We start from the raw sequence: 175,560 nt of genomic DNA on the forward strand, positions 1-175,560 counted from the left end.
TCGGCCCCATCGACCCCATGCTGCAGTCGCTCGGCATCACCAGCGAGCCGGTCAAGTGGATCGGCACGCCGAACATGGCGCTGTTCTCCACGATCACGCTGGTGCTGTGGCGCTTCGCCGGCTTCAACATGCTCATCCTGCTGACCGGCCTGCAGGCGATCCCGACCGAGGTCTACGAGGCGGCCAAGAGCGACGGTGCGAACCGGTGGCAGATCTTCACCAAGATCACGCTGCCGCTGCTGCGCCCGACGCTGGCGCTGATGCTCATCCTCAGCGTCACGGGCTCGCTGCTGGCCTTCGACCAGTTCTTCGTCTTCACCAACGGCGGTCCGGACAACAGCACGGTCTCGATGGTGATGGTCGTCTACCGTGACGCGTTCTTCCGCTTCGACCTCGGCGGCGCGGCGGCGCTCTCGGTCGTGCTGCTCGTGGCCCTCGTCGGCCTGAACACGCTGATGATGCGGAGGCTGCGATGAAGCGCTATGTCACCCTTTCTGCCCTGGCGGTGCTGTTCCTCTTCCCGCTGCTGTGGAGTGGGTACGCCTCGCTGGAGGAGCCCTCGAACTACCTGGAGATGGCCAGCTTCGGCGAGGGCGTCGGCACGTACGCGACCAACAGCGTGCTGGTGTCGGGCATGACGGTGGCGGGCACCCTGATCGTCTCCGCGCTCGGCGGCTACGGCTTCGCCCGCTTCGACTTCCCGGGCAAGAACCTGTTGTTCCTGGCCACGCTGGCGATCCTCATGGTGCCGTACGCGACGATCCTGATCCCGCTCTACGTCCTGCTGGGCTACATCGGCCTGCAGAATTCGCTGCTCGGGCTGTCGCTGGTGTTCGTGATGTTCCAGCTTCCGTTCGCGCTGTTCATGATGCGCAACGCGTTCGAGTCGGTGCCGCGCGAGCTGGAGGAGGCCGCGCTGGTCGACGGATGCGGGACGTTCAAGGCGTTCTCCAAGATCCTGCTGGCCGCGGTGCGGCCCGCACTGATCACGGTGGGCCTGTTCGCGTTCCTCGCCTCCTGGAACGACTTCTTCGCGCCGCTCATCCTGCTCAACGACGGCGCGTCGTTCACCCTGCCGGTCGCCGTGGTCAGCATGACGCAGCACACGTTCGGGGCGATCGACTACGGCATGCTCCAGTCCGGCGTCATGGTCATGGCCATCCCCTGTCTCATTCTCTTCATCGTGCTGCAGCGCCACTACGTGCGCGGATTCATGTCAGGAGCTCTGCGTGGCTAATCCTGTCCTGCCCTCATCGGGCGTCCTGTCCCCCCTCGGCCTAGACGCGGTACGCCTCTCACCCGGTTTCTGGGGCGACCGGATCGCGCTCAACAGCGAGGTCACGATCGCCCACTGCCAGGAGTGGGAGGAACGAGAAGGCTGGATCGGCAACTTCAGGGGCGAGCGGCCCAGGAGGGGGCGGGAGTTCAGCGACTCGGAGATCTACAAGCTGCTGGAGGCCATGTCCTGGGCCGGCCACCCCGGGCTGACCGCGCTGGCCGAGACCGTGGCGAAGGCCCAGGAGGGCGACGGCTACCTCAACACCCGCTGGTCCGGCAGCCGCTACACCGACTTCGAGTGGGGGCACGAGCTCTACTGCTACGGCCACCTCATCCAGGCCGGGGTCGCCCGGCTGCGCATGCACGGCGAGGACGTGCTCACCCAGGTCGCCGTCAAGGCCGCGGATCACGTCTGCCGCCGGTTCATGGAGGGCAACGAGACCTGCGGGCACCCCGTGGCCGAGATGGCGCTCGTCGAGCTCTACCGCGTCACCGGGACCGAGCGCTACCTGGAGATGGCCCGCCGCTTCGTCGAGCGGCGCGGCCTGCCCGCGCTCGGCGACATCCCCTTCGGCCGCGCCTACTACCAGGACGACCTGCCGATCAGGCAGGCGCAGGTGTTCCGCGGGCACGCGGTGCGCGCGCTCTACCTGGCCTCCGGCGTGGTGGACGTGGCGGTCGAGACCGGGGACCAGGAGCTCCTGAAGACGGTCGAGTCCCAGTGGGAGCGGACCGTCGCGCGGCGTACGCACCTGACCGGCGGCATGGGCTCGAGGCATGCCGACGAGTCGTTCGGTGAGGACTACGAGCTGCCGCCGGACCGGGCCTACAACGAGACCTGCGCGAGCATCGCCTCCATCATGCTCGCGCACCGGCTGCTGCTGGCCACCGGCGACGTCCGGTACGCCGACCTGACCGAGCGCACGCTGTACAACATGCTGGCCACGGGCGTCGCGCTGGACGGGCGCTCGTTCTTCTACGCCAACCCGCTGCAGGTGCGGGTGCCCGCGGTGCCGCTCGAAGGCGTCAACCACGCCGCCGAGGGCGGGCTGCGCTCGCCCTGGTTCGACGTGTCCTGCTGCCCGAACAACATCGCCCGCACGCTCGCCTCCCTGCCCGCCTACGTGGCCGCCGCGACGCGGGACGGGATCGTCATCCACCACCTCACGCCCGCGGAGATCCGGCACGAGGGCCTCGCGGTACGGGTGGAGACCGGCTACCCGTGGACCGGCTCGGTCAGCGTGCGCGTCCTGGCCGACGGCGAGGGACGCATCGGCCTGCGCGTCCCCGCCTGGGCCTCGGACGCGACGCTCGCGCATGTCCCGGTCTCCTCCCAGGACTCGCCGCTGCCCGACGGTCCCGTCATCCGGCCCGTCAGCCCCGGGTACGCCCACGTCGACGGGCCGTGGCGGGCCGGTGACGAGATCCGGCTGGAGCTGCCCATGCGGCCGCGGTGGACGTTCCCCGACCGGCGCATCGACGCGCTGCGGAGCACCGCCGCGGTCGAGCGCGGGCCGCTGGTCTACTGCGCGGAGTCCGTGGCGGACGAGCCGCCGCTCGGCGAGGTGACCGCGCGGATCGAGCCGCCCGTCGAGCACGAGGCGGACGGCGTGGTCGAGCTGGAGGTGGCGGCGTCGATCGGCGCCGGCGTCAACGGCGGCTGGCCGTACGAGCCCGCCGCCGCGGATCACGAGGACGGCGCGGACACCACGGTGCGGCTCGTCCCCTACCACCGATGGGGCAACCGCGGCCCCGCGACCATGCGTGTCTGGCTACCGATCTAGGAGACGTACGTGCGTAAACCGCTGGTGTGCTTAGCCGTGTTAGCGCTCACAGCCTCGCTGGCCGTGACGCCCGCATACGCGGCTCAGGACGACCTCGGCCTGCCGGTGTTCACCGGGGCCGATCCGGTGCCCGCCGAGCCCGTGGGATACCACCCGCGCAAGATGATGGCGGAGATCTACAAGAAGGAGAAGGGCGGCGATTCGTACTGGATCGACCGCATGCTGGCCAGGCCGGGCGACGACCCCGCGGGCACGTGGATGATGTCGCGCGGGCGGGCGCTGTTCATGAAGGAGCACGATCCGTCGGTCATCGGGTTCGGCGGGAGCGTGGCCTACTGGGAGAGCATCGACAACAGGGACGCGTACGAGATCTCCCTGGGCTCCGACCTCACCGAGGACGTCTCCAAGCGGCTGCAGATGCCCAGCCACTGGACCGGCCAGTACGCGGGCGGCGGGCTCGCGGTCGGGGTGAAGAAGTTCATCACCCACGAGAACACGGCCGTGACGGTCCTGGAGATCACCAACACGGGCGCGTCCGCCGCGACCGTGCCGATCACCGTGACCTCCCCCTACGCCAGAACGGCCGACGGGGACCGCGAGCTGACCGGCGTCGTGGCCGCCAAGAACAAGCTGACCACGATCTTCCCCCGGCTCAGCGGCGACGGCCTGAAGGTCGCGGAAGGCGCGCTGAAGGGCTCGGTGACGGTCGAGCCGGGCAAGACCGTGCGGGCCAAGGTGCAGATGGGCTTCGTCACCGAGGAGCTGACCGGCTCGCGCCCGGAGTATGACGGCTACAAGGGCCGCTCGCCCCAGCAGGCGCTGCGGCGGCAGCTCCAGGACTACAACGCCTGGTGGGCCGAGAACCTGCCCTACATCGACGTGCCCGACGAGAACATCAAGAAGTTCGTGTACTACCGCTGGTGGCTCATGCGCTTCAACTTCCTGGACGCCGACATCCCGGGCAACGACTTCCAGTTCCCGACCTCGGTGGAGGGGGCGCTGGGCTACAACAACGCGATCGTGCTGACCGTGCCGATGTTCGTGCAGGACCTGAAGTACCTGCGGAACCCGATCTACTCCTACGGGCCGTGGGTGTCGGCGGGCGAGGTGTCGCGCAACGCGAAGTACACCGACAACCCGGGCGATCCGGAGAACTGGTCGAACAGCTACACCCAGTACATCTCGGCCGCGGCCCTGGAGAGCTACCAGATCCACGGCGGCCAGCCGTCGATCCTGCGCAACCTGGCCCGCTACGCCGAGAAGGACGTGTACGGGCAGCTCGCCGCCTACGACTCGAACGACAACGGCGTCATCGAGTACGACTGGGAGGCGATGACCGGCAACGACGCCGACGCGGTGTCGTTCCACTACTACGACCGGGCCAACGAGCGGCTCGAAGGCGCCTACGTCTACGCGAACGCGACCGCGGCGGCGCAGGCGTACGAGCTGGCGGGCGACGCGGCCAAGGCCGCCGAGCTGCGCGGGGTGGCCGACAAGGTGAAGAACGGCATCCTCACCCTGCTCTGGGACGAGCAGAACAAGCTGTTCAAGCACCGCGACCTCCAGACGGGCAACCTGATCCCGTGGAAGGAGTCGAACAACTACATCCCGTACGCCACCGGCCTGGTCCCCACCGATGACCCGAAATATCGGGAGGCGCTCCGCCTGTGGGCCGACCCTGCGGAATATCCGATATTTCCGGCGTACACCGCCAACCAGAAGGACAAGGCCGAGGCGGCCGCGGCCGGCAACCCGGGCTCCAACAACTTCTCGCAGATCAACTCGACCCGGAACTTCGCGTTCTTCTCCAAGGCCCTGCGGCAGTACCAGTCGCCGTACATCACGGCCGAGCAGTACAAGCAGCTCCTGTACTGGAACGCCTGGTCCCAGTACGTCGGCGGCGACACCCGCTACCCCGACGCCAACGAGTTCTGGGCCAACTGGAACCCGGCGACCAAGACCATCGACTACCGCTCCTGGATCCACCACACCATCCTGGGCAGCAGCAACTGGACGATGATCGAGGACGTCATGGGCCTGCGCCCGCGCTCTGACGGCAAGGTCGAGCTGTGGCCGGTGGACATCGGCTGGGACCACTTCAGCGTCAACGGCGTCAACTACCGCGGCGACGACCTGACCATCGTCTGGGACAAGCCGGGCGACGGGACCAGGCACTACGCCGGGGTGCCCGAGGGCTACTCGATCCTGATCGACGGCAAGCGCAAGGTCACCCTGTCCGGGCTGGCGCACGCCGTCTGGGACCCGGCGACGGGCCGGGTCGAGGGCGGGCAGGTCGTGCACGCGGAGGCGGCCAGGTCGGTGAAGGCGCCCGCCGAGGTCAAGCTGACGGGCGACCGCATCGAGGACCTCTTCCAGAAGGCCGGGGTCGATCTCCGCTCCACCCGCCAGAACCTGGTCACGTCGGCCACCGCCTCCCACGGCGACGCGGCGGGCGCGGCCGACGGGTTCACGATCAACGAGCCGTACTGGGGGAGCAAGGGGTCGGGCAAGCCGCAGGACTGGCTGGAGGTCGATCTCGGCTCCGCCCGGCCGGTGGACCGGCTCAACCTGTACTTCTCCAACGACCGCAAAGCGGCGGGGTACAGCGAGCCCGCGTTCTACTCGGTGCAGTATCTCGACGGCGCGGCCTGGAAGGACGTGCCCAAGCAGGCCAGGGAGCCGGTCTACCCCCGGGCGAACCTCAACGAGGTGCGCTTCCCCGCCATCACCGCGCAGAAGCTGCGCGTGCTCGTCACCCATCGTCCTGGCTACGCGACCGGGCTGAAGGAGGTGCAGGCCTACTCGACCGGGGTCAGGCCGCCGTCCGCGGCCAACAAGGCGCCGTACGTGCTGGCCGTGCCCGATCCCGCGTTCAGCCGTCCGGGACAGGCCCGCGTCGACGCCGTGGTCAAGGACGACGGGCTGCCGTCGGGCCGGCTCACCACCCAGTGGGCCAAGGCGGACGGGCCGGGCGAGGCCTTCTTCACCGACCCGACCGGCACGAGCACGGTGGTCTCGTTCAGCGAGCCGGGCGCGTACCGGCTGCGGCTGACCGCCTCCGACGGCGAGCGCAGCACCGCCGCGACCGTGTCCGTCACCGCGGGCGCGCAGGGCGAGCAGGCGAACGTGGCCCCCTATGCCACGGCCACCGCCTCCTACACCTCGCCGTGGGAGAAGGTCGCCGCCGTCAACGACGGCATCGACCCGCCGCGCTCCAACGACGGCGCCAACCCGCGCTGGGGCACCTGGCCGCAGCAGGGCACGCAGTGGGTGCAGCTTGAATGGCCCGCTCCCGTGCGGGTGAACAAGGCGGACGTGTACTTCTTCGACGACGAGGGCGGCGTCCGCGTCCCGGCCTCGTGGAAGATCCAGCGGTGGGACGGCGACTCGTTCGAGGACGTCGGCGGAGCCGCCGCCTATCCGAAGGCGGTGGACGCCTACAACACCGTCTCGTTCGAGACCGTGACGACCTCGAAGCTGCGGATCCAGCTTGAGTCCGGCGGGGCGTCGGTCGGGTTGCTGGAGTGGAAGGCGTACGCGGTGCCGCCGGACTCGGTGCGCCCCGTGCACGTGCCCACCGTGGCCGGCACCCTGCCCAAGCTGCCCGCCACGGTCGAGACCCGGTACGCGGACGGCACCCGGGGCTCGGCCGCCGTGACCTGGCAGCAGGTGACGGCCGGCCAGGTCGCGACCGGGGGCACCAGCTTCACGGTCGCCGGGCTCGCCGAGGGCGTCCGCCAGCCCGCCCAGGCGACCGTGTACGTGCGGACCACCGCGGCCGTGACCATCACCTCGATCGCCGAGGAGCCGGTCACGACGCGGGCCGGGGTCGCTCCCGCGCTGCCGGGGACGGTGGTGGCGACGTACAACGACGGGTCCAAGGACAGCGCGGTGCCCGTCACCTGGGACGCCGTCAGTCCTGATCAGTACGCGCAGCCGGGTGCCTTCTCGGTGAGCGGGCACGTGACGGGCACGACCGTCGCGGCCAAGGCCACGGTCACCGTCGAGTAGGACCCGTACAGAAGCCTCCTGCCCCGGCCGGGGCAGGAGGCTTCTGGGGTTTTGGGGCTTTTGGACGAAAGCTTTCGCCGAGGTATGCGGGGCTTTTGGGCGAGGCGGCGGTAACGTCCCGGAAACGACGGACGGATTTATCCCGATAGAAGGGTCATAATCCTGTTCATCGGGAGGAGTGCCGGGAGCTGAGGGGCGGAGAGAGCACGATGGCTGGATTCGCCGAGATCACCGGGACTGCCAAGTTAGCAGGAAAACTGTCGCCCGCGCGGATCTGCGCCCTCGTCATGGCGGTGGCCTCGCCGATCCTGGGCGTGGCCGCGATGCTGATCTGGGCCGGGCTGCCCGCCGAGTGGACGCCTGAGCGGACCGCGAGCCCGCAGACGGCCGTCACCCTGACGTTCCCCGCGGTCGGGGCCTTCCTCATCTTCCACCGCCCCCGGCTGAACATGGCCTGGCTCATGAGCGCAGGCGGTCTCGCGGCCGCGATCAGCGACTTCGCGCAGGCGATGATGTTCCGCGTGGCCGCCGACGGCGACCTCCTCGTGGCGGGCTACCTGCGCCTGCCGATCCAGGCGGGGTGGGCGGTGTGCGGGGTCACGCTCACGATGCTGCTGCCGCTCTACTCGCCGGACGGCCGGCTGCCCTCGCGCCGCTGGCGGCCCGCCCTGTGGCTGGGGGTCGGCGCGATCACGGCCCAGTTCCTGGGCGTGCTGGTACGCATGCCGCCGCCGACCGCCGGCTATCCCTACCCCGCGATCATCCCGAACCCGTTTCAGATCACGGCCTTTGAGCCGTACCGCGAGACGGTCATGACGGCGACCTGGATGGGCATCTACGCGGCGATGGCCCTGGCGGCGCTGTCGCTGGCGACGCGGCTGCGGCGGGCCGACGGGGTGGTGCGGCGGCAGATCGGCTGGCCGCTGTTCGCGTTCTCCGGGTACATCGTGTTCCTGGTCGCGGGCTCCTTCCTGCCCGAGCTCATGTGGCTGGCGATCGCCTGGGCCGCGCTCATCCCGGCCGCGATGGCGTTCTCGGTGATGCGCTACCGGCTCTACGGCATCGACACGGTGATCAGCCGGGCGTTCGTGGCCGCCGGCGTGGTGGTCGTGGTCAGCGCCGTCTACTTCGGCGCCGGCACGCTGTCCGGCCTGGTGGTCGCCGGCTACGACCAGGTGGCGGGCGTGGCCGCCGCCCTGTTCGCCGGGGCGTTCTTCCAGCCGCTGCGGCGCGCGTTGCAGCGGGCCGTGGACCGGCTCCTGTACGGGGCCGTCGGCGACCCCGGCGTGCTCGCCGAGCGCCTGACCCAGGCGGTCCGCCGCGGCGACCCGGCCAAGGCGCTGACCTCGGTCGTGAGCGTGCTGCGCGACGGGCTGGCGGTCGAGGGCGTGGCCGTGGAGGTGGCCGACGGCGAGCCCCGTTACGTCGAGAACGGCCGGGTGGGCGCCGAACCGCGCGAGGTGCCGCTGATCTGGCACGGGGAGCGGGTCGGCCGCCTGCTCGTCGGCGCGCCGGGCCCGCGCCGCTTCCCGGCCGCGCACAACGAGCGGGTGCTGGCCACGCTCACGCCGTACGCGGCGGACGTGGCGCACGCGGTGCGGATGGCCGCCGACCTGCAGCGCTCCAGGGAACGCATCCTGACCACCAGGGAGGAAGAACGCCGCCGCCTGCGCAGAGACCTCCATGACGGGCTCGGCCAGACCCTGTCGGCCATGGCGATGACCATCAACATGGCCCGCATCAGGCTGAAGAACTCGCCCGACACCGCCGACGAGCTGCTGAGAGAGCTGCACGCGGGCATGAGCACGGTCACGGGGGACATCCGCGAGCTCGTGTACGGCCTGCGCCCGCCCGCGCTCGACGACCTCGGCCTCGCTCGCGCCGTACGTGAGCTGGCCGGGCAGTCGTCACCGGACACGGACGTGCAGGTGGAGGTCGAGGGCAGCCTGTCGGAGCTGCCCGCGGCCGTCGAGGTGGCGGTCTACCGGATCGTCCAGGAGGCGCTCACCAACATCCGGCGGCACGCCGCTGCCTCCTCCGCCCGGATCGCCATCCAGCGGGAGCGGTCGGTGCTGCGCGTGCTCGTCGCCGACGACGGCAAGGGGCTGCCCGAGTCGCATCGCGCGGGCGTGGGCCTCGGGTCGATGCGCGAGCGGGCGGCGGAGCTGGGCGGGATCTGCGTGGTGAGCGGCGAGCCGGGCGCGGGGACCCGCGTCGAGGTCATGCTCCCCCTCCTGACCGCCCTCCCCCCGGACGCCACCGCCCCGGACGGACAGGACCGCTGGGACACCGAGCCCGCTGACCGCTGACCGCCGAGGGGCGGGCTCAGGGGCGGGCCAGCAGGGCGTTGAACGGGCTGGGGGCGGGCTCAGGGGCGGGCCAGCAGGGCGTTGAGCTCGCCGTAGTCGAGCGCGTCCGCCACCGACCCGTACGTCCCCGCGCCGAGCAGCTCCGCGGTCGCGCGCCGGGCCACGGCGTAGGCGGCCTGCGCGACGGCGGACCCCAGGCTGACCCGAGCGACCCCCGCTCCGGCCAGGGCCGCGACGTCGGGAGCGCCCGGCCCGGCGAGAACGTTCACCGGCGCCTGCACCTTGCCCACGACCGTCGCGATCGCCGCCAGATCGAGCAGGCCCGGCACGAAGACCCCGTCAGCGCCCGCCTCGACGTAGGCGACGGCCCGCTCCAGCGTCTCCCCGAGATCCCCGGAGCCGCCGAGATGAACGTCGATCCGCGCGTTGAGGAACAGCGAGATCCCGCTCTCGTCCGCCGCCGCACGGGCCGCCGCCAGCCGGGCCGCCTGGTCCGCCACGGTCCGCAGCGGAGCGGGCCCGCCACGGTGCGCGTCCTCCACATTGACCCCGACCGCCCCGGCCTCGATCACGCCCCGCACGGTCGCGGCGACCCCCTCGGGATCGTCGCCGAACCCGCTCTCGACGTCCGCGCTCACCGGCGCGTCCACGGCCGCCACCACGCGGGCGACCAGCGCGAGAGCGGCCTCACGGCCGAGCAGCTCGCCGTCCGGCGAGCCGAGGCTCCACGCCACCCCGGCGCTGGTGGTGGCGATCGCGGTCGCCCCGGCGTCCTCGGCGACGCGGGCACTGGCGGCGTCCCAGGCGTTGGGCAGCAACAGCGGTCGGCCGGGCACATGCAGGGAACGGAATAGCAGGGCTTTGTCCTGGTGTGTGCTCATGGATGTATCCCACCAGGCGCGACCCCGCACTGGCTGGCCAGATTCGGACATGAGCAATCGCTCATGCCGGTGGAGTGGTTACGCATTGGCGCTCAGGTCCGGGCTGTCCGCATAGTGGGCGCATGAACCGTTCGCTGAACGTCGCGGTGGTCGGCGACTATGACAAGACGTTCGCGCCGCACGTGGCCACCGACGACGCCCTGCGGCACGCCGCTGCGTACCTGGGGGCCGGGGTGGAGATCCGGTGGCTGGCCACCGAGCCGCTCGAAGCCGACCTGTCCGAGGTACGCGCCGCCGACGTGCTGTGGTGCGCGCCGGGCAGCCCGTACCGGAGCATGGCCGGGGCGCTCGCCGCGCTCCGGCACGGCCGTGAGCAGGGCGTCCCCACCCTGGGGACGTGCGGCGGCTGCCAGCACATGGTGATCGAGTACGCGCGCCACGTGCTCGGGTTCGAGGACGCCCAGCACGCCGAGTACGACCCCTACGCGTCGAGCCTGTTCGTCTCGGAGCTGACCTGCTCCCTCGCGGGCAAGACCATGCCCGTCGCCCTCACGCCCGGCTCCCGGGCCGCCGCGCTCTACGGGCAGACCGAGACCGAGGAGCAGTACTACTGCAACTTCGGCATCGACCCCGCCCGCCGGCAGACCCTGCACGACGGCGGCCTGCTCGTGACCGGCGTGGACGCCGACGGGGAGGCGAGGGTGCTGGAGGTGCCCGGCCACCCGTACTACCTGGCCACCCTCTACGTCCCGCAGGCGCGATCGTCGCCCGGGAGCCCGCACCCGCTGGTCATCGGGCTGCTGCGGGCGGCGCTGTGACGTTCACCCAGCTCAGGATCCTGCGGGCGGTGGCGCGTGCGGGCAGCATGACGCGGGCCGCTGAGGAGCTGGCCACCACGCAGTCGGCGGTCAGCCACGCGCTGCGGGCGCTGGAGGCCGAGCTCGGGCTCACCCTGCTCATCAGGGGCAACCACGGGGTGCGCCTGACCTCCGCAGGGCAGGCCGTGTACCGGCGGGCCGCCCTCATCCTCACCCAGGTGGAGGCGCTGGAGCAGGAGGTGGCGGGGGCGCGCGGGCAGGACGGCGGCAGCCTGCGCGTCGGCGTCATCCCCAGCGCCAACGCCCGGCTGCTGCCCCGGATCCTGCGGGCGTTCGGGGCGGCGCACCCGCGGGTGCGGCTCACCGTGATCGAGGGCTCTGACCAGGAGGTCCTCGAATGGCTCAGCACCGGCGCCGCCGACCTCGCCACCGTGACGGCTCCCGTAGCCGCCTCCGGCTTCGGCCCCACGACCGCCCCGGTGGCCGCCTCCGGCTTCGACCCTGGGACCGCCCCTGGTTTCGGCCCCGTGACGGACTCCGGGGCCGCCCCCGGCTTCGCGTCCGGGACCGCCGCTGGCCCTGTCACAGGATCTGCGGCCAGGATCGCCGTCGGCCCGGCCGCTTCGTCCGCCGGGGTGGGCCTGGTGACGTCGCCGCTGGCCAGGGATCGACTGCTGGCCATCGTGCCGAGCGGGCACGACCTGGCCGTCTGCTCGGCCGTCTCGATCAGCGATCTGGCCCGCCACCCGTTCGTCATGTCGACGGGTGGCTGCGAGCCGCTGATCATGGCGCTGGCGCGGGCGGCCGGGGTGAGCCTGCGCTGTCACTACCGCGTCCGCGACACCAACAGCATCCTCGCCATGGTCGCGGAGGGCCTCGGCGTGAGCATCATGCCGGAGCTGTCGCTGCCCGCCCACCACGCGGGCGTCGCCGCGATCCCCCTGGACCCGGCGGCGGAGCGGACGATCCTGCTCGCCCTCCCCGAGGACCCGCTACCCGCCGCCATCGCCTTCGCCGCCCTGGCCACCGAGCTGATTGGCGGTGAGCCCACCGGTCTCGCCGCCCCACCGACCACCGGCTCCGCACCGGCCGCCGGTTCCGCTGCTCCAGCGAGCACCGGTCCCGCTGCTCCAGCGAGCACCGGACGCGTCGCCACACCCCCCACCGGCCCCACCGCTGGGGCGGTTGGTGGGGCCGGTGGGGGTGGAGGTTAGGAGGTGGTGCAGGTGTAGGAGGCGGCGGTGGACGTGTCGCCGGCGGGCCGTCCGGCCTGGAAGCCGAAGCCGGCCGAGGCGCCGGGTGCGAGTGGCCCGTTGTAGCCCATGCTCCGTGCCGTGACCGTCTGCCCGCTCGTGGTCAGCGTGGCGTTCCAGGAGCCGGTGATCGCGTGGCCGGCGGGCAGTGTGAACGTGACCGTCCACCCCGTGGTCGCCGACGAGCCGGTGTTGGTGACGGTGACGGGCTGGAGGATGTAGCCGCCGCTCCACTGGTTCTGGACGGTGCCGGCCGCCGTGCAGCCGCCGCCCCCGCCGCCGCCCGCGGTGGTGGTGAACGTGACGGTGGCCGAGTTGCCCGACAGGTTGTTCGCGCCGTCGCGGGCCCGTACGTAGACCTGGTACTGGGTGGAGGGGCTCAGGCCGGTCAGCGTGACGGAGCCGGTGGTGCTCTGGCCGAGCAGCGGGTCGGTGGCCCCCTGCTCGCGGTAGACGTTGTAGCCCGCCAGCCCCGATCCGCCGGAGTCGGTCGAGGCCGTCCAGGAGAGCGTGGCGCCGGAGGAGGTCACGCCGGCGGCCGACGGCGTGCCGGGGGTGGTCGGCGCGGTGGTGTCGGTGCCTCCGCCGCCGAAGAACGTCGCCTCACGCGAGGTCTGCACGATGCCGTTGGCGCCGTTGAAGATCCGCTGCCCCCACGAGGTCAGGCTGGCGGCGTTGAAATTGGTGACCATGTCGAGATATTCGACCCCGCCGCCGTTGCCGCTCCACGACCAGCCGATGTAGCCGACGCCGCGCGACTGCGCCTGGGCCATGATCGTGTCCTCGTCCGGGTTCCCGTCGGAGTGGTTGTGGCCGAACTCCCCGATCACCAGTGGCAGGCCGGCGGTCTGGAACGCGTTGAGGTAGGCGGTGATCTCCGCGGCCGTGTCGAAGACCCCGTACATGTGGATGGAGAACACCGTGTTGCGCTGGGTGTCCGCGTTGAACACCGCCCGGGCGTTGTCCCGCATGGTGAACTGCCAGTCCTGGCCCCAGTTGGGCGCGTCCACCATCAGCAGGTGCTGGAAGCCCAGGCCGCGCATCCGGCTGATGGCGCTCGTCGTCGCGCTGGTCCAGGCGGAGACGGAGTTGTTGCCGTACGGCTCGTTGCCGAGGTTGACGACGATGAAGTCCTCGGTGCCGGTGAGCGCGCTCCTGACGCTGCTCCAGTAGGTGACCGCCTGGTCGAGCGTGTACGCGCCGCTCTGCTCGCCGTACCCGGTGGTGTCGTGGTTTTCGAGCACGCATATTAACCGGTTCTGCCTGCAGAGCGAGACGACGTTGGCCACGTCGGCGGTCCCGTTGGCCGGCCATCTGCCGCCGCTGAGCACCACGCGCACCGTGTTGGCCCGCAGGGCCTTGATGGCGGCGAAGGAGCCCGTCTGGCTGGCGTACCAGGTGTGCGCGTGACTGACGCCGCGCATGACGAACGCGTTCCCGTTCGCCTCCACGATCCTGGCGCCGCTGACGCGGAGCCCGACCGCGGCGTGCGCGGGCGCGGCCGCGATGAGCATCGGGACGAGGAGCGACAGGAGCGCCGCCGCCACGAACCCGAGTCGCTTTCTCATGGGATGACCTTTCCCTGAAAGGGCGATTAACCGGTTATGTACACCGCATGCTCTTCGGATTCGGCCCCCGTGTACAGCCGGGTGCGGGCACGCCCCGCGCGCGCGGGCGGCGGGACCGGTCCCACGTGGGAAGACGGCGGGCCGGGAATACGCGAGCCCGGTGAAAGTTTCAGCGGCCGGGAGGCCTGATCGCCGGCAGGCCGGCGGCGAGCACGCTGAGCGTGCGTACGAGAGTGGGCAGGAACTTGGGGCAGGCGGCGGCGAGCTCGGGGTCCTGGGCATAGGCCTCGGCGAGTGCCGCGGACGGATGCGCGACGGGGTAGAGCAGGCTGGCCAGGCCGGTCGCGGCGGAGACCAGCTCCACCGATTCGGCCTCGGTCAGCTCGGTGACCTGTGCGACCCGCGCGCCCACCTTGCCGATCACCTCGTGGATGCCGCGCTTGAACGTGCGGACCGCCTCGACCGACACGTTGTGCTCCAGGCTGGTCGCGGCGCTGGCGAGCAGGTCGCAGAGCAGCGGCCGGTCGACGAGCGTCTCCGACAGGGCGATCACCACCGCGTCGATGCCGCCGTGGTCGACCAGCCGCTCGTCGATCGCCGCACCCCACTGCTGCCACTCCTCGGCGGCCAGAATGAGGTAGATCTCCTCGCGTGTCCCGAAATAGCGCACGATGTTGGACTTCGCCAGTCCGACGGCATCCGCGACCGCACCCAGGCTCACGTTGCGCACACCCGAGGCGCGGGCGAGCTCACGAGCGGCGGCGAGGATCGCCTCGCGCCGCTGCTGCTTGTGTTCCGGCCTTCTGGCCCGGACAAATGCCGACCGAGTCATGTCGCCCCAGCATACCGGCGGACCTTAACGAAACAACGGTCTCTTGTTAAGGGAACGCTGTTCTGTTAGCGTCGCTCTCGAACGGACGCAATCCGCTGGGAGGAAGCGCGTGACCGAGATACGGATGCGGGTGAACGGCGTCGTCGAGAAACTCGACGTGGAGCCGTGGGTCAGCCTGCTCGACGCCCTGCGCGACCACCTCGGGCTGACCGGTCCGAAGAAGGGCTGCGACCAGGGCGCCTGCGGCGCGTGCACGGTGATCGCCGGCGGCGTGCGGATCAACGCCTGCTTGGCCCTGGCCGTCCAGTACGCGGGCAAGGAGATCACCACGATCGAGGGGATCGCGCAGGGGGAGGACCTGCACCCGATGCAGGCGGCGTTCATCCGCCACGACGGGTTCCAGTGCGGCTACTGCACCTCCGGCCAGATCTGCTCGGCGGTCGCCATGCTGGCCGAGCACGCCGCCGGCATGCCCAGCGCCGTGACCGGGACTCCGGCGGGCCACGACGCCGGGCTGAGCGACGAGGAGATCAGAGAGCGGATGAGCGGCAACCTGTGCCGCTGCGGCGCCTACAACGGCATCGTCGACGCCATCAAGGACGTCGCGGGGCAGGAGGCACGATGAGACCGTTCGCGTACGTCAAGCCCGCCGACGTCGGCGAGGCCGTCCGCGCGGTGGCCACGGAGCCGGGCGCGAAGTTCCTCGGCGGGGGCACCAACCTGGTCGATCTGATGCGCGAGGGCATCGAGCTCCCCGACACCGTGGTCGACCTCGGCGACCTGCCGCTCGCCGGGGTGGACGAGCTGCCCGGCGGCGGCCTGCGGATCGGCGCGCTGGTGCGCAACAGCGTCCTCGCCGCCGACGCGCGCGTGCGCACCCGCTATCCGCTGCTGTCGCAGGCCATCCTGGCCGGCGCCTCCGCGCAGTTGCGCAACATGGCCACCGTCGGAGGCAACCTGCTGCAGCGCACCCGCTGCCCGTACTTCTACGACCACGCCTCGGCCTGCAACAAGCGCGAGCCGGGCAGCGGCTGCGACGCGCTCGGCGGGTTCAACCGCTCGCATGCCGTTCTGGGCGTGAGCGAGAGCTGCATCGCCACGCATCCCTCCGACATGTGCGTGGCGCTGGCCGCGCTGGACGCGGTCGTCGAGGTGGAGAGCGTGCGCGGCACGCGGCGGATCCCGCTGGCCGACTTCCACCGGCTGCCGGGCGACACCCCCGAGGTCGAGACCACGCTGGCCGCCGACGAGCTGGTCACGGCGGTCGAGCTGCCGCCCGAGCCGGCGGCGGCCAACTCCCGTTACCGCAAGGTGCGCGACCGGGCGTCGTACGCGTTCGCCCTGGTCTCGGTCGCGGCGGCGCTGGAGGTGCGCGACGGCGTCGTGACGCGGGCCCGGCTGGCGCTGGGCGGCGTCGCGGCCAAGCCGTGGCGGGCCACGGAGGCGGAGCGGATCCTGACCGGCGCGCCCGCGACCGAGGAGTCCTTCGACCGGGCGGCGCAGGCCGAGCTGGCGCCCGCGGCCGTCCGTCCTGGCAACGCGTTCAAGGTCCGGCTGGCGCGCGCCACGATCGTGGCCACGCTGCGCGAGCTGAACACCGGAGGCGGCACCGCAGTGGACGCCGGAGGGGACGCAGGAAGGGACGCCGGAGGGGACGCGGCATGACCACCAAGTACGCCGAGACCGAGCAGAAGACCGGCGTCAAGTACGTCGGCCAGCCGATCGACCGGCTCGACGGCCGGGCCAAGACCACGGGCGAGGCCCGCTTCGCGGCGGAGCACCGCTACCCGGGTCTCGCCCACGCCGCGCTGGTCCACGCCACGATCGCCAGGGGCCGCATCGTCGGCGTGGACACGGAGGCCGCCAGGGCCGTGCCCGGCGTGATCGAGGTGCTCACCCACGAGAACGCCCCCGCGATGAAGCCGCCGCCCTCGGTCAGCCTGCTCAATCCCAGCTCGCTGGCCACCGGCACGTCGGTCAACTACCTGGCCACGGACCAGGTCCACTGGAACGGCCAGCCGGTGGCGGTCACGGTCGCCGAGACGCCGGAGGCCGCGCGGCATGCGGCACGCCTGGTGCGGCTGACGTACGAGGAGCTGCCCGCCGTGGTGGACTTCGCGTCCGAGGAGCCGAACGCCGTCCCGCAGAAGAGCAGCGCGCTGCAGTCGGCCGCGGCCACGAAGGGGGACGCGGAGGCGGCGCTGGCCGCCGCGGCGGTCTCGGTGGACCTGCACTTCAGCACGCCGCCCTACAACCACAACGCGATCGAGCCGCACGCGACGACCGCCGTGTGGGACGGCGACCGGCTGACCGTGCACGAGGGCACGCAGAGCATCGCGTGGCTCCGCAAGCACCTCGCCCTGCGCTTCGGCGTGCCCGAGCAGGGCATCAGGGTGCTGTCCCCCTACGTGGGCGGCGCGTTCGGCGGCAAGTCGATGGTCTGGGCGGGGACCTTGCTCGCCGTGCTGGCCGCGCGGGCGACCGCGCGCCCGGTGCGCCTGGCGCTCACCCGCGAGGGCGTCTACCACACGGTCGGCGGCCGGACCCCGTCCACGCAGCGGGTCGCGCTCGGCGCGGACGAGGACGGGCGGATGACCGCGCTGATCCACACCAGCGTGGCCAGGACCGGCAGGACCGGCGGCGGCCCCGAGCAGATCACCGCCGCCTCCGGCCACCTCTACGACGCCCAGAACATCCGGCTGCGCCAGAGCCTCGTCCAGCTCGACCTGCTCGCCAACACCTACATGCGCGCCCCGGGGGAGTCGATCGGCACGTTCGCGCTGGAGTCCGCCGTGGACGAGCTGGCCTTCGACCTCGGCATGGACCCGATCGAGCTGCGCATGCGCAACGAGCCCGAGCGCAACCCCCTCGACGGCAAGCGGTTCGCGCACCGGATGCTGCGCGAGGCGTACGCGGAGGGGGCGGAACGGTTCGGCTGGCGGGAGCGCGACCCGCGGCCTGGGTCCATGCGGGACGGGCAATGGCTGGTCGGCATGGGGGTGGCCACGGCGTACCACCCGGCGTGGCAGATGCCCGCCGACGTCACCGTGCGGCTGGGCGCGGACGGCGGGGTCGTGGTGCGCTGCGCCATGCAGGAGATGGGCATGGGCGCGGCCACCGTGCAGGCCCAGATCGCCGCGGACGAGATGGGGGTGCCGCTGGAGTCCGTACGCGTCGAGTACGGCGACTCCGAGCTGCCGGACGCCCCTGGCGCGGGCGGTTCGATGCAGACCGCCAGCGTGGCCGCGAGCCTGGTGGACGCGACGCGCAAGCTGAAGCAGGCGGTGCACGCCCTGGCGCGCCGCTCGCCCGGCTCACCGCTGCGCGGGCTGCGACCGGCCGACCTCGAAGCCCGTGACGGCGGGCTCTACCAGGGCGGGACCGGTGAGACGTACGCGGAGATCCTGACCCGCGCCGGCCGCGACCACCTGGAGGCGTCGGGCGGCACGGGCATGATCAGGTTCCTGGCGAAGACGCTGCGCGACCGCAGGCGCTGGGTGAAGGCGGCGTCCGGCGCCCAGTTCTGCGAGGTGCGGGTCAACCAGGACACCGGCGAGGTACGCGTGTCGCGCTGGCTGGGCGTGTTCGACGTCGGCAGGGTGATCAACGCGAAGACGGCGGCGGGCCAGCTGCGCGGCGGCATCGTGATGGGCATCGGCATGGCGCTGTCGGAGGAGACCCTGATCGATCACCGCACCGGCCGGATCGTGAACCCGAGCCTGGCCGAGTATCACGTGCCGGTGCACGCCGACATCCCGCGCATCGACGTGCACTACCTGGACGACCCCGACCCCACCATGCCGCTGGGCCTGATCGGGGTGGGCGAGGTGAGCATCACGGGCGTCGCGGCGGCGGTGGCGAACGCCGTACGGCATGCCACGGGCCGGCGGATCCTCGATCTGCCGATCACGCTGGACAAGCTGCTGCCCGAATGAGCGCGGCGGCCCGCCCGGCCGCCCGCGCCGCCTCGGCCCCGTCCTCGGGGCTGAGCATGGCGGTGACCGTGGCCCCGTCGACCAGGACGAGCAACTGCCCGGCCAGGTCGTCGGGGTCGCGCGCGTTCGCGGCCAGCTCGCGCAGGAAGTCGCGAAGGCGCTGTTTGTGCCGCCGTACGACCTCCCTGACGGCCTCCGACGACGGGCCCAGCTCGGCGTAGGCGTTGACGAACCCGCAGCCGCGGAAGTCGTCCTCGCCGAACCACCGCTCCAGCCACGCGAACACGGCCGCGATCCGATCCTGTGGCGCGGCGGCTCCGGCGTGCCGGGTGAGCGAGGACATCCACCGCTCGTCGCGCCGCGCCAAATACGCTACGACCAGCGCCTCCTTGGAGGGGAAGCACTGGTAGAGCCGCTTGAGCGACACGCCGGACGCGGCTCTGACCTCGTCCATGCCCACCGCCTGGACACCGCGCCGGTAGAAGAGGTCTCCCGCGGCGTCCAGGAGCCGCTCGGCGTGTTCCATGGCCCCTCGCTTGCCTCGGAGAACGGTCGTTCTCTAGACTATCGGGGAGAACGACCGTTCTCCACTCGCCGAGGAGGCGCCATGTCCCGCCCGCCCGTACCGCCGTTCACCGAGGAGAGCGCCCGCGTCAAGGTCCAGGCCGCCGAGGACGCCTGGAACACGTGTGACCCCGACCGCGTCGCGCTCGCGTACACGGAGGACTCGGTCTGGCGCAACCGCGGCGAGTTCCTGACCGGGCGCGCGGAGATCAGGGAGTTCCTGAGCCGAAAGTGGGCGAGAGAGCGGGACTACGCGCTGCGCAAAGAGCTCTGGGGCGTGCTGGGCGACCGGATCGCCGTGCGCTTCCAGTACGAGTCCCGCGACTCCTCGGGGCAGTGGTGGCGCAGCTACGGCAACGAGCAGTGGGAGTTCGACGCCTCGGGGCTGATGCGGCGCAGGGAGGCGAGCATCAACGACGTGCCGATCACGGAGGCCGAGCGGCGCATCTTCGGCCCGCGCGGCGACGACGAGCGCGGGGTGGACGTCCTGCCGCTCAGATGAGGTAACGCAGCCACAGGTACGGCGTGGCCAGCGCCACGGTCACGAACGTGACGACCAGCCCGTACCTGGTGAACTGCCAGAAGCTGATGGGGGTGCCGTTGCGGGCCGCGATGCCGATGATCACCACGTTGGCCGCCGCCCCCACGGCCGTGGCGTTGCCACCCAGGTCGGCCCCGATGGCCAGGGCCCACCACAGCACCTGCGCGTGCTCGTTGCCGCCGGCCGCCTGGACGAGGTCGGCGACGATGGGGCTCATGGTGGCGACGTACGGGATGTTGTCCACCACGGCGGACAGAACGGCCGAGCCCCACAGCAGCAGCATCGTGGTCAGCGCGAGCCGGCCCTGGGTGGCGTGCGCCACGGCCTCGGAGATCTGCCGGATCACCCCGGTCTCGACCAGCGACCCGACCATGACGAACAGGCCGGCGAAGAACACCAGCGTCGGCCACTCGACCTCGGCGATGGCCTCCTCGGTCGTCACCCTGGTCGCCGCCACCAGCACCCCGGCGCCCAGCAGCGCCACGACCGACGGCTCGTAGTGCAGGATCGGGTGCAGCACGAACGCCGCCATCACCAGCGCCAGCACCGCCAGCGACTGCCGCAGCAGCCGGTGGTCCGCGATGGCCTCGCGCTCGTTCAGCGCCATGATCTCCGCGGCCCGCTCGGGGTCGTACGTGAACGACTTGCGGAACAACCACCTGCACAGCCCGGCGAACACCGCCACCAGCACCACGATCAGCGGCGCCAGGTGCGCGAGGAAGTCGTTGAAGCTCAGGGCGCCGCGGCTGGCGATGATGATGTTCGGCGGGTCGCCGATGAGGGTGGCCGTGCCGCCGATGTTCGACGCCATCGCCTCGGCGATCAGGTACGGCGCCACCGGCAGGGCCAGCCGCTCGCACACCAGGAACGTCACCGGCGCGATCAGCAGCACGGTCGTCACGTTGTCGAGCAGCGCCGAGGCGGACGCCGTGATGACGATCAGCAGCGCCAGGAGCCGGAACGGCCGTCCGCCGGCCCGCTTGGCGGCCCAGATGGCGAGATATTCGAAGACGCCCGTCTGTTTCAGCACCCCGACGATGATCATCATGCCGAGCAGCAGGAAGATGACGTTCCAGTCGATGCCGGAGTGCTGGTCGAAGAACGCCGCGCCCGCGCCGGTGGCGTGGATCACCAGCATGATCCCGGCGCCGCCGAGCGCCGCGGCGACCCGGTGCACCTTCTCGGTGGCGATCAGCGTGTACGAGACGAGGAAGACGGCCACCGCCGCCCACGCCGTAACCGTCACTCCCTCATCTAATCAGCGCTGTTGCGGGAGCCGGATCCACCTGGGGTCGCCGTAGGTCTGCCGGACGCCTTCGCCGGGCACGTAGTCGGGTGCGGTGCAGAGCACGATCTGCCCGCACACCTCCAGATAGCGGACCAGGCCCGCCGACACCGACACGACGGCCTGGACCCCGCCGTGCCCCACGGCCTCCAGCATGCGCTCGCCGACCAGCCGCACCACGTCGTCCAGGCCGAACTCCGCCGGCAGCAGCGCCGCCACGTCCTGCACGAACTCCTCGGTGACCGTCGCACGGAACGTCCCGGCGCTCGCCCTGCCGGAGCCGTCACAGGCCCCGCAGCGGTTCGGGTCGTTCGCGTCGTTCGCCTCGTTCGTGCCGTTCGTGCCGTTCGTGCCGTTCGACCCGTTCGTCCCTGACCCCAGGCAGGCCGTGCACCGGCCGGTCTCCTCCGCGTGCCTGGCGGCGGCGTCGCGGTCGTCGAGCGGGTGGCCGCAGGAGCAGGTGTAGGAGTGGTGGGTGCCGTCGGGGGCGTCGCCGCCTCCGCTGGTGATGACGTGCTCGCTCATGAAGACTTCCGCATCCCTCGCCCTGCACCGCCGGTGGATGCTCGCTCGGCGGTGGCCCGGCACCACCATAGCCCTGGGGGTCCGCGGGGATCAGGCGATCGGCCGTTCGCGGGCTCGTTGGCGGGCTCAGGATCCGGTGATGGAGAAGGAGGCGTGATACACGGTGGGGACCTGAACCTGGCCCGATCGGCCCACGACGGCGAGGTGAATGGCGCCCTCCGACATGACGGCCTTCTTGTTGAAGCGCTTCCCGTGGCTCACCGCGGCGGACGGACGGTCGGTGAAGGCGATCCAGCCGGCGCCTGGGGTGACGGAGTAGACCTGCTTCAGCTTGAGGCCATACCAGATCAGGGCGCCTCCGTTGGCGGCCCTGAGTGTGAAGAGCTCCTGCGTCGGCTGGGCGCCGACCTTCAGGTTCCACTTCAGGTCCTTCCGTAGCGACTGCCGCTGATCCTTGAGCGTGCGGGCATTCACCCTGGGCTTGGCGTCGGCCGTGAACAACCGGCGGGCCTGCGGGTCCTGGCCGAAGGTGGCCTGCATGCGCGCGTGCGCCTGGGCGATCTGCCGCGGAGAGGCGGGCAGCCCGGTCTTGGCGTCGGGGGCGAGCACGGTGGCCAGGCCGTTCCCATCGCGGGCGGGGGCCGGGATCCGGGACTTGGTGGACGTGCTGGATCGGGCCACCACCCGCCAGCCGTCGGACGTCTGCTGGAAGATCAGTTGACCCCAGTACTTGGCGCCTTTGCGGGTGAAGTCGGCCATGAACCAGGGCGGATCGGCGGCCCCCTTCGCGGGGATGGCGAAGCGGGGCTTCACGATGGCCTCGTGGGACGTCTCGACGGGCTCACCGAGCGCCCTGAGGAGCAGGGCCGTGGCCTTGGTGATCTCCGCCAGCAGCCCGGCCTCCGCGCCCGTGAAGTCCGCGGCTCGATCGAGCTCGGCCTTCTTCTCCTCGCTGTCCCAGCGAGCGAGGATCTTCCTGGCCTCGGCCACGGTCACCACCCCCACCGGTTTCGCGGTGGGCGAGGGGCGGGCGGCGAACTGCCCGCCGCCGGCGGCGTTGCAGGCTGGGAGGGCGAGCAGGGACAGCGCCGCGACGAGCACGAGAGATGGCCGACGGATGGTCATGATGGTCTCCGGGATGCCGATTGCCATGCTGTACGCGGCCATCGGCACCCCGGGTTCATCCCATACCGTACGGGTCCTGTGCGCTGGTCAGCAGCCCGTTCGTATGAGTACGACGTCGCGGCGCACGTCGGCGTGCGGCAGGAGCCGTTCAAGGTCCAAGGCGGGATCCCGTCATGTCGTGAATCCGACACAGCGGCCGGGAGCCCGGCGTCCTGGTACGAGCTCAGACGGCCGGTGAGCTGGAGATCGTCCGCTCGGCACGCGGAAAAGCACTGGGATTTTGTCGTAGCCCGGTGATAGAAAACAGTTTCGATGTCCAGCCACCCGGCCGCCAGGGGGATCGCCCGTGACCAGCAGCAGCTCGGAGTTCTCCGTCGAAGGCCCGCGTTACAGCCGGCGTGGCCCGGTTCGCTGGCTCTGGTCCCATCTGCGCCGCCATGTGCTGCATCTGACCGGGTTCCTCGGTGGTTCGCTGGTCATGGTGGCGCTCAACTCGGCCGTGCCGCAGTTCACCGGCGACGCCTTCGACGCCGTGCTGGGCGAGCGAGGCGATCCGGCCGACGCCCTGTGGCCGGTCGCGCTGGCGATGCTGGCGCTCGTGTCGGCCAGGGGAGTGTTCGACCTGGTCGCCCGGCTGTCGAGCGAGGTGCTGGCCAAGCGGCTGGAGCGGGACGCGCGTGACGAGCTCTACGTGAGCCTGCTGGGCAAGAGCCAGACCTTCCACAACCGGCAGCGGGTCGGCGACCTGATGGCCCGCGCCGCCAACGACATCCGGCAGCTGTCCATCATGGTCACACCGGGGCTCGACCTGGTCGTCGACTCCGGGCTGCAGGGCGTGGTGCCGTTCTTCTTCATCGCCGCCATCGACCCGCGGCTGTTGCTGGTGCCGAGCATCTTCGCGGTGCTGTTCTTCTTCGCGCTGTGGCACTACATGCGCCGGCTCAACCCGGTGGCCACGCGCATGCGCGAGCAGTTCGGCGATCTCAACGCCTCGCTCAACGAGGCGGTGCGCGGCATCGAGGTCATCAAGGTGACCGCGCAGGAGGGCCAGGAGCGGCGGCGCTTCAGGACCCACGCCCGCCACTACCGCGACTCCTTCGTCCGCAACGGCCTGGTCCAGGCCCGCTACCTGCCCACCCTGCTGTTCGCCTTCGCGATGGCGGGCGCGATGTGGCACGGCCTCTACCTCCACGGCACGGGCGCGCTCACGGTCGGCGACCTGGTGGCGTTCATGGGCCTGATGGCCATGCTGGGCTTCCCCACCCAGATGTCGACCTTCACCTTCTCCCTGATCCAGATCGGCATCGCCTCCGCGCGCAGGATCCTCGGCATCATCGGCGCCGAGGCCGAGCTGGAGCAGCGGGCCGACAGGCACACCGCGCCGATCACCGGGGAAATCGTCTTCGACGACGTGACGTTCGGCTACGACGAGGGCGAGCCGGTGCTGCGCGGGGTGTCGTTCACCGTGCGGCCGGGCGAGACGGTGGCGATCGTCGGCGAGACCGGCTCGGGCAAGAGCACGCTGACGAAGCTGGTCCCGCGCATCTACGACGTCACCTCCGGCCGGATCCTGATCGACGGCGTGGACGTACGCGACTGGGACCTCGACTCGCTGCGCTCCCAGATCTCCACCATCGAGCAGGACATCGTGCTGTTCTCCCGCTCCGTCGCCGAGAACATCGCCTTCAGCATGGGCCAGCGGGCCGACCGCGAGGCCGTGGTCAGGGCGGCGGAGGACGCGCAGGCCGCCGAGTTCGTGGCGGAGCTCGACGACGGCTACGACACGGTGATCGGTGAGCGCGGCGTCACGCTGTCGGGCGGCCAGCGCCAGCGCCTGGCCATCGCGCGGGCGCTGCTGACCGATCCGGCCATCCTCGTGCTCGACGACTCCACCAGCGCCATCGACTCCGCCACCGAGGACCTGATCCAGCAGGCGATCGGCCGCATCCTCGAAGGCCGTACGACGTTGCTGATCACTCACCGGCTCTCCCAGATCCGATGGGCGGACAAGGTGCTGCTGCTGCGGCGCGGCGAGGTGGTCGACTGTGGCACGCACGACGAGCTGATCGAACGCAGCCGCCTCTACCGGCGGATCTTCGCCCACTACGACGAGGCGGGCGTGGACGGCGAGACCGACACCCCGGTGCTGGCCGGCGAGCAGGGAGGGCTGCGCTGATGGGCTTCATCATGGACGGCCTCGACGCGGAAGACTACGACCGCACCTACAACGACCGTGACCTGCTGCGCCGGATCACGTCCTACTTCCGGCCGAAGCTGGGCGCGATGGTCCTGGTGGCGACCATGATCGTGCTGTCGTCGATGAGCCAGGCCGCCATGCCGCTGGTGGCGAGCTGGGGCGTGGACGCGATCGCCGACGGCACGATCGGCGAGGTGTGGTGGCTGCTCACCGGCGGGATGCTGATCGCCGGGGCGTTCGGCTGGGTGTTCAACTACGTCCGCCAGCGCAACAGCTCGCGGGTCACCGGCGACGTCGTCCTGCGCCTGCGCGAGGACGCCTTCGACGCCGTGCTGGAGCGAGACCTGTCGTTCTACGACGAGACGCCGTCCGGCAAGATCGTCAGCCGGGTCACGTCCGACACCGACGACTTCGCCGCGGTCTCCACGCTGACGATGGACCTGATCAGCCAGGTGCTGATGGTCGGCTTCGTCACGGTCCTGCTGTTCCTGCGCAGCGTCGAGCTCGCCCTGCTGACGCTGCTGGTGGTGCCCATCGTGGTGGGCCTGGCGCTGCTCTTCCGCCGCCTGGCGCGGGCCAGCACCCGCCGGGCGCAGCGCTCGCTGGGCCGGGTCAACGCGAACCTCCAGGAGACCATGGGCGGCATCGCGGTGGCGAAGAACTTCCGCCAGGAGCAGCAGGTCTACGACGAGTTCCGGCCCATCAACCGGCAGAGCTACGACGTGACGCTCAGGCAGGGGTTCGTCTTCTCGGCCATCTTCCCCGTGCTCTTCCTCGTGGCCGGGCTGGCCACGGTCGCCCTGGTCCAGCTCGGCGGCATGGCGGTGCTCGGCGGCGGCCTGTCAGCCGGCGACTGGTACCTCTTCCTCCAGGGCGTCTCGCTCTTCTGGTTCCCGCTGACGTCCATCGCCGCCTTCTGGTCCCAGTTCCAGCAGGGCCTGTCCGCGTCCGAGCGGGTCTTCGCGCTGATCGACGCCGAGCCCCGGGTCGTGCAGACCGACGCGCAGCCCGCGGGCGAGCTGGCGGGCCGCATCGAGTTCGAGGGCGTCACCTTCGGCTACGACCCGGCCCATCCCGTCCTGCGCGACTTCGACCTGCTCATCGAGGCGGGGGAGACGGTGGCGCTCGTCGGCCACACCGGCGCGGGCAAGTCGACGCTCAGCAAGCTGATCACCCGCTTCTACGAGTTCCAGCAGGGCCGCCTGCTGATCGACGGCCGCGACATCCGTACCCTCGACCTGCCCGGCTACCGCAGGCAGATCGGCGCGGTGCCGCAGGCGCCGTTCCTGTTCAGCGGCACCGTGGCCGACAACATCCGCTACCCCAGGCCGGAGGCCGACGACGACGAGGTGCTCGCCGCCGCGGCGGCCGTCGGGGGCGGCGACTGGATCGAGGCCCTGCCCCACGGGCTGCGCACGGACGTGGGCGAGCACGGCCGCGCCCTGTCGATGGGCCAGCGCCAGCTCGTCGCGCTGGCCCGCCTGCTCATCCAGGATCCGGCGATCGTCGTCCTCGACGAGGCGACGGCCAGCGTCGATCCGCTGACCGAGGCCCAGATCCAGGAAGGGCTCGACGTGGTGCTGGCCGGCCGCACCTCGATCGTCATCGCCCACCGGCTGTCCACGATCGAGCACGTCGATCGGATCATCGTGCTCGATCACGGGCGGATCGTGGAGGAGGGCGACCACGCCACGCTGCTGGCGCGGGGTGGCCGCTACTGCCAGGTCTACAACACCTACTTCCGGCACCAGTCGCCCAACTACCGCGCGGGCTCCGGCTTCGTCCCCGTCGGCGGCAGCTGAGGCCCGCCGATGGTGGCGGGCGGATCGATTCAGCTCACGTTCGTCGAGTACGACGTGGTGTCCAGCCTGCCGGTGCCGATGAAGACCTCGGTGCCGGCCTGGACGCTGGTCAGATACTTCGAGCTGGCCAGCCAGCCCCGTGATACCAGGTCGTTGAGGAAGTCCCGGAGGTTGAGGCTGACGCTGGTGGTGTTGCCGGTGCGGACGAAGGAGTAGACCTCCCAGCCGATGTTGCCCCGGTAGAGATCCCAGGTCGTGCCGCCGATGGTGACCGTGGCCTGGCGGGTGCCCACGGGTCCCGCGCCGCCCGCCCGATAGGTCCAGATCATGACCTCGTCGGTGGGATTGTTCTCCCAGGTGGGATTGGCGATCGTGTGCAGCCACAGGTCGTAGGCCACGTTCATGGTGTTGCTGCCCTGGAGGGTGACGTTGTAGTTCCAGCTCGTGTTGACGTTGCGGTTGGCGGAGACCTGGACGGGCAGCCCGGTGTTGGTCAGCTTCCAGCCCCAGTGCCAGCCGAGCACCGAGCTCGCGTACGACTTGACCTGGTTGCTCTGCCCCGACCAGCTCCAGCTCGTCCCCCAGGAGATCGTGTTGCCGCTGGTCGAGCCCGCCCACACGCACTGCGTTCCGGTGCCGGAGCTCTGGCCCCACAGGTTGTTGTTGACCCAGTACTTGCCCATGGTCACGGAGTCGAAGGCGTTGCAGAGCTGGCCCGTCGGTGGCGGCGAGGTGGGCGGCGTCGGGGTCACCGTCGGCGTGGGGCCGGGTGTCGTACTGCCCGTGCAGGTGACGCCGTTGAGCGTGAAGGCGGCCGGCACGGCGTTGGCGGAGTTGTTCCAGGTGGCGTTGAAGCCGAAGTCGGTGGCGGCGTCGGTGGCGAGCGCGGCGTTCCAGCCCGCGTCGGTCGCCGTGACCGCGCTTCCGCTCTGCGCGACCGTCGCCTTCCAGGCGGAGGTGACCTGCTGACCCGAGCCGAATGACCACCGCAGCGTCCAGCCGCTGATCGGGTCGCCGAGGTTCTTGACGACGACGTTCGCGGTGAAGCCGCCGGACCACTGGGTGGGGACGGTGTAGGTCACCTGGCATCCGACGGCCGCCTGGGCGCCGGTGGCGGTGAGGATCCCGGCCGCCACGACCATGGCGGCGATGGCGGCCAAGGCCGTGCGTAATCTCCCGACGCTCATCGCGCAACACTCCTTCTGTGCCCGGCTACATGTCCCCATAGTTAGGCGTATCGACAAACTAACTACAAGGCGGCGGCTGCTGCGCGGGTGGAAAGGCCCAGCTCGTGGCCGGTTCTCGGCAGGTGAAAGTTTCACCTCCCGGAACCGAAGGGCCCGCCCATAGCCGCTCACCCCGAAGCGGTGAGCTCTCAGGGGCGATCCCCAGGTGTCAGGACGGCGGGTCCTCGGTGGCGGGCATCGTGAAGAACCGCAGGAACACCGGCCGCGCGCCGGGCGACGCGTCCTCCTGCGTGCGGCGGAACCTGGACAGCAGCTCCATGTACGCCTCGAAGAACTCGCCGAGCTCTTCGCTGGTCATGTGAGTGAGCCCGCGGGACGCCCGCGCCCACTCGCCGTACCGCCGGTGGTCGGTGAAGAAGCGCCGGGCGAGCTCCAGCTCCTCCTCGACCTTGAACTCGGTGATCTCGTCGAGGAGCTGCCGCGACTCCTCGTCCATCTCACGCGCCTCACCCGCCGAGGGCCACCTCAGGTCGGCGCTGATCTGCCGCCACCAGCGCTCCCTCCCGGTCGACCGCTCGGGGATCTCTTCGATGAACCCGTTGTGCTCAAGCTGGCGCAGGTGATAGCTGAGCGTCCCGGTGTTCTCGCCGAGCGCCCGGCTGAGCGTGGTGGACGTGGCCGGGCCGTGGACGCCGAGATGTCGCAGGATCCGCTGGCGCAGGGGATGGCCGAGCGCCTTGTGCGCACCTGGATCACTGAGCCGCCGGACCGCGGGTCTGTTCGCCACCCTGCGATCTTACAACGCTCCGCGACATTGCAGAATTTTCGCTGCAGCATTTTTTCTGCAATACTCCGATGTCCGCCCAGGGGACATAAGGCACGGGAGTGAACGATGACATCAGTGGCCGCAGACGAGCACACATCGGGGCGGCGCTTACTCGCTGCCGGACTGATGGCCCTGTGCGTGCTCCTGCTGATCGCCATCGGCGCGATCAGGGACACCACCCCCACCGCGGTGAGCCCGGCCGGGGCCCCTACCAGGGAGTTCAGCGCGCAGCGGGCCTTCGCCCAGGTCGAGCGGTTCGCCGTCGAACCCCACCCCGTCGGCACGGCCGAGCACACCCGGGTCCGCGACTACCTGGTCGGCGAGTTGCGACGGCTGGGCCTGCGGCCCGAGGTGCACGAGGCGGTGGGCGTCTCACCGATCGACGAGCAGGGCGACCCCATCACCGCCGGGCGCGTCTTCAACATCGTCACCGTGATACCCGGGACCGCTCCCACCGGCCGAGTCTTCGTCACCGCCCACTACGACTCGGTCCCCGAGGGACCGGGCGCCAACGACGACGGGGCCGGCACCGCGAGCGCGATCGAGACGGCCAGGGCGCTGGTCGCGGACGGCACACGGTTGCGCAACGACGTCGTGTTCCTCATCACCGACGCCGAGGAGGCCGGGCTGCTGGGCTCGGAGGCGTTCGTCGCGGAGCACCCGCTCGCAAAGGGGCGGAGCGTGGTGCTCAACAACGAGGCGCGCGGGGCCAAGGGGCCGGTGCTGATGTTCCGGACCACGGAGTCGAACTCCGGCCTGATCTCCATGTTCGGATCGTCGGCGCCCATGCCCGTGGCCGACTCCGTGTACGCCGAGCTCATGAAACTGCTCAACAACGACACCGACTTCACCGCCTTCAAACCCGGCGGGATGGCCGTGCTCGACTCCGCCTACGCCAACGCGGGCACCCTGTACCACAGCGTTCTCGACGACCCCGCGCACGTCGATCTCGCGGCGCTGCAGCAGATGGGCGACAACACGCTGGCGCTCGTGCGCGCGTTCGGCGGCACCGACCTGGCACGGCTGACCACGGGGAACGACCTGGTCTACTTCAACCTCCCGCCCGGCCTGCTGGTTCGCTATCCGACCTGGGCGGCCTCCCTGCTGGGCGCTGCCGCCCTGCTGGCGGCACTGGCACTGATCTTCCTGGCCCGCCGCCGGGGCGTGGTCACGTTCCGGCGCACGCTCCTCGGCACCGCGCTCGCCCTGATCCCGATCGGACTCGGGGTGGGCGCCGGTCTCTTCTTCTGGGATCTGCTCAAGGTGATCCGTCCCGAATTCAGCGGAACCGCCACCACGACGCCGTATCGGCCGGAGCTGTTCTGGCTCGCCGTCCTGATGCTCGCGGGCACGATCCTGGTCGCCTGGTACGCGCTGCTGCGCCGTCGGGTCGGCGCCGCCGAACTGGCGCTGGGCATGCTGACCTGGGCCGCCCTGATCGGTCTCGGACTCGGCATCGTGTTGCCCGGCGCGTCGCACCTCGCCGCCTGGCCCGCCTTGGGGGCGGCGCTGGGCGGGCTGGCCGCGCTCCGCTGCCCGCCTCGGTGGCGCGTCCTCATCCTGGCCGCCGCTTTCGTGCCGGGTGCCCTGATCCTGCTGCCCAGCGCGTGGAACCTGCTGCCGACGGGCCTGCAGTACGCGGGCTACGCCCCGATGCCACTGGTGATCCTGTTCGGCGGCCTCCTGCTGCCGCTGATCGAGATGGTCTGGCCGCGCAGGCGTTCCCCGCTGATCCCGCTGACCGCGCTGGTCGTCTCGATCAGCCTGGTGGCGGCGGGCCTGCTGGTCGAGCCGATCGACAAGGAGCACCCGAGACGAACCAGCCTGGCGTACGGCCTCGACGCGGACACCGGCGAGGCCGTCTGGCTGACCTCGAAGGCGCCCGACCGGTGGGCCCGCCGCTACGGCGGCGCCGACGCGACCGGCCAGCCGGTGGCGGAGCTGTGGGGCGGTGGGTCCAAGCTGCTCAGCCCGGCGAAGGCCGCCGCGCTGCCCGCGCCCTCGCTACGGGTGCTCGCGGACACGACCCGGCAGGGCGTGCGAACCCTGCGCGTCCGGATCCGCTCCGAGCGCGGCGCGAACACGGTCGGCCTGCGGGTGGACGGGGACACCGCGACGGTGCGTTCGCTGACCGTCGAGGGCCGCTCCATAACGGCCGATCCGGCGGGATTCGTCTTCCACGCCTCGGGACCGGCGGGAGTCGAGGTGTCGCTGGCCGTCAAGGTCACCGGCGACACCGGCGACACCGGCGGCAAGGTCCGGCTGCGGGTCACCGACGTGAACCCGGATCCCCGTGAGATGTCCGCCCTCCCCGGCTTCATCGCCCCACCGGATTGGCTGTTCCTCGGCGACACCAAGATCTCCGTCACCAAGGCCTTCGCCGTTTGACGCTGGGGCACGCTCGTCGTCGTCCTGAAATCCTCGCGGTGAGCGGCCCGTCGTCAGAGGACCAGACGTCGCTGCCGCCGGCTGCGCCACTCCACCATGAGGACCGTGGCGTCGTCCTGGAGCCGGCCGCGCTGGTGCAGCAGGATCGCCTGGATCAGCCGGCGCAGCGTCTCAGGCGCGGACAGCCCGTCGGCCTCGTGGCGGATGATGAAGTCGATGAACCGCTCCAGCCCGAACAGCTCCCCGTCCGGGCTCTGCGCCTCGATGATCCCGTCGGTGTAGAACAGCACCCGGTCGTCCGGCTGCAACTGGTAGCCGATCAGCCCCGTGGACGGTCTCATCCGGAAGCCCATCGGCGGGTCGGGCTCGCTGCCCAAGGTCGCGACCCATCGTCCGCCGCGCAGCACCAGCGGGGGATGGTGACCCCGGTTCACCCAGCTCAGCCATCCGGTGACCACGTTCAGATCGGCCAGGATGCCGGTGGCGAAGCGGCCGACGAACTGATCGGCGATCGCCGCGTCGATCGCCTCGGCCGCCGTGGGCAGATCCGCTCCCTCCAGCCGCTGGTTACGGCACGCGCCCACGGCGATGGTGGCGGTCAGCCCGGCCGAGGTGTCGTGCCCCATGGCGTCGAAGATCGACACATGCAGCGTGTCGCTGTCGAGCGCGTAGTCGTAGGCGTCGCCGCCCACCTCGTACGCGGGCTCCAGCGCGGCGCTGACCACCACGTCGTCCGTGGCGTACGTGCCGGGCGGCAGCAGGTTGAACAGCACCTCGGCCGACAGGCTCATCGGCCGCCTGCGGGTCAGCCGGGCGAAGGAGTCGCTGTGCGGGCGCTTGCTCAGCACGAGGACCGAGATCAGGGACGCGAGCTGCCTGGCCCGCCGCTCGTCGATCGCGTCGCCCACGGGCACGGTCACGCCCAGCACGCCGACGCGCTCGGTGCCGTCCAGCAGTGGCAGCCACAGCCGCCGGCCCTCGCCTTCGGCGGCATCGGCGGAGCCGTCGGCCGAGTGCCGGGCGCGTACGACCTCCACGATGCGGTAGGCGCGGCCGGCCAGCGTGGTGTCGATCCTGATCGGCTCCAGCGGGCGGCCGGATTCGTCCGACTGCCCCGGCAGCGGCACCAAGACCAGCTGTTGCAGGTCGGTCACGTAGATCATGATCTGGGAGAAGCCGACCATGCTCGCATGCGCCGTGACCGTGCCCGCCAGGTCCTCCATCGACGTCGTGTGGTTGGCGTCCAGCAGGCCGCCCAGCATCAGCTCACCGTCGCCGCGCGCCGGTGGGCCCCCTGTCTCCGGACGTTCTCCCATGCGTGACTCCTACCCCACGTCGCCCGGCCCAAGGGTGAGCCGCCCGCCCGCATGTGACCTCGCGGTCTACCCGGCCCGGCACCGTGCCACCATGACGCCCGCGCCCGCGATCAGCACGCCCGCGACCGCGAGCGTCGCCGGCGTGCCCGCCGCCTGCGCGAGAGCGGCGAGCGCGATCCCGCCGACGATCTCCCCGCCGGTCTCGGCCTGGGAGAGGAACGAGTGCACGGTCGCCCGCACCTCACTCGTCGTACGCCGGTTGACCCAGACCACGCCGACCGCCCGCGTCAGGCTGAACGCGATCCCGCTCACGACGAGCACGCCGAACGCGCCGGCGAGCGCACCGGGCGCCCAGGCCAGCAGGACCAGCGCGCCCGCGCCGAGCAGGCAGGACAGCGCGTACACCCGCCGGGCCACCCCCGCGCCGTCGATGCGCGCCTGGACCACCCGCAGCGCGACGACCCCGGCCGCGGCCGCGAGGATGCCCAGCGCGGTGTACCAGAGCGTGGGATCGCCGGGAAAGCCGAGCTCGACGAGCCGCCGGGGAAACAGCCAGGCCACCATCCCGGCCCCGTTGACGATCGTGGTCGCGGCGAGCACGAGCAGGATCTCGTGGTCCCGCCAGGAAAGTCGTAACCCGCGCCGGAAGATCGTCCACCGCCGCTCGCGTACGGGAGTGAAGTGCCGCTCCTTGAAGGCCACGGCCACGTACAACCCCAGAACGGCCATGCTCGTACCGGCCACCACGATCGCGGTGGCCAGGCCGGCCGCCCACCCGAGCACCCCGAACACCACCATGCCCGCCGCTCCGCCGGCGAGATCCCAGCGCGCGGCCGCCATCAGCACCCGGGCGGTACGGTCCGGCCGGTCGAGCTCGTCGGTGAGCCAGGCGACCTCGGCCCCCGACAGGCACGCCCACCCCAGCCCCCACGCCACCTGCGTCGCCACGATCCACGCGAAGCCGGTCACCAGCCCGGTCACCACCATCCCCGCCGCCAGGAACGCGTGCCCGAGCACCAGCGGCCACCTGCGACCGGCCGCGTCCGACCACACGCCGGTGGGAATGTCGGAGATGAGCATGGTGCCGGCGATCACGGTGCCGAGCAGCAGGAGCTGCACGGGGGAGAGGTGGGCGGAGACGACGAAGTAGAGGCTGGAGGTCAGCACGTAGCCCCGATGGGCGGCGGCCCGCAGACCGGTCCAGATCAGGAACGCCCTGGCCACCCGCCGGCCCCCATGGGCGCGCGCCATGACGCCCAGCCCATCAGCCCGGTGCCGCCGGACACAACCGAATTATTCGGTGCGGGACGTAGAGAGCTCCCGCTGATTCCGGGGGGTGTGCGGAGGATCCGGGGTAGGGCTGTCACTACCCCGGAAGTGCCGCGTACGGGATCGATGCGACCCCAGAACCAGCCATAGCGTTATCGCATGATCACTTCACGTACCGCCCGCTGGACCGCCGCTTCCGTGCTCGCCACCGCCGTCGCCGCCACCGTGGTGAGCGCCCCGGCCGCCCAGGCGGAGTCGGGCCTCGACCCCATCGTGCAGATCAGCCTGGCCGAGCTGGTGCACGAGGACAAGTTCCCGGCCGCGCTGGCGTCCGTGCGGGGGCGTGACGGGCGTACGAACGACTTCGCCGCCGGTGTCGCCGACCTGAAGACCAAGCAGAAGGCGCCGGCCGACGGGTACGTCCGCATCGGCAGCAACACCAAGACCTTCACCGCCGTGACCGTCCTGCAACTGGTCGGCGAGGGCAAGGTCAAGCTGGACGAGCCGGTCGAGACGTACCTGCCGGGTCTGCTCCGCGGGGACGGCATCGACGGGCGGCGGATCACCGTGCGGCAGCTCCTGCAGCACACCAGCGGCCTGCCCGAGTACACCGACTTCCTGGCCAAGGGCGTCCTGCCCTACCAGCACACCCACTTCAAGCCCCGCGAGCTGCTGAACATGGCCCTGAAGAAGAAGGCCGTCTTCGCCCCCGGCGCCAAATGGCTGTACACCAACACCAACTACATCGTCGCCGGCATGCTCATCGAGAAGGTCACCGGTCACCCGGCCGGCAAGGAGATCACCAAGCGCACGATCGACCGCATCGGCCTGCGCCACACCTCTTTCCCGAGCCCCCGCGACGAGAGCCTCCCCAGTCCGCACGCCAAGGGCTACCACCGCGACGACCCGGCCAAGCCGCTGACGGACGTCACCACGTTCGACCCGGCCCAGGCGTGGACCGCCGGGCAGATGATCTCCACCCCCAGCGACCTGAACCGCTTCTTCACCGCGCTCATCGGCGGCAAGCTGCTCAAGCCTGAGCAGCTCAAGCAGATGCGCACCACCGTCGACGCCCCGATGCTCGGCACCGGCGGCAGGTACGGTCTCGGCCTGAGCAGCATCAAGCTGACCTGCGGCGCCACCGCCTGGGGCCACGGCGGGGCGATCCCCGGCTACTACACCACCAACGCGGTCACCGAGGACGGCCGGGCCGCCGCCATCGCCGTCACCCAGCTGCCCGCCAGCCTGCCCGCCCGCGAGCACGTCGAGGAGACGCTCGACATGGTCCTGTGCACGCGGTTCTGACGTCGGGGCCGCGTGCATTCGCGGGAAATCCCGTTGATCACGACGTACGCGGCACGCTTTCATGAATCCCATGACCGGAAAGGCAAGGAGGGCGTGACCCGTGCCGACGCGTAAGCACCCCCGCCCCTCCACCGCCCGCGAGGCCGGCGACCGCCTCAAGCTGCACCGGCACGACCTCCGCGACTACCAGGTGATCACCCTCAGGCCCGGCACCCGCGCCAGGTTCTCCACGAACCACCACCACGAGACCTGGCACGTCCTCTCCGACCCGCACGGCGCACTCCTGCTCGGCCGTCTCCTCTGGGGCCTGTCCTACCAGCGGCGGCCAGGCACGCTCGTCGTCATCGACCGGCGGTTCATCGACCCGAACCCCTTCGACGCCGAGCCCGGCGACCCCGTCGCGCTGGTCCCCGCCGACCTGACCCATCTTCCGGCGCGGACCGCCCGGCACCTCGCCCGGCGCTGCGCCGCACCCGGTCCGCCGTCCGGCACCGTCCGCTGGCACACCTGGGGCCTCGACCAGGCCGTGCGGGAGCGGCGCGCCTGGTTGGCCGACCAGAGCTGGCATCCGCCGGGGGACGATTATCGCCGCGCCGACGTGGCGCAGCTCGGCGGCCTGGTCCGCGTACAGGCCACCTCCTCGTTGCTGCGCAGCTGGGCCGTCTCGGTGGTCGTGATGGCGGACTACGCCTACGACGGCATGTCGTACACCGGGCTGGCGGGCTCGGACGGAAATCTGTGCCGGGCGGAGGGCGAGGTGCAGACGTTCACGGACTATCGGCGGCGTGTGTCGGTCGCCAAGGTCTCCCGCGAGGAGGTCCTCGCCACCGCACCGCCGTCCACTTCGCCGGCGGACCTCCGCCCCCTCATCTGGGACCAGAACGACACCGTCAGAAGCCGCCGGGACGATCACCGTCGCGGAGCAGGACGATCCGGTCCAAGTCGGCGGAGAGGTATCTCTCCCGGCTGAGCCGCCGAAGATCCTTCCCCAAGGTGGAGGTGATCTCGGGGCCGCTGCGACGCCAGCCGAAGAAGCGGGACACCTCCGTGACCAGGTCATTTTCGCTGATCCCAGGGGACTCCCCGATGAGCGCCAAAATGGCCGCCTCGCGCTCGGCCGCCGCGATATGCGCGATCTTCCTCTCGACACCGTCGCCAGGAACACGTACGACGACCGCCCCACCCCGGCGGAAGACGAACTCCTGGTCGAGCAGGACCTCGCCACATGCTCGCAGCTGTCCGAGCACATCGTCCAAGTTGGCCTGAATGCGTTCGCCGAGCCGCTTGACGCCCCAAGCGTCCCTGGTGCGCAGGTACAGCTGGTCGCGATGAATGGGCGACTCGACATCGAGGACCTGCATGAACACGTGCTGGATCAGCGGCTGCGCGTCGGATAGATGCATCTCGGGCAGCGCGCTCTGAAGGAGCCGTACCTCCGCTTTGCGATACGGCACCGACCACGACCGGTCGGGAGCGTCCGCTATCGCCTCCATCTCGACCTTGGACAGCGGCTCCTCCACCGGTGCAGCGGGGTGGGCGGGGGCGAGTACGCGGTGCTTCTCGACCGCCGCCTCCACCGCGGCGCGAAGCCGCCGCTCCGCGTCGCCCTTGCTGCGGTACCAGTCGGTGCTCCAGATGCGGTGCAGCTCCCAGCCCAGACCGCGCAGCACCTGGTCACGGAGGCGGTCCCGGTCTCGCGCGACCGGCGAGGAGTGATACATGACGCCATCGCACTCGATGCCGATCGCGTAGCGGCCGAGCTGATCCGGATGACGGATGCCCAGATCGATCCGGAAGCCCGCGACCCCGACCTGGGGAACGACGTCGTATCCCCACCCGCTGAGAACGGCCGCGACCGACTCCTCGAAGTCGCTCTCGAAGTACGCCACTTCGGCGACGACCCGTTGGGCGAGGATCGCCGGCCCGCGCTCGGCGTACTCCAGGTAGCGCTTGAAGTGCTGGCGGCTGACGTTGTCGCTGTCCGGGACGTGCGCGGCGGTGAACGACGCCACGACGTCCACGCGGTACCTGGCACGGGTGATGGCCACGTTGAGCCGCCGCCAGCCGTCGGCCTTGTTGAGCGGCCCGAAGTTCATGCTGAGCTTGCCATGCTGGTCGGGACCGTAGCCGGCGGAGAGAATGATGACGTCGCGCTCGTCGCCCTGGACGGTTTCCAGGTTCTTGACGAAGAACCCGTCGAGGCGGTCGCCGGTGAAGAAGGCGTCCAGGTCGGGCCGGGACTCACGAGCGCGTTCGACCGCCTCTTCGATGGCGCGGGCCTGGGGCTCCGACATGGCGACCACCCCCAGGCTGCGGCCGGGATGAGCGGCGTAGTGGCCGAGGACCAGCTGCGCAACGGCCTCCGCCTCGATGCGATTGTCGCGCCCGGCGCCCCGGCTGTAGACGCCGTTCGCGTGGTGAAAGCGTACGCCGACGTCGGGGCCGCTCTCGTAGGCGCCGGGGAAGGTGATCAGGCCGCTGTCGTAGAACTCGTGGTTGCTGAAGGCAATCAGGTCTTCGTGTCGGCTCCGGTAGTGCCACCGCAGCGGCAGGCTGGGAATCACGCCGCTGGCTTTGCACAGGTCGAGCAGCGACTCGAAGGAGTCGGGGACGTCCTCGTCGTACTCGCCGTCCTCTGCCTCCGCGCTGCCGAAGAAGTTCGTCGGAGGCATCTGTTTCTGGTCGCCGGCGACGATCAATGATCGGCCCCGGTACACGCGCAGTTGATCGCGTCATGCGGAAGCACCTGCGACGCCTCGTCGAAGATGACCACGTCGAACGTGAAGTCGGGCGGCAGGAACTGGCTCACCGTGAGCGGGCTCATCATGAAGCACGGTTTGATCAGCTGTACGGTCTCGACCGCCGAGGCCAGCAGCTTCCGCACAGGCATGTGACGGCTCTTCTTCTCCGACTCGCGCCGGATGATGCCCGCGCGCCCCATTTGGGGGTTGGGACGTCGTGCGTTGCAGACCTCGATCACCTGAGCGTAGGCCGCGTCGATGAGCTCCTTGTCGAGTTTGCGGAACTCCTCGACGAGCGCGTCACGCTGGGTGGCCATGCCCGTCCCGAGCCGGGGGTCGGTCATGAGGTGATGGTCGGCCCACGCCTGCAGCACCACTCGCTCCACGAGCCGGACGAACTGCCTGCCGCCGACGCCCTGAGCGGCCGCGCGGTCGATGAGGTCATCGAGGTGGCCGGCGGCCAGCACCCCCCGTCCGCGCTGGAACGAGCGCCATTCGTCGGGGCCGTTGCCGTCGGCCCGCAACCTGGCGATCATGTCCGTGGTCTCCGCGAACGAGGCGGTGAACGCGGCCCGCATCGTGTCCCGCCGGCCCGCGCCCCAAAGCGCGACCAGGCGCGTCACGGCGTCACGCCAGGCGTTCCAGCGAGCGGTGAGCTCGGGATCGGGCAGCGATTCGAGCAGCGCCTCCGCGACCTCCGCCGACATGCCCGCCGTGGCGATCGTCCTGGCTGCGCGCGCCCATGCCAGCGCCTCTTCGATGGCGGCCGGCGACGTGCGCTCCGCCTGATGGAGCGGCCCCAGAAGCGCGCGATCGGTCTCCTGATGCTCTTGGAACGCCTCCCGTTCCGCCCGCGCCCGCCGAGTCAGCTCGATGGCCTGACGCGCCTGCCCGAGACTCATCGGCGCATGATGCGAAACACCGTCCACAGCTTGCGCGACGTCGGCCGCGGCCTCCAGCGGAGGAAGGTGGGCCTCGTACCATTCCGCGGCTTCGGCCAAGGTGAGCAGCGCCAGCGCGGGGCGGCCGCCGGCGCGTGGAGCCGGGGTGAGACGGGCCCTCCAGTTCTGGAGGTCTCGCTGGATCTCCATGGCGCTTTCGTACGCGGCGGTGTTCGGCCTGCCCTCGCGTGCCACCTGATCGGCGAGGAGTTTGCCATTTCGTCCTGTCCCGGCGAGCGCATCACACCGTTCCGCGAGGTCGAGACCTTGCCGTACGGCCTCGAAGTCCGTGTCCTCGCCCGCCCAGAACCCGCCGAGGTGGCGGGCGTACTGCCGCTGCGCGGTCTGGGCCCTCTCGTGCGCCTGCCGCCACTGGAGCGCCTCATGGAGGCGCTCGGTGACGACCTTGGTCCACGTACCGCTGACGGTCAGCCCCGCGACCGCTCGCTTGTCCCTCCGGTAAGCGGCCGAGAGCTTCGACAGGCCGCGATAGTCCTCGGCGAACTGCTGGGCGAGACCCGGCAGGCCAGGATCGGTGAGGACGCTTTCGCGGAAGAGCCCCTGCGCTCTGGCGCGCGCGGCCTTCAGCTCGGTGAGGGCCTGGTCCAGCTCCTGGGCAGCCTGCCGGGCATAGCCACGCGCACGGGCCTCCAGCCAGCTCGCCTCCGGTCGCGGGACGGCCACGGAGAGCGCGGCCAGCTCGCAGAGGTCTGCCGCCTGGTCGAAGTCCGCGGGCGCCGGCACCCCATAGGCCGTGGCGATGCCGGCCAGGGACTCGCGGTGCCGGCGCAGCATGACCGCGAGGTCGCCGAAACTCTGCCGCGTGGCCCTGGCCTGCTGCGCCGTCAGCGCCGCCACCTCGATCCCCGGCACCTGGCGGGAGGCCAGCAGCGTCTCCTCCTCCGGCGCGTCCGAGACGAGGTTGCCCGGGAGCGTGCGCCAGGCCGGGCCGATCGCACGCTCGGCGCTCTGTTCGACGCCGAGCAACCGATCCCTCCGCGCGCTGAAATCGGATAGCTCGCGGCGGATGTCCGCCAGATTGTGCTCGCTCAGCCAGCGAGCAGGGACCGGCGGGCGGGACGCGGCAAGGTCCAGCAGGGCGATGAGCGCGGTGATGGACGAGAGATCGTCGAACCCCAGCGGCCGGGCGAGCTTGTCGTGCCGCTCGACGGCTCGGCGCAGGAGCGTGGTCTCTTCTGCCAGCCGATCGAGGTACGGGCGGGCGGCTCCGCCGTCTCCAGATCCCTCCAGGGGAACGACTCCCGGTCCGCGACGGGTCGCCATGCGCGGGACACCTCCCCGGCGGCGCCGAGGATCGTGTCGAGCTGGGCGGTGGTGAGGCTGCCCGGCCGGAACTGCGAGCCGGGAGCGAGGGAGACGATGTCATCGAGTTTGCTCAGCCGGCCGATGATCTCGAAGAGGGAACGATCCAACGGCCGCCGGACCTCGTTCATCGCCGCCGCGTACTCCGTGAGCTCGAGCCGCAGGCTCCGGGCCCGCTGCCTGGCCGGCCCGGCGCCGCGGGCCCTGGGCCTCTCGACGAGCGCGCGTCCGAGCTCCTGAGCGACGTGCTTGCGGCTCGTGTTGTGGGAGTGCAGCGGCATGAGGAACGACGCCAGCCCGACGTGCTCCAGCCGGTTGCGCACGACGTCGAGGGCGGCGGCCTTCTCGCTGACGAACAGGACCGTGCGCCCCGCGTGCAGGAGGGCCGCGATCACGTTGGCGATCGTCTGGCTCTTGCCGGTGCCGGGCGGGCCGTCCATGACGAATGTACGGCCCGCCAGCGCCGCGGCCAGGCACTGCCGCTGGGAGGAGTCCGCGTCGAGCACCAGCGGCGTCTCCTCGGGAGGCTGGACGACGTCGAGCTCGTCGAGCCTGACCGGATCGAAGTCCAGGGCCGACAGATCCATGCTCGCGTGCGGGCCCAGGCCGATGGCGTGCACCAGAGGACTGGCCATGATCGTGGACTCGTTGTCCAGCAGATCGCGGTACATGGCCTCCTTGTGAGACTGGAACGTGGCGAGCACCACCCGCTCGCTCACCGTCCAGGTGCGCTGTCCCGCGACGGCGTGGCGCACCGCGGCGATGGCGCCGGCCAAATCCTCGAATTGTTCGGCGGCGGGCCACGCGACGCCGAGCTGTTCCATTTTGACGGCGAGGGCGGGGTTCGCCGTCATGTCCTCGTCTTCGGCCACCAGGAGGCGAAAGCCGTCGGCGCCGCGTTCGAGCATGACGGGAACCAGCAACAGCGGCGCCGATGAGAAAGTGGTGCCGCCGTCCTCACTCCAGTCGAGAAAGCCGGCGCCGAGCTGTAGCACCCAAAGACCGGTGTCGGAAAAGACCTGGTGCGAATCACGGAACAACTTGCGGAGTGCTCCGTCGAGCGTCGCCTGAGTTGCTTTCTGCGTGTGAATCTCGCCGACCCGAGCGGGGCTGATCGCCTTGAGACCCGGTCGGTCGCCTGCCTCATCCTCTGTGCCGGCATCCTCTATGTCGGCGAATCGCCAGCCCTTGGCCAGCCCTGGCAGGAGCGCCGTCGCGTCAGGTGACTCGATTTCCAGGGTGGCCGACCGGGTGTGCCTGAAGTTCAGCAGGCGGTTCCTGCCGCTCAGGTCGATCAGCGAGTCACGCCAGTTGCGGAGGACGGTCTTCAGCCGGTCGTCGGCGATCTGCATCGTGAGCCATTCGCTGGGGGATGAGGTCAAGAGTTGCCGGAACTGTAGTCTCATGCAGCGCGACTTTGCACGGAAGAACCGTGCTTGACGACGATCCCGGCAGTTATCCCGAAGAGGAGCATTTCGGCATTCGGGTGGTCGGCGTCAACCCGCAGTCCGATCTCCCGTTTGCGATGCCCGCCGGAATCTTATGGTGATCGTCACGTTCCGGAGAGTAGTCGTCGCGGGTACGTTCCTAAGCCGCACGGTTACACCGACCTCCTAACCCCCGGGAGCGCGATGAACGGCAAAGGCACCCAGCAGCGGCCCTTCCCCGTCGATGAGCTGTCGCGGGCCGTACGCCTGGAGATCGCCGCCGAGCTCCGCGCCGATGGTGACGGTGAGAAGGTCTCCCTGTCCGCCGGGCGCCGAGTCGGTGGCGACGGGGAGACGCGCGAGTACCTGTTCTCATGCAGAGCCTGGAAGCAGTCGCTCGCCGGGGAGAAACTCCTCATCCGCGGGTCCCGTTCCCGGGCTTCCTGGGAGCGCGCCGAGGTGACCCGGATGCAGGACGGCAAGGTCAAGGTCCGCACCGGGGCTGACCTGGGGAGCGAGCCGTTCAACGCCCAGCTGCGCAAGGACGAGACGGCGGGGCTCGAATCCATGATCGACCGGCTGGAGGGTGCGAGCGGGAGCGACAACAGCCCCGTCAACCTCACGACCGCGGGCTGGCTGCTCGGCGCGGGAAAGCCGCGCCTGGCCCGGTGCACCACCCCCGGCGACTTCATCCGCGACTACCGGGACCGGCGGCTCAACGCCGCACAGCGGCAGGCGATCGAGCAGGCTCTGGGCAGCGATCTGACCTTCATCTGGGGGCCGCCGGGCACCGGCAAGACCGACGTGGTCGCCGCGATCGCCGAGGGCTGTTACCGGCAGCAGTTGCGCGTCCTGTTCCTCGCTCCGACCAAGGTGGCTGTGGACCAGGCGCTGGAGCGCATCTGCGACCTGCTGTCCGGCGAGGAGACCTTCGGCGAAGGCCTCGTTCAGCGCGCGGGGGAGATCGAGCTGCCCTCGCTGGCCGCCAAGTTCGGCGATCAGATCGACCCGGCCAGGATCGCCGGGCGGATGTCGGAGGAGGTGACCGTACAGATCGCCGCCGCCCGCGAACGCCTGGAGGCCAATCGGGAGATCCTCGCCGTGCACACCGAGGCGGAACGCGTCGGAGAAGACCTCCGCACCGCGTCCGCCCAACGAGACGACGCCGGCCGGCGCATCATGACCGTCCAGGGGCAACTCCGAGCCAGCCGATCCGCCCTGGCGGACATCGAGCGGCAGATGCGGGAGCTCGGTGTCCCGTCCGGCATGTTCGCGAAAAGAAAGCAGGCCAAGCTCGACGACCTGGGCCGCGCTCACTGGGAGCACCGCAACACCCTGGCCACCCTCGATCAGCACCTGAGCGACGCCCGTGCCGCACACCAGCACCACGCGAGCAGGACCGGCGCGCTCGAACGGGAATTCACGATCCTGCGCGACCAGGTCCGCACGATCCCGGCGCCAGGACCCGTCCGGAAGGCATCCGACCTGCTGCGGCAGCAGCTCACCGCGCTGGAGCAGAAGCTGCAGAAGATCACTGAGGCGGTACGGAAGAACTGCCGCGTCTTGGGCACCACGGTGGCCAAGGCGGTGCAGTCCCGCAAACTGCTCGACTCGACGGACGTGGTGATCATCGACGAGGCCGGCATGGTCAACCTGCCTTCGGCCTGGTGCGCCGCCGGCCTCGCGAGCAGGCGCGTGATCGTCGCCGGGGACTTCCGCCAGCTCCCCGCGGTGACCCGCGCCTCCGGTGACCGGGAGGCCACCCCTCAGGACAAGGACCACGCCAAGCTGTGGATGGACCGTGACGCCTTCGCGACCGCGGGCCTGGTGGACGCCGCGGGCTCGGCCCGGCGCGACGATCCTCGGATGGTGTGCCTGGACACCCAATACCGCATGCGTCCGGCCATCTGCGACGTCGTCAACGTCGTCGCGTACCCCGACTCGCCGCTGCGCTCCGGCCGCGACGACCAGAGCAGGCTCCCGTCATCGCCGCTGCTGGACAGCCCGTTGATCCTCGTCGACACCGCCCCGCGCCGCCTCTCGTACGGCGCCCACACCACCAATTCGGTCCACGAGGCCGTCATTCATGAGCTCATCCGCGGCCTGCAGTACGACGACGTCCTGCCGGCCAGGAAATGGCACGATCAGCGACCGACCGACCGGATGGCGGTCATCGCCCCGTACAAGGATCAGGTGAGAGCTCTTCGCGGCAGCCTCCAGTACCGGTTCGGCCAGGACTACGAGGGCCTGGTCGACACCGTCCACCGCTTCCAGGGCAGCCAGCGGCCCCTCGTCGTGATCGACACGGTCGCGGGAGCCGGCGGAAAGCTGGGCTACTTCTACGAGCACACAGGCTTGGCCTCCCACACCTGCCGCCTGCTCAACGTCGCGCTCAGCCGTGCGCAGGATCACCTCATCGTCGTCGCGGACACCCAGTTCCTGCACGCGAAGCTGAGCCCCGCCAGCGAAGCCGGCCGCATGCTCGACCACCTCGAACGCCACGCCCGCTCACTGCCGGTCGACGATCTCGTGCCGTTTCGCTCCGCGGGGGACCTGGCGGGTCTCGCCGACGACGAGCTGGCCCGGCCGGCCTTCTTCCCCGCGGACGAGGTGCCCAGGGCCGTCGAATGGGACCTTGACCGTGCCCGCGGCAGCATCGACGTCTTCTGCGCCTTCCTCGATCCGCAGCCGGTGAAGAAGTGGCTCGCCCGGCTGGCCCCGCGGATCCAGGCCGGCGTACGGGTCACCGTCCACACCCGCGATCAGTCGGAGGACCCGCGCAGAGCGGCTCTCGTCCGCGACCTGGAGGGCGCCGGATGCCAGGTCACCGTACGGGATCGCATGCACGAGAAGGTCCTCATCATCGACGACAACGTGCTCTGGCACGGCTCGCTCAACCTCCTGGCCAACATCGGGCCCACCGACCTGATGATGCGGATCACGGATCCGACGGCCTGCCGGCGGGTACGCCACATCGTCGAGCACGCGCGGATGGAACGTCCCGCCCGGCAGTGGCGACCGGGGCCGCCGGCCGGCGCGGAGGCCGGCTCCGGCGTCGTGGTGGACGGCAGCCGCTACATTCGCGTCCCGTACGACGACAGGGAGGCGTTCAAGCAGGACATGCGCGCAGCCGGCGTGAAGTACGCGTGGGACGGCAGCCGGAAGATGTGGCGCGTCGATGCCACGGTCCCTGAGCCCCTCCTCCAACGCTGGCTTCCGGCCGGCGAGGCCTGAGCCCTAGATGAGATCGCGCACCTGCCGGATGAACCGGGGCCACTCCCCGGCGCCCGCGCCTTTGAAACCGTGACGCTGCAGCGTTATCTGGAGAGTGCGCTTCAGCGGATGCGGCGACTGCATGATCGCCTCGTTGCGCTGCGCCAGGCGAGCGAGCTGGCCGTGGTCGGGAGGCTGGTTGCTCTTTCGCAGGTTGCAGGCGGCGTGGGCGGGGGCGAGGTTCCAGATCGCGTCGAGGTCGATGGCCTGGTCGATCAGGCGCTTGAACGAGTACGGGAAGACGTGATCGACCGCGACCTCGTCCGTGCCAGGAATGAGCGGTTCCGCGCAGATGACGCAGCGACCGTGCTGGAACCCGATGACGGAGGCGGTGAGACCCGTGACCGGCCTGCGCCGCTGCTTGTCGACGATTCTCAGTGTGTCCAGGTCGACCGCGACGCCCTCCTGGATCAGGCTCCTTCCCACCTCGGCCGCGAAGGACGTTTCGACGATGCTCCACCGCGCTGCCAGTTCCTCCCGCAAGCTCGCCGCCTGTTCGGCCAGCGCCACCTCGCGAAGGTGATCGCTCAGCCGGACCACGCCCTGCCGGCCAGCCCCGGTCACCTCGTAGAACCGATGCGGCACCTCGCCGCCTCCGGGCAGGTTGTGGAACTTCTGCATGACCATGACCGGCATCGACTTCATCGAGACGGCGAGCAGTTCGTCGGTCGGCGCGCCGAGCCGGATGGACTCGGGGGCCTCCCGCCGCGCCACGGCCAGCGGATCCGAGTCGCGTACGACCGTGCCCGCTGGCGCTTGCGGGGCGTGGGCCAGATGATTCACCAAGCTCATGGCGTACGGCTTGGCGAGCTCGCTGAGCAGGATGTCCGTCCGTCCTTCGGCTGCGGCTCCCAGGAGAGCCTCGCCCAACGCGAACTTGTACGTCCGGGCGTTCAGCCCCATCAGGACCGCCAGCCGCCAGGAGGAGCGGGCGGTGGGCTCCGTGCGAAAAAACTCCACAGTCATCCGTTGATGCCCGTCTTGATCGCGATCTGGTTGTTCAGGGTAGTTCGTGATCAGGGGGAATGTCACTGGTGCTCAGTAGGCTCAGGGATCTCGCGAACGCAACAGCAGGATGCAGGACGGTGGGGCATGGGGAAGCTAGTGCGGGACAAGATTCCGGACATCATCCGGCAGGACGGCCGGGAGCCGGCGGTGACCGTGCTGGGGGAGGCGGAATATCGCGCGGCTCTGGTCGCGAAGCTGTTCGAGGAGGCGACTGAGGTCAGCGAAGCCTCTCCGATGGAGGTGGCCGAGGAGATCGCTGATGTGTACGAGGTGCTTCGGGCGTTGGCCGCGGCGAACCGGTACGAATGGGCGGCGATCGAGAAGACGGCGAAGGCCAAGCGGGAGGAGCGGGGCGGCTTCCAAGACCGCCTCTACCTGGCTTGACCCGCTGCCGAGAGGTCTCAGCGTTTCATCAGCTGGCCGGGGTCAAACTGGATGAAACCCTGTTCCGGCCGCAGGATCGCATAAACCAGGAAGGCGACGGCGAGCAGTTGAGGAGCGAGTGTCCGCAAACCCTGGAACCGTCCCTCGTACCCATAGAAGCGGGCGAGGGTGATCCCCGGGGACAGCCGACGCATGGTCGTGTACTCGATCCCGAAACCGGTGATGATGAGAATCGCCCAAATGAACAGCGACCGCTGCAACGCGCCCCATGCTGGTTCCTGGCCCAGCAACCAGTCGGCGGTGATCTGCGTCAGAGCCCCGGCTGCGTGGGCAAGAACGAGCGGCAGCGATTTGTACAGGCTGATCTTGCCAGGTAGCTCCCTCCAGAGGAGTCCGAGGACGAAACCGGCCGCAAACCAGGTGAGCAGACCAACGACTATCAACGACGGCATCCAGATTCCCATGAATGCCCAGCGACCAATGATGTCCCAGTGCGGTCCAGACAACTCGACCCAGGTGAACCAGGCCGTGGGCAGCAGCCCCAGCGCAAGGGCGATCTTTCCACCCAGGGCCGCGGTGGAACCGACCTGGAGTTCCGGCCCCACCGCCCGCGCCATCTCGTACGGTGCGTCGACAGGACGCGGGGACAAGCTGAGCGGACGCCGCAGGACGACCCAACGCCTGCTCAGCGTCAGTAGGACGCTGAGAACAGGCGCTGCCACCAGAATGCTGAGCGGCAGCCAAAGTCCCGCCGTGTAGGCTTCCCACGCCATCGTTGAGACGCAGAAGAGCCAGATCACGCTGTGGCGATCCGGACCGTCGAGCTCGGGCGCGGCGTATTTGGCCCTCCTCTTCAGCAGAGCTGCCATTGCAATGATGGGTAAGATCCAGATGATCTCGTCCAGCGCGAGCACTGTCTCCCACGGAAACCAGACGACGCGCCACCAAAGCCGCCTCATAGATTCAGGCACCGCAGCGATGCCGAGTTGGTCGGAGAACCGCACGGTGTGGAGCGCGACGTACCAAAGACCGGTCACGACGGTTAACACGGCCCCGATGACCAGCACGGAAGCGGTCGGCCGCCCGCGCCATTCCGGCGGTCGCATGGCAGTGGCCAGCAAACTGACCACTCCGCCGACCGCGAACCAGGCGACGATCACGAGAGGCACGCCTGAATAGATTGTCTGCGTCGCTTTGTCGGTCACTGATAAGGCCGCGATGAGGAATGCGCTTGCCACACAAGCTAGACCTGCGACTGCGGTCGGTGAAATCCCTCCGATTAGCGCGATGACGGCGCACAAGGCGGTGTAGCTGAGCATGGAGGTCAGCCAGTAAGGCGTCCATTCCCCCTTGTCAGTGACTAGCTGAAAGGCGATAGTGTCGACGGCCAAGATCGTCGTGCCCGACAGAGTTAGTCCAAGAAGTACCCTGACACGGCGCATGTCGGCCACCGCTGTAGGCACCCTTACTGAGACTGACAGCGCTGCGGGCTTGGGCCTGTCCGGTGTTCTACTCTTGCGTAGGGTCAGATAAGCCCACACCAGGACGGCCACGCCACATAGCTCGTACGAGAACCATGAGACGAGGCTGTAAGGCAGTTTGCCCGCCATCGCGACCGAGCGCGCGCGCCCGTCCGGATGGAGTGCGACGAAAACCAGTTCACCAGTGCGATACGTCGTCCATGCGGCTCCAGCAGCGTCCGCCTGCTCGGGGTCGGGTGCGATTGTACCCAGCCAACCGGGTGGCGCTTTGACGGTGATGTCCTGCCACCGCGTATCGCCGAACATCTCAGGCTTGGTCAGGATAAAGGACCAGGTCGTCTCATTGATGAAGGCATTCCATGGGCCGATGGACGCGACAGCCTCCTCCGCGAGATCCGCCACCTGAGCCTCGACTGTGTCGGCCACTCGTACATGCTGATTGGCGACGACCACGCTCACTGGTTTCCTGCGAAGCTCCTTATCGTTGCGGCCGAGGGCCAGACAGTTGAGGACATACTCGAAACTCCTTGACCGCTGATGGCCGAGCAAGGCGCCCGCGATGGGCGAGCTCAGCGGGAGATCGTAGGTGACAGTGCTGATGAGCGTGGGGACGTTCTGTCCGTCTGTCTTCACCAGCAGGCTGGCCGTCGCACGCAGGTCAAAGTGCCGCGCCAGTGTGCAGTCGGGGGGCAACTGGAACTCTTCGTAACTGAGGCGTCCGAAGGAGATTGCGATGGGGGCGACGATGAGAGTCGCGAAGAGCGTGAACTGCAGGGCGACCACGCTTCTACGGGAGAGCAGTGAGCGTGAAGGGGCTTCGTGGCGCTTTTTGCGACCGTGCCAGGCCCAGAGCCCATGAGCGAGTAGCACGACCCCTGTTAGAAGAAGCGCGACCAGTCTGGTGGTGTTTCCGTAGGGACGCACTCCGAAAGGCAGCGGAGACCGGATATCAAGAATGATCGATAGCAGCGGCACGACCGAAAGGATGACGACTGCCTGCCGGGTAACGAACCCCCAGATCAGCCTCCGACGGGAGCGTCTCTCTGGCCATGGAGGATGCACGGACAGCTCCATCTGCTTGATCAGCCGACGGAGGTGGAAGTTGAAAACCAGCAAGTGCTCTTGTGCCTGCCGCATGGTGAAGCCGGGAGGTGCCGGGCCGCCTGCTAGGTGGGTGAACGTGTCCTGAAGGTCTTGTCCCAGCCGCGACGCAGTCGACGGCTCCTGACCCAGCTGGGTCAGGACGACCTCGACGTTCTGGTGCTGGAGATACGCCAGGGCGACGAGACGTTCCTTGCTCAGTCGCGAGAGGGCATCGTAGTTCCCTGCCGTCGCCACGACCCAGAAGGCGTTGTCGGCCAGCAGCGATGAGACCGCTGACTCGATCTCTACGGCGGTGGCGAGGCCGCGCTTGATGTGGTCCAGATCTCCGTGGACGGGCTGCGACTGCTCGGCACGGTTGATCGCTCGCCGATACCGGATGGCCGTAAACAGGCTTCGGCGTTTCCGCGTCTCGCGGGCTGCTGCATCACTCAACTCGCCCAATATCGCACGGTTTCCGAGACGCGGATCCTCCAACGGGTCTCCCCCAGAGTGGTAGCTCCCGAGCCAACGTGTTGGAAGTATGAAGTACTTGCCGCCCGCCGTGAACCGTCGTACTGACCCGATGGGCACGCCGAGGTCGTCGTCGCCCTTCTTAACGCTGGGCGTAGTAAGGCAATGAACGATCGTCTACGGAGCAGCCGTCGGCAACAAGCCCATATCCGTTGCGCATTCGCTTCCCGCCCCACCACAGCGCCCCGTAGGGTCGGCCCCGCCGCGATCGACCTCACCCACTTCGGGGGTGCGATGCTGGCTCTGCTCATGGCGTTCGCCACCGCCTGCGGCGTGCTCCAACTCGCCGCCCTGGGCTCGGCGACCCGTACCGTACGGCTCGGCACCCTCGCGCTGGCCGTCGGATCCGGTCTGTACGGCTGCGCGATGATCGCCGTGCTCCTCCAGTTCGTCTACACCCGCTCCCTGTCCGCACTCACCGGCCGCGGACTGAACGACATCGTGACGATCGCCGGCTACACGGTGGACCCGGTCCTCGAAGAGCTGGTCAAGATCACGCCGCTCGTGGTCATCGGCTGCCGATCGCGGGCCAGGGTGCAATGGCGGCTCACGGACCACCTGCTGGTGGGGTCCGCGCTGGGCGCCGGATTCGGGCTGATGGAGGCGTTGCTCTACTATGGCGGCCGATCCGGTGCGGCACTCGCTTTCCCATAGGGGTGGCGGCTGCCGAGCGGCATCAAGCCCTCCTACATCCCAGGTGTCGAACAGGCCCTGACCTCGTGGTTACCGGCGCCGTACTCCGTGTCCGAGATGTTCCCGAGCGGCCCCGACACGGGCTTCCACATCGCGTGGTCGGCGCTGGCCAGCCTCGGCGTGGGGATGCTGCTGCGTTGGCGCGGTCCTGCCCGGCTGCTCGGGTTCATGCCGCTGGTGCTGGTCGCGGGCGCGCACGCCGCGCACAATTTCGACGTGGCTCGCACAGCACGCAGCACGGTCGGAGATGCGCTCGCGCAGCCGTTCGTCGCGGTCGAGCCGCTGCTTGGCCTCTGGCCGTTCCTCGCGCTCGCCTTCGCGATCTGGTCCGACAGCAGAGCGCTGCGACGGGGCAAGGTCGCCTCCCCCCAACTCCTGCTGGCGGGTGAACGCCCTACCGCGTTGTCGTCCCTGGCCACGGTCGGGCGTTATGCGCTGATCCGCCCGCCGTGCACCGCGATGGTCGCCCACCGGTACGTGCTCCTGCGCCGCACCGCCTGGTACGCAGGCCGCGCAGCGGAGCGCGACCTGGCGTCCGCCGCATGCGCCAAGATGCAGGCCAGCCCCACCTTCATATCGTGGCGCGGGGTCGGCCTGCGCGCCGGCCTGTCCCAGCGTCTCTCCGGCCGCGGCCGGAGAGGGCCATGGATGCTGCTGATCTGGGCTGTCCTCGCCCTCCCGGTGCTGGCGTACTTTGTGCTGGGCGCCACACCGGAGCTGGCCGACGTTCAGCGAGCGCTGGCAGGACCGGTGGTCTTCCCGCTGCTTCTCGCCCTGTCCGGGGTCGGGCTGGCCCTGGTGATCTGGCACCTGGCGATCGCCGTGCGCAGCCTCGCCCTGGCCTGGCGCGACACCCTGACCGAGCGCGCCACCAGAGTGCAGTTACGCCTCCTGGCCGGAACGGGAACGCTGCTGCTCGGTGCCGTCACCCTCACCTCCTGGCTCAGAGGTGCCCGCCCTGACCAGCACGTCATCTCCAACGCACATGTCCTCAACGCCCTGAACGACCTCCTGCTGTACGGCGGGCTCGCGCTGTTGCTGGCCGGGTTCGTCCTCTTCCCACCCGCGGGCCTGATCGGCCTGGCGGGCGGCGGCCTGGTCGCGGTGCCCACCATCACGACCGGCTTCATCACCTTGGAGGCACTCGGCTTCACCGGCATCCTGCTCTCCCAAGCCACTCCGGAACAGGGCGGCGACAACGGAGAGTCCGGCGGCGGCTCGCCCAGCGCCGCCGAGCAGGCGCGCTTGCACGATCTCGGCGTGGACCCGGCCACCGGGCAGTTCCGGCCGGTCGAGATGGAGACCGCGCAACGGATCGAGCAACAGCTCGGCCTCACCCTCACCCGGTCCAAGCATGTCGGGGCCGACTGGCTGGACAGCAAGGGCGTAACCTACGACGCGGTAGGCAATTTCCCCAGCCAGTTCTTCGACAGGCAGCGGCCGCGTCTGCAACAAGCGATCCTGGATCATCTCCAGAAGGTGGATCTCGTCCCCGTGGACGTCAGCAAGTTCACGCCGGGGCAGGTCGCGAAGGTCCAGCAGTTCATCCAGAATCTCGGCCCGCGGGTCTTCTTGGTAGGTGCATGATGGCCGGAGCTATCGCTCTATCGCCGGACAAGATGTGGACATCGGCCGGTTGGCTCTTCGACTGGACCATCCGGTTCGTCGCGCGGGAGGTGGACGATCCGCAGGTGACGGCAACTGTGGAGGAGATCCTCCGGGAGAATCTCGGCCTGTTCGATCTCGACCTGCTGCCCGCAGGGCTGAGGGAGACCGTTCTCCGTAAGCTGCGCGACGACCTCGTTCCGGTTGCGGCGGCCACGCTGCCCAGCACCGTGCCGGAACGGAAAGGCGTTCTGGAATATCTTGACGGGCTGTCACGGCTGGCTCGGGAGCTCGCTGAACCATGAAGACGACGGGTTTCGGTCATCGCGACAGGCGTACGGCCAGGACTCCCGCAGTCAACCCCACCGCCACCCCTTCAGCGATCGGTCCGAGCGCCAGTGCCTCGTGCTGGACGGGCACCACTCGCAGGCACGCGCCCGTCGCCGGGTCCCACAGGCGTACCGTGCGGTCGTAGCTGGAGGTGGCGAGGAGCGTGCGGCCGTCCAGGAGCACAGGGCAGGCGGCGCTGACGGTGTCGGTGTGACCGTGGAAGACGTGCAGGCAGTCGCCCGAGTCCAGGTCCCAGAGCTTGGCCGTCCGGTCGCGGCTGGTGGTCGCCAGGAGGGGGCGGTGGTCGTAGGGGAGGAAGCACAGGCCGGTGACCGCCGCTCGCTCGTGTGCGACGAAGACGCTCTTCGTGGCCCCGGTGGCCGGATCCCACAGGCGGACGGTGGTGTCGCGGCTCGCGGTGGCGAGCAGCGCGGACGGAGGGACGGGGCAGGCGGCGGTGACCGTCCCGGCGTGGCCGGTCAGGGTGCGGAGGGGCGTGCCGGTGGCCGGATCCCACGTGCGTACGGTGTGATCGCGGCTCGTCGTCACCAGCACTTCGCCCACTGCGCACACGGCTTGGACGGGTTTGTCGTGGCCCGTGAGGACGTGGAGGCACTCACCGGTGGACGGGTCCCAGACCCGTACGGTCTTGTCGTCGCCGGCGGTCGCCAGCAGGGTGCGGTCGTTCGCGGTGACGGCGCAGGCCGCGTTCACGGTGAACGTGTGCCCGGCCAGGGTCCGCAGGTGAGTGCCGTTCTCCGGGTCCCAGAGGTGCACCTTGCCGTCCCGCCCGGTCGTCACCAGCGCCGGACGCTCGTTCACGGTGATCGGGCAGAGGCCGGTCACGCCGTACGGGAGCAGCCGGTGCGGCCGGAGCATCGTGGCGGCGTCGGCCGGCCACAGGTGCACGGTGCGGTCGTTCCCGGTCGTGGCCAGCAGCGGTTGACCGTCGGCGTTCCCGGTCGTGGCCGGCAGCGGCTGGCCGTCGGCGTTCGCGGTCGTGGCCGGCAGCGGCTGGCCGTCGGCGTTCGCGGTCGTGGCCGGCAGGGGTTGACCGTCGGTGTTCCCGGTCGTGGCCGGCGAGGGCTGGGCGTCGATGGTGAAGGCGCAGGCTGAGGTGACCGCGTCCGTGTGGCCGCCGAGGCTGCCGGCCTGCTCCCCGGTCACGGGATCCCAGATGCGGACGTATCGGTCGCCGCCCGTGGTGGCCAGCAGCGTGCGGCCGTCCACGGTGAGGGCGCACGCGTGGGTCACCTCGCTGGTGTGGCCGGTCAGGGTGTGCAGGCAGGCGCCCGTGGCCGCGTCCCACAGGCGGATGGTCCTGTCGCGGCTGGCGGAGGCGAGGAGCGTGCGCCCGCCGGCGGTGAGGGCGCAGACGCCGGTGACACGCCGGGCGTGTCCGGTGATCCCCTCCGTGTGCCCGGTGAACGTGTGCAGGCGGACGCCGGTGTCCGGGTCCCACAGGAGGATCGTGCGGTCCTGGCTGCCGGTGGCGAGCAACGGGCGGCCGCCGAGGGTGAGGGCGCAGGAGGAGGTGAGCCCCTGGGCGTTCCCGAACAGGACGCGCAGGCAGAGGCCGGTCGCCGGGGCCCAGATCCGGGCCGTCCCGTCGTCGCTGGTGCTGACCAGCAGCGTGCGGTCGTCCGTGGTCAGCGTGCACAAGCTGGTGATCCCCTGGAGGTGGCCCCGGCAGGTCCGCAGGTGGGCGCCCGTGGCGGGGTCCCAGATCCGGATGGTTCCGTCCATGCCGGCGGTGGCCAGCACGGTCTGACCGGCGGTGGTGAGCGCGCAGACGGCGGTGACCTTCGCGGTGTGCCCGGTGAGGGTGCGGATCGGCGTGCCGGTGGCCGCGTCCCACAGACGGACGGTTCTGTCCGAGCTCGTGGTGGCCAGGAGCGTCCGTCCGCCGACGGTTACGGCGCAGGCGCTGGTCACGGAGCCGGTGTGGCCGGTGAGGACGGTCTCCACGAGGCGGGGCTCGGCTTGTGCCCACAGCGCCCGGTACGGGGAGGGATGCGGCATTCGCTGGTAGGTGTCCCCGAGCGCGCCCAGGGCTTCGGCGATGCTCAGCGCTCCCAGCCGCTCGTCCGCGTTCATGGTCATCGCCTGCGGGGCGGAGCGCAGCAGCCGTGAGCGCCGCCGGCCCTGCGGGGTGACCGCCTTGCGGGCCGGCGGTATCAGGCGGGTCAGATCCGCATGCAGCGGGTACGAGTCCACGGCCAGCAGCTCGTCGACCACGCCGCCCATGGCCGCGTGCAGCGGCAGCGAGCGCAGCAGGTAGCCGGGGGCGGACTCCCAGCCGGTGCGTCCGCCGTGCTCGATGAAGGCCCTGGCGAGCGCCCGCTCATCGTCCTCGCGCGGGCTGAGCTCCTCCCTGGCCGCCCGCAGCGTGTCGTTCAGTGCCTGGTGGAAGAGCCGATACACGCGCCCGGACTCGACCAGGAAGTTGGCGGCCGAGGACCGCGCGAACCGCACCAGGGCGTCCCGGTCCTGCGCCTTCCCGTACAGGGCCTGGATCGCCGTCAGCCACAGCTCGGCCGTCAGCCCCGGCGCCTGCGCGAACGCCAGCGCGGTCAGCAGCTCACCGGCCTCCGGCCCCAGCTTGGACAGGTAGTCGCGCAGCGCGCCGTCCACCGTCGGGCTGAACGACAGCTCGTCAGGCCCGGCGGCCACGGTGTCGTGCAGGCCGTGCGAGCGGGCCATGAGCCCGGCGACCAGGAAGTTCCCCTCCGACAGTGTCGCGATGCGGCCGGCGAGCGGCCGGGCGGACTCGTCGTCCCGGTAGGGGTTGCCGTCGGCGCGCGCGAGCTGGAGCGTGGTCAGGGCGTACTGGGCGAGGTCGGCCTCGTGGAACAGCGCGGGATCGTCCAGGTCGAGCACCTCGCCCGCCCGCCCGAACCGCAGCAGCAGATCACCCTCGTCATCGCGGCGCCGGCAGCCCACCACGACCTGGACGTCCGGGCACGTCTCCGCCAGCGGCACCACGAGGCCGCCGATGAGCTCCCTGGCCTGGGCGGGCGTGGCGGCCTCGTCGAGCGCGTCGATGACCAGGTTCAGCCGCGGCCCCGCCTCCAGCGCGGAGACCAGGTCCTCCAGCCGCTCCGGCCGCGGGACTCCGGCGGCGCGGGCGATCTCGGCGGCGACGTCCAGCGCGGTCTTGCCCTTGGCGTGCACGGCGCAGCCGACCGAGCCCGGCGTCGCGCGGACGGCGGTGTCGGAGGCGGGCAGCTGCGCTCGGAGGGCCGGGTCGGCGGTGGTGACGATGCGGCCGAGCACCGCCGATTTCCCCGCACCGGGCGAACCGGTCACCACGAGCGCGCTGTAGGCGGGCGTGTCGCCGTCGAGCCGGGCGACGATGCGGCTCAGCGCTTCGGCGCGCCCGGTGAACCGGTGGCCGCGTTCGCTCTCCCTGGATACCCCGCGCGCCCGTGGCCGCCAGTGCCGGCCGGCCTCGGGGTCGTCGGTCAGCGACCAGCCCCAGGCCGTCATGGCGAGATCGCCCGCCCGCTCCGCCCGGAACCCCAGCCTGGCCTCGGGCAGCAGCCGGTCGGCCGCGTGCAGGGTCAGGGCCAGGCCGCCGCCCCGGGTGCCGTCGTACCGGCCGAGGATCCCGACCACGGCCTGGTGCTCCTCTGACCACAACCCGGAGCCGCTGAAGCCGCGGGCGAGCGGGCTGGGGGAGTCGGTGTGCAAGGCCACCCATCCGTACGCGGCCTGCGCGCCGACCGTGCCCGCGGCATGGGTGGCGAACGGGCTGCCGTCCGGGAATCCGTACGCCGACCAGCGGGTGCCCTGCAACGCCGCGTCCTTCACGCGGGCCAGCGGGGCCGGCTCCACGTCGGGCGGCTGCGGGACGTCCAGGTCGAGGAGCGCCACGTCGGCCTCGACCTCGTCCCGCCGGCCACCGCACCTGGCCGGGAACATGGTGAAGCCGTCGTCCGAGAGGGGGAAGCGGACCCAGCAGATCCCGTTTCGCGGTATCACGTGCGCGCTGGTCAGCACCTGTCCGTCGGCGACGAGCAGGCCCGAACCGGCCGGGGACGTCCCTGCCTCGTCGGCGAACACCGCGACCAGCCACGTACGAACAGGCACAAGCCCACCCTAGGCAGACGCGACCAGATCGCGCGGCGAAACGTCTCGTCACCCGAGCGGTTCAGCAGGGTGGCCGGTCGGTACGGGTCCTGCCGTTCATCGCGGCCTCCAGCATGCCGGCGGAGGAGAAGAAGGCCTCCCGCGTCACCTTCTTCTCCCAGACGCCCCGCGCGCACCGCCGGAAGACCTCGCTGAACTGGGCGTAGTAGGGCGACTTGGGCCGCGGCCTGGCGTGCTCGATGGACTTCCTGATCTCCGCGGCCAGCGTGGCCAGCTCGTCCAGGCTCGGGTTGGTGATGTCGGAGCCGTCCTGGCGCGGGCACGAGGGCCCGCCGCCGGCCTGGTACGTCTCGTACACCTCGGTGAGCACGGGCCCGTAGCCGCCGCAGGCGTACAGCCGGCCCTGCGCCTCCTGGCTGGTGAGCCGGTCGATCAGGCGCAGAGCCGGGGCCACTTTGTCGGGCTTGATGTGTTTGGAGAGGGCCAGTACGGAGCCGCCGAGCACGCCGCCGCCCGTGGCCGGTGCGTGCACGTCGAACAGCAGCCTCATGTCCTGGCCACGCATCCGCGGGTCGGCCGCGAGCTGGTGGAACGCGATCGGCCAGTTGCGCATGTACGACACCGGCTGCCCGCCGATCCGGCCCTCCTTGAAGGCCACGATGCTGCCGTCCTCGTCCGCCTGAAGCGATTCGCGCAGTACGGCGGCGCTGTCGTCCGTACTCGACAAGGCGCGGCCGGCCGCCGTCAGAGCCGCCCACGTGTCGTCGTCGAGGGCCACCTCGTCGTCGCCGTCGAGCACCGTTCCGCCGCCGAACTCGATCATCTCCAGGAAGTTGATCGTGCCCATCTCCTTGTCGTTGAGCTGCAGCAGGTAGCCGCCGGAGCGCTGGTCCAGCCGGCGGTACTCCAGCGGCGCGTCGGCGGCGAACGGAATGCCGTACTGCTTCCCGTCGATCTGCCCGGCCTCCAGCGGGCCGGTCATGAAGCGGCCCGCCCGATCGTCCAGGTCGATCGGCTGGATATAGCCGTGCCTGGCGAACTCGGCCACCCACGCGACGTCGAGCACGAGGACGTCGTACGCGCAGCTGCCCGACTGGGCCAGCGCCGCCATCTGGGCGCGCCGGACGTCGGTGCTGTTGGAGACCTCCAGCAGCTTGGCGGGGGGATCTCCGGCGGGCTTGAGCAGATCGTTCCACTCGTCGAACACCTCGCGCCGCACGCTGCCCGTGCTGATGTCGTCGCCGGTGGCCACGACCAGCTCGCCGTCCTGGCCGCCGCATTCCTCCTGGGGCGTGGACGGCACGGCGACGGGGGTGACCGGGGCCGACGTCGGCCCCGGCTGGGACGGCCCGTTCGCCGCGCGGGACTGCAGCAGCAGGAGCAGCAGCATCAGCGCGGCCCCGCAGCAGAGCGCCCAGAGGACGTGGTTCTTCAGCAGCCGCGTCATCGCCACCCCCGCACGGTGATGAGGGCCCGCGTGATCGCCTCTTCCGCCCCGGTGCCGGCGGTCACGCAGGTGTACGGCTTCCGGGTGCCCCGCAGCGTGGTCACGGCGCACTGGTCCTGCCCGAAGACGATCACGTACAGGCCCGAGACCGTGGGAGCGGCCTTGAGCGCCCCGGCGATCGCCTGCCCGGCGTCGCCGCCGCCCTCGTTGTCGAACAGGCGGCCGTCGGTCAGCAGCACGACCGGCGCGGCCACCGCCTCGTCACCCGTGCCGAGCAGGGTGAGCCCGGCCGAGGCGGGGGCGTCCCACTGGTCGAACGCGGCGTTCTCGATCGTGGAGGCCACCGTGCCGAGCTGCTGGCGGCGGCTCTTGGCGGCGATGCCGGTCACCTCGGCGGGCCCGTCCCTGGTCCGGGCGTGCAGACCGAACACCTGGAGCTCGTCGCGCGGCCCGAGCATCCTGCTCTGGGCGCGTAACGCCTCGGCGGCCTGGACCCGCACCGGGCGATCCGCCGATCCCGACGTGTCCACGATCAGCCGCAGGTCGAGCAGCGGACGCAGGCGGTCCAGCAGCAGCTTCTTCAGCTGCCCGACCTTCTCCCCGTCGACCTCGACCTTGCTGGGCACCGGCACGTTGGGGAACAGCGGGTGGCCGCGCAGCCACGTGCCGAACCGGTCGACCAGCTCCTCCCGCTTGGGCGAGCGCTGCCCCGGCCAGGTCACCTTCACGTAGCGGTAGTCGAGGGTGCTCAGGCCGTGGTGACGCACCGCGATGAGGCGGGTGCGCTCGCCGGTACGCGGGCAGCCCTCGACGAGGCCGGCGTTGAAGTCGTCCACGCTGTGGCCCGGCACCAGCAGCGCGACCTTGGGATCTTGTTCGGGCCGGCTGGTGAGGTCGCCGAACGCGCACAGCAACGAGGTGACCGTGTCCGCGCCGAGCCCGTTCTCGACGAGCTGCTGCTCGGCCTCCTTGTACGCGCCCACGGCCAGCTCACGCTCGCGGAACACGTCGGCGGTGCCGATCAGCGCCGCCACGGAGGTCTCGGGGAACGGCCGGGCGACGGTCATGCCCATCTTCGTCGTCAGGATGTCCCAGACCTGGCGGAAGGAGTATTCGCCGGGATCGGACATGTGCTTGCCCAGCTCAGCGCGCCGCTGCTCGGTCATCGCCAGGACGAGCTGATCCTTCCCGACGCCCGCGTCCGACGCGCCGTCGCCCAGCGGCCTGAGCCCCAGTGCCCTGAGCTCGGCCGGCTCAGCCCGGGAGGTGGCGACCCAGGCGTCGGGCTGCAGGTCGTACAGCCGGGCGTACGGCTGGCCGCGACGGTCCTCCCGCCACTCCCAGTTGTTGTCGAAGGCGTCCGCGAGGTGGACGGGAGGCGGCACGACGGCCACGGTCATCCGGAGCGCGGGGCAGCCGTCGCGCTGGTTGTCCCGTACGTACCGCTGTGTGCGGTCGCTGAGCTCGGTCACGTTCTCCGGCGCGGTCACCAGCCGCAGCTCGGTGGGCGCCGGGCACTGGTCGTTCGCGGTGACGGCGTGCCCGAAGGCCCATGCTCCGGCGGCCGCCGCCGCTCCGGCCAGCACCCACAGGCCGAGCAGGATCCTGCGCGCGTGCCTCTCGCAGAAGCGGCGTAACGCGGGGATGTGCAGCAGGGCCCAGACGACGGCCCCGATCGCCACGGGCAGCGCCAGCCGTACGGGGAGGGGCAGGGTGGCGGACAGGTCGATCCACGGCGCGAGCCCCCAGCTCACGACGACGCCGGCGAGGGCGCCGATCAGGGCGGCCGTCAGCGAGGTGCCGATCCGCTGCCGGCCGGGCTCCGTCGAAGGTGCCGGGTTCTCGTCGGGGAGGCTCATGAAGGGACTCCCTTGGTGTGACCGGGATCACTTCGAGCCTAATCCGCTTCCCCCGTCTCTGCGGGCTGGTGAGCAGGAGTGGTGTACGTCACGGTTCGAGCTCGGAGTGCCGGCGGCTGTAGACGAAGTAGACGATCAGCCCGATCACGAACCAGGCCATGAACCGCAGCCAGGTCAGCGGCGCCAGGAAGGTGATCAGCCAGATCGAGAAGACCACCCCGATCGCCGGCACCCACGGCATCGCCGGCGTCCGGAACGCCCTGGGCAGCTCAGGATGCTGATAGCGCAGCACGATCACCGCGATGCACACCACCACGAAGGCCAGCAGGATCCCGATGTTCGTCAGCTCGGCCGCCTCCCTGATGGGCAGGAACCCGGCGATCACCGCGGAAGCGACGCCCACGATCCAGGTGACGCGCGTGGGCACCCGCCGTACGGGATGCAGCTTGGCGAACCAGCGCGGCAGCAGCCCGTCCCGGCTCATCGAGAACCAGACCCGGGTGACACCCAGCATGAACGTGAACATGACGGTCAGGATGCCGACGATGGCCCCCACGGCGATCAGGGTCGCCAGCCCCGACAGCCCGACCGACGCGAACGCCGAGGAGAAGCCGCTCTCCGGGTCGATTTCCCGATAATTCTGCATACCGGTGAGCACGAGCGTGGCCAGCACGTACAGCACCATGGAGATCGCCAGCGAGTAGATGATCGCCTTGGGCATGTGCCGCGTGGCGTCCTTCGACTCCTCGGCGGCGGTGCTCATCGCGTCGTAGCCGAAGACGGCGAAGAACACCGTGGCCGCGCCCGTGATCGCCCCGCCGACGCCGAACGGGAAGAACGGCGTGTAGTTGGCGGTGTTCACGTAGAAGAAGCCGACCACGATCACCAGCAGCACCACGGCGACCTTGACCGCGACCACGAACGTCTCGAACCGGGCGGCGGTGCGGATGCCGAGGTTCAGCAGGAAGGCGATCAGCAGGCACAGCACCACCGCGAACAGATCGACCACGTGCCCCTCACCCGTGCCGGGCGCGCCCAGCATCCAGGCGGGCAGATCGACGCCCAGCTGCTCGACGAGGAACCCGAAATAGCCGGAGATGCCGATGGCCACGACCGCGACGATGGCGGTGTACTCCAGCAGGAGGTCCCAGCCGATGAACCAGCCCACGATCTCGCCCAGGACCGCGTACCCATAGGTGTAGGCCGACCCGGCCTTCGGGATCATTCCGGCGAACTCGGCGTACGACAGCGCCGCCGCCGCGCTGGCGACCCCGGCGATCAGGAACGACACGAGCACGGCAGGACCGGCCGTCTGATTGGCGACCGCGCCCGCGAGGGCGAAGATCCCGGCGCCGATGATGCCGCCGACCCCGATCGCGGTGAGTTGCCACAGGCCGAGCGACCTGGACAGCTCGCCCTCGTGCTCGGTGGCGATCAGTTCCACCGGCTTACGGCGGAAGACGCTCCGCGAAGAGACCATGACACCACTCCTGAGCTGGCATTACACCACTCTTTCCCGCCTGCTCAGGTCCCAAGCGCCATGTCGTTGTCGACGTGCCGCTCCTGGTCGCGGCGCGGCTCCGGCGGGCCCAGCTCGGGCGCGGCGGGGGCGTCCGTCACGGCCGCCGGCCGCTTCTCGGAGGACCCGGAGCTCTCCCCGGCCGGCCGCTCCTCGGAGGACGCGGCGCTCTCCCCTGCCGACGCTGCCGAGCGCTCGAAGAACCGCAGCAGCTCCACGGGCACCGGCATGACCAGCGTGGAGGTCTTCTCGGCCGCCACCTCCACGACGGTCTGCAACAGGCGCAGCTGAAGCGCGCCCGGCGTCTCGGTCATGATGGCGGAGGCGTCGGAGAGCTTCCGCGCCGCCTGGAACTCTCCGTCCGCGGTGATCACCCGGGCCCTGCGCTCCCGCTCGGCCTCGGCCTGACGGGCGATGGACCGTTTCATCCCCTCGGGAAGATGCACGTCCTTGATCTCCACCCGGTCGATGTGAATGCCCCAGCCGAGCGCCGGACTGTCGATCATCAGTGCCAGACCCCTGTTCAGCTCCTCCCGGTTGGAGAGCAGATCGTCCAGATCGCTCTTCCCGATGATCGAGCGCAGCGAGGTCTGCCCGACCTGCTCGATCGCGAACAGGTAGTTCTGCACCGCGATGGCCGCCCGCAACGGATCCTCGACCCGGAAATAGGCGACGGCGTCCACCTCGACGGACACGTTGTCGCGGGTGATGCACTCCTGCACGGGCACCGGCAACGTGACGATCTGCACGTTCACCTTCTTCATCCGGTCCACGACCGGAATGAGCAAGGTGAGGCCCGGCTGGCGAATCTCCCGCTGAACCCTCCCGAAGCGGAAGACCACGCCGCGCTCGACCTGACCGACGACCTTGATGCCGCCGACGACCAGGAAGACCGCGATCACGACGATCACTGCGAGCACGATGATTGTGACCATGGCTTGTCCCCTCCCTCAAGGCTAGATCCGGGGAGCGGCCCGAGTCGGTACGGAAATGGTCAAGTCCTGGTCAGCGCCCGGCTCCGCCCGCTGCCCCGACCCGCGCTCTGGTATCGGGGCGAGCCGCGGCGTAGCGTGAGCGGGACGCCTGGCGTGCCGGCGCCTCCCCATGACGGGAAGGGAGCCGGATGGCGGCGGTCTCAGCAGGATCCGGCAGGCTCGTCCCGCTGGTGGGCGTGGCCGCCGCACTGGCGGCGAGCCTCGCGGGGTCGATCGCGCTCGCCGTGGCCGGCGGCACCGCCTTCGCGCATGCGGCGCTGATCTACTGGCTCTCCCTGTCGTACGGCCTCAGCGGCCTGGTGGCCTGGTGGCGCCGCCCGGCCAACCGGATCGGCCCGTTACTGATCTGTACGGGGTTCGCCACCCTGGCCACGACGCTGAGCTGGGCGGGCGACGGGTTCCCGCACCGCGTCGGGCAGGCGATGGACCTGCTGCCGGTGGTGCTGATCGTGCACGTGTTCCTGGCCTACCCGGCGGGACGGCTGCGCGGGCGCTTCGATCAGGCGCTCGTCGTCGCCGGCTATGTCGCGGCGATCGGGGTGCAGGCGGTCGTGGTGGCGATGGGCGGTCTCGATCCGCAAGGGCCGGCCGGTGCGCGGCTGCTCCATGACGTGGAGCTCGTGGTGATCAGCGGTGTGGCGCTCGCGGGGGTGGGGCTGCTGGTCGTCCGGCGGGTGGCCGGTGGGCGGCCGTTGCGGCGGTCGATCGCCCTGCTGGTGGACTCGTTCGCGCTCGGGCTGGTGATGATCGCCGTGCTGCTGCTGGCCGGGGTGTTCGGCGGTCCGCCGTTCCCGGTGATCCAGCGGGTCGGTCTCGTCGTGCTCGGCCTGGCGCCGATCGCCTTCCTCGCGGGGCTGCTGCAGGCGCGGCTGGCCAGGACGGCGCTGGGGGAGCTCGTCGTGGCCCTGCGGGCCGAGCCGGTGGATCTGCGTGCGCTGCTCGCCCGGGCGCTGCGGGATCCGTCGCTGTCGCTGGTGTACTGGCTGCCGCAGTTCGACAGCTGGGCCGACGAGGACGGCCGGGCGTTCGTGCTGCCTGCCGACCCGGCTCGGGTCACACCGATCCACCGTGCGGGGCAGCAGATCGCGGCCCTGGTCCACGACCCGGCGCTCAAGGACGAGCCCGAGCTGCTCGACGCGGTGGCCGCCACGGCCGCCATCGCGCTGGAGACCGGCCGCCTGCAGGTCCAGCTGCGGGCCAGCGTCGACGAGCTGCGCGGCTCCCGCGTACGGATCATCGAGGCCGGCCAGAAGGAACGCCAGCGGCTCGAACGCGATCTGCACGACGGCGCGCAGCAGCGGCTCGTGGCGCTCTCGCTCGGCCTGGGCGTGCTGCAGGGCAGGCTCGACGGAAACGCCGAGGCCGAGGCGCTGCTGGCCGAGGCCAGGTCGGAGATCGCCGTCTCCCTCGGAGAGCTGCGCGACCTCGCGCGCGGCCTGCATCCGGCGGTGCTCACCGCGCACGGCCTGGCCGTGGCGCTCGAATCGCTGGTCGCGCACGCGCCGGTGCCCGTTCGCCTGACCCTGGGGGTGGACGGGCGCGTCGCCGAGCCGGTCGAGGTGGCGGCGTACTACGTGGTGTGCGAGAGCCTCACCAACATCGGCAAGCATGCCCGGGCGGCCGGGGCCATCGTGAGCGTCGTCCGCGAGGGCGGTCACCTGGTGGTCGAGGTGGCCGACGACGGCGTGGGCGGCGCCGACGCGGAGGGGGGCAGCGGCCTGCGGGGGCTGGCCGATCGGGTCGAGGCGCTCGGCGGATGCCTGCGCGTGTGGAGCCCGCGCGGCGGCGGCACCCGGGTGCGGGCGGAGCTGCCATGCGAGTAGCGATCACCGAGGACAGCGTTCTGCTGCGTGAAGGGCTCGCGCGGTTGCTCGGCGATGCGGGGTTCGACGTGGTGGCGCGCTGCCGCGATGCCACCGAGCTGCGTCAGGTGCTGCTCGTCCAGGTGCCCGACGTGGTCATCGTGGACATCCGGCTGCCGCCCACGCACACCGACGAAGGGCTGCGGGCCGCCGTGGAGATCAGGGCCGCGCATCCGGGCGTCGGGGTGCTGGTGCTGTCGCAGTACGTCGAGCTCGGCCTGGCCATGAAACTGCTCGCCGACTCGGCGGAAGGCGTCGGGTACCTGCTCAAGGATCGCATCAGCGACATCCCCGACTTCCTGCAGTCGGTACGGCGGGTCGCGGCCGGCGGCTCGGCCATCGATCCGATCATCGTCTCCACCCTCCTGTCGCGGCAGCGGAACGAGGACCCGCTCGCCCAGCTGACGCCCAGGGAGCGGGAGGTGCTGGAGCTGATGGCCGCGGGCAACTCCAACCAGGGGATCGCCGACCGTCTCGTGATCACGCTGCGGGCCGTGGAGAAGTACGTGTCCAGCATCTTCGGCAAGCTCGGACTCCCGGCCACCGGCAGCGAGTCCCGGCGGGTGCTGGCGGTCCTGCTGTTCCTGCGTACATAAGGTGCCGATCACTTGACGACGGCGGTCGCCGGGGCGGTCCGCCAGGCGGCACGGTCGAAGACGACGACGGCCACGGCCACGACGGTCCAGGCGGCGAAGCCGAGCCACTCCATGCGGGCCAGGTCCGTGCCGGTGAAGCCGATGTTGCCCAGGGTGATCGTGCCCTGCGTCACGTGGAAGAGCAGCACGAGCAGCAGGCTGCCGCCGGTGTGGTTGAACAGCCAGACGTAGACGAACGTGATCACGAACGTGGCCGGGAGCCCGATCAGTGACTCGCCCGGTATGACCATGGTCGGCAGGTGCCACAGTGCCACCAGGACGCCCAGGATCGAGGCGCTGACCAGCGGAGAATGCGTGCCCTGAAGCCGCGGCACCGCGTACGCCCGCCAGCCCGGCTCCTCGCCCATCGGGCCGTCCATCGGGTTGACCAGCCGCACCGCGAACAGCATCGCGAAGCTCGACAGCGACAGCGCGCCCAGGTCGGGGGCGTGCGCGCCGAAGAGGGCGACGTTCGCCCAGGAGGTGCCGGCGATGACCGCGAGCGGCAGGCCGAGCGCGACCGCGTACCAGATCCAGCCGACGCGCCAGCGCAGCAGCCGGCCGCCGAGCTCGCGCAGCCCGGCCGGACCTTCGGTGAGGGAGAGGATGATCAGCGCGGCGAGGAGCGGCCCGGCGGGCACGAAGCCCGGCTCCGCGCTGATGCCGAACGCCTGCAGCGGCCAGGCCCACCACGACAACGCGAACGCCAGGACGAAGAAGGCGGATAACCGGTGGCGCCGGAGCCACGTCTGGGCCGGTACGGGCGGGGATTCGTCGTGCACGATGCGGGTTTTCATGCCTCGACACTCGCATCAGGCACGGTCGCGGGTAAGCCGGGTGACCGGCCGTTCCCTAGGGCGGGTTTCTGGTCGCCGCTCCTCGCGCGTTACCGGCTTTCCTCGCCTTTTGCTCGAATTGCGGTAATAACGCGAAGGCGGATCGGCTATCCGGCGGACGGCGGGGGAGAGGACGGGCAGGTCCCGACAACGTGGAGGATGCCGAGCCATGTCAGACCTGCTGACCGGAGACTTCTACGAGTTCGAGAACCTGCTCGACGACGAGGAGCGGCGAACCCTCGTCAGGGTGCGCGAGTTCCTCAACGAGCGGGTCGTCCCCATCGCCAACGACTGCTGGGCGCGCGCCGAGTTCCCGCTCGACCTCGTCCAGGGCTACGCCGACCTGGGCATCGCCGGGCTGGCCTACCCCGAGTGCCCGGGGCCGAAGCCGAGCGGGCTGCTGAGCGGGTTCCTGGCGATGGAGATGGCGCACGCGGACGCCTCGATGGCGACGTTCTTCGGCGTGCACACGGGGCTGGCCATGGGCAGCATCGCGGCGTGCGGGTCGGAGGAGCAGCGGGAGCGGTGGCTGCCCGAGATGGGGCGGATGACGAGGATCGGCGCGTTCGCCCTGACCGAGCCGAACAGCGGCTCCGACGTGGCCGGGGGCCTGCGGACCGTCGCCAGGCGGGAAGGGGACACGTGGGTGCTGAACGGGTCCAAGCGCTGGATCGGCAACGGCACCTTCGCGGACCTGATCGTCGTATGGGCGCGTGACATCGACGATGCCCAGGTCAAGGGCTTCGTGGTCGAGCGGGGCACGCCCGGCTGCACCGCCACCAAGATCGAGAACAAGATGGCCCTGCGCACCGTCCAGAACGCCGACATCACGCTGTCCGACTGCCGCGTGCCGGAGGTCAACCGGCTGCAGCGGGCGCTGTCGTTCCGCGACACCGCCAAGATCCTGCGCCGTACCCGCAGCGGGGTCGCCTGGCAGGCGGTCGGCATCATGCTGGCCGCGTACGAGATCGCGCTGCGCTACGCCAAGGAGCGCGAGCAGTTCGCCCGGCCGATCGCCAAGTTCCAGCTCGTGCAGGACCTGCTGGTCAGGATGCTCGGAAGCGCCACGGCGTGCCTCGGCATGGTGGTACGGCTGGCGCAGCTCCAGGACGAGGGCACCTTCCGCGACGAGCACTCCGCGCTGGCCAAGGCGTACTGCACCACGGAGATGCGCCAGGTCGTCGGCCTGGCCCGCGAGCTGCTCGCCGGAAACGGCATCATCCTCGACTACGACATCGGCAGGTTCGTGGCCGACGCCGAGGCGATCTACTCCTACGAGGGCACCCGCGAGATCAACACGCTCATCGTCGGGCGCGCGATCACCGGGTACGGCGCCTTCGTCTGACCGGCTCCACGCCCTCCGGCGGAAACCTCCCGCATACAGGGATGTAACAGGCGTACTCCACGCTCTAGTGACATTCCGGGCCGCCAGGGTTGCGAGGAGAGACATGAGAGTGCCGACGAGCCCGAGTCACGTGCGCGAAGCGCTGATCGCGCGGCTAGGACGGCGCAGCTTCCTGCGCGCCGCCGCGGTCGTGACCGGGACGGGCGGGGGCCTGCTCGTGGCCGGCAGCGCGGCCGGCAGCGCCGCCGCGGCCACGCCGGTGCTGCCGCGGGAGATCCTGCAGCCGCACAAGGGCCCGATCCACGGCCGTCACTACCTGCCGTCGGCGGTCGAACAGGTCCGATGGGGGTACGTCCCGTCGGTCGGCAGCCGGCCGGCGCTGCGGATGCGATCGGGCGAGACGGTCACCGTGGACTCGGTCTCGCACGAGGGCATCCTGGAAGACCAGGGCCGCGACCCGGTCGCCTACTTCGGCGAGCACGGCGTCCCCCGCGCGAACGTGCTCCAGGACGCCGTCGCCATCGCCCGCGACTACGCCACGACGACCCGAAACTTCGACGTGGACGGCCCGCACGTCGTGACCGGGCCGATCTACGTGGACGGCGCGCAGCGCGGCGACGTGCTCAAGGTCGAGATGCTCTCGCTGCTGCCGCGCGTGCCGTACGGGGTCGTGTCGAGCCGGCACGGCAAGGGCGCGCTGGCCAGGACGTCCGGCGGCGGCGCGCCGGACGGGATCACGCTGGAGGAGGTCATGCCGCCCGTCGCGACCGACGGCCGGCCCACGGGCGACCCGCTCCGCTACGGCAACGTGTCGGTGTTCACGCCGGTACGCCGTGGGCGCAAGGGCGTGCCGAGCGGCGTCATGAAGCGCGGGAGGGGCGAGGTGGCGTTCCCGCTGCGGCCGTTCATGGGCATGATGGGGGTCGCCTTCGCCTCCGCCGCGCAGCCGACGGACCCCGCGCTCAACTCGATCCCGCCCACGCTCGGCGGCGGCAACATCGACATCAACCTGCTCGGGGCGGGCGCGACGTTCTACCTGCCGGTGTTCGCGGAAGGGGCGCTCTTCTACACCGGCGACCCGCACCACGCGATGGGCGGCGGCGAGGCGGCGCTGACCGCGATGGAGGGGTCGCTGCGCGCCACGTTCCGGCTCACCGTGTGCAAGGCCGGGTCGGGGGACGCCCCCACCGTCGCCTTCCGCTACCCGTTCGCCGAGACGCCGGACGCGTGGGTGCCGATCGGGCTGTCCGACCCGGACGGGTCCCAGAACGGCCAGGTGAACGACCTCGACGTGGCCATGCGGCGGGCGGTCGTCAACGCGCTCGACTTCCTCGAACACGACCAGGGCATGGACCGGGCCGTCGCCTACGCCTATCTGTCCGCCGCGGCGAACTTCGAGGTGTCCCAGGTGGTCGATCGGACCACCGGCGTGCACGGCGTGATCGTCAAGGACCATTTCGCCGGTTGAGCGGGCTTTATGATCTCTGTACGTCGTCGGCGACATATGTGACGATGATCACCAATCGTCGCGTTCGGCACCATGGAGGTCGTCCATGCAGCACGTCCCTTCCGGCGGATTCAGCAGGCGCGCGTTACTCAGGGCAGGGGGAGGCCTGGCGGCGGTCACCCTCGGCTCCGTTCTAGGCGCTCGCCCGGCGTACGCAGAAGTGCCGGATTCACCCAGGTTCGACCTGGGCGGCGCGGGCGGGAACCCGGTCTGGAAGAAGTCGCTGCACGCCAACTGGGTGATGCAGTCCTTCGCGTACGACAACGTGCACCAGCACATCTACTTCGCGCAGGTGAACTCCCAGAACACCGATCCGGCCCACGCCGGCGACCTGTGGATCACGAAGACCGACACGGCCGGCCGGCAACTGGGCGCCATGACGCTGCACAACTTCGGGCACGGGGTGTCGATCGCGGTGGAGCCGTACAACGGATCGGTCTATCTGTGGACGGAGTGGAAGTCGGGCGACAGCGGGTTCGGCACCAAGATCGGGCGGTTCGCGTTCAAGGACGGCGCCGTGCTGGAGAAGACGAGCGCGGCCGTCCAGGACCGTACGCCGTCGATCGGCGATGAGCTGATCAACCCGCAGCCCGCGATCGACCCCTCCACCGGCCGGCTGCTCGTGCGCTACAAGACCGGCACGGACCTGCCGCGCATCGTCGCGTTCGACCTGGAGGACGCCCGCGCGGGGCGGCTGCTGAGCGAGCATCGCCTGGCGGAGCGGGCCCTGCCGTCGCGCGGCGCGTGGGGGACCGACAACCCGTTCCAGGGCTTCACCGCGTACGGGCGTTACGTCTACCTGCTCGAAGGCCGGGTCAACGGCCCGTCGTACATCACCGTCGCCGACCTCAACGGCGCCGGCCAGTCCGTCGTGATCGACCGCGCGCAGACCTCGGCCGGTGAGTCGCTGCCCGGCCGCGAGCCGCAGGGCATGGCCGTCTGGATGCATGCGAGCGGGCCGCGGCTGGCCTTCGGGTTCCACTCCAACACCGGGGGCGTACGGCAGGCCAGCGTCTTCTACAAGAGCGAGTTCGTCTGATCGGCTGTGGCGCTGATCACCCTTGATGTGTGGATTGCTGCACAGATGATCGTCGCGGGTCTCCGTAATGTTCCTGCTGCCGGGCGAAACCGGCAGTACGGACAACGGGAGGAAGACATGCGTAAGACCCTCGCGATCGCGGCTCTGGCCGGTTCGATGGCCGTGACCGGCCTGGCCCTCAGCCCCGCCGCCGCCCAGGCGCAGACGTCGTCCAGTGTGCACACCGGGACGAGCTGGGGCAAGTTCTTCTCCAGCGACCACAAGGCGTACACGTTCGGCAAGACGTGGAAGTCCGGCGGCAAGGTGTTCACGAAGTGGTACGGCGTGGACAAGGCCGGCGGCAAGAAGGGCTGGGTCTGGTTCGAGTACTACCAGAACGGCGGCTGGCACAAGTTCAACCGCTCCTGGGACGGCAAGGTCACCGGGAGCTGGAGCGGCCGGGGGATCAAGAAGGTCTACACGTTCACCTGCTGGGCCGGCAAGTTCGACAACTGCGGCAAGAAGTACCGCATCTACTGAGCCGTGAGCTGAACAGGGGGGACACCCTTCGGTCGTGTCGGTACGAGATGCGACGATCGAACCTGTCGACCCCCTGAGCGATTGGCGCAGCATGACAGACGAACATGGCCGGAAGGCTCTCGTGGTGCGGGGCGGATGGGAAGGCCACGCCCCCGTCGAGGCCACCGAGCTCTTCATCCCCTTCCTCGAAAAGCACGGGTTCGAGGTGCATCGGGCAGACTCTCCGGCTCCGTACGCGGACGCGGAGTTCATGTCCGGCGTGGACCTCATCGTGCAGTGCTACACGATGGGCACGATCGAGCAGGCGGAGCTGAGCGGCCTGGAGGCCGCGATCCGCGCGGGCACCGGAATGGCCGGCTGGCACGGCGGCATCGCCGACTCCTATCGAAACTCCTCCGACTACCTCCACCTGATCGGCGGGCAGTTCGCCTGCCATCCGGGCAAGGACCCGGCCGAGCGGGCGGGCTCGCAGGCCGACAACTTCGTCCCCTACACCGTCAACATGCTGCCCGTCGACCACCCGATCACCGCGGGGATCGCGGACTTCGACCTGGTCACCGAGCAATACTGGGTGCTGAGCGACGCTTACGTCGACGTGCTCGCGACGACGACCCAGAAAGTACGCCCGTGGGACCCGTGGCACCGCGAGGTCACCTCCCCGGCGATCTGGACCCGGCAGTGGGGCGACGGGCGGATCTTCGTCGCGACCCCCGGGCACAGCGTCGACGTCCTGCAGGATGACAACGTGCGCACCATTGTCGAAAGGGGCCTGCTGTGGGCCAGCCGGTGAACATCGGCGTCGTCGGGTGCGGCGCCATCTCCGCCCAGTATTTCCAGACCATCGACCGGCTCCCGCAGCTCCGGCTGGTGGCCGTGGCCGACCTTGACCTCGATCGGGCGCGCGAGGCGGTGGCGCCCTACGCGGGGGTCGATGTGGTGAGCGTCGCGGACCTGCTCGCGGATCCGCGCGTTGACGTCGTACTCAATCTGACCATTCCCGCCGCGCACGCCGAGGTCGCGCTGCAGGCCATCGCGGCCGGTAAGGACGTCTACTGCGAGAAGCCCCTGGCCGCGACGGCCGAGGACGCCGGGCGGATGCTGCGGGCGGCCGGCGCAGCGGGGGTGCGGGTCGGTTGCGCGCCCGACACCGTCCTGGGCACGGGCACGCAGACGGCGCGCAAGGCGATCGACGACGGCCTGATCGGCAGGCCGGTGGCCGCGACCGCGACGATGCTGACGCCCGGTCACGAGCGCTGGCACCCCAACCCCGACTTCTACTACGTCCCCGGCGGCGGCCCGCTCCTCGACATGGGCCCCTACTACATCACCAGCCTGGTGACGCTGCTCGGCCCGGTGACGACGGTCATCGGCGCCGCCAGCCGGATGCGGGTCAAGCGCACGATCGGCTCCGGCCCCCGTCGCGGCGAGGACATCCCGGTCACCGTCGACACCCACGTCACCGGCGTGCTCGTGCACGACTCCGGAGCGCTGTCCACGCTGGTGATGAGCTTCGACGGCGTGGCGACCAAGGCCCCGAACATCGAGGTGCACGGCGAGACAGGCTCGCTCGTCGTGCCCGACCCCAACCGTTTCGACGGATCCGTCCAGATCTCCCGGCTGGGGGAGACGGGCTGGCACGAGCTGCCCGTGTCGGCCGGCTACGCCGAGGGCGGACGCGGCGTGGGCCTGGCCGACTTCGCCACGACCCCGGCCGGCCGGGAGCCCCGCACCGGCGGCTCGCTGGCCTTCCACGTGCTCGACGTCATGGAGTCGCTGCTGGCCTCGGCGGCCTCCGGCGCGGCGGTGACCATCGCCAGCACCTGTGACCGGCCCGAGCCGGTGTTCCTGGACCCGAGCGACTGGCAGCCCGGCCCGTCGTGATGACGCGCTGCGGGGCCGCCCGGCCCCGCAGCCTCGCTCACTCTCCCGGCACCAGGCGCGCCGGGAAGCCGCCGGTCGCGATCGGCCCCCAGCGGTCCATCGTGATGCGGATCAGCGACTTGTCCTGCCGGCGCATGGCGGCCCGATAGTCGTCCCAGTCGGGGTGCTCACCGGCGATGCACCGGTAATACTCGACGAGCGGCTCCAGGGCGTCGGGCATGTCGAGCACCTCCGCATGCCCGTCGACCTGGACATACGGGCCGTTCCAGTCATCCGACAGGATGCAGATCGACACCCGGTCGTCGCGGCGGACGTTCACCGCCTTGACGCGGTCGGGATAGGTGGACACGACGATCCGCCCGCTCTCGTCCACGCCGCAGGACACCGGTGAGAGCTGCGGCCGCCCGTCGCCGCGGGTGGTCGACAGCATGCCGTGATGCCTGGGCCGGACGAACTCCAGCAGCTCGGGCAGTTCGACGCGGCGGGCGGTCGCGATGTTCGGAGCCATCTCAGATGCCTTTCGGTGATATCGGCTTCCGATCCTTTCATCCGACGGGGTCATGTCGCCCTGGGGACACGAAGGCCCGCAGCTCCGCGCGCAGGTCGCCGTCCGGCGCGACCCGCAGATGCGCGATCACCTGCGGGATGACGCGAAGGCGCAGGCGCTCGGCGGCGTACAGGGCGGCGGAGAAGCGCTCGCGCTCAGGGCGCCGTCCGCCGGCAACCAGGCGGCCACGTCCACGGTCGCCGCCGGCACACCTCTTCGACAAGGACCCACAGCTGCGGCCCTCCCTGTCCGGCACGACCGACTCGCGCCTCCGCCCGATGGCCTCCGGCGGAGCCGTTCTCGCTGGGAACGCTTCCCGCGAAACTGCGGGCAAGTACGGCCAGCGCCGCCCATTCCCGCTCATCCAGCTCCAGCGCCGCGGCCAGGCGCCGCAGCGAATCACTGCGCGGGCGCTGCAGGGCGTCTCCTTCCAGGCGGCGAATGGTCCGGACGTTCAGGCCGGTCTCCGCGGCCAGCTGCTCCTGCGTCAGCAACGCACGCTCCCGCCACCGCCGCAGCAGCGCGCCTAACGTCGGCCTGTTTCCTGATTCCATGGGAGCTCCCAGGGCTGTGTTCGATGGATGCGTCTCACACCAACAGCCTTCCGCCCGGCCGCGTCGTTGACATCCGTCGCGGGGCGAGCCCAGGGATACCCCCTCTGCGGTACGTGGCGCGCCGCGGCAGCCGTGCTCGTACTACGTGGCGACCGTGACGCGGTCATCTATGTCGCCGACGACGACGGCCTGGTCAGGACTTACCGATATTGATCGAGCCGAGCACATCACCAGCCTGAATGACCGGCCCACTGATGTGCGCGTCGCCACCGATCGTGTTGCTTACGTCATGCTTGTGCTGGACGAGGTGGGTCGCGTCAGTCGTCCACGTGGACAGCGCCTGCCCGAACTCGGCATCTGCCTTCGCATGGTCCACCAAGATCTGGGTGATCGCCTCCGGCGAATGTGCGCCAGTGAGCTCCAACGCTGCGGCAGCGGGGGCGTCGTCGCCGAAACGCCTGCGTACGAGGGCGGTCAGTGAGGTCCAGGCGTTCTTGCCGGCTTCTCCGGCGGCGCCCCCGACTATCGCGGTGACGACCGCTGCCAGAGTGGGGATTACGCTCGGGTCCATCGCGCCTCTTTCGATGCGGGAAGTTTTCTCCAGAGTAAAGCCTTTTCTGTGGAGGGATTCCATCCATCGCCGCGAACTGGCCTGACGCAGAATTCTGCCGAAGAGTGGCCGCATATGGGGCAAAAAACGGTAAATGCTGCTGGTGGGGGGCGAGAGGCGGTGCGCGGGCCGTCCGGGTGCCCTTGGAATGGAGATCGACAAATCGCCGGTGGATTGCGGTGCACTAGAGAATCCGTCATCGTGGCACGTGGGTATTATCCCGAGCCAGGCAGGGATTGGTGTCCAAAAGACGTGATGGTGAACCGAAATTTGTCCGAAATTGTGCATAACGATGTGACAGGGGTGGTTCACGGTCCGTTAGTTCAGGCGCGTGATGTATTCGGGGGCGTCCATTTCCATACCGCGGCTTCACTGCCCGTGCCGAGCCAGCTCCCGCCACGGCCGCGCCTGGTTGATCGCGAAGCCGTCATCGCTCAGCTCGACGCCATGCGGGAGGAGCCGACGGATGTCCCGCTCACCGTGTTGATAACGGGCCCTGCGGGCGTGGGGAAGTCCGCGCTGTCCTTGGCCTGGGCGCACATGATCCGCTCTCATTTTCCGGATGGGCAGTTGTACGCCGACCTGCGAGGGCACTCCGGCGGCGACCCGGTGTCCCCTCAGAAGGTGCTGGGCGATTTCCTTCACTCCCTGGGCGTCCCGACGGACCTCATACCCGGAGAATTGGCGCAGCGGGCGGCGCTCTATCGCACCGTGACCCGGGACCAGCGGGTCCTCGTGCTGCTAGATGATGCGATGACCGCCGCCCAAGTGCGCCCGCTGCTCCCCGCCTCGTCGGCGAGCAGCACCGTGGTGACCAGCAGATACCGGCTGGCAGGCCTGCTGATGCAGGGGGTCCGCGGTGTGTACGTCGATCGCTTCGACGTCGAGGCGAGTCTGACCCTTCTTCGCGTCGCACTGGGGAACGACCGGCTGGAGCAGCAGCACGAGGCGGCCTCCGAACTGGTCGAGCTGTGTATGCGGCTGCCGCTGGCCCTGAGCGTCGCGGCGGCGCGTCTGGCCTCACGCCCGAGCTGGCCCCTCCGCGAGATGGTCACCGCGCTGGCCGAAGAGCAGAGAACCCTGGCGGCATTGACGATCGGAGACGATGTGGCACTGCGCTCCGCGCTCGACCTCTCCTATCGGGAACTTCGCCCGGACACCGCCCGGCTGTACCGGCTGCTGAGCCTCTTCCCTGGAGAGAGATTCGGTGGCGATGCGGCAGCCGCGCTGGCCGGCATTACCAGGATGGAGTCGAGGCGGCTGCTGGGGGAGCTGACCGACGCGAACCTGCTGACCGACATATCCGACGGGCGCTATCGCTTTCATCACGCGCTGGTCCGGCTGCACGCCTCCCAGTTGGCCCAGGCCGATGACCAGCGTGAGGTCCGGGACCCGGCAGTCGGCCGCCTGCTCGCCTGGTACCTTGCCACCGCCGCGTGCGCGGAACGCCGGTTGCGGCCCTATCGCACTCAGCTACCCCGGGATGCCGAGCCGCCTCCCGCCGAGGTGACGGATTTCGGCGGCCCTGGTGACGCGCTCGAGTGGCTGGAGTCCGAGCGCGCGAACCTGAGCGCCGCCGTCACTCTGGCGCACGAGCAAGGACGGGAAGCCACCTCATGGCAGCTCGCCGACACCATGTGGGCCCTCTTCCTTTTCATGGGCCATCACGCGGAGCGTCTCGAAGTGGAGGAGACCGGGTTGGCCGCCGCCCGCTCCTGCGGCGACCTGTATGCCGAGGGGAAGATGCTGAACCGCCTCGGACTGAGCCTCAATGCCCTCGGACGCCATGATGAGGCCGTCACGCGCTTCGAGGAGGCGCTGGAGATCTGGCGGCGGCTCGGTGAGCGGGAGAGGGAGGTCGGATCGCTGCGCCGGCTCGGACTGGCTGCCGCCGGGCGCGGTGACCACGCTGTGGCCATCGCCCGGCTCACGGACGCGAGTGCCGCCTATCACGCGCTGGGTGCCGACCGGAAGACGGCTCTGGCTCTGATCGACCTCGCGGGCGTGCTCTTGGAGCAGGACCGTGGTCTGGACGCGGTGGTCCACTTGGAGCGGGCGCGAGACCTGCTGCTTGGCGTCGATGACGCCTATAACCTTGCACGCGCGGGCATCTTTCTTGGCTATGCCCATGCTGCCTCGGGAGATCATGACGAGGCGGATCGGGAGCTGCGCGCCGCGCTGGAGGAGATGGCCGAGCTGGGGTCCTCGGTGGGTCGGGCCGCGGCGCTGGAGGGGTTGGGGGAGCTGGCTGAACGTGCTGGGCGGCGGGGTGAGGCGCGACGAATGTATGAGAATGCGCTAGAAATCATGGGTCAGGACGGATCTATCGGGTATCTCCGCATTAAGGCACGCATTGAGAGCTTTGACCGTGATGGTTGAATTGTCAGAAGATGCGAAAAAGGGCCACCGCTGATGCGCGGTGACCCTATATGATCATGATGGAGTAGTTAACTATCCCATCATGATCCAAAGCAGTAAAAGGTCCATTTCTCACCTATCATGTGCTGTTTTCGGGCAATCATGCCGCTTGGGGGCATGTGGTGTAGCCTATCTGGTAATGGTGCTTCCCGTACAGGCCCAAATCACGCTTTCGCATTCCGTGGCATTTCAAGGCGATCCCGAAGATAGTCTGCTTCTGGTGCACCAAGGCGCTCGAAGAGCGCTAGGGCCTGACGCCATGGTTGCTCGGCGGCCTTCCTGCCTTGTATGAAGAGGAGGACCTCGCCCAGCCCCAGAAGTGAGCTGGCCTCAAGAAACGGGTCGCCGAGCTCGCGAGCAAGATCGAGCGCCCGCTCGTAGCTCTCCCTGGCGAGGGCGAACTGGCCGCTGTGCCGCTGACTGTCGCCGATCCTCTGAAGTGCGCGCGAAGATTCGTACGGATCTCCAATGTCCCGGGCAATGGAAAGCGCCTTCTGGAAATGAATCAGCGCCTCGGCATTGAGGTCCATGCTCAGATAAGTAGACCCGATATTGCTGAGCGTGTCGGCTTCGTGTCTCCGGTCGCCGGTCTCCCGATAGATCGTCAACGCTTCGCGATAGAAATGCAGGGCTTCATCCCTGCGTCCTTCACGCTCAAGACAATTCGCGATGTTGTTGAGCGCGACGGCGCCGTTCTGGCGCCAGCCGGTCTCACGTAGAATGGCGAGAGCCTCCCTGAAAAGCTTGAGCGCGCCCCGATAATCGCCGTGGTTGAAACGCAACTCACCCAGATTGTTCAGGACCATGGCCTTCATGGCGACGTCGCCCGTCCCGTTCACGATCTCGAGCGAGCTCTCGAAGGCCGCCATCGCCTCATCCGCGCGTCCCAGGTACGACAGCGCGATCCCCGAATGCAGCAACGCGTTGCCTTCGCCATGCCGGTCCTCGATCTCACGGAACAACGCGAGCGCCTTCTCCGCGTATCCCAGCGCCTCCCGATTGCGCCCGGAAAGCCACGACACCCGGGCGAGATGATCCAGTGTGTCCGCCTCCCCACGCCGATCGCTCAGCGCGCGGAAGGTGTCGAGACCCTTGCCGGCGTGCTCCAAAGCCGCGGCGTAATGGCCTGTGCGGCTTCGCACCAGGCTGAGCTCAAGCTCCACGCGCGCCTCGCCCTCGCGATCATCGATTTCCTGGCAGGCTCGGCGAGCGAGCTCGTGAACGCGGGCGGCGTCCTCCCAATGAGCGGATCGTTCCAGGTACGTCGCGACGGCCTGCGAAAGCTGGATCGCATCTGCGAGATATCCGTGCTCGGCGGCGTAATGCGCGCACATCAGCACGTTGGCCCGCTCGGCACGCAGCCACTCCGCGGCGGAACGCGGAGTGTCGACGGACGGCGAATCGGGTGGGTGGACGACATTCACGCCGGTGCGGCGTCTGTGCGGATAGAGGACGCGGTCGGCCTGGTCGGCGGTGTAGAGGTAGAAGTCGAGCAGCCGGCGGACGGCGCGCTGTGGCTCCTCGGAGGGCTCCTCCTCGGCGGCGCGTTCCCGGGCGTACGCCCGCAGGAGATCGTGGAACCGAACCCGGCCGGAATGCGGCTCCTCCACGAGATGCCGGTCGATGAGCTCCTCCAGGGCGTGTTCCGCCTGGGTGAGATCGCAGCCGATCAGCGCGGCGGCCGCCCCGATGGTGAGGTCGGTGCCGACATGCAGCCCGAGGCGCCGGAACGCCTTCTGCCGTCCCGGCGACAGTTCGCGGTACGACAGATCGAACGCGGTGACGAGGTCGCTGTCGCCCGCGTACATCTCGGCCAGCCGGTCCTTGGAGCGCGACAGCTTCGCCACCAGGTCTTCGACACCTCGTGCCGGCCGGTGGCGAAGTTTGTTGGCCATGATCGTGACCGCGAGCGGGAGATGCCCGCAGAGCCGTACGAGCCGGTTGACGTCCCCGGCGTCGAGCCGTCGGTCCTGGCCGACGATCCGGCGGAAGAGCAATGCCGCCTCAGGCGGCATGAGCGCGTCCAGCGAAAGCGGACGTACGCCCTCCAGTCCGGCGAGCCGTCGTCGGCTCGTGATCAGTACCAGGCAGCCCGGTCTTCCCGGAAGGAAAGGTCGCACTTGCTCGGCGCTGGCGGCGTCGTCGAGCAGGATCAACATCCGGCGGCTGGCGAGCCGCGCGCGCCACAGCGCGGCACGCGGCTCCAGCGCCTCAGGAATCCGCTCCGGGTCCTCTCCCAGAAGCCGCAGCAGGACGTCGAGTCCTTGGGCGGGATCGATCGGCGGCTGGTGCGGATCGTGGGCCCGAAGATGCAGATACCACTGCCCGTCGGGATACCGGTCCGCCAGCTCGTGAGCCATGTGGACGGCGAGCGCCGTCTTGCCGACCCCGGCCATGCCGTCGATGGCCCTGATCGTCACCGCCGCAGAGGAACGCTCCAGGTCGTCGTACAGATGATTGAGCTCTGTCTCTCGCCCGGTGAAGTCGGGCGCATCCCGGGGCAGATTGTCGGCGAGCGGCTCTGTGGGAGCGTGCCGGCGTGCTGGAGGCGTGGCCAGATCGGAATCGCCGTGGAGTATGCGTTCGTACGTTCCGCGCAGGGATGGTCCAGGCTCGGCGCCGAGGTCTTCGACGAGGCGATGACTCGCCCGGTGGTAGGCCTCCAGTGCCTCGCCCTGACGTCCGCAACGATAGAGCGCCACCATCAAGTGCTGGACGAACGACTCGTCATAGGGATATTGGTGGACGAAGCCGTACAGTTCGCCGACGAGTTCGGCATGACGGCCTGCGTCGAGCTCCAGGGCGAGCCGCATGCCGATTGCCGCGCGATGCTCGCTCTCCAGGCTCGTCCGCAGCTTCGTCACCCATTCCCCGGACAAGCCGGAAAGCGGATCCCCTCGCCAGAGTTTCTCGGCTTCCCGGAGCAGCCGCAGCGCGTCCTTCCGGTCTCCGCTGTCCGAGATGGCCCTTGCCTGGGCGTTCAGTCGTCGAAACCGGTGCAGGTCGACCGTTTGGGGGTCGATTTCTAGCACGTAAGCACCGGAACGAGAGTTCAAGCGTGCCGCGGTGTCGCCGAGTCGCCGGTTCAGCCGGCCACGCAGGCGTGCGATATAGCTGTGGACGCTCTCGCGCGCTTTCGACGGCGGTGCTTCGTCCCAAACTCGATCGATCATGGTTTCGATGGACACGGGCTGCCCAGGAGTCAGGAGCAAGACGGCCAGCACATGCCGTTCCTTGGCCGAGCCGAGGTCACATGCCTCTCCGTCTGCCCATAACTCCACGGAGCCCAGTATTCGAAACTCCATGAATGTCCTTCCAGCGATCAAAGGACCCCTGCCGTCAGTTTCCCGCAGACCTCGTTAATGGTCCATACGCCATCAGCTGTCTGACTTGTCTGCTTCACGGTTGTTGCAAGGTTTTGTCCAGGCTTCTCATGGATTCTCGTATTGAGCCGCTGTGCGGGGGTTACGGCCAGGCGGATACGGCGCGTCAAAAGGGTGCCGTTTGCTGACGGGGGGTTCAAAAGTCCCATGTTGTGTTCAGAGGGATACCGGGTGCCAATCGGGCCGGATGCGCCGCGCTGGGTGACGCATCGCAGTCCGAGAACCGTGCTCGTGGTCGTCCATACGGTCACGTCAGGCCAGCGTCTGCTGGACGTCGTCCGCCTTCTCGCTGCCGACCTCCGGATACAGGTGGTCTTCACGATGGGTCCGGACGTGTTCAACAACGGGGTGGCCGAACTGCTCGCGCGCATCGGCGGCGTGACGCTTCCCTGGCATCTGGCCATCCGCGAGCAGTTCGACCTCGCCATCTGCGCCGCCTATGGGGGAATCGAGAACGTTCACGCGCCGCTCGTGGTCATCCCGCACGGGGCCGGCTACAGCAAACTCGTCAGCCGGCGGCTGGGCGGGGGAGCGGTGGCGGCTCGTGGCCTGTACGGGCTCAGCGCTCAGGAGCTGGTCCGGGACGGCACGGTGCTTCCGTCGGCCATCGTGCTCGCACACGACGCAGAGCGCCGGCGGCTGGCGCAGAGCTGCCCAGAGGCCGTGGCGGTCGCCGAAGTCGTCGGCGACGCTTCGCATGACCGGCTGGTCGCCAGCTCGCGACAGCGCCGCGCGTACCGACGGGCTCTCCGCGTTCCGGACGAGCATGAGCTTGTCGTGGTGACCTCCACCTGGGGACCGGATTCCCTCTTCGGCAGGCATGCGGGCCTGCTCCGGCGGATGCTGGCCGAGCTTCCCCGCGACCGCTACCGCATCGCCGCCCTTCTCCATCCGAACATCTGGTTCGGCCACGGTGTCTGGCAGATCCGCGCCTGGCTGGCCGACTGCCTGAAGAAAGAGCTCGCGCTGGTGCCGCCCGAAGCGGATTGGCGCGGCGCCCTCGTCGCCGCCGACCACGTGGTTGGGGACCATGGTTCGGCCGCGGTGTACGGCACCGTCTGCGGCGCCTCCGTCCTCCTGGTCGGCGACGTCGGGGACGACGTGGATCCGGAGTCCGCCGGAGGACTCCTGTCCTCGGCGGCGCCCCGGCTGCTGCTTGATCAGCCGCTGTCGGCCCAGTTGCGTGCAGCCGCCGCTGGACACCACCCGGGACGGCACGCCGCGGTCGTGGCACGGCTCACCTCGGCCCCGGGCCGTTTCGATCGGAACATGCGGCGTCTGCTGTACCGGCTGATGCGCCTGCCACAGCCGCTGGTTCTTCTGCGGGCGGATTCGGTTCCTCCGCCCTATCTGATCGGTTCGCCCGAGCACATGGCCCCAGAGGAGAAGAGATGAGCAGCACGATCGTCGTAGCCGGTGTCACCAGCCTGTACATGGCCATGCCCGTGGCGGAGTTCCCCTTGCCGTACGAGGCGCAACGGTTCCCTGAATGGATGAGAGCCGAGGTGTCCGGCGCCGCCTGCCACATCGCCAGCACCCTCCACACCCTTGGCGACGAGGCTCGGCTCTGCACTCTCGTGGGCAAGGATCTGGCCGGCGAGGCGATCGACACCGCGCTGCGTGCCAGAGGACTGCGGGGGCCAGGAGTGGTGACGGCACCGCGATCTTCCCTCGGCGTTGTGCTGGTGGCCTCGGATGGACGACGTTCCGGCCACCCGTATGTCGCCGCCGTCAATACCGTCGAGTACCCCATCGAGGTGTTCCGCGGCCTCATCGCCGGGGCCGACCTCGCCGTGCTCACCAACACCGCGTTCGTCCGCCCGCTTCTCGGACATGCACGTGAACGAGGTGTGCCGATCGCCGTCGACGTTCATCTGATCACGGATGTGGACGACGCGTACAACAGGCCCTGGCTGGAGGTCGCCGACATCATCTTCTGCAGCCACGAACGGCTGCCTTACCCTCCAAGACAGTGGATGGCGAAGATCTTTCAGCGCTATCCCGGATGCGCGGTCGCCGCCGTCGGTCTTGGCGGGCGGGGATGTGTCATGGGCGTGGCCGACGGAGCCCTGGTCAAGGTCGAAGCCGTCGCGCCCCGCGGTGTCGTGAGCACTGCGGGCGCCGGAGACGCGCTCTTCGCGTCGTTCGTCCATAGCTGGCTCGCGACGCGGAACCCCGTGACGGCGCTTGAGGACGCGGTGCTGCACGCCGGCTGGAAAGTGGGTGACACCTTTCCCGGCGCGACCTCGCTGACGGCCGCCGAGCTGGCGCGGCTGCGGGAAAGCCACCCCGTCACGACGTTCCTCGACCGCTGGGACGGCGACGGATGAACCGCTCCATGGAGAAACCTTGGATGAGAACTGCTTCGCCACTGGCCCGCATCCGGCCTCAGCCTCGCGAGGTCGAAGCGAAGCTGGCCGTGAACAGGTACCGGCCTCGGGCAAGACAAGCAGGTTCTCATGGTTGGACGATCATTCGCCGCCCTCGCCCTGACCACCGTCCTCGCGTACCCCTCTGCGGCGTATGCCATGACGGTGGAGCAGAAGCTCGCCGCGCTCTCCGGGCTCACCCAGCCCACCGTTCCCAGCTCCGCGGCGTGGCGCGAGGCCTGGGAGGACCGGGGATCGTGGGCCGCCTACGCCTTCGACTGGTCCACCGACCTGTGCTCAGGGAGCCCCGACCGGCCGTTCGGGTTCGACTTCCGGATGGCCTGCAGGCGGCACGACTTCGGCTATCGCAACTACAAGGCCGTGCACCGGTTCCTGCCCAACAAGGAGCACGTCGACAGCGCGTTCCTCGCCGACCTGCGGCAGGTGTGCGCCGGGTACGGCAGAGCCGCCGGATCCACCTGCGACGGGCTCGCCTGGTCGTACTACCAGGCGGTCCGGCGTTTCGGCGCTCTCGGGGTCATCGGCTCACAGATTGGCCAGGCCGACCCCGACCAGGACGAGGCTGGCGATGGAGGCGACGGCGCGTAGCGTGTTCCAGGTGGTCCACCTCGACGAGTAGTCCTTCCACGACATCTTCCCCGCGTCGAGCGCGTTGTTCATCGGCACGTTGATCCCCACGGTGACGAGGAACGAGCCGGCGAAGCTCACCGCGGCGGCGGCGAAGAACCAGAGCGCGGCAGAGCCACCCGCGAGGAACCCGGCCACCAGCGCCGCGATCGGTGAGCCCAGGAACACGATGTACAGCCAGGGGTTGAGGATCTTCCTGTTGATGCTCCGCATGGCCTCCTCGGCCTGCTCGGGGGCGATGGCGTTCAGGCCGGGCATGACGGACATGGAGAAGGTGTAGAAGAGGCCCGCAAGGGCGCCGTGCAAGGCGAGTGTGACGAGAGCCAGAATCAACATGTCCCTATGGTGATCGCTGGCGGTGAGACGGTCCATGGGCGGCGCGCTCAAACGCATACGCACCCGTCTACGCCCGCTCGGGGTACGCGGCCTCTCATTACCCCCGGTCAGTACGTCAGGGGCGGTTGAGCAGCAGGTCGGCGGCGCGGGTGAGGACCTGGGCCCGGGTACGGTCGCCGTGGTCGGCGGCGAGGAAGTGCGCGCCGATCGCCACGCAGAAGGCGAGCAGGCTGCGGGCCTCCACCTCGTCGGGGTCGGAGCAGAAGGTGCCGATCATCTCGCGCAGCAGCTCCATGCGCCGGTTGTCCACCCGGCGCAGGCGTTCGGCGACCGCTTCGTCGCGCCGGGCCCAGTCGCGGACCGCGAGGTCGATGGGCAGCAGGCGGTCGTTGGAGAAGGTGAGCATGCCCGCGCGGTGGATCTTGGTCTTCGGGTCGCCGCCCTCGATCTCGATGCGGTCGATCACCTCGTCGATGCTCTCCCGCTCCCAGACGTCCAGCATCGCCGTCAGCAGCGCGTCGCGGTCGGCGAAGAACCCGTAGAACCCGCCTTTCGTGACGCCGAGCCGCTTGGCCAGCGCCTCGACGCGGACGGCATCCGGGCCGCCGTCGGCCAGCGCCCGAAGGCCCTCCTCGATCCACTTGTCGCGCGGCGTGCGAGTGGTCGCCACGATGTGTCTCACCTCACCTCTCCGCCTTATATACGCCACCGTATAGTCGGGCTATTCTCCAGTTTATACGGTGGCGTATACACGAACGGAGACGGTGAGATGACCCCACATCCGGACAACGGCCGCGCGGCCGCCATGAGCAGTGCCGTCGGAGCCCAGAACATCCCGGTTTCCCTCCGAGCCCTCAGCTCGTTGCCGGACATCGACTACGCCGACCTCTTCACCCTCCCGGCGGATGCGGTCGCGACACCGGAGCAGTGGGCTCGGGCGATGTTCGGCGACGTCCCCAGCCCAGGGGAGCGGTTCATCTGGCGCGGCCTCCTCGGGCTCCGGCTCAGCCACGGGCGATCGCCGGACACCGTGGCCGGATGGCGGATCAGCGGGCGTGGCGACGGCTGGATCCGGCTCGAAACCGCGTCCTGGTTCCTGAACGCCAACCTGCTCGTACAGGTCTCGGGCGGGCGGGTCTCGCTCGCGACCTTCCTGCACTATGACCGGCTCCTGGGCCGGCTCGTGTGGCCACCGCTGTCCGCCGTCCACCGCCGCCTGGTGCCCAGGGTGTTCGGCGTCGCGGCGGCGAAGATAGACCGTCATGTGACGCGCGGCTGACGCGTGCCGGGCGGGTGGCAGCGGTTCTTATGGTGAAATATGCCGAATGGAGCGGGCGCGGCAGTTGGTCGGCGAGATGCTCGTCTACTGTTTCGTGGTCCTCCTGTGCACCGGCGCCTTCCTGGCCTTCTTCTACACGCCCGACGGCCGGATCGTGCCGTACACCGGCGGCTACGAGCCGCTGCACGGCGTACCGATGAGCGCCGCCTACAGCTCCGTCCTGAGCCTCAGCTTCGAGGTGCGCGGCGGCCTGCTCATCCGGCAGCTGCACCACAGCTCCTCGCTCCTGCTCGCGCTGGGCGCCTTCGTCTGGACCATGTTCGGCCGTTTCCGGTACGCGCCGGCCCTGCTGGGCCTGGGCCTGGTCCTGCTCAGCGGCCTCGCCGGCTACGGATCCGCCGACGACCTGCTGTCCGGGACCGTCCTGGGCCAGGTTCCCATCGTCATCTGGTACGGCCTGCACGTGCTGACCGCGCTCACTCTGGCCGCCACGCTGGTGATCTCCTCGCACCGGGAGGCCGCCCGCAACCCCAGAACCCCGGGCTTCGTCGCCCTCACCCTCGCCCTCACCGCCCTGGTGTTCCTCTGGCGCTGATCACGGGGATCCGAGGGTCGCCCGGGCCGTCTCGATGAAGCTCTGCAGCCGGTCGCGGAACACGCGATGCGCGTCGTCGAACCGCGAACGCGCTTCCGGGGCGTCTTGCGCGAGGTGCCACAGCGCTCCGTTGGCCTCCGCGACCGCCTCACGCACGGCCCCGGCCTTCGCGGCGACGGCTTCTGGCCCCTCGATCAGCACCACCCTCGCGCACCGGGCCAGCGGATCGTAGGCGTCCCGCAGGGCGGTGCGCAGCTCCTGGAGCTTGGCAAGCTTCTCGTCAGCCTCGTCGCCGAGCCGGTAATAGAGCTCGCCGGTGATGTGGGCCTGTTCCAGGAACTCCAGGTAAGCCGTCCGCCGCGCCTCACGTATCTGGCCGTGCTGCTGCGCCTTGGCGGCGGTCTCGGCCTGGATCCGCGCCGTACGGGCATTATCGCGATCCACACCGTGCTGTCCACACGACCTCCCGGTCCAGGCCGGCGCGTCGGCTCGGACGCGGCCGGCCTGTCCACGAAAGCACCTGCCGGCGCCGTACGGCTACCGCGGAGGTCAGTGGCGGGTCACCACCAGGTCGGCGATCAGCGGTAGGTGGTCCGAGGCGTCGCTCGCGACGACCGTGGCCGACCGGACCTGAACGTCCGCCGAGACCAGCACGTAGTCGATGCGCGCCGTCGGGGTCCGCCGTGGCGGTAGCCATCAGTACGAGTACAGCGGACGCGGCGAATCTGGCCAAGCGCGACACGAACCTGCGGAGATGGCCGATCGAGGTAAGGGCCGCCGCCGCTCGCGGAAACAGCGGATTTCCGGTCGGCGGGCGTTGCCAAGCCTGCCACGGAATGGTCCACTCGATGCTTGGTTGTGGCGCGTCTCGAAGGGAGAACCCTCGTGAAACGGTCCATACGTCCGGCTCTGTTATGCGTGCCGGGGTTCATCGCGCAGCCGTCCGCCACTCCGAACGCGAAGGCGGCCCCATGAGCCGGCAGCCCGACACGAGCCCTGAGCCGTCCATGAGCCCGGAGGCGTCCAAGAGTCCCGAGCCGTCCACCAGCCCTGGGCCGGCCACGAGCCCCGGGCCGGCCCGGGATCGGCTGCAGGGGATCATCGACGGCTTCACGATGTTCACGGTCATGCAGGCCGCGCTGAAGCTGTCGATCATCGACCTGCTGGCCGCCCGCCCGCACGACCTGGAGGCGCTGGCCGACGCCGTGGCCGGCGCCTCCGGCCTGGGCCGTCCCGACGAGCGGCTGCTCGACCGCCTCATGCGGGCCCTGCAGCACCTGCGCCTGGTCGACCGGGACGACGGCGGCCGGTACCGGCTCACCGCCGACGGCCGGCCGCTCGTCAGTGGCCAGGACGACTCGCTGGCGCCCGGGACGCTGATCTGGGGACAGGATCTGTGGTGGGAATCGGCCCACCTGCTGCACCTGACGATCGCCCGCGGCGTGCCGGTCGCGCTGGACACGTACGGGGTGCCCACGCCCTACGCCTACCTGCAGAGCCGTCCCGCCGAGGGCCGGCTGTTCAACGAGTTCATGAGAACCCGCAGCCACTCGGTCGCGCATGCCCTGGCCGAGCAGGACCTGTCCCGGTTCGGCAGCGTCGCCGACATCGGCGGCGGCACCGGGATCGTCCTGGCGAAGCTGCTGCAGCGCGATCCGCGGCTGCGCGGGACGCTGTTCGAGCTGCCGGAGGTGGCCGCGGAGGCTCGGCGGCACCTGAACGAGCTGGGCCTCGACGCCGTGACGGTGCTGGACGGCGACATGTTCGCCGACCCGCTGCCGGTCGCGGAGCTGCTGCTGCTGTGCAACGTCGTGCACAACTACGCCGACGAGCAGGCGGCCAAGCTGCTGGCCCGGGTCGCGGAGCTGATGACGGCCGGCAGCGAGCTGTGGATCGTGGACTCGATCGTCGAGGACGACCCGGTGAGCTCGCCGTCGGCCAGCGTGGCGCTGGACATCAAGATGCTGACGCTGTTCGCGGGCGGGCAGGAGCGCACGCTGGGCGACATCCGCGGGCTGCTGGGGCAGGCCGGCCTGGCCGTCGAACACACGCGGCCGCTGCCGCACGGCCTGAGCCTCCTGGTAGCCAGGCGTCGCTGATCAGCCGAGGGAGGTCGAGTCCCGGAGCAGGAGGGCGGCCTGGACCCTGTTCGTGCAGTTCAGCTTGGCGAGGATGCGGCTGACGTAGGTCTTGACGCTGGCCTCGGTCAGATGGACGCGCCGGGCCACCTCAGCGTTGGACAGGCCCTGCGCCACCAGGGCGAGCACGTCGGCCTCGCGGGCCGTGAGCGCGGCGAGGCGGCGGGCGGCGTCGCGTACGCGCTCGTCGTCCCCGGGCGCCGCCATGTCCAGCACCTGCCGCGCCACGGCCGGCGACAGGTACGCCTGCCCGGCATGAGCGGCCCGGACGGCCCGGATCAGCTCGTCCGGAGTGCACGTTTTCAGCACGAACCCGGACACGCCCTGCCGTACCGCCCGCCGGACGTTGTCCTCATCGCCGAAGGCGGTGAGCAGCACCACGCGCGGCCCGGTCAGCTCGCCGGCCGCGGTCAGGCCGTCCATGACCGGCATCGCGATGTCCAGGAGCGCGACGTCGGGGCAGTGCCGACGGGCGGCCGCGACCGCCTCGCGGCCGTCGCGCGCCACGGCCACCACCTCGATGTCCCCCGCCGACTCCAGGACGGTCCGGATGCCGGTGGAGATGAGCGGCTCGTCGTCGGCGATCAGCGTCCTGATCACGCGGCGGCGCCCGCGAGGGCCGGCACCAGGGGCAGCATCGCGACGAGCCGGAATTCGCGCGGTCCCGGGTGGACCCGCAGCAGGCCCCCGGCCGCGGCGACGCGTTCGGTCAGCCCGCGCAGCCCGCTCCCGCCGCCCTGGGCAGGGGAGGAGCGGGGCATCGGGTTCGACACCGAGATCAGGAGAGCGTCGGGCTGCCAGTCGAGCGACACGGTGATCGGCGCGCCGGACGCGTGCTTCACCGCGTTCGTCAGCCCTTCCTGAACGACCCGGTAGGCGGCGTGAGACGCGTGCGGGTCGGTGAGCGGGACGACCTCGCCGCGCGTCTCGGCCCGCACCGGGGCGCCCGCCGCCCGCGACCGGGCGACGAGGTCGCCGATCTCCTCCAGCCCGGGTACGTCATGACCGCGCAACGCGCCGACCACCTCGTGCAACTCCGTCGCGGCGGCACGCGCGTTGTCCGCGAGCCCGCGCACCGCGCGCCGCTGGTCCGGCGGCAACGGGCTCACCTCCAGCGCGGCCGCCTGCACGGATACCAGGCTGAGCAGGTGCCCGAGCGAGTCGTGCATGTCGTGCGCGATGCGGAGCCGCTCGCGCAGCCGCTCCTGCTCGGCGACGAGGGCCCGCTCCCTGCGCAGGTGCTCGCGCTGCTGAGCCACATATCGGCCGGCGAGCAGCGGCAGCGCGGTCAGCACGGCGACGCGGGCCAGCGCGATCCACGTCTCCTGCTCGGCGGCGGAGCGCTCCACGGCCAGCAGCAGGGCGCACACGTACGTGATGACCGCGCCCGCCGTCACCGCGACGTCCTTGCGACTGGAGATGCGGTGCCCGGCCTGGAAACCGGTGCAGGCCAGCAGGGCCAGCGACCCGCCGGTGAGCACCGCCAGCGTCAGCGCCGAGAGGAAGGACGCGTACGGCTGCCGGTTCATCGCCGCCATGGTCAGCGCGACCGCCACGGCGTAGGCGGCCAGCAGCCATCCCCGCTGTCCGGTCAACCACAGCAGCGCCGTGTCCGCGACCACGACGGCGGCGACAAGCGCCGCATACCTCGACATACGCCTCACCCTACTCATGGCTGCCGCTGTCAACTTTGGTCAACGACGATTGCTGACTTTCGCGGGCAGACCCAGGCCCGCACCCGCTCCTAGCGTTCTGCGCATGCTCAATGCACTCATGGCACTGGCCGTCCTCGCGACCCCGCTGAGCGCCCAGACCTCGCCCTCTTCAGGGCAGCCTGCACTCAAGTGGAGCGCCTGCCCCATCGCGGACGCGCCCCAGCTCCAGTGCGCGGACCTGCCCGTCGCCCTGGCACCGGGGAACGACCGCAAGATCACCCTGAAGGTCGCCCGCCTGCCCGCCACCGGCGTCAAGAAGGGCTCCGTGCTGGTCAACTTCGGTGGCCCCCAGGGGTACCAGATCGCCTCGCTCGGTTCGCGCACCCAGATCTTCGACAAGATCCGTACGTCGATGGACGTCGTGACGTGGGACCCGCGCGGCTACGCCGGGCTCAGCGGCGCGGTGCTCCAGTGCGACTGGGGCTTCGTGCGCACCCCGGATTTCCCAGCCGACCAGGCCGGCTTCGACCGGATCGCCGCCGCCAACAAGGCCAGGGCCGACAAGTGCCGCAGCACGGATCCCGCGCTCTTCGACCACATGGACTCGGCCTCTGACGCCCGGGACGCCGACGCCATCCGCCAGGCGCTCGGCGAGGACAAGATGAACTTCCTCGGCCTGTCGTACGGCGGGACGATCGCGCAGTCCTACGCCCGGCTGTTCCCGCAGCGGGTGCGGACGATGTACATCGACGGGACCAAGAGCCACAGCCCGCGCAACTGGGAACGTGAGCTCGACGCCATGGCCCGCGAGACCGAGGGCTTCATGGACCGGTTCTTCGCCTGGGCGCCCGCCGGGACGGAGAAGCGCTGGCGGGCGTTGGTCGCCAAGGCGAACCGCGAGCCGATCCCCGCCCCGAAGGTCGAGGCCGAATTCAACGGCACGCAGTTGCAGGCGACCGGGTTCCTCAAGCTCAGGTCAGGCCCCACGAACTGGGGCGCCTTCGTGGCGGCCATCGCGGCGGCCGAGGCAGGAGACGCGTCCGACTTCGCGCTGTCGAGCCGCCAGCCGTATCCCGGCGTACCCGGCGGCGGGTACAAGGAGTGCCTGGACTTCCCGCGCCCCGCCGACCAGCGGGCCGTCGCGCGCACCGCCAAGCGGCTGCGCGCCATCGCCCCGAACACCGGCGCCTCCTTCGCCCTCGCCTGGCATCTGCCGCTGACCTGCGCCGGCTGGCCGACCCCGGTGACCAACCCGCCGAAGCCGATGCCCCGCACGCTGCCGCCGTTCCTGGGAGCGGGCGCCTGGCAGGACTATGACTCCACCCGCCGGGTGGTCGAGCAGATCCCCGGCAGCCGCACGATCCGGCACGACGGCCCTGGACACAACCTCTTCGGCGCGATGGCCAACCCCTGCGTCATCGGCCACGTCAGCGCGTACATCACCGAGCGCCGGCTGCCACCCAAGGGAACCACCTGCCCGTGACCCGGCGGCGAAAATCCCGATGAGTTCGGGCGTTGCCGACACTACGATGTAGGCCGTGATCCCGACCCTGGGCAAGGCGTCGCGCTGATGGCCGTGAGCATGCATGACGTGGCTCGCGTCGCCGGCGTATCCCAGCGCACGGTCTCCAACGTCGTCAACAACTACGAATTCGTCCGCCCGGAGACGCGCCAGCGCGTGCTCGACGCCATGGCGGCGCTCGGCTACGTCCCCAACGCGGCCGCCAGGAGCCTGCGGTCCGCCCGTACGGGGCTGATCGCGCTCGTCGTGCCCGACTTCAGGGCGCGCATCTTCGCCGACCTGGCGGGCCCGGTCGTGCGCGAGGCCGAGGCGCTCGGCTACACGGTGCTGATCGAGCTGACCGGCTCGGACCGCGAGCACGAGCTGACCGTCCTGACGGGCGGCCGCAACCAGCTGACCGACGGCGCGATCATGATGGCCCTGTCGCTGCGGCCGGAGGACGGGCAGCGCCGGCGCGTGGACTATCCGATCGTGCTGGTGGGGGACCAGGTGCTGGAGGGCCAGGTCCATCACGTCGGCATCCCCAACAAGGATGCCTCCGCCGCGGTGGTCCGCCATCTGGTGAGCGCGGGCCGGCGCCGGCTGATGCTGCTCGGCCACGACCCCCACGGCGGCCAGACGGCACGCATGCGGGCGCGGGGCTTTCTCGACGGGCTGGCCGAAGAGGGGCTGACGGCGCATGAGGAGCTGCTGGTCGGGGCCGGCTGGACCCGCGAGGGCGGTCAGTCGGCGATCGAGGAGCACCTGGACGCCGGGCGGCCGATGCCCGACGCCATCTTCGCGATGAACGACTCCCTCGCACTCGGCGCGCTGCGGGCGCTGCACGCCCGGGGGATCCGGGTGCCGCAGGAGGTCGCGCTGGTGGGGTTCGACGACGTCGAGGAGGCACGCTACGCGACGCCGTCGCTGACCTCCGTCTCCCCCGACGTGGAGGCGCTGGCCGCGAACGCCGTCGCGATGCTGCACGAGCAGATCACCGGCAAGCCCAGCGGGCGCGAGCAGCACATCATGGTGGACTTCCGGCTGAAGGTGCGCGAGTCGAGTCAGTGAGGCGGGACCGCGACCCTGCGTCCCGTGTCGATCGCCTCGATGACGAGATACGCGACCTGCAGCGCCCGCCGGCCGGCCGCGGCGTGCACCGGCGGCGGCGCCCCGGCCCGCAGCGCGGGCATGAGCGCGTCGAGATGCGCGTCGAACGTCTCGTGGAACGAGCGCCCCCGGTCGTTGAAGTAGCCGGCCTCCCAGACCGTGCGCGCCTCCGAGCCTGCGGCGGACAGCTCGTACCGCCTGGCGGTGTCGTCGATCAGCAGCCGCCCGGCGTCCCCGTTGACCTCGACGTGGTGGGTGCGCGGGTAGGCGTAGGAGGAGTCGTACGAGCCCAGCAGGCTGCCGACCGCGCCGCAGGCGAAGTGCGCGGCCACGACCAGCGTGGACCCGCCCCTCGTCATCTCGGCGCTGACCGCGTCGATCGGGCCCAGCAGGTGTTCGAGCAGGTCGATGCCGTGGCACTGGGTCTCGATGAGGTTGGCGTGCGGGTGGTGGGCGGAGCTGCCCTCGCCGCCGAACCGCCAGGTCGCGAACGACAAATCGCCCAGCCTGCCGTCGTCGAGGTCGCGCTTGGCGAGCACGACGGGCTCGGCGTAGCGGTGGTTGAAGTTGATCGCGAAGAACAGGTCACGCGCACGGGCCTCGTCGAGCAGCCTGTCGGCCTCGCCGAGGTCGAAGACCAGCGGCTTCTCCACCAGGAGCGGGACGCCGTGCCCGATGAGATCGAGCGTGGGCGCGTAGTGCTCGGTGTTGGGCAGGCAGACGCTGATCAGGTCGGGCCCGGTCTCGTCGATCATGCGGCCGACGTCGTCGTACGCCTGGGTGGACCAGCGCGCCGCGCGCCGCTCCGCACGGGTCAGGTCGCGGGAGAACACCCCCACCACGCGGGAGTCGGCCCGGCTGGAGAAGGCGCGCGCGTGCTGCTCGCCCCACTGTCCAGCGCCGACGATGGCCACACGGGCCGGCTCGCTCATCCGTCCTCCTGGGTGACGACCACTTTGCCCGACTCTCCGGACAGGAACGTCTCGAACGCGAGCGCGGTCTCGCTGACGTCGAAGGTGTGCGTCACGATCCTGCCGAGGTAGCCGGCGTTCCGCCGTAGGACCTCCAGATTGACGGGGAAGTCCGCGTACGGGAAGTACTCGCTGCCCAGCACCGCGCGGCCGGTGGCGATGAGGTCGGGCGAGACGTCCAGCCGCAGGTCCTCCCCGTGCCCGACGCACACCAGGACGCCGCCCTTGGCCAGCCCGTCCAGGGCGGACCGCCGGGCGGTGGCGCGGCCGGAGGCGTCCACCGCGGCGTCCACCTCCGGCACGTCCCCGATGGAGCCGGCGTGGACGGGGATGCCGCCGAGCGACTCGGCGAAGGACAGCCGCCACTCTGAGACGTCGCTGACGTGGATCGGCACGTCCGGGCCGAGGGTCAGCCGGGCGACGGCCAGCACCCCGACGCCGACCGGGCCCGCGCCGGTGATCAGCAGCGAGCCGATGCCGGGGCGGACGCTCAGCGCCCTGTTCAGCGCCGCGCCGCTGGTGCCCATGACGTCCAGGAGCATCGTGGCCAGCGGGAACGGGAGATCGTCCCCGATCGGGAAGAACATCCGCTCCTCGACGACCTCCAGCGGGCCGAGGCCGCCGTCGCGGTTGAAGCCCATGTCGCCGGCCTTGTCCAGGCACAGGTTGGTCGCGCCCGCGCGGCAGCTCCGGCACCGCCCGCAGTAGGCCATGAGGTAGATCACCCCACGGGTCCCCACCGGCGTGGCGGTGGCCGGGCCGGCCGCGACGACCGTACCCGCGGCCTCGTGACCCGCGACGACCGGGCTGCCGTCGCGGAAGAGGCCGTGGTCGCTGCCGCACAGCGCGTTGGCCCGCGGCCGGACGAGCAGCTGCCCGGGACCGGGCTCGGGGTAGGTGTGCGAACGCCGCTCCACCCTGCCCGCGCCGGCCAGGAACGGCGCCGTGGTGACGGTCGTCGTCACTGGCCGCCGAGCCCGGTGGTGGCGATGCCCTTGATGATCTGCCGCTGGAAGAACAGGAACACGATGATCAGCGGCAGCGCGGCCATGATGGCGCCGGCCATCTGCTGGGCGAAGACGACGCCGAAGCCGTTGCTGACGGTCTGCAGCCCGACGGGCAGGGTCATCAGGTTGGGGTCGTTGGTCACGATGAACGGCCACAGGAAGTTGTTCCACGCGCCCACGAACGTGAAGATCGCCACCGTCGCGATGATCGGCCGCGACAGCGGCAGCACGATCCGCAGGAAGATGACGAACGGCCCCGCCCCGTCCACCCGCGCGGCGTCCTCGATCTCGCGGGGGATGCTGTCGAAGAAGCGCTTCAGGATGAACACCATCACCGGCGCGACCACCTGGGGCAGGATGAGCCCCCAGTAGGTGTCGACCATGTCGAAGGCGAGCATCTCGTCGAAGAGCGGCACGATGAAGATCGTCCCGGGAATCATGATCGAGGCGACGGTGAGGGCCAGGAGCGGTTTGCGACCGGCGAAGTCCAGCCGCGAGAACGCGTACCCCGCCAGCGTGGAGATCACCAGCGTCAGGATCGTGACGCCGGACGCCACGATCAGGCTGTTGCCCATCCAGGTGGGGACGTTGCCCATCCGGAAGATCTCGGCGTAGATCTCCCACGTGTAGCCGCCGTCGGGCAGGAACGTCACGGGGGACGCGGCGGCGTCCGTCTCGGACTTGAGCGAGGTGTTCACCGCCCACAGGAACGGCGCCAGCATCAGGAGGCTGAACAGGGCCAGGACCACGAAGGCCGTGACGCGCCCGGCATTGGTGCTTTTCATGCCTGCTCGGACCTCCGGGCGAACTTCAGCTGCAGCAGCGACAGGACCAGGATGATGGCGAAGAAGACGTACGAGATCGCCGCGGCGTAGCCGAGCCGGTAGCCCGTGAAGCCGGTGTCGAAGACGTACATGAGGATCGAGCGGGTGGCGTCGTCCGGGCCGCCGGCCGTCATCTGGTAGATCTGGTCGAACACCTTGAGCGAGGCCAGGATCTGCAGGACGAGGATGAGCATCGTGGTGTTGCGCAGCAGCGGCAGCGTGATCGAGAACAGCTGCCGCCACTTGCCCGCCCCGTCGATCGCGGCGGCCTCGTAGACGGTGCCGGGGATGTTCTGCAGCGCGGCCAGGTAGAGCAGGAAGTTGAAGCCGAGCGTCCACCAGGTCGTGGTGACCGCGACGGCCGCCATGGCGAAGTCCGGGTCCTGCAGCCATTTCTCGCCCTCGGCCCCGAAGGCGCCGAGCACGGTGTTGATCAGCCCGAGCTCGGGGTTGTACAGCCACTTCCAGAACAGGCTGACCACGGTCGAGGCCAGCAGGTACGGCAGGAAGAACGACATGCGCCAGACCCACTGCCCCGGCAGCCCCATGTTGACCAGCAACGCCGCCACCAGGGCGAGCACGATCAGCGGGACCGTGGTGAGCACGGTGAACAGCAGCGTGTTGCCGAACGTCGCCCACACCATCGGGTCGGTGAGGGCCTCGGCGTAGTTGGCGAGCCCGACCATCTTCGGCTCGGCGCCGGCCGCCAGGTCGCGGTCGGTGAGGCTCATCCACATCCCGTAGACCGTGGGCCACAGGAGGAAGAGCGCGAAGGACACGAAGAACGGGAGCACGTAGAGCAGCCCGGCGCGGCTTCTGCCCACCCGGGCCGGGGCCGCGGGCGCCCGGGTGACGGCGCCCTTCGCGAGGGTGGCCGACGTCATCGCTGCACCGCCTTGGAGATGAGGACGTTGACACGATCGGCGAAGTCGGCGACCGCGTCCTTGACCGAGGTCTGGCCGATCAGCGCGTTCTGGATGACGCCGCCGAACTGGGTCATGAAGTTGGAGCCCGAACCGGTGAACGAGGACGGGGGGTCGTAGCGGAGGTAGGTCGCCGTGGCCGCGTAGTCGTTGTTCGGCCGTAGCGCCTTGAACTCCGGGGTGTTGACGACGGGCTGGTAGGCGGGCGTGTGCCCGGCTCCGCCCCAGGGCAACGAGTTCTTCAGGATCTTGGAGACCGCCTCGTAGGCGAGCTCGCGCCGCTCCTCGTCCGGGTTCGACTGGTGGGGGAGGACGAACGTGTGCGAGTCACCCCAGGCCGCGTCGATGCCCGTGCCGAACATGTTCGGGACCGGCAGGGCGCCCAGCGGCATCTTCTTGTCCTGGTACTGCGGCAGCTCCCAGACGCCCGAGAAGACCAGCCCGGCGTCGCCGCCGAGGAACGCCGAGGTCGCCGTGGCGTACTCGGCGCTGGTGGAGGCCACCTCGCCGTCGACCAGGCTGCGCATCGTCTCGACCGACTCGCCGAACGCCTCGGCGTCGTAGGCGAACTTCTCGCCCGACAGGTCGAAGGTCGCGCCGTGCTGGCTGTAGAAGGTCCAGAACAGGCGCCACAGCTGGGCGCCGTCGCCGAGGAACCCGTAGGCCAGTCCGTACGGCTTGCCGGTGACCTTCTTGAACTCCGCGCCGACACGTTTCATGTCGTCCATGCTCTTGATCGGCGGGAGCTTCCCCGCGGCGTCGAGCAGCCCGGCCTTGCCGGCCAGGTCGGTGTTGAAGAAGGCGACGAACGCGTGGGAGTCCAGGGCCAGCGCGTAGACCTTGCCGTTGACGATCGAGCTCTTCCAGGCCGGGGCCGTGAACGTCGATTCGCCGACGCCGTAGCGGGCGAGCCGGCCGAGGTCCCAGGGGTCGAGCAGGCCGCCAGGGGCATACCCGGCAAGGCGCGACATGTGGACGATGCCGAGGTCGGGTGCGCGTCCGCCGGCCGCCGCCATCGCCAGTTTGGTGTAGTAGGGCGGCCCCCAGGCCAGGACGACCTGCTTGATGCGGGCTTGGGGCATGTCCGCGTCGGCCTTGGTCACGATCTGGTTCATGCGCTCGCCGTCGCCGCCGGTGAGGAGATGCCAGAAGGAGATCTCCTGCGTACTGCGCCCGGCCGGCCCCGTGCCGCAGCCGGCCAGCAGGGCGGAAAGTCCCGCGACTTGCAGCACCCTGCGGCGGGAGAGCCGGGAATTGCGCCACTCACTCATACGTGGTTCCTCGCAGAGGGTCCTACCTGCCCTCACAACGGAGGGTAGGTGGATGTTGACTCCGATTGGAGGGAGTGTGGCACACTCTGCTACGTAGCAAAAGGTCTTGACTAATCCCATGATTGCGCTAACCCCGAAGGGTGCCAGATGTCGATTTCCGCTGCCCACGATGTGCCACGGCCGGAATATCCGCGCCCGCAGATGGTCCGCCAGGACTGGCTCAACCTCAATGGGCCGTGGCAGTTCGAGATCGATGCCGCGGACTCCGGCCTGGAGCGCGGCCTGCGCGAACGTGCGCTCTCCGGGACGATCACCGTGCCCTTCGCGCCGGAGTCGGAGCTGTCCGGAGTGGAGCACACGGACTTCATGGAGGCGGTCTGGTACCGCCGCACCGTGACGATCCCGGCCGCGTGGGCGGGCCGCCGGACGCTGCTGCACTTCGGCGCCGTCGACCATGACGCCACCGTGTGGGTGAACGGCGTCGAGGTGGCCCGCCACCGCGGCGGCTTCTCGCCGTTCACGGCGGACCTGTCGCAGGCGGCGAGCCCCGGGGAGGAGGCCACGATCGTGGTACGCGCCCGCGACTCCCGGTACGGGCCGCAGGCACGGGGCAAGCAGTCCACCAGGTACCAGAACTACGAGTGCCTCTACACCCGCACGACGGGGATCTGGCAGACGGTGTGGCTGGAGCCCGTACCCGACGTGCACCTGCGCCGCCCGCGCTGCACGCCCGACGTCGCGACCTCCTCCTTCACCGTCGTCGTCCCGCTGTCCGGCAACCGCCCCGGCGCCTCGGTGCGCGTGAGCGTCGCCGACGGGGACGGCGTCGTCGCCACCGCGACCGCCCGCGCCGACGTGGACCTCGCCCCCTCGCTGCGCCTGGAGCTCCCCGCGGACCGGGTGCGCCTGTGGGAGGCGGGCGACGGCTTTCTCTACGACCTCAGGGTCGAGCTGCTCGACGTCGGCGGCGTCGTCACGGACTCCGTGGACAGCTACGCCGGGCTGCGCTCGATCGCCGTCGACGGCAAGCGCGTGCTCATCAACGGCCGCCCGGTCTTCCAGCGGCTCGTGCTGGACCAGGGCTACTACCCCGACGGCCTCATGACCGCGCCCAGCGACGCCGCGCTGCTGCGCGACATCGAGCTGTCGGTGGCCGCGGGCTTCAACGGCGCGCGCCTGCACCAGAAGGTGTTCGAGGAGCGTTTCCTGTACCACGCCGACCGGCTGGGCTACCTGGTCTGGGGCGAGTTCGGCGACTGGGGCGCCTTCTCCGAGGGCGAGCAGCGGCCGACCGCCTCCTTCATCACGCAGTGGCTGGAGGTCCTGGAGCGGGACGTCTCACACCCGTCGATCATCGGGTGGTGCCCGCTCAACGAGACCTCCCAGCCGATCCACGACCGTGTCTCCCAGCTCGACGACGTCACCCGCGGCATGTTCCTGGCCACGAAGCTCGCCGACCCCAGCCGCCCGGTGATCGACGCCTCCGGCTACAGCCATCGCGTGCCGGAGACGGACATCTACGACTCCCACCACTACGAGCAGGAGCCCGGCGCGTTCGCCGGCGAGCTGAGCGGCCTGGGCAAGGACCGGCCCTTCGCCAACACCTCGCCCCAGGGGCCCATCTCCGTCCCCTACCGCGGCCAGCCGTACTTCGTCAGCGAGTACGGCGGCATCTGGTGGAACCCGGAGCTCGCCGGGACCGAGCAGGACGCGGACCGCGTGCAGTCCTGGGGCTATGGGCAGCGCGTGCGGAGCGAGGAGGAGTTCCACACCCGCTTCGCCGGGCTGACCGGCGTGCTGCTGGACGACCCGGACATGTTCGGCTATTGCTATACGCAGCTCACCGACGTGTTCCAGGAGGAGAACGGCATCTACCGCTTCGACCGGACGACCAAGCTCGACGTCGAACGCGTCCGCGCGGTCCAGGCCCGGCGGGCCGCCGCCGAAGATGCGACCTGAACAGGCTCCGGCACGTTTTGTGGATCGGTGGCGGGAGCGGCGCGGGAAAGTCGACCATCGGGCGTCGCCTGGCGGCTCGGCACGGCCTGCGTCTCTACGCGACCGACGACGTGATGCCGGACCATGCCCGCCGGAGCACCCCGGAGGACAGTCCGTTCCTGAGCGAGTTCGTGGCCATGGACATGGACGAGCGATGGGTGAACCGGTCTCCGGAGGCCATGCTGGAGACGTTCCACTGGTATCGGGGCGAGGGCTTCGGCCTGATCGTCGAAGACCTCCTGCGCCTTCCGCGTGAGCCGGGTGTGATCGTCGAGGGGTTCCGGCTGCTGCCGCACCTCGTGCGGCCGCTCCTGGCGATGCTGGGGCAGGCCGTCTGGCTGCTCCCGACGCCCGGCTTCCGCCGGGCCGCGTTCGAGAGCAGGGGCTCGTTGTGGGAGATCGCCGGGAAGACCGGCGATCCGGAACGGGCGCTGCGCAACCTGCTTGAGCGCGATCGCCTGTTCACGGAACGCCTCGGCGGGGAGGCGCGGCGGCTCGGTCTTCGTGTCATCGAGGTCGGCGACGGGATGACCGAGGACGAGCTGGCCGGGCGGGTGACGGAGGCGTTCGGGCTCTGACCGGGAGGCACCGCCCGGTCAGGAGGCGGGGCCGTCCGGCGGGGGCGCGAACTGGCCGTAGCGGACGTCGCGCGTCTGGTCGCCGAGGTACGGCCGGCCCTGCGGGGGTGCGGGATGGTAGCCGTGCCGGCCGCCCTGCGGGCCGTACCCGTAGCCGCCCTGGCCGTCGGACTGCGGGCCGTACCCGTAGCCGCCCTGGCCGTAGCCGTCGCCGCCGTTGTGTCCGTACGGGCCGCGGGCCGGCTGGGGTGCGGGCGGAAGCTGGTGCTGCTGCCACGAGGGCGGCGGCATCGCGCCGTACGGGCCGTTGACCGGAGGCGCGCCGTAAGCCGGCACAGGACGGGAGCGGCGCCGGCCGAGGACCTTCACCACGAGCACCGCGAGCACGATCGCGACCAGCACGCCGGCTCCGATCAGCACCCACATCAGGATCGGCCTGGGCGACTCGTCCTTGCCCGCCGAGATCGCCGCCTGCGTCTCGCTGATGTACTTGGCCACGTACGGATGGTTCGGGAAGAGCGCCTGCACCTCGCGGAGCTTCGGCAGCGCGTCCTCGAAGTAGTTGCGGAAGTAGTCGTTCAGCGCCTCGTTGTACCGGATCGTGGTCATGGCCTGGGCGGGCTTGACGTTCTTCTCGCCGAGCTTCTCCTTGATGATGCTCACCGGCAGCACGAAGCTCTCGCTCTCCGACGCCTCGCCGCCCGCGCTGACCGTGCCGGCGATCAGCATGCCGATGACCTTGCCCTCCTTGCTGAACACCGGCCCGCCGGAGTTGCCGTGGTAGGACGGCGCCTGGGTCTGGATGTACGGCACGCCGGTCTGGGTGGCCCGCTTGGCGTTGAACGGCCCCTCGGTCAGCGCCGGCTCCAGCTTGGACTCCAGGCTGAAGAACGGGGTGTTCGTGACCAGGCCGGGGAAGCCGCTGATGTACAGCGTGTCTCCGGTGCGCACGTCGGCGTCCGCACCGAGCGGGACGGTCGGCAGGTTCTGCTGGCCGTTGACCTTGAGCAGCGCGAAGTCCTTGCCGGGGTAGCTCTCGCCCACCGATACCAGCTCGGCCGGGACCGCCTTGGCCGTCTTGTCCACGCCGCCGCCCGGCAGGCTCTGCAGCACCGACAGGCTCTGCTTCAGACCGCGGATCTTCATGTGGCCGGTGTTGAACGTGACGTAGATCTGCTGCGCGAGCTTGACCATCTCCTCGTCGGCCTCGATGCCCCGCAGGCCGGAGATGATCTCCTTGGCGTCCTGCTCGTTGAACTTGGCCAGCGCCTGCTGCGCGAACAGCTGGCTGAGCTCCGTCTCGCCGACCTGGACGCAGTGGGCTCCGGTGACCATGTACCCGTCGGGGGTGACCCACCAGCCGGTGCACAGGCCGCCGACCTCGGCGTCCACCGTACGCTCCGGGGTGGTCTCGGTGAGGTAGGTGTCGACGTCGGCGGCGATCCGCTGGAACAGCCACTTGGCGATGCTGCGCTCGTCCGACGAGATCTTGCCCGCCTGCACGGCGACCACGGCCTGCTCGCTGAGCTGGTTGAACGCGGTCTGATTGATCGTGCTGGTCGGGACGGCGACCGTACCGGTGTAGGTGAAGCTGGTCAGCTGGACCGCCGGCTGGGTACGCGCCGCCAGCCAGGTGCCGACGGGAATGTCGGGCCGCTCGTCGGGCGCGGCGTCGGCCGCCGCGGGCGCGACGGGCAACGCGATCGTCAGGACCGCCGCCGCGACCGCGACGGTCTTCATCCATCTCTTCCTGAAATATCCGCTCACGTAGGGAAATGGTGAGGGGGCGCTCTTGTCCATGGCTTGGAGCCGGCTTGTGAACCCCGGGCCCTGCCCGTCACCTGCCCATCACCCGCCGCCCGTCACCCGCCGCCCGTCACTTGCCCGTCAGGACCGTTCGACCGTGAACGTGCTGCAGCCCCCGGTGTCGACGCGCCCGTTGATCGCGGAGGGGCGATCCTCGGTGAGGGTCGCGCGGAGGCCGACCATGAGGTAGTCGCCCGGCCGGTCGATCCAGCGTTCGCCGTCCAGCGCCAGGACCCGTCCGGTCAGCCGGCCGCTCATGGCGAAGGAGCCCGAGGGAACGTCGGGGTTGCTGGGGTCGGCCTTGAACGCGAAAACGGCCTTGAGCTTGCCCGGCGACGGCTCGGTGATCGTGAGCTCAAGCGCGGTTTTGCCTTGGCTGCACTGGTAGGTGCCGGTCCACTTGCCCGCCACTGAGGCGCGGGCGGGAGCCGTCGCGCTGGCACTGGCACTGGCGCTGGCGGTGGGACTGGCACTGGCGGTGCGGCTGGGTCTGGCGCTGGGGCTGTCGGTGGGGCTGGCGCTGGCGACCGTGATCGGCTCCGGCTGCCCTCGATTGGCCAGGAACACCACGGCGGCGCCGACCAGCGCGAGCAGGATCACGATCCCGGCGGACAGCGCGACCACCAAGCCGGTCGAGCTCTTCGCCGGGGCCGGCGACGCATAGCTCGGCGCGCCGGGCGACGGGGCGTAGGAAGGCTGAGGGGCGTAGGCGGGAGACGGAGCGTAGGCGGGAGGCGAGGGGAAGGCGAGCGTCGGGGCGTAGCCGAGCGTCTGGGTGGGAGGCTGCTCGTAACCCGGCCGGCTCGGCCCGTCCCCGTGCAGGAACCCCAGCACCTCCTGTGCCGTCGGCCGGTGCTTGGGCTGCTTGGCCAGGCATCGGTCCAGGATGGGCTGGAGCGGCTGGGGCAGCCGCGACAGGTCCGTGGCCGCGTACGACACCCGATGGGCCACGGCCGGAACGCCGTCCTCCCCGAAAGGGGGCATCCCGGTCGCCGCGTAGATCATCGTCGCGGCCCAGGAGAACACGTCGGACGGCGGCCCCGCCGGCTGACCCGCCACCTGCTCCGGCGACAAGTACGCGGGCACGACCGCCGGGTCCGGATACCGCGCGATCCCGAAGTCGATCACCTTCACGCCCTGGGGGCCGAGCAGCACGTCGGCCGGCTTGAAGTCCAGGTGAGCGATCCCCGCCCGGTGCATCGCCGCCAGCGCGGCGACGGTGCCGGTCGCCAGCCAGTGCACCTGACCGGCGTCACGCGGGCCCTCCCGGCGGACCAGCTCCGCCAGCGATACGCCTTCCGCGTATTCGCTGACGACGTAGAGCCGGTCACCGTACATCCCGGTGGTCAGCACCCGTGCGGCGGACGGCTCCGTCACCTGCCCCGCCACGGCGGCCATCGCGCGCTGGGTCTCGGCGTCACCTGGGGGCAGCAGTTTGATCGCCACCTGTCCGCTCGCCGAGCGGCCCAGGTAGACGACCGATCGCCGGCCCCGGCCCAGCACGCCGATGAGCGCGTACTCGCCCAGTTGTGCGGGATCTCCCTCGGCTGACGCTTGTATCCCGTACATATGGTTCCCGACCATAACGCCCGCCGGGCCGGCACGTGAAGAGCAGCGTCAGCAGTAGGCGATCCCCGACACCGTGAAGGGGATGTTGTGGTAGGGCGTGTACTCGGAGCGCTGCCCGGGGGAGACGCAGGGGCCGTGCTCGGGCCAGGAGCCGACCATGGGGTTGGGGCTGGTGACGTAGATCTTGACCGCGTAGTTGCCGTCGCCGCCACTGCAGTAGGCCCAGGCGGTCTTGCCGTCCCGGCCTGTCGTGCAGCCGGTGGGAGTGGCTTGAGCGGGGGAGGCGGTGCCGATGAGAGTGGCGGCGAAGAGGGCTGAGGCGGCTAAGACCGCGTGCTTTCTCGTGCGCATTTGCTGACCTCCAGCAGTTCGGGGTGGGGCCGGGGGAGTGCACTGTTAGGAAAGCTTCTTAAGAGAAGATAGTTGAGCCAGGCACGCCGTCAAGGTCGGCCTCAGGTCTGGGTCGGGGAGCGGCCCTCCACCAAGGCGGCGAACCCGTCGAGATGGCGGGCCAGGCTGTACTCGAACAGTCCGTCCACGTCCGACACCGTCTCGTGCGACATCGCGGCCAGCAGCGGGAACCGTCCGCTGCCGAGGAGCTCGTCGGCCCGTTCCCGCTGTGCGAGCCACCACCGGGTGAGCGTCACGCCGGTCTCCTGCTCCGCTTCGACCTCGTCGGCCATGGTCAGGGCGACGGTGACGACGAGTGCGTGCAGCGTGAGCACCTCTCGGATCCGTACCGTCATGGGCAGGTCGAGCCCGTCGAGCGCACGCAGGGTCCACTCGGTGTGGGCCATCATGTTGGGCACGAGCAGCGGGCGGGTGAACGAGACGGCCCTGGGCATCCAGAGGTGCCGCCGCCCCAGCTCCCATTGCCGGCGGGAGATCAGCTCAAGCTTGGCCCGCCACCCCTCCGGGCCGGGGACGGGCAGCTCCGGTTCGCCGAAGACCTCGTCGACCATCTGCGTCACCAGCTCTTCCTTGTTCGCCACGTGCCGGTAGAGCGACATCGGGCCGACGCCGAGCTCGGTCGCGAGCCGCCGCATGGACACGGCATCGAGCCCCTCGCTGTCGGCGATCGCGATGGCGGTGCGGAGAACCTGGTCGCGGTTCAGCGCCTGCTTGGGGATGCCGGCCTGCCGTGGTCTCGGGGTCGTGGCCGGGGCGACCGGCCGCTGGTGGCCCGTGCGCGCGCTGACCACCGTACCGGCGCCGACCTTCGCCTCGACCAGCCCTTCGTCGCGCAGCGCCGCCATCACTTTGGTCGCGGTCGCGACCGCGACGCCCCATCGCTGGGCGACCTGCCGGATGGACGGCACCCGATCGCCCGGCCGCAGGTCGCCGGCCAGAATCCGGGCGCGGAACTCCGCGACGATACGCCGGTAGGGCGGGTCCGGCCGATGCGCTGACAAGGGACCTCCTGAGGACAGGTGTACTAGTTCAATTATCATCGCACTAGTGCACTTTATCCCGCTATAAGCTTGGGATTCGCGCCATTCCGAATACGATGTACGCATGACATTAGATACACCGTACGCACCAACAGAGGGCGACCGCTGGCACCGGCCGTTGATGGTCATGGTGGCGGCGATGTCCGCGCTCGTCGTCGTCGCGGGCTTCGGTCTCTTCGCCGACAGTCGTGAGCTGCTGCAGCAGTCGATCTGGGAGAAGCCGCTGAAGTTCGGGGTGTCGTTCGTCATCTACGCGGCGACGCTCGCCTGGCTGCTGCCGAAGCTTCGCCGGGCGCGGCGCACGATGTGGACCCTCGGAACGGTCTTCGCCGTCACCGGCCTGATCGACGTCGGTTTCATCGCGGTGCAGGCCGCCCGCGGCACCTACAGCCATTTCAACACCAACACCGACACGTTCAACGAGGTCGGGCAGGTGATCTTCTCCTCGGGCGTGGTCGGCTTGTTCGGGGCGAGCCTGCTCATCGCCGTCATGCTGCTGTTCCAGCGGGTCGGCGACACGGCGCTCACCTGGGCCCTGCGCGCCGGGATCGGGTTGTCCGTCCTCGGCATGGCGGTGGCCTCCTTCATTCGCGGATGGGCCTCGACCGGCCCCCGGACGGTCGAGGACGCGTACGGGAACGCGGTCTCGCTGGTGGGACAGCACGGGGTGGGGGCGCCGGACGGCTACGGCATGCCGGTCACGAACTGGAGCACCGTGGGCGGCGACCTGCGCGTCCCGCACTTCATCGGCCTGCACTCCGTCCAGGTGTTCGTCCTCGCGGTGCTGGTTCTCTCCGCCCTCGCGGCGCGGATCGGCTGGCTGCGGGATGAACGCGTACGCGCCCAGCTCACCGGGGTCGTCATCCTGGGGTACGCCGCGGTGTTCGCGATCACGGTGTGGCAGGCGATGCGCGGCCAGTCGCTGATCCATCCCGACGCGGCGACGTGGACCGCGTTCGCGGTGACGGTCGTCGTGACCGTGCTGCTGGCGGCTCTGACCGTCGCGGCGGCCCGCCGCAGAGCGGAGTCGCCCGCCGGCGACCGGCCCGCGCCCGTCGCCTCGGGGGTGGCCAGATTCTAAAATTACGTTCTAGTATCGCCATGGAGGGATCCGGAGCCGGCCAGGGTCCCAGGAGAGGACAGCCATGGGCGTGCTGGAAGGCAAGGTCGCAGTCGTCACCGGGGCGAGCAGGGGCATCGGCGCCGCGATAGCCGTACGGCTGGCCGCCGAGGGTGCGAAGGTGGTGGCCGCCGCCCGGACCGTGGAGGCGTCGCAGAGCCGCCTCGAAGGGACGATCGGCGACACGGTCGCGCAGATCGAGGCGGCCGGCGGCACCGCCTTCGCCCAAGCCACCGACCTGTCGCGCGAGCAGGACAGGGAAGCGCTCATCCGGGCGGCCGAGCAGCGGTACGGCCCGGTCGACATTCTGATCAACAACGCCGCCGTCACCTACTTCACGCCGGTGTCGGACTTCACCGATCGCCGCTATCACTTGATGTTCGAAGTGCAGGTCAACGCGCCCTTCCATCTTGCCCGGCTGGTCCTGCCCGGGATGCGGGAACGCCGTGCGGGCTGGATCCTCAACATCTCCTCGATCGCCGCGCGCCATCCGGCGTTCCCGCCCGGCCCGTACGCCGGTCGCGGGGGCACGGTGTACGGCATGTGCAAGGCCGCACTCGAACGCTTCACCACCGGCCTGGCCGCCGAGCTCTACGCCGACAACGTCGCGGTGAACGCACTGTCGCCCAACCAGGTCGTGCCCACCCCGGGCACCCTCTTCCACGGCCTCATCAGCGAAGACGCCCCGGACGCCGAGCCGCCTTCGGTCATGGCCGACGCCGCCCTGGCTCTGTGCCACCGCCCGGCCGCCGAGCTCACCGGTCGCATCGCGTATTCCCAGGATTTGCTGGCCGAGCTGCACGACGGATAATGACCGGGTGCTTATAGGGCCTGGATCTCCGTCGTTCACGTGGATACTCTGCAACAGAGTTTGGTGATCGGTTGCGAAGCGTCACTGGAGGCTGGAGGTCCAGTGGAACGGCCTGACGCACACAGCCTTGCCGACATTCTGTCGGTCGCGCCATGGATGGATCTCGAAACGTATTTCGACCATCTGCGGGATCGGGTGGATGCGGCCGTTCTGGCCTCACACGAACGGCGCGAGCAGCTCCGCGCCGAGATATTTGCCGAAAATCCGGATTTACGCTGCCAGATCCGGCGCCCGTCGCCCGAGAAGATGGAATGGGCCAAAAATCTGCTGCGTACCGGCATCGTCGCCGCCTCCGACGGGACGGTGGCCGCCGTACCTCTCCTGAGCGGGACGAAGATCCAGATAGGCGTGGTGATCGTCACCAACACCGGCGAATCCGTCGGCCTCGTGACGAGGGTCTTCGAGCACGAGCTGACCACGACCGGCGACACGGCCAGAGAATTCTTCGACAATCTCCGGAAGGTGCACGGCACCACGACCCTGGCCAGCCAGGCGCTCATGCTGTTCGGCGAACGCAAAATTCTGCTCGCGCAGAAAGCCGACTGGCGGATGATCCACGGTGAGCTGATTCCCTTCCAACTGCGTACGGGCGTGGGCCATCCGAAGGAGAACCTGCCACCTGTTTTCGAGCTCGTCCGGAATTATGTGAAGGACCAGCGCTTCATCGCGGTCAGTGAAAGCCCAGAAGATCTTGACGTGCTCAACGCCGGCATTGTCCTGGAGCCCGGCGAGTTCATCGAGTTGCGCACGCTCGCCGACGACCTCACCGGTTTCCTGGACGGCGATGATAACGCAGGAAGGATCAAGTCCGGATTCAACAATCTCGACCGGGCGACGTTCCGCGCCTTCATCGCGGAAATGGGGCCGGAGGTCGCCATCCTGTTGATGAAGGCGGGGCATCGTCCGTTCCTCCTGGAGTGCCATCGAGACCGGGTCGAGGAGGCGGCGGCGCTCTTCCTCGCCGACGCGCTCTGGACGCGAGGTCTCCCCGACAGCGGCGCGCCCGCGACCACCCGCGGCTTCCCCTTCCACATCGACCTCGCCGACAACGTGGCCCGCACGATGTTCAAGGGAGGGGAGTTCCGCACCTTCATCGAAACGCGGCTGATGGAGCTCGGGGTCGAGCGCGGGCTCACCGATCTGGATCCACGGAGGACACGAGGATGAGCTCGGACATCCAGGTCGAAGCCGAAGAACCGCTGGAAGAGCCGGAAGAGCGTGACGTCCCCGCCGACCCGGAGTGCGAGCAGGAGATCCCCGAAGCAGACCTTGAGGCCGCGGCCGTCAGTCTCGCCCGATCGCTGGTCACGCTCGGCTTCATCGCCTTCGACGGGCCGGGGACGGACAACTCCAGCAGCGGTGTCATGGTGTCGGAAGAGCTGCGCCGCCATTTCCGCCGCGACGCGTACGTGGGCATCGACGACACCGAACAAGGCATCACCTTTCTGGGCCGCGTCGTCGAAGGCCCTTTTCACAGCCCGCACGAGATCAGCCCCGATTCGGCCATCAGCAGGACCACGCTGCTCCACCCGGAACGCACCCAGTTCCGGCCCACGTACTACGCCGCCGGCACGGTCGAGATTCTCGGCGAGGTCACCGCGGATGAAAACGTGCTGCCCACCTCGACCCGCCCCCGGCCGTACTCCCAGGTGTTCATCTATCCCAGTGGCCGGCTGCGCCGGATGCTCGGCATCGAAGGCGACATGCAACTGGGCTCGTTGCTCGGCTACGACGACGTCAGGGTCGAGGCGGACTCGGCGGACAAGGGCTTCCTGCCGCGTAATGCCGGCATCTTCGGCACCGTGGGCTCGGGCAAGTCCAACACCACCCAGGTCCTGATGGAGGAGGCGCTTCGCGCCGGCTGGGCGGTCGTCGCCATCGACGTCGAGGGCGAGTACGTACGCATGGACCAGGGAACCGACGAGCCCCACCTCGCGCGCCTCCTGGAAGAAGGCTTCGACGAACGGCTTCCGCGCGGCATCCCCGATTTCCGGGTCTACGTGCCGAACGCCGGCATGACGGACGCGCCCGATCCCTTCCCCTTCAAGGTGCCGATCGCCGACGTGCCGGAGGAGATCGTCGCGGACATCCTCGAGCTCAGCGAACCTCAGGTGCGCATGTGGGGAGCGATCACGGCCCAGGCCCGGCGCAACGCGGAGCGGCCCGGCCGGCCGGGCAAGATGGGCGTACTAGCCGCCCCCGCACCGCCGCCTCCCGATCGCCCGTACAACCTCAGTGCCCTGATCGACGGATTGCAGGAGGACCCTGTCACGGGCGCCCTGCCCCTGTTCCCGGGCAGGCCCGGCCCGGCGGAGAAGGCCACCGCGTCCACGCTGAGGAACAAGCTGTACAAGCTCGGCAGATCCGGAATGCTCGACTGGATGCCCACGAGAAGCACCCCGTACCTGGACATCGACGAGCTCCTCGTGGAGCGGCGCCTGAGCGTTTTCGACGTGAGCGAGACCAACGACAGCGCCCGCAACATCGCCATCTCCTTCCTGCTGCAGGCGCTGTTCGACCGGGTGATCGCGGTGGCTCGCGGCGAGCCCATCGGCAAGGAGGGCCGGCAGCGCCCGCCGGTGCTGGTGGTGATCGAGGAGGTGCACACGTTCGTCTCGCGGGCCAGCGCGGGCCGGATGCGCGCGGTGCTGGACCAGCTGCAGGTCATCAGCCGTCGCGGCCGCAAGCGCTGGATGGGCCTGGTGCTGGTGTCGCAGCAGCCCGGTCACGTGCCGGAGGAATTGTTCGAGCTGGCGAACACCCGGTTCATCCATCAGCTGAAGTCCGCAGGCAACCTCGCCCCCGTACGCGCGACCACGGGTGGTGTGCACGAGGCGCTGTGGTCGACGGTCCCCGCGCTGGGGCAGGGACAATGCCTGCTGACGGGCTCGGTGTTCCGCAATCCGGTCTTCGTGCAGATGCGTCCGGCGCGTTCGCGGCGCATGCACACGGCGTGACCACGATCGGTTCTCATGGAACTCTCAGGCGGACTTTGTGGCACTTTGAGCTCAATTTGATGACTATGGGGGGATGGAGCGCGCGCCGCAGGAGGCCGACGCGGCCGAGGCTCAGGGAGCCGTGGCCGGGAAGGCTCGGTGGTACGCCGTCACTGGCGGCGCACTTGTCGTCGTGGCGGTGCTGGCGTACTGGCTGGGAAGCAGCGGTGGGAACGGCGAGGCGGCCGCGCCCAGGCCGACCCCGACGCCCAGTAAGACGCTCACGGTGCCCGACGTCTTCGAGCGGGTCGGGCCGTCGGTGGTGGTCATCCAGGCGGGGAAGTCGTTCGGGACCGGAGTGATCGCGGCCGAAGACGGGACGATTCTGACGGCGCATCACGTGATCAAAGGTACGAAGAACGTGAACCTGACGTTCGCCGACGGCACCAAGGCGAAGGCCGTGGTCTCGTCGTCGAACCCCAAGCGCGACGTCGCGACCCTCAAGCCCGCGAAGCTGCCGGAGATCGTCGTCCCGGCGACGCTCGGCGGCGGCGTGGCCGTGGGCGCGCCCGTCGTGGCGATCGGCAATCCGCTCGGCCTGACCTACAGCGTCTCCACCGGCGTCGTATCGGGCCTGAACCGGACCGCCGACCGGACCTCCGACGACGGCGACCTGGGCGGGCTCATCCAGTTCGACGCCTCCGTCAACCCGGGCAGCTCCGGCGGACCGCTCCTGGACGCTCGCGGCCTGGTCATCGGGATCGTCGTCTCGATCGCCGACCCGGGAGGCGACGAGGCGTTCGCCGGGATCGCGTTCGCGGTGCCGATCGGAGCGGCCCTGGGCGGAGACGAAGGCGACGGCCCGCCGGGCATCGGGATCTGACCGAAGCATCACGAGAAGGAACACACCATATGACCTCGACCACGTCCCCAGAGTCGGCCCACCCGCTCGAACAGGTGCTGTTCGAGGTCAAGCGCACGATCGTCGGACAGGACACCCTGCTGGAGCGCATGGCCGTCGCGCTGATCGCCGACGGCCACCTGCTGGTCGAGGGCGTGCCGGGCCTGGCCAAGACACTCGCGGTACGGTCGCTGGCCGCCGCGTTCGCCGGGAGCTTCCAGCGGGTCCAGTTCACCCCCGACCTGGTGCCCGCCGACCTCGTGGGCACGCGGGTCTACCACCAGCACTCCGGGGAGTTCCGTACGGAGCTCGGCCCCGTGTTCGCGAACCTGCTGCTGGCCGACGAGATCAACCGCGCGCCCGCCAAGGTGCAGAGCGCCCTGCTGGAAGTGATGCAGGAACATCAGGTGACGATCGGCCGCGAGACGTTCCGGGTGCCCGAGCCGTTCCTGGTCATGGCGACCGAGAACCCGATCGAGTCGGAGGGCACCTACCCGCTGCCCGAAGCGCAGGTCGACCGTTTCATGATGAAGGTGGTCGTCGACTATCCGACACAGCCGGAAGAGCAGGCGATCGTGGAACGGGCACTGCGCCCGCCCGAGCCGCCGCAGCCGATGGTGACGGCCGAGGGCCTGATCGCGATGCGGGCCCGCGCCCAGCAGGTGTACGTCGATCCGGCGATCATCGACTACGCGGTGCGGCTGGTCGCCGTGACGCGTTCTCCCGCCACGGCCGGGCTCGGCGAACTGGAGCGGTACGTCACCTACGGGGCGAGCCCGCGGGCGTCCATCGCGCTTGTCACGGGCGCGCGGGCGCTGGCGTTCCTGCGCGGGCGTGACTACGTCCTGCCGCACGACCTGTCCGAGCTCGCGCTCGACGTGCTGCGCCACCGCCTGGTGCTGTCCTACGAGGCCCTGGCGGACGAGATCGACGCCGACACGATCATCACCAGGGTGCTCGGGGCCGTCCGGGCGCCCGACGTCGTCCTGCAGAACCGCTAGAGCCATGGCCACCGCCCCCGAGAAACTCCTGCTCCGCCTGGAGTGGAAGGTCGTCCGCAGACTCGACGGCCGGCTCCAGGGCGCCCACCGCACCACGCACCGCGGCTCCGGGATCGACTTCACCGGGTTGCGCGCCTACACCGACGGCGACGACGCCCGGCACATCGACTGGAACGTGACGGCGCGCCTGGACGAGCCGCACCTGCGGGTGTTCACCGAGGACCGCGAGCTGACGGTGTGGCTCGTGCTCGACCGGTCGGCGTCGATGGCGGCCGGCCGGCCGGGGCGCGGCAAGCACGCCGTGCTCGCGGAGCTCGCGCTCGTCCTCGCCCGGCTGTTCGGCAGGGGCGGCAACCGGGTCGGCGCGCTGCTGTTCGACACCGGGATGCTGCGGGTCGTGCCGCCCGGCACCTCCCGGCGGCACGCGCTGCGGATCGGCGCCGAGCTGGAACGCACCTCGGAAGCGCGTGGCGGCGCCACCACCGACCTGGCGGAGATGCTCGACGCGGCCGGACGGCTCGCGCGCCGCCGCGCACTCATCGTCGTGCTGTCGGACTTCATCGGCGACGGCGACTGGGAGCGCTCGCTGCAGCGCCTGGCCCGGCGGCACGAGGTGGTCGCCCTGCGGATCGTGGACACGGCCGACGACGTGCTGCCAGAAGCCGGGCTGATCGTGGTCGAGGACGCCGAGACCGGCGAGCAGCTCGTCGTCGACTCCGCCGACCCGCTGCTGCGGGTTCGCTTCCGCGCCGCGGTCGACGCCCGCGACGCCCGGCTCACGGCGGGCATGCGCCGGGCCGGGGTGCCCGTCCACCGCATCGACACCGACCGCGACCTGGCCGAAGCGCTCGTCGAGGTCGTCGCCAGAACCCGGGACCGGTCATCATGACATTGTCCTCTCCCTTGCTGCTGGTCGTCGGGCTGCTGCTCACGGCGGCGCTCGTCTGGGCGGCCGTCGTCTCGGCGCGCCGACGGACGGCCGCGCTCACCGCCGCCGGCGTGGCCGTGCCGGGGGGCCGCCGGGCGTACCTCGGAATCGGCCTGACGATCGCGGGCGTCGGCGTGCTCGCGATCGCCACCGCGGGACCGGCGGCCATGCTGCCGGTGCCGCGGACCGCGGGCACCGTCATCCTCGCCATCGACGTCTCCAACAGCATGGGCGCCGACGACGTCGCGCCCAACCGGCTGGCGGCCGCGCAGCGGGCGGCCCGCGCGTTCGTGGCGGCGCAGCCCGACAGCGTCGACATCGGCGTCATCGCGTTCGAACGGGGCGCGCTCACCACCGCGCGGCCCGCCGCCGACCACTCCCTCGCACTCAAGGCCATCGACCGGCTGAAGGTCACCGGCGGCACCTCACTGGGTGCGGCCATCACCGCCTCGCTCACGGCGATCACCGGCAAGCAGGTGGCCGTCGGCCGCAACGGCACCGCGCCCGACATCGGCTACTGGCCGTCGGCGACGATCGTGATCTTCTCCGACGGCCAGGACCAGGGCGGCGACGTCGAACAGGCCGCGACCCTGGCCCAGCAGGCGAACGTCCACATCCACACCGTCGGGGTCGGCACCACGGACGGGGCGACGGTGAAGGTCGACGGCTACCATCTGCAGACCTCGCTCGAAGAGGAAACCCTCACCTTGATCGCGCAGACCACCGGCGGCGGCTACCATCCCGCCTCCGACACCGCGCGGCTCGACGGGATCGCCGACACGATCGATCTGCGGCTCACCGTCTCCGACGAGCCGCTGCCCCTCGCCGGCGGCCTGATCGGGCTCGCCCTCGCGCTGCTCACCGGGGGAGCGGCGATCACCGTGCTCCGGTCTGGACGGGTGATCTGAATGTCGTTCTCATGGCCCTGGGCACTGCTGTCAGTGCTGATCATCCCGCTGATCTTCGTCATCCGCGAGTGGGCGCGGCGCCGCCGCCGGCGGGCCGCCGTGCGCGTCACCTCGATCGCGCTCGTACGCAGCGCACTGCCCGGCCGTACGCGCTGGACGCGGAAGATCCCCCCGGCCCTGTTCATCGGCGGACTCGCGCTGCTCGCGGTCGGGGCCGCGCGACCCCAGGCGTCGGTACCGGTGCCGATGACGTCGGCGACGATCCTGCTCGCGCTCGACACCTCCGGCTCCATGTGCTCCACGGACGTCGAACCCAACCGCCTCACCGCCGCGAAGAAGGCCGCCACGGAGTTCGTCGAGTCGCAGCGGGGCGGGCCGCGCATCGGCCTGGTCACGTTCGCGGGCAACGCGGGTCTGCGCGTCCCGCCCACCGACGACACCGATTCGCTGATCGAGGCGCTGGACAACCTCACCGTGTCCCGCGGCACCGCGATCGGGCAGGCCATGCTCACCTCGATCGACGCGATCGCGGAGGTCGACCCATCGGTCGCCGCCACCGGGGCGAACCCCGGGACCCCCGGGGAAGGCTACGCCGGCGCCGCGATCATCGTGCTCACCGACGGCGCCAACACCCAGGGCGTCGACCCGCAGATCGCCGCCCAGGAGGCGGCCCTGCGCCGCGTCCGCGTCTTCCCCATCGGCTTCGGCACCACGAACCCGGCCCCGATGGTCTGCGAGAACTCCCAGTTCGACGGCGGCTTCGGCGGCTGGGGCGGCGGTTTCGGCGGTCGCGGGGGATTCGACAGGGGGCGCAACCCTCGTACCATCGACGAGCCCGCGCTCAAGCAGATAGCCGAGACCACCGGCGGCTCCTACCACCGCGCGGAGAACGCCGACCAGCTCCAGAGCGCGCTCAACTCCCTGCCCGGCAGCTTCACCGTCATCCACCAGCGGATCGACACCGCCGCCGCCTTCGCGGCCGGCGGCGCCGTCCTCATCGTCACGGCCCTGTCCCTCTCCCTCTGGTGGAACCGCCCCAGAACCCCGGCCCGCTGACCCGAGCAGCTCTTAAGCGGGATCCGGGCCGTAGCGCTCGGCGATGTCCTCGGCGGAGGGCCACCGGCTGTAGGCAGGCGACTGCGGCCAGCCGTCGGGCGAATCCTGCCACTCCTCCTGCCGCCCGTACGGCAGCAGGTCGATCAACGCGAAGGTGTGGCTGAGCTGCTCGGTGCCCCGGCCGTTGGTGTGCCAGGTGCGATAGACGGTGTCGCCGTCGCGCAGGAACACGTTGACGGCGAAGCCATCGCCGGGCGGCGCGCCGACGTCGGTGCCGAACGGGCTGTTCGCGGTGGAGTACCAGGTCATCTTGTTCCCGGTACGCCGCTTGTAGGCGAGTGCCTCGTCGATCGAGCCCTGGGTGACGATGACGAACCGGGCGTCGTAGTTCTCCAGGAACTCCAGCCGGGTGAACTGCGAGGTGAACCCCGTACACCCGCCGCACTGCCATTCCGCGCCCGGGGACCACATGTGGTTGTAGACGATCAGCTGGCTCTTGCCGTCGAAGACGTCCGCCAGCCGGACCGGCCCCTTCTCGCCGTCGAGCGTGTAGTCCGGCATCCGCACCATGGGCAGGTGGCGGCGCTGCGCGGCGATGGCGTCGAGCTCCCTGGTCGCGGCCTTCTCCCGGGCACGCAGGTCATCGAGCTGACGCTGCCAGGTCTCGGCGTCGACGACGGGCGGTAGTGCTTTCGTGCTCATGGTCTCTCCCTTTCGCCATGTGAAGGGGTAGACCTACCCCGGCCGCCGAACTCATCGTTTCGTCCGCAGCATCGCCAAAGCCCTTTCGATCCGCCGTACGCGGGTCTCGGGCTTCTTGGCGCTTTCGATGGCAAGTACGTGCTCGCGCTTGCGGCTGTGAGCCAGGCGATCGTAGGCGGCGCGGGCGACCGGGTCGGCGTCGAGGGCGCGGGCGAAGTCCGCGGGCTCGACCACGGCAGGAGGCTCGGCATCGAATTCCACCTCGACCTCGACCTCGTCGCCGGTGACGACACCGGCGGCCTGCCGGTTGGCGTTGCTCAGGCCGAGCAGGTGGCGGCCGCGCATGATGGCGACCCTGCTCTTCCACGAATGCCCGTTGACCGTGATGACGACCCTCGGCCGCGCGCCTCCGCCGAGCGCCGCCACGACCTCTTCGGGAACCTCCAGCCCTTTCATGGGCTCCGGAGGCTCGACGTAGGCTCGAAATTTCATGATCTGCTCCTGCTACGGGCCCGGACCCCTCTTGAACGAGGAGCCCGGGCCGGCGTTGTCGGCTGGCGTCAGGAAGCGTAGGTGGTGACCTTCCACAGATAGCCGTCCGGGTCGCTGAAGTAGCCGAAGTACCCGCCCCACTGGGCGGGGGCCGCCTCCTTGACCACGCTGCCGCCGGCCGCCACCGCGTTGCGCATCAGCTCGTCCACCATTTCCCTGGAGTCGGGGTTGAAGTGGAATGAGGCACCGCGGAATCCGGACCCCTCCGCGGAGACGCCGGCGTCCTGTGCCGCCGCCTCCCATTCGTAGAGTGCCAGCTGCGGGGACCCCTCACCCAGGCTGAACGACACGAAGTGACGCGTGTCCTTCTCGATCTTGCAGCCGAGGCCCTCGGCATAGAACTTCTTGGCGCGGGCCAGATCCTTGACGCCGAGCATGACGGCGCTCACCTGCAGTGACATGGTTTCTCTCCGTGTAAATCTCGCGGTATGTGCTGCCTGAACTGGCAGAACGGACATCCCGGCCGGGCCCGGATGTCACATCGGCGTGGTTTCGCCGGTCAATTGGTATGACAGGCCCGGACGGAAAAGGGTGACAGATGGTCGAGCAGGACTGGCTGAGCGAACGGTTCGCCGAGCACCAGGACCGCTTGCAAGCGGTGGCCTACCGGATGCTCGGCTCACCCGGCGAGGCCGAGGACGCGGTGCAGGAGGCGTGGGTGCGGGTCAGCCGCGCCGACACCTCCGAGGTGGAGAATCCGGCCGGGTGGCTGACCACGGTCGTCGCCCGGGTCTGCCTGAACATGCTCGAATCACGCCGGACCAGGCGCGAGGAGCCGGCCGGGGCACTCCCACCCGAGCCGCACGCCGGCGTCGAGGCCGGCCCTGAGGATGAGGCGCTGCTGGCCGACTCGGTCGGTATCGCGCTGACGGTGGTCCTGGACACGCTGACTCCCGCGGAACGGCTCGCGTTCGTCCTGCATGACGTCTTCGCCGTGTCGTTCGGCGAGATCGGCCCCATCATCGACCGCTCCCCGATCGCGGCCCGGCAGCTCGCCAGCCGGGCCCGGCGCCGGGTGCAAGGAGCGGCCGGGGCATCCGACGCCGCGCGGTCCCCGAAGCGGGACATCGTCGCCGCCTTCCTGGCCGCCTCCCGTACCGGGGATTTCGCCGCCCTGCTCGAACTGCTCGACCCGGACGCCGTGGCCGGCGACGCCCGCGGCGCCCACGAGGTGGCGGCCTTCTTCGCCGGACGCGCTCAGGCCGCCCGGCTCGCCCTGGTCGACGGCATCCCGGCGGCCGTCTGGTCGCACCGCGGCCGGCCGAAGGCGGTCTTCACGTTCACCATCGACGACGCGAAGATCACCCGCATCGCCATCGACGCCGTCCCGGACCAGCTCCACGACCTGGACATCGTCTTTCTCGGCGCCGGCGACAGCCGATGAGCAGCCTGAATCTCCAGCTCTCGTCCTGCACCCTCCCCGTCCACGACCTGCACGAGGCGCTCAGCTTCTACCGTGACGTGCTCGGCTTCGAGATACGCCCCGACCCCGAATCCGAGGGGACGCGCTGGGTCAGCGTCGGCTCGCCGTCGCAGCCGGACGTGCGGATCCGCCTCGAACCACCCGGCGCGCACCGGGATGTCTCGCCCGCCGACCGGCAGGCGATCGAGGGCCTGCCGGGCCGTCTCGTCTTCGTGACCGACGACTGCGACGCCATCTTCGAGCACATCGAGGCCGCGGGCGCCGACGTGATGCAAGAGCCGATCGACCAGCCCGACGGCATCCGCGACTGCGCGTTCCTCGACCCTTCCGGCAACATGCTGCGCTTCACCCAGCCACGAACGACGTGACCACGCCAGGCGTGTTTCCCCCTTTCCCCCGTGCGGGGGAGGTGCGCCGTCGCCCTGGGGCGGGACTCTTGGGGTGTCGCGGGTGTTCGACATCGGGAGGGACGTGTGGCTGCTTCGCTGCGGCTTCGGCTGGTGGTCTATGTGCTGCTGTGCGGGCTGGTTCCGTGGGCGGGGGTGAAGACGGTGTGGACTCTCGGCGGTGCCGCCCTGGGCGTGGACGGCGAGAGCTGGCTGCGGGGAGTCGAGAGCGATGGGGACGCCGTCTATCGTGCGCTGGCGGCTGTCGGCGTTGACCTGACGGTGCTGGCGGCGTTGCTTGGGGTGTTCCTCGCTCTTGGGTTGGTGCATCGGTGGGGGATGGTCTTTCCGCGCTGGACCCTGCCTCTCGCTGGACGGCGGGTGCCTGCCTTCCTGCCCCTCGTTCCGGCCTGGGGGGTGGGGGTGTGTCTGGGGGTGTACGGGGTGGTGCTGCTGGTCATGGTGCCGCTCATCCTTGGCGGCGTGAGTCCGCGGTTCGCGCCGTTGACGCCCTTCACCAGTAGTGAGGGCGTGACATGGATGATCTTGTTCGGCGGGCTGGCCTTCGGCGGGCTCGGGGGTGCGCTGGTCGTAGGGGCATGGTCCTACGGGCGGCGCGTGTCCCCTGCGCGCTCGCGGACGGCAACGCGGAGGAAACAACGCAGCTGATTTCCTGACGCAGGCCTCTGCCCGCACTCCCGCGCCGCGACCGCCGGGGAACGGGCCGGGCAGATCGCCGCTGCATTCGCCAAGACCCCAGGAGCCGGCCATGCACGATGCAGAGATTTCTTCGGGACTGGATCGACGGCAGTTCCTGCGACGCGCGGGTTTGGCCGCCGGAGCAGGCGCGGCGCTGCCACTGCTGGGCCTGGGTGGGCCGAGCGCGATGGCCGCCGCTCCGCGGTCCGCCGACGACCCCGACCAACTGTTCAAGGACGGCCAGTTCAGGCGTGCCGAGCAAGGCTACCGGCGCCGGCTGGCGGAGAACGCCGACAACGCCCAGGCCGCCGCGCAGATCGGGTACATCGCTCTGCTGTCCAACCGGTTCGCCGACGCCGAGCGATTCCTCAAACGCGCCGTCAGCCTGAAGCCCGACGACGAATTCTCCCTCTACCAGCTCGCGGACTGTTACGTCCGCCAGGACAGGCTGTCGGAAGCCGTACCCTGGCTGCGCAAACGCGGCGAGCTGACCGGCTCGCAGACCGACCTCGCCACCGCCAAGCTGTACGAGACGATCCGCGGCATCCCCTGGCGGGTGCACGGCCCGCAGAGCACCCGGATCCCCTTGCTCGGGCTCGAACCCCTACCCCACATGATGATCTCCATCAACGGAACACAGCCGAGGATCTTCCAGCTCGACACGGGAGCGACCACGGCCGGCCTCAGCATGCAACTGGCGAAGGAGGCCGGCCTGGAGGTGATCTCCGAGAGCAGGGGAAGCGCCGACGGGCAGCAGTTCACGATGTACTACGGCATCGCCAAGTCGGTGCGTATCGGCGACCTCGAGGTCCGCAACGTGCCCGTCCATTGGAACGAGGCCGACCGGCCGGACCTGCCCGACGGCACCGAGGCGCAGGGCACCATCGGCACCGTGCACTTCTACCATTTCCTGACCACCATGGACTACGGCCACCAGCAGTTCGTCATGCGCCGCAAGACCGGCGCCAACCTGCGTAGATTCCGCGCCGAGGCCGCACGGCTCAAGGGCGATGTCCTGCCGCTGTGGCTGGCGAAAGACCATTTCCCCTGCACGCTGGGCTCGCTCAACGACTTCGGGCCCCGGGTCGTCACCTTCGACACCGGCGGCCCTGGCCGGGGCGTCGGCACCTCCCTCGACTTCGCCGAACGCGCCGGCATCGAGCTTGGCGAGCCCGAGCAGGGACGGGGCGGGGTGCGCTACCCCATCGCGCCGGCGGAGATCAGTCTGGGCAAGGCGACGCGGCGGCGGATCAAGGGATGGGCGGAGGAGAAGCCCAAGGTCGGCGCCGGGATGAAGTTCGACACCATCGCCAACTTCACCCACGACTTCTTCAAGCCGTTCGCCATCACGTTCGACTACACCCACATGAATTTGTACATCACCGGCGACTCCATGAACCCGGACACGTGAAACTCGGCCGGAGCATCGCTTGCCACTCCACCTGGAGCCTCTTCACCCGGGGGTGCGGTCGCCTCGATCAGCCGGGCGCACCTGGCGCGGATTCTGCGGGCGGGCCCGGCCCCGAGACCGGCTCAGAAATCCGTCACTGCAGGGCCAGGCAGAGGTACCCGCACGAGATGGCACTCACCGCGCAGTTCGCCGCAGCGGGGACGTTGAGCTGACCGTTGCCGTTGTACGCCCACACAATGACTTGGCCGCCGGCGGTCAACGCCATGCTGGCCATATTTCCCGCGGAGATCTTGACGACATCGGACTGCGCCTCGTACGGGACTTCCAGTTGCCCGTAGTCGTTTCCGCCCCATGCGATCACGCCACCGTCTTTGAGGGCGAGGCTGAAACCGGCGCCTGCGGAGATGGCGGTGACACCGGACTGCGCTTCAGCCGGCACCGCCAGGTTCGGGGTAAGGGTGGGCGCCCAGGTGATGACGCGGCCGTCCTCCCGCAGTGCGAGAGAATGGTAACTCGTGGAAATCGCGACGATACCCTCCTTCGCTTCGTCAGGCAGGGTGGCCTGTCCACGCCATTGGATAACGCCGCCGTCCTTGAGGAAAAGGCCGGACGAGGTTCCCCCATTCGCGCCGGCGATTGCGGTGACACCGGATTTCGCCGCTTCGGGGACGGTTAACTGAGTGTCGGACGTACCGCCCCAGATGATCACGCCACCGTCTCTGAGCGCGAGGGAGAACATGCCGGCCGTCGCGATCGCCGTGACATCCTTGGTCGCCGCGACGGGCACTCGGGACAACCGCTGCTGGTTGGTGTCCTGGAAATTGAAGTTCCCCCAGGTGGTGACCCGTCCATCCTTGAGCATCAGGTTGTACAGGTTCGCGCATACCCCGCTGGAGATGGCAGTCACCCCCGACGATCCGGCCGCCGGCACCGCCGGGGCGCCGGCCGGGCCCCATTGGATGACCTTGCCGGTAGGGGTGCACTCCGGCGGTTCGTCTGCGATCGGGTTCGTCCCTGAACGGGCTTGCGCTGCGGATGCGTGCGAAACCGTCCCGCCCAGTAAGGCGGCCGGCAGACCGAGCGCGACCGTACGCATGAGTTGACGTCTATCAAACATGAAGTCCCCCTGACGTGGCATGGTCCCTTATCGAGCTGTTCGGGGCTGTACGGCCCGTTTGGGTTCGCATGACGAATCCCATCAACTCGATGGTTGACTGGGCGATCATGGCAGCAGTGAGGATTGCGAAGCGGCTCCTTTATTTATTCGTTACCGGGACATCCATACAAATATGGTCGTTTTATGGAGAAAATGTGGGCCGCACGATGATCTCTGTCCACCTGGGGTGTATCAGGCGGACAAGGTGGCGGGCCGATCGGCGGGTGCGAAGTGTTCACCGCCGAAGTCGAAGTACAGAGCCACGTCGCCGAGATGCGCGCGCCGTCGGCCGTCCATTCGAGCAGCTCGACCCCGGCCACCACTCGGCCGACGAAGCGGTCCATCTCGCCGAGGCGGTCCCCGCGCAGCGCCAGGCTGAACCAGGACGACTCCAGCGGCTCACCCCAGGTGATCGACAACCAGCCGAACCTCTCGGGGCGATAGCCACCAGGTATGTAGTACGCAGTCTCCTCAGCCGAGATCACCCGTGGGCGCTGTGCCCCTCGGCGGCGTCCAGGGCGATCGTGCCGGTCATGCCGCGCAGGCCGAACCCGTGCCGCCACCGCGCCCGTTCCTGCGGCGTGGTCAGCAGGTCGATACGGGAGGTGGTCAGGCGCCGCCAGGTGCCGCCGGTCTCGGCGTACGAGGTGATCGTGGTGCCGCCGGACAACACCAGGGCGAGGCGGTCTCCGGGCGCGAGCGGCAGACTGGCGCTGTTCGGTTCGTGCCGGAACTTGCCGTCGACCAGCACGTCGATGCCGATCTCCTTGCGGGTGTTGTTGTACCAGGCGCCGATGTAGTTGTTCGCGTCCTTGACCCGGCCGACGAACACGCTGTCCTCCGCCTCCCCGGTGCCCGCGAACGCGCCCACGGTGATCACGCTGACCGTGTCGCCGGAGGATGGCGCCCCGGGCAGGGCGAACCAGCCGAAGAACGGGCCCTGACCCTGGCCGGAGAGCCTGCCGCCGCCGACCTTGATCGCCGGCATCGCCTCGTCGCCGTAGGGCTGATAGCCGTCGTAGCCGGCCGCGGCGCCGTCGAAGCCCTGCGCCACGTCCACCGTCGGGTACGCCTTGTAGTCGATCACGAGCGGGGCGGTGGCCTTCTCGCCGCCGCCCTCGTTCCCGGACAACCAGGAGGGCACGAGCAGGACGCCCGCCGTCACGGCCAGCGCCACCAGCACGGCCCCGGCCACGAGCAGCCCCCCGCGCGAGCGCCTGGGCCGCGCCGTTGCCCCGTCCAGCACCGAGGGCGCGGCGGGGGGCAAGGCCTGGTCCACGAACGTACGCTCGGCCGCGCCGCCCCGGCCGTCACCGGAGGTGAGGTCGCGCAGCAGGTCCCCGGTCGTCGGCCGGTCGGCGGGGTCCTTGGCCAGGCAGGCCGCCACCATCGCGCGCAGCGGCTCAGGCACCCCGGACAGGTCAGGCGGGCTGTGCAGGATGGCATACATGATCACCGGCACGTTGGAGCCGGTGAAGGCCCTGCGCCCGGTCGCCGCGAACACCATCGTGGCCGCCCACGAGAACATGTCCGAGGCTAACGTGACCGCCTGGTCGCCGAGCTGCTCCGGCGACATGTACGCCGGAGTGCCGGCCGCATGGCTGATGGTGGCCACGGCGTCGAGGGTCCGGGCGATGCCGAAGTCGATCACGACCGGTCCCTCGGGCCCGAGGATCACGTTGCCCGGCTTGAAGTCGCGGTGCACGATCCCGGCGCGGTGGATCGAGGCGAGGGCGGTCAACGTACTGATCGCCAGCCGGTCCAGCCCGCCTCCAGTACGCGGCCCGTCCCGCTTGACCAGCTCGTCGAGCGACGGACCCGGGACGTATTCGCTGACGATGTACGGCTGCTCGCCCAGCATCCCGGTGCCGATCACCCGCGCGGTGCAGAACGGCGCGACGCTGGCGGCGACCTCCGCCTCGCGCAGGAATCGGCGCCGTACCTCAGGATCGGCGGCGAGCCGCCCGTGCAGCACCTTGACCGCCACGCGCTCGCCGGCGGGCGACTGCGCCAGGTAGACCGCGCCCTGCCCGCCTTCGCCGAGAAGCCGCACGACCTGATGCTCACCGATGCGTCCCGGGCCGTCTAAGCCCACCACCCGCGAGTCCGTCACCGGCTCCCCCCGCCATCCATGGCGATCTCATGACCCGCCCCAGGCTATCCCGCACCGCCTGCCCACCGAGGGCCCTCCGACGATCTTCCTGGTGCGCGGCCTGCTCGGCCGGTGGCACCAGTACGGTCGGCAGCCCGGTTACGTCGCTCGCCTTATAGGTAGATGACCGGTATATATTGATCACATGAGGCAGATGCAGGAGCCCACCTTCCTGATCCTGACCGCGCTCGCTGCCGGTCCACAGCACGGGTACGGCGTCATCATCGACGTGGAACGCATCTCCGACGGGCAGGTCCGCCTGCGCGCCGGCACCCTGTACGCGGCTTTCGACCGCCTTCAGGAGGAGGGCCTCATCGCCGAGGACCGGGAGGAGATCGTGGACGGCAGGATGCGGCGCTACTACAGGCTGACCGGCGATGGCGCGACCAGGCTGGCGGCCGAGGCCGAGCGGATGCGCCGGCACGCGCGCGCGGCCACCGTACGCCTGCGCGTCGCCGGCTCGGGAGGCACGGCATGAGTCCGTTCGAAGCCCGCTATCGGCGCCTCCTGGCCTGCTACCCGCGCGACCACCGGGCGCGGCACGAGGAGGAGATGATCGGCGTTCTGCTGGCGGGGGCGCGTCCCGGCCAGACCCGCCCGCGCCCGGCAGAGGCGGCCGACCTGGTGGGGGGCGCGCTGCGCGTGCACGGCCGACGGGCCTTCGGGCCGGTCTCCGCGCCCGCCTGGCGGGACGGACTGGTCCTCGCCGTCGCGCTGTGGCCGTTCCTGATGCTGGCCAGCGTCTTGGCGACCGAGGTGGTGCTGGCCGCCGAGTCCCTGCACACCCGCGGCGTCGCCGCCGTGCTGCAACGGCCGACCTGGATCCCGTTCGTGCCGGAGACGGTCGTCGTCGCGGCCCTGCCCATGCTGGCCGTGCTCTTCGCCCGCCGGTGGATCGCCGTGCTCGGGGCGGTCGCCTTCGCGTTCTATCTGTACCGGGCCGGGCACCCGTACCTGCTGGACCTGGAGGCAATGATGCGCCCGAACCCCGGCCCCGTCCTGCTGGCCGAGCTGTCCGCGGTCGTCATCGCCTTCATCCCTACGGCGCATCGCGCGATCTCGCTCATCTCCCGGCGCGCCTTCCTGCTGTGGGGGCCGCTCGCGCTGATCGGACTGATCGCCGGCAAGGCCCTCGTGCGCTGGCTCAACGTGATGGTCCACCACGACGTCGTGTTCTGGAAACCTGTGCCATGGCTTGTCGTGGTGGCGCTGGCGGCCGGGTACGCCTGCCGGTCGGTCGCGGGGCGGCGGGCGGCGCTGCTGCTGTTCCTGCCGGCGGCGGCCCTGGGCGGCCTGCCGACGGCTCTCGCCCAACTCGGGTGCGCGGCCCTGGCCTTCGCCGCCGCGGCTGCCTGCGGCCCGAGACGGGCCTCGGCTTCTTGAGGCAGCAGGTCGTCCAGGGTGAGGTCTAGCTCAGAACCCGGCTATGAACAGGATCGCCGCGACGAGCATTCCAGCCTCGATGACCAGCGTGAAGACCCAGTTGTTCATCCGCATGACGGTTCTTTTGCCCAGCCACGCTCCGGCGACTATGGCAGGGGTGAGGACCAGACCGAGCTGGAGCACGTGGACGGACAGCAGGCTGCTCGCGCCGTAGGCAGCGACCTTGGTCAGATGAGTGATCAAGGAGGCGGTGGCTTCGGTGCCGATGTACGCGCCACCGAGCAGGCCCTTGGCGAGGAAGAACGGGGCCGCGAGCGGTCCCGCCGCGCCGAGCAAGGATGAGCCGAGTCCCGCGCCGGCCCCGATGGCGGCGAACGTTCGGTCAGCAGGCGGGCGTGGCACCGGCCGACATCGCCGCCAGATGATCACGACGATGAGAAACGCGCCGAGAATACGCTTGAGCGGTTCGACCGGTACGTAAGGCAGCAGGAGTCCTCCTGCCAGGGCGAAGGGGACGGCGCCGACGGCGTACCACCTGATGACCTGCCACCGGACATCGCGCCGATTGAACCAGACGCGGCCCCCGTTACTGGCCAACTGCGTCAGCGTGAGGGTCGGCACAGCCACTTGGAGACCGAACAGGGCAGTGAACACGAGCAGCATCAGCACACCGCCACCCATGCCGCCCACGGACGACAGCCAGGCAAGAGCGAAAGCCAGCACCGAGGCGGTCAGCAGCGTTGCGATGAGGTCAGCGGACATCGGGCGAGCCGATGCGCTCTGCGGCGAGACGCCACCCGGCATCAACGGTCGGGAACACGAAAAGGCCTCTCCGGCTCCCACGCTCGCGGGAACCGCGACCTCCAGGCTTTTGTCCCGTCAGTTGACCCGCAGCCATCGGAAACTGCCGGTGGTGCCGCTTGGACCAGGCCCGCCAGACCACATGAACGCAGGCCAGGCAGCGGAACCCTAGACACTCGCAAAAGACCCTACCGGAGAGCGGGGGAACGGTTCAGGGATGAACATCACACCTCAATTTCCACCTCGCGTTGTTCACGGGCGGATGGACTGCCGCCGTCGCGGACGCTGCGGGACCAGGCCTTGCTTCGACGCTTCCGGACGTTCGATGCGCGTGGGGTTGCCGCGTACGAGCTCGTCGTGGATGCGCCAGCGTGCGGTGGTGAGGTCGCGTCCGGCCGCCTCGTCGCCGCGCTCGATGCGCTCCCGCAGCAGCCGCATGGCGATGCGGCGGTTGAGGCTGAGCTGCCGTTCGGTGTCGACCACGACGACGAACCCCGTGGGCCGGTGGGTCGCGCGTACCGCCGTGCTGGCCTTGTTCCGATGTTGACCGCCGGGACCGCCGGTGCGGCAGGCGACGATGTCGACGTCCGCTTCCGCGAAGGTCGTGTGCGGGGCGTCGACCTGGCACGGCTGGGCGATGACGTACCAGTTCTTTCTGCTGGTGCCGGCCCGGTAGGGGCTGGGGGCCTGCCAGCAGAGGGTTCCGGTCCACGAGGCGGCGAACGCCTCGGCGCCGGCTCCTGAGATCTGGATGACCACCGATCGGTAGGTGCCGGGCCGGTCGCCGGGAACGGTCTCGGCCCGTTCGGTCCGCAGATTCTGCCGGGTAGCGTCGGCCTCCAGGCGGCGCAGCAGCTCGGCCAGCGCCCAGGCGCACTCCTCCGGGCCGCGCCCGGCAGACAGAAGCAGGTGTACGCTCACGACCGGCCTCGCTTGCGGCGGCGGTCCTTCTGGGACCCGAGGTCGGGCGTCTTGTACGTGACCAGCGGGATCGTGGTGGCCACCGGTGTGGCCAGATCATGGTCGACGAGGTCGGCGATCACCTGCTCGATGCGCTTGTACGCCGTCGGCGCCTCCTCGAAGAGCAGCTGGCGGTCGCCGCACACCACCAGCGACCCCACCGGGGTACGGCGCAGCTCCTCGACCGTGTGCTTGGCCCGCCCCCGGCGCAGGGCGTCCGCACGCGACATCTTGCGGCCCGCGCCGTGCGCCACGGAATGGCCGGCCTCCGGTCCCGCGTGGGCGGCCACGAGGTAGGAAGGGGTGCCGCGTGTACCGGCGATGAGCACGTCACGGCCGTCACCCGGCGCCGCCCCCTTGCGGTGCAGGTAGCTCCCGTCGCGGACCTCGACCAGGTTGTGGCACTGGTCGACGATCGGCTCGGCGGGCTCGAACCCCAGCGCATGGGCGACCCGGGCGGCCAGCAGCCGCCGGTTGAGCGACCCCCAGCGTACGGCGTCGTCATGCATCGCCAGGTAGGCGCCGGGATCAGGGGCGGGGCCCGCGCCGTGGACCTCGGTGTGGGCCCGCAGGATCCGTTCGCCCAGCCCGCGCGAACCGCTGTGGACGACGAGCACCAGGTCGCCGGCGGCGAGTCCGAGACGGGTCGCGTGGTCCGGTGCGAGGACGGTCCCGATGCGCGCCAGCTCGACGAAGTGGTTGCCGCGGCCAACCGTTCCAAGGCCCTCGACGTGACCTGCTGGGATGTCATCCTTGACCACGGCCCAGGCGGGATCCTGCCCTGGGTCCAAAGCGCGATCGAGATCGGGGAAGCGGGCGGCGAGCTTCTCGGGTACGGCGCGCTTCAGCTTGACGGGGAACACGGCGATGCCGCACCCGATGTCGGAGCCCACCAGGAACGGGTACAAAACGGTCGACGTCATCGCGGCGCCGATGGGGGCGCCCTTGCCGGGGTGCAGGTCAGGCATGGCGGCGACGTGCATCATGCCGTCGAGCGCGGCCACCTGATGGCACTGCGCGACAGCATCGGACTCGATCCAGCTGGTGGGGGAGGCGAACACGGTAACGGTGGCCTTGGCGGCCGGCGGCTGTTGCTGAGACAAGACGCTCTCTTCGCTGAACGGGATTTGGGCAGGCGGCACTTCGGCGCCGTGGCATCTGGGAGAAGTCCGTCAAAGTCTCATGAACACCACATTCTCTGAGCCCCGCCATGCGCGGCAACCGATTTTCGGCACGCGGGGACTTCCTGTCGATCTGACAAAAAGTTATGGTGTGCTCATGCCCGACGACCCCTGGCAGCCGCCCCGCATCCTCCTCGCGGTCGACCTGGTGATCCTGACCCTGCGCGAGGCACGCCTGCACGTCCTGCTCGTGGAACGCGGCATCGACCCGTTCCTCGGAGCCCTCGCCCTGCCAGGCGGCTTCCTGCGCGACGAGCATGAGGACATCGAGGCGGCCGCGCGGCGCGAGCTGTCGGAAGAGGCGGGCCTGTCCGACGTACACCTGGAGCCCCTGGCCGTGTACGGCGAGCCGGGCCGCGACCCGCGCGGCCGCGTCGTGTCCGTCGCCTACCTGGCCATCGCGCCCCGCCTGCCGGAGCCGGTCGCCGGCACCGACGCCGCCGACGCCTCCTGGACACCGGTGGACGACGCCCTGGCCCCGAGCGCGAAGCTGGCCTTCGACCATCACCGCATCGTCACCGACGGGGTCGAGCGCGCACGTACCAAGCTGGAGCACAGCACCCTGGCCACCGCGTTCTGCGCCGAGACCTTCACCATCTCGGAGCTCCAGCAGGTGTACGAGGCGGTCTGGGGCGTCCGCCTCGATCCCCGCAACTTCTACCGCAAGGTCCAGGGCGCCGGCGGCTTCATCGTCGCCGACGGCCCGCTGCGCAAGACCCCGAACGGGCGGCCCGCCCGGCTCTTCAAGGCGGGTCCGGCCCACGTTCTCAACCCCCCGATGGCTCGGCCTTAGGAGGTCGATGGTCATGATCGTGATCCTCACCGCGCTGGATCTGGAGTATCAGGCCGTCCGCGGGCACCTGACCGACCCGCGCGTACACCGCCACACCGCCGGCACCCGCTTCGAGCTCGGCCGCCTCACGGGCGGCGGGTGCAGGGTGGCCCTGGGCCTGGTCGGCAAGGGCAACCATCCGTCAGCGGTGATCACCGAGCGGGCGATCGCCGAGTTCGCGCCGTCGGCGCTGCTGTTCGTGGGGGTGGCGGGGGCACTGTGGCCCGGCATCGGCCTGGGCGACGTGGTGGTGGCCACGCACGTGTACGCGTACCACGGCGGCACCAGCGAGGACGACGGCTTCAAGGCCCGCCCGCGCGTCTGGGAGATCGGCCACGAAACCGACCAGATCGCCCGCCACCTCTACCGCACCGAGTCCTGGGCTCGTCGCCTGCCCGCGGGCGCGGCCGTCCCGGCGGTGCGTTTTGGCCCGATCGCGGCCGGCGAGGTCGTGCAGGACTCCGCGATCTCCGCGCACGCCCAGTGGGTGCGTCAGACCTACAACGACGCGCTCGCGATCGAGATGGAGTCGGCCGGCGTGGCGCAGGCCGCCCATCACAACAGGTCGCTGCCCATGGCCGTGGTACGCGGCATCAGCGACCGCGCCGACGGCACCAAGACCGGCACCGACGGCCTGAACTGGCAGCCGAAGGCGATGGCCAACGCCGCCGCCTTCGCCGTGGCCCTCGCTCAGGAACTGGCCATGGAGCATCAGAACCATCCGGCGAGAGAGGCGAAAAGCATGACCGACCGCGTCCAGAACGTCGCCCGCGACAACGCCCGGGTGGGCGTACAGGCCGGGCATATCCACGGCAACGTCACCATCGGCCACCCGCCCCAGACCCAGGCAGCCGACCCGGTGGCGCAGCTCGCCGAGCTGCGTGACCGCCTCGCCAGGGCGCGCAAGGCGCAGGAGGTGGACGAGGACACGTTCACCGCGGCGGAGGGGGAGATCGCCGTCGCCGCCGAGTCGCTGTCGGAGAGCACCAAGGAGGGCAGGAGCAAGGCGGTGATCGCGCTCAAGAAGCTCCGCGGGCTCCTGGCGGACGTGGCGGAGCTGGCGGCGCACGTGTCGGCCGTCATCGCGGCCATCCGGGGCGTCCTGTGAACGACCCCCACTCCGGCCCGACCAACCTCGCCATGGACTCGGCGAACGTCGCCGTCCAGGCGGAAGCCATCCACGGACCAGTCAGCGTCTACCAGGTCGAGTCCGCCCCGTCGCCCCAGCAGACCTTCAACGTGGGGCTCAACGCCCTGCACGGCGGGATGGCGCCGGAGGCACGCGAGCACATCCGCGACGCCGTGGTCCTGGGCCGCTACATCAACGGCCGCTCCTGCTTCTACCTGCTGCTGGCCCTGCTCAGCGGACGCACTCTGCAGCAGGTGCCGCCGGGGGAGATCGCCATGCTGCGCTGCATGCACGGCGCCATCAAGGACGATGACGAATGGGCCGACGCGATCAAGCTGGTCGACCACCTCCTGACGTCCCGTCCCACGGAGGACGGGGCTGCCGACCTAGAGCAGGAGCTCCAGAAGCTCACCAACGAGCAGCGCAACGACGTCCTCCAGCACATGGAGATGTTCCTGGACAGCTCCGCCGAGGACGCCCTCTGGACGCGCGCCTTCGAAGCGGCCAGAAGTGACCGCTACGCGGAGAACCGGGAGGGCCGGGCCTGGAAGTTCTTCCAGCCAGAGCCCATCGGCGCACGCGTACAGCCGGCCGATCCCGTCCTCATCGGACTCGGCACCTGGACCGGAGCCACGGTGACCACCGCGCTGGCCCTGGCGACCGTCGGCTTCATCGGCCTCACGGCCTGGCAGCACACCGGAATGGCCGCGGCGTCCGCCCTGCTGGCTCTCGCGGCCGGCTGCTACGCGAGCGTGCGCAGCGGCGCGGAGTGGCGGTGCAGGAAGGAGCGCCGCCAGGCGAAGGACCGCGAGTACGGCCGCCCCCCGGCCACCACCGCCCGCGGCGACGGCTTCGCGAGCAAGATCGACCACCAGTTCAACCACTACTCCGCCCGCTACACCCCGCCCGGCGCGGACAAGGCCCGCTGGCTCTCGGAGACGGCGGGCGTCCGCCGGGCCCTGCGCGACGAGGTCGTCACCATCTACCGGGAGAAGACGGTCAACGCCAAGCAAGTCGCCTGGCTCACCAGATACCTGGTCGCCGACGTCGCCCGTCGCTGGCAGGCCGGCAAGCTGCGGGACTACCGCAAGGAGCTGCGCGCCCCCTTGCCCATTCGATTGATGTGCGTGCTCGCCGCGCTCGCGGCCGCCGCGGCAGGCGCCTTCCTGATCTGGAGCGGCGCGCACATCAGCCCGCTCATCGTGTCGCTGTCCGCGCTCGCCGCCGTGGCCTCGGTCTGGTTCGCGGCCCGCGCCTGGGTGCGCATCGCCGCCGAGTACGAGCGCCACTTCGCCGACAAGGCGGAAAAGCAGGGCCTGCTGGCCGACCGCCAGGCGGCCTTCTCCCGATGGAAGCGCAAGCTCGCCGACAGACCGGACGATCTGGAGATGGCGCGATGGCTGGAGTGCGACCGCAAGGCGGTGATGGAGCAGGCGACGGCCCTCTACCGGCTGAAACGGCAGGACGTCCTCGCCCACGCCTTCATCGAGGCCCCCGCCACGCCGTCCTATGACAGGGCACGCGTCGAAAAGGGGCCATGGCGCTATTCGAAGTACAAGATCCTGCTCTTCCTGCTCACCAAGGACGGGGTGCGGCAGCTGACCGTGCACCTCGACTTCCAGAAGGCCACCTTTCGCAGCCGGGCCCGCACCAACTACCGCTACGACGCGTTCACCTCCGTCCAGGTGGCCGAGACCGACAGCGGGGAGAACGTGTTCGAGCTGACGCTGACCAACGGCGACCCGATCAAGGTCAAGATGACCGACCCGCCGACGGATGTCACCAAGAACGAGGACAAGGGGCCGCAGGGCGCGTCACAGGTCACTCTCGGCACAGCGGGGATCTGGAACGCCCTGCACATCCTGGAGGGCGTGGCGGCGGAGGGGCAGGAGTGGATCGCGTTCGAACGCCAACGGGAGAAGGTTCCGCTCGCGGAGGTGAGCAAGGCCGTAAACGCCATCTTCGCCTGACGTCACGACCTAAGTGCCGGTCGGAACGCTGGCGGTCTGGCGGGCAGGCAGCGCGGCTGGCCTGGTCGGGTTACGCCGTGGCCATTCAGCATGCTGCTGACACTTTCCGGGACCGGCACGACGGCCCCTATCGATCCGGGCTTGCTGTTCATGCGCAAGTCCGCAGCCAGGCCGGGTTCTGTGTGGTGGGACGACACTCGGGTTACGCACGTGTCCGGCATGACCAACAGCTGTGTACGTCGCATGCCCATGTGGCTATTGCAGCCGCCAGAGGCCCGAATAGCTCCGCCGACTGCCGATCAAGGTTCACTTAAGTAGAAGACCTGCCGCTGAGGAAGCGCAGGTCAAGGCTAGAATGCCCGTGCAGGTGAGTGCCCGGGGCAGGATTCGGGCCTGCGGCCCCCGCTTTAGGAGAGCGTGAACGGTACTGCCTATTTACCTGGGTTAACCTGCGGAAACGCCTGGTGCGACGAGCAGCCTTCGAGTGATCATCCCGCTCATGTCCCGCATTGCTGTACAGCCGCACCGGGACGTTAGAGGGCGGCTTCGGGGACTGTTCCCGTTGACCTCGTGATGTGACTGCGTCCGGGCAAGGCGGGTGCAACATTGTGGCTCACCACATCGAGGTGCCGACCGCTGCTACCGTGCAGATCCCGCCGAAGTACCGCAGGCGGCTCCTCATCACCTGCGACGGGCCGGAGGCCGCGATCGAGTTGCTGCGGTTCATTACCACCCAAGATCAGCAAATAACGCAGCCGTCTCGCTGGGCGAAGCCACCCCAACCCGTGAATCATCGGGTTAGGCATTGCGAGCGCTCCTCATTGTGAGGAGTTGGACGGAAAACTGCTCGAAGTGTCGCTCGCCTGCGGCGGCCATGGCTCGATGCTCATCGTCACCGACTCCCTGCGTAGACCTGGGTCGGAGAGCGGGATGTCGCCGCTTAGCTTTCGAAGGACACGTTCGAGCTGGCTGTACAGCGGCCAGACCCGTTCGGCCACAAGTCCGAGCTGAACGGACTTGCTGGTGAGCTGCTGTTGAGAATAGTCGTTGGGATCGATCTGCGGTTCCCCCTCTTCCTGCAGGAGCTCTAGGACTTCCGGGATCGAGAGGAGCGAAGCCGACGACATCCGATCGCTCACGCCGATGATCCCAGCCATCGCCTCGACAAGTTGTACCTTTTGAGCCCATGTGAGTTCGCTTGCATGAAACAACGGGTTCTGAGCAAGGTGCATGAGACCGCGTAAGAAGACGTAGCTCTCTTGAGCTCGCTCGTATTGCTCGTCGTCCTCTTCCTGGCTCATGGCCGGCATCTCACGCGGTGCCGTGCGGCCGCGGTCATTTGTCGCGGGCTCGACGGAGGCGCTCGGAGGTTCCCGTCCACTCCGTCGGGGCTGGCCACGGATCAAGCGGGGGCAATCGCGGCGCGCGCGGTTCTGTAGGCATCGCCCCATCGTCTTTTGAGAGCTGGATGCCGATGGCGAGGGAGACCCGGGCCAGCGGAGGCAGGTTGACGAAGTCCTCGGCTAGGCTCCATTCCTGCATGGCACGACGGCGGAGCACACGCGCGGAGATCGCGACGAGCCCGGCCAGGTCCAGATCCACGAGGTCGATCCGGGCACGGGCCATGGGCCAGTGGTAACCATCCAATTGGGCATGTGCCAGTTGACGACCGTGGACGACGGCCAGGTCGGCGACTAGAGAGCGCAGTTCTGTACGGGCCTGACGCACTCCCATCGTCAGTTCGGCGAGCCGTCTGCCCGCATTCCACCACAGTGCCATCGGCTGGGCCGTGGTGCCGACCGGCGCCGAATCGGCGGCCTGGGACGCGGCCGCGAGGGCGTCGAAGAGCCAGTTGTGCCGGGCGAGCACCGACGGGTCCGAGACTGCCGCAAAGAGCAGTGAGATCTGCTGGGCCGGCGCCTGAAGAGCAATGCGCCAGCCGAGAAGTTCCACGTTTTGCGACCATCCGGCTTCCTCCTCACCATTCTCGCTGTCTCTTCCGCTTAAGAGCAGGAACCGCAACCGCGAGCCCGCCTCACCAGCGGCTTCCCACGAGCCTGTTGCTGCGACACGCAGGAATGAACCGAAGGGAAGGCCCAGTTGCTGGTAACTTGATGCGGCCTCCAACAGGGCGCTCTTCCCCGCCTGGATGTCGTAGGGAAGTCTTACGATCGCGCATTGTCGCCATGTGTCGGCGTTTTCGGCCACGCGCGCCCATGTACTGCGTGGACGCGATGGCCCTAGCCCGTCGAGCTGCTGCCTGATTACCGAGGAAGCTTCGTCGTCTTCGTCCAGTAGATTGACAATGGAATCGGTGCCGCTACGGATTGGGCCGTCGCGCAGAAGCCTGATCACGTCATTCACGGCGTATCGGGGCTCTTCAATCTTGATATAAGCAGTTAGGAAGCCCGCTCGCTCGCGCAGCACCGAGGGGTCCAGCCGTAGAGCGGCCCATAACTCACTCGGCAAACTCACAGCATGTTCCGTTCGTCGAGGATAGCCGAGGGATGAGTGAATGCGAGGTTCACCAAGAGGTCGGTGACCTTGAGTAAGTCGCCCCCTGCCGGCTCCCAGCGTTGCGCGCAAAGGATCTGCGTGGACGGCACGTTGATCTTTGCCGCTACCTCTCCCTGCCAATGCCACTCCGAATAGGCCCGATTGTGGTTGAGCTCCCTGATCTCCTCGGCCACTGACGGGATGCTGGTAGACCGGTTCGGGCTGACGAGTACATAGCACACAAGCACCCAGCCAGGGCAACGGGGACGACTAGGCTGCGTGTAGTCGGTGACTGCGAATTCCAGTGCCGTCCGCAACGCACGATGAGTCACGTTTGTCTTCGTGGTTGTGTCCCTATCTACGCAGCCCGCGGACAGGGAAATAAATGGAGTGGAATCGCAGAAGGGTTGCCCGGTTCGGAGCATCGGTTGAGCATAGTTATTGACGTGCAGATTGAGATTGTGCTCGGTCAATTGCTGGATGGCCGCCCCGATTGCGAACGGTTCCGCTGCGCCTGCGCTCAGCCAGCCGCGACAGCGTAGCCCGACGCCATTACTGAGGATGGTCCGCACCTCATCTTCACTGATCTCCGCAACGCCTTTGCAGCACCATTGGACGATCACGGAACGGCCCGAACGTGTCCATGCTTTGAATCAGCCCCCACCTCTAGGCTGGCGCGGTCCATCAGCCTGTCGTACCACTCTCGTATCGTGCCGCGGTTTGTGTGGTCACCTATCTCGGTAAACGTTGCGGCCCATTCCGCCGTCCACGTCTTTGGATAGCTCGTCCGCCTGTCGCCGTCCTGGGAGACTAGCGAGGTGCGCAGCAGCGCATCTGCTCCGGGGGCGGCGTAGGTCTTGAATAACGAGGCGGAGAACTCTTCGTATGCTGTGATCAGCTCTGTTGAAAAGAATGGTCGGTTCGCGTAGAACAGCCGATCCAGTGAACGCTTACGCTGGATTACGTCAGGCGGCGACAGTTCCTTCCAGTTCCCGATCCAAATGAAGTAACAGTACAGATCATTTAGCTGTGGGAGAGCGTCGTCCATCAGTTCGATGCGTTTCTCAATGAGTTTCTGGTTCACCCACTGGCTCGCTTCGAGTCGTTTCGCCGCCCTGGCGAAACCGATGCCGATCAAGGCGACTGTCAGCGGCGTCAGAGCGCTCACTATCAGCTTCGCGATCTCCAGGCCGATCCAGCTTGAAGAGCCATCCATGGCATCCCTTCCGCTACTATCTCAGGAACCCATCATCCTGATTAGCAGTCGACTGACAAGAGCCAGATCCGTGTAGCTATAGGGCTCCCCCCGGGGCGCCCTGAACCTGATATCCATGGGGATCTTGATGTGCCCTGCGTAGATTCGCTGATGTGTTCTAAGTTGCGTAAAAGTTACTTGGTTGTCTGTTCTGCCCAGTAGTGGCCGCCGGAACGGTGGCATTGCGTGCACTAACGGCAAGCAGTGCCCAGGTATAGATGACCCTGAAGGGGAAATGGGCGATCATCATGGCCGAGCCAGTCGACATCCGCAGTAGGAGAGTGGAGGTTCCTCCGCCTGTTCTGGCAGCGTGACCTGGGCAAATAGCCTGCGCGGCGCGCGACCGTCTCAAGATCATCCCGCGTATATCCCCGGCCGGTCCGTGGGCGAGAAGGACGTGGTCGGTGGCCGAGTCGTTGAACACCGGCGCCGTCTATCGGTGTCAAACGTCTCGACTGCAGCCGCGTCCAAGGCGCGGCAGGGAACTGTGTACCGTCGCAGTTGATTCAAATTAATCCTGTGGAGATGAGATGCGGGGTGGTCAGCCGTCGTCTCAGCGCCATTTCGGCGGGAGCTCGATGGTGACCTCGCGGATGGCGGACTTGATGGTGATCGTGGAATCGCCTTGTCCGATCGCATTGTCGATCTTCTTGATCTCTGACCAGGAGAATCCCAAGCGGCGGTACTTGTTCCGCTGGCTCGGCTTCATGTGGTGAATGTCGTCTTTGGCCACTGTGGTCATCCCGGGATGCCATGAGCGTGCCGATCCTCGGGTCATCTTGACCATCAAGACCCTCTCTTGGTCGCTTGGGGTCGAGACCGGCTACTCAAGGAACCTAAAGCGGATCGACAAGGCTCGGCCTGAGATCGTGATATCACAACATCACCGTTGCCGCGGCGCCTCGTCCTCCCTTTGATACCGGCCGTCGTCGGCGGCAGGACGCTCCTGGGCGCGGGGCTTTGAGGTGGGGGCTGCTGGACTTCCGAGGAGTTGGACCTCCGGGATGATCGCATCCCAATGCCGCTTCTGTAGACAGATTTGTCAAGTTCCCGGCAAGATCTTGACCGCAGAGAAACGTTGCTGAATGCTTGTCACAAGCTTGCGGATGGAGATGCGAATGGTTTCCGATGAGGTTAGCCCGTCCCAGCTGGGCCATCGCCTGGCCCAGCTACGTGAACAGGCCGGGATCAAGCAGGCCGAGTTGGCCCGGAGTATTACGTGGAGCCAGGCCGTCCTGTCCCGTGTCGAGGCAGGTGAGAGAGTCGTGTCCGAGGAGGAGCTACAGGCGATTCTCGAGGCCATCAGTACTGACGATGCGGCTGGGCTGGCCGACATCCTTGCTCGTGACTGGACGATACTGCCCAGGCCAGCGCTCGATCACCCAGATCAGCAACTTCTCTGGGAGGCCGAGCAGCGAGCACGCGAGCTGGACGAGCTCGCTCATGAGCATCCGGCACTCCAAACTCGCCTCAAGGAGTACATCGCCGAGATTCGGCACCTTGCGGGACTACTTCTCCGCCGCGAGCACCTGATCGCCTTCATTGGAGCGATTGGCATCGGCAAGTCCACAGCCATATGCCGTGTGACGGGGCTCGAGATTGAGGAGCAGGCCGGACGCCAGACAGTGCTTGAGACCGCCGGAGGCGGCACCACGCTGTGTGAAGTCCATCTGAAGATCGGCCCGGGGCATGGCATCCTAATCGAGCCGCGTACCGAGCAGGACATCCGCGCTTGCGTCGAGGACTTCGCCGACCTCTTCTTCAAGTCGGATCGGCCGGAAGGCGCCGACGACCCAAGCGAGGGAGCCTCGCGCGAACTCGGCCGCGCCATTCGCAACATGGCGGGCCTCGTGCGGCCGAAGGTCACCAAAGACCCGGACGGTAAGCGAATTAAGGCACCCGATCCCGCCGAAGTGCTGGCCGCAGAGTCTGCGGAGAAGCGCGACTTTGTCGTGGAAGTGCTCACCAGGATGAATCTTCCTCGCAGAGACCTGCGGGCGGAATGGTGGGAGCCTTCCAAATCCGAGAGTCCCTTGGAATGGCTGAAGACCACCTTCGAGAACATTAACAATGGTCGGCACCCAGACTTCTCTCTACCCGCGCGGATCGAGCTGGTGGTACCGGAGCTCCTGCCCATAACCGGGCTGAACGTGAGTGTAGTTGACACCAGGGGCATCGACGGTCCCGGCGTCCGGGCTGACCTCGAGGCGCAACTCGAGAACCCGCACACTATGTCGATTCTGTGCTCGGGGTTCAACGCGGCTCCGGACCAGAACGTTCAGGATCTACTCCGTCGCGCACGTGAGATCAACAACTCCCAGATCGATTCGCATAGCAGTATCCTTGTTCTGCCCCGTTCAAGGGAGGCGCTTGCGGTCAAGGACGAGTCGGGGCTGCGGGTCGAGTCGAATGAGGACGGGTATGAGATCAAGGCCGAGCAGATCAGTGCTGCTCTAACGCAATACCAGCTCTCCGACCTGCCCGTACAGTTCTTCAATGCCCTTGAGGATGATCCGGAGGTTGTCAAGAAGTTCCTCCACGATTGTGTCAAAGCGACTCGTGCTAGGTTCGAGCAGCAGCTGAGGGATGTGCTGGATCGCGCTCTGACTCTGCTGGCCAACGCGGAGGAGGAGCAGGTAAGGGAGATCCAGCGGGCGGTGGGTCGGTACGTCTCTGCTTGGATCGACCAGAAGTCAGACCTTGGCCGGATCCGCGCAAACATCCCCGACCCGCTCTTCATGGAGATCCGCCGCGCGTACGCCAGCAGTGTGCACGCCGCAGCACGCAGGAAAGGTGAATGGCACTCACTCAGCTATTCACACCACCTGGGTTTTGGTGCTCGGAAGATGGCCGTCGGGGTCCTTGGAGATAAGGTCGCGGCTATCACGGACTACTGCAACACTGAGAGCACGGTTCGTCACGAGGCTGAGGAGCTGCTGTTGCAGACGGCCCGCCTCATGGCATCGGGATACGAAGACCTGCTTCGGAAGATACAGCAGGCTGGCGTGAGCCTTTTCGGGGCTGAACTCCAACAGGAAGCCGCCTTGTGGTGGGAGTGCACGAACGAGTGGGGTCGCGGTCCGGGCTACCGTGATCGCGTTCTTGCGCACACCCACGAATGGTTCGGTGCGAGTGATCGGCAGGACCTTGAGGACCGCCTTGAAGAGATACTCCGCGCGGAGTGGAAGGCTCTCTTGAACCGCGTCAACTCGATTTTTGAATTGGGTGACGACTGACCATCTACGAGTCGTGTAACGCGAACGTGATCGGCGGCGAAACATGTAGCTTGGCACCGTACGAGGCAGGCTGAACTGGAACTAGGGTCGCCAATGATGTGATCTCAGCCAATTGCCGGTAGGTAGTCGTGCTCGAAATGGGTGAGGAAGAGCGCTGCGCGGGCGATTTCGCCGATTCGGCTGGGGCTGATGGTGATGTGCTGGAGGGTCCGCCAGCGGACTTTGAGCAGGGCGAATCCGCGTTCGCCAAGGCAGCGCAGGGCTCGTAGGAGCCGGTTGTAGGCGCGGTTGTCCGGGCTGAGGATTTGGTTTCCGTCGGGTTGTTTGATCGGCGTGTGGATGCTGATTCCGGCGCCCTCGTATCCGCTGTTGGCGAGGGTGGGCAGGCCGGTTGCGGCGGCGGCGTACAGGGCGCCCAGCACGTGGGTGCGGGCGGCGGACAGGTCATGGATGGAGCCGGGTTCGACCTCGCCGATCCACAACGGTAGTCCGTCGGGTGCCGACAGGGCTTGGAGGTTGCCGGCGTAGTGGTGGGCCTTGCCGGAGTACCAGGCGTCGATGGGTTCGCCCTTGACGCTGAGGGTCTGCTCCGCGCAGCAGTCGGTCGGGATCAGGGTGCGTCCAGGATCGCGTAGGCCAGTCCTTCGGCTTGGGCGTGGTCGAGAGCTTCGGACAGATCCGGTGCTTGAGCTGCGAGAACCTTGATTCCTTCGTGGATGTAGCGGTAGGCGGTGGCCCGGGAGACGCGGTGATCGCGACCGAGCTTGGGGATGTCGCGCTCGCCTCGAAACCAGCACAGCACCATGACGGCCTGCCGGAACGGGGTCAGGGCCCGGCTGTCTTTCAGGGTGCCGCGCAGTCGGCGTTCATCGCGCAGCAGCCGGCCGAGGTGTTGAACGAGTGCGCGGGAGACGTCGAGCGTGGCACGATGAGCAATCACGTGGGGCCTTTCGGCGGCTGGGAATTCTTGTGGTGAGAACTCATCTACCGGAGGCTCCACGTCTGTTTCCGGCCTTCGACGACTCCTCCCGAAAGATCCCGAAACGTCACCGCCTGCGTCCCAGAAATCCCCAATTGTCCTGAATTATTTCTCTGAGATCACCTCAATGTCCGATTTCGACTGTGTGGAGAGAGTTCGCTTGGGGTACGCGTGAACCAGGGAATAGGTTCACTAAATGCTGCCCGGGACGTACCTTAGGTCCCATATGATGTTGATCACCCGATGGGGCGTGATGCGTCTGCACCCGGGACGATGGCACGCGGCTGCGGACGATGGAGGGTGCGCCGATGGAGCCTTGGCAGCCTTTACAGGCCGGGGATCCGGATGAGTGTGGGGGGTTTAGCCTCACTCACCGCCTCGGACAGGGCGGCTTCGGCGTGGTCTATCTCGGATCCCGGCATGATATCGGGGGCCCTGCAGCGGTGAAGATCTTCAAACAGGACTACGCGCGGTCTTCCATCTGGAGGCAGCGTTTTCTTCGTGAGATCGAAGCCATAAAAAAGATGGCGGGAGTGCACACAGCAGCGCTGCTTGACGCGGACGGCAGTGGCGACCCGGCCTGGCTCGCGACCCGGTACTTGCATGCGCCATCCCTGGACCGGCTGATCGGCGGAGGTTTCGGCTATTTCGACGAACTCTGCGGGTGGTGGTTGGCGGCTGGGCTCGGTGAGGCGCTGACGGAGATCCACGCGAAGGGCATACTGCATCGCGACCTCAAGCCGCAGAACATCCTGGTGGACCAGACTGGCCTGAAGATCATTGATTTCGGGATCTCGAAGTTCACCGAGGGGCCCGGGATCACCATGGACGCGTCGTTCTTTGGATCGCGTCAGTTCACGGCCAACGAGCACATCCTTGATCCGCGGAAGGCCACAGAGGAATCCGATGTGTTCTCACTCGGCTCCGTGGTCGTATACGCGATGATCGGCCAGACCCCCTTCCATGGCATCGACGATGGTCAGCGCATACGCGGCTGTGAGCCGAACCTTGACGGACTCTCGGACGGGATGCGCTCATGGGTGAAGAAGCTCCTGGCCAGCGAGCCGAAGGGGCGGCCAACGGCTATGACTGTGTTCCGCGAGGCGTTCGACAAGCTGGCGGACTACGCCGTGCCGCTCACCAGCGAATCGGGCCTGCCTTTGCTGCCGGAGATCCGGGATTACATCGACCAGTGGACCTTGCAACCAGTGCCCATGCCGGACCGGGTGCTGGTCACAACGGTGAGTTCGAGCTCAGGGCGAGGCAGCGCCGGCGGTCTCCCCGAACCTGGCAAGCCTCCTGGCTCGAAGCCGCCGCCGGGAGGACTCCCGAAGCCCGAGTTCGATGACGTGTGGCTGGCCAGGTGGCACGGGGCTGCGGAGCACAGACGGGGCAGTTACGGCAGGTAAGAGCACCTGCGGGGCGGTATGGATCGGCATAGGTTGGTTCTCGAAAGCGTGTATGTCATGGATTGGGTGAGTCGATGGACAGCGGTGAAACCAAGGGTGAACAGCGGTTCGCCTCGGGGATGACCGTTCTCATCCGCGGTGAGGAGTGGCTAGTCACCGAGGTCAAAGAGGTCGAGGGAGAGAAGATTGGGGGCTCGGAGACGGAGAAGCGGGTCACCCGACTGACCGTGATCGGTACATCTCCGCTTATCCGTGACCAGACTGCAGTGTTCTTCAACGCCGAGGGCCTCGACCGGGTTGAACCTCTACTCCCCGAGGACACCGAGCTGATCAACGATCCCAGTCCAGGGTTCCGTCGGTCCCGGCTGTTCATCGAGGCGTTGCTTCGCAAGACCCCTCTCCCGCAGGGAGAGCAGCGGCTCGCCACCGTCAACACTCATCTCGTGGATGACCTGGTCTATCAGCGTGAGCCGTCACGACTGGCGTTCGCAAATCTCCGTCCTCGGCTGCTGATCGCCGACGCGGTCGGGTTAGGTAAGACCCTGGAGATCGGACTGCTGCTCTCAGAGCTGATTCGCAGGGGTCGCGGCGACCGGATCTTGGTGGTGACGCCCCGGCACATCCTGGAGCAGTTCCAGCACGAACTGTGGACCCGGTTCGCGATCCCCCTCGTCGCCTTGGACTCGACTGGAATCGCCCGAATGCAGCAGCGACTCCCTGCTGGGCGGAATCCCTTCGACTACTACAAGCGCGTCATCGCCTCGATCGACACCCTCAAGAGCGCTCGCTATCGCGAGCAACTCCGCGGCGTCGAGTGGGACGCGGTCGTCATGGACGAGTCGCACAAGCTGATCAGCAAGACAGCGTTGAACAACCAGCTCGCCCGGGTCCTCGCGCCGACCACACACGCATTCGTCCTCGCCTCAGCGACCCCGCACAACGGCAACGACGAGTCCTTCAACGAGCTGATCAGCCTGATTGATCCGACGGCGATCGTGGACACGAAGCGGCCCGCCACCCCGGAGGAACTCCAGCATCTCTACGTTCGGCGGCACAAGACGAGCCCTGATGTCGCTGCGCAGATCGGCGCAGAGTGGGCTGAGCGTGCTCACCCGATCTTCGTGGACTGTACGGCTACTGCCGCTGAGGAGAAGGTCCTCAACGAGTTATACGCGACGTGGATCAAACCAGGAGAGGGACGGTCCGCTCCTATCGTCGGAAAGGGTAGCGGCCTGTTCCCAGTGACGTTACTCAAGGCGTTCCTCTCCTCGCACGAAGCCCTTCTCTCGACAGTCAGGGAACGCGTCAAGAAGGTCAACAAGGAAATCGAGAAGAAGCCTCAGACGGCCACAGAGCGCACCCCTGAGCTGACGGCCCTCCAGCGGCTCCAGGAAGTAGCCGAGCAGGTGCGGACGGAGGACTCGGCGAAGCTCGCCGCGCTGGTGTGCGAGCTCAAGAAGATCGTTGTCGAGCCGAAGTCGTCGGCGCGGGTCGTGGTCTTCTCCGAGCGGCAGGCGACCATCAACTGGCTCTACGAGGAGCTGCCCGCCCGGCTGGGCTTTAAAGGGCCCGCTCCGGAGAAGATCGGTGAGAAGGGGGTCACCGGTCCAATCAGGATCCTCCACGGCGGCCAGTCGGACACGGCCCAGCAGAGCATCGTGAAGGATTTCTCCCTTGAGGGCAGCGATGTACGGATTCTGCTGACCAGCGACATCGCCGCTGAGGGGGTGAACCTGCACCGCCAGTGCCATGACCTCATCCATTACGACATCCCCTGGTCATTGATCACGATCGAGCAACGCAACGGCCGGATCGACCGATACGGGCAGAGGGTCCCCCCGCAGATCCGGGTGCTGATCCACCGCTCGGCGGACAAGGACCACGAGGCCGATGAGACCGTGTCAAGAGCGCTGGCGCGGAAGGAAGACTCGGCGCACCGCACACTCGGCGAGGCCGGAGCGTTAATGGGGCTTAGGGACGAGCAACTGGAGATGGACCGTATCGAGCAGGCCTACCTTGACGGAAGAGACCTCGATGAGGTCATTCCTGATGAGCCTGACGAGGACGATCTCTTCATGACCGGCAGGGGGTTCGGCGATGATGAGGAGGACGGCGACGCCGAGGCCGGACAGGACGACGTGCTGCGCCAGCCTCGCCTGTTCGGATCGACGAAGGAGTTCGTCAAGGAAGCCTTCGAGGAGGCGTACGGCAACCCGGCTGCGCGCATTGGGCTGACCTGGCGAGATCCGTCTGACTACCCGGACACTTTCACTTTCGAGCTGAACAGGGATGCCTGCCGCCTGGCGGACCTGCAGCGTCGGCTCAGGGTGCTGCCGCAGTCCTACCTGGACGAGCGAGACGTCCTCAAGGAGCTGACGCTGACCTTCTCCCCGGAGGTCGCGCAGAAGCGTCTGGACCTAGCACGGAAGAACAGCGGGGAGAAGACCAAGAAGGCCGTCAATGCCAAGGACCATGCCAGCGAAGGTCAGGCCGACAAGAAGCCGGCGGTCAAGGAACGGGTCACTAGGGAGCAACGCTCCCAGGCATCCGGCTGGCCCGACGTTTCGTATCTCACAGACCAGCATCCGGTCACCGAATGGCTGGTGGACAAGGTACTGGCCCGCAGCGCGGCCGACAGCACTACCACCCGCCGTTTGACCGCACCGGTCATCGCCGCTGACGTCACCGAACCGGTCTTCCTGCTCAACGGCCGCTACTCCAACCGGCAGGGCAAGCCGACCATCATGGCCTGGCTGGCGTTCCGGATCTTGTCCACCGGCCTGGCACTCGATCCGCGAGAATTCGTCCAGGTGCTTCACGAGGCACATGTCAACAAGGAGATGCATCAGCGCCCAGTCGGGGATCTCGGCGCGCTTCAACTGAGAATCCCCGAGGTGATCGAGGCAGCCCGCGTTGAGATGGGTAAACGCCGGGCAGTCGAGGACGATCGGCTGATGGCTCCGTTGGAGGAATATGAGCGACGGCTCATCCTGTGGCAGAAGCAGCAGGAGACCCGTTTCGAACAGCTCGCCCTCACCAACGTCCGAACCACCGCGGAGAAGCGCGTTCACAAGACGGCCACTGATATCGGCAGGCTGCTCAAGGAACTCAGCACCGACGGGGAGCCGATGCTCCGTCTCGTCGCAGTGCTGGTTCCCGTGCAGAAGGGGGCGTGACGACCACCATGGCGTTCAACTCGATCACCAACCAGGGCGAGTACATCTCCTCGCACTATCTGGCCGCGCTGATGAAGAACGACCTCGAAGGGCTGCGCAAGCGCTGGCGGCAGGCCGAGAAGACGGGCCTCAACACAGGCGGGACCGGGCCGTTCAGCTCGGCGCAGGGTCTCAAGGCGCTTGGCCAGCGGTTCTTCGCCCGACGGGACCGGGTCGCCGAGCAGCTCGGTGAGAACCCGTCATGGGAGGCGCTGACCGATCCACAGATCACGGGACAGGTTTGCGAGCTGAACGACGAGGTGCTCCGCGCACTCGCCTACTCCGGCCTGGGCGATGGAGAGGGGACCTGGCTGCGCCGCGCCGACCTCGACGTTGTCTTCCTTGACCAGCACCGGCAGATTCCGGTCGCGCTCGCGGTGACTGGAACGGGTGGGCTGGAGCTCGTCGCCCTGGACGCCACCTGGGCGGCCGACCCGGACGGGATCGCCGACGAGGAGGGTTGCCGTCTGACCCGGCCGATCAAGCTTGATGGCAACCAGATCATCGAGAATGCGGGCAAGGCGATCGAGTTCCTCTTTGGTTGTGAGGAGGCGCCCCGCTATGTGCTGCTGCTCGCCGGCAACGTTGTATTGCTCGCCGATGCCAAAGCGTGGCCAAAGGGCTACCTCGCGGTCAACCTGAGCCAGGCGCTGCACGCCCGCGATGACAAACCGGGCGGGGAACTGGAGACGGTCGCTGCGCTGTTCGGGGCGGAGTCGCTGATCAACCACGAGGGTCAGGCGGCACTCTCGGACCTAGTGGATAAGGGGCACAAGCACGCGGTCAGCGTCTCTAAGGAGCTGCGCGAGGCGCTGCGCCAGTCGGTCGAGCTGGTTGCGCAGGAGATCCTCGACCGGGTCCACGAGCAAGGCGCTGACCACGAGGACCTCGGCGACGACCTAGCCCGGCGGCTCACCGAGCAGTCCTTGCGCTACCTCTACCGGATCCTCTTCCTTCTGTACGCCGAGGCGCGGCCGGAGCTCGGCATCCTGCCGGGCAAGCACGAGGCCTACAAAGAGGGGTACGGCCTAGCCCGGCTCGGCGAGACGGTCAGCTACGACCTGCCCGAGGAGGCCGAGCGGGGGCTGTATTTCCACGACTCGCTCGGGCTGCTCTTCACCCTGGTCGACCAGGGCTATCAGCCGTCCGCTGCCATGCGGTACGTCCTCGACGAGGAGGGAAACGAGATCGCCGTCGGTGGCGAGAACATCCGCTTCGAGCCGTTGAAGTCCACCCTGTTCCGCCCCGACCGAACCCCGCTGATCGGAGAGCAGGTCAGGGTGGGGCCGAAGATCGTGGACACCCGCCTGCGGAACAAATGTCTCTGGCAGGTGCTCAATCTGCTCATGATCAGCCCGGAGCAGGGTCGAGGGCGCGGCCAGAGGCAAGGGCAGCGCGGGTTCATCTCCTACGCCCAACTCGGCATCAACCAGCTCGGCGCGGTCTACGAGGGTCTGATGTCCTACACGGGATTTTTCGCCCCGGAGGACGTCCATGAGGTCGCCCAGACTGTCAAGAGCAGTGGCCGCGGCGCGGACGGCGTAGAGAAGGAGAAACCTGACCCGTCGAAGGGGACCTGGATCGTCCCGGTCATCCGATCCGGCGAGTACGCGAAATATCTCGTCCGGCGGACTGACCCGATCACCGGCGAGCAAAAACCGATCACCCACGAGAAGGGTTCATTTGTCTATCGGCTCTCCGGCCGAGAAAGGCAGCGCTCCGCCTCTTACTACACGCCCGAAGTCCTCACCGCATGCACGGTCAAGCACGCCCTCGCTGAGCTGCTCACCGAGACGACGACGTCACGCAACATCCTCGACATCACCGTTTGTGAACCCGCACTGGGCTCCGGCGCCTTCCTCAACGAGGCGATCAACCAGCTCGCTGACAGATACATGGAGCTGGCCCAGCATGAGCAGGACGTAAAGCTTCTGCCTGAACAGTTGGAGCGGGAGACCCAGAAGGTCAAGGCCTACATTGCCCTACACAATTGTTACGGTGTGGACCTTAACGCCACCGCCGTCGAACTAGCCGAAGTTTCAGTCTGGCTCAACGTCATGCACGAGGGCCTCCAAGCACCATGGTTCGGCCTGCATCTACGCCGTGGGAACTCTCTGATCGGTGCCCGCCGTGCTGTCTACCACGCCGACCAACTCAAACTCGGTGCATGGCGTACGTCTCCGCCCACCGACCGGCCGCTCCTCTGCGACGGCGAGAACCAGGTGGTCGACCAGCTCGACGAGAGCGAGATCCACCACTTCCTGCTTCCCGCCCAGGGCTGGGGCGCGGTCGTCAACGCCTCCCAGGCCACCGAGCTAGCCAAAGAGGAGCGGACGAAGCTGATGGCCTGGCGGACGCAGATCCGCAAGCCCATCACCGACAAGGCCACTCAGAAGCGGCTCACCGCGCTGGGCCAACGCGTCGAGCGGCTTTGGGAGCTGACCCGCAAGCGCATCGCGGCCTCCGAGGCCGAGATTCGCCGCCACATCGAGGTCTGGGGAGTCGACCCGGCCCACCCGCTGCCGGAGCCCCCGGCGATCCCGACGTCTCGGGAGAAGATCGTCGACGAGCTGTACGAGGACGAGAAGTCACCTTACAACCGACTCAAAACGGTTATGGACGCTTGGTGTTCTCTGTGGTTCTGGCCGGTCGGCCAGGGTGCAGAGATTGAACCCCCGACCCTAGGCGAGTGGATCGACTTCTGCGAGGCTGTCCTCGGCATCGAGCCGGAGAAGGCCAAGGCGGTAACCAGTAAGGAGAAAAAGCACGGCAATCCGCACTTCGATGACCGTTACGGCCTGTTTGAGCCTGGCTCCGGTTTCGAGGCCCGGGCCGAGGAGGACGCGAACGACCGGTTCGTCGCACGATGCCTCCCAATGAGCCGGGTGGCGATCGACGAGCGCTTCGCTTGGTGGTCGGTCCTGACCGAGATTGCCAGGAATGAGGGTTTCTTCCACTGGGAGCTCGAGTTCGCCCATGTCTTCGGCAACGGCGGCTTCGACCTCCAGGTCGGTAACCCACCCTGGGTCAGGCCGGTCTGGGACGACAAACTGGCTCTCGCGGAGTATGAACCTTGGTTCTCGCTTCAGGAGAAGATCCCGGAGGCGGCGTTCAAACGGAGACGTGCTGAGGTTCTCATGGAACTAGATGCGGTTAAAGGCTACCTTTTTGACCTTAACTCCTGGGCGGGTCTGAACGAGCATCTAGGTTCAATGATTGAGCATCCAATGCTCGCCGGAGTGCAGACAAACCTCTATACAAACTTTATGGAACGCGTCTGGCGGAGCATGCGGAGCAGTGGGCGGGACGGCATAGCTGCGCTCATACACGAGGAACAGCATTTTGGGGATCCAGCCGGAGGAGATTTCCGTGCGCAGACTTACCCGAGACTCCGTCGTCACTTTCAGTTCGGAAATAACATTCTGCTGTTCGAAGAGGTCGACAACAATAAGAATTTTGGCGTAAATGTCTACGGTCAACCGCGTGAGATCAATTTCACGCAAATGGCCAGGCTCGTTCACCCCAGCGTTATTGAAGACTCCCTTGAGCACGGTGGCGACGGAGAGATCCCAGGAATTCAGCATCCCTCGGGCGGTTGGGATCGTCGTCCACATGCCGCACGTGTCATCACAGTTACGGAGACGATGCTCGCTGACTGGGCAGCTTTTGCTGATCCTGAGGGAACCTCTGCAACCCACGCGAGAGGGCTTCGCCCAGTAACAGTTGTCGACAACGACGCGATTCGAGCGCTCGGAAGATTTGATGAGCGACTTGGAAAATATCCCCATTATTGGACGCGCGGACTAGAAGAAGATAAGTCGAAGGAGAATGCTACCGTCGTAGCCAAATCATCATTCCCTGAAACATGGAGTGATGCGGTGCTGCAGGGACCGCACTTCACGGTGGCGACGCCGTTCGCGAAAGAGCCGAACCAGAACTGCCGAAGCAACAAGGATTACACGAGCTGGGACTTGACTAAGCTCGACGAGGCGGTGATTCCGCGGACCAATTACGCGCGGCTGTGCGATCCGGATGAGTTCGTGGCCAGGCAGCGGTACTGGGGTGACATCCCGTCTCGGGATTACTGGCGGGTTGCCTGGCGGCGAATGATCGTCGCTGGAACCGAGCGTACACACCACGCGACGCTACTTATGCCCGGACCGACTCACGTTGATGCCGTTCATACGTTGGCTCTCGCGGATCAGCGAAAGACTGCCGTGGTAGCGGGGCTGTGGGCGTCCATCCCGCTGGACTTCATCTGCAAGGTCTCCGGCACGTCGAAGGTCAACATCGAGTTGGCCCGGCAGTTCCCAGCACCGTTGAGTCACCCGTTGACGAGGCCGCTGCTGCTCCGGACGCTCCGGCTGAACTGTCTAACGCGCGACTACGCGCCGCTCTGGGAGGAGCTCTTTGACTCCTCGTGGCTCGACGACCGCTGGACCGGCTCCATACAGGAGCGCGTCGGGCTCCAGGACGTCGAGCCGGAGTGGACGATGGCGACGCCGCTCCGCACCGACTACGACCGGCGGCTGGCGCTGGTCGAGATCGACGCGCTGGTCGCGCTGATGCTCGGGCTGAGCGCCGAGCAGCTCTGCGCGATATACCGCTCGCAGTTCGCGGTGCTCCGTAAGTACGAGTGGGAGATGTTCTTCGCCCCCGAGGGCCACAAGATCGGGGCAGAGACGCACAACCGGAGCGTTCGCCAGACCGAAGCGGAGGCCGCGATCGTGAAGGCGTGGAAGAAGGCTCAGTTATCCGACGCACCGGAGCCCACGCTCCCTGAGGGATGGGTCAAGCCCGATCGCGAGGCGGAGACAACCGGGGCGTATGTGGAGTTCCAACGGCGGTTGGACATGGGCCAGTATCCCGAGGTGGTTGAGCCGTGATCCCTTCGCTGGCAGTCGAGGACCTCAAGGGCAGTCTGGTTCAGTACCTCACTACGGCTTTCGCGCTCGCTGACGACGACGTCCAAGAAGAACTTAGAGAGTTCCTCAACGACGAGAAGACGGGTGTGTTCCGTGGGCCGTACCTCCGGGTCCGACCGGGGTTCAAGCCCGCGACGGGCGCGTACAAGCGGGCGCTCAGCTGGTACCCGGATGTGTTCACGCCGTTCCGCCACCAGGAGCAGGCCTGGTTGCGGCTCTCCTCCAAGGGGCAGGAACCCAAGCCGACGATTGTGACGACCGGTACCGGCTCGGGCAAGACCGAGTCCTTCCTGATCCCGATCCTCGACCACTGCCGGCGCATGAAGGAGTCGGGGCAGAAAGGCGTCAAGGCGCTGGTGCTTTACCCGATGAATGCGCTGGCCGACGACCAAGCTCGGCGTCTCAACGACCTACTCAACGCCCACGATGGTCTCAAGGACGTGACCGCTGGGATCTACATCGGTGGCATTCCCGCGGATAAGCAGAGAGACGGAGCTGGGCACCGTCAGGGGAAGCTGGATCGGGCAGGCAACCAAGACAACCAAGGCGACGACGAGAGTCCCGGCTCCTACGCGCGGAACTACGGCTCGTCCAATCTGATCGACGACGAGCGGATCAACCGGGTCGCCCGGGACCGGGACGAGATTCGGGCGAACCCCCCGGACATCCTGCTCACCAATTACAAAATGCTGGACCTGCTGCTGCAGCGCGTCCCGGATGTGTCGCTCTGGCAGGGCGGCGGCCTGCGGTATGTCGTGCTGGACGAATTCCACACCTACGACGGCGCGCAGGGCACCGACGTCGCGATGCTGCTGCGCCGTCTCGGCGCGGCGACCCGGCTCAACGAACCGGGCCGCCCGCTGGGCCCAATCACGCCGGTCGCCACCTCGGCGACGCTCGCCAGCGACCACGCGATCGACGTGGGACTGGCCGAGCACGCCGCCGAGCCGGACAGGGACAAGCTGCTGAAGTTCGCCAAGGACGTCTTCGGTGTGGCGTTCGGCCCGGATTCGCTGATCGGCGAAGACCGACTGACCTCGGCCGAGTTCTGCGATGAGATTGACTTTGGATTGCCGTTCCCCACACCTGAGGAGCTGGCGGCGGTTATCGATCCGCTCGGTAGGGAGGCCGACCTCGACGAGGTCGCGATGCTCACCGTCGGGATCGACACGCGTGACCCAGTGGAGCTCGGGAAACTGCTCCGCTCACACATCCTGGTGAAGGCGCTGCTGGAATCCGCGTCCGACGCCCCGCTGACGATCGAGCAGATCGCGAAGCCGTTCGCGGTACACGGCGGTGGCCCCGCCTGGGCGGCGCAGCGCAACGGCGTGCCGAAGCCTTCCTTCGGCCCGGCGTTGATGCGCCTGCTCGCACTGGTCTCGAAGGCCCGCAAGCCCGACGGCTCCCCGCTACTCAAGGTCGAGGCGCAGCTCTGGGTCCGGGAGGTCCGGCGGGTGATCCGCGCGGCCACCCACGAACCGCACTTCCGGTGGTTCGACGACGACGGCCCGACCGGAGACAGCAGGCCGAACCGGCTGAACCTAGCCGTATACCGGGCCAGGGAGCACGACGCAGCGGCAGAGGACACCGACGCCGACACCCAAGGGCCACCACCTGCTTCGCTCCGTTGCCACTTACCCGCGGTCTACTGCCGTCACTGTGGCCAGTCCGGCTGGGCCGCGCTCTCCAAGGACATGGACTGGCAGGACCTCAAGACGCGACCGTTGGAGATCTACCGGACGTCCGGGCGGCGGGACGGCAGGGTTCGCTGGATGCTGCGGGCCTCCGAGGACGAGCCGCAGGCGCTCCACCTCGACGCCGAGGACCGAAGGCTGCTACGCAATCCCGGCGCGCGGACTGTCCCGGTCATCACCCACGACGGTCAGATCAAGCAGGTCGACGACGACACCTGCCCGTCCTGCGGTCTCGACGACGGCATGCGGTTCCTTGGCGCGGGCACTGCGACGCTCGCCTCGGTGACCACGACGCAGCTTTTCTCTCAGCGGCATCTGCAGCAGGACGAGCGGAAATTACTGGCCTTCACTGACTCGGTTCAGGACGCCACCCACCGGGCCGGGTTCATCGCGCATCGCTCGTTCGGCTTCACCTTCCGCGGACTACTGACCTCCAATCTCCCCGAATCGGGCACGGTAGCTGTACACGATCTGGCGCTGAACGCGGCGGAAGCCGCGGTCAAGGAGACGGTGAATGCCACCGGCAGGGAGCGGCTCGCCTCGCTGATCCCACCGGACCTGCGACAGCTCCCGGAGATACTGCGGTTGCTTGACGGTGAGCCGTCCGAGGCCGCGATGGGCATGCTCCAGGACCGGTTGATCTTCGCGACGCAGTTAGAGTTCGGTCTCCGTTCCCGGCTCGGACGGACGCTAGAGCTAACCAGGACCGCCGCGGTCGAGATTCGCATCCCGGAGCCCGAGGAGCTCGCCGGGATGCTGAAGGAGGCGCACGGTCGGCTCTCCTCCGGGAAGGTCTCGCTTCCGGCGGACGACCAGGCGTACCTCACCTACGCCCGGGGTCTCCTGGAGCGGATGCGGATCCGCGGTGCGTTGCACCACCCGTGGCTGGACGTGTACATCCAGCAGGCCGGGGCGCGACGCTGGCCGGTCTGGGGCGGTCGGAAGACTGGGATGCCCGCCTTCCCCCGTGGGCTCGCAGCCCCCGTCTTCCTCATCGACGGTGCGTACGGAACGACCGATTTCGACACGCTGGCGAAGGCTCGAACCGACACCTGGCTGACCGGATGGGCGCAGCGGACGGTAACGGGGAGGGATGCCGACGAAGCGGCCCGGCTGAACCAGAGGGCGCTGAAGGTTCTCACTCAACAAAAGATCGTCGAAGCGCATCGGTCGGACGGGGGAGCGAGTGTGTATGCACTCGCTCCCCGGCATGTCCTGGTCCACTCCCTGGTCGGCGACGCGGCCGACGAATGGGTGGAGATATGCGGTGTGCGCTGCTCGGTGTGCACCTGGCGGCAGACCGTTCCGCCTGGTCTCCTCGACGCCTGGGTGAATATGCCCTGTCTGCGCTTCCGCTGCGAGGGCCGGTTCGAGGCCGACCCACGTCCGAAAGCACGGGACGACTTCTACCGGCGGCTCTACTACCGCGACCGGCCGGGCGACGTGCTCACCGCCGAGCACACCGGCGCACTCTCCCGGAAAGACCGCGAGCGGGTCGAGACGGCTTTCAAGAACCGCAGTCACCCGTTCGATCCGAACGTGCTCACTTGTACCCCGACGCTTGAGCTCGGCATCGACATTGGTGACCTCTCCGCGGTGATACTCACCTCGGTGCCGCCGGGACCGGCGCAGTACGCCCAGCGGATCGGTCGCGCTGGACGCGCGACGGGCAGTGCAATGGTGGCCGCGTTCGTGCCCGGTGGTGCCCGGAACCAGTACTATCTGCAGCGCCCGACCGCGATGCTGGCCGGGCGGATCGTCCCGCCAGCTTGCTATCTCGACGCGGTGGAGATCCTGCACCGGCATTACCTGGCCTACTTGTTCGATCGCGCAGCCGACGGGGCGCTCTGGAGGGGCACCGCGATGCCATCGCGGCCGAGGCCGCGCTGGATTGGAGAGCTGTTTCAGAATGGCTGGCGGGAGGACGCCGGCGGGTGGCTGCGCCGCCTGCTGGAGGTCTCCATCTCCAGGCACAACGAGCTGGCCGCCGCATTCGTCGCACTCTTCCCGGAGATGGACGCGGAGTACCACAAGAGATTCCCGGAGAAGAGTAAGGAAGACGGTCCGGCACGACAGTCCCTGCGGAAGTTCGCGGCGGGTGGGATCGAGACCGCATTCGGTAAGGCCCTACAGACCTGGCGACACCAAAGGGAAGAGCTGCAGGAGCGCCTTGCGGCGATCAACAAGGCGTTCGACGCCATCCCGCTCGATACCGCGGATGGTGACAAGCGTCAAGACCGGCGGGCACTCTTCGCCGAGCTGCGTGCCGTGCGGCGACGCCTGGACACATTAGTCAAGGAAAACACACTCAACGCGCTGGTACGGCTTGGACTGCTGCCCAACTACACCCTGCACGACGAGGTGATGTGGTTGGACGCCGCTTTGTGGTGGAAGGACGCCGACGGGGAGTTCCAGGAGGAGAAGTTCGAGTACGGCCGTGGCTCTGGGCTCGCACTCACCGAACTCGCCCCCGGGAACACCTTCCACGCCGCCGGGTCGAAGTACATCGTCGATGGGCTGGACATCGGAACAGAGCAGAGCGAGGCCTACACGGTCTGGCGCTTCTGTCGTGGCTGCGGATTTACACTTCCTGACGCGGCGGATGTCGTACTGGAGAGATGCCCGCGATGCGGCGACGGCGGTGTCGCGGACGCGGCGGCGTCCGGACTCAAAGTCCTGGTGCCGGAGCGGACCCGGGCCAGGGAACGGCGGGAGGACGCGCGGGTCGGTGACGACCGGGACGAACGCGAGCGGCGTCGCTATGAGGACCTCACCCTGGTGGACATCGACCCGACTCAGCCGCAGGGGCTCCGCGCGTGGAAGGCGGGCCGGTTCTTCGGCGTTGAGTTCGCAAGGGAGGCCACTATCCGGAAGGTGAACTTCGGCCCGGAAAGCGTGCCCGGAGCCGACTTCGAGATCGCCGGCGAGACCGTCAAAGTACCTGGGTTCGACACCTGCCCTAACTGCGGTTCGGTGCAAGGCGTCCATCCGCAAGCCTATGACCGCGATGCTCAGCGGATCGGGACCCGGCACCTGCGTTGGTGCTCTCAGCGGGACAAGGGAGTGACTAAGGAGACCACGGTTCGGCTGGTGACTGGCCATGAACTGCACACGCAGGCGTTGCGGTTGCTGCTGCCCTTCTCGACCACGCTGGTAGAGAAGCGGCTCGTCTCGTTCAAGGCGGCGCTCAGGCTCGGCATCACCAAGCACTTCGGCGGCGAGCCAGACCACATCGACGTGGTGATGGCGAGCATGCCCGGGACCGACAAGGACGTCCCCCGGCGGTTCCTGGTGCTGCACGATACGATGCCCGGTGGCACCGGCTACCTGGAGCATCTCGCGGACAGAACCGTGATGGAGCGGGTGCTGAACCTTTCCTTGGCGCACATCCGGAGCTGCCCTTGCGGCAAGGAGGACCGGCAGCCGTGCCATCGCTGCCTATTGCCTTTCGTCCGCTCGGGTGAGTACGAGCTAGCCTCCAAGGACACCGCCGTTGAGCTGCTCGCCGACATCGTCGAGCACTGGGATGTCGTAGACGTTGACACCCTCGCAGACATCTCGCTCGATGCGCTGGCCGACAGTGAACTGGAACGACTCTTCGTCGAGACACTGCGCACAAAGGCGGATAAAGCACAGGAGGATGAGAGAGAACGTGACCGGTTCTCTCTCGCCCCCCGGGCAGGTTCGCGCGGGATCGAGTTCGAGCTAAAGCTCAAGCCCCCGAGGGGCGAGGCGGTGCGCTGGCGGATGGAGGACCACCCGATCCAAAACGCAGCGGTGCGAAGTGAACCCGACTACCTGTTCACCATGGAGGGCGGGCAGAAGATCGCAGTCTTCCTCGACGGGTACGCCTACCACGCGAGCAGGAAGAACAACGAGATCGCGGTCGATGCGGCCAAACGCTCGGCTCTCCGCGACGCCGGAATATGGGTCTGGCAGCTCACTTGGGAGGACGTCAAGACCTGGGCGAAAGCGGTGGAAGACGGCACGAAATCACCGGATGTCTCTTCCCAACTGCTCTCTGCCAAAGCCCTGACCACAGCCCGCGATCAGTACTTCAAGCAGACCTTGAAGAACGACCCTGAAGCTGGGCATCTGGACGTGGCCATGCTGAATCCGGTGGAGGCGCTGCTGGCCTTCATGGAGAACCCCGATCCGAAGGCGTGGGCACGCCGTGCTGTCGCCCTGCTACACGGTCTGGGCTCAACGGGGAAAACTGGTCCAATCGACCGGCAGGCCATAGCCAGGGTCCTGCCGGGACTGATCTCGGGACAGACTCGGATGCCCGCTCCCGTCGGGGCCGCCGAAGCCAGCGGGTTCACGGCGCACACCCCCTCGGGTTGCCGCGTCGTCGGCTTCCGGGATGATCGGCCTACCGCTGGTGGAAAGCGGGATCCGTTGGCCTGGTCGGTATTCACCTGTCTCGATGACAGGCTGGAGTCGATCGGCGAGCAGGAGCACCGGACTCGCTGGGCCGAGTGGCTCGCCTGGTCCAATCTCCTGCAGTTCCTTTCCGGGCCACGCCGTCACTTTGAGCAGACCGCGCTTTCCCAGGTCGGGATGGTGGACCCGCACCGGGTACCGTTGCTGGCCGCCGCGGTGCAGCCGGATCTCGAACCGGCGCTGCCGAAGGAATGGGCCCAAGCGATCAATCTCTCTGCGTCCGTGGTCGAAGATGTGTTGCGTGCCCTCGCCGAGGCGAGGGCACCGCTGCCCGATGTGGGCTACGAACTCGGCGACGATGCCATGCCCGCCGAGCTGGCCTGGCCCGATGCACGTGTCGCAATTGTGGTGGACATTGATCCGGAGCGCGACGCCGCGTACGGGCTTGCCGGTTGGCGAATCCACCACGCGGAGCCGGGTAGCGCACCGGCGATGGCATCACTACTGGAAGAGTTGGGGTGTATCGGTGGCTAAGGCCAACGTCCTGTTCGCGGACAGTTTCGAGAAGGCATACCAGCACCTGGACGCGACGATCCAGCGCCGGGTCATCGACTTCATGCTGAAGCTCCGCAAGGACCCGGACAGTAACGGCCTGAACCTGAAGCAACCGCATGGAGCAAAGGACAAGAGGGTCTGGACGGCCAGAGTCAACGATAACTTCCGGGCCGTTCTGCTCCGGCCCACCAGCGACACGTTCTACCTCGCCACCATCAAGCCGCACGACGATGCCTACGACTATGCAGCACAGATCGTCTGGGACGTCAACAAGGTCACAGGCGGTCTCGACTTCTACAACCTGGGAGAGATTCAGGAGATCCTGGTCCGAACCGGCGACAGCGAGGTCGCGGGTGTCGGATTCTTCGACGCGATATCGGATGCGGACTTCGCCCACCTCGCTGTTGGTGCGTCCCTAGTGCCCGTGCTGCGGGAAATCCGCAGTGAAGACGCGCTGCTCGGTATCGCTGAGAGCATCCCCAAGCTTGCTGGTCAGGTGATTCTCGCACTCGCCGATGGCAAGAGTGTCAACGACGTCTGGAGCGAGATCGTCGCAGGGTCCGCGGCCGAGGATGAGATCGATCCAGATGATCTCGACGCGGTCGCCGAACGACCCGCGACCCGAGAAACGTTCGCGGTGGTCACCGACGACTCCGAAGAGCTGGAGCGGATGCTGCTCAAGCCGATGTCTGAGTGGCGCGTATATCTCCACCCCGAGCAGCGCAAACTCGCCTACCGGGCAAAGCCGTACAACGGGCCGGCCCGGGTCTCCGGAGGACCCGGCACCGGCAAGACCGTCGTCGCGCTGCATCGGGTCAAAGCCTTGGCAGATCGGTACCCCCCAGGCGCCGGCAAGAAGATCCTCTTGACCACTTACACGAACGCGCTGTCCGAGCTGCTTGGCCGGCTCCTCGACGATCTCGGTGGCCCCGAACTGACGGCCAAGGTCGAAGTGCTCAACATCGACAAAGTCGTACGCGAGGTGCTACGTGGAGATGCGGAGTCGGAGTGGTCCAGGGTCGAGGTTCTCGGCGACGCGGGGATCGCCTCCCGCTGGGACGACGTCGTCGCATCCGCGACCCCCGGAAACCCATTCGACAAGCTCTTCCTCGTTGGGGAGTGGGAACAGGTCATTCTCGCGCAGAATGTGCGCACCCGAGACGAGTATTTTGCGGCCCGTCGTGCCGGGCGCGGTCGGCGGATCAACCGGGCCGAGCGCGACCAGGTGTGGAAACTGATCCAGGAGTTTGAGCGACGGCTCGACCGGGACAAGGCCATGGGCTTCAAGCAGGCGGCGGCCCGGGCCAGCGACATCGCGGCCACGTGGAGCGACGCAGAACGGCCATACCGGCACGTTGTTGTCGACGAGGCGCAAGACCTGCATGCCGCCCACTGGACCCTGCTGCGCGCGCTGGTCCCTTCCGGGCCAGATGACATGTTCATCGTCGGGGACGCTTTCCAGCGAATCTACGACAACCGGGTGACCCTCGGAAAGCTCGGAGTCGATATACGTGGCAGGTCAAGCTGCCTAACCCTCAACTACCGGACCACTCGGCAAATCCTGCGGGACGCGTTGAAGATGATAGGGGAACAGGTTCCAGACGACCTCGACGGCGGCTCGGCCACATTGAAGGGCTACCGTTCGGTGTTGCGCGGAGGCAAGCCCGTAATGGCGGGATTCCCTTCATCCGCTGCGGAGCTGACCGCCCTTTCCGCACGAGTCCGCGCTTGGAACAAGGCAGGGATAGCGCTCGATGAGATCGCAGTATTTGCGCGGACCAGCGCTACCGCCTCCGATGCAGTAGGGGTGCTAAAGGGGGCCGGTATCGCGGCGTCCCTGGTGAAGTCCGGTACGACTCCAAAGCCGGAGTCGGGTGTGCAAGTGATGACGATGCACCGTGCCAAGGGCCTGGAGTTCCGCGCCGTTGCCATCGTCGACGCGGGATGTGTCCCGCTCGGTGTCGCGGTCACTCCCGAGACGGTTGACCACCTCGATCATCAGCGAGGCATTCAGCGTGAGCGATCACTGCTCTTTGTCTCGCTGACCCGCGCCCGCGAAGCCCTGTCGATTACCTGGTCTGGCCAACCTAGCCCGTTCCTCGCCGACGTGATCTCCTGACAACCAGCGCCGAGCAGTCGTAACGGCGGTCGCCTTTGCGCTGCTACCAATGCGCGCCGCTGCCAGGCTCGGACGGCGGCCAGGTCCGTGACTGCGCGGGTGGTAGAACGTGGAACCACTTACGTCCTACTCGTCCTACCTCAGACCCCTTCATTACGAGTGAAGCGGGGGGATGGTGGTCGAGGGCCAGCGCTGCTGCTCAACCGTGTGACGCTGTACGGGACGATCTCAGTGTCACGCTTGTAGTGTCCGCTGATGCGGGTCAGGCTGCGTGAGGCAGCGTTGCTGTACTTCCCTGATGTACAGCTGACCACAGCAACCCGCGTATCCGGTGGCAAGCCGACCCGGAGCGCAGGGCCCCCAGGCCCGAGCACCGGAAGCGGCGCGGCAGTCCAAGGAGACACCCGCATCAGGAGACGAGGGAGCATCCAGAAGGGTCATGCCATTGGACATCTGGGATTCATCCCCGCGCGAGTAGGAAAGGCTGACACTCGGTATGACGTCTCTAATGGGTCGTCCTCTACTACGGTTTAGCGTTCGGAAAGCTCTTTCTGCGCGTTGCGTGCTGTGCGCCGTCCACGCCTGGAACCGATCCCTCGGCTGCGTAACGTCCGGCCAGTAAATGGAAATAGAGTGAATGCATGAGAATCTCGATATGGCGGTCACCATTATTACGCGCCAAATTGCCCGGTTGCGCAAAGAAAGGCGTGAAATTTAAGCGCGTACTCACGGCGCCCAGCGTCCACCATTAATAACAAGTCAATGGGGCGAAACAAGCGGAAAGCTGCACTGGATTCAAGAGGCACCTTGCCGTCTTCCAAAAAGCGGGCTAGGCCACCCATGGAATGCAATTCACCGAAAGTGGATCTCAGCCACTCTGCTGCGTGTTCCGGGGGATTGAGATCAGGGAAAGAGAAGGTGTCGCAGGGGGGGCGAACCTTGCATTCAAGAATAATCTCGATCGCCCTCTCGGCGGCGAAGTAGAGGTAGTGAATTAAGCGCCACTGTCCCTGTCGAATTTCCTCTCCGCTATCCTCCAAATTGGCTTGCCTTTCGGCATGGCTACGGAATAGATCATGGAATGCGCTACGACCATGGGGGCTTCGAACCAGCATGCCCATACTGTGTAATCTATCCATTTCTAGCATCACTACAGATAGGGGAGAAGCCGTCAATGCGGCGACCGAGAAGGCGTCCATATCAGGGCCTGGATGCCAGGCACACGCACGTATAAGCTTCTGCGTGCTGGTGTTCAAATGCAAATAGGAGACCTCAAAGGCTGCACGCACGGCACTATCGATCTCCGGTAGATGGCGGAAGCGATCTTTTCGGTCCGATAGCAAGATGGCTACATCTCTAGGGTCTAGCTCGGTCAAGAGCGAGCCAATAGAGCGTAGGGCCAGCGGCAGACAGCCACACAGTTTAGCAACTTCCATCAATTCTGCACCGTCATCAAATCTTCGATTAGAGCGCAGAGAGAGCAGTTGCGCCGCCTCAATTTCTGGCAGCACGTCTAGGCTCAATCGGATGGCTGCATCCACATCTTTTAGGTCGCTGCGGCTGGTAATTAGCGTGACACAGTGTGCTGTCGCCGGGGGCAGGAAGGGCATTACGTATTCTTCATTTAGTGTATTGTCCAGCACTAAGAGAACACGTCGCTCCGCGAGCCAGGCCCGCCAAAGTTCAGCTCTACCTACTAAGCTACTTGGCATGTCCGCAGTGCCGATCCCCACCAATCTCAGCAATTCGGCCAATAGCTCCTTGGGGTCACGTGGATCCTGGCCTGGGGTGAATCCATACAAGTCAACCTCTAGGCAGGCGTCAGGATAATCGCGCACCAGCTGTTTGGCTACTGCCCTCGCGAGTGCAGTCTTTCCCACTCCCGGCATCCCCGATATAACCGAGACTAATGCCAGATTCCCCTGTTGGCGCGAGTCATCAATATTCGTCAGAAGCGCGTCTATCTCCGCGCTACGCCCAACCATCTCCGGCGAAGCCATCAACGTCATTGGGGATACGGACGGATGCGGCCCACCTACCGTAATATTTATAGTTCCTGTGGCGACGTTGAACTGCTGCGCATTGCCGTACGCTTGGGCTACGAATTTGCTTGGCGAGCTATTTGGCCACTGTGACTCTGAATGGGACATTCAAATGCCTTGCCCGAGATTCGCCTGTTGTGCGCCATCGTGAGTTGCACAATGATTTGCCTCGCCTATTGCTGACTCGTTGCTAGCTTGGTGCAGCGTGCGGCCGCCAGCCCATACTTCTCTCGCATGCGCACGACGTCGCCTAGACCCCCACCGCGGCAGCCTGGCCATGCCGGTCCCTGCGCAGTCTGCGGCCGTTCTCTCGCGAGACGCAAGTGCCATAGTCTGGTAGACCTTCATCTCGACCTGACCAGGATTGGTCTGCTTGGGCCTGTCCCTCTGGCCTGAGCCTCGTTGGCAGTCAGGTCATCTGTCACGCTGAGCGCCAAACGACACGTTCATTGTGCCCTGGCCGAGGTTCGCCTGCTGGGCGTGACCAGAAGCGTGAGCAATCACGTGTCCCTGTCCCATCGCAAGCTGAGCCCGAGCCTGCTCGACCATCTGGGCCACCTCAGCGGCCAAGTTTGGATCAGCGTCCAGAGCTTTACGGATCCGCGCTTGTAGATCGGCACTATCGGGATCTTCGGCCAGCTCCGCGATCGCTTCCAGCGTCTCTCCTTCTGTTGACTCGACCCCGAATATCCGCTGAAGGATCTTTCGTCCCAACCCCACTGTGGCGTCCGCCGCATTCTCCTGCGCCCGCGCCAGCACCGCCCCTCCATAGGCACTGACCGCCGCCGTCACATACGGCATCACATCCGCCACCAGCGTTGCCAGATCCCCGCTCATTCGCATGTCCTTCACCGACGCGTGGCCCTGCGTGATGTGATCCACATATCACGCCTTTCCCTGAATCTAACGGATAAGCAACGTCGACAGCTCACCATTCGCCAGCCGAAGTTGGGGCATCTCCCACCGTCCGGCCTTTGTGGCCGTCCTCCTCGTCGGGCATGCTCGCCATGTCGAGCCAGCCACCCGAGGTCAAGCCGTCATTCATGTGTACCTGCTCCCGGTGACTTTCCTCTCCCTACTGGTCGCCCTTTGTGCACACGACAGTTTGTCCCCGAGTGACTGGGTCTGGCATCCCCTGTGGTGTCCCCCGAGGAGGTGATCGGCCTTCTAAAATTGGCTCGGCCACCCCATACGCTCACCCCCGAGGAGGGCTGAGGTTCGGGGCGGAGCCCCAGGTTTCTGCCTCTCTAACCCCGTTGTCGGCGTCCCCCTGGCGCTCGGGCTAGTAGCGGCTGTTCCCCGGCTCCTGTCCGCCCTGATGAACTGTGCGCGTGGGCGGTGCTGGCCGCGACCGGCCGGAGAGCCGCAGCGCGGCCAGCGACCGCCAGACGCGCGGCAGGCCGCCGCAGGCGGGCTGCCCTTGAAACCGTGGAGAAAAGTCTCATCCAGTCGACCCGACATCGATCTAGCATGTCTCTGAACTGGGATTATGCGTTCTGATGGGAGCAGCGTCGTCGCGGTTGATGCTGGACTCCATTGAGCGTCCGGGCTGGTTCAGCTGATGTGTGGACTGCCTCCTTGGGGGTAATGGCTGATCCTTAGCCGCATGGAGCGGTGCATACCGTAGTCGCTGACCTCGTGCCGCGGTACCCAGCGGACTTCCCGAGATTCGCTGCTTGGTGTCGGATGGCCACCGATGGGCCGGGCCGTGAGGACGAGGAGGAACTCCTGGCGGACCCTCGTCGTTGCTACGTGAAGTGAGGATCGCTGTGGGTGCCGGCCAGGCTCGTGATCTTCGCAGGTGATGCCGGTCTCTTCGCGGGTCTCCCGGATGGCTGCCGGTGGGACGGGCTTGCCGAGGTCATCGACGCCACCGGGTAGGGCCCAGGCGTCGTTGTCGGAGTGGCGGATGGGCAGCAACTCACGCGTTGAGCATCTACTGTGGCGCGACTATGGAGCCCTTGCCTGGCTTGGTTGTGATTAGTCCCCGGCCCCTGAGGGCCTCCATCGCCTTCCGTACGGTGACGCGGGCGACGTCGAACTCCTCCTGAAGCTTCACCTCGGAGATCAAGGCAAGCGGCGGGTAGGCGCCGCTGTCGATGCGCTCTGCGACGACATTCGCTATCTGCTCCCATTTGTAGAGCCTTGGGTCCCACTCGATCACAGGACGACCTTACGTATCCGTGGACCTTTCGACATAGAACAGGCATGGCTAAGAAGTCTATAGACAGGGTAGGACAGGTTAAGTTAGGTTAGCGGCATGGCGTTGGTGAGCGCCGGTCGAGAGCCCCTCCGGGTGGGGCTTGTACGGTGCGCTCCGGCCTGCCGCCCATGGGGGCGCACGTTGCGACTGGAAATGGCTTCTCGTTCACCAACGCCTGTTCATGGATTGCGATCTCCGCGGGGCACCGTGGGTGCGACGTTGGCGATTGCGCGTCATAAAGGACGGTGAGCCCCGGTGACAGACGATTATGACTTCCACGGCACGCATCCCGCTTCGCCTCGTCCGGACGCGATGCCGGTCCGGTGGACGCTGGTCCAGCGTCGACCGGATCGAGCCCGCGTCCGGGGATACACCTGCGAATGCCAGTCGCTGATCTTCGAGGACTGCCGGGCCGGCGGACAGGGATTCATTCGGCGGTACGACCGGTCCGTCGTCCCGTGGGTTATCGCAGAGAGTCCACGGGTGAAGGTTGGCGAGGCCGAAACGCTATGGCGACAGCTCATTAATGGGGAAGCCAGGTGAGGACTCGTCAGCCCTCCAAGGGCCGCTGAAAAGAGACAGTTGCTCCTTCAGCCCACGGTCACTTTCCCATGCGGCCTGCCGTACACCTGACGCTGCGTATTCCTCGGGTGCCAGGAGAACCACTACCCCGAAAAACACATGCGTGAATGCGCGCTACACGCCTGCCCTCACAAGGTGGACAGGCAGAAGGAGGATCACTTCGATGCTTACGAGCACCAAGCAGGACGACCAGCCGACCCTTGACCTCATCACCCACTCCCCGGACGGAGAATCGCGGGGCACGCCCTTCCGCGCCGGTGACTTCTTCCCCATGTCGCCGATCAAGCACATCCTGTCGGCCGCTGGCACCCCGGCCGGGGAAGCGCGGCCGTGGGGGCTGCGTCACCTCGTCGCGCCGACACCCATCACCGCCGGTGACCACGGGGGCGGTGGCAGCAATGAGAGCAGCGAGACCAGCAGCGACGGAAACGGTCCCAACGAGGAGAAGACCAAGGACTGACGTGACACACACCGTCCTGATCATCACTGACGACACCGACTCCGCGGCCGAGCGCGTCACAGCCGAGCTGGCCGGCCGCGGAGTCCCCGTCGTCACCTTGGACACCGCCGACTTCCCGGCGCGGGTCTCGATGACGGCTCACATCGAGACCGGCAGCCGCGGTTGGGCGGGCATCGTCGGTACGCCGCGCGGCGCGCTCGATCTGACCAGAGTGGGCGCGGTGTACAGCAGGCGCCCGACCCAGTTCCGGATGGACGAGCGGATGTCGTCCCCGGAACGCGCCTTTGCCTATGCGGAAGCGCGCTATGGGTTCGGCGGCGTGCTGGCCGCGTTGCGGCAGAGCGGCTGCTTGTGGCTGAACGACCCGATGGCCGCGATGCGCGCCGAGTACAAGCCTGTCCAGCTCGTCACAGCCGCTCAGGTCGGGCTGAGCGTACCCAAGACGGTTATCACCAATGATCCCCACAAAGCGCATGCGTGGGCGAAGGAGCTCGGCAAGCCGTTCGTCTACAAGGCGGTTGGTGGCATCTGGCACGCGGACGAGGGCAAGGTACGGGTCATCTATACCAAGCCCCTCGACGACCCGGACGAGCTGCTCGATCCGGCTCTGGCTCGTACCTCGCAAATGTTCCAGGAATGGGTCGACAAGGCGTACGAGGTACGGGCGCTCGTGGTGGGCACCGAGGTGCTCGCGGTCCGCATCGATAGCGCCAGCGAGCGGGGCACGATCGACTGGCGCAGCGACTACGGCTCCCTCACCTACGAGCGCATCGACCTCCCCAGCGAGATCGAAGATCGGCTGGTGGAGCTGCACGACCGGCTGCACCTGGTCTTCGGCGCTGTGGACCTGATCTGCGACCCACAGGGTCGCTACCACTTCCTGGAGACCAACCAGAGCGGAGAGTGGGGATGGCTGAACCAGAAAGCGGGCCTGCCCGTACCGGAGGCGCTGGCCGACGTTCTGCAGAAGGGCCCGGCGTGGGCGCGGTGACGCCGCCGGACGGCTTCACGTTCGACGGCCTGGTCGCGAAGCTGGCCGCTCACCTGCGCGCCCGAGGCTCGCTCACCGATGCGAGGTGGGAGGAGGCGCTGCGTGCGGTGCCCCGGCACCTGTTCGCTCCTGCTGCGGCATGGTTCACCTCGAACCATGCCAGCGCGCCGCGGGGCAGGTTCGCCCTCGACGACGAGCCGGCGGCCTGGTGGACGGCCGTGTACGCCGACACCTCCGTCGTCCTGCAGACCGATGATGGGGCTGGTGACCCGCTCAGCGGGAAGGGGCTCTTCTCGTCGTCAGTGTCGGCGCCCGGCATCGTGTTCCCCTTCCTGGAGCTGCTGGCTCCGCAGAAGGGTGACCGCATCCTGGAGATCGGGACCGGCTCTGGGTGGACAGCGGCCCTGCTGTCATGGGCTGCCGGAGCGAACAGTGTCATCTCCATCGAAGTGGATCCAGAGATGGCGGCGCGAGCCGCAGCCAACCTCCGGAAGGCCGGATCCGCTGCTCAGCTGGTGGTCGGTGACGGGGTCAAGGGCTGGCCGGAGCAGGCCCCGTTCGATCGCGTGCACGTCACGGTGGGCGTGTCCGACATCCCGATGGCCTGGATCGAGCAAACCCGGCCGGGTGGCGTCATCGTGCTGCCCTGGCATGCTGGCGGGCTGGTCGGCCACCAACTGCGCCTGAAGGTGGTGAACGAGACCACGGCGGTCGGCCGCTTCCACGGGACGGCCAGCTACATGATGCTGCGCGAGCAGCGCTACAACACCAGATGGAGCGGCCATCACCATGAGGCGGCACACCGATCCACGACCAGGATCAGCCCTCGTACCTTCTGGGACATGGACCTGGGCGCGCAACTGCTGTGCATCGCCCTGGTTCCCCGCGTCAGCTGGTACGACGTCAGCGAAGACGGCGGGGACTCCCTGCTTCTGTACGAGCTGGACGACCATGCCGCCGAAGGCTCTTGGGCGGCCTGCGACCTCAAGGCCGGAGCGGCCGAGGCGGAGGTGACGCAGTACGGTGACCGGCGGCTTTGGGATGAGCTGTCGTCCGCCTATCGGCAATGGATTTCGCTCGGCAGGCCCGGCTACGACCGGTTCGGGCTGACGGTCGATCCGGCCGGCATCCAGCTATGGCTCGATCACCCCAGCGCTCGAACCTGGAAGATGCAAACCTGATGGGTCAGGTGCACGATTGTTGGAGCCGCGTGCATGAGCGCCTCCAGAAGGCTGCGCTTCCGCACTGCCGGTGGAATGTGCCGGGAGGCGAGAACGGGCCCCGTCTAGCGTTGAAGTGGACGCCTTTGTCGCGCCTGGGAGATGTCACATGTCCTCCCATGCCCCCTCAGGGATGCGATAGAAGGTTCGCGTTGACGTCCACCAATCCTGGTCGGCGAAGCGTCCCGTGATGCGGCCTACCATGCAGAACATAAGGTGCATATCTCGCTTATAGTTTCTTTCCGTACCGAGTGCCAGCCCTGCCGTATAGGGCAGGTAGTCGTTGAGCTCCATGTCCCCGCCCTCCTCGTCCGGTGGGGTGACATCACCGAGCTGTTCTCCGTCATAGTTGAGGTACAGCGGCTCCAGCCCCTCGCCCGCTTCCCCTGCGAAGTAGATCTCGAAGACACGTCGCTTTCCCAGATTGCGGATCGCGGGGTGGAATGAATACAGGTCGACAGCGAAGATGTGTGTCCATCCGGGCGCGTGCGGGCCCATCCAGACACCCTTCGCCGGCGGGCCTTTGTAGGTCCTCGCAAGCGTTTCCAAGTCGTATTCTAGGCGCGAGCCCGGATCTACCTGGAGCCGCCGTACCAGTTCTTCTTGATCGTCGCTTTCCACCCAGAGGGCGTGGAATCCGAGCTCGAGCCAGTGCCCGTACTCGACCAGCAGGTCCCACTGATTGTCCGCGGGAAGCACCTGTTCCGTTTTCATTATTCTCTGCGCCCTTATATAGAATGGCAAATGCGGGGCTGCACTAGGTAGCTCCGCATTTTACCGCGATCAGTTCACGATTCTCACCCAGAATGGGCTGTCACTGCTCTTGGTGATGGTGTTGACAGGATCGTACGTGAGGAGCCGGTAATGGCCATAGAACACCTTGAGCGCGGCTCCATGTAGCAGGCTGTGGGTTTTTCGGACTCCCTGGGCAGAGTGGCGCCAGGTTTGCCCATGGTGAAATTGTCCTGGGGCACTGAGAACGGATGCTCGGAGAAGATCGCCCGGTTCTCGCTGTAGCCTGTGTCGGTGCTCCTCCACAAGGGGTAGCCCTCTGGGGTGTTCGGCGGCTTCGCGTAGTTGCCCGGGATGGCCTTCGGCAGTTCGTTGCCCAGTGGAGCCTTGACCGGCGGAAGGTTGATATCTCGTCCGGCGGTGGTGTCTCCGGGGCGGAACGGCGGGTAGGTGCCGGCGTTTATCCCCGGGTTCAGCGCCTTTTCGATGTGGTTGATGACGTCCAGGAATGCGACATCCCGGCTCTTGGACAGGGTGAACACACGGTCGGCTCGGATGTAGATACAGCCGCCGGTATTCGCACCCCTCTTTGGTCACTCCGAGCGTCTTCCAGTCGCAGCGGAAGCTGGGGGACCACAAGCTGTTGCTGGGAGTGCCCTGTCCCACCGAACGACGCCAAGCCGTTTGCCCTCGTCACCGAGGAACTCCTGGTCCCATAGCGGAAGCCGGCCCTTGTTCTCCTTGTACTGGGTGAGGGCGGGCATGATGGAGCAGACTTCTCGGTCGTGGTTGGCTGGCTTGGGTGTATTAATCAGGTACTGGAGATACGGCGTCGCGCGCCAGCTCGCGATCGTCTTGAGCTGGGTCGGGTTCCCCTGCTGGATTTGGCATCCTTGCGTGCCGAGGTCGAATTCGTTCTGGACGTCGTTCAGATCATCGTCCACCTCCGTGCGCTTGACGCCTCCGTTCCAGACGCCGAAGTCCGTCAGCTTCACGAAGAACTTGATGTTCGGCGGCTTCGTACTCCTCCCATCCTCCATGTTCGATCCAGGAGGTCCAGCATGCCGGGTGCGGGCGCTCCTGCATCCGCGAGTACGCGTCGGTGAACCTGGGCGCCCTGGTGGTGGCGTGGCAGTCCTCCAACGACGGGTGCTTGTACCCGAAGTTGGCAGTTGCGGCTGTGGACTGGGAGGCTCTGGCAGATCCGGGCGGCTGCGCACCCGACGTCAGCGAAGACGGCGGAGACTCCCTGCTTCTGTACGAGCTGGACGACCATGTCGCCGAAGGCTCTTGGGCGGCCTGCGACCTCAAGGCTGGAGCGGCCGAGGCGGAGGTGACGCAGTACGGTGACCGGCGGCTTTGGGATGAGCTGTCGTCCGCCTATCGGCAATGGATTTCGCTCGGCAGGCCCGGCTACGACCGGTTCGGGCTGACGGTCGATCTGGCTGGCATCCAGCTGTGGCTCGATCACGCCAGCGCTCGAACCTGGAAGGCGCAAACCTGATGAACCAGGTCATCGGGGGCTGCACCCGTCTGGCTGCCCTTGGTTGCTAGCAGGTTCAGCTTCAGGTCTATCCGTGCTGACCTGTAGCACGCGTCCGGTGGCCCTGTTCCCAGGTGGATGCGGACGTGGGGCGGCGGGAGCAGGTACGTGGGCACCGCGAGTCCGTCACAGGGGATCATGACGGAGGGCTCCGACGAGTTTCATCGCCGGCTGAATGCTCGTCATCAACAGTTGCTACGGGTCAGTACAGATTGCGGTGGTACGTCAGATACTGCGGATCGATGTCGTGGCCGGGAACGGTCCGCAAGGCGCCCGTCGACTCGCCGGTGAGCCGGTTGACCACCGTGAGGTCGTCCTCGACGATAACTGCGCCCTGGTCGAAGAGCACGTGGTCATTGGGGCATAGACAGAGGAGATTGCCTGCCACGTCGTAGCCGTCGTGCGGGCTGCCGAGCGGGCGGATATGCGCTCCCTCGGCGTACGGGCCGTTAGGGAGGAGCAGCCGGACTCCACACATCTGGCAGGTGTGATCGTGCAGGGTCTTGATCAGCCGCGAGAGTGCGTTGTCACGGACGATCCGCTGGACCGTGGCCGAGCGGCGTCCCGGTGTACGGGCTTCGTCGGGTGGCGGGAGCGGCTCTTCGTCGATGTCGCCCAGGCCGACGCGGATGAGCAGCGTGTTCTGATCCTCGTCCGGGAAGTACTTTTCCAAGAGGTACGCGCTCGCTTGAGACCGTACCGCCTGCTCTTCCGCCACCAGTTCGTACACCCACTCGCGTAGACCGGAGACCGGCTGGTTTCGGCTCATCCATCCCAAGGGTGGACTGCCGCTGGGGCGAGGCGGCTCCGGGTGGTCGGGCAGCGTCCATAACCCGAAGTGCGTGAGCTTCAAGACCGGGTATTCAGGCGTGGGCCGGTCGCCCGGTAGACCGAACTCTTTGATGAGGGCACTGATCTCGGCTCGTGTGACATCCCAGGGAACAAGGCGCTCTGCTCGGTGTGCCGCTCGGCCAAGGGCCCACAAGAGGGTGAGCGGCTGATGACGCTTGGGACGGCCGTTCGAGACGGCGGTGTCGAGATCTCTGATCTTCTCCAGGAATGCTGCGGCAGGCGATGCGTCTTGGCGCGAACCAAGCAGGAATCCGAGGTGGCCGAGGACCCTGCCGACCGTTGCAGCCCCTCCAGAGAACTCCGAAGCGCGAAGTACGTGCCCGTCGACTCCTCGGTAGGCCACTCCGGCGATCGCCTTGGAGTCGTACCCGCGTCCGTTGTGGATGATGAAGTAGTCGCGTGCTTCGCGGAAGCCGTACCGCTCAAGGAAGGCGTCGCGACCCAGTTGGTCGTACTCCTTGATGGCGGCCAGAATCATCTCGCGATCAAGGTCGGATAAGGTCATTGGATCACGATATGTCGGACGCTGACAGCGTGTGCAAGAGCGGAGACTCCACCGCGCAGGGCTTCGGCCAACAGGATGTGGGCATGCGCCCTGTGCCCCTTCACAGGTCGTATCGGCGGATCAGCCGCATGGCCTCTTGCTCGGTGACCATGTCGGCGGTGCGGGTGATCTGCAGGCGCAGGTCGTTCAGGATGGTCTCGCCGGCATATCTGACGTGGCCGCTGTGCCGGTCGAGTTCGCCATCGAAGTCCCTGGCCACTGGGCCGGTCCAGATACGGCCGGAATGGAAGTCCTTGGCGCGGTTGGCGAGAGCTTGCTGCATGTCGTGGATCAGCGGCTCGATCGTGCGCAGAGCTTCCTGTAAGGCAGGAAGTAGAGGATTGGGGACCATCTCGGGCATGGCTCAATCTTTCGTCTCGGGAGGAGGCGTGCCGGTGCCCATGATGAGTTTGGGGGCGATCAGTTTCATCAACGCCACCACGTCGGCCTCGTTGTCGCGGCCTTCAACGCCGAGCACGAGTTCGATGCCCAGTCGCACCTTGCCGCGTACCAGCACGGAACCCACCCGGGTCTTCACGTTGGGGTCCGTCACGTAGTAACCGAATCCATCGGGAACGACGGAGGGCAGCGGTTTGGAGCCGTCCCGGAGTTGTTCGTCGATCTGCCCGCGAGAGCCCGCGGTATCGAGCATGATGCGGAGGATCGACAGTTTCTCTCCGCCGTTCTGGAAGACGGAGCAGGCGCCGATGGCAGGACGGTCCTTCGCTGCCAGATTCAGGGAGCCCTTCACCAACGGCTCTCGGACTCCGGTGATCTGCTCCACGGCGGCCTTGGGGACATAGTTGCAGATGAACGGCGGTGCGTACGCCGTCGAAAGCGGGGAGGTGTCGACCTTCTCCGGGGCCTCGCCGGTGCAGGCGCTAATCCCGATGGCTGCGCTCACGGCCATCAGCGTCCGAACGAATAAGTTCGCCATGATTACCTGTAATTCGATATGCCGAGATCGTAACCTTCGTTGAGTTTGCTCTGGACTCCCAGGTCCAGCCACGGATTGTTCTTCGTCTGCCGGTACAGCCAGGCCTGATAGGCGTTCAAGCGTTTCCCGGTGCCTTCACTCATCTCATCCGGGGTCATCAGCCGTCCATTTTCCTTGAGGAAGTTGTTCGGGGCCTTGAGTGGGTCAATCTCGGGATGGCGGTCGCGAAGCCAGGCCCACGGATGAGTTTTGGCCGCATGATCGGGTGATCCGTACAGGCCGTGATCGAGCATCGCCTGAGCGCCGAGCTGATGAAGGAGGGCTCGCGTCTGCTCAAGGGTGGTGTTGGCCTCGAACACGGCGGCTTTCTCCGCGGTGCCCTTGAAGCTGTCCTCGATCATGCCGGTCCACGACGCCAGAACCGTCGCTCCGATAGGCCAGGACGCACGTTGTGGAAAGGCGAGTCCGGTGTTGACGACGGCCATGAGCGCCTTGACGTTGCGCTTCTGCGTCTCGTCCATTTCCTTGGCCAGGTCGATTTTGGCGATGTTGCCCGCGTCCATGATGAGGCCGAAGCCTGCGCCGGCCTCTTGGGCCGCGTTGGTCAGGCTGCCGATGCCCTGCTTCGCTGCCAACACGCCGACGCCGTTGTCGAACAGCCTGGACGCCCAGGCCGTCTGAGCAGCGGTGACGAGCGCGAGGGCTTTGCTGTCGGCTTTGAATGTTTCGCTCATAACGGCGCGTAGCTCTACCTTGTTGATCTGTGCACCGTACTCCTCCTGGCCAGGCAGAGCCAGGTTGTCCTCCGTGTACACACCTGGCTTTTCGATGCCAGGCATCGCCGCCACTCGTGAGACGTCGGGTATGTAAGCCGCCAGGATGCGTCCCATGGAGAGGGGGCCCACCAGAGATTTATCGGGTTTTCCAGCATTTATTCTTTCGTATTCGAGATGAAAGAGTTGGGAGGCGAGTTTTGCCGACACATACCCCGATGAGGGGCGGGACTCCGACCCGCTGTGGTCCCGGAACGTGATGGTGGCCGCCTCCAGCGCCCTGCCTACAGCCACGCCGCCGTCGCCCAGCACGTGGGTGGTCGTGTAGTACTTCAGTGTGTCGCCGCTGTTGAAGAAGTCTTGGGCCGCCTGCGGGTTCTTGCCCAGTGCCTCCATCACGTCCGCCATCGGGTGCCGCCGGTGGGCGCCGGAATTGACAGAGCTTCGTTCGGCAGCGTCCATTTTCCTGGCCACTTCAACCAGGAAGGCGCTGTTATAAGTCCCATGAGTGAGGACCCGTGCGAGTCCCCGGTGAGGGCCCAGCGTGAGGTTCGCAGTCAGGCGTTGCCGCCACTCGGAGCTGAGTTGAGCGCTGGCCGCACCCAGAGCCGTACTGAGGGCGGCCAGCAGACGCTGTTTGTCTTCGTCCTCCTCGTCCAGCACGGCTGCAGCAGCTGCGTCCTTGAACTTGTCCGGCCCCAGCACGTTCAGAAGTTTGAGAGCGAACTGCGGGTCCTTCGCGTGGTTCTTCAGTTGGGCGAGGGCTTGTTTGTTCACTTTGCCGGTTTTCGCGGTCTCCCGAAGAAAGATCGCCGCCGCGTACGCATTCGGGTCGTAGGAGACCTTCTTGTGCAACTCCTCGTCGAGCCCGACCAGACCGTTCCCGGGCGACAATTGCCATGTCTCGTTCATCGCTTTGATCGTGTCGTTGCGCCGCCGCAGTTCGGGCTTCTTGCCGCGGATCCAGATCTCTGCCTCACGCATCGAGCGCAGCCCTGAGACATCCAGTTCCAGCTTCTCCAGGGCACGCCGCACTGCGGGCTCGTTCCGTCGCAGCAAGTCACCGACCCGGCTGAACAAGGGCTCGAACCGGTCCATCACATCCGGGTTGATTCCGGAGTACTGGCTGTCGAACGGCTTGGGTTGTAGCTCAAGGGGTGGCTCGGTCATGACCGGCCTCCGGCATCTTCAGAGGACATGCGCAGGCTATCTCCCCTCCGGATCACCCCGGAGGTGTCCTGCCCGACCGATATGGGCAGGGGTTCGCCAACATGTACGCATGCCGTCCTGGGGCCGGTTCAACCTGGCAGGGCCTTCCGGGTTGCGGTCTATTTGAAATCCACCCCACGCCAGGTAGCTCGTCAAGGAGTGAGTCGTGCTTTGCGGACGTGGAGCCGTCGTCGCGAAAGCGGGATTCGACTGGTGCCTGTCTCCGTCCTGTTGGATGGGCTAACCATCGGCGCCTGAAGTTGCTGCTGGCCGAGTCGATGACGGCTGATTTACTCGAGTGGTCGGCAGGATCGTTCCGCTGGCTGTGGTCGGTCCCTTCGAGATCGCCCTATCTTGGTCGCCTCTCAGCGCTGGGTGGAGGTCTGGTTCGCGTCACGCCGGTAGGTGTAGAGGATGAGCCCCTTGTTGTACTTGCCCACCTTGTCGTACAGCGCGCGAGCCGGGGCGTCTTCCAACGTGTTCCAATAGAGGCTCGGGAAGCCGTGCTCCTTGGCGTCCTGCGCCACCCACTCGATCACTGCCGTCGCGACACCCCGCCGCCGGACTTCCGCGTCCACGAACAAGTCCGCCAGATAGCATCTCCCGGCGTACCAGACACTGGCGTGGAACAGGTAGTGCGCGATGCCGACCATTTTGCCGTCCAGTCGGGCGGCGATCCCGCGTATCTGCTCGTCGTAGAGCAGGCCTCGCCAGGTCCGTTCGTAGTCGACGTCCCTGCGTTCGACCTCGAAGTATGTGTCTTTGCCGCGGGCCAGCGATTCCCAGGAGGCGCGGTCGGATTCGGTCAGGAAGTTGATCTCGATCATGGCGGCCATCCTGCCCTACAGCCAGGTCTGCGCTGGGCGCGTATCAGGAAGCCGGTCCGCGTCGAACGTAGCGGCTGGCCCGAGCCGGGGCAGCCGGCGCTTGGTCCCACCTACAAGACAGGTTTGGCCCCACTTGGCGATCTTCGAGGCCTTGATCGTCAATGAGGTTTGGCCCCACCTCTCCCGGCTGCAAGGCCTTCGCGGTCACACATCAGCTGATCACGAGCCCCGCAGCCGGTGAGTTCGCCGGGATTCTTCAGCGCGTTCGGCTGGTCTGAGAGTGCAGCTCGCGCTGTGATCACGGACGGGGTGGCGTGGCGGTGGCTGGTCTGTACGACTTCACGCTGCCGGCGATCGCCGCCATGATCGCCGTCAGGGCGCAGAATATGGTCGCCAGCCCTGCGGCGATGCCGTTGATCTTGTCGAAGCCGAAGAGGAACTTGAGCTGAGCACCGAAGGGCGTGCCATGCAGTAGCGGCGCCAACACGAGGTTCGCCACGACGAAAAGCACGCAAAGCGCGCACAGTGTCCACGCGCCGGGAATCCTGCGGGCGACCGTGAACCCCGCTGCGACCAGCAGTAACCCGGCGCCGATGACGCCGCCGAGCACGTTCTGCAACACCAGGCTGGACCAGTCATCATGCCTGGCGGCGTAGAGGGCGTCGTTAAGCGCGAACCAGACGAGCATGCCGACGGTGATCAGCGCCAGGATGCCGGCGATCACCGCCGCCGCGGCGTTTGCCCTCGGCCTGGGCGGCGCCGCCAACGGGCTCGGCCCGCCACCCCACGGCGCGGGTCCGCCGGCCATCGGCGGCTGACCATACTGAGGCAACCCGGGCTGCGGTGGATCCGGCTGCATCCGCACTCCTCGCGCGTTTCGGCGACACGAATCTGCCGCCCATCATGGTCCGCGATCATCGTAGCGAAGGGGATGACCGTACCCCGGCGGTCTATAACGAGGGGTCCTGGCGCCCGAGTAGCTTGTCGATGTTGCGGCGTTCTCGTTTGGTGGGGCGACCCGCGCCGCGGGCGCGGACGGCCACCGTCACGGTCTCCTCGCGTGGAGGAGGGGGAGGGCTCTTGTCGACGTAGCACTCGGCGGCCACGGCGGCGCCGACGCGCTTGGTGATGATGCGGGAGACGACCACGATGCGTTCGCGCCCCTCGTGCCGTAGCCGGACCTCGTCGCCGACCCGGATGTCGTGGGCGGGCTTGACCCGTACCCCGTTGATTCGGACGTGCCCGCCTCGGCAGGCGTCGGACGCGATCGAACGAGTCCTGGTCAGCCGCACCGACCAGATCCAGCTGTCCACCCGCGCACTCAGCTGCTCACCTGCCACCCCGACACTGTACTGAGTGAAGGACGTGGGATAGCCAACCCCAAACCGCCTCCACGCGCGGGTTTCTCGCAGGCGGCCAGGGCGTGAAGGAGTCTCGTCCGAAGGACTGCACATCTCGGTACGCAGCAGTAGAGGCGAAGCTGTCGCTGAGCGAATGGCCGCCTTATGCCCGGTAGATGCCCTGGTGAGTCCAGGACCCGCCTCTCACAATCGTGCCGTGAACCTCCAGCGAATGATCCGCTTATTACACATCACAACCCTCACGTTATTAATGGCCGTCCTCTGGGTGGGAGCGACGCCGGCCCAGGCGGTCAAGGGCGGGAGTCCGGTCGCCAACGGCACATGGGGTTTCGTGGCGAAGGTGAACGTCGGCGAGACGCACGGGTGCACCGGCGCCCTGATCAGCCCGCAGTGGGTGATCACTGCCACCAGTTGTTTCGCCTCTGCGGGGCAGTCCGTCACGAGCGGGGCGCCGAAGGTGGCGACGACCGTGACGGTCGGCAGGACCGATCTGTCCGGTACGGGCGGGCGGGTGCTGCCCGTGGATTGGATCCACCCGCACCGTGACCGGGATGTCGTGCTGGTCAGGATGGCGTTGCGGGTGGTCGACGTCCCGCCGGTCGCGCTCAGCGCCACCGTTCCGGCCACGGGGAATGCGCTGCAGGTCGCCGGCTATGGCCGGACCACCGCGGAATGGGCGCCCAACCGGCTGCATGCCGCGCCGGTCGTGGCCGGGACCGTGGCCGCCGACTCGTTCGGCTGGACCGGGGCGAACGCCGGCGACGTGAGCGCCTGTCAGGGCGACGCGGGAGCGCCGGTTTTCCGTACGGACGGGAGCCGTCCGGAGCTCGTCGGGCTCAGCATCGGCGCGGGGCAGGGGGGCTGCCTGGGCGCGGCCGCCGACGGGCCGCGCGGGGCCAACGCGGTGCGGGTGGACGACCTGGCGAGCTGGTTCCGCACGGTCGCGATCGAGCCCACCACGTCCTTCACCCAGTACGGATCGAGTCTGACCGGGATCGGTGGTTATGACCTGGCTGACAACCGTGATCAGGCGGTGGCGTTCGACTACGAGCATTCGGGGAAGCTCGATCACCTGGTGCTCTACCGTCCGGGCTCGGAGATCGTCTTCATCGTCAAGCGGAACACGGACGGTACCTACGCTCCGGTCTATTCCTCGACCACTGGTATCGGTGGCTATGACCTGAAGGACGGCCGGGACCGCATCATCGCCTTCGATTACACGGGTTCGGGGAAGTCGGATCATCTGCTCCTCTACCGTCCGGGCGGGGAGACGGCCTGGATTCTCGAGCACGGCACGGGCAACACGTTCAGAGCCGTGTTCCACAGCTCGGCCGGCATCGGTGGCTATGACCTGAAGAGCGCCGAAGACCAGATCATCGCCTTCGATTACGAGCATTCGGGGAAGCCGGATGATCTGCTGTTGTACCGGCCGGGGACCGGGATGGCCCGCATTCTCCAGCACAGCGGTGGCGCCACGTTCACGCCGGTCTATTCCACGGCCGACGGTGGGATCGGTGGCTACAACCTGAAAGACGCCCGGGACCGCATCATCGCCTTCGATTACACGAGTTCGGGCAAGCTTGATCACCTGGTGCTCTACCGTCCGGGCGGGGAGACGGCTTGGGTTCTCGAGCACGGCGCGGGCAACACGTTCAGAGCCGTGTTCAACAGCTCGGCCGGCATCGGTGGTTATGACCTGAAGAGCGCGGCGGATCAGATCATCGCCTTCGACTACGAGCAATCGGGAAGGCTGGATCACCTGCTGCTTTACCGTCCGGGTGGGAAGACGGCCTGGATTCTGAAACACGGCGCGGGCAACGCGTTCACAGCGGTGTTCCACAGCTCGACCGGCATCGGTGGCTATGACCTGGAGATGGCGAAGGACCGCATCATCGCCTTCGACTACAGGAGTACAGGCGGGCAGAGCCAGCTGTTCCTCTACCGGCCAGGCGACCGGATCACCTATTTCGCGGGACGGTCTCTTCCGCCGGTACGGGTGGTTCCGGTCACCGTGTCGCCCGTCATAGGCCCGGACTCCATCCTGGAGAAATTCGGCTATCCCGTGGACTTCCGTCACGAGTACGCAGGCACGTCCGGCCAGGTCGATTGGGGGACGAACGAGGCCGAGGCGCAGAACTTCCAGCTGATCTCCGGGAATGGCGGGATCATCTGGGTCTCGTGCACCGCGTCCCCGGAGAACGGGGTCGGCGTGATCAAGGTGTTCCCGGGCCTGCTGAACGGCCAGACCGAGATCGGCGAGCCACACCTCGGCGTGACGGCGGTGTGCTTCAAAGTCCTCGCACCCACGGGATACGTGAAGATTCGGATTCCGAACGTCTACGAGGTCCAGGGCGACAGCCGCTCACCGGGGCTCGGCCATGACGTGGACGCGACGGTGGTGAACCTGGCGTCCGGCACGGAGCGTACCAAGCTCGTCGAGCGCGACGAGAGCGAGCAGTTCGGCCGTACGGACACCACCTGTGACGAGAGTCATCCGGATTTCCCCGACAACTGCAGAGAGACCCTCCTGGAATTGCGGGTCGTCAGCTGAGAACTGAACGGCCGGCCGGCATATGACAGCCGGCCGGCCGTTCAGCCCACGTCAATGGCCCGAAATAGTGGAGGGACTCGATGAATGTGATGCGCGCGTTACGCGATAGGGCTCCATGGCAGACGGCAGGTGCCATCGGCGCCGTACTCTCGTTGCTTCTCGTGGGCAGCCCGATCGGCGAAGCACGGGCCGCGGTGGATCCGCCGCCCGCGCCGGTATGCGAGCGCCAAGTGGTTCTGGACGCATGGGCCACGGGCAGCGTGAACGTCCGGCCGGCCGCGGAAAAGGCGCTGCTCGGAGACAAGGCGGCGGTCTGCGCCTTCCTCGGCCAGCTTCCCCGGCTCGCGGCGCAGGACGATCGCGAACAGCTCGGCCGCATCAAGGCCCACGGCGGTCCCGAGGTGTCCGAGGCGGCCAACGCCGCCCTGGTCTCGAGCGACGCGGGTGCCGTGAAGACCTTTCTCGCCGGTGGCTGGACGACCGCCCGGGAGATCGACCTGCGCGCCAGCGTGAACCAGATGAAGGCAGCCGGGGGGCCGGAGGTCCAGGCCGCCGCGAACGCGGTGCTGCGCAACGGGACGCGGGAAACGTTGGGGCAGTTCATCGAGTCGGGCTGGCGGGTGCCGTACAAGCTGGATCTGCGGGCGATCGTCAATCGTTCGATGGCTGAAGGCGGCCCGGAGGTGAAGGCCGCGGCGAACCGGGCGCTTCAGGACGGCAGCCTGGAGATGCAGGAACGGTTCGTCCAGATCGACTGGGGGGTGGCCCAGGCCCGGGACAACGAGAACCAGACCTTGGGCGATCTCCGGGCGAGTGCCACCGAGGCGACGCGCCGTGCGGCGTTCGAGACGATCTCCGCAATCGCGCAGGCCGACCGCGCGGAGGCTGAGTCCCTGGCGGCCAAGAACGACGCGCTGGAGGCGGAACGCCTCGCCTCGCTGGCCGGCCGGGAGTCGGCGGAGGCCAAGCGTCAGGCACAACGTGCGGCTGAGGCCGCCGACCGCGCCGCGGCGGCGTCCGCTGTCGCCGTACAAGCTGCTCGCGCGGCGGCGGACGCGGCGCGGGCGGCCGCCGTGGCCGCAGGACGCGCGGCGACCGCGGCGGCGCGGGCAA

138 protein-coding genes, 1 tRNA gene and 1 pseudogene (1 of these 140 only partly in view) are annotated in these 175,560 nt (G+C 68.3%); 70 read left to right on the plus strand and 70 right to left on the minus strand.

From position 1 onward, the window contains the following. The 5 genes from ABEA43_RS30045 to ABEA43_RS30065 all read left to right on the plus strand — a co-directional run. Positions 1–476 carry the 3' portion of a carbohydrate ABC transporter permease gene (locus tag ABEA43_RS30045; RefSeq protein WP_345566989.1) on the plus strand. Its footprint begins 439 nt before the window's first position, so 476 of the gene's 915 nt are visible here — the last part of the coding sequence; the start codon falls outside the window, past its left edge; it ends in the stop codon at positions 474–476. Further along, positions 473–1,237 carry a carbohydrate ABC transporter permease gene (locus tag ABEA43_RS30050; protein WP_345566990.1) on the plus strand — a complete coding sequence of 255 codons (765 nt, stop codon included), beginning with the start codon at positions 473–475 and terminating at the stop codon, positions 1,235–1,237. The genes ABEA43_RS30045 and ABEA43_RS30050 overlap by 4 nt, the downstream gene beginning before the upstream one ends. After that, positions 1,230–3,062: a glycoside hydrolase family 127 protein gene (locus tag ABEA43_RS30055; protein ID WP_345566991.1), complete on the plus strand. Its 1,833-nt coding sequence runs from the start codon at positions 1,230–1,232 to the stop codon at positions 3,060–3,062. Before ABEA43_RS30050 ends, ABEA43_RS30055 begins: the two co-directional genes overlap by 8 nt. 9 nt (positions 3,063–3,071) lie before the next feature. Continuing rightward, a complete protein-coding gene (locus tag ABEA43_RS30060) occupies positions 3,072–7,073 on the plus strand; it encodes an Ig-like domain-containing protein (protein WP_345566992.1) in 4,002 nt (1,333 codons plus the stop codon). 209 nt (positions 7,074–7,282) lie between these two features. Continuing rightward, positions 7,283–9,382 (plus strand): sensor histidine kinase, encoded by a 2,100-nt coding sequence (locus ABEA43_RS30065; RefSeq protein WP_345566994.1) that lies wholly within the window; start codon positions 7,283–7,285, stop codon positions 9,380–9,382. A 59-nt stretch (positions 9,383–9,441) separates the two neighbouring features. Here ABEA43_RS30065 and ABEA43_RS30070 read toward each other — a convergent pair whose 3' ends face one another. Further along, positions 9,442–10,263, minus strand: a complete 822-nt coding sequence (locus ABEA43_RS30070) for an isocitrate lyase/PEP mutase family protein (protein ID WP_345566996.1) — start codon at positions 10,261–10,263, stop codon at positions 9,442–9,444. Between the two features lie 122 nt (positions 10,264–10,385). Between ABEA43_RS30070 and ABEA43_RS30075 the strand changes: the two genes are divergently transcribed. Next, positions 10,386–11,081 (plus strand): CTP synthase C-terminal region-related (seleno)protein, encoded by a 696-nt coding sequence (locus tag ABEA43_RS30075; RefSeq protein WP_345566998.1) that lies wholly within the window; start codon positions 10,386–10,388, stop codon positions 11,079–11,081. Further along, positions 11,078–12,295: a LysR family transcriptional regulator gene (locus tag ABEA43_RS30080; RefSeq protein WP_345567000.1), complete on the plus strand. Its 1,218-nt coding sequence runs from the start codon at positions 11,078–11,080 to the stop codon at positions 12,293–12,295. The genes ABEA43_RS30075 and ABEA43_RS30080 overlap by 4 nt, the downstream gene beginning before the upstream one ends. On the opposite strand, the gene ABEA43_RS30085 is transcribed toward ABEA43_RS30080, so the two are convergent. After that, on the minus strand, positions 12,292–13,902 hold the full coding sequence (locus ABEA43_RS30085; protein WP_345567002.1) for a cellulase family glycosylhydrolase: 1,611 nt from the start codon (positions 13,900–13,902) through the stop codon (positions 12,292–12,294). The genes ABEA43_RS30080 and ABEA43_RS30085 overlap by 4 nt on opposite strands. 169 nt (positions 13,903–14,071) lie before the next feature. Continuing rightward, positions 14,072–14,734 carry a TetR/AcrR family transcriptional regulator gene (locus ABEA43_RS30090; RefSeq protein WP_345567004.1) on the minus strand — a complete coding sequence of 221 codons (663 nt, stop codon included), beginning with the start codon at positions 14,732–14,734 and terminating at the stop codon, positions 14,072–14,074. Positions 14,735–14,858: 124 nt separating this feature from the next. On the opposite strand from ABEA43_RS30090, the gene ABEA43_RS30095 reads away from it, so the two are divergent. From ABEA43_RS30095 to ABEA43_RS30105, 3 genes are read left to right on the plus strand one after another with little or no spacing between them, the layout of a single operon-like run. After that, positions 14,859–15,359: a (2Fe-2S)-binding protein gene (locus ABEA43_RS30095; protein ID WP_345567231.1), complete on the plus strand. Its 501-nt coding sequence runs from the start codon at positions 14,859–14,861 to the stop codon at positions 15,357–15,359. Beyond that, a complete protein-coding gene (locus ABEA43_RS30100; RefSeq protein ID WP_345567006.1) occupies positions 15,356–16,399 on the plus strand; it encodes an FAD binding domain-containing protein in 1,044 nt (347 codons plus the stop codon). Before ABEA43_RS30095 ends, ABEA43_RS30100 begins: the two co-directional genes overlap by 4 nt. Continuing rightward, the gene (locus ABEA43_RS30105; RefSeq protein WP_345567007.1) at positions 16,396–18,669 is read left to right on the plus strand and encodes a xanthine dehydrogenase family protein molybdopterin-binding subunit; all 2,274 of its coding nucleotides are present in this window, start codon (positions 16,396–16,398) and stop codon (positions 18,667–18,669) included. The genes ABEA43_RS30100 and ABEA43_RS30105 overlap by 4 nt, the downstream gene beginning before the upstream one ends. Here the strand turns inward: ABEA43_RS30105 and ABEA43_RS30110 are convergent. Next, positions 18,641–19,195, minus strand: a complete 555-nt coding sequence (locus ABEA43_RS30110) for a TetR/AcrR family transcriptional regulator (RefSeq protein ID WP_345567008.1) — start codon at positions 19,193–19,195, stop codon at positions 18,641–18,643. The genes ABEA43_RS30105 and ABEA43_RS30110 overlap by 29 nt on opposite strands. Before the next feature lie 81 nt (positions 19,196–19,276). On the opposite strand from ABEA43_RS30110, the gene ABEA43_RS30115 reads away from it, so the two are divergent. Continuing rightward, the gene (locus ABEA43_RS30115) at positions 19,277–19,735 is read left to right on the plus strand and encodes a DUF1348 family protein (RefSeq protein WP_345567010.1); all 459 of its coding nucleotides are present in this window, start codon (positions 19,277–19,279) and stop codon (positions 19,733–19,735) included. Here the strand turns inward: ABEA43_RS30115 and ABEA43_RS30120 are convergent. The 3 genes from ABEA43_RS30120 to ABEA43_RS30130 all read right to left on the minus strand — a co-directional run bounded on the left by ABEA43_RS30120 (position 19,728) and on the right by ABEA43_RS30130 (position 22,709). After that, a complete protein-coding gene (locus ABEA43_RS30120) occupies positions 19,728–21,020 on the minus strand; it encodes an ArsB/NhaD family transporter (protein ID WP_345567012.1) in 1,293 nt (430 codons plus the stop codon). The two genes, ABEA43_RS30115 and ABEA43_RS30120, sit on opposite strands and share 8 nt — an antisense overlap. Before the next feature lie 12 nt (positions 21,021–21,032). Next, positions 21,033–21,584: a hypothetical protein gene (locus tag ABEA43_RS30125; RefSeq protein ID WP_345567013.1), complete on the minus strand. Its 552-nt coding sequence runs from the start codon at positions 21,582–21,584 to the stop codon at positions 21,033–21,035. Positions 21,585–21,710: 126 nt separating this feature from the next. Then, positions 21,711–22,709, minus strand: coding sequence for a DUF8094 domain-containing protein (locus ABEA43_RS30130; protein WP_345567015.1), 999 nt, complete (start codon positions 22,707–22,709; stop codon positions 21,711–21,713). Positions 22,710–23,055: 346 nt separating this feature from the next. Between ABEA43_RS30130 and ABEA43_RS30135 the strand changes: the two genes are divergently transcribed. Both ABEA43_RS30135 and ABEA43_RS30140 read left to right on the plus strand, forming a co-directional pair. After that, positions 23,056–24,885: an ABC transporter ATP-binding protein gene (locus ABEA43_RS30135; protein ID WP_345567017.1), complete on the plus strand. Its 1,830-nt coding sequence runs from the start codon at positions 23,056–23,058 to the stop codon at positions 24,883–24,885. Continuing rightward, positions 24,885–26,708, plus strand: a complete 1,824-nt coding sequence (locus tag ABEA43_RS30140) for an ABC transporter ATP-binding protein (protein WP_345567019.1) — start codon at positions 24,885–24,887, stop codon at positions 26,706–26,708. The genes ABEA43_RS30135 and ABEA43_RS30140 overlap by 1 nt, the downstream gene beginning before the upstream one ends. A 29-nt stretch (positions 26,709–26,737) precedes the next feature. On the opposite strand, the gene ABEA43_RS30145 is transcribed toward ABEA43_RS30140, so the two are convergent. Further along, positions 26,738–27,895 (minus strand): GH12 family glycosyl hydrolase domain-containing protein, encoded by a 1,158-nt coding sequence (locus ABEA43_RS30145; RefSeq protein WP_345567020.1) that lies wholly within the window; start codon positions 27,893–27,895, stop codon positions 26,738–26,740. Positions 27,896–28,103: 208 nt separating this feature from the next. Beyond that, on the minus strand, positions 28,104–28,682 hold the full coding sequence (locus ABEA43_RS30150; protein WP_345567022.1) for an ArsR/SmtB family transcription factor: 579 nt from the start codon (positions 28,680–28,682) through the stop codon (positions 28,104–28,106). 105 nt (positions 28,683–28,787) lie between these two features. Between ABEA43_RS30150 and ABEA43_RS30155 the strand changes: the two genes are divergently transcribed. Then, the gene (locus tag ABEA43_RS30155) at positions 28,788–31,109 is read left to right on the plus strand and encodes a M20/M25/M40 family metallo-hydrolase (protein ID WP_345567024.1); all 2,322 of its coding nucleotides are present in this window, start codon (positions 28,788–28,790) and stop codon (positions 31,107–31,109) included. Positions 31,110–31,162: 53 nt separating this feature from the next. Here the strand turns inward: ABEA43_RS30155 and ABEA43_RS30160 are convergent, their stop codons facing one another. Together ABEA43_RS30160 and ABEA43_RS30165 are read right to left on the minus strand one after the other, a co-directional pair. Further along, entirely contained in the window at positions 31,163–32,425 is a 1,263-nt protein-coding gene (locus tag ABEA43_RS30160; RefSeq protein WP_345567026.1) for a PP2C family protein-serine/threonine phosphatase, read from the minus strand. Between the two features lie 66 nt (positions 32,426–32,491). Then, positions 32,492–33,676, minus strand: a complete 1,185-nt coding sequence (locus ABEA43_RS30165; protein WP_345567028.1) for an MFS transporter — start codon at positions 33,674–33,676, stop codon at positions 32,492–32,494. A 177-nt stretch (positions 33,677–33,853) separates the two neighbouring features. On the opposite strand from ABEA43_RS30165, the gene ABEA43_RS30170 reads away from it, so the two are divergent. Beyond that, the gene (locus ABEA43_RS30170) at positions 33,854–34,999 is read left to right on the plus strand and encodes a serine hydrolase domain-containing protein (protein ID WP_345567030.1); all 1,146 of its coding nucleotides are present in this window, start codon (positions 33,854–33,856) and stop codon (positions 34,997–34,999) included. A gap of 100 nt (positions 35,000–35,099) precedes the next feature. Further along, positions 35,100–35,969 carry a hypothetical protein gene (locus ABEA43_RS30175; RefSeq protein WP_345567032.1) on the plus strand — a complete coding sequence of 290 codons (870 nt, stop codon included), beginning with the start codon at positions 35,100–35,102 and terminating at the stop codon, positions 35,967–35,969. On the opposite strand, the gene ABEA43_RS30180 is transcribed toward ABEA43_RS30175, so the two are convergent. Both ABEA43_RS30180 and ABEA43_RS30185 read right to left on the minus strand, forming a co-directional pair. Beyond that, positions 35,890–37,671, minus strand: coding sequence for a DUF3320 domain-containing protein (locus ABEA43_RS30180; protein ID WP_345567033.1), 1,782 nt, complete (start codon positions 37,669–37,671; stop codon positions 35,890–35,892). The genes ABEA43_RS30175 and ABEA43_RS30180 overlap by 80 nt on opposite strands. A 2,059-nt stretch (positions 37,672–39,730) precedes the next feature. Further along, on the minus strand, positions 39,731–41,410 hold the full coding sequence (locus ABEA43_RS30185; protein ID WP_345567034.1) for a DUF4011 domain-containing protein: 1,680 nt from the start codon (positions 41,408–41,410) through the stop codon (positions 39,731–39,733). Between the two features lie 225 nt (positions 41,411–41,635). On the opposite strand from ABEA43_RS30185, the gene ABEA43_RS30190 reads away from it, so the two are divergent. After that, positions 41,636–44,665, plus strand: coding sequence for an AAA domain-containing protein (locus ABEA43_RS30190; protein ID WP_345567036.1), 3,030 nt, complete (start codon positions 41,636–41,638; stop codon positions 44,663–44,665). A 3-nt stretch (positions 44,666–44,668) separates the two neighbouring features. On the opposite strand, the gene ABEA43_RS30195 is transcribed toward ABEA43_RS30190, so the two are convergent. Continuing rightward, entirely contained in the window at positions 44,669–45,664 is a 996-nt protein-coding gene (locus tag ABEA43_RS30195) for an HNH endonuclease (protein ID WP_345567038.1), read from the minus strand. 132 nt (positions 45,665–45,796) lie between these two features. Between ABEA43_RS30195 and ABEA43_RS30200 the strand changes: the two genes are divergently transcribed. Continuing rightward, positions 45,797–46,096 carry a nucleoside triphosphate pyrophosphohydrolase gene (locus ABEA43_RS30200; protein ID WP_345567040.1) on the plus strand — a complete coding sequence of 100 codons (300 nt, stop codon included), beginning with the start codon at positions 45,797–45,799 and terminating at the stop codon, positions 46,094–46,096. A gap of 17 nt (positions 46,097–46,113) precedes the next feature. On the opposite strand, the gene ABEA43_RS30205 is transcribed toward ABEA43_RS30200, so the two are convergent. After that, on the minus strand, positions 46,114–49,155 hold the full coding sequence (locus ABEA43_RS30205; protein WP_345567042.1) for a DUF6185 family protein: 3,042 nt from the start codon (positions 49,153–49,155) through the stop codon (positions 46,114–46,116). Between the two features lie 270 nt (positions 49,156–49,425). Here ABEA43_RS30205 and ABEA43_RS30210 point away from each other — a divergent pair, with 270 nt between their 5' ends. The 3 genes from ABEA43_RS30210 (at position 49,426) to ABEA43_RS30220 (ending at position 51,794) form a co-directional block, all read left to right on the plus strand. After that, complete coding sequence (locus tag ABEA43_RS30210; RefSeq protein WP_345567044.1) at positions 49,426–49,845, plus strand: PrsW family glutamic-type intramembrane protease; 420 nt, start codon at positions 49,426–49,428, stop codon at positions 49,843–49,845. 87 nt (positions 49,846–49,932) lie between these two features. Continuing rightward, positions 49,933–51,471 (plus strand): hypothetical protein, encoded by a 1,539-nt coding sequence (locus tag ABEA43_RS30215; RefSeq protein ID WP_425570380.1) that lies wholly within the window; start codon positions 49,933–49,935, stop codon positions 51,469–51,471. Then, the gene (locus tag ABEA43_RS30220) at positions 51,468–51,794 is read left to right on the plus strand and encodes a hypothetical protein (protein ID WP_345567046.1); all 327 of its coding nucleotides are present in this window, start codon (positions 51,468–51,470) and stop codon (positions 51,792–51,794) included. The genes ABEA43_RS30215 and ABEA43_RS30220 overlap by 4 nt, the downstream gene beginning before the upstream one ends. 16 nt (positions 51,795–51,810) lie before the next feature. On the opposite strand, the gene ABEA43_RS30225 is transcribed toward ABEA43_RS30220, so the two are convergent. The 5 genes from ABEA43_RS30225 to ABEA43_RS30245 form a co-directional block, all read right to left on the minus strand. Next, positions 51,811–55,911, minus strand: coding sequence for an nSTAND1 domain-containing NTPase (locus tag ABEA43_RS30225; RefSeq protein WP_345567047.1), 4,101 nt, complete (start codon positions 55,909–55,911; stop codon positions 51,811–51,813). Between the two features lie 61 nt (positions 55,912–55,972). After that, on the minus strand, positions 55,973–57,364 hold the full coding sequence (locus tag ABEA43_RS30230; protein ID WP_486348725.1) for an extracellular solute-binding protein: 1,392 nt from the start codon (positions 57,362–57,364) through the stop codon (positions 55,973–55,975). Further along, positions 57,355–59,217, minus strand: coding sequence for a vWA domain-containing protein (locus ABEA43_RS30235; protein WP_345567049.1), 1,863 nt, complete (start codon positions 59,215–59,217; stop codon positions 57,355–57,357). Before ABEA43_RS30235 ends, ABEA43_RS30230 begins: the two co-directional genes overlap by 10 nt. 88 nt (positions 59,218–59,305) lie before the next feature. Beyond that, entirely contained in the window at positions 59,306–60,697 is a 1,392-nt protein-coding gene (locus tag ABEA43_RS30240; RefSeq protein ID WP_345567051.1) for an amino acid permease, read from the minus strand. Positions 60,698–60,741: 44 nt separating this feature from the next. Next, entirely contained in the window at positions 60,742–61,671 is a 930-nt protein-coding gene (locus ABEA43_RS30245; RefSeq protein WP_345567053.1) for an SPFH domain-containing protein, read from the minus strand. A gap of 188 nt (positions 61,672–61,859) precedes the next feature. On the opposite strand from ABEA43_RS30245, the gene ABEA43_RS30250 reads away from it, so the two are divergent. Continuing rightward, positions 61,860–63,554, plus strand: coding sequence for a sensor histidine kinase (locus tag ABEA43_RS30250; RefSeq protein WP_345567055.1), 1,695 nt, complete (start codon positions 61,860–61,862; stop codon positions 63,552–63,554). Then, positions 63,545–64,189 (plus strand): response regulator, encoded by a 645-nt coding sequence (locus ABEA43_RS30255; protein WP_345567057.1) that lies wholly within the window; start codon positions 63,545–63,547, stop codon positions 64,187–64,189. The genes ABEA43_RS30250 and ABEA43_RS30255 overlap by 10 nt, the downstream gene beginning before the upstream one ends. 8 nt (positions 64,190–64,197) lie before the next feature. Here ABEA43_RS30255 and ABEA43_RS30260 read toward each other — a convergent pair whose 3' ends face one another. Next, positions 64,198–65,025: a CPBP family intramembrane glutamic endopeptidase gene (locus ABEA43_RS30260; protein ID WP_345567058.1), complete on the minus strand. Its 828-nt coding sequence runs from the start codon at positions 65,023–65,025 to the stop codon at positions 64,198–64,200. Between the two features lie 208 nt (positions 65,026–65,233). Between ABEA43_RS30260 and ABEA43_RS30265 the strand changes: the two genes are divergently transcribed. The 6 genes from ABEA43_RS30265 to ABEA43_RS30290 all read left to right on the plus strand — a co-directional run bounded on the left by ABEA43_RS30265 (position 65,234) and on the right by ABEA43_RS30290 (position 71,355). After that, on the plus strand, positions 65,234–66,409 hold the full coding sequence (locus ABEA43_RS30265) for an acyl-CoA dehydrogenase family protein (protein ID WP_345567059.1): 1,176 nt from the start codon (positions 65,234–65,236) through the stop codon (positions 66,407–66,409). A gap of 103 nt (positions 66,410–66,512) precedes the next feature. Further along, a complete protein-coding gene (locus tag ABEA43_RS30270; protein WP_345567060.1) occupies positions 66,513–67,877 on the plus strand; it encodes an acetamidase/formamidase family protein in 1,365 nt (454 codons plus the stop codon). Between the two features lie 85 nt (positions 67,878–67,962). After that, entirely contained in the window at positions 67,963–68,955 is a 993-nt protein-coding gene (locus ABEA43_RS30275) for a phage baseplate protein (RefSeq protein WP_345567061.1), read from the plus strand. 117 nt (positions 68,956–69,072) lie between these two features. Then, the gene (locus ABEA43_RS30280; protein ID WP_345567062.1) at positions 69,073–69,474 is read left to right on the plus strand and encodes a hypothetical protein; all 402 of its coding nucleotides are present in this window, start codon (positions 69,073–69,075) and stop codon (positions 69,472–69,474) included. Between the two features lie 91 nt (positions 69,475–69,565). Continuing rightward, positions 69,566–70,264: a ThuA domain-containing protein gene (locus ABEA43_RS30285; RefSeq protein WP_345567064.1), complete on the plus strand. Its 699-nt coding sequence runs from the start codon at positions 69,566–69,568 to the stop codon at positions 70,262–70,264. Next, complete coding sequence (locus tag ABEA43_RS30290; protein WP_345567066.1) at positions 70,249–71,355, plus strand: Gfo/Idh/MocA family protein; 1,107 nt, start codon at positions 70,249–70,251, stop codon at positions 71,353–71,355. The genes ABEA43_RS30285 and ABEA43_RS30290 overlap by 16 nt, the downstream gene beginning before the upstream one ends. A gap of 37 nt (positions 71,356–71,392) precedes the next feature. Here the strand turns inward: ABEA43_RS30290 and ABEA43_RS30295 are convergent, their stop codons facing one another. The 4 genes from ABEA43_RS30295 to ABEA43_RS30305 form a co-directional block, all read right to left on the minus strand. Continuing rightward, a complete protein-coding gene (locus ABEA43_RS30295) occupies positions 71,393–71,863 on the minus strand; it encodes a PPOX class F420-dependent oxidoreductase (protein ID WP_345567068.1) in 471 nt (156 codons plus the stop codon). Positions 71,864–71,900: 37 nt separating this feature from the next. Further along, positions 71,901–72,125, minus strand: coding sequence for a hypothetical protein (locus tag ABEA43_RS30300; RefSeq protein ID WP_345567070.1), 225 nt, complete (start codon positions 72,123–72,125; stop codon positions 71,901–71,903). Continuing rightward, positions 72,058–72,456, minus strand: coding sequence for a helix-turn-helix domain-containing protein (locus ABEA43_RS68235; protein ID WP_425570381.1), 399 nt, complete (start codon positions 72,454–72,456; stop codon positions 72,058–72,060). Before ABEA43_RS68235 ends, ABEA43_RS30300 begins: the two co-directional genes overlap by 68 nt. A 193-nt stretch (positions 72,457–72,649) precedes the next feature. Further along, the gene (locus ABEA43_RS30305; protein WP_345567072.1) at positions 72,650–73,090 is read right to left on the minus strand and encodes a hypothetical protein; all 441 of its coding nucleotides are present in this window, start codon (positions 73,088–73,090) and stop codon (positions 72,650–72,652) included. Positions 73,091–73,336: 246 nt separating this feature from the next. On the opposite strand from ABEA43_RS30305, the gene ABEA43_RS30310 reads away from it, so the two are divergent. After that, entirely contained in the window at positions 73,337–75,445 is a 2,109-nt protein-coding gene (locus ABEA43_RS30310) for a tetratricopeptide repeat protein (RefSeq protein ID WP_345567074.1), read from the plus strand. Between the two features lie 203 nt (positions 75,446–75,648). Here ABEA43_RS30310 and ABEA43_RS30315 read toward each other — a convergent pair whose 3' ends face one another. Continuing rightward, positions 75,649–78,789 carry an AfsR/SARP family transcriptional regulator gene (locus ABEA43_RS30315; RefSeq protein ID WP_345567075.1) on the minus strand — a complete coding sequence of 1,047 codons (3,141 nt, stop codon included), beginning with the start codon at positions 78,787–78,789 and terminating at the stop codon, positions 75,649–75,651. Between the two features lie 303 nt (positions 78,790–79,092). Between ABEA43_RS30315 and ABEA43_RS30320 the strand changes: the two genes are divergently transcribed. The 3 genes from ABEA43_RS30320 to ABEA43_RS30330 all read left to right on the plus strand — a co-directional run bounded on the left by ABEA43_RS30320 (position 79,093) and on the right by ABEA43_RS30330 (position 81,845). Further along, positions 79,093–80,262: a hypothetical protein gene (locus ABEA43_RS30320; RefSeq protein ID WP_345567076.1), complete on the plus strand. Its 1,170-nt coding sequence runs from the start codon at positions 79,093–79,095 to the stop codon at positions 80,260–80,262. Then, positions 80,259–81,197 (plus strand): carbohydrate kinase family protein, encoded by a 939-nt coding sequence (locus tag ABEA43_RS30325; RefSeq protein WP_345567078.1) that lies wholly within the window; start codon positions 80,259–80,261, stop codon positions 81,195–81,197. Before ABEA43_RS30320 ends, ABEA43_RS30325 begins: the two co-directional genes overlap by 4 nt. Before the next feature lie 129 nt (positions 81,198–81,326). Then, positions 81,327–81,845, plus strand: coding sequence for a phospholipase (locus ABEA43_RS30330; protein WP_345567080.1), 519 nt, complete (start codon positions 81,327–81,329; stop codon positions 81,843–81,845). Here the strand turns inward: ABEA43_RS30330 and ABEA43_RS30335 are convergent. Both ABEA43_RS30335 and ABEA43_RS30340 read right to left on the minus strand, forming a co-directional pair. Then, positions 81,783–82,220 (minus strand): anthrone oxygenase family protein, encoded by a 438-nt coding sequence (locus tag ABEA43_RS30335; RefSeq protein WP_345567082.1) that lies wholly within the window; start codon positions 82,218–82,220, stop codon positions 81,783–81,785. The genes ABEA43_RS30330 and ABEA43_RS30335 overlap by 63 nt on opposite strands. A gap of 115 nt (positions 82,221–82,335) precedes the next feature. Next, positions 82,336–82,890, minus strand: coding sequence for a TetR/AcrR family transcriptional regulator (locus ABEA43_RS30340; protein ID WP_345567084.1), 555 nt, complete (start codon positions 82,888–82,890; stop codon positions 82,336–82,338). A gap of 99 nt (positions 82,891–82,989) precedes the next feature. Between ABEA43_RS30340 and ABEA43_RS30345 the strand changes: the two genes are divergently transcribed. Both ABEA43_RS30345 and ABEA43_RS30350 read left to right on the plus strand, forming a co-directional pair. Beyond that, positions 82,990–83,499, plus strand: a complete 510-nt coding sequence (locus ABEA43_RS30345) for a DUF2867 domain-containing protein (RefSeq protein ID WP_345567086.1) — start codon at positions 82,990–82,992, stop codon at positions 83,497–83,499. A gap of 46 nt (positions 83,500–83,545) precedes the next feature. Beyond that, complete coding sequence (locus tag ABEA43_RS30350; protein ID WP_345567089.1) at positions 83,546–84,094, plus strand: hypothetical protein; 549 nt, start codon at positions 83,546–83,548, stop codon at positions 84,092–84,094. Here the strand turns inward: ABEA43_RS30350 and ABEA43_RS30355 are convergent, their stop codons facing one another. Beyond that, on the minus strand, positions 84,095–84,538 hold the full coding sequence (locus ABEA43_RS30355) for a hypothetical protein (protein WP_345567091.1): 444 nt from the start codon (positions 84,536–84,538) through the stop codon (positions 84,095–84,097). Between the two features lie 527 nt (positions 84,539–85,065). On the opposite strand from ABEA43_RS30355, the gene ABEA43_RS30360 reads away from it, so the two are divergent. Beyond that, positions 85,066–86,193, plus strand: coding sequence for a methyltransferase (locus tag ABEA43_RS30360; RefSeq protein WP_345567093.1), 1,128 nt, complete (start codon positions 85,066–85,068; stop codon positions 86,191–86,193). Here ABEA43_RS30360 and ABEA43_RS30365 read toward each other — a convergent pair whose 3' ends face one another. Together ABEA43_RS30365 and ABEA43_RS30370 are read right to left on the minus strand one after the other, a co-directional pair. Then, a complete protein-coding gene (locus ABEA43_RS30365; protein WP_345567096.1) occupies positions 86,194–86,832 on the minus strand; it encodes a response regulator transcription factor in 639 nt (212 codons plus the stop codon). Beyond that, positions 86,829–87,887 carry a sensor histidine kinase gene (locus ABEA43_RS30370; RefSeq protein WP_345567097.1) on the minus strand — a complete coding sequence of 353 codons (1,059 nt, stop codon included), beginning with the start codon at positions 87,885–87,887 and terminating at the stop codon, positions 86,829–86,831. The genes ABEA43_RS30365 and ABEA43_RS30370 overlap by 4 nt, the downstream gene beginning before the upstream one ends. Before the next feature lie 103 nt (positions 87,888–87,990). Between ABEA43_RS30370 and ABEA43_RS30375 the strand changes: the two genes are divergently transcribed. Then, the gene (locus ABEA43_RS30375; RefSeq protein ID WP_345567098.1) at positions 87,991–89,370 is read left to right on the plus strand and encodes an alpha/beta fold hydrolase; all 1,380 of its coding nucleotides are present in this window, start codon (positions 87,991–87,993) and stop codon (positions 89,368–89,370) included. A 108-nt stretch (positions 89,371–89,478) separates the two neighbouring features. After that, the gene (locus ABEA43_RS30380; RefSeq protein WP_345567099.1) at positions 89,479–90,459 is read left to right on the plus strand and encodes a LacI family DNA-binding transcriptional regulator; all 981 of its coding nucleotides are present in this window, start codon (positions 89,479–89,481) and stop codon (positions 90,457–90,459) included. Here the strand turns inward: ABEA43_RS30380 and ABEA43_RS30385 are convergent. Genes ABEA43_RS30385 through ABEA43_RS30405 form a run of 5 tightly spaced genes read right to left on the minus strand, consistent with a single transcriptional unit; the run spans position 90,453 to position 95,494 of the window. Further along, a complete protein-coding gene (locus ABEA43_RS30385) occupies positions 90,453–91,430 on the minus strand; it encodes a Gfo/Idh/MocA family protein (protein WP_345567101.1) in 978 nt (325 codons plus the stop codon). The two genes, ABEA43_RS30380 and ABEA43_RS30385, sit on opposite strands and share 7 nt — an antisense overlap. Continuing rightward, entirely contained in the window at positions 91,427–92,434 is a 1,008-nt protein-coding gene (locus tag ABEA43_RS30390) for an alcohol dehydrogenase catalytic domain-containing protein (RefSeq protein ID WP_345567102.1), read from the minus strand. The genes ABEA43_RS30385 and ABEA43_RS30390 overlap by 4 nt, the downstream gene beginning before the upstream one ends. Then, complete coding sequence (locus ABEA43_RS30395) at positions 92,431–93,261, minus strand: carbohydrate ABC transporter permease (RefSeq protein ID WP_345567104.1); 831 nt, start codon at positions 93,259–93,261, stop codon at positions 92,431–92,433. The genes ABEA43_RS30390 and ABEA43_RS30395 overlap by 4 nt, the downstream gene beginning before the upstream one ends. Further along, positions 93,258–94,184 carry a carbohydrate ABC transporter permease gene (locus ABEA43_RS30400; protein WP_345567106.1) on the minus strand — a complete coding sequence of 309 codons (927 nt, stop codon included), beginning with the start codon at positions 94,182–94,184 and terminating at the stop codon, positions 93,258–93,260. The genes ABEA43_RS30395 and ABEA43_RS30400 overlap by 4 nt, the downstream gene beginning before the upstream one ends. Then, a complete protein-coding gene (locus tag ABEA43_RS30405; RefSeq protein ID WP_345567107.1) occupies positions 94,181–95,494 on the minus strand; it encodes an extracellular solute-binding protein in 1,314 nt (437 codons plus the stop codon). Before ABEA43_RS30405 ends, ABEA43_RS30400 begins: the two co-directional genes overlap by 4 nt. Positions 95,495–95,641: 147 nt before the next feature. Between ABEA43_RS30405 and ABEA43_RS30410 the strand changes: the two genes are divergently transcribed. Together ABEA43_RS30410 and ABEA43_RS30415 are read left to right on the plus strand one after the other, a co-directional pair. Continuing rightward, the gene (locus tag ABEA43_RS30410) at positions 95,642–97,453 is read left to right on the plus strand and encodes a glycoside hydrolase family 2 protein (protein ID WP_345567109.1); all 1,812 of its coding nucleotides are present in this window, start codon (positions 95,642–95,644) and stop codon (positions 97,451–97,453) included. Between the two features lie 113 nt (positions 97,454–97,566). Further along, positions 97,567–98,070 carry a hypothetical protein gene (locus ABEA43_RS30415; protein ID WP_345567110.1) on the plus strand — a complete coding sequence of 168 codons (504 nt, stop codon included), beginning with the start codon at positions 97,567–97,569 and terminating at the stop codon, positions 98,068–98,070. Positions 98,071–98,088: 18 nt separating this feature from the next. Here the strand turns inward: ABEA43_RS30415 and ABEA43_RS30420 are convergent, their stop codons facing one another. From ABEA43_RS30420 to ABEA43_RS30435, 4 genes are all read right to left on the minus strand, one after another. After that, positions 98,089–99,810, minus strand: coding sequence for a S1 family peptidase (locus ABEA43_RS30420; RefSeq protein ID WP_345567112.1), 1,722 nt, complete (start codon positions 99,808–99,810; stop codon positions 98,089–98,091). Between the two features lie 147 nt (positions 99,811–99,957). After that, a complete protein-coding gene (locus ABEA43_RS30425) occupies positions 99,958–101,445 on the minus strand; it encodes a serine/threonine-protein kinase (RefSeq protein WP_345567113.1) in 1,488 nt (495 codons plus the stop codon). A 48-nt stretch (positions 101,446–101,493) separates the two neighbouring features. Next, entirely contained in the window at positions 101,494–101,796 is a 303-nt protein-coding gene (locus ABEA43_RS30430) for a hypothetical protein (RefSeq protein WP_345567114.1), read from the minus strand. Between the two features lie 101 nt (positions 101,797–101,897). Beyond that, complete coding sequence (locus ABEA43_RS30435; RefSeq protein WP_345567115.1) at positions 101,898–102,857, minus strand: TetR/AcrR family transcriptional regulator C-terminal domain-containing protein; 960 nt, start codon at positions 102,855–102,857, stop codon at positions 101,898–101,900. A gap of 103 nt (positions 102,858–102,960) precedes the next feature. Here ABEA43_RS30435 and ABEA43_RS30440 point away from each other — a divergent pair, with 103 nt between their 5' ends. The 9 genes from ABEA43_RS30440 (at position 102,961) to ABEA43_RS30480 (ending at position 112,617) form a co-directional block, all read left to right on the plus strand. Further along, on the plus strand, positions 102,961–103,977 hold the full coding sequence (locus ABEA43_RS30440) for a hypothetical protein (protein ID WP_345567117.1): 1,017 nt from the start codon (positions 102,961–102,963) through the stop codon (positions 103,975–103,977). Positions 103,978–104,041: 64 nt separating this feature from the next. Next, positions 104,042–104,827: an SDR family NAD(P)-dependent oxidoreductase gene (locus ABEA43_RS30445; protein ID WP_345567119.1), complete on the plus strand. Its 786-nt coding sequence runs from the start codon at positions 104,042–104,044 to the stop codon at positions 104,825–104,827. A gap of 102 nt (positions 104,828–104,929) precedes the next feature. Further along, positions 104,930–106,054: a hypothetical protein gene (locus ABEA43_RS30450; protein ID WP_345567121.1), complete on the plus strand. Its 1,125-nt coding sequence runs from the start codon at positions 104,930–104,932 to the stop codon at positions 106,052–106,054. Further along, positions 106,051–107,844, plus strand: coding sequence for an ATP-binding protein (locus ABEA43_RS30455; RefSeq protein ID WP_345567122.1), 1,794 nt, complete (start codon positions 106,051–106,053; stop codon positions 107,842–107,844). The genes ABEA43_RS30450 and ABEA43_RS30455 overlap by 4 nt, the downstream gene beginning before the upstream one ends. Positions 107,845–107,917: 73 nt before the next feature. After that, positions 107,918–108,706 carry a S1C family serine protease gene (locus ABEA43_RS30460; protein ID WP_345567123.1) on the plus strand — a complete coding sequence of 263 codons (789 nt, stop codon included), beginning with the start codon at positions 107,918–107,920 and terminating at the stop codon, positions 108,704–108,706. A gap of 29 nt (positions 108,707–108,735) precedes the next feature. Continuing rightward, a complete protein-coding gene (locus ABEA43_RS30465) occupies positions 108,736–109,725 on the plus strand; it encodes an AAA family ATPase (protein ID WP_345567125.1) in 990 nt (329 codons plus the stop codon). A 4-nt stretch (positions 109,726–109,729) separates the two neighbouring features. Next, the gene (locus tag ABEA43_RS30470; RefSeq protein ID WP_345567127.1) at positions 109,730–110,614 is read left to right on the plus strand and encodes a DUF58 domain-containing protein; all 885 of its coding nucleotides are present in this window, start codon (positions 109,730–109,732) and stop codon (positions 110,612–110,614) included. Then, entirely contained in the window at positions 110,611–111,561 is a 951-nt protein-coding gene (locus ABEA43_RS30475; protein WP_345567129.1) for a VWA domain-containing protein, read from the plus strand. Before ABEA43_RS30470 ends, ABEA43_RS30475 begins: the two co-directional genes overlap by 4 nt. Continuing rightward, positions 111,562–112,617, plus strand: a complete 1,056-nt coding sequence (locus tag ABEA43_RS30480) for a VWA domain-containing protein (protein WP_345567130.1) — start codon at positions 111,562–111,564, stop codon at positions 112,615–112,617. Between the two features lie 12 nt (positions 112,618–112,629). Here ABEA43_RS30480 and ABEA43_RS30485 read toward each other — a convergent pair whose 3' ends face one another. The 3 genes from ABEA43_RS30485 to ABEA43_RS30495 form a co-directional block, all read right to left on the minus strand. After that, positions 112,630–113,319 carry a DUF899 domain-containing protein gene (locus ABEA43_RS30485; RefSeq protein WP_345567132.1) on the minus strand — a complete coding sequence of 230 codons (690 nt, stop codon included), beginning with the start codon at positions 113,317–113,319 and terminating at the stop codon, positions 112,630–112,632. A 51-nt stretch (positions 113,320–113,370) separates the two neighbouring features. Continuing rightward, complete coding sequence (locus ABEA43_RS30490) at positions 113,371–113,811, minus strand: YdeI/OmpD-associated family protein (protein ID WP_345567134.1); 441 nt, start codon at positions 113,809–113,811, stop codon at positions 113,371–113,373. A gap of 68 nt (positions 113,812–113,879) precedes the next feature. Continuing rightward, complete coding sequence (locus tag ABEA43_RS30495; RefSeq protein ID WP_345567136.1) at positions 113,880–114,272, minus strand: VOC family protein; 393 nt, start codon at positions 114,270–114,272, stop codon at positions 113,880–113,882. Between the two features lie 137 nt (positions 114,273–114,409). Here ABEA43_RS30495 and ABEA43_RS30500 point away from each other — a divergent pair, with 137 nt between their 5' ends. From ABEA43_RS30500 to ABEA43_RS30515, 4 genes are all read left to right on the plus strand, one after another. Further along, the gene (locus ABEA43_RS30500; protein ID WP_345567138.1) at positions 114,410–115,255 is read left to right on the plus strand and encodes a sigma-70 family RNA polymerase sigma factor; all 846 of its coding nucleotides are present in this window, start codon (positions 114,410–114,412) and stop codon (positions 115,253–115,255) included. Beyond that, complete coding sequence (locus tag ABEA43_RS30505) at positions 115,252–115,662, plus strand: VOC family protein (RefSeq protein WP_345567140.1); 411 nt, start codon at positions 115,252–115,254, stop codon at positions 115,660–115,662. The genes ABEA43_RS30500 and ABEA43_RS30505 overlap by 4 nt, the downstream gene beginning before the upstream one ends. 105 nt (positions 115,663–115,767) lie before the next feature. Further along, on the plus strand, positions 115,768–116,349 hold the full coding sequence (locus ABEA43_RS30510; protein ID WP_345567142.1) for a hypothetical protein: 582 nt from the start codon (positions 115,768–115,770) through the stop codon (positions 116,347–116,349). A 100-nt stretch (positions 116,350–116,449) separates the two neighbouring features. Then, positions 116,450–117,790 (plus strand): aspartyl protease family protein, encoded by a 1,341-nt coding sequence (locus ABEA43_RS30515; protein ID WP_345567143.1) that lies wholly within the window; start codon positions 116,450–116,452, stop codon positions 117,788–117,790. A gap of 133 nt (positions 117,791–117,923) precedes the next feature. Here ABEA43_RS30515 and ABEA43_RS30520 read toward each other — a convergent pair whose 3' ends face one another. From ABEA43_RS30520 to ABEA43_RS30530, 3 genes are all read right to left on the minus strand, one after another. Then, positions 117,924–118,886: an RCC1 domain-containing protein gene (locus tag ABEA43_RS30520; protein WP_345567145.1), complete on the minus strand. Its 963-nt coding sequence runs from the start codon at positions 118,884–118,886 to the stop codon at positions 117,924–117,926. A gap of 164 nt (positions 118,887–119,050) precedes the next feature. Beyond that, on the minus strand, positions 119,051–119,365 hold the full coding sequence (locus ABEA43_RS30525) for a hypothetical protein (RefSeq protein WP_345567147.1): 315 nt from the start codon (positions 119,363–119,365) through the stop codon (positions 119,051–119,053). Positions 119,366–119,427: 62 nt separating this feature from the next. Then, entirely contained in the window at positions 119,428–120,999 is a 1,572-nt protein-coding gene (locus ABEA43_RS30530) for a serine/threonine-protein kinase (protein ID WP_345567149.1), read from the minus strand. Between the two features lie 244 nt (positions 121,000–121,243). On the opposite strand from ABEA43_RS30530, the gene ABEA43_RS30535 reads away from it, so the two are divergent. Beyond that, positions 121,244–121,576: a PadR family transcriptional regulator gene (locus ABEA43_RS30535; protein WP_345567151.1), complete on the plus strand. Its 333-nt coding sequence runs from the start codon at positions 121,244–121,246 to the stop codon at positions 121,574–121,576. Continuing rightward, entirely contained in the window at positions 121,573–122,481 is a 909-nt protein-coding gene (locus tag ABEA43_RS30540; RefSeq protein WP_345567153.1) for a hypothetical protein, read from the plus strand. Before ABEA43_RS30535 ends, ABEA43_RS30540 begins: the two co-directional genes overlap by 4 nt. Positions 122,482–122,511: 30 nt before the next feature. Here ABEA43_RS30540 and ABEA43_RS30545 read toward each other — a convergent pair whose 3' ends face one another. The 3 genes from ABEA43_RS30545 to ABEA43_RS30555 all read right to left on the minus strand — a co-directional run bounded on the left by ABEA43_RS30545 (position 122,512) and on the right by ABEA43_RS30555 (position 125,345). Further along, positions 122,512–123,243 (minus strand): TSUP family transporter, encoded by a 732-nt coding sequence (locus ABEA43_RS30545; RefSeq protein WP_345567155.1) that lies wholly within the window; start codon positions 123,241–123,243, stop codon positions 122,512–122,514. A gap of 291 nt (positions 123,244–123,534) precedes the next feature. Next, positions 123,535–124,203: a peptide chain release factor H gene (gene prfH / locus ABEA43_RS30550; protein WP_345567156.1), complete on the minus strand. Its 669-nt coding sequence runs from the start codon at positions 124,201–124,203 to the stop codon at positions 123,535–123,537. Continuing rightward, positions 124,200–125,345, minus strand: coding sequence for an RNA ligase RtcB family protein (locus tag ABEA43_RS30555; protein ID WP_345567158.1), 1,146 nt, complete (start codon positions 125,343–125,345; stop codon positions 124,200–124,202). Before ABEA43_RS30555 ends, prfH begins: the two co-directional genes overlap by 4 nt. A 175-nt stretch (positions 125,346–125,520) precedes the next feature. Between ABEA43_RS30555 and ABEA43_RS30560 the strand changes: the two genes are divergently transcribed. The 3 genes from ABEA43_RS30560 to ABEA43_RS30570 are packed head-to-tail and all read left to right on the plus strand — an operon-like array spanning position 125,521 to position 129,354. After that, a complete protein-coding gene (locus ABEA43_RS30560; RefSeq protein WP_345567160.1) occupies positions 125,521–126,216 on the plus strand; it encodes an NUDIX hydrolase in 696 nt (231 codons plus the stop codon). 13 nt (positions 126,217–126,229) lie between these two features. After that, positions 126,230–127,363 carry a 5'-methylthioadenosine/S-adenosylhomocysteine nucleosidase family protein gene (locus ABEA43_RS30565; RefSeq protein ID WP_345567162.1) on the plus strand — a complete coding sequence of 378 codons (1,134 nt, stop codon included), beginning with the start codon at positions 126,230–126,232 and terminating at the stop codon, positions 127,361–127,363. Further along, positions 127,360–129,354 carry a hypothetical protein gene (locus tag ABEA43_RS30570; RefSeq protein ID WP_345567164.1) on the plus strand — a complete coding sequence of 665 codons (1,995 nt, stop codon included), beginning with the start codon at positions 127,360–127,362 and terminating at the stop codon, positions 129,352–129,354. The genes ABEA43_RS30565 and ABEA43_RS30570 overlap by 4 nt, the downstream gene beginning before the upstream one ends. Before the next feature lie 372 nt (positions 129,355–129,726). Here ABEA43_RS30570 and ABEA43_RS30575 read toward each other — a convergent pair. From ABEA43_RS30575 to ABEA43_RS30600, 6 genes are all read right to left on the minus strand, one after another. Continuing rightward, positions 129,727–129,798: transfer RNA gene (locus ABEA43_RS30575), tRNA-OTHER, on the minus strand. A 374-nt stretch (positions 129,799–130,172) separates the two neighbouring features. Further along, positions 130,173–130,655, minus strand: a complete 483-nt coding sequence (locus tag ABEA43_RS30580; RefSeq protein ID WP_345567166.1) for a hypothetical protein — start codon at positions 130,653–130,655, stop codon at positions 130,173–130,175. A gap of 34 nt (positions 130,656–130,689) precedes the next feature. Next, positions 130,690–131,781: a hypothetical protein gene (locus ABEA43_RS30585; RefSeq protein ID WP_345567168.1), complete on the minus strand. Its 1,092-nt coding sequence runs from the start codon at positions 131,779–131,781 to the stop codon at positions 130,690–130,692. 44 nt (positions 131,782–131,825) lie between these two features. Further along, the gene (locus tag ABEA43_RS30590) at positions 131,826–132,044 is read right to left on the minus strand and encodes a hypothetical protein (protein ID WP_345567170.1); all 219 of its coding nucleotides are present in this window, start codon (positions 132,042–132,044) and stop codon (positions 131,826–131,828) included. Between the two features lie 425 nt (positions 132,045–132,469). Then, positions 132,470–133,066, minus strand: coding sequence for a hypothetical protein (locus ABEA43_RS30595; RefSeq protein WP_345567172.1), 597 nt, complete (start codon positions 133,064–133,066; stop codon positions 132,470–132,472). 592 nt (positions 133,067–133,658) lie between these two features. Beyond that, the gene (locus tag ABEA43_RS30600) at positions 133,659–133,847 is read right to left on the minus strand and encodes a hypothetical protein (protein WP_345567173.1); all 189 of its coding nucleotides are present in this window, start codon (positions 133,845–133,847) and stop codon (positions 133,659–133,661) included. 376 nt (positions 133,848–134,223) lie between these two features. Between ABEA43_RS30600 and ABEA43_RS30605 the strand changes: the two genes are divergently transcribed. Further along, the gene (locus tag ABEA43_RS30605; RefSeq protein WP_345567175.1) at positions 134,224–136,341 is read left to right on the plus strand and encodes a helix-turn-helix domain-containing protein; all 2,118 of its coding nucleotides are present in this window, start codon (positions 134,224–134,226) and stop codon (positions 136,339–136,341) included. 104 nt (positions 136,342–136,445) lie between these two features. On the opposite strand, the pseudogene ABEA43_RS30610 reads toward ABEA43_RS30605, so the two are convergent. Beyond that, a pseudogene (locus ABEA43_RS30610) lies at positions 136,446–137,281 on the minus strand (HARBI1 family protein). A 347-nt stretch (positions 137,282–137,628) separates the two neighbouring features. On the opposite strand from ABEA43_RS30610, the gene ABEA43_RS30615 reads away from it, so the two are divergent. The 5 genes from ABEA43_RS30615 (at position 137,629) to ABEA43_RS30635 (ending at position 155,620) form a co-directional block, all read left to right on the plus strand. Continuing rightward, positions 137,629–138,729, plus strand: coding sequence for a serine/threonine protein kinase (locus ABEA43_RS30615; RefSeq protein WP_345567177.1), 1,101 nt, complete (start codon positions 137,629–137,631; stop codon positions 138,727–138,729). Between the two features lie 74 nt (positions 138,730–138,803). After that, positions 138,804–141,905: a helicase-related protein gene (locus tag ABEA43_RS30620; RefSeq protein ID WP_345567179.1), complete on the plus strand. Its 3,102-nt coding sequence runs from the start codon at positions 138,804–138,806 to the stop codon at positions 141,903–141,905. Continuing rightward, complete coding sequence (locus ABEA43_RS30625) at positions 141,902–146,830, plus strand: Eco57I restriction-modification methylase domain-containing protein (RefSeq protein ID WP_345567181.1); 4,929 nt, start codon at positions 141,902–141,904, stop codon at positions 146,828–146,830. Before ABEA43_RS30620 ends, ABEA43_RS30625 begins: the two co-directional genes overlap by 4 nt. Next, positions 146,827–153,480 (plus strand): DEAD/DEAH box helicase, encoded by a 6,654-nt coding sequence (locus ABEA43_RS30630; RefSeq protein WP_345567183.1) that lies wholly within the window; start codon positions 146,827–146,829, stop codon positions 153,478–153,480. The genes ABEA43_RS30625 and ABEA43_RS30630 overlap by 4 nt, the downstream gene beginning before the upstream one ends. Beyond that, positions 153,473–155,620 carry a UvrD-helicase domain-containing protein gene (locus tag ABEA43_RS30635; protein ID WP_345567184.1) on the plus strand — a complete coding sequence of 716 codons (2,148 nt, stop codon included), beginning with the start codon at positions 153,473–153,475 and terminating at the stop codon, positions 155,618–155,620. Before ABEA43_RS30630 ends, ABEA43_RS30635 begins: the two co-directional genes overlap by 8 nt. A 671-nt stretch (positions 155,621–156,291) precedes the next feature. On the opposite strand, the gene ABEA43_RS30640 is transcribed toward ABEA43_RS30635, so the two are convergent. From ABEA43_RS30640 to ABEA43_RS30655, 4 genes are all read right to left on the minus strand, one after another. Then, positions 156,292–157,620, minus strand: a complete 1,329-nt coding sequence (locus ABEA43_RS30640; RefSeq protein WP_345567185.1) for an AAA family ATPase — start codon at positions 157,618–157,620, stop codon at positions 156,292–156,294. 456 nt (positions 157,621–158,076) lie between these two features. Further along, positions 158,077–158,544: a hypothetical protein gene (locus ABEA43_RS30645; protein WP_345567187.1), complete on the minus strand. Its 468-nt coding sequence runs from the start codon at positions 158,542–158,544 to the stop codon at positions 158,077–158,079. Between the two features lie 672 nt (positions 158,545–159,216). After that, a complete protein-coding gene (locus tag ABEA43_RS30650; RefSeq protein WP_345567189.1) occupies positions 159,217–159,582 on the minus strand; it encodes an NUDIX domain-containing protein in 366 nt (121 codons plus the stop codon). Positions 159,583–159,598: 16 nt separating this feature from the next. Further along, complete coding sequence (locus ABEA43_RS30655) at positions 159,599–159,826, minus strand: GntR family transcriptional regulator (protein WP_345567191.1); 228 nt, start codon at positions 159,824–159,826, stop codon at positions 159,599–159,601. A 784-nt stretch (positions 159,827–160,610) separates the two neighbouring features. Between ABEA43_RS30655 and ABEA43_RS30660 the strand changes: the two genes are divergently transcribed. Genes ABEA43_RS30660 through ABEA43_RS30670 form a run of 3 tightly spaced genes read left to right on the plus strand, consistent with a single transcriptional unit; the run spans position 160,611 to position 163,079 of the window. Then, the gene (locus ABEA43_RS30660) at positions 160,611–160,907 is read left to right on the plus strand and encodes a hypothetical protein (RefSeq protein ID WP_345567193.1); all 297 of its coding nucleotides are present in this window, start codon (positions 160,611–160,613) and stop codon (positions 160,905–160,907) included. A 1-nt stretch (position 160,908) separates the two neighbouring features. Then, positions 160,909–161,898 (plus strand): ATP-grasp ribosomal peptide maturase, encoded by a 990-nt coding sequence (gene tgmB, locus ABEA43_RS30665; RefSeq protein ID WP_345567195.1) that lies wholly within the window; start codon positions 160,909–160,911, stop codon positions 161,896–161,898. Beyond that, positions 161,886–163,079, plus strand: a complete 1,194-nt coding sequence (locus ABEA43_RS30670; protein WP_345567197.1) for a methyltransferase domain-containing protein — start codon at positions 161,886–161,888, stop codon at positions 163,077–163,079. The genes tgmB and ABEA43_RS30670 overlap by 13 nt, the downstream gene beginning before the upstream one ends. 144 nt (positions 163,080–163,223) lie before the next feature. On the opposite strand, the gene ABEA43_RS30675 is transcribed toward ABEA43_RS30670, so the two are convergent. The 3 genes from ABEA43_RS30675 to ABEA43_RS30685 form a co-directional block, all read right to left on the minus strand. Beyond that, positions 163,224–163,832, minus strand: coding sequence for a hypothetical protein (locus ABEA43_RS30675; RefSeq protein WP_345567199.1), 609 nt, complete (start codon positions 163,830–163,832; stop codon positions 163,224–163,226). An 83-nt stretch (positions 163,833–163,915) separates the two neighbouring features. Next, positions 163,916–164,392, minus strand: coding sequence for a hypothetical protein (locus tag ABEA43_RS30680; RefSeq protein ID WP_345567201.1), 477 nt, complete (start codon positions 164,390–164,392; stop codon positions 163,916–163,918). 51 nt (positions 164,393–164,443) lie between these two features. Next, positions 164,444–164,845, minus strand: a complete 402-nt coding sequence (locus tag ABEA43_RS30685; protein ID WP_345567204.1) for a hypothetical protein — start codon at positions 164,843–164,845, stop codon at positions 164,444–164,446. Between the two features lie 107 nt (positions 164,846–164,952). Between ABEA43_RS30685 and ABEA43_RS30690 the strand changes: the two genes are divergently transcribed. Beyond that, the gene (locus ABEA43_RS30690) at positions 164,953–165,354 is read left to right on the plus strand and encodes a hypothetical protein (RefSeq protein ID WP_345567206.1); all 402 of its coding nucleotides are present in this window, start codon (positions 164,953–164,955) and stop codon (positions 165,352–165,354) included. Between the two features lie 241 nt (positions 165,355–165,595). Here the strand turns inward: ABEA43_RS30690 and ABEA43_RS30695 are convergent, their stop codons facing one another. The 7 genes from ABEA43_RS30695 to ABEA43_RS30725 all read right to left on the minus strand — a co-directional run bounded on the left by ABEA43_RS30695 (position 165,596) and on the right by ABEA43_RS30725 (position 171,875). Further along, positions 165,596–166,750, minus strand: coding sequence for an HNH endonuclease (locus ABEA43_RS30695; protein ID WP_345567208.1), 1,155 nt, complete (start codon positions 166,748–166,750; stop codon positions 165,596–165,598). A gap of 100 nt (positions 166,751–166,850) precedes the next feature. Next, positions 166,851–167,150 carry a hypothetical protein gene (locus tag ABEA43_RS30700; protein WP_345567210.1) on the minus strand — a complete coding sequence of 100 codons (300 nt, stop codon included), beginning with the start codon at positions 167,148–167,150 and terminating at the stop codon, positions 166,851–166,853. A 3-nt stretch (positions 167,151–167,153) separates the two neighbouring features. Then, positions 167,154–167,693: a hypothetical protein gene (locus tag ABEA43_RS30705; protein ID WP_345567212.1), complete on the minus strand. Its 540-nt coding sequence runs from the start codon at positions 167,691–167,693 to the stop codon at positions 167,154–167,156. A 35-nt stretch (positions 167,694–167,728) separates the two neighbouring features. Beyond that, positions 167,729–169,669 (minus strand): hypothetical protein, encoded by a 1,941-nt coding sequence (locus tag ABEA43_RS30710; protein ID WP_345567214.1) that lies wholly within the window; start codon positions 169,667–169,669, stop codon positions 167,729–167,731. Between the two features lie 404 nt (positions 169,670–170,073). Beyond that, entirely contained in the window at positions 170,074–170,535 is a 462-nt protein-coding gene (locus tag ABEA43_RS30715) for a GNAT family N-acetyltransferase (protein ID WP_345567216.1), read from the minus strand. Positions 170,536–170,833: 298 nt separating this feature from the next. After that, on the minus strand, positions 170,834–171,259 hold the full coding sequence (locus tag ABEA43_RS30720) for a hypothetical protein (protein WP_345567218.1): 426 nt from the start codon (positions 171,257–171,259) through the stop codon (positions 170,834–170,836). A 226-nt stretch (positions 171,260–171,485) separates the two neighbouring features. Next, positions 171,486–171,875: an RNA-binding S4 domain-containing protein gene (locus tag ABEA43_RS30725; RefSeq protein WP_345567220.1), complete on the minus strand. Its 390-nt coding sequence runs from the start codon at positions 171,873–171,875 to the stop codon at positions 171,486–171,488. Between the two features lie 217 nt (positions 171,876–172,092). Here ABEA43_RS30725 and ABEA43_RS30730 point away from each other — a divergent pair, with 217 nt between their 5' ends. Together ABEA43_RS30730 and ABEA43_RS30735 are read left to right on the plus strand one after the other, a co-directional pair. Next, complete coding sequence (locus ABEA43_RS30730) at positions 172,093–174,447, plus strand: S1 family peptidase (protein WP_345567222.1); 2,355 nt, start codon at positions 172,093–172,095, stop codon at positions 174,445–174,447. Positions 174,448–174,608: 161 nt separating this feature from the next. Further along, on the plus strand, positions 174,609–175,560 hold a 952-nt coding region (locus ABEA43_RS30735; protein ID WP_345567225.1), incomplete at its 3' end, for an ALF repeat-containing protein.

Source organism: Nonomuraea rosea, assembly GCF_039539705.1.
GTDB lineage: Bacteria > Actinomycetota > Actinomycetes > Streptosporangiales > Streptosporangiaceae > Nonomuraea > Nonomuraea rosea.

Excerpts from the sequence above, each read along its gene's own strand:
- ABEA43_RS30050 (WP_345566990.1), top strand. The coding sequence starts at position 473 with ATGAAGCGCTATGTCACCCTTTCTGCCCTGGCGGTGCTGTTCCTCTTC.
- ABEA43_RS30065 (WP_345566994.1), top strand. The coding sequence starts at position 7,283 with ATGGCTGGATTCGCCGAGATCACCGGGACTGCCAAGTTAGCAGGAAAA.
- ABEA43_RS30070 (WP_345566996.1), bottom strand. The coding sequence starts at position 10,263 with ATGAGCACACACCAGGACAAAGCCCTGCTATTCCGTTCCCTGCATGTG.
- ABEA43_RS30075 (WP_345566998.1), top strand. The coding sequence starts at position 10,386 with ATGAACCGTTCGCTGAACGTCGCGGTGGTCGGCGACTATGACAAGACG.
- ABEA43_RS30085 (WP_345567002.1), bottom strand. The coding sequence starts at position 13,902 with ATGAGAAAGCGACTCGGGTTCGTGGCGGCGGCGCTCCTGTCGCTCCTC.
- ABEA43_RS30090 (WP_345567004.1), bottom strand. The coding sequence starts at position 14,734 with ATGACTCGGTCGGCATTTGTCCGGGCCAGAAGGCCGGAACACAAGCAG.
- ABEA43_RS30095 (WP_345567231.1), top strand. The coding sequence starts at position 14,859 with ATGCGGGTGAACGGCGTCGTCGAGAAACTCGACGTGGAGCCGTGGGTC.
- ABEA43_RS30100 (WP_345567006.1), top strand. The coding sequence starts at position 15,356 with ATGAGACCGTTCGCGTACGTCAAGCCCGCCGACGTCGGCGAGGCCGTC.
- ABEA43_RS30105 (WP_345567007.1), top strand. The coding sequence starts at position 16,396 with ATGACCACCAAGTACGCCGAGACCGAGCAGAAGACCGGCGTCAAGTAC.
- ABEA43_RS30110 (WP_345567008.1), bottom strand. The coding sequence starts at position 19,195 with ATGGAACACGCCGAGCGGCTCCTGGACGCCGCGGGAGACCTCTTCTAC.
- ABEA43_RS30115 (WP_345567010.1), top strand. The coding sequence starts at position 19,277 with ATGTCCCGCCCGCCCGTACCGCCGTTCACCGAGGAGAGCGCCCGCGTC.
- ABEA43_RS30125 (WP_345567013.1), bottom strand. The coding sequence starts at position 21,584 with ATGAGCGAGCACGTCATCACCAGCGGAGGCGGCGACGCCCCCGACGGC.
- ABEA43_RS30130 (WP_345567015.1), bottom strand. The coding sequence starts at position 22,709 with ATGACCATCCGTCGGCCATCTCTCGTGCTCGTCGCGGCGCTGTCCCTG.
- ABEA43_RS30140 (WP_345567019.1), top strand. The coding sequence starts at position 24,885 with ATGGGCTTCATCATGGACGGCCTCGACGCGGAAGACTACGACCGCACC.
- ABEA43_RS30145 (WP_345567020.1), bottom strand. The coding sequence starts at position 27,895 with ATGAGCGTCGGGAGATTACGCACGGCCTTGGCCGCCATCGCCGCCATG.
- ABEA43_RS30155 (WP_345567024.1), top strand. The coding sequence starts at position 28,788 with ATGACATCAGTGGCCGCAGACGAGCACACATCGGGGCGGCGCTTACTC.
- ABEA43_RS30160 (WP_345567026.1), bottom strand. The coding sequence starts at position 32,425 with ATGGGAGAACGTCCGGAGACAGGGGGCCCACCGGCGCGCGGCGACGGT.
- ABEA43_RS30165 (WP_345567028.1), bottom strand. The coding sequence starts at position 33,676 with ATGGCGCGCGCCCATGGGGGCCGGCGGGTGGCCAGGGCGTTCCTGATC.
- ABEA43_RS30170 (WP_345567030.1), top strand. The coding sequence starts at position 33,854 with ATGATCACTTCACGTACCGCCCGCTGGACCGCCGCTTCCGTGCTCGCC.
- ABEA43_RS30180 (WP_345567033.1), bottom strand. The coding sequence starts at position 37,671 with ATGCCTCCGACGAACTTCTTCGGCAGCGCGGAGGCAGAGGACGGCGAG.
- ABEA43_RS30185 (WP_345567034.1), bottom strand. The coding sequence starts at position 41,410 with ATGAGACTACAGTTCCGGCAACTCTTGACCTCATCCCCCAGCGAATGG.
- ABEA43_RS30190 (WP_345567036.1), top strand. The coding sequence starts at position 41,636 with ATGAACGGCAAAGGCACCCAGCAGCGGCCCTTCCCCGTCGATGAGCTG.
- ABEA43_RS30200 (WP_345567040.1), top strand. The coding sequence starts at position 45,797 with ATGGGGAAGCTAGTGCGGGACAAGATTCCGGACATCATCCGGCAGGAC.
- ABEA43_RS30210 (WP_345567044.1), top strand. The coding sequence starts at position 49,426 with ATGCTGGCTCTGCTCATGGCGTTCGCCACCGCCTGCGGCGTGCTCCAA.
- ABEA43_RS30220 (WP_345567046.1), top strand. The coding sequence starts at position 51,468 with ATGATGGCCGGAGCTATCGCTCTATCGCCGGACAAGATGTGGACATCG.
- ABEA43_RS30235 (WP_345567049.1), bottom strand. The coding sequence starts at position 59,217 with ATGAGCCTCCCCGACGAGAACCCGGCACCTTCGACGGAGCCCGGCCGG.
- ABEA43_RS30240 (WP_345567051.1), bottom strand. The coding sequence starts at position 60,697 with ATGGTCTCTTCGCGGAGCGTCTTCCGCCGTAAGCCGGTGGAACTGATC.
- ABEA43_RS30245 (WP_345567053.1), bottom strand. The coding sequence starts at position 61,671 with ATGGTCACAATCATCGTGCTCGCAGTGATCGTCGTGATCGCGGTCTTC.
- ABEA43_RS30250 (WP_345567055.1), top strand. The coding sequence starts at position 61,860 with ATGGCGGCGGTCTCAGCAGGATCCGGCAGGCTCGTCCCGCTGGTGGGC.
- ABEA43_RS30255 (WP_345567057.1), top strand. The coding sequence starts at position 63,545 with ATGCGAGTAGCGATCACCGAGGACAGCGTTCTGCTGCGTGAAGGGCTC.
- ABEA43_RS30260 (WP_345567058.1), bottom strand. The coding sequence starts at position 65,025 with ATGAAAACCCGCATCGTGCACGACGAATCCCCGCCCGTACCGGCCCAG.
- ABEA43_RS30265 (WP_345567059.1), top strand. The coding sequence starts at position 65,234 with ATGTCAGACCTGCTGACCGGAGACTTCTACGAGTTCGAGAACCTGCTC.
- ABEA43_RS30270 (WP_345567060.1), top strand. The coding sequence starts at position 66,513 with ATGAGAGTGCCGACGAGCCCGAGTCACGTGCGCGAAGCGCTGATCGCG.
- ABEA43_RS30275 (WP_345567061.1), top strand. The coding sequence starts at position 67,963 with ATGCAGCACGTCCCTTCCGGCGGATTCAGCAGGCGCGCGTTACTCAGG.
- ABEA43_RS30280 (WP_345567062.1), top strand. The coding sequence starts at position 69,073 with ATGCGTAAGACCCTCGCGATCGCGGCTCTGGCCGGTTCGATGGCCGTG.
- ABEA43_RS30285 (WP_345567064.1), top strand. The coding sequence starts at position 69,566 with ATGACAGACGAACATGGCCGGAAGGCTCTCGTGGTGCGGGGCGGATGG.
- ABEA43_RS30295 (WP_345567068.1), bottom strand. The coding sequence starts at position 71,863 with ATGGCTCCGAACATCGCGACCGCCCGCCGCGTCGAACTGCCCGAGCTG.
- ABEA43_RS68235 (WP_425570381.1), bottom strand. The coding sequence starts at position 72,456 with ATGGAATCAGGAAACAGGCCGACGTTAGGCGCGCTGCTGCGGCGGTGG.
- ABEA43_RS30305 (WP_345567072.1), bottom strand. The coding sequence starts at position 73,090 with ATGGAATCCCTCCACAGAAAAGGCTTTACTCTGGAGAAAACTTCCCGC.
- ABEA43_RS30315 (WP_345567075.1), bottom strand. The coding sequence starts at position 78,789 with ATGGAGTTTCGAATACTGGGCTCCGTGGAGTTATGGGCAGACGGAGAG.
- ABEA43_RS30325 (WP_345567078.1), top strand. The coding sequence starts at position 80,259 with ATGAGCAGCACGATCGTCGTAGCCGGTGTCACCAGCCTGTACATGGCC.
- ABEA43_RS30330 (WP_345567080.1), top strand. The coding sequence starts at position 81,327 with ATGGTTGGACGATCATTCGCCGCCCTCGCCCTGACCACCGTCCTCGCG.
- ABEA43_RS30335 (WP_345567082.1), bottom strand. The coding sequence starts at position 82,220 with ATGTTGATTCTGGCTCTCGTCACACTCGCCTTGCACGGCGCCCTTGCG.
- ABEA43_RS30345 (WP_345567086.1), top strand. The coding sequence starts at position 82,990 with ATGACCCCACATCCGGACAACGGCCGCGCGGCCGCCATGAGCAGTGCC.
- ABEA43_RS30350 (WP_345567089.1), top strand. The coding sequence starts at position 83,546 with ATGGAGCGGGCGCGGCAGTTGGTCGGCGAGATGCTCGTCTACTGTTTC.
- ABEA43_RS30360 (WP_345567093.1), top strand. The coding sequence starts at position 85,066 with ATGAGCCGGCAGCCCGACACGAGCCCTGAGCCGTCCATGAGCCCGGAG.
- ABEA43_RS30370 (WP_345567097.1), bottom strand. The coding sequence starts at position 87,887 with ATGTCGAGGTATGCGGCGCTTGTCGCCGCCGTCGTGGTCGCGGACACG.
- ABEA43_RS30375 (WP_345567098.1), top strand. The coding sequence starts at position 87,991 with ATGCTCAATGCACTCATGGCACTGGCCGTCCTCGCGACCCCGCTGAGC.
- ABEA43_RS30385 (WP_345567101.1), bottom strand. The coding sequence starts at position 91,430 with ATGAGCGAGCCGGCCCGTGTGGCCATCGTCGGCGCTGGACAGTGGGGC.
- ABEA43_RS30395 (WP_345567104.1), bottom strand. The coding sequence starts at position 93,261 with ATGAAAAGCACCAATGCCGGGCGCGTCACGGCCTTCGTGGTCCTGGCC.
- ABEA43_RS30400 (WP_345567106.1), bottom strand. The coding sequence starts at position 94,184 with ATGACGTCGGCCACCCTCGCGAAGGGCGCCGTCACCCGGGCGCCCGCG.
- ABEA43_RS30405 (WP_345567107.1), bottom strand. The coding sequence starts at position 95,494 with ATGAGTGAGTGGCGCAATTCCCGGCTCTCCCGCCGCAGGGTGCTGCAA.
- ABEA43_RS30410 (WP_345567109.1), top strand. The coding sequence starts at position 95,642 with ATGTCGATTTCCGCTGCCCACGATGTGCCACGGCCGGAATATCCGCGC.
- ABEA43_RS30415 (WP_345567110.1), top strand. The coding sequence starts at position 97,567 with ATGCCGGACCATGCCCGCCGGAGCACCCCGGAGGACAGTCCGTTCCTG.
- ABEA43_RS30420 (WP_345567112.1), bottom strand. The coding sequence starts at position 99,810 with ATGAAGACCGTCGCGGTCGCGGCGGCGGTCCTGACGATCGCGTTGCCC.
- ABEA43_RS30425 (WP_345567113.1), bottom strand. The coding sequence starts at position 101,445 with ATGTACGGGATACAAGCGTCAGCCGAGGGAGATCCCGCACAACTGGGC.
- ABEA43_RS30430 (WP_345567114.1), bottom strand. The coding sequence starts at position 101,796 with ATGCGCACGAGAAAGCACGCGGTCTTAGCCGCCTCAGCCCTCTTCGCC.
- ABEA43_RS30440 (WP_345567117.1), top strand. The coding sequence starts at position 102,961 with ATGACATTAGATACACCGTACGCACCAACAGAGGGCGACCGCTGGCAC.
- ABEA43_RS30445 (WP_345567119.1), top strand. The coding sequence starts at position 104,042 with ATGGGCGTGCTGGAAGGCAAGGTCGCAGTCGTCACCGGGGCGAGCAGG.
- ABEA43_RS30455 (WP_345567122.1), top strand. The coding sequence starts at position 106,051 with ATGAGCTCGGACATCCAGGTCGAAGCCGAAGAACCGCTGGAAGAGCCG.
- ABEA43_RS30460 (WP_345567123.1), top strand. The coding sequence starts at position 107,918 with ATGGAGCGCGCGCCGCAGGAGGCCGACGCGGCCGAGGCTCAGGGAGCC.
- ABEA43_RS30465 (WP_345567125.1), top strand. The coding sequence starts at position 108,736 with ATGACCTCGACCACGTCCCCAGAGTCGGCCCACCCGCTCGAACAGGTG.
- ABEA43_RS30470 (WP_345567127.1), top strand. The coding sequence starts at position 109,730 with ATGGCCACCGCCCCCGAGAAACTCCTGCTCCGCCTGGAGTGGAAGGTC.
- ABEA43_RS30475 (WP_345567129.1), top strand. The coding sequence starts at position 110,611 with ATGACATTGTCCTCTCCCTTGCTGCTGGTCGTCGGGCTGCTGCTCACG.
- ABEA43_RS30480 (WP_345567130.1), top strand. The coding sequence starts at position 111,562 with ATGTCGTTCTCATGGCCCTGGGCACTGCTGTCAGTGCTGATCATCCCG.
- ABEA43_RS30485 (WP_345567132.1), bottom strand. The coding sequence starts at position 113,319 with ATGAGCACGAAAGCACTACCGCCCGTCGTCGACGCCGAGACCTGGCAG.
- ABEA43_RS30490 (WP_345567134.1), bottom strand. The coding sequence starts at position 113,811 with ATGAAATTTCGAGCCTACGTCGAGCCTCCGGAGCCCATGAAAGGGCTG.
- ABEA43_RS30495 (WP_345567136.1), bottom strand. The coding sequence starts at position 114,272 with ATGTCACTGCAGGTGAGCGCCGTCATGCTCGGCGTCAAGGATCTGGCC.
- ABEA43_RS30500 (WP_345567138.1), top strand. The coding sequence starts at position 114,410 with ATGGTCGAGCAGGACTGGCTGAGCGAACGGTTCGCCGAGCACCAGGAC.
- ABEA43_RS30505 (WP_345567140.1), top strand. The coding sequence starts at position 115,252 with ATGAGCAGCCTGAATCTCCAGCTCTCGTCCTGCACCCTCCCCGTCCAC.
- ABEA43_RS30515 (WP_345567143.1), top strand. The coding sequence starts at position 116,450 with ATGCACGATGCAGAGATTTCTTCGGGACTGGATCGACGGCAGTTCCTG.
- ABEA43_RS30520 (WP_345567145.1), bottom strand. The coding sequence starts at position 118,886 with ATGCGTACGGTCGCGCTCGGTCTGCCGGCCGCCTTACTGGGCGGGACG.
- ABEA43_RS30535 (WP_345567151.1), top strand. The coding sequence starts at position 121,244 with ATGAGGCAGATGCAGGAGCCCACCTTCCTGATCCTGACCGCGCTCGCT.
- ABEA43_RS30540 (WP_345567153.1), top strand. The coding sequence starts at position 121,573 with ATGAGTCCGTTCGAAGCCCGCTATCGGCGCCTCCTGGCCTGCTACCCG.
- ABEA43_RS30545 (WP_345567155.1), bottom strand. The coding sequence starts at position 123,243 with ATGTCCGCTGACCTCATCGCAACGCTGCTGACCGCCTCGGTGCTGGCT.
- ABEA43_RS30560 (WP_345567160.1), top strand. The coding sequence starts at position 125,521 with ATGCCCGACGACCCCTGGCAGCCGCCCCGCATCCTCCTCGCGGTCGAC.
- ABEA43_RS30565 (WP_345567162.1), top strand. The coding sequence starts at position 126,230 with ATGATCGTGATCCTCACCGCGCTGGATCTGGAGTATCAGGCCGTCCGC.
- ABEA43_RS30580 (WP_345567166.1), bottom strand. The coding sequence starts at position 130,655 with ATGAGCCAGGAAGAGGACGACGAGCAATACGAGCGAGCTCAAGAGAGC.
- ABEA43_RS30595 (WP_345567172.1), bottom strand. The coding sequence starts at position 133,066 with ATGGATGGCTCTTCAAGCTGGATCGGCCTGGAGATCGCGAAGCTGATA.
- ABEA43_RS30600 (WP_345567173.1), bottom strand. The coding sequence starts at position 133,847 with ATGACCACAGTGGCCAAAGACGACATTCACCACATGAAGCCGAGCCAG.
- ABEA43_RS30605 (WP_345567175.1), top strand. The coding sequence starts at position 134,224 with ATGGTTTCCGATGAGGTTAGCCCGTCCCAGCTGGGCCATCGCCTGGCC.
- ABEA43_RS30615 (WP_345567177.1), top strand. The coding sequence starts at position 137,629 with ATGGAGCCTTGGCAGCCTTTACAGGCCGGGGATCCGGATGAGTGTGGG.
- ABEA43_RS30620 (WP_345567179.1), top strand. The coding sequence starts at position 138,804 with ATGGACAGCGGTGAAACCAAGGGTGAACAGCGGTTCGCCTCGGGGATG.
- ABEA43_RS30640 (WP_345567185.1), bottom strand. The coding sequence starts at position 157,620 with ATGGCTTCGCCGGAGATGGTTGGGCGTAGCGCGGAGATAGACGCGCTT.
- ABEA43_RS30660 (WP_345567193.1), top strand. The coding sequence starts at position 160,611 with ATGCTTACGAGCACCAAGCAGGACGACCAGCCGACCCTTGACCTCATC.
- ABEA43_RS30675 (WP_345567199.1), bottom strand. The coding sequence starts at position 163,832 with ATGAAAACGGAACAGGTGCTTCCCGCGGACAATCAGTGGGACCTGCTG.
- ABEA43_RS30695 (WP_345567208.1), bottom strand. The coding sequence starts at position 166,750 with ATGACCTTATCCGACCTTGATCGCGAGATGATTCTGGCCGCCATCAAG.
- ABEA43_RS30700 (WP_345567210.1), bottom strand. The coding sequence starts at position 167,150 with ATGCCCGAGATGGTCCCCAATCCTCTACTTCCTGCCTTACAGGAAGCT.
- ABEA43_RS30710 (WP_345567214.1), bottom strand. The coding sequence starts at position 169,669 with ATGACCGAGCCACCCCTTGAGCTACAACCCAAGCCGTTCGACAGCCAG.
- ABEA43_RS30715 (WP_345567216.1), bottom strand. The coding sequence starts at position 170,535 with ATGATCGAGATCAACTTCCTGACCGAATCCGACCGCGCCTCCTGGGAA.